We start from the raw sequence: 228,778 nt of genomic DNA on the forward strand, positions 1-228,778 counted from the left end.
CGCGTGCTGTCGGCGAAGCCGATCCGCGGCGGTCGCTTCCATTCCAGCGGCTTGCCGTCAATGCGGAACAGGCCGGCCGACACGTCGCCCGGATTGAGCGGGACAGCCATCGCGTAATCGTTGACCGAGGCGCAACGCAATTCCCAGATCGTCATCGGCGTATCCATGTCAGAGCGGTAGCGCTCCGGAAAGTATCTTGGTCTTGAGGAATCGCAAGGTCGCCCGGCCTTGCTGGGTGTTTCCGGCGTATTGCAGTTCGTCGTACACGGCCAGGTGATAGGCGACACGGTGATGCGGGTTGTGGCGCGGCGCGTTGGGATAGCCGGGCAGCCCGGTGGAGGACTGCGGCAGGAAGACCCCGTTGTCGGCGTCGTTGATGCCGATGCCCCATCCGAAAAGCAGGGCGCGCGAGTTGGTCGCTTCCGGGTCGCGCAAGGCGACGATGTGGTGCGCGCACGTGCTGGCCGGACGCGATTGCGTCGTCGCCTTGACGATGTTCCTGGACAGGGTCCGGCGGTGGTTGTAGTCGCGGCGCTCGGCATTGGCGAGCAGTTGTTCGGCCGACGTCGGCAGCGTCACGCCGTTGTTGTAGCGCACCCGCGCCTTCTCCTTGCGGGTCAGCAGGTCGTTGCGTACTCCGTATGGATTGACGTCAGGGGCGCCGGCTGCGATCCGGTTGGTCGCGATCGTGAGTTCGAACACCTTGCCAGGCGTACTGGGCGCCAATGCACCGGCTGCCTGGAGGTCCTTCGGTTTCGCTGTCATGGCCTGTCCCCCGCTGCGCTGCGCGAGCACGTTGCTGTCCAATGCAGGGGGCGAGTATGCGGCAAAACAGGGGGCGGGAGTGCCTTTTCCCGGAGGACGCCAGTGACGTTTTTTTCAGGTTGCCGGCCTGGAAGGAAGCATGCTCGACCCGGGGTGTGGTCGAGCGTTGCTGCCGTCATCCGCGTCGTGCCGCCTCGATCGCCGCAATATCGATCTTCGCCATTGTCATCATCGCCGCGAATGCGCGCTTGGCCACGGCTGGATCGGGGTCGGTGATCGCGGCCATCAGGGCGCGCGGGGTGATTTGCCAGGACAAACCCCACCGGTCCTTGCACCAGCCGCAGGCGCTGGCGTGGCCGCCGTTGCCGATGATGGCATTCCATAGGCGATCGGTTTCGGCCTGGTCGTCGGTGGCCACCTGGAACGAAAACGCATCGGTATGCGGAACGCCGGGACCGCCATTGAGGCCCAGGCATGGAATGCCCATCACCGTGAACTCCACCGTCAGCACGTCGCCCTGCTTGCCTGCGGGATAGTCGCCCGGTGCGCGATGGACCGCGCCCACGGTACTGTCCGGGAACGTCTCGGCGTAGAACGTGGCGGCGTCCAGCGCGGCGCCGTCGTACCACAGGCAAATCGTGTTCTTGTTCATCATCGGGGTTCTCCTGGCATGGGGCGATGCATTCGTCCCTTCATTCGAAGCAGGGTGAAGCCAATGGCGCGGCCAGTGCCGCGTCGCCATCTTCCTCATGTGCGGGCTCAGCCTGGAATCGTCGGTTCCACCAGCCGCTCCAGCAAGGTGAGCGATTCCTGCCAGCCGAGGTGGCATTGCTCGGTCGGGATCATGTCGGGGATGCCTGCCTGTTCGATCTGCATCTCGGTGCCACAACCGACCTCGCGCAGGACGATGGTGGTGACCATGGTGCCTGGCAAGCCGGGATCGTCGAAGCGGTCATCGTGGACGATGCGCTGGTGCGGCACCAGTTCCAGGTAGGTACCGCCGAAGTTGTGGCCGTTGCCGCTGCCGAAGTTGGTGAAGCTCATGCGGTAACGGCCGCCGACGCGTGCATCGAGTTCGTGCACGGTGCAGGTGAAGCCGTCCGGCGGCAGCCACTTGGCCAGTGCCGCGGGATCGAGAAAGGCGCGGTAGACGCGCTCGGGCGGGGCGGTGAATACACGCAGCAGGCGGACGGTGCCGGACATGGTGGCCTCCAAAGGGAGTGGCGGGTTGGGTTCTCATGATGGCGACGAACGGGCCGGTCGCCTATCGACACAGATGATGCGAGGAGACTCTGCGATCGTCGCTGCACTCGCTGCAGTGTGCGTGTCCGCGGCGCGTCCGTTGTCCGTTGCGTGTGTCCGCGGACGGACAAAGATTTCCGGCGGCCGGCGGGAAATAGCCTGAAACAGGGGTTTTCGAGGCATGTCGGTGTTGGCACGCCCTTTGCCATATCCAACTCGAAAGCTTCATTTCCCATCCAACGGAGAGCCGCCATGAAATTCTTCAAGTACGAAACCCTGATCCTGCAGAGCCTGTTCAGTGCCTGCCTGCTGATTTGCGTGATGACTGTCGGCGGCATGCTGCTGGCCTGAGCGGTCGATCACACGAAATACCGGCAACACGCCGGTTTGGGGCGGCATTGTCCGCCCCGTTTCGCGGGCAAGCGCCAAACCCCTGGCATGTCCGCGCTTTTCCCCCTGGTACTCAATGGAGATCGTCAAGTCATGAATACTATTTCCTCGATCCGTTCCGGCATCTCGCGCCGCCTGTCCCGCAGCCTGGTGCTGGCGGGTGTCGCCGTCGCGTTCGCCGTGGCGGGCATTTCCACGGCCAGCGCGCAGGCCACCACGGGCAGCGTGTTCGGCAAGGCGCCGACGGGTTACAGCATCACCGTGCGCAGTCCGGCGAACGGTACCGGGCGCACGGTTACCGTGGATTCCACTGGCCGCTACAGTGCGCCATCGCTGCAGATGGGTACTTATACGGTCACGCTGAAGCAGAACGGCCAGGCGGTCGCGGAGCATCTCAACGTGCCGGTGACCGTGGGGCGCGGCATCGAGGTGGACTTCGACTGCTCCGTGCTGAAGTGCGGAGAGATCGCGAGCAAGTAACCTTGGGTCTGGATGCGCCGGGCGGTTCGATCCATGGCGCACGACCGCGGACTCGCCCGGCATGAGGTTGTCTCAAACAAAGGCCCGGCATCGAAAGGTGCCGGGCCTTTTCGTCCGTCCGTGCGGGTGCCGATGCTTGGCTCGCCGGGTTCGGTGTTCCGTGGGCAGTCTGTCGACCAGAAAGCAATGGCTTCTGGGTTGTCACGCTTCCATCGTGCGTCACGACACAACCTTTCCCCGGGCATTTGCTTCAAGATGCGCTCCCTTGCGTCACAGCGTGAGAGACGCGTCCCCCTTCATTCAAGGAAAGAACCATGCTTGCACTTGTGTTTGACCGGGTTGGCGAGCCACGCGAGGTGCTTCGTCTCGCGGACGTGCCGCCGCCGCAACTCGGTCCCCGCGATGTACTGATTGCAGTGCGCGCGCGAGTCATCCAGCCGGCCGATAGCATGTTCATCGCCGGACGCTATCGCGTGAAGCCCGCTTTTCCGCAAGTGGCCGGTTTCGATGCGGCCGGCGTGGTCGAAAGTACCGGAGTGGAAGTAAGCCACGTGCGCGTGGGGCAGCGCGTGGGCTTTCGCTATCCGGGGGCGTGGGCGGATTTCGCCGTGGCGCCGGCGGCGCGCGTCTACCCTGTGCCCGACGATCTTTCGGCGCAACTGGATGACGGTGTCGTGTGCCAGTTTGGCCTGAACCCACTCACTGCGTGGGGCCTGCTCGACGTGGCGCGCCTGCCGCGGGGAGCGCGTGTACTCGTCACGGCGGGACGTTCCGTGGTCGCGGGCCTGCTTGGGCATCTCGCGCAGCAGAGTGGCCTGGTGGCCGAGCGTCTGGTGCGCGCAGGCGACAGCCATAGCCTGCTGGATGCCTCCGGTACGCAGATGCTGGCGCAGGCGGACGACGTGGCGCGGGCGCTGGCGGCCGTCGCTCCCTACGATGCAGTGCTGGATGCGGTGGGCGGCCTGGGCGTACCGGCGTTGATCGCCGCGACCGTACCCGGCGGCCGACTGGTGTCCTACGGCGTGCTCGACGACCGGCCGTTCGAAATGCATGCGGCCACGATGGTGTACCGCAATCTTTCCTGGCAGGGCTTCGGCATCGATGGCTGGCTGAACCAGTGCGAAGCCACGACGCTCGCACGAGCGCAGCGCGAATGCTGGGAGTTGCTGTCGCGCCATCCCGAGCTGGTTCCCATCGCCGCGCGTTATCCCATGCGCGACTTCGATGCGGCACTGGCGGCGGCCAGTGCTGGCAAGGGCGGCAAGGTCCTGCTGGTCTGACGCCGTGGGAGCGGCATGCCTCGCGTGCCGCTCATGTATCACACCGACGAGATCGGCACGTCAGCGTGGCGGCGGTTGCGCCAGTGGTTCGCTCAGGTGGCGGCTGTCGCGACGCCGGAGGCGTCAGGTGATGCAGGTGCCAACAAGAAGCCGAGCGCTTCCTCGCACGGTGCATCCACTTTCAATGCGAGCAGCGCATCGGCGCGGGTGCGCCCCAGCGTGACGGCGGCGACTGGCCTGCCGGCCTGCGCGGCGGCGTGGGCGAAGCGGTAGCCGGAATACACCATCAGCGAGGAGCCGACCACCAGCATCGCGTCGGCACGCCGGCAGGCATCCATGGCGGCGACTACGCGTTCGCTCGGCACGTTTTCGCCGAAGAACACCACGTCGGGTTTCACGATGGCGTTGCAGTGCGGGCATGGCGGCACATCGAAGCGGCCGAAGTCGTGTGCTTCGAGATCGGCGTCACCGTCGGGTGCGTCATTGGCATCGAGTCGAGTCCATTCCGGGTTGCGCTCGACCAGTGCACGCTGGAAGTCGTGGCGCGTGCCGCGCCAGTCGCAGGACATGCAGCGCACGGTGTCGAGCCGGCCGTGCAGGTCGACCACGTTGCCGTTGCCCGCGCGCTGGTGCAAGCCGTCCACGTTCTGCGTCACCAGCAGCTCGATCCGGCCCTGGCGTTCCAGCTCGACCAGCGCGTGGTGCGTGGCGTTCGGCAGCGCGTGACCGAAGCGGCGCCAGCCGAGCAGGCTGCGCGCCCAGTAGCGGCGGCGGGTGTGCGGCTCCTGCATGAAGGCTGCAAAGGTGACGGGTGGCGTGCGCTTCCACTGGCCGTCGCGGTCGCGGTAGTCGGGGATGCCGGAGGCGGTGCTGCAACCGGCGCCGGTCAGCACGAACAGTCGCGGGTGGGTTTCGACGAAGGCTTGCAGTGGGGTCATGGTGAGCCAAACCTGTTGTAGGAGCGCACCCTGTGCACGATGGCTCTGTGCTCGATCGAGGCCGAGGCAATCGCGCGCAGGGGGCGCTCCTACACGGTTCAGTGGTGGTCAGTCCAACGTCGCCATGTCGATCACGAAACGGTACTTCACGTCGCCCTTGAGCATGCGCTCATAGGCCTGGTTGATGTCTTTGATCGGAATCATCTCGATGTCGGAAACGATGCCGTGCTTCGCGCAGAAGTCCAGCATCTCCTGCGTCTCGCGGATGCCGCCGATCAGCGAGCCGGCGATCTGGCGGCGCTTGAGGATCAGGTTGAACACGGTGGGCGACGGATGCGGGTGTTCCGGCGCACCGACCAGGCACAGCGTACCGTCGCGCTTGAGCAGGGCGAGGAAGGGATCGAGATTGTGCGAGGCGGCCACGGTGCTGAGGATGAAATCGAAGCTGGCCGTGTGCTGGGCCATCTGCGCCTGATCTTTCGACACCACCACTTCGTCAGCGCCGAGACGCTTGGCGTCCTCCTGCTTGCCGGGGGAGGTGGTGAACAGCACCACGTGCGCACCCATCGCGTGCGCCAGCTTCACGCCCATGTGGCCGAGGCCGCCCAGGCCGACGATGCCCACCTTCTTGCCGGGGCCGACGTTCCAGTGGCGCAGCGGCGAATAGGTGGTGATGCCAGCGCACAGCAGCGGCGCCACCGCGGCGAGCTGCTCCGCCTTGTGGTTGACGCGCAATACGAATTTCTCGTCCACCACGATGTTTTCGGAGTAGCCGCCCCAGGTGTTCTCGCCGCCGAACATTGGGCCGTTGTAGGTGCCCGTGAAGCCGTTCTCGCAGTACTGCTCCTCGCCTTCGGCGCAAGAGGCGCAGTGCTGGCAGCTGTCCACCATGCAGCCCACGCCCACGGTGTCGCCGGGCTTGAACTGGGTCACCTGCGCGCCTACCGCGGTCACGGTGCCCACGATCTCGTGGCCGGGCACGGAGGGATAGAGCGTGTTCTGCCATTCGTTGCGTGCGGTGTGCAGGTCGGAGTGGCAGACGCCGCAATACAGGATGTCGATCTTCACGTCGCGCGGGCCGGGTTCGCGACGTTCGATGTTGAGCGGAGCCAGCGGCTCGCTGGCGGAAGTGGCTCCGTAGGCGCGGGTCTGGGTCATGCGGATTCTCCGGGGATGGGGTAGCGCAAGCGGCCGAGTCTACGCTTCAGGCCATAAAAACAAAGCCATTGAAGCGCGGGGTGGTCATACCCATGTGCGAGAGATTGTCCCCAGCGAGAGCCTGCCATGCCCGGTCTGTCCGCCTTCCCGATTGCGCAGCGTTGGCCAGCGCAGCACCCCGACCGCATCCAGCTGTATTCGCTCAACACGCCGAATGGCGTGAAGGTATCGATCATGCTGGAGGAAACCGGATTGCCCTACGAGGCGCATCTGGTGGATATCGGCAAGGACGAGAGCCATCTGCCGGAGTTCCTCGCGCTCAATCCGAACGGCAAGATCCCCGCGATCGTCGACCCCCACGGCCCGGGAGGGAAGCCGCTGGGGCTGTTCGAGTCGGGCGCGATCCTGCTTTACCTCGCGGAGAAGAGCGGTCAGTTCATTCCTGCCGACCCAATACTGCGGTGGGAGACGATCCAATGGGTGTTCTTCCAGATGGCGTCCATCGGGCCGATGTTCGGCCAGGTGGGTTTCTTCCACAAATACGCTGGCCGCGAATACGAGGACAAGCGGCCGCTGGCGCGCTACGTCAACGAATCGAAGCGTCTGCTCGACGTGCTGGACGAGCGTCTCGCCGGGCGCGAATGGATCATGGGCGACGAATACACCGTCGCCGACATCGCCACGCTGGGTTGGGTGAACAACCTCATCGGCTGGTACGACGCCGGTGCGCTGGTGGAATACGAGCGCTTCAGGCACGTCGATGCCTGGTTGCAGCGCGGCCTGGCGCGACCGGCGGTGCAGCGCGGCCTGAAGATTCCATCGCATTGAGCGACGCCCTGCGTACGCTGATCGAAGCCCTGGAGCGCGATGATGCGCTGGCGGAACCTACGCGCTTGCGCGAGCGCATCGAGGCGTTGGACAGACTCGATGCATGGATGCCGGTGGCTGGCAAATGGATGCCGCGCGCGCAGGCGATCCAGCGGAAGCTGGAGGCGGCCAACGCGACGGAGTACGAAGCCGTTCGCCTGGCGATTCGCCAGGGCCGTGGTCGCGAGGCGATGAGGCATAGGTGGCGCGACGGCGATGGCGCGGCATCCGTCCGCGGCGACGCCTACGACTGGCTGGACGAATGGGTAGCGGGCGTGTTGCCGCACGGCACGCCCGCGGAAGCCGAGGCATTGCCGCCGGAGATGGTGTTCTACCAACCCACGCCGGCACGCCATGTGTTCGATCTGCTGGATCGCCTGCAGCTGGGCGAACACGACACCCTGGTCGATCTCGGCGCCGGCCTCGGCCACGTCCCGCTGCTAGCGGCGATTTGCAGCGACGCGCGTGGTCTGGGCATCGAAATCGAGCACGCCTACGTGGAAAGCACGCGTCGCTGCGCGCGAGATCTGCACTTGGCGAATGCGCATTTTGTCCGTGGCGACGCCCGCGAGGCCGATTTCGGCATCGGCAGCGTGTTCTACCTCTATACGCCCTTCACCGGAACGATTCTGCGTGAAGTGCTCGATGCGTTGCGGTGCGAGGCCGCTCGACGCACGTTCCGCGTATGCAGTTTCGGGCCCTGCACGGCCGTGCTGGCCGCCGAATCCTGGCTGGCGGCTGACGATGAACCAAGATCCGATCGCGTCGCGATCTTCCGCGCGCAGCGGCCGTCTTCGCCGCGGTGATGTTAACCAGGTCTTCATGCAATGACTCTGAAATATCGACGAACGCCTGAGTAGGGTCGATACGCGAGCGCGGCACCACGGTTTCGCCGTGGAAGTGGAACGTGAGGCTGCAACGGCGCCGCGCTCGCACCCAACCCCGCAACGGAGACCACCCATGAAAGGTTCAGTCACAGCAGGGCTGTTGATCGCGGCTTCGCTGGCATTGTCGGCATGCAACAAGAGCGGCGATATGCCTCCCCCTCCTGAGGCTCCCGGTCACGCGGCAAGCACGCAGGCCCCGGTTACGCCACCGCCGGCCATGCCGGCCAGCACTCCGATGCCCGCGACCACCAGTGCCGCGCCCCCGTCGGCAACGAGTGCCGGTAGCGGAGCGAATCCGCAGCATTAGCGGTAATTCGGAAAATCTTGGGACACCCGCGCTGACCATGGACGGTCGGCTGCGCTGCTCGCGCATGGTTGACCCAGGCGATAGGGCCCAGGGGCTGGATGCGTCGGAGCAAAATGACCCTCACGGAGAGGGTCTTCGGGTTCGTCGAAAACCCAAGGCGACGGAAGAGGAGGGATCACCCGTCAACCTTCAGCCGGGGTGGTAGACGCGTTCGATATGTCCCTTGAGCTGGTCGGGCCAGAAATACACCGTGCGCAGGTTGCCGCTGGCGTAGCGCTCGGCCTCGTCGGCGAAGTGCGGGGAACCGGGGCGGCCGCTTTCGCCGCCTGCGGTGATGGCACGGGCGCTCACGCGAGCGCCGAATTCGACCACGGCCACGAAGCTGTTCCCGCTGGAGCCGTAGTATTTCTTCGTGCCCGGCCAGCGGTGCGCGCCGAACGAGGCCAGCGAGCCCCAGCGCGAGGAGACGAAGGGCACCGGGATGCTGGACTTGCCGTCGTCGAAGTGCGGCTGGATCGCGTCGTCGAGGCGTTGGAAGCGGTTGATCTCGCCCCAGGCCACGCCCCAGCTGCCGAAGTCCCGCGTGAGGCGCTCCACCGCTTCGTCCAGCGCGTGCAGGCGTTCCTGCACACCGTCATCGCGTGCCATGTAGTCGTAGGGCGGGATGCCGGCGGCCTTCGCCCTGGCCACGCTTTCGTCCCATAGCGTGTCGCCCCAGAACACCGCCAGCGACGTGGGCATGGAAGCGATACCCCAGCGGTAGTCCCAGTGGCGCAGCAACTCGACAGGGCCGGCGAGTTTCGCTTTCAGCGGGTCGCCGGAGGGCAGCGTGTCGTAGTCCTTCGTGAGCAAGGGAATGAGTTTGGCGAACTCCGGCAGATACGAATCGAACGCGTCGGTGATCAGCTTGGGCGTGCTGAAGCCGCTTGCGCCGGTGAGCATGTCCGTGGCGTGGATGCCACGCGGGTTCTCGCCGAAGGTGTCCATATAGCGTGGAAAGTCGGCCTGCTTCGGGCTGTACTTGCCGGCGGCGGAGTACGGCCAGTCGTTGGTGTTCATCGCCCAGCCGCTTGGCGGGTTCACCGCCTGCGGCAGTTCGTCCAAGGGCGTGAGGCCGTGCCAGTCGGTGGCCGGGTCGCTGCCGTCCACGGGTCTGGTGTAATCGAAGCGATTGTCGCGTTTGGGCACGAACTGCGGCATCAGGAAGGCGATCTCGCCCCTGTCGTCGGCGAACAGCGTGTTGTTGGAGGAGTTGGCCTTGAGTTCGGCCACCTTCATGTAGCTGGCGTAGTCGTGCGCCTTGGTGCGCAGCCAGCTCTGTTCCAGCGCGGCGATGGGTTTGTCCATCAGCGCCTCGGCGATCCACTTGTCGCCTTCGCTCTTCACGATGGGACCGTGGTGGGTGAAGTACGCGATGAAACGGCGCGTCTTCGGCGACCCATCGGCGGCGCGATAACGCACGTCGATCGCGCGCTCGGTTACCGGCCGCAGTTCCGTGCCGTAGCGGTAGTACGGCTTGCCGTCCTTGTGCGCAATGGTTTCGGCGAACTCGTCCACTGCATCGAGGCCGGTCGAGGTGTGCATCCAGCCGACGTGCTGGTTGAAACCCTGGTAGATGAAGAACTGGCCCCAGGTCACGGCACCGTAGGCGTCCAATCCTTCGTCGCTGGACATCTGCAGCTCGGAGCGGAAGTAGAACGAAGTGTGGGGGTTGATCAGCAGCAGCGCATGGCCGTCGGTGGTGAGTCTGGGTGCGATCGCGATGCCATTGGAGCCGGTGGGTTCGGCCCAGCTCGGCGGGTTCGCCTGCGCCAGCTGCGGGTGCGCGTCGCCGTAGAACGCGGCGAGGTCCTTCAGTGAGACGCGCTCGATGTCGCCGCCAATGCTGCCCTCGGTGAAGGAGAGCGCCATCCACGGCTCGAAATGTGTGATCACCTTCGGATGCACGTCCGGATGCGTGGCGAGATACCAGTTGAGGCCGTCGGCCCAGGCGTCCATCAGCTTCTGCAGCCACGCGGGGCTCTGCGCGTAAAGCTTCTTAAGCTCCATCGGGTCGACCCACAGCTGCTGGCGCAGGTCCTGCCAGATAGCGGTTTCGCCGTCGGCTTGCGCCGTCCAGCCCAGTGCGGCGAGGTAGTTGCTCTCCACGCGGTTGAAGTCGTCCTCGGCTTGGGCGTAGGCCATGCCGAACACCGCGTCGGCATCCGTCTTGCCGTGCACGTGGGCGATGCCCCAGTCGTCGCGGGTAATGGTCGCCGCAGAGGCTTCGCGTTGCAGGCGCGCATGTTCGGTGGTTTGCGCCGATGCCGCAGTCGATATGCCCATGGCGAGGACGAGCGCGGCCAGCCACGGACGGATGTGGCGCGCGCAGGTGGTTGGACGATGTGTGGGCATGCGGGCGGCATCGCTGCAGGTGGGCGTCGGGGCATCTTGCGGCCGATGTCGTGATCCGGCAATGCATGCACGCTTCAACGAACAGGCCCGCCATGCGGCGGGCCTGTTCGTCCTGCATGCCGTGTCGGCAGGTCAGTTAGTGGTGATGGTGGTCCTGTCCGCCGCTGTTGCCGTTGCCGCCGCCGTGTGCCGCGGGCGCGGGGCGCGCGTACTGCGTCGGGCGTGCGGCAGGCTGGGCATTGCCGCCTTGCGGCGGACGGTAGGTTTGCTGTGCCGGACGATAGGCCGGCTGCTCGTGGTAGTAGTTCTGCGGCTGGTAATGCGTGGGGCGATAACCGCTGTTGCTTGCCGGCTGGTAGCCCGCGGCATTGCTTCGCGGCGCGTAATTGGCTGAGCGCAGCTCTGCACTTGTCCGCGGCGTGTAGTGGACGCCGCCCGGGCCGCCGTTGAAGCTGGCGCGGCCGACGGCTGCGCCGGCCGCCACCGGCCTGTTGTAGACGTTGGTGATGTTGTTGGTGATGTGGTTCACCGAGCGGTTGTAGTAGAAGCCGCCCCCGTGCCAGTAGCCGCCGTCATAGCCGTGGCCGCCGTAGCCGTAGCCGTAGTTGATGCCGCCGTAGTAGCCCACGGTGCGGCCCCAGTAGCCGGCATGGAAGAGGTACACGCCGCCGCTCCAGCCCCAGTAGCCCGGGGTCCACAGCGCGCCGACGTAGGGCGGCAGGATCCAGGCGCCCGGCACCCAGTAGTACCCGGCACCGTTCCAGGCCCAGTAGCCAGGCGTCCAGATGTAGCCCGGCGCGGGGATGGCCGGCTGCACATAGACCGGCAGCGGCGGCGGCGCGATGTTCACCGAGACGAACACGCCGGCGTGCGCGCGGCTGGGAATGGCGGCGGCGACGGCTGCGGCGAGCAGGGCTGCCGCGCCCTTCGCCAGCCATTGGCGGCGCAAGGAAAGGTTGATCGTGGCGGTGTGGGCTTGCATGGCGTCCTCCCGGTTGCTGTGTGGGTATCAATAACGCGGCAGTGGCCGCCGCGGCGACTGCCGGACGGCGCCGCGTTGGGCGGGGTTCAGCGCGCGAATGCCGGCAGCCGTACGGAAAGCCTTGTGTACCAAGGGCTGGCGGCTTTCCGTACGGCAAGTGAACCAGAGTCGGGTCGCGTGTATTCGCTGCGGCTCCGGCCCGGCGCACACCACGGAGCCGGGCGGGCACCGCGCAGTCCGCACGCTGCTCGAGCGCAAGCATACTCGGACATCCATCGCATGCATGGCGATGGATGGCGGCCGATTCGCGGGCGCCCGGCCCCGAGACGGCCAACCCGCAGCGACATATCGCCGGGCATCCCAACCGACTCAGGAGAATCACATGAATACCCGTTTTGAACGCACTGGCGCGCTGACCGAGCTGAGCAGCTATCCGTACTGGGTGCAGGACATGGTGGCCGATTGCGAGAAGGCGAAGCAGGGCGTGGTCCAGCACGAATTGTGGGCACGGATGAGCGAGGCCCGCCTCGACAGGGAATCCACGCGCAACTTCATGGTGGGCGTGTGGCCGGTGATCGAGCGTTTCCCGGCCTACATGGCCTACAACCTGCTGAAGACCAACTATGGCCGGAGCCCGGGCGACAATCTGGCCCGGCGCTGGCTGGTGCGCAATATCCGCGTGGAGCAGAACCACGCCGAGTACTGGTTGAACTGGGCCGAGAGCGCCGGCGTACGGCTGGAGGAGGTGACGATGGGGCGGCCGCCCGCAGGCAGCCAGGTGCTGGCCTCGTGGTGCGAGGAGGTGAGCCGCGGCGGTGAGCTGGCGGCGGGTATCGCAGCCACCAACTACGCGGTGGAGGGGGCTACCGGCGAATGGTCGCAGCGGATCTACGAAAGCGTGACCTACGCCGAAAGTCTGCCCGAACAGGGGCGCACCAAGGGCTTGCGTTGGCTTCAACTTCACGCCGCTTATGACGATACTCATCCATGGGAGGCGCTGGAAATCGTCTGCACCCTGGTGGGCATGACTCCAGGAGTGGACCAGGTCCGGCACCTGGGTGAATGCATTAGCCGCAGTTACACGAGCATGGGCATCACGCTCGACCGTTGCATGGAAAGCTCCGGAAAATTGGGCACGTGGGCAGATGCGGCGGCTTGATGCCGGCATCAAGCGACTGGTGGAAGCCAGCGTTTTCGATGTGTTTCTAGGGGTACGACAAGGCAGCGCATGATTGCAAGCCGACCAAGGTCAGTGTCGCAACACTTGACGCCGCTGGCGCTCGCGCTGGCGTTGGTGGTCGGCTTGATCCTGGGCCTGACTTGGGGTGCCCTGAGGATCCAGGTGACTCTCGCCGGTTTCCTCAACGGCGAGAGTCTTTGGTCCAAGGCACAGAAGCAGGCGGTGATCGACCTGGAGATCTACGCCCAGGACGGCCGCGCCGACGCGCTGGCCGATTACCGGAAGAACATGCGGGTGCTGGGCGCGGATCGCTGGGCGCGAGACGCCATCGCCAGCGGGCACTACGACCATGCTGCCGTTTGGCGCGCCTTCCGCAGCGCCGGCGTCATCCCGGATGCGATCGACGGCATGATCTTCATCATGGGCCACTTTTCCTCGGCGCCCTACATGAAGCCGGCCATCGACGCCTGGTATTCGACCGACGACACCATCGACGGGTTGGATCGAATCGCCGGCGATCTGCAGCGAGCCCATGCCGACGGCAGCATCACGCCGGCCATGGTGGCGACCGCGCGAGCGCGCATTGCGGAGGCCAACCACTTCATCGGGCCACGCGCCGACACGTTCTCCGCGCAGATCGCGGATGGCGCGGCCTGGATCGGCACCGTGCTGTTCCTTGCCGTGCTTGCCGTGGCCATCGCCGCCTCGCTGTTGTGGCTGCGCATGGCGCGTCGCATCCTGCAGGGCATACGCAACAGCGAAGAGCGCTATCGCCTCCTGTTCGACAGCGCGAACGACGCGATCATGATGATCGACGAAAGCGGCGGGCGGATCCTCGAGGCGAACAATACGGCCAGGGCGTGGATCAGCAGCGCGCGCGTCCCGCTGGCCGGGCGCCGCTTCGACGACCTGTTCGCCAACGGGCTTCAGTCGAAGCCGAAAGGGGGCGCCACCGGCACGCTGCTGGACGACAACACGGGCGGCCTGCGCCAGGTGGAAATCGAGAGCAACCTCGTCGACTGGGATGGCCGTCAGGTGCGGCAAGCCATCATCCGCGACATTTCCGAGCGGATGGCGATAGAACGCGAGCGCCGCGTGGCGGCCGAAGCGTTGGCCGGCATCGCCGAGGGCGTGATCATCACCGACGCCGAGCGACGGGTGGTTTCGGTCAATGCCGCCCATGCCGAAATCACCGGCTTCGGCCTGCATGAGATGCTCGGGCGTCGTCTCGACGAAATGCGCCGCCTGCCCGACGGCGAACCGTTGCCGGAATCGATCTGGTCGGCGCTTGCCGGAGGGCGTCACTGGAGCGGCGAGGTGCAAAGCCGCCGTTATGATGGCAGCACCTATCCGGAGCAATTGAGCATCAGCGCGATCCGCGACGCGCAACATCGCGTGCTGCATTACGTGGCAGTCTTCAGCAATGTCCATGAGGCCAAGGCGCAGCGGCAGCGGTTGGAGCACCTGGCCACGCACGATCCGCTCACCGGGCTGGCCAACCGGGCTGCGTTCGAGCGGCAATGCAACGCCGCCATTGCCGCCGCGGGACGTCTGCGTACCGCGGTCGCCGTACTGTTCATCGACCTGGATGCGTTCAAGATCGTCAACGACAGCTACAGCCATGCGATGGGCGACCGTGTCCTGTGCAAGATCGCCGAGCGGATCAGGAAGCAGATTTCCGCCACGGACATGGCCGGGCGCATCGGCGGCGACGAATTCACGGTATTGCTGGGGCGGCTGGAGTTGCGCGAGGACGCCGGCATCGTGGCGGAGCGTCTGCTTGCCAACCTGGCCGCGCCCATCGTGATGGACGAATACGAGATCGTGCTGAGCGCCAGTATCGGCATTGCCGGGTATCCGCTGGACGGTGCCGATGCCACTACGCTGATCGCCAACGCTGATGCCGCGATGTACACGGCGAAGAGCAGTGAACGCAACGCACTGCGGTTCTATACGCCGCTGATGCAGGCCAATGCGCGCCAGCGCCTGCAACTGGTATCCGAGCTTCGCCGCGCCTTGGCCAACGACGAGTTCAGTCTGCGCTACCAGCCCAGCATGGATTTGCGCAGCGGGCACATCGAGGCGGTGGAGGCGTTGCTGCGCTGGCAGCATCCGGAGCGCGGCGAGCTGTCGCCGGGCGAATTCATCCCGGTGGCCGAAAGCCTCGGCCTGATCCGCAGCATCGACGAATGGGTGCTGCGGGCCGCCTGTGCGCAGATCCGCGAATGGGATCGTGCCGGCATGCCGAAGTTCCGCGTGGCGGTGAACGTGTCCGCGCGTTGGCTGGCCCATCCCGCCTTCATCAGCGGATTGGGCAAGGCGATGCGTGATTTCCAGATTCCCTCGCGGCGCCTCGCGCTGGAGATCACCGAAGGCGCCATGCTGCGACTGGGCGACGAGACGCAGCGCACCATGCACGTACTGCACGAACTGGGCATCGAGGTGGCGATCGACGACTTCGGCACCGGCTATTCGTCGATGGCCTACCTCAAGCTGCCATCGGTGAGCTGGCTGAAGATCGACCGTTCATTCGTCACCAGCCTGCCGCACGATGCCAACGACGTGGCGATCGTCGAAGCCATATTGGCAATGGCGCGCAGCCTCGGTCTGCGCACCATCGCCGAGGGCATCGAGCACGAAGCGCAGCACGAATTCCTGCGCAAGGCCGGCTGCGACGAGGGGCAGGGTTACCTCTATTCCTATCCGCTGCCGGCGGCGGCGCTGGAGCGCCTGTTGAACCCTCGCCAGACGCCGGCGCGCCTGAGTCTGGTGCCACCCAAGCAACAGTCCTGAGGCGGGTTGCAGCTACCTGGAATACAAGGCCGGGAACCATCGTTCCAGGTTGGCGACCTTGGGCGCGTCGTTGATTGCGATGTAGAGATCGTCCGGGTGATGGCTGGCGTAATCCTGGTGCCAGCTTTCGGCGGGATAGAAAGCCTGCAATGGCACCAGCTGGGTGACGATGGGGGCGGTGTAGATCCGCGACTTGCCTAGCTGGTCCAGGTAGGCGCCGGCGATGCGCTGCTGTTCCGGGCTGGCGTAGAAGATCACCGAGCGGTACTGCATGCCGCTGTCCGGCCCTTGCCGGTCGAGCTCGGTGGGATCGCTTGCGACCGAGAAAAACACCTGCAGCAACTGGCCGTAGCTGACCTGCGCCGGGTCGAACAAGACCTTCACCGATTCGGTGTGGCCGGTGTCGCCTTCGCTGACCTGATCGTAATGGGCGGTGGCGGCGCTGCCGCCGCTGTAGCCGGCCCAGGTCTTGCGCACGCCCCTGACATGCTCGAACACGGCCTGTACGCCCCAGAAGCAGCCGCCGGCGAACACCGCGACCTGTTCGCCGTGCACGGCGGTGTGAGGAGCATCCTGCAGCGGTGCCGGCAATTTCGTGGCGGCTTCGGCCGTTGGCGGCAGCGCGCAGGCACCGAGGAGGCTCAATGCGAGCGCGGCACACAGCGTGCGGATGGGATGGCGACTGGCATTCATGGCGGCCTCGCGATGGGGATTCAGTCGTTATTCGCTGGCGGAGCCCGGGCGGTTACCCGTGTGTCATGCCCGGTGCTACCGTGGCCTCCCTTATTGGAGCTCCGTGCATGTTCGACGCGATCGACCTGGACGCCTATCTGCAACGCATCGGCTATCGCGGTGCACCGAAGCCTGACCAGACGACCCTGCGTGCGCTGGCGGTGGCGCATGCGGCGGCGCTGCCGTTCGAGAATCTCGACCCGCTGTGTGGCGTGCCGGTGCAATTGGAGCTGGACGCGCTGGAACGCAAGCTGCTGCATCAGGGGCGCGGCGGCTATTGCTTCGAACAGAACCTGTTGTTCGCCGCGGCTCTGCGCATGATCGGCTTTACCGTGCAGGGTCTGATCGCGCGCGTGCTGTGGAACCAGCCGGAAGATGCGGTCACCGCGCAGACCCATATGCTGCTCAGGGTGGAGGCGGATGGCGAGAGCTGGCTGACCGACGTGGGCTTCGGCAGCATGAATCTGGCTGGTGCGTTGCGCCTGGAGCCCGATGTCGCGCAGGTCACGGGGCTGGAGCCGTTCCGGCTGCTCGAGCGGAACGGCGAGTGGCGCATGCAGGCCTGCGTGCGCGGAGACTGGCTGACCCTGTACCGCTTCGATCTCGAACCGCGTGCATCCGTCGATTACGTGGTGGCGAACCATTACGTCTCCACCTATCCCTCGTCGAACTTCGTGCAACACCTGATCGCGGCGCGCACGACCCAGGATCGCCGGCTGACCCTGCGTGACCGCGAGTTCACCGTGCGCAGGCCGGGCATGGAGCCCGAGCGGCACACGCTCCCTGGCAGCGAGGACATATGCCGGGTGCTGGAACAGGAGTTCCTGCTGCGATTGCCGGACCGTACCCGGTTGTTGCAGAAACTGGATGCGTTGCCGCAGTGAGCCCGCGTTGCCAGGCGCGACCGGATTTTCAGGTCACTGCGAACGGGTACTCGAAGATCATTCTGCGATATCCGCATACTGGCCAGCTCCTGCCCGATGTGCCTTGGCTCGCTGCACTACGGCAGCCAGCGCCAGGTGATCTACATCACCATCCGCAAGGACTACGTGCCGTTCTATTGCGCGACCGCACGTACCTAGAGCTGGATATCCTCTACGCCGAATACGCCAATCCGATCGGCAAGCAGCGCCTGCCCGAGATGCGGCAGAAGGATGGAACTGCGAGCGCGGTGTACCGGCGCTGGCGGGAACTCAAGGCGTAACGGGCTGGCGAGGATCGGCCAGTACGAGGATTTCCTCGTTGCCGACACGCACCACCTGTCCCGCGTGGATCTTGCAGGTCTTGCGCAGCTCCTGCGCGCCGTCCACCGTCACCGCGCCGCTGGCGACCAGGTGCTTGCCGGCACCGCCGCTGTCGCAGATGCCCACCAGCTTGAGCAGGTTGTCGAGCTTGACGTAGTCGCGGTCGAGTTCGAAGCGAAGAGGTGGCTTGCTCATGCGTTGTGGTGGCCAGGCAGGGAGAAAAAGGCGAAGAACGGACGCTCCGCGTCCTGCGCGAAGGTGGCGGCGTCGTCGAGCATGCCCAGCAGCACGTCGAAATCCACGACGGCATCGCGTTGCAGATCGCCGGCATGGTCGAACAGCAGCACATGCCCCCACCCGGGCAGCCAAACTGGATCGCGCAGGCAATCGGCCAGCGCATCCCAGTTCTGGCCGAAGTCGGCGGGCAACGACAGCGAAGCGGCGAGCCGCTGCAGCAGTCCGGCCTTGTCGGCGCAGCCGGTGAGGTCGGTGCGGCACACGGCAAGCTCGTCGCGCCTGCCCGCGTCGGCAAGCCGGGCAAGATCGCCATCGCCCACGAAATAGACGCCGTTCTGGCTGGGACGGGTGAGATCGGGATCGAGCGGATGCGCGCTGTTCATCGGGACACCATGAACTGGCGGAAGCTGCGGTAATGGTCGTCCGTGTAGTAGTACACCGCAGGTGGTGTACCACCGGTGATGATGCGCCGCGTGCCCCGCGTACGTGCGCCGGGTGTCTCCACCGTGTACTCGTGGTAGTAGCCGCGCGGCTGCTCGGGCAGCAGGTGCTCGTAGTTGCCGAACACCACGCCGTCCTGGCTGTGCGGGAACGGCCCGTCATGCATGATCGACGCCAGCGTGTCGCGCGCCTCGGGCGGCAGAAAGGCCGGCAACGCAGCAGAGGTCCCGGCACTTGCCACGGAAGCCGGCGCGGTGACCGGGGCGGACGATGGAGGCGTGGTTGCAAAATGGCCCCACAGGGCGGCGACCAGAACGATCGCCAGGGCGAGCAGCGGCTTCCAGGAGCGCATGCGCATCACCGGTAGTTGGTCGAGGGGCAAGTCTAGCAAGTGCGGCTACGGCGCCCGTGTGTTTCGCCGCAGCTGTTCGGCCAGCGACACGCCCAGCACCAGCCAGAACGCAGCGAGGGCATAGCCGGCCAGCACATCGCTGAGGTAATGCGCCTGCAGCATCACGCGGCTGATGCCGACGATGGTGATCAGCGCCACGGCGGTGGCAACGGTGGCGCGATGGCGTGGGGGGCGGAATTGGCGTAACAGCAGGTAGGCCAGCATGCCGAAGAACACCATGCTCATCATGGCGTGGCCGCTGGGGAAGCTGTAGCCATTTCCTACGACGAAGCCGTGGCCGTCGAACGGGCGCACGCGCTTCACGAAGCGCTTTGCCAATTCACCACACGCCGCGGTGCCGCCCAGCGCCACGCACCACGGCACGAACAGCCGCCAACTGCGCTTCAGCGCCAGCAGCAGGGCCACTGCCGCACCAGCGACCATCAGCAGCATGGGGTCGCCGATGTTGGTGACGAGGGCGACCATGCCCAGCACCTCCGGCGGGAGCTGTGCGCGCAATGCTTGCGCCAGCTCGGCATCGAAGCCGGTCAGCGCGGTATGCGCCCATACCGCCCAGGACAGCGAGGCGAACAACGCGCCGAACAGCATCAGCAGGATCGTGGCGGTGCGTGGTTGCAGCGAGAGGTAGTCGTTCCTGCCGGTGGCAGCCAGTTTGCGGCGGCGCGCCAGGCGCCAGAGCAGGTCGCCCGCGAGCAAGGCGAGGATCAGCACGGTGGCCCACAACGCCAGGGCGTGTTGGCCTATCCAGTGGGGGAGGGATTCCATGAAACTCGTTTCGTCCGCGTTCGATGAAACAGTGAAGCCTGCCGGAAGGCCGGCATGACTTCCAGCGCTGGCTCTGTCCGGGTTTTGCCGCGATAGTGGATCGATTCATGTTGCCGGAGCCTGCAATGCCTCTGCGTCATCTTTCCCCGCGTCTGGCGGTGTGCGTCACGCTGCTTGCCTTCGCCGTCGCGGCGTCGGCACAGACCGCACCGGAGCAGGCGGCGTCCTCGTCATCGCTCGAACCTTCCGGCACGCAGGGTCTACTGCCGGTGCAACTGCAGGATTTCGATGCCTACATGGCCGACACCCTGAAGACCTTCAAGGTGCCCGGCATCGCAGTGGCCATCGTCAAGGACGGCAAGGTGGTGCTGGCCAAGGGCTATGGCGTGCGCGAGGTGGGCAAGCCGGACCGCGTGGATGCCGACACGCTGTTCGCGATCGCCTCCAATACCAAGGCGTTCACCGCCGCGGCGCTGCAGATGCTGGCCGACGAGGGCAAGCTGGACATGGACGGCCGGGTGATCGATTACCTGCCCGGGTTCCGCATGTCCGACCCCTACGTGACGCACGAGATGCGCATCCGCGACCTGCTGGCGCATCGCAGCGGCCTCAGCCTCGGCGCGGGCGACCTGCTGTACTGGCCGCCGACCAGCTACACCACCGCGGACGTGGTTAAGCGCCTCGCCGACGTGCCGATCAAGAACAGCTTCCGCGGCCACTACGCCTACGACAACATCCTGTTCGCGGTGGCCACGCAGGTGATCGAGAAGGTGTCCGGCCAGAGCTATGCCGACTTCATCCGCCAGCACATCTTCCGGCCGGTGGGCATGACCGAAACACTGGTGGACATGACCTACCTGAAACACGGCATGGATGCGGCTACCGGCCATGCGCCCTACAACTTCAAGGAGGTCAAGCCGGTGCCGCCGATGGCCTGGCTCAACGACCCTGGCGCGGGCGGCATCTACGCCAGCGTCAACGACCTTGCCAAATGGATGAACGTGCAGCTCGCCGGCGGCAAGCTGCCCGACGGCAAGCAGTTGTTCTCCGAGAAGAGCCACCGCGAGATGTGGTCGATGCTCACGCCGATCCCGGTCGGCAAGCCGCCGATTCCCGAGCTGGCGCCGCTGACCCCGCAGTTCTCCGGCTACGGCGAGGGATGGTTCCTCAGCGACTACCAGGGCAGCAAGCTGGTGTGGCATACCGGCGGCTGGCCGGGCTTCGTTTCGCGCCTCACCCTGGTGCCCGGGCAGAACCTCGGCGTGGTGGTGCTCACCAACCAGCAGTCCGGCGCCGCGTTCAACGCGGTCACTTATCGCGTGCTCGACGCCTACCTCAACGCCGAACACAAGACCGACTGGGTGGCGGCGTACGACAAGGCGGTGAAGAAGGGCGAAGCCGATGCCGACAGCAGCTGGGCCAAGCACGAGGCCGCGCGCGACAAGGACAGCAAGCCCTCGCTGCCGCTGTCCGGCTACGCCGGTACCTACCGCGATCCGTGGTACGGCGACATCGTGGTCAGCGAGGCGCAGGGCAAGTTGCGCCTGCGCTTCAGCAAGACCAGGCAACTGGTCGGCACGATGGCGCCGTGGCAGCACGATACCTTCATCGTGCGCTGGGACGACCGATCGCTCGACGCCGACGCCTTCGTCAATTTCGCGCTGGACGACGATGGCCACGTGCGGGAGATGCGCATGCAGCCGATCTCGCCGCTCACCGACTTCAGTTTCGATTTCCAGGATCTGCGGCCGGTGCCGGTGAAGGCTGCCGAAAAGCAGGATTGAACCATCGCCTCTTCCCGCTGGATGCGGGAGGATTCGCGGGCGTCGTCGTCCCGGCACACAGGCAGGAGGTGCGAAGAGCCGGCCGAAGTGCGTTGCGTGACGGGGCCGAACCTCCTCGCTTTTTCGGCGCTCCAGCTTGCGTAGGAAGAAAGAAATCGCTTCACCCACGTTGCCAGACCAAAGGGGATCACCATGCGTCATCGTCATCTCACTGCCGCGCTGCTCGGCTGCGGCCTGCTGCTTTCCGTCGCCGTGCAGGCGCGCGACGCGGCGCCGACCGTGCCGGCGCACAGCTTCTTTCATGTGCAACTGGGCAGCGCCGAAACGCAGCCGGTGTCGGGCCGGTTGCTGCTGTTTGCCATCGCCGCGAAGGATGCCGAGGCGGCGGCGAAGGAGCATGGCGGCGACGGCAAGGTGGAGGAGGTGGACACCAGTCCGTTCTTCCCCACCCAGACGGCGGTGGCGGCACGCGAGATGAGCCGGCTGGCGCCGGGCCAGGCGGTGGATGTCGATGCCGATGAAATCGCCTTCCCGCAAGCCTGGTCGCGGCTGCCGGCGGGCGATTACTACGTGCAGGCCGTGCTCGACGTGCACCACGACTACAACTACCACGGCCGCGACGGCGGCGATCTGGCGAGCAAGGTGGTGAAGCTGCATCTGCCGGCGGCCACCATGCCCGACCTGACGCTGACGGATACATTGCCGGAGCGCAAGGCGTGGGACATCCCGAAGCGCTACATGAGCGAGACTTCGCTCAAGCATTTCGACGAGGCGCGCCAGCACACGCAGGCCATCGACTTCGTCAGCCCCGCGCTGAGCGCGTTCTGGGGCCGGCCCATCCACATGCGCGGCTGGGTGATGCTGCCGCCGGGCTACGACCCGAAGGCCAAGGCGACCTATCCCACGGTGTACTACACGCATGGCTACGGCGGCGACGCGGACACGCTGGCCGGCAGCGCCGCGATGGTCTACGGCGCCACGGCAGAAAAGCAGATGCCGCCGATGATCTGGGTATTCCTCGACCAGTCCAGTCCCACCGGCACCTCCGAGTTCGCCGACTCGGTGAACAACGGCCCATGGGGCGTGGCGCTCACCACCGAGCTGATCCCGCAGCTGGAGAAGACCTACCGCATGGACGCGAAGTCCAGCGGACGTTTCCTGCAGGGCCATTCCTCCGGCGGCTGGGCCACGCTGTGGTTGCAGACGCGCTATCCGAAGATCTTCGGCGGCACCTGGTCCACCTCGCCCGATCCCAGCGACTTCCACGACTTCACCGGCGTGAATCTCTACGCAGAGCATGCCAACGTCTACCGCAAGGCCGACGGCACGCCCTATCCGCTGGTGCGCGACCACGGCAAGGTGCTGGCCACCTACCAGCAGTTCGCCCAGCTTGAGCGCGTGATGGGTCCGTACGGCGGCCAGATGGCCTCGTTCGAGTGGGTGTTCTCGCCCAAGGGCAAGGACGGCCGGCCCGAGCCGATGTTCGACCGCGACACCGGCGACGTCGATCCGGCCGTGGTGGATTACTGGCACGACCATTACGACATTGCCTATCGCCTCTCCCGCCATTGGCAAGAACTTGCGCCCGACCTCGACGGCAAGATCCACCTCTATGTCGGTACGGCCGATACGTTCTACCTGGACGGTGCCGCACACAAGCTCAAGGCGGTACTGGATGGCCTGCATGCGAAGTCCGACATCCGTTTCATCCCGGATCGCACCCATTTCGACCTCTACCGCATCGGCGACGATCGCCAGGGCCTGCTGAAGGACATCAGCTGGCAGATGTACGAGGTGGCGCGGCCGCATTCCGCATTGAAGCCCGAGGCGCAACACGGATGATGAATGCGTCGCGCGCTTCGCGTTGTATCGACATGGTTTTGCGGCATAGTGGCGCCACCGACGCGGAGTTTCCCGCGTCCGGGCGCCACGATGCATGCAAGCGACTTCGCCATGCGGAGCGTTGCGTGCAAGGGGCGAGCGGCACGGCACACTGAGGCGAGGGCAGGGCCGGCCGCCACCGAGCAACCATCGCGCAAGAGGGAGTTTGAAGATGAAAGCATCCACCGTGTTCGCCATGGCGTTCGGCTGCGTGCTGGCCGTGCCGGCTGTGTTCGCACAGTCTGCAACGCCGGCTGCGCCCGCAACCCCCGCAACTCCCGCCGCTGCCGCGCCTGCCGGTTCCACCGGCCAGTGCAAGGACGGCAGCTACACCAGCACCGCCACCAAGAGCGGTGCCTGCAAGGGCCACAAGGGGGTGAAGACGTGGTACGCCGCCAGCGCTGCTTCGTCGTCGAAGATGGCCGCTGCCGCGCCTGCTGCTGCGGCGGCGCCTGCGACCCCGGCGAAGAAGGCGTCTGCTGCTGCTCCGGCCGCGGCGGCGGCTCCGGGCGGTGGCCCGGGTATGGTATGGGTCAACGACAGCAGCAAGGTCTACCACTGCCAGGGCGACAAGTGGTACGGCAAGACCAAGCATGGCGAGTACATGAGCGAGGCCGACGCCAAGGCCAAGGGTAACCATGCCGAGCACGGCAAGGCCTGCACGCCGTAATCCTGGCGCTGCATCACCGGACAAAACGAAGGCCGGCGCAAGCCGGCCTTCGTTTTGTCCGCGTGGCGAGTTCGCAGGCTTTTCGGCTCGTCATCCCGGCGAAGGCCGGGATCCGGTTTCACTTGCTGTGCGAAGCACTCAAAAAGATCTTGTGTCCTTCGGACGCGGTATTTGAACTGGACCCCGGCCTTCGCCGGGATGACAAGCAAGTGAAGCGCTACCCCGACGATGGCGCCGCCGGACTGTCCTCCCCCAGCGGCCCCAGATTGCGCACCACCATGCTCGTCGGCGTGGACAGCGGCAGGTTCTCGGTGCGCAGGCGGGCAAGGATCTCGAACAGCATGTCGCTCTTCACCGCCGCCACATCGCGTGGGCTGCGCACGTAGGAGGTGATGCTGAAGGTCATCGAGCTGGCGTTGATGTTGTCCAGCCGCACCACCGGAGGCGGATTCTCCAGCGTGGAGGTATGCGCCTTTAGAACCTCCATCATCAGTTGGCGGGCGCGATCGGCGTCGGTGTCCAGCGGCATCGGCAGCATGATGCGCACGCGGCCCTGCGCGCTGCCGTGGGTCACGTTGCGCACGTTCTGGGTGATCAGTTGTGAGTTCGGCACGATCACGGTAGAGCGATCTCCCAGCTGGATCTCGGTGGCGCGCACGTTGATGCGGCGGATGTCGCCCTCTACGTCGCTGGACAGGCTGACCCAGTCGCCCACCTTCACCGGCCGCTCCACCAGCAGGATCAGACCGGAGATGAAGTTGGACACGATCTGCTGCAGGCCGAAGCCGATGCCTACCGACAACGCGCTGGCGATCCAGGCGATGCTCTGCAGGCTCACGTTCGCCGCGGCCAGCGCCAGCGCGAACACGAACACACCGCCCAGGTAACCGAGCAGGGTGACCACCGAATTGCGCATGCCCGCGTCCATCGACGTGGTGGGCAGCAACTGGTCCCGCAGCCAGTTCTTCAGTGCGCGCAACGCCACCAGGCCAAGTACGAACACGGAGATGGCGCCCATGATGGTGCCGGGGCTGATGGGCAATTGGCCCAGTTTGAGCCCGCTGAACAACTGCGACGTGCGTTGCGCCAACTCCGCCGGGCCGGCGTCGAATCGCGCCAGAACCATCGCCAGCGCAACCAGCGTCAGCAGCACGCGGGTGACCCCGGTGAGTACGGTAGAGGCTTGTTGCAGCGTTTCGGAGGAGATGTCGAAACTGGCCTGCAGATGCTGGCTGCTGCGGCTCTGCGGCGACAGTAGGGTCTCGAACAGGTCGCGCACCAGCTGCAGCAGCAGGTAGAGGCTGGCCACCACCAGGCCAGTCCACAGCATCTGTATCGCCACGAAGAAGCCGAGTGCGATGAAGCCCGTGCATACCGACAACCAGCACACCACGACGCCGAGGGCGGCGGCAAAGCCCAATGCACCGACCCACAGTGGCCGGCGCACCCTGCCGGCCTTCGCTTCGTCGGCTTCGTGCCGCGCATGGCGCAGGCGCAGCAGCGCTGAGCCGACCAGTCCGCTGATCAGCAGCGCCAGCAGCGCGTGCAGCAGCACCGTGGCCGGGAGGCTGGAGCCGATGCTGCGCACGATGTGCTCGGTGAGGCCGGTCAGCAGTGCCACGCCGCCCAGCAGCCACGGATGGCTGCGCAGCCGTTGCGCCGTGATGTCCGACAGTGGCGGCAGACGCCACGACGCACGTTTCGCGGAGAGCAGCGCACTGCCCAGCCCGGCCATCAGCGAGGAGATGATCACGACGCGCATCGTCGACGTCGCCAGCTGGTCGAGGTCGGTGTCAAGCGTGTCGTTCCAGTTGATGCCCAGGTGCACCAGCTTCGCGGCCAGCCCGATCACCAGCGTGGTGGACAGCGCCATCACCGCCGCCATTGCGCTGCGGCGCAGATGACCATCCGGCAACCAGCGCGTTGCGATGAATTGCCACAAGTGTTGCAGTCCCCGCCGGCCACCAGCGAGGAGCAGCACGGCGGCGGCCACGCACAGCAGCAGCGGCGTGCGGTTCGGCGGCTGCCAGGCGTCGTTCAAGCCCTGGGCCCAGCTTGCGGCGAAGCGCTGGAGACGCGGCATGTCGTTCGGCAGCGAACGCACCTGGTCGACCCAGAACGCGTGGCCCAGCGGCGTGTCGGTGCGTTCAGCCAAGCGCGCCTGGAACTGGTCGCTGAGCAGGCCGCTGATCTGCTCCATCAGCTGCAGGGCATCGAGGCCCAACGACTTCGCCTGCACGATCTGTGCATTGAGGTTGGTCTGCGCCTTGTCCAGTTGTCGGCGCTGGGCGGCTACCTCGGGTGCCTCCGACGAAGCGCCCTTGGCCGGGGCTGGGCCGAGCACGGTGAGTTGCGCCTGCAATGTGGCCATCTGCGGCGCGAGGCCATCGACGACTTGCTGCGCACCGCTCTGCACCTGCATGGCGCGTGCGCGGAGGTCATTCAGCGTGGCGTTGTCGAGCTTGTCCTGCGGCGTATTCGACAACGCAGCCTTCACCGCGTTGAGCTGGTTGCTCAACTGCTGCAGAGTCTGCGCCGGCGTGGCGGCGGCGCCGGCATTCGCATCGGCACGTGCCCACGTGGGCGTGGCGACGAAGGCCAAGGCCAGCAGGAGGACCGGGAGCACGGGCAGGCGACGGATCATGGTAAGCATTCCGGCATGATCCCGGCCGCGTCGCAGAGGGTCAACCGAGGCGCGTATCAAAGCAGAGCTGGCGTTCAGCCCATGTGCGTCCTGCCTCTTGTGCGCAAGCGGGTGTGCACCCACGCTAGGTGTCTCCCTGCATCTCGTGCGGCCGCCATGATCTTCCGCTGGTTCGAATCCCTGATCGACGCTTTCAAGGAACCGGTCGACGGCATGCCGCCGCAGCCGGTGTGGCGTTTCTACGCGTTCTATCTGCGCCAGGTGTGGCCGGTGTTCGTGGCGGCCATCGTGGTCGGCTTCTGCGTGGCCGTGGTCGAGGTGTCGTTGTTCGGCTTCATCGGACGCATCGTGGACCTGGCCAAAGGTGTGCCCGCGGCGGATTTCTTCCACCGGCACGGGCGCGAGTTGCTGGGCATGGCGCTGGTGGCGCTGGTCGCGCGGCCGGTATTCAACAGCCTGCACGACCTGTTGGTGAACCAGGCCATCGTGCCCAGCCTCACCAACCGCATCCGCTGGCAGAACCATCGCTACGTGATCCGCCAGAGCCTGGGCTTCTTCCAGAACGACTACGCCGGGCGCATCGCCAACCGCATCATGCAGACCGGCAGCGCGCTGCGCGAATCGGCGGTGCAGATCGTCGATGCGATCTGGTACGTGGTGATCTACACCGGCAGCGCCGTCGCGCTGTTTGCCCATGCCGACGTGTGGCTGGCCGTGCCGCTGGTGGTCTGGGTGTTCGCCTACATCGGCCTGCTGTGGATCTTCATACCGCGCATCAAGCAGCGCTCGTGGAAGGCGTCGGAGGCGCGTTCGAAAATGATGGGGCGCATCGTGGACGGCTACAGCAACGTGCTCACGCTCAAGCTGTTCGCGCACACGCGTCGCGAGGAGGCCTACGTGGCCGAGGCGATGGGCGAGCAGACCGACAAGCTGCGCCGGATGACCCGCGTGACCACGGCGATGGATGCCAGCATCACCACGCTCAACGGTTTCCTCATCGCCGGCACGACGGGGCTGGCGTTGTGGCTGTGGAACGAAGGCCATGTCACGGTGGGCGCGATCGCGCTTTCGACCGGCCTGGTGATCCGCATCAACAACATGTCCGGCTGGATCATGTGGGTGGTCAACGGCATCTTCGAAAACGTGGGCACGGTGCAGGACGGCATCACCACCATCGCCCAGCCGCGTGCGGTGCAGGACCGCGAAGGTGCGATGCCGCTGGAAGTGACCAATGGCGCCGTGCACTTCCACGACATCCATTTCCACTATGGCAAGAAGGGCGGCGTGATCGCGGGGCTGGAGCTGGCCGTGCGTGCGGGCGAGAAGATCGGCCTGGTCGGGCCGAGCGGCGCGGGCAAGTCCACGATGGTGAACGTGCTGCTGCGCCTCTACGACCTGGAGGACGGCCGCATCACCATCGACGGCCAGGACGTAGCGCAGGTGACCCAGGAAAGCCTGCGCTCGCAGATCGGCGTGGTGACCCAGGACACCTCGCTGCTGCATCGTTCGATCCGCGACAACATCCTGTACGGTCGGCCCGACGCCAGCGAGGCGCAGATCGCCGAGGCCGTGCGCAAGGCGCGCGCCGACGAGTTCATCCCCACCCTGGTCGACGGCGAGGGCCGCACCGGCTACGAGGCGCTGGTGGGCGAGCGCGGCGTGAAGCTTTCCGGCGGCCAGCGCCAGCGCATCGCGATCGCCCGTGTGCTGCTCAAGGACGCACCCATCCTGGTGCTGGACGAAGCCACCAGCGCGCTGGATTCCGAGGCCGAGGCGGCGATCCAGGAGAGCCTGGATCTGCTGATGCAAGGCAAGACGGTGATCGCCATCGCGCACCGCCTTTCCACCATCGCTCGCATGGATCGCCTCGTGGTACTGGACAAGGGCCACATCGTGGAAACCGGAACGCATGCCGAACTGGTCGCGCGCGACGGCTTGTATGCGCGACTGTGGAAGCGGCAGACGGGCGGTTTCGTGGCGGCGGAGGATGAAACGGCTTGACGGGTCGCGCGCGCCGGCGTAGCCCGATCAGCGCCGGCGCAGCGCCTCGACCAGCAGCGCAAAGGCACGTGGGTGCTGGCGCCGACTGGGGTAATACAGGTGATAACCCGGAAACGGCGGGCACCAGTCCGACAGGAGGCGGCGCAGCCGGCGCGCCTTGATATCGGCGCGCACCACGTCCTCCGGCAGGCAGGCCAGGCCGAAGCCATCCAGTGCCGCCTCGCGCACCTGGCGCGGGTTGTTGAAAGTGAGCCGGCCTTCCACGCGCACGTTCAATGCATGACCGTCGCGCTCGAACTCCCATGCATACAAGTTGCCCAGGGTGAGGAAGCGCAGATTGATGCAGTCGTGGCTGGTCAGGTCCCGCGGCGTGCGCACGGCGGGGCGTTCGCCCAGATAGGACGGTGCTCCGACCACCGCCATCCGCATCGGCGGCCCGATGGGCACGGCGATCATGCCCTTGGCCACCTGTTCGCCGAGCCGGATGCCGGCGTCAAAGCGCTCGGCGACGATGTCGGTGAGCGCCGAATCGGTGACGACTTCGACGTGGATGTCCGGATAGCGCGGCAGCAACGTGCGCAAGGCCGGCCATAGGATGGTGCTGGCCGAGTGCTCGTTGGCCGTGATGCGCACGGTGCCGGCGGCCCGGTCGCGCAAGTCGCCGAGGGCGGCGATGGAGGCATCGATGTCGGCGTAGTTCGGCGACAGTTGCCGGAACAGCCGTTCGCCGGCCTCGGTCGGCATCACGCTGCGCGTGGTGCGCGTCAGCAGCCGCAATCCGAGCCGCGCCTCCAGCGCGCGCAAGGTGTGGCTGAGTGCCGATTGCGACACGCCCAGTTGTGCCGCCGCACGGGTGAAGTTGCGTTCTCGCGCCACGGCGAGGAAGGCCAGCAGATCGTTGTAGTTTGTGCGCGTCATCCGCCGATTGTTCCGCATTGATGAGAAGAATTCATGAAAGCATTCGCACAGCACGGGCTAATCAAATCAAACGCGTAACGGCAGACTTCGTCGCCTCACCCTTTCCACGCGGAAGTTCCCCCATGCAGATGCGCACGCTTGGCCACAGCGGCCTCACCGTTTCCGCCCTCGGCCTCGGCTGCATGGGCATGAGCTTTGCCTATGGCGCGCCGATGGAACGCGCGTCGGCCATCCGCCTGCTGCGCTACGCGGTGGAGGCGGGTGTGAATTTCTTCGACACCGCCGAAGCCTATGGTCCGTTCGCCAACGAGGAATTGCTCGGCGAGGCCCTGGCGCCACTGCGGGACAAGGTGGTGATCGCCACCAAGTTCGGTTTCAGGAACGGCATCGCGCCCGCTCTGGACAGTCGCCCGGAAAACATCCGCGCCGTGACCGACGCCGCGCTGAAGCGCTTGCGGACAGAGCGGATCGACCTGCTCTATCAGCACCGTGTCGACCCGCAGGTGCCGATGGAGGATGTGGCCGGTACGGTCAAGGAGCTGATCGCGGCCGGCAAGGTCGGGCATTTCGGATTGTCCGAGGCGGGTGTGGCGTCGATCCGCCGTGCGCATGCGGTACAGCCGGTGGCGGCGTTGCAAAGCGAATATTCGCTGTGGTGGCGCGAGCCGGAGCATGCCTTGCTGCCATTGTGCGAGGAACTGGGCATCGGCTTCGTGCCGTTCAGTCCGCTGGGCCGGGGCTTCCTCACTGGAACCATCGACGCCAACGCGCCCATCGCCAAGGAGGATTTCCGGGCCGGCCTGCCGCGCTTTTCTCCCGAGGCGCGCCAGGCCAACCAGGCGCTGGTGGATCTGCTGGGCGCCGTGGCCGCAGGGCTGGCTGCCACGCCTGCCCAGGTGGCGCTGGCCTGGCTGCTGGCGCAGAAGCCGTGGATCGTGCCGATCCCCGGCACCACCAAATCGCAGCGGCTGCAGGAAAACATAGCCGCCGCCGCGATCCAACTGGCACCCGATGCGCTGCAGCGCATCGACGAAGCGCTCGCGCACATCAAGGTGCAGGGGGATCGTTACCCGCCGCAATTGGCCGCAGCCGTGGACGGTGGATGATTGAGCCCGCGTTGGAGCGGTGCCAACGAAAAGGCCAGGCGCGCGCCTGGCCTTTTCTTCGATCCTTGGGTTTGTGTCGCCATTCCGGCGCAAGCCGGGATCTGGCGAGTCCTTCCATGCAATTCCCGGAATCCGGGTTCCAGCTTGACCGTCTTCGGTTGTCGAAAGGTTTCTCGCTGGAACGACGGACTGTTTACATCCCGATCGCCGTCTCTGCTTTCACGTACGGCAGGCCATGCGCTTCGGCCACCGGCTCGCAGGTCAGCTTGCCTTCGCACACGTTGAGGCCGTTGCGCAGGTGCGCGTCCTGCGCCAGCGCTTTCTTCCAGCCGTTGTTGGCCAGCGAGAGCGCGAAGGGCAGGGTGACGTTGTTGAGTGCGAAGGTGGAGGTGCGCGCCACGGCGCCCGGCATGTTGGCCACGCAGTAGTGCACCACGCCGTCCACCACGTAGGTCGGCTCGGCGTGGGTGGTAGCGTGCGAGGTCTCGACGCAACCGCCCTGGTCGATGGCGACGTCCACGATCACCGAGCCCGGCTTCATGGTCTTCAGCATGTCGCGGGTGACCAGTTTCGGCGCGGCGGCGCCCGGGATCAGCACGGTGCCGATCAAGAGGTCGGCGCGGCGCACCAGTTCCTCGATCGCGGCGCGGGTGGAGAACACGGTGGAGATCGCGGTGCCGAACTGCGCGGCGAGGCGCTTCAGTGCGTCGGCCGAGCGGTCGACCACGGTGACCTTGGCGCCCATGCCCACGGCGATGGTCGCCGCGTGGGTGCCGGAGACGCCGCCGCCCAGGATCACCACTTCCGCCGCCGGCACGCCGGGCACGCCGCCCAGCAGCACGCCGCGGCCGCCCTGGGCCTTCTCCAGCGAATGCGCGCCCACCTGCGGAGCAAGGCGGCCGGCCACTTCGGACATCGGCGTCAGCAGCGGCAGCGTGCCGTTCGGCGCGGTCACCGTTTCATAGGCGACGCAGATGGCGCCGGAGTCGATCAGGTCCTTGGTCTGTTCCAGGTCCGGGGCGAGGTGCAGATAGGTGAACAGGATCTGGCCCTTGCGGAGCTTCTTGCGCTCGACAGCCAGCGGCTCCTTCACCTTCACGATCATGTCGGCCTCGGCAAAGATCGAGTCGGGGCCGCTCGCGATGGTGGCGCCGGCGGCGACATAGTCGGCATCGCTGATGCCCGCACCGAGGCCCGCGCCGGTTTCCACCGTCACCTGATGGCCGTTGTGCACCAGTTCCTGCACGGACGAAGGGATGAGGCCCACGCGGTATTCGTGGTTCTTGATTTCTTTCGGCACACCGATGCGCATGGCGATGACTCTCTGATTTGGAGTGAAAGGCGGATCGGCGTGTTGCCTGCCGATGGGGCGGCAGTATGACGACTGTGTTGCGCAATTACTCGCCAATTTCGGTGGTGCTCCGGCCATCATGTAGAATTTGTCACGTGAAAAATCCCCATGGATTGAAATTTCATGCTGCATCCTGATCCCGCCCTCGACGAACGTGACCGCGCCATCCTCAAACTGCTGCAGCAGGACGGTCGCCTGACCAATCTGGAATTGGCCCAGCAGATCAATCTTTCGCCTTCGGCCTGCCTGCGCCGGGTGAAGCTGCTGGAGGAGCGCGGGCTGATTTCACGCTACGTGATGCTGCTGGACGAGAAGGCGGTGGGCCTGCCGGGCACGGCCTTCGTGCTGGTCACGCTGGACCAGCAGGGGCGCACCGCGCTCGACGCATTCGAGGCGGCGATCCAGCGCCATCCGGAAGTCACCGAATGCTGCCTGCTCGCGGGTGCGGCGGATTACATGGTGCGCGTGGCCTATGCCGACTCCGCCGACTTCGAGCGCATCCATACCGACATCCTTACCCAACTGCCCGGCGTGGTGCGCGTGCAGTCCACGCTGGCGTTGCGCACGGTGAAGCGGACGACGGAGCTGCCGGTGTAAGGGCGTGCGCGGCGCAGCGCTGGCGCTAGAAGTGGTATTCCATCCGCAGCATCGGCGTATTGGCGACGTAGCCTTGCCCGTCGGTGCCGATGCGGGTATTGCCGAACTTGTTGCGCCAGTACTGGTATTCCACGCCGGCGAGAAAGCGATGTTTGCGGGCGCCCAATAACTCACCCGCATCCAGCAAGATGCGCATGTCGACATCGGTTTCCGGACCGGTGGCTTGGCCGATCTCGTTGATGCCCTTGGCGGCGATGTAGTTGGCGTAACCCTCGAACGACCAGTGCGCGCCCAGCGGTATGCCCCAGTCCATCGCCAGCATCGGATGGGCCTTGTAGTAATAGCGACCCTGCACTTCGGAAATGGGCGGATACGGGCCGTGCGGCGCGTTGCTCTCCCACGCCATCAGCACGGCGGTGTTGAAGTGGCCGGGCACGTTCCACAGCAGACTGGGGCCCAGCACCAGCATGCGCTTGCGCGAGTTGTAGTCGACATCGTGCTTCATGTTCCAGTCGAAGCCGCCGGTGAGGCCCAGCCCGCGCACCGGGCCGAAACCGAGGTCGCGGTCGGCCACCTTGCCCAGATCCAGCGTGTAGCGGTAAGTGGCGTAGGTCTCCACCGCACCGTTGCGGCTTCCGGGCGAGGCCGGGTCGCTGTGGTCGGACTTGAGCACGTCGAGATCGAAGAACTGGGTGCCGTAGCGATAGCCGCTGACCCAGGTCAGCGAAAGGATGTTCTTGTGGATCTCGCTGCTGTTGTACGGCTCGCGGAAACGCTCGCCGCCGCTCCAGTCGATGGCCACGTCGCTCCAGTCGGCGGCCTGGTTGATGCCGGCAACCAGGGCGAGCATCAGGAAGGTGCAACAACGGGCTATTTGGCGGGTGCGCGATGGGCTCATGAGGTGTCCGGCTGGATGCTGGGCATCGGATGGGTGTCGCCCCGCTATCGGCGATCGCGCAGGCTGCTGAAGTTTCTGCCATCCACGGCTTGACTCTGGACCTAGATCAAAGCTCTAGACTTGGTTCATGAGCACGCAAACCACACCCCTCAGCATCGGTGCCGTCGCCAAGCGCGCCGGCGTGGCCATCGACACCATCCGCTACTACGAGCGCGAAGGCCTGCTGCCCGAGCCGTCGCGGCGAGCTTCCGGCTATCGCAGCTACGGCGAAAGCGCCGTAGCGCAGTTGCGCTTCATTCGGCGCGCCAAGGACATGGGTTTCACGCTGGAGGAAATCCGCGACCTGCTGGCGCTGTCGGCGGATCGCCAGCGCGGCGTGAAGGCGGTGAAGAAGCGCGCCGAGCAGCGGCTAGCGGCCATCGAGCAACGCATCGCGGAACTGCAGCGCGTGCGCGACGGGCTGGCGCAACTGGTGTCCTCCTGCCCCGGTCACGGCAAGCCGGAGGAGTGCCCGATCCTGCGCGCGTTGAGCGACGAGGAGGCGCGCGCATGAGCGGCCAGGGCAATTGCTGTGCGTCGTCAGGCAGCGCGAACGTCGCGGCGCGCGATCCGGTGTGCGGGATGACGGTCGATCCGGCGACCTCGCAGCATCGCAGCGTGCATGCGGGCAGCGAGGTGCATTTCTGCTGCGCCGAATGCAAGGCGAAGTTCGAGGCGGAGCCGGGGCGTTATCCCGGTGGCGGGACGGGAGTGGCGGGCGGCTGCTGCTCGTCCGAGGCGATGCCGTCCTTCCCGCGAAAGCTGGAGTCCAACGACTTCGGTTCAAAAGCCGCCGAGTCGCTGGACTCCGACCTTCGCCGGGACGACGAGCCAGGGCATGCGCTGGCGAAAGACCCGGTGTGCGGCATGGCCGTTGATCCGCAAACCACGGCGCACCATGCCACGCACGACGGCCACGACTACCACTTCTGCGCCGCACGCTGTCGCGAGAAATTCGTGGCCGATCCCTCGGCTTACCTCGGTGGGCGCCGACCTTCGTCGCCGGTACAAGCCGATGCCGTCTACACCTGTCCGATGCATCCCGAGGTGCAGCAAATCGGCCCCGGCGATTGCCCCAGGTGCGGCATGGCGCTGGAGCCGATGGTGCCTGCGCTGGACGAGGGCGACGGTGGCGAGCTGTGCACCATGGCGCGGCGCTTCTGGACGCTTTTTGCATTGACCCTGCCGGTATTCCTACTGGCGATGGGGCCGCACGTGTTCGGTTGGCACTTGCCTGTGCCGGCCGGCTGGGTCGAGGCGCTGTTTTCCAGCGTAGTGGTGCTGTGGGGCGGCGCGCCGTTCTTCGCGCGCGGCTGGCGTTCGCTCAAGCCATGGTCGCCCAACATGTACACGCTGATTGCGCTGGGCACCGGCGTGGCATGGGCGTTCAGTGCGGTGGCCTTTCTCGCGCCGGGTCTGTTCCCGGCGGGTTTGCGCGACGCGCACGGTCGCATGGGCGTGTATTTCGAATCGGCGGCAGTGATCGTCACCCTGGTGACGTTGGGCGATTTCCTCGAACTGCGTGCGCGCCGTCGTACCGGCTCGGCGCTCAAGGCGCTGCTTGGGCTGGCGCCGAAGACGGCGCGGCGCGTTGCCGCCGACGGCAGCGAATCCGACGTGCCGCTGGACGAGGTACGCGTGGGTGACACCCTGCGCGTGCGCCCCGGCGAGAAGGTGCCGGTGGACGGCGAGGTGATCGAGGGCGGCAGCCACGTGGACGAGTCGATGCTCACCGGCGAAGCCATGCCGGTGGCGAAGGGCAAGGGCGACATGCTGGCCGGCGGCACCTTGAACCGCGAAGGCGCATTGCTGATGCGTGCGCACAAGGTCGGCAGCGAAACCCTGCTGGCGCAGATCGTCGGCCTCGTCGCGCAGGCCCAGCGCAGCAAGGCGCCATTGCAGCGCATGGCCGACAAGGTGGCCGCATGGTTCGTGCCCGCGGTGGCGGCGGTGGCCGGGCTGGCGTTCGCTGCATGGATGATGCTCGGGCCGCCGCCGCCATTCGCGCATGCGCTGGTCGCGGCGGTGTCGGTGCTCATCATTGCCTGCCCCTGTGCGCTGGGCTTGGCCACGCCGATCTCCATCATGGTGGCCAGCGGGCGCGGCGCGCAGCTCGGCGTGTTGTTCAAGGACGCCGGTGCCATCGAGGCGCTGCGGGGCATCGATACCCTGGTGCTGGACAAGACCGGCACGCTCACCGAAGGCAGGCCCGCGCTCACCGAAGTGGTGGCGCTGAACGGCCAGCCGCGTGAACGGCTGCTGGCGCTGGCCGCCGCACTGGAGCGTCGCAGCGAGCACCCGCTGGCACATGCCATCGTGGACGCGGCAGACAACGAAGGCGTGGCGTCGCTGGATGCGGCCGAATTCCATGCGCTCGCCGGCCGCGGCGTCGTCGCCACGGTGGATGGCGCCAGCGTGGCACTGGGCAATGCGAAGCTGCTTGGAGAAATCGGGGTCGCGATCGAGCCGGGGGCAAGCCAGCGCGCGGGTGCGCTGCGTGCGCAGGGCGCCACGGTGGTGCATCTCGTCGTGGACGGTTCGCTGGTTGCGCTGTTCGCGGTGGCGGATCGCGTCAAGCCCGAGGCGCGGCGGATCGTGGGGGCGCTCAAGGCGTCAGGCGTGCGCGTCGTGATGCTCACCGGCGACAACGCCACCACCGCGCAGGCGGTGGCGCAGGAACTGGATATTGGCGAGGTGCACGCCGAGGTTTCGCCGGCCGACAAGGCGGCAGCGGTAAACGCCTTGCGTGCGCAAGGCCGCAAGGTGGCGATGGCTGGCGACGGCGTCAACGACGCGCCCGCGCTGGCGGCTGCCGATGTCGGCATCGCGATGGGCAACGGCAGCGACGTGGCGATGGAGAGTGCGCAAGTCACCCTCGTGAAGGGCGATCTGGCTGCGATCCTGCGTGCCCGCTCGCTGTCGCGCGCTACGGTGCGCAATATCCGCCAGAACCTGTTCTTCGCTTTCGCCTACAACGGTATCGGCGTCCCGCTGGCGGCCGGCCTGCTGTATCCGGTGTTCGGCATCACGCTCTCGCCGATGATCGCCGCGCTGGCGATGAGCCTGAGCTCGGTGTCGGTGGTGGGCAATGCGCTGCGTCTGCGTGGCACACGGCTATGAGCGGCCTGCCGTGACGGCTGTCACTTCCGATCGCTGACGATAGCGCCTGCCGCGAAGCGGGCCATTGGCGGAGCATCTCCTTCACCACCAACGCGGATCGAAGGAGATCCCAATGAATACGTTCGCCGCAGCTCGCCATGCCATGAACCGCCACGCGCCAGTGATGCTGGCGCTGCTTTCCAGCTTGTCCATTGCTTTCGGTTTCCTCTGGTCGCTGCATGCGGCCATCCACACGCTCGCCTGAGCAGCACATGCGCGCGGGCTATGCGCAGGCTTCGGACAGGTTCTAAGCTGCGCGCTTTTCCGAAGCACGTGAAGCCCCGCGCATGTCCCGCACCCTTGCCGAATGGCTGGCATACCAGGAACGCGTCCACCCGCGCAGCATCGAACTGGGCCTGGAACGCGTGCGCGGCGTCTGGCAACGGATGGGCGCGACTGCGCCGGCGCAGCGCGTAGTCATCGTGGGCGGTACCAACGGCAAGGGCTCCACGGTGGCGTTGCTGGAGGCGATGGCGCATGCCGCAGGCTTGCGCACCGGCGCGTTCACCTCGCCGCACCTGCTGGCGTACAACGAGCGTGTGCGCATCGATGGCCATGATGTGGACGATGCCGCGCTGGTCGCGAGCTTCGAGCGTATTGAAACCGCGCGCGGAGACATTCCTCTCACGTATTTCGAATACGGCACGCTGGCGGCGCTGGATCTCTTCGCCCGCGCGAAGCTCGATCTGGCGATCCTCGAAGTCGGCCTTGGCGGCCGGCTGGACGCGGTGAACATCGTCGACGCCGACGTGGCTGTGGTCACCACGGTGGACCTCGACCACATGGACTGGCTGGGTCCGGATCGCGACAGCATCGGCCGCGAGAAAGCCGGCATCGCACGCGCTGGCCGGCCAGTGATCGTGGGCGAACTCGAGCCGCCGCAAGGCCTGCTCGATGCACTGGCATCCTGCGGCGCGAACGTCGAACGCGCAGGTGCGGACTTCACTGCGGAGCGGCTGGCGGCTGGCTGGCGCTGGCGGCATCGCGACGGCACCGCGATGGAATTGCCGTTGCCTGCGCTTGCGGCACCGGTGCAGATCGCCAATGCGGCGGCGGCCATTGCCGCGTTGCATGCACTGTGGGCGGTGGGCGACTTGCTGGCGGCGGAGGACGCCTATGCCGCGGTCTGCCGAGGCCTGCGGGATGCGCGGGTGGCCGCACGCTTGCAAGTGTTGGGCGGTGATCCGCCGCTGGTCGTGGACGTGGGCCACAACCCACAGGCCGCGCGTGCGCTGGCCGCATGGCTGGATGCGCAGCCGCCAGCACGCACCCATGCGGTGTACGGCGCATTGGCGGACAAGGACGTGGCCGGCGTGATCGCCGCGCTCGGGACGCGCATCGCCACCTGGCATCTCGCCGGGCTGGATGGCGTGACCTCGCGTGGACTGGCGGCGGATGCACTGGCGGACATCCTGCGGCAGATCTTGCCCGGGTCGGATTTCGACCGGCACGCCGACGTGGCGGGCGCCTTGGCCGCGGCGCGCGCCATGGCGAAGCCGGGCGAACGCATCCTCGTGTTTGGTTCGTTCTTCGTTGCCGCAGCGGCGATGGCTGAACGCGGCGGGTGAAGGCGGGCGGTGCGCGGGGCAGGGCAGGTATAATCGCCGGATCGCAGGCCGCGCCGGCCGCCTCGGAGCGAACTCTTGAAAACACGTCTGCTGGGGGCCTTCGTACTGGTAGCCCTGCTTGTCATCTTCGTGCCGATGTTTTTCTCCAGCAATCCGTCGTCGGCCCCGGCCGGCGACCAGTCGGTGAGCCTGACGATTCCGCCCGTGCAGGACAGCAACCTGCAGACGCGCACCATGAGTCTCGCGCCAGGGGCGCCGGCGGCTTCCGGCACGGCGGCTCCGGTGGCCAACGCAGCCAGCGCAGCCACGACGGCGCAGGCATCGGCAAGCAGCAGCCAGCTTGCCTCGGTGGACATTCCCTCGAATCGCCCCACCGACGTGGGCACCGATGCCGCCGCCCCGAAGGCGCAGCCGAACGGGCCGACGATGGGCTCCGGCGCTTCGCCGTCGCAGCCGGTGATTCCACTGCAGGGCGGTTCCTCGGGCGTATCGAAGGGCGCGGTCGCGGCGGGTGCTGCGATGACGGGGGCGGCCGTGGTGGCCGCCGCGACGCATGATTCGTCGCCGACCAAGAGCCCGGTCGCTGCGCCGGTTGCGGCCACGCCGGCAGCCACGCCGCCGGCGCCGTCTGCAGCGGCGGACCGTTCGATTTACGTGCTCAACCTCAGTGCCTATGCCAATGCGGACAGCGTGGATCGCCTGGTGCGCCGCGTGCGCGGCTTCGGTTACCCCGTGCTCACCCGCATCATCACGCAGGCGGGCAAACAGCTCACCCTGGTGACCGCCGGCCCGTTCGATTCGCGTACCAGTGCCGAGGCGGCGCGCCTGAAGATCACCCAGGCGATCCCCAGCGTGCCGGCGAAGCTGGTGGAGGGCCTGGGCCACGCCGACTCCAATATCGCGTCGGCGCCGGTGGCGACGACGATGGCCGCCAATGCGCCGCGCACCGCGGCGGTCGCCGCAAGCCCGACAACTGCCGCTGCCGCGCCGCGCACCGGCGGCTATGCCGTGCAACTGGCTGCGATGGGCAGCCAGGCCGACGCCAATGCACTGCGCGACAAGCTGCGTGCCGCTGGTTTCGACGGTTACGTGGATACCGTCAGCGTGAACGGCAAGCAGCTGTGGCGCGTGCGCGCCGGACCGCAGACGCAGCGCGCCGATGCCGAGCGCGTGCGCGACCAGATCCAGGCGAAGCTGAGCGTTGGCGGCAACGTGGTTCGCGTTCCATGAACCGCGGACTAGCCTGAGTTGCCCATGAACTGGATCGACTTCACCATCCTTGGCGTGCTGGGCGTGTCGGTGCTGATCGGCCTGTTCCGCGGCCTCGTCTCCGAGGTGCTGGCGTTGGCGATCTGGATCGCCGCGTTCTGGGTGGCGTGGCTGTTCGGGCCGATGGTGTCCGCGCACCTTGGGATGATCACCATGCCCATGTTGCGGGAGGCAGCCGGCTACGCGTTGTGCTTCGTGCTGGTGCTGGTGCTGGGGGCGTTCCTGCGCTTCTTCGTGCAGCGTTTGCTGGTGAGCACGGGCCTGTCGGGCACCGATCGCCTGCTCGGCATGGTTTTCGGATTCGTGCGCGGTGCGCTGATCGTGTGCGTACTGGTATTCCTGTGCCAGCTCACCGGCTTCACCCGCGAGCCGATGTGGCGGCAGTCGATGCTGCTGCCGCCGTTCCAGAGCGCCACCATCTGGCTGGGCCAGCAGGTACCGCCCAGTGTGCGCCAACACCTCAATGCAACGGCGGCGACAAATTCGTTGCGCGACCATCTGAATCCCGCATCGGTGTCGAGTACCTTGCGTGGACAGTTGAATTCGCCTGCGTGGTCGAACGCCTTGCGCGGCCACCTGGATCCTTCGGCCTTGCCCGAGGCATTGCGCAGCCAGCTGCCAGCCACCATATCCACGCCAGGTGCGGCGCCCGCGCCGGCCGCCACCGTTTCTCCTTCGAATCACCCTTAGCAGGTCTCCATCATGTGCGGAATCATCGGCATCGTCGGTACCACCGAAGTGGCATCGGCGCTTTACGACGGCCTCACGGTGCTGCAGCACCGCGGCCAGGACGCCGCCGGCATCGCCACCGTGGACGGCGCGCGCCTGCGCCTGCACAAGGGCAACGGCCTGGTACGCGATGTGTTCAACCAGGCATCGATGGCCCGCCTGCGCGGACGCATCGGCATCGGCCATTGCCGTTATCCCACCGCGGGTTCGGAGGGCGCCGAGGAGGCGCAGCCGTTCTACGTCAACTCGCCCTACGGCATCGCCTTCGCGCACAACGGCAACCTGGTGAACACCGAGGCGCTGCGCAAGGAGATGTTCGAAGGCGACCGCCGCCACATCAACACCGACTCGGATTCCGAAGTGCTGCTCAATGTGCTAGCGCACGAGCTGCAGATCCAGGAGCGGATGGCGCTGACCCCCGACCACATCTTCAAGGCCGTGGCCGGCGTGCATGCGCGTGCGCGCGGCGGTTATGCCTGCATTGCGCTAGTGCTTGGCTACGGTCTGCTGGCGTTCCGCGACCCCAACGGCATCCGCCCGCTGGTGCTGGGCGAGCGCATTACGGCGGAAGGCCGCGAATATGCAGTGGCGTCCGAGTCGGTGGCGCTGGACGTGCTGGGCTTCAAGCGCCTGCGCGACGTGGCGCCCGGCGAGGCGGTGTTCATCACCGACGACGGCCAACTGCATTCGCGCCACTGCGCCGAGAGCGCGACACATGCGCCATGCATCTTCGAATATGTGTACCTCGCGCGTCCCGACTCGATGATCGAGAACGTGTCGGTGTACAAGGCGCGTCTGCGCATGGGCCAGAAGCTGGCCGAGAAGATCCTGCGCGAGCGCCCCGACCACGGCATCGACGCGGTGATCCCGATTCCCGACACCGCGCGCACCGCCGCCAGCGCGCTGGCCGAGGCGCTGGGAGTGCCGTTCCGCGAGGGTTTCGTCAAGAACCGCTACGTGGGCCGCACCTTCATCATGCCGGGGCAGGGCGACCGCGTGAAATCCGTGCGCCGCAAGCTCAATCCGGTGGAACTGGAGTTCCGCAAGAAGAATGTGCTGCTGGTGGACGACTCCATCGTGCGCGGCACCACGTCGAAACAGATCATCCAGATGGCGCGCGACGCCGGCGCGAAGAACGTGTTCTTCGCCTCCGCCGCGCCGCCGGTGCGCTACCCCAATGTGTACGGGATCGACATGCCTTCGGCCACCGAGCTGGTTGCGGCCGGCAAGACCGAAACCGAAGTTCAGCAGATGCTGGGCGCCGACTGGCTGATCTACCAGGATCTCAAGGACCTGGTGTGGGCGGTGCAGGATGGCAACGAATCGCTGAAGCATTTCGACTCATCCTGCTTCAACGGCGAATACATCACCGGCCTCGATCGCCACTATCTCGAGCAGATCGAGATGTTGCGCTCGGACGACGCCAAGGCTGCGCGCCGCAGCGCGTGACTGCTCAGCGCGTGTTGTGGCCGATGTGCCACAACACGCCGGTGGGGTCGATGAGGTGGAAGTCGCGCATGCCCCATGGGCGATCACCGGGTGCGTTCATGCGTACGCCGTGCGTGGCGTATCTGCCCACGATGTCCTGCTCGGTCAGTCGTTGGTGCCAGGCGTCCACATCGTCCACCAGCAAATGCATCATGAAATTGTCGGCGTGCATCTGCCGGTAGAAATGCTGCAGCAGGAAGCTGCACCCGCCGAGCGCGAAGTAGGCGACGCCTTCGAACTCCGATTTTTCCGTGAAGCCGAGATCGGCGTAGAAGCGCCGCGACAGCTCATAGTCGCGTGCGGGAACAAAGGTCTTGATTTCGATCGCGCCGAGCCCGGTCATGGTCCATTCCTTGCGAGGATCCGCGGCTGACTATGCATGCCGCGCATGACGGCGGCAATTCGGCCTGGCACCCAGTGGTCGCTACACTGCGCGCCATGAACGATCTGCACCAAGCCGCCAAGCGTTGCCTTGACGCCAGCGATCCGGCCGAGAAATTGCGCCTCACCCATGAAACCTGGCAAGCCCTGCAGATCGGCGATTTGCGGCCCGGCGATCCGGCATCCGCGGCAGCCCCCATCGGCGCCCCCGGTCGCCCCGCCAAGCCGCAATTGGTCAGCGCTCGTCAGGTGCCGCAGCGCGGCCTTGGCAGTGCCGAAGGCCGCGCCGCCCTGGTGCATGCGGTGGCACACATCGAGTTCAACGCGATCAATCTCGCCTGGGACGCCGTCTATCGTTTCCGCGGCATGCCTGATGCCTACTACCGCGACTGGGCCAGTTGCGCTCACGACGAAGCCCGCCACTTCGCGTTGCTTTCTACGCGGCTGGCGGAGTTGGGCCATGCCTACGGCGACTTCGATGCGCACAACGGCCTGTGGGAAATGGCCGAGAAAACCGCGCACTCCGACACCGCACGCATGGCCCTGGTGCCGCGCGTGCTGGAGGCGCGCGGACTGGACGTGACGCCCGGCATGATCGAACGCCTGCGCCATGCAGGCGACGAACGCACCATTGCCGTATTGGAAGTGATCCTGCGCGAAGAGGTGGCCCATGTCGCCGCCGGCACGCGTTGGTACCGCTGGTGCTGCGAACGGGACGGCATCGATCCTTTCGACACCTTTTTCGACTTGCTGCGCGACTATCTCGGCGTCAGCTTGCGCGGTCCGTTCAACCGTCCGGCGCGATTGGAAGCCGGTTTTGTCGAGGCCGAGTTGGATCGGTTGACGACGCTCGCCACCGCGGATCGGAACCCCTGATTCGCGGACACTGAATGCTCACGTTGCTGAACGCCAGCGTCGCGCGGGTTTGACAGAGCCATCCCTGCTCACGAGGATGGGGACGCGCTGCATCGACGGCGCTCTCTTCGCGACGGCCTTGGCTACTTCGTCGTCAGCATCCTTCGGCGCTTCGGCGTGATGTGATTCCCCTGCTGACAGGTTTGCCGTCGCGCTCCCATTCCCCCCGAGGAGGAGACGACATGAAACAGGCCACGCATTTCATTTTCCCGGCCATGCTGCTGGTTTTCGGTAGCGCATCCGCTCAGCAGAGGGCTCCCGCGCCGCAAGCCCCGCAACCACAGCAGCAATCACAGCCTGCACAGCAGGAGCAGCCTTCGCAGCAGGCACCCTTGCAGGTTTCGGCGGCGCAGATGGCAAGTTGCGGTGGCGTTGCGAACAAGGCAATCACGGCTATGGACAAGGGCGACTTCGATGGAGCGACGCAGGCGTTCGCTCCGCAGCAGAAACCTTCAACAGACAAGCTGCAGCAGGCTTGGGGGTCGCTGACCAAGCAGTACGGCAATCCCAAGTCGATCGGCAACGCGGACAAGGGCCAGTTGATGCAAGGCGACGTCATCGTGCTTGTCCCGATGAAGTTCGACAAAGGACAGGTGGGAGCAGAAGCCGCCTGCAGCCCTGGCGGCCAATTGGTGATGCTGCGTTTCGGGCAAATGCCGGACGCGACAGGTTCGAAATCCTGACGTCGATCCCTTGTGCAGGCCGCACGGTTTGCGCAAGGGATGCCGGAAACAAGAAAGCCGCCTTGGAGGGCGGCTTTTCCGTTCTCGAGACCGAGGGACTCGGGAGTTCGAACTTGGTCGGGGAGACAGGATTTGAACCTGCGACTTCTACGTCCCGAACGTAGCGCTCTACCAGGCTGAGCTACACCCCGTGGGAGCCGCGTATCTTAATGACGGCGGCAGGCCTTGGCAACAGGTCTTCGCCGGCTGCGGAGGCCGGGGGGCCATCTGTTAATCTTGGCGGCTATCGCCGTGCGGCGATTCCATCCCCGTCACAGAGGTTTCCATGGCGCTTACCCCGGCCCGCACCATGCCTGGCGTGCTCGAGCTGCTGCCGCTCGACCAGATCGCGTTCCAGCGCATGCTCGACACCATCCGCCGCAACTACGAGCGCTTCGGCTTCCTGCCGGTGGAAACGCCGGCGATCGAATACGCCGACGTGCTGCTGACCAAGACCGGCGGCGAGACCGAGCGGCAGGTGTATTTCGTGCAGTCGACCGGCGCGCTGGAGCAGGGCGAGAAGCCCGATCTCGCGCTGCGCTTCGACCTCACCGTGCCGCTGGCGCGCTACGTGGCCGAGCACGAGCGCGATCTGAACTTCCCGTTCCGCCGCTACCAGATGCAGCGCGTGTACCGCGGCGAGCGCGCCCAGCGCGGCCGCTTCCGCGAGTTCTACCAGTGCGACATCGACGTGATCGGCAAGGACAGCCTGTCGATCCGTTACGACGCCGAGTTGCCGGCAGTGATCTACAGCGTGTTCCGCGAGCTCGCCATCGGCCCGTTCACCATCCAGCTCAACAACCGTAAGCTGATGCGCGGTTATTTCGAGAGCCTGGGTGTGGCCGATGCGGAGCAGCAGATGCTGGTGCTGCGCGAGGTGGACAAGCTGGACAAGCGCGGGGCCGATTACGTGCGCGACACGCTCACCGGCGAAGGCTTCGGCCTGGCGGCCGCGGCGGTGGAGAAAATCCTGGCCTTCGTGCAGGTGCGTTCCACATCGCTGCAGGATGCCTTCGACAAGCTCGACGCGCTGGGTGCCGGTCCGGAAGCGCTGGAACAGGGGCGCGCCGAGCTGAAGGAAGTGCTCGGCCTGATCCATGCGCTCGGCGTGCCGGAAACGCATTACGCGCTGAACCTGTCGATCGCGCGCGGCCTCGACTACTACACGGGCATCGTCTACGAGACCACGCTCAACGAGCATCCGCAGATCGGTTCGATCTGCTCCGGTGGCCGTTACGAAAATCTTGCCGCCCAGTACACCAAGTCACACCTGCCGGGCGTGGGCATCTCCATCGGCCTCAGCCGCCTGTATTGGCAATTGCGCGAGGCCGGCCTCGTCGGCACGGCGCAGAGCACGGTGGACGTGCTGGTCACGCAGATGGACGAGGCGCAGCTGCCAGCTTATCTCGCGCTGGCCGGCGAGCTGCGTGCCGCCGGCATCGCCACCGAGGCGGTGCTGGAAGCAGGCAAGCTGGGCAAGCAATTCAAATACGCCGACCGCGCCGGCATCCGCTTCGCCGTGGTGCTGGGCGAGGACGAGCTCGCCAAGGGCGTGGTCACCGTGAAGGACCTGCGCCGAGGCGACCAGTTCGAGGTTGCGCGTGCCGAGCTGGTCAAGACGTTGCGGGTGGAGCTGGAGCAGGCGGCGGCAATGGGCTGAAGCGGCTCTTTGCTTGTCATCCCAGCAAAAGCTGGGAACCAGTGCCTGCAGACCGTTTCGCATTGCAGGAAATGCACTGGATTCCTGCTTTCGCAGAAACGGCGAGCAAAGTCGGAATTTCCTTGGCCGTACGGATATTTTGGAGCATTTGTGAGCAAAACCATTCTTCTCGACGGCAGCAGTCTTACGCGGGCGCAGCTGGTGGCAGTGGCTCGTGATGGCGCCAAGGTGGCGCTGGATGCGAAGCAGTTGGAGCGAGTGCAGCACGCAGCGGATTTCCTTGCCGACAAGGTCAACTGCGGTGAGCCGACCTACGGCGTCACCACCGGCTTCGGCAGCAATGCCGACAAGTTGCTGGGTGCGCATCGCATACGCGACGAGCTGCCCGACAGCCGCACGCATACGCCGGAAGGCACGCTGCTGGAAGAGCTGCAGCACAACCTCATCACCACCCATGCCGTATGCGTGGGCAAGCCGTTCGGCGCCGACGTGGTGCGCGCGATGCTGGCCATCCGCATCAACACCCTGATGCGCGGACATTCGGGCATCCGCGTGTGCACGCTGGAAGCGTTGGCTGCCATGCTCAATGCCGGCGTGGTGCCGGTGGTGCCGGAGAAGGGTTCGGTGGGCGCAAGCGGCGACCTCGCGCCGCTCTCGCATCTGGCCATCGTGCTGCTCGGCGGTGGCGAAGCGTTCTACGAAGGCGAGCGTCTGTCAGGTAGCGAGGCGCTGAAGCGCGCGGGGCTGCAGCCCGTGCGCCTGTCGTTCAAGGAAGGCCTCGCGCTCAACAACGGCACCGCGCAGATGCTGGCTACCGGCACGCTGGCGCTGCACGACCTGGAACGCCTGCTCGACGCCGCCGACCTCGCCGCTGCGATGACGCTGGACGCCTTCGCCGGCCGTAGCGGTGCGCTGCGCCCCGAAGTGCACGAGCTGCGTCCGCACCCGGGGCAGGTTGCGGTGGCCGCGCATGTGCGCGAGCTGCTGCAAGGCTCGACCCTGCTCGACATTCCCTATCATCTCGTGCCGCGCTTCAAGCCGTGGACGACCGAGGCGTGGAGCGAGCCGGACGACCAGGCGCTCAGCTTCGACATCGGCTGGGACTGGGTGCCGGCCAACCAGCGCCACGGCCGCGAGGCGTTCTATGCGCGCTTCCTGCCGTTCAAGGGCGGCAAGAAGCACCAACCGCAGGACGCGTACTGCCTGCGTTGCATGCCGCAAGTGCACGGTGCGGTACGTGACGCGTGGGCACAGGCCTGCCGCGTGTTCGACATCGAATTGAATGCGGTTACCGACAATCCGCTGATCTTCCCCGATGCCGAAGGCGCGCGTTTCATCGAGGAGCAGGTGATCTCCGCCGGCCACTTCCACGGCATGCCGCTGGCGCTGGCGATGAGCTACGTGAAGGCGGCGATTCCGGTGCTGGCTTCGATTTCCGAGCGCCGCCTCAACAAGCTGGTCGACCCGGCCACCAACGACGGCCTGCCGGCCTTCCTCAGCGGCAACGAGGACGGCACCGACTCCGGGTTCATGATCGTGCAGTACACCGCCGCGGCGCTGGTCAACGACCTCGCCACCCGCGCGCATCCGGCCAGCGTGTATTCGGTGCCGACCAGTGCGAACGCCGAGGACCACGTCTCGATGGGCGCCAACGAGGCACGCCACGTGCTGGAGATGATCGAAGACCTCGGTCACGTGATCGCGCTGGAGCTGTACACCGCCGCGCAGGCGCTGGATTACCGCCAGGAAATGCTCAACGCGGCACGCCGCCTCGCGCAGCGCGGCGGCTGGCAGGCACTGGCGGCCAAGGTGTCCAATGCACCGCGCGAAGGCCAGCCGCATCACGAACAGTTCGTCGCCGAGGCGCGCCAGCTGGCCGAGGCGTTGGCCGGAAGCAGCGATTTCCACGCTGGCACCGACGTGCAGCGTGCCCACGCCACTTTGCGCAAGAACATAGCCTTCCTGCACCGCGACCGCGCGCTGGACGGCGATGTGCGCAGCATCTGCGAACTCGTGCGGCAGGGTGCTTTCCACCCCGCACATGCGGCCTGACCTTAGGAGTTATCCATGAGCCTGATCCAGACCCCGGTGTCCTACGGCGAGCTGATCGACAAGATCACCATCCTCGAAATCAAGTCGCAACGCATCGGCGATCCCGCCAAGCTGGCCAATGTGCGCACCGAGCTCGACCTGCTCAACGCCACCTGGGCCGCGCACCCCGCCTCGAAAGCCGACATCCGTGACGAACGCGCGCGCCTGCTCGCGGTGAACGAAGCGCTGTGGGTGATCGAGGACGATATCCGCCTCAAGGAAAAGGCGCAGGCTTTCGATGCCGAGTTCATCGAGCTGGCGCGCTCGGTGTATTTCAGGAACGACGAGCGCGCTGCAGTGAAGCGCGAGATCAACGTGAAGCTCGGCTCGCAGCTGGTCGAGGAAAAGTCCTATCAGGACTATCGCGCCGTCTGATGACGGAAGCCCTCTCTCCGGGAGAGGGTGTCAATAGGCGGGTGCAAGTGGAGCGTGGCGCAGAGGTTTTGCCCCACCTTTACCCCAATCCCTCTCTGGGGGGATTGGGGCATTCAAACCGGATCTTGGCGAGTGCAGCAGCCTCGCATCGCTGGACGCGTCATCGACACCGATCAAATCCATCACACCCGTCTTCTCGATTTTGATACTCCCACCCAGCTCGCCATGGCTTGCCGAGGCGGCTGTGCGCGGGTTCGTGATGCTTGTCCATGCTCAAGCGACGTGGTTCGCGCTCCCTCTCGCCGGACCAATGGCGAATCGATAGCCTTGATGTTTTTTTGGCCAGTTTCCGCACGATTCTTGGAGATCTGGCCATACGGTTGATGCTGTTTGCGCGCCCTGCGACTGCGGTTGGTAGTGACGTGCCCGGCATCCATGACCCCGTGCTTCCGTTTGCCTGCATAGCTGCGATGTTGCTGTGCAACTCGATTCATGGTGCGGCTTGGGCTAGATTCCTGTTCTCGATTTAGATCGATCCAAAATCACAATCACTCAGAGGGATACCTGTCCATGCCCGTGTGCAAACGGAATCCGAGTGGTACCAGGCACAAGTTCTTCTCCCTCGCATGCCTGTTCGTGTCGGGTGGTCTGCTTTCTTTGGCGGCGGCATGCGCGACGGCGGCAGATATGCAGCCGGCCGATGCAGTCAACCCATTGATCGGCAGCAGCAACGGCGGCAATACCTATCCTGGCGCCGTCATGCCGTTCGGCATGTTGCAGTGGAGCCCGGAGAACACGCGCGGACATCACGTACGCACGGCCTCGCCCAGCGGCTACCAGTTCGATGCGCAGCGTATCCGAGGCTTCAGCCTCACCCATTTGTCGGGTGCGGGTTGTGCGGGGGCGAGCGGCGACATTCCCGTGCTGCCGGTCACCGAGCCGCTCACTGCCTCGCCTTCGATGGACACCGACGACTCGCGGTATGCCGTCGATTTCCGCCATGCCGACGAGCGGGCGACACCGGGCGACTACCGGCTGGCACTGGCCAACGGCGTGCAACTGGAACTGGCGGCGGCGATGCACAGCGGCATGGCCAGTTTCGCCTTTCCCATGGGCAAGCCGGCGAACCTGTTGTTCCGCACCTCGGATTCGGAAGTGGGCAGCAGTGCGGCCGAAGCGCGGATCGATCCGGCACAGCGGACAGTCAGCGGTTCGGTCACCAGCGGCAACTTCTGCGGCTACCTGGCCAAGGCCGACCAGCGCAGCTATTACACGCTTTATTTCGTGGCGCGCTTCGACCAGCCGTTCACCGCTACCGGTGCCTGGCGGGATGCGGTGGTGCGCGGTGGTGCGAACACCGAACAGGGCGGCACCGGCTATGACGCCAAGGGTTTCCCGGCCGCAGGCAAGGGTTCGGGCGTGTGGGTGTCGTTCGATCCAGCCAAGGGGCCGGTCGGGATGCGCGTGGGCATTTCCTACGTGAGCCTGGCGAATGCGCGCGCCAATCTCGATGCCGAGATTCCACAAGGTGCCACGCTGGCGCAGGTGCGGGGGCGCGCACGCGATGCCTGGAACAGGGCGCTGGCCAGCATCCAGGTGCATGGGGACAGCGCCGACCAGCGCACGGTGTTCTACACGGCGCTTTACCACAGCTTGTTGCATCCCAACGTGTTCAGCGACGTCGACGGCGAATACCGCGGCTTCGACCAGAAGATCCATCGCGTGCAGGGCAACCAGCAGGCGCAGTACGCCAACTTCTCCGGCTGGGACGTGTATCGCTCGCAACTGCAACTGGTGACCTGGCTGATGCCGAAAGTCGGCAGCGACATCGCGCAATCCCTCTACAACCAGGCGCAACAGAACCACGGCGAATGGGATCGCTGGACGCACAACAGCGGCGGCACCCACGTGATGAGCGGGGATCCCGCGGTGCCCGCATTGGCGGACATCTACGCCTTCGGCGGGCGCGACTTCGATCTGCATGGTGCCTACGCTTCGCTGGTCCGCGCCGCCACCGTGCCGACCGCGCACGACGGATCGGACGACGGTTGCAACGTGGAATGCGTGGGCCAGCGGCCCTCGCTGGACCAGTGGCTGAAGCTGCACTACATCGCCACCCAGTCGCACGCATGGGGCGGCGCCGCCGAGACGCTGGAGGATGCGACGGCGGACTTCGCGCTGTCCGAACTCGCCGCCGACGTGGGCGACAAGGAAGGGGAGCGACGCTTCCGTGCGCGCGCCGGCTACTGGCGCAACCTGTTCAACCCCAAGGCCGCGCCCGATGGCGGCTACATCCAGAACCGCAATGCCGATGGCAGCTGGCCCGCCTTCACGCCATCCACCGATGACGGCTTCGTCGAAGGCAGCGCGGCGGTGTATGTGTGGATGGTGCCGTTCGACCTGCACGACCTGTTCGATGCGATGGGCGGCGCCGACAAGGCCGTGGCGCGGCTGGACCGCTTCTTCCGCGACGCCGACGGGCACTGGGCTTTCACCAACGCCGGGCCGCTGCATGCGGAACTCAACAACGAGCCGTCGGTGGAGACGCCCTGGCTCTACGATTTCGCCGGCCAGCCATACAAGACCCAGGAGACTGTGCGCGCGGTGGTGAACACGCTGTGGAAGAACACGCCCGACGGCATCCCGGGCAACGATGATCTGGGCGAGATGTCCTCCTGGTACGTGTGGTCGGCGCTGGGGCTGTATCCCGAGATTCCCGGCAGCGCGGACCTGGTCATGGGCAGCCCGTTGTTCGACCGCGCCGTCGTCCATCGCAGCGGCGGCGACGTGGTGATCGATGCGCCCGGCGCTTCGGCCGACACCCCCTACGTGCACGCTCTGCAGGTCGACGGCAAGCCGTACACGCAGCCCTGGTTGCCGGCGACCTTCGCCACGCATGGCGGCCAGTTGCGCTTCTCGCTGCAGGCGACACCGGACAAGGCCTGGGGCACCGACCCGCGCGTCGCACCGCCTTCCTTCCCGCCCGCCGCCGGGCACGCCGGTTCCTGATCGACGCCGCACGACGACCACGCACGCAACCGACGCCAAGAGGCCACGACATGTCCGCGAGACAACGCATGCTGTTCATGGCGTGGGCCTGCCTGGCCTGCGGATTCGCCAATGCGCAGGCGCCCAATACACTTACTCCGCAGGAGAAGGCGCAAGGCTGGAAACTATTGTTCAACGGCCGCAACCTCGATGGCTGGCATTCCTACCTGCAGAAGACGCCGGGGAAGGACTGGTCGGTCCACGACGGCAGCATCGAACTGCAACGCGGAAGAACCGGTCGCGACGAGGATTTCGCCGACCTGGTCACCGATGGCGAATACGCCGATTTCGACCTGAAGCTGGAATGGCGGATGACGCCGTGTGCCGACAGCGGAGTCATGTTCTACGTGAACGAGTCGCCGAAATATGCGCAGACCTACGAGACCGGACCGGAGATGCAGATCGCCGACCTGGCCTGCACGCAGCCGGACAGCCGCGTGTTGAACGAGCGCTCGGGCGATCTGTTCGACCTGATCTCCTCGCCGGTGGAATGGGTCAACCAGGCGCCGCAGTGGAATCGCTTCGAGATCGTCGCCGACCACGGGCACCTGCAGTTCTTCCAGAACGGCCACAAGGTGCTCGACACCTGGCTGTGGACGGACGAGTGGAAGAGGCTGGTCGCCTCCACCAAGTTCAAGGCGTGGCCGGACTTCGGCACTTTCCACAAGGGACATGTTTCCCTGCAGGGCACCGAGGACAAGGGCACGACGCCGATCCGGCTGCAGTTCCGCGATATCAAGCTGCGCGAGTTGTAGAGGCTGCCTGCGGCTTCAGCCGATTCCGAGATGGGCGCTGGCGGCATCGAAGCGTTCGATCGCGTCGTCGATCTCGATCAGGTCCATCACGCCGGAGTGCTCGATCTTGGTGCCCCAGGCCAGTTCGCTGGCCGGCTTGCCGAGGTATTTGCGCGCGGCCTCGTCGTACTTGTCCACGCACCAGCGGCGATCGGAGTAGGGGCCGGAGCGGTTCGGATTGCTTGCTGCGTGCAGGCCCAGCACCTTGGTGCCGACGGCGTTGGCCATATGCATGGGGCCGGAGTCCGGCGTCAGCAGCAGCTGCGCGCGGGAAAGCAGCGCGAGCAATTTCTTCAACGTGTCCTTGCCAGTGAGGTCGAGTGGTGCATGCGTGCATGCGGCGAGCACCGCGTCTGCCATCGCGCGCTCGCTGGCCGAAGGTCCACCCACCAGCGCCACGCGCCAGCCACGGGCGGTGGCATGTTCCATCACCGCCGCATAACGCTCCGGCCGCCAGTTGCGCAGCGCGTGGCTGGAGCTGGGACTGACCAGCAGGGTGGGCATGTCGCCGGGCAGTTGTTCCGAGGCCCAGGCATGTGCTTCGTCGGGAATCGGAAGGTCCCAGCGCACCGTGGTCTGCTTCAGCCCCAGCGGTTCGCAGAAGCTGCCGATGGCGTCCAGTACGTGTTCGCCGTTGCGTGCGGGGATGCGTTCGTTGACGACGAGGCCGTGCAGGTCCTTGGCGCGCGCAGCGTCGTAACCGATGCGTCGATCCGCCTTGATGCCCAAGCTCAACAGGTTGGAACGCAAGGCCACCTGCATCTGCAATAAGGCATCGAAACGCTGGCCGCGCAGCGCCGCGCGCACTTCGCGCATGCCGGCCCAGCCCGCGGCCTTGTCGAAGGTGACGAAGTCCACGCCGGGCAGCTCGCCGACCAGCCTGCGCTCCAGCTTGCCCACGATCCATGTCAGCCGAGTCTGTGGCCACGCCGCCTGCAGCGTGCGTACCAGCGGCACGACATGGGTGACGTCGCCGATGGCCGAGGTACGCAGCAGGCAAAGCGAGGAGGGAGCGGACATGTAGAATCGCCGAGGGTTAACGAAGACGCGCCAGCACCGATGCAAGAGCAACTGCGCGAAGACGCCGAAGGCGCGATTCTGTTCGACGCCGCGGCATCGCCACAAGTCGACAACGACTGGTTCGAGCCGGAACGCTGGCGCGAGCGCGGCGCGTTGCGCTCGCAGGCGGGCGGGCGCGGCGGTGTGCAGATCATCGCCACGCCGGCCGGCGAATGCGTGCTGCGACATTACCGTCGCGGGGGCATGGTGGCAAAGCTGATGGGGGATCGCTACCTGTGGCGCGGCGCGGATGCCACGCGTTGCTTCGCCGAATTCCGTCTATTGGCCAGGATCGCGCGCTTGGGGTTGCCGGGACCGGCTCCCGTGGCTGCGCGCTATCGCCGGCACGGTTTGTTTTATCGCGCCGATCTCATCACCCGCCGCATCGCGGGGGCGCAGACCTTGGCCGAATGCCTTGCTTCCGGCAGCCTCGATGCGGAGTTGGCGCGCGAAGTCGGTGCGCTGGTGGCGCGCTTCCATCGCGCAGGCATCTGGCATGCGGATCTCAACGCGCATAACGTGCTGGTGACGCCTGCGGTGCTGCACCTGATCGACTTCGATCGTGGCCGGATGCGCGATCCGGCGCAAGATTGGAGACTTGCCAACCTTGCGCGGCTGCATCGCTCGCTGGTCAAACTCGGCGCAGCCGCGCAGGGCGAAGCGGCGTTTCGCGCGACCGTGTGGACACCCCTCACCGAAGCCTATGAGGCGACGTTCGGCGCATGAACTGGCATCTTCATTTTCTTGGCACGGGCGCCGCGCATGCGGTCGAGCTGGGCTCGTCGGCGGTCGTGCTGGAACGCGACGGCGAGCCACTGCTGCTGATCGACTGCGGGCCGGACACGCTCGATCGCTACCGCGCCGCCTACGGCAGTCTGCCTCGAGCGCTGTACATCACGCACACGCACATGGATCACATCGGGGGCATGGAGCGCCTGTTCACCCGCGTGTGGTTCGACGAGGCGCTGCGCGGCACCATCCGCGTGTTCTGCCACGCCGTCCTGGTGCCGTGGCTGCAGGCGCGCGTGGCCGATTACCCCGGCGTGCTCGCCGAAGGCGGCGTGAACTACTGGGAGGCATTCCGCCTCTTGCCGTGCACGCGCGGCTTCTGGCTGGACGGTCTGTGGTTCGACGTGTTCGCCACGCGCCACCACCGCCCCGACACCTCGTTCGGCCTGGCGCTTGCGGGCAGCTTTGCCTACACCGGGGATACGCGGCCGATCCCGGAAGTCCTGGAGCGATACGCGGGCAACGAGGAGTTGGTCGCGCACGACTGCAGCCTGCACGGAAACCCTTCGCACACCGGTATCGACGATATCGAACGCGAGTACGCCACCGCGTTGCGTGACCGCCTGCTGCTTTACCACTACGGCAGCGCGGCCGATGGCGTGGCGCTGTCGGCACGTGGCTACCGGGTCGCCGCGACAGGGCAGCGCATCGCCTTGCGGATGCCGACACCACCGCGTGCGGATGCCGGTTGAGCATCGCCGTCCCTTGTCAGTGGCCGTGGTGCCCGGTATCCTTCCGCGTCTTCACCTGCCGCTGTTCGGGTCGGTGGGAAGGTTGCGTGCGGAGAGGTGTCCGAGTGGTTGAAGGAGCACGCCTGGAAAGTGTGTATACGGCTTATCCCCGTATCGCGGGTTCGAATCCCGCCCTCTCCGCCAGTTTCTAGTCAGTCACGACCAAACCTCGTGCGACGTCTTATGGTGGCCCCGTCGGTCCCCCCGCGACGATAGTCCGCAAATCCCGCCAGGTCCGGAAGGAAGCAACGGTAGTGGATGATTCGGGTGCCGGGGTGTGGCTGGCGGGGCCGCCGCCCATCCGGAGCAGGCCTTGACCGCAGCCTGAGACCATCCGGCTGCCGGGGGCTGGCAAGACTCGCACGGCAGGTTCGCCCCTTCTCCCCGCCGGGAAGCACGCGGGGAAGCCTCATGGATCGCGCCGGCCTTGCCGGGTGAGGAAGGTGGGGATGACGGGCGGGGCTCGCATCAATCCGCGCATGTTTTACTGACTTGCCGCCCCCACCTTGGCACAATCGACGTTCGTTCCAAGGTGGCTGCGCATGTCCTATCAAGTTCTTGCCCGCAAATGGCGCCCGCGCAAGTTCGCTGAACTGGTGGGGCAGGAGCATGTGGTGCGCGCGCTCACCAATGCGCTGGACACCGGGCGCATGCACCACGCCTATCTGTTCACCGGCACGCGAGGCGTGGGTAAGACCACCATCGCGCGCATCTTCGCCAAGTCGCTGAATTGCGAGCGTGGCGAGTCGGCCGATCCCTGCGGCGAATGCGCGGTATGCGTGGCGGTGGACCAGGGCCGCTTCGTGGACCTGCTCGAAATCGATGCGGCCAGCAACACCGGCGTGGACGACGTGCGCGAAGTGATCGAGAACGCGCAGTACGCGCCTTCGCGCGGCCGCTTCAAGGTGTACCTGGTGGACGAGGTGCACATGCTCTCCAAGCCGGCCTTCAATGCGCTGTTGAAGACGCTGGAGGAGCCGCCGCCGCACGTGAAATTCCTGCTCGCCACCACCGATCCGCAAAAACTGCCGGTGACGGTGCTGTCGCGCTGCCTGAAGTTCAACCTGAAGCGCCTGCTGCCCGAACAGATCGCGGGCCAGATGCGGCACATCCTCGGCGCCGAGAACATCGCCTACGAAGACGCCGCGATCGAGGAACTGGCGCGAGGCGCCGACGGCTCGCTGCGCGACGGCCTCTCGTTGCTCGACCAGGCCATCGCCTATGGCGGCGGAGCGCTGCATGCCGACGACGTGCGCACCATGCTGGGCAGCGTGGCACGTGGCCAGGTGCTGGGCGTACTCGATGCGCTGGCCGACGGCGACGGTGCACGTTTGCTTGCCGAATGTGCGCAGATCGCCTCGTATTCGCCCGATTTCGGTGGTGTACTGGACGATCTTGCCGGCGTGTTGCACCGCCTGCAGTTGATCCAGCTGGTTCCCGGCTATCGGCTCGACGACGATTCCGACGGCGAGGCCTTGCATGTGCTGGCGGTGCGCATTGCGCCGGAAGACGTGCAGCTCTATTACCAGATTGCCATCGGCGGCCGTCGCGATCTCGCATTGGCGCCCGACGCGCGTACCGGTTTCGAGATGGCGTTGCTGCGCATGCTGGCGTTCCGCCCAGGTGGCGAAGCGGCACGCCCGGCCATGGAACGCGCGGCACCCGTTCCTCGAGCTGCGGCTGCGCCCGCGCATGGTGCAGCGCCGGCGGCGCCCCCGGCTTCGGCCTATCGTGCTGCGCCACCCGTCGCCGCGCCGGCACCCGCCGAGCGCGAGTCGGCCCCGGCCACGGCCGCACCGTTGCGCGATGCCGGTGGCTTGCCGCATTGGGAAAGCCTGATCGAGCAAGCCGGCCTGCGTGGCCCGTTCGGAGTGCTGGCGCAAAACGCCGTGTTGCGCGAACGCGAAGGCAACACCCTGGTGCTGGCCTTGCAGCCGGCGCACATGGGCATGGCGGTGGAACCGATGCTCAGCCAGATGGAGGAGCGCATCAGCCATGCGCTGGGAGAACGCATCAAACTGCGCTTCGTCGACATCGACAAGTCGGCGGCCTCCGCCACCCCTGCTGCGCGCGCCGCGCAATCGCGCGACGCGGCACAGGCGGCGGCGGAGCAATCCATCGCCGAGGATCCCTTCGTGCAGTCCATGAAACGCGACTTCGGCGCCCGCGTGGTGCCGCAGTCGGTGAAACCCTTTGGCAGTTGATGACGGAGTAGTGCGATGAGAGGTCAGATCGGCCAGCTGATGCAGCAGGCCCAGCGCATGCAGGAAGACATGAAGCGCGCGCAGGAAGAGATCGCCAAGCTGGAAGTCACCGGCAGCGCCGGCGGCGGCCTGGTGAGCGTGACGATGAGCGGCGCGCACGAGGTGCGCAAGGTGGTGATCGACCGCCAGACCTTTGCCGACGACCCGGAAATGGCCGAGGACCTGGTCGCCGCCGCGATCAACGACGCAGTGAACAAAGTGGCCCAGGCCGGCCGCGACAAGATGGGCAATGTCACCGCCGGCATGAACCTGCCACCGGGCTTCAAGATGCCATTTTGAGATGCCGATCCCTCGGCAAAACCCCGGCCATCCCTGGCCGGACTTTTCAACAACGACCGCTTCGTAGCGAAGGCTCATGAGCAAGCTGCTCACCGACCTGATCGAGGCGCTGCGCTGCCTGCCCGGCGTGGGCGGCAAGAGTGCGCAGCGGATGGCCTTTCATCTGCTGGAGCGCGACCGCGAGCGCGGGCTGAAGCTGGCCGATGCGTTGCGCGAGGCGATGCAGCGCATCGGGCACTGCGCGCGTTGCCGCAACTTCAGCGAGGGGCCGCTGTGCGCGCTCTGCGCTAGCAGCAGTCGCGACCGTCATTTGCTGTGCGTGGTGGAGTCGCCGGTCGATCTCGCGGCCATCGAGCAGGCCACCGGTTATCGCGGGCACTACTTCGTGCTGCATGGCCGGCTTTCGCCGCTGGACGGCCTGGGGCCGGAGGAACTGGGCTTGGCGCAACTCGCGCAACGCCTCGGCGAAGGCGAGGTGGAGGAACTCATCATCGCCACCAATCCCACTGTGGAAGGCGAGGCCACCGCGCATTATCTGGCGCAACTGGCGCACGCCGGAGGCGTGCGGCCAACGCGGCTGGCGCACGGTGTGCCGCTGGGCGGCGAACTGGAATACGTGGATCGTGGCACTTTGGCGCATGCGTTTGGTGGTCGCCAACAGCTCTGAGCCTTGCGATCATCACTGATCGCGGGGATCAAGCAGGCGGGTCGTCCGTGGCCGCAGGCTTCAAGTATTGCGATCATCCATGATCGCGAAAATCAAATGGGCGGCCATCCCTGGCCGCACTCTTCAATCAGGGCGACGACATGGCCGACACCATTTTCGACAAGATCATCCGGCGTGAAATTCCGGCGGACATCGTCTACGAAGACGACGAAGTGCTGGCGTTCCGTGACTTGAACCCGCAGGCGCCGGTCCATGTGCTTTTCATCCCGAAGAAGGCCATTCCCACGCTGGACGACGCGAAGCCGGAGGACGCTGCATTGCTGGGCCGCCTGTTGTTGGCCATTGCCGAATACGCGCGACGCGAGGGTTTCGCCGAGCAGGGTTATCGCGCGGTGAGCAACTGTCGCGAATACGGCGGTCAGACGGTGTACCACCTGCACGTCCATTTGCTGGCAGGGCGTCATTTGAAATGGCCGCCGGGTTGACTGTTGCTGGCATCGACGCACACGAAAAAGCCGGCCACATGGGCCGGCTTTTTCGTGTGCGTGCAGATTACCTGGGCGGCGGCGCCGGACGCACCACGATCACGCGCGGACCACCCCAGCCCCAGTACGGGCCGTAACCCCACGGACCCCACGGGCCCCAGTACGGATCGTAGAAACCAGGCGGGTAGGGCGCGCCCACGTAGGCCTGGCGCTTCGGCCACAGGTACACCACGTCCGCTTCCACGCGCGGATAGGGATAGCTGTATTCACCCACCTTCTTCGACACCGTGCCGTTGATGGTGCCGGTCACGGTCATCTCGCGGCCGCGGGTGAATACTTCGGGATCGTAGAAGCCGCTGTGGCAGGCGACGAAGCGGCCCTGGCCTTCGCTTGCGTTGCCCAGCTCAGGGCGGGCCTGTTCGTCCAGCGGGCGAGCCAGAATGTAGAAACAGGTTTCCTGCGCTCCCGGTTCGGTCTTGATGATCTCGCCGCCCCAGCGTACACGGGTGCCGCCGGCGCTGCCCTGCTGCACGGAGGTGCTGGTGACGTTGGCGTAGTTGCCTTGCAGCGGTTGCGGCATGGTCGCGCAGCCGCCGAGCAGGGCGATGCCTGCGACTAGTGCGAGAGGGCGATACAGGGAAGACATGGCGGTTTCTCCATCACGTGATAGTGGTGCTACCCGGTTAACGCTTATTTGACCACGCGGCTGACAGGAAAATCCCGCACGGCGCGTTGCAGTGCCCGGAGGGATTCAGCGGCCGCTTCGTTATGGGCATAGCGCAGTTCGAGGTAGTGGTGCATCAGTTTGATCAGCCTCTCGCGTTGCGTCGGCAGCACGCGGGCGGCGCGTTGCAGGAAATCGCGCGGCCCTTCGCCTCTCGCTCGCACCACGCCCATCCGCGCCAGCTTGTGTTCCAAGCCGCGCAAAGCCGCGCGTACGGCGTCTTCCGGTTCGCGCCGCCGCCATACCCATGCCAGTCCGATCAGCATGGCCAGCACGCAGGATGCGGCGAGCAATCCGACGAGTGTGGACGTCTCCGTCTCGCTGACGCCGAATGGCTTGAGCAGGCTGCGCTGCCGCAGCGCGTCGAAGCCATTAACGCCCAGGTTCCACCAACGGTTGACGATGTCCCAGCGATTGCGCATCGATTGCAGCCAGCCGCTTTGGTACCAGGGCAGCTGGCCGCCAGGAGCCGCGGCGGCGGCACCGAAATCGATGCGTTGCGGACGCACGGCGGCGGTGGGATCCACGCGCACCCAGCCGCGGCCTGTCAGCCACACCTCGCTCCACGCATGCGCATCGGAATTGCGCACCAGCAGGTAGCTGCCCATCGCGTTCCAGTAGCCACCCTGGTAGCCGGTGACCACACGGGCGGGGATGCCGGCGGCGCGCATCAGCACGGTGAAGGCGGATGAGTAGTGCTCGCAGAAGCCCTCGTGCGTGTCGAACAGGAAATCGTCCATCGCATCGCGGCCCAGCGGCGCGGGCGCCAGCGTGTAGCGGAAGCCGCCGTCGTGGAACAACGCCAGGGCGGCCTGCACGATGGCGGCATCGTCGCTGCCATATTGCTTGCGCCATGACTGGCCCAGCGCCAGCGTGCGCGGGTTGAAGCCATCGGGCAGTTCCAGCCAGCGTGCCTGGTCGCCGCCTGGTTGTGGTTCCAGCCGGTAGGCAGTGGCGGAGGTCAATGTGTAGTCGAGCAGCTTGTCCACCGGCTTGTCGGCAACCACCACACGATCGCGGCGCAGGCTGGCGTCGGGCGGGGCGGACAGCGGCACATCCAACGTTGGCAGCACGCGTTGCCGGGTCGGCTCCAGGTTGATGCGGTAACGGATGCCGTGTGCGGCCTCAAGGGCCGCCGGCGGTTCGTCGGCCGCGTCGCGATATGCCCAGCTGACGCCGTCGTATTGGTCCATCACGTAGGCGCGGAAGTAGCGTTGGTCCGGCGGTGGCGGTGGGCCTTCGAAGCTCACGCGCAGCGCGGGACTGTTGTCGACCAGCAGTTGGGTGAAGCCGGATGGCGTCATGTTGTCGGCGAGGCCGCTGCGCTGTTCAGCGCTGTTCGGCGCCCCCCATAGCGGCGAACTGAGGCGCGGTACGAGCAGGAAAGCCAGCATTGCCAGCGGGAGCGCAACCGCCAGCAGGCCCATGCCGGGCAGCAGTTCACGCCACAGTGGGGCGGGTACACGCCGTCCCGGCTCCAGTGAGCGCAACGCGGCCAGTGGCGGCAGCAGGCCCAGCGCCACAGCGATGGTGGCGACGAGGCTGTGGTCGGAGAGCAGCGCGGCCATCAAGGTGAAACAGGCGAAGCTCATGCCCACGCGGGCATCGCGCACGGTTTCGGTTTCCAGCAGCTTCATCACCAGCAGGCCGATGGCCAGCATGGTGCCTGGCCCTTGACCGAACACATTGCCGTAGCGGCCTACGACCGCCAGCACCAGCAATGCCAGCAGCGGCAGCTTCAGCCATGTGGAAGTGCGCGCGTGCTGGCTGCGACGTTGCCACCAGCGCAGGCCAAGGACCAGCAGCAAGGGGGCGGTCAACCACCAGGGCAGATGAGGCGCATGCAGTGCGATCACCGCGACGACGGAGAGTGCGGCGAGGTCGAAGCCGCGTTCGCCCAGCGGCGCGGCAGTGGCTGCGTTCATGGCAACAACGCCAGCGCACTCATGCAGCGCGCGTAATGCGTTGGCCCGCAGCCGGCGGTGATGGACCCGCTCGGCAATTTCAGGCTATAGCGGCGGCCCTGAGCCTCTGCCTCACCCAGCCAGCGGGCCAGGCGGGCGATGCGTGTCTCGCTGTCGAACGAGCGCAGGGCATCCCAGTCCAACAGCCAGGTTTCACGCGGCTCAGGGCGGTCGAAGTCTTTCACCAGCAGGTCGTGATGGCGGGCGCTGGCCTTCCAGGCGATGTGGCGCGGCGCGTCGCCGCGACGGTAGTCGCGAAGCGCGGCCAATTCCTCACCCGGTTGCGGGCGGAGCCGTTCTTGCGCGTCGGCGGGCAGGAAGGGCGGCGGGCCGCCCACTTCCGGCCGCGGCCACACCAGGACAGATTGCTGCGGATGCAACCAGCTCCATGCGCGGAACAGTCCCAGCGGCCAGGTGCTCCAGATGCGTAACCGCGGCAGTTCCTGCCAGCCGCGCCAAACGGTGGGCAGGTACACCTTCAATTCGGTGACGCCGTCCACGGGGAAGGCGTGCGTTTCGTCCGCGCAGTCCAGTCGCACGGCTTCGCGCAGGCGCGATGCGAAAAAGGACAGGGTCAGTTCCAGCGGCTCGCCGGCGGTGGCGTGACCTGCGCGGATGTCGCGCAAGCGCAGGCCGTCCAGTGCGCGGAAAGCCAGCAGCATGCTGGACGCACAGGCCGCGCCGAGCATGCAGGTCAGCAGTAACGCGGCATTGTTCGCATAGTTCAGCGCCCCTACCAGCATCACCATCAACAGCACGCTGAAGGCAATGCCGAACGCGCTGGGCACGATGTAGATGCGCCGCCGGTCCAGTTCGATCGGCAACGGCTCGGGTTGGCGCAGGCGGGTGAGCGCGGGCAGGCGGCGTTCGGCGTGTTGCGCGAGCTTGCGCAGGAGCCCGTTCATGGTCTCCGGGTGCCCATCGGTGGGAGCGGTACGCACGCGGGCCACGCAGGAACGGGGGCACGCGGCGAGAGTTCAGGGAGAAGCCCGGCTCCGGGGAGCGGGGAGTGGACATCCCTCCATGCCCGAATGACGCCACCGGGATGCGGGCAAGCCGACCCGGCGCGGGACGCCAGGGAGCCGCGGACGGGTGCCATCAATCCACCGCTACCTCGGCGAGGAGCTGGCGCGCGAGCGCCTCGCCGCTGGCGCCGCGTGCAGCCACCAACCGATGCGCGGCCAATGGCACGAACAACGCCTGCAGGTCCTCCGGCAACACGTAGGCTCGGCGATGCAGCAGTGCCCACGCACGTGCGGCAGCGAGCAGGGACAGGCCGGCGCGCGGCGACAGGCCGGTGCGGATGTCGGCATGGCGGCGGCTCGCGGCGAGCAAGGCTTGCAGATAGTCGAGCAGGGCGGGACTGGTGGTGATGGCCTGTGCCTGCCTGCGCAGTGCAAGCAGGGCGGTGCCGTCCAGCGCAGGCGTCAACGTGCTCAACAGGTCGTGACGATCGACGCCGGTGAGCAGTTCGCGTTCTGCCGCGGAATCGGGGTAACCCAGCGACAGCCGCAGCATGAAGCGGTCGAGTTGCGAATCGGGCAGCGGAAAGGTGCCGGCCAGATCCAGCGGATTTTGCGTGGCCACCACGAAGAACGGGTGCGGCAGGGCGTGCGTCTGGCCGTCCACGGTGACCTGGCCCTCGGCCATCGCCTCCAGCAGCGCGCTCTGCGTCTTGGGCGTGGCGCGGTTGATCTCGTCGGCCAGCAGCAGGCCGCCGAAGATCGGCCCGGGATGGAAGCGGAACTGGCCGGTCTCGCGTTCGTACACGCTGACGCCGAGGATGTCGGAGGGGAGCAGGTCGCTGGTGAACTGCACGCGCTGGAACTCCAGCGCGAAGCTCGCCGCCAAGGCGTGCGCCAGCGTGGTCTTGCCCACGCCGGGCACGTCTTCCAGCAGCAGGTGACCACCGGCGATCAGGCAGGCCAGTGCCTGCTTTACCTGTCGTGCCTTGCCCAGCACGACGCGGTTGAGCTGCGCCTCGGCAGCGGCGAGGCGCTGGCGTAGTTCGTCGGCGGGTGGCGTGGCAGGCAAGGGCAGGTTCATTGCTGTTGGGGCTCGCGGCAGTTCATCGGCAAGGTACGGGCCGGTAGTTCGGAACTGCAACGCCAGGTTGGGGCGATGCCGCTACCTTTGTCCATCGTCAGCCAGACGCGTTTACCGTCGAGCATGGACTGGCCCGGCGCGTGCAGGGTGAGTTCCAGCGCACAGCTGCCGTCTGCCTTCATGCTGCCGACCGTGATCGACTGCAGTTGCTTGCTGGCATAGCTGTCGGCGTCGCGGATGCCCGCTTCGCCGTTGCTCGGGCATTTCCCGTTGGTCTGCCATGCCTGAACCACTTGCGCTTCCAGCGGTTCGGCCTGCGCGATGGCGGTGACGACCTGCGTGCGCTGCAGGTAGTTTTGGTAAGCGGGAATCGCGATAGCCGCGAGTATCGCGATCACCGGCACGATCAGGAGCACGCCGATCAGCAGCACGATGAGGCAGCCGGACGTCTGCCGGTTTTGCCTCTCCGGGTGGTCGGTGAAGGCCCAACGGTCCGTCACCAGCGTGCTTGCCACCATGTCGTGCAGGGCTTGCTTGCGTTCGGTGAAAGCGGCCATCAGGAAGCCGATATCCATCGTGAGATGGGACAGCGCCGCAGCGAACCAGCGGCCGACGGCGTGCTTCCAGCTGATCCTCCGACCTTCCAGGTCGGTGACCTTGATGCCCAGCGCGCGCTTGCCCAGCGTGGCTTGGTGCACGGAGCTTTCCTGCAGCGAGTAGTACAGCAATGACACGCCGAAGACGATTGGGTAGATCAGCAGGATCAAGGCGGCATGGGCGGGATCGGGCTCGTGGCCTTGCCCCAGGGCTAACGACAGGCCGAGCACCAGCGCGAACGCGAAGATCAGCACGAAGGTGATCGCGCCGAGAATCAACCCGTCTATCAGGTAGGCTGCCCAACGGCGGACGAAGCCGGCGTAGACCACGTCCACGGACGTCGCCGCGAACGGAGCCGGTGCGCTGAAACGCGGCGCTGGCGGAATGGTCGGTGGCGGTTGCGGTGGCGCGGTGGGCAGGCCCAGTTCATCGGCCAGCGAAGACAGCGGCTGCCATTGCGCCAGTCCGTCGCGCCAGACCAGTGTGTCGGGGGACAGCCGTTCGCGTTCGATCACACGAAGGAAGTCTTCCCGCGATACCGGCCCCTGCTGCTGGCCATGGCGATCTGCGTAATACCAGGTCGTTTCCGTGCTCATGTTGTCCCCTGAAGTCCATGTGCAGAGTAGCGGCAGCTTGCGTGAACTGTCACCGCTATGGGATGGCCGCGCCGGCCGAACGCAGCATCCCAGCCAGTGCGATCAAGGGCAGGCCGATCAGCGCAGTGGGATCTTCGCTGTCGATACGCTCGAACAGGCTGATGCCCAGTCCCTCGCACTTGAAGCTGCCGGCGCAGTCCAGCGGCTGCTCGCGCGCCACGTAGCGTTCGATTTCCTGGGCTTCCAGTGCGCGAAAATGCACGCGGGTGTGATCGACGTGGAGTTGACGACAGCCATCGCGCGTGTCGAGCAGGCACAGCGCGGTATGGAAATGCACCACGCGGCCGGAGCTGGCGGTGAGCTGGGCGCAGGCATGGGCGGCGGTGCCGGGCTTGCCCAGGGTTTTGCCATCCAGCTCCGCGACCTGGTCGGAGCCGATCACCAGTGCATTGGCGAGATCGTCCGCGGCTGCCATGGCCTTGGCGATGGCGAGCCGTGCCGCGCGGGTGCCTGGCGCTTCGTCGGGCAGCGCCGTTTCGTCGGTGCCGGGTGCGCGCTGTTCGAAATCAGGCAGCAAACGGCGCAACAAATCGGCGCGGTAGTGCGAGGTGGAAGCAAGCACGATGCGGGGCGGCGTGTCGCTCATTCGGCGTCGCGATGGATGTGTTCGCGCATGGCGCTGTCGAGGTCGCGCTGGGCGGCGTCCAGGGCCTGTAGCAGCGGCTGCAGGCGGTCGCGGCTGGCGCGCATGGCGGCGGCGGTTTCGGCCAGCTCCTGTTGACTGGCGCGTGCGGCGCGGTCGCGGATCCAGATGCGCTGGCGCAGCAGCGCCTGCAAGCCGGCATCGACCGCGTGGCGAGCATCCTGTTCGCTGGCGGCGGGCAGGTCGGGATTGGTCGCCATGACCGCGTGTGCCTGCTGCAGGCCGGCGCGGCAGCTTTTCAGGTCGGTTTCCAGCCGGTCGGCAAGATCGAGCAATTGCTGAAGGTCGGTGGCACGCCGGTTCTGCCAGCGACGCGAGGTGAGCGCCCAGATCGACGCGACGACCAGTATCAGCAGCGCGAGCACGCCGAGCGACAGGGAAAGGTTCACGTGGACAGATGATTGAGGTGGGCGTGCAGTCTGCCGCAAGCGGGGTGGATCAGGCAAAATACGCAAAACGGATGACGCAAGCGCTTGATTGTCGGTTGACTTCGGCCGTCCGCGAACTTACCATTTGCCGATTATGTCCGTGACATTGCCAGAGTCTGTGGACGCTTGGCGCATGGTTTCGGCGCGGCGTTCGTTCGAAGGATCGATGCCTGTTGCTGCTCTGGAGCGCCTGTGCGGTGCACTGGCCGGCAGCGAGGGCGAGGTGCGTTACCGGCTGGATTTCGGCCGTGACGAGCTGGGTACGGACTATGTGGATGTCCATGCGCAGGCGCCGCTGACGATGACCTGCCAGCGTACGCTTGAGCCGTTCCTGTTGCCGGTGACGGTGGACAGCCGGCTCGGCCTGATCCGGCAGGAGCGCGACGAGGCGGGTTTGCCGCCGGGTTGCGAGCCGTTGCTGGTGGCCGAAGACGGCCGCCTGCATCCGGCTGACGTGGTTGAGGACGAGTTGTTGCTGGCCTTGCCGCTGGTGCCGGTGAATCCGGACAGCAGCCTGCCCGATGCGCTGGTGGATCCTGGCGAGCTGGAGCAGGACGAGGCGCAGTTACAAGAAAACAATCCGTTCGCGGTGTTGCGCGAGCTGAAGAAGTAAACCGGTCGGGGCATGCAGCTCCGATCATGTGAACATCGAAACAGGTTCAGTTGGAGAACTACCATGGCCGTTGCCAAGAGCCGCCGTACCCCGTCCACCCGCGGCATGCGTCGCGCACACGACAAGCTGAAGACCGTGCAGCTGTCCACCGACCCGACCAGCGGCGAGGTGCACCTGCGCCACCACGTCACTGCCGACGGTTTCTACCGCGGCAAGAAGGTCATCGAGACCAAGGGCGCCGTGTCGGTCGAAGACTGATCGCGCTTGCGGACTCTCTTCGCGGAGTCCGCCTGCAAGCATCGAACGGAACGGCGCGGCGACGCGCCGTTTCGCGTTTGAGCATGCCGGGCGGTTCACGTCGCCCGGATTCCCGATGTCCGAACGGTTGCGCATGCACCGCACAGGGCGTTCAATGCACGGTTTGCGTCCCACGGAAAACGGAATGGCCTCGATCTACTCCCGCATCATCGCTACCGGCAGCGCACTGCCCGAGCGCGCCGTCAGCAACGCCGATCTGGAGAAGATCGTCGACACCAGCGACGAATGGATCCGCAGCCGTACCGGCATCCGTCAGCGCCACATCGCCGCCGATGGCGAGACCACGGGCGACCTCGCTTTCCTTGCTGCGCAACGCGCGCTGGAAACTGCCGGGGTGAAGGCTGCCGAGATCGACCTGATCGTGGTGGGTACCACTACGCCCGACATCATCTTTCCGTCTACCGCCTGCCTCGTGCAGCAGCGCCTCGGCGCCAATGGTTGCGCGGCGTTCGACGTCAACGCCGCCTGCTCGGGCTTCATGTACGCGCTGGGCATCGCGGACAAGTTCATCAAGAGCGGCCAGTCGAAGAAGGTGCTGGTGATCGGCGCCGAGACGCTGACCCGCATGATCGACTGGAACGAGCGCGAGACCTGCGTGCTGTTTGGCGATGGCGCAGGCGCGGTAGTGCTCGAAGCCTCCAGCGAGCCCGGCGTTTACGCCACCTGCATGCATGCCGATGGCGGCTACAAGGAATTGCTGTGGAACCCGGTCGGCGTGTCCGTCGGCTTCAAGGACGAACCCAACCATGGCGTGCGCATCAAGATGGCCGGCCGCGAAGTGTTCAAGGTCGCGGTGAAGACGCTGGATTCGCTGGTCGGCGAGACGCTGGAGGCGGCCGGGATGCACGAGGCCGACATCGACTGGCTGATTCCGCACCAGGCCAACCTGCGCATCATCGAAGCCACCGCGAAACGGCTGGAAATGCCGATGGATCGCGTGATCGTCACCGTCGACCAGCACGCCAACACCTCGTCCGGCTCGGTGCCGCTGGCACTGGATTACGCGGTGCGCTCGGGCAAGGTGCAGCGCGGCCAGAACCTGCTGCTGGAGGCTTTCGGCGGCGGCTTCACCTGGGCTTCGGCGCTGCTGCGCTACTGATCGACTCGCGATTCGTCCGAAGCCTCCAGCCCGAGTTTCCCCATCTCCAGCAATGTGGGTGCGGACCCGGAGCGGAGGCCTTGAGCTTTTCCGTTGGAGAAACCTGCATGACTGCCACCCATTCCCATCTCGCCTTCGTCTTCCCCGGCCAGGGTTCGCAATCGGTCGGCATGCTGGCCGAACTGGCCGCCGCGCATGGCGAGGTGAAGGCGAGCTTCGACGAGGCTTCGCAGGGCGCGGGCGTGGATCTGTGGGAGCTCAGCCAGCAGGGGCCGGAGGACCAGCTCAACCGCACCGAAAACACGCAGCCCGCGCTGCTCGCCGCAAGCGTGGCGGTGTGGCGCGTGTGGCAGAAGCTCGGTGGCGCGCAGCCTGCGCAGTTGTCCGGCCACAGCCTCGGCGAGTACAGCGCGCTGGTCTGCGCGAATGTCCTGTCGCTGCACGACGCGGCAGCGCTGGTGGCTGAACGCGGTCGCCTGATGCAGGCGGCGGTGCCGGCGGGCACCGGCGCGATGGCGGCCATCCTCGGTGGCGACGACGCGCAGATCGCGCAGGTGTGCGACGAGGTTGCGCAAGGCCAGGTGGTGGCGCCGGCCAACTACAACTCGCCGGGCCAGCTGGTGATCGCGGGCAACGCCGAGGCGGTGGATCGCGCGCTGGCCAGGCTCGCCGAGCTGGGCGTGAAGAAGGCGGTGAAGCTCTCCGTGTCGGTGCCTTCGCACTGCATGCTGATGCGCGATGCCGCCGACAGGCTGGGCGAGCGCATGGCTGCGCTGTCGTGGCATTTGCCGGCGATTCCGGTGGTGCAGAACGCCGAGGCGAAGCGTTACGACAGCATCGAAGACATCCGCGGTGCGTTGCAGCGCCAGCTCTACCTGCCGGTGCGCTGGACCGAATGCGTGCAGGCGCTGGCCGCCGGCGGCGCCACGCGCATCGCCGAGTGCGGCCCGGGCAAGGTGCTGGCCGGCCTGGTCAAGCGCATCGACAAATCGCTGGAAGCGCGCGCCATCGGTATGCCTGCCGAACTTGCCCAGACGCAAGGCGAGTGGCAGAACCCCTGATCCGGAGTCGTACGCGTGAAATCATCGCCACCCGAGGGGCTGCCTGCATACCGATTGCTTACCGGCCCGGACGACTCCGCGTTCTGCCGGAGGGTGAGCGAAGCATTGGCGCTGGGCTATACGCTGTACGGATCCCCTGCCGCAACCTTCGACGGCAAGTCGGTCATTGTCGCGCAGGCCGTGGTCTGGCCGTCGCATCACACAACCCACGAGAACTGACATGAGTGCAATTCTGCAAGGTGAAATCGCGCTGGTCACCGGCGCCAGCCGCGGCATCGGCGCGGCGATCGCGGACGAGCTGGCGGCGATGGGCGCCACCGTGATCGGCACGGCCACCAGCGAAGGTGGCGCGGCTGCCATCGGCGAGCGGCTGGCCGCGCTCGGCGGCCATGGCCGCGTGCTGGATGTGGCCGACACCGCCGCAGTGGAGTCGCTGATCGACGGCATCGCCAAGGAGTTCGGCGCGGTGAGCATCCTGGTCAACAACGCAGGCATCACCCGTGACCAGTTGCTGATGCGCATGCCCGAGGCGGACTGGCAGGCCATCCTCGACACCAACCTCAGCTCGGTGTTCCGCACCAGCAAGGCGGTGATGCGCGGCATGATGAAGGCGCGCAAGGGGCGCATCATCTCCATCGCCTCGGTGATCGGCTTGACCGGCAATCCCGGCCAGTCCAATTACGCGGCGGCCAAGGCAGGCATCATCGCGTTCTCCAAGTCGCTGGCGCGCGAGATCGGTTCGCGCGGCATCACCGTGAACGTAGTGGCGCCTGGCTTCATCGATACCGACATGACGCGTGCGCTGCCGGAGTCCGCGAAAGAGGGCTTGCTGAACCAGATCGCGCTGGGCCGACTGGGCGAGGCCAGCGACATTGCCAAGGCGGTGGGTTTCCTCGCATCGCCCGCTGCCGCCTACATCACTGGCGAAACCCTGCACGTCAACGGCGGCATGTACATGCCCTGAGCGCTTGGCGCAGCAGTTTCAAACGGTGCCGAGTCCATACGGCAACGCATGCCAAACCTGTCGCACAGGGTCGCGTTTTCGGCGACAATCGCGTTTTCGCATCGGCCGCGAGGCTGGCACAGCAACACTGGCAGGTGCATGGCGGCCTTGCGGTTTAGCCACTACAATCCGCCGGTCTTTGCCGGCCGCAAGCCGGCGCACAACACATTCCCCGTGGGAGATTTGCAATGAGCACCATCGAAGAGCGCGTCAAGAAGATCGTCGTGGAGCAGCTGGGCGTGAAGGAAGATGAAGTCACGGCGAACGCTTCGTTCGTGGACGATCTGGGCGCCGATTCGCTCGATACCGTCGAGCTGGTGATGGCGCTGGAAGAAGAGTTCGAGACCGAAATTCCGGACGAAGACGCCGAGAAGATCACCACCGTGCAGCAAGCCGTGGACTACATCAAGGCCCACTCCAAGGATTGATCAAGCGACGCAGGCAGGCGCAATGCGCCATTGCTTCGCGAGCGGTACCGGAAGCTGCGCCGACTGGCGCAGTTTTCGTTTCTGTAATCCGTAACGTCCGATCCCGTATGGTGCGCCATGGCCATGGGCATCCGCGAACGAAGGGTGCCGGCCACGCGCCGGCTCCCCGCAACACGAAGGAAAAGAGCATGAGCAAGCGACGCGTGGTAGTGACCGGCATGGGCATCATCTCGCCGGTCGGCAACGACCTGTCCACGGCTTGGGACAACATCCTCAAGGGTGCCAGCGGCATCGGCCCGGTAACCCATTTCGATGCGACCACTTATGCCACGCGCATCGCCGGCCAGGTGAAGGATTTCGATCCGGCGCAGTGGATCGCGCCGAAAGAGATCAAGAAGATGGATCCCTTCATCCACTACGGCATCGCCGCGGGCACGCAGGCCCTGAAGGATTCCGGACTGGAAGTGACGGAGGCCAACGCGCCGCGCATCGGCGTGGCGGTGGCGGCCGGCATCGGCGGCCTGCACACCATCGAACACACCTCGATCGAGCTGCACGAGAAAGGCCCGCGCCGCGTATCGCCGTTCTTCGTGCCTTCGTCGATCATCAACATGGTGTCCGGGCATCTGTCGATCATGTACGGCCTGAAGGGTCCGAACATCGCTTGCGTCACTGCCTGCACCACCGGCACGCACAACATCGGCCTGGCCGCGCGCATGATCCAGTACGGCGATGCCGACGTGATGATCGCCGGCGGCGCCGAGTTCGCCACCACCGGCACGGCGATGGCGGGCTTCTGTTCGGCCAAGGCCATGTCTACCCGCAACGACGAGCCGACCAAGGCCAGCCGGCCGTGGGACAAGGATCGCGACGGCTTCGTGCTGTCCGACGGCGCCGGCGTGCTGGTGCTGGAGGAATACGAGCATGCCAAGGCGCGTGGCGCGAAGATCTACGCAGAACTCGTGGGCTTCGGCATGAGCGGCGATGCGTTCCACATCACCGCCCCCAGCGAGGGCGGCGAGGGCGCGGCACGCAGCATGGATACCGCGCTGAAGGACGCGGGCCTCAATACGACTGACGTGCAGTACGTCAACGCGCACGGCACCTCGACGCCGCTGGGCGACCTGGGCGAAGTGCTGGCTGCCAAGCGCGTGTTCGGCGATTACGCCTACAAGCTCGCGATGAGCTCGACCAAGTCGGCGACCGGCCATCTGCTGGGTGCCGCTGGCGGCGTGGAGGCGATCTTCACCATCCTGGCGCTGCGCGACCAGGTGCTGCCGCCGACCATCAACCTCGACGAGCCGGGCGAAGGCTGCGACCTAGACTTCGTGCCGCACACCGCACGCGAAACGAAGCTGGACGTGGCGATCTCCAACTCCTTCGGCTTCGGGGGCACCAACGGCACGCTGGCGTTCCGTCGCGTTTAATAAGCCGCTGCGCTGTGACACATTGTCGAACCTTGCACGGCCGGCGCGACTTGCTCGCGCCGGCCGCTGCATTTCCGCAGCGCTATCCCTGCCTGCTCGAAAGCGTGCTGCATGGCACGCCGCAGGCGCGCTACGACATCTTGTTCGCGTTTCCGCAGGGTAGCCTCACGCTGACTGCCGACGGTGTCGTGCGCGATGCTTCCGGCGATGCGGTGGGCGCGCGCTTCCTGGACGCACTGGATTCCGCCTGGCGGGCCGAGCGCCTGCCGCGCGAAGAGGATGGCCTCCCGTTCCACGGCGGCTGGGCGCTGCTGCTCGGCTACGAGCTGGCCAGCGAAATCGAGCCGAAGCTGCGCTTGCGCACCGATGCCGTGCTGCCGGTGGCACTGGCCTTGCGCTGCCCGGCCGCCGTCATCGTCGACCATGCGCGCGGTTGCACCGTGCTGGTAGCCGAGGCCGGCAGCGAGCACCTGCTCGACGTGCTGGAAGCCGATCTGGCAACGGCGCCCGCGACGTCCGCGCCGACGTTGCCTTTGCCGGTACGACTGGCCGAGGACGAGCCAAAGCTTTTCCTCGACGGCGTGGCGCGCATCCACGAACACCTTTCCGCGGGCGACATCTTTCAGGTGAACCTGTCGCGCGCATGGCGTGCGCACTACGCCGAGCCGCCGACCGCGGCGGCGCTGCACCTGGCCTTGCGGCGCGCCAATCCCGCGCCGTTCGCGGGCCTGCTGCAGCAGCCGGGCTGGGCAATCGCCAGCTCCTCGCCCGAACGGCTGGTGGAAGTGCGCGACGGCATCGCGCAGACGCGTCCCATCGCCGGTACCCGCCCACGCACGGTCGGCGACGACGACGTTGCGCGCATCCGCGAACTCGCCGCGCATCCCAAGGAACGCGCCGAGCACGTGATGCTGATCGATCTCGAGCGCAACGACCTTGGTCGTGTCTGCGTGCCGGGCACCGTCGAGGTGGACGAGCTGATGACGGTGGAGAGCTATGCCCACGTGCACCACATCGTCTCCAACGTGCGCGGGCGCCTGCGCGAAGGCGTGACGCCGGGGCAGGCGATAGCAGCGGTGTTCCCGGGCGGCACCATCACCGGCTGCCCCAAGGTGCGCTGCATGCAGATCATCGCCGCGCTGGAGGATGCGCCACGCGGCGCCTATACCGGTGCGCTGGGCTATCTCGACCGCAATGGCGATCTCGACCTCAACATCCTGATCCGCACGCTGACGCTGACCGGCGACACGGTGTGCCTGCGCGCGGGTGCCGGCATCGTGGCCGACTCGGAGGCGGAGAAGGAGCTCGACGAAACCCGCGCCAAGGCGCGCGGCCTGTTGCGCGCATTGGGGGCAGGGGACACATGATGCTCGTCGATGGCCAGTCGCAGGACACGGTCGCCGCGCTGGATCGCGGCCTGCTGTATGGCGATGGCCTGTTCGAGACGATCCGTTTCGTGGGCGGCAACGCGCCGCTGTGGGCGCGTCACATGCAGCGGCTTGCACATGGCTGCGAGCGGCTGCGTTTGCCTGCGCCCGATCCCGTATTGCTATGGCGCGAGGCGCTGGCGGTAACTCAGGGCATCGTGGATGCCGTGCTGCGCATCACGCTCACCCGCGGCATCGGTGCACGCGGGTACGCGATGCCCGCGGTACCGCATGTCACCCGCATCGTGGCGGCGTTCTCGCTGCCGGAGATCGATGCGACGGCGTACCGCGACGGCGTGCGCCTGCACCTGTGTGAAACGCGTCTGGCCGAGCAGCCACTGCTTGCCGGCATCAAGCACCTCAACCGGCTGGAACAGGTGCTGGCGCGCGCCGAGTGGAGCGATCCCGCGATCGCCGAAGGAGTGCTGTGCGATCCGCACGGCAATGCGATCTCGGCTACCGCGGCCAATCTGTTTGCGGTGATCGGCGACGTGCCGGTGACGCCGCGCGTGGACCGCTGCGGCGTGGCCGGCGTATTGCGTGCCGAGCTGCTGGCTGCATTGCCGCAGGCGCAAGTGCGCGATCTGCCGCTGGCCGAATGCCTTGTCGCCGGCGAACTCTTCCTATGCTCCAGCGTTCGCGGCATCCTGCCCGTTCAGGCCGTGGGCGATAGGGTGTTCGCTCCCGGCCCGGTGGCCCGCGCGATGCAGGCGCATTGGCGCGGGCTTGGCTTCACTTGGGAGCAGGCATGACTGGCAAGACCTCGCGCGGACGTGTTTTCTGGCGCAATGCGATCCTGGTGCTGTTGCTGGCGCTGATCGGTGTCGCGGTGTGGAGCTGGCGCGATTTCAGCCGCTTCGGCAATGCGCCGCTGCACGTTTCGGCGCAGGGCGAGAGCATCGATATCGGTCGCGGCAGCAGCTTCAAGGAAATCGTGAGACAGCTGCGCAGTCAGCAGCTAAGCGGCGCGTCGCCGCTGTACTGGCGCCTGCTGGCAATGCAGATGCGCGCCGCAGGCAAGCTGCATGCCGGCGAATACGCCACGCCCGTCGGCATCACTCCGCGCCAGCTGCTCGCCAATATGGCCGCGGGCAAGGTGCTGCAGCGCAACTTCACCATTGTCGACGGCTGGACTTTCCGCGACGTGCTCGCGGCGCTGGCCAAGGCGGAGAAGCTCAAACACGACACCGCCGGTCTGGATGATGCCGCGATCATGCAGAAGATCGGCGCGACGGGCGAACAGCCGGAAGGCCGTTTCCTGCCCGAGAGCTACGCCTACGTGAAGGGCGACAGCGATCTCGACATCCTCAAGCGTGCGCATGTGGCGATGGCAAAGATGCTGGACCAGCTGTGGCCGGGGCGCGACAAGGATCTGCCGCTGGCCACGCCCTACGATGCGCTGATTCTTGCCTCCATCGTGGAGAAGGAAACCGGCCGCGCCGACGAGCGCGCGAAGATCGCCGGCGTATTCGTGCGCCGCCTTGAGGATCACATGCTGCTGCAGACCGACCCCACCGTGATCTACGGCATGGGCGACAGCTACCAGGGCAAGATCCACAAGGTCGACCTCACCACCGATACGCCCTACAACACCTACACCCGCCCGGGCTTGCCGCCCACGCCCATCGCGATGCCGGGCAAGCCGGCGATCATGGCGGCCTTGCATCCGGAACCCGGCACCGCGCTGTATTTCGTGGCGCGTGGCGACGGCACGCACGTGTTTGCCGACACCCTCGACCAGCAGAGCCGCAACGTGGCCTGCTACCAGCTGAAGCATTGCGGCAATGATTGAGCGCGGCCGACTCATCACGCTGGAAGGCGGCGAAGGCGCAGGCAAGAGCACCTTGCTGGAGGGTTTGCGTGCGCACCTGGAAAGCCACGGTGTCGATCCGTTGCTGGCGCGCGAGCCAGGCGGCACTGCGCTGGGCGAACAGGTGCGCACCATCCTGCTGGATCCCGCGCAGCGCTCGATGTGTGCAGAGAGCGAACTGCTGTTGATGTTCGCCTCGCGTGCGCAGCTGGTGCGCGAAACGCTGGAACCCGCGCTGGCGGCAGGCCGCTGGGTGCTGTGCGACCGTTACGTGGATGCCAGCTATGCCTACCAGGGCGGTGGCCGCGGCCAGCCGGTCGAGCGCATCGCCGCGCTGGAACGGTGGGCCTGTGCCGGACTGAAGCCCGACCTCACCCTGTTGCTCGACCTGCCCGTGGCCGACGGGCGCGCGCGCGCAGCCGGTCGTGGCGAGGCGGATCGCATCGAGGTCGAGGCGGATGGTTTTTTCGAGCGCGTACGTACTGCGTATCGCGCGCGCGCGGTGGACGAGCCGCATCGCTTCCGCGTGATCGACGCCGGCCAACCGCCCGAGGCGGTGCTGCGCGCCGCCATTGCGGCCACCGCGCATTTGTTCGGAGCGACAGCATGAGCGCAATGCCCTGGCACGCAGCGGACTGGGCACGCCTGCAGGCGCGCCGCCAGCGCGACGCCTTGCCGCATGCCTTGTTGCTGTGCGGTCCCGCCGGACTGGGCAAGCGTGCCTTCGCGCAGCGCTTCGTGCGTGGCTTGCTGTGCGAGCGTGCACAGGATGGCGAAGCCTGCGGGCAATGCCGCAGCTGCCTGCTGATGGCTGCGGGCACGCACCCCGACGTGGTGACGCTCAGCTTCGGCCTGCGCAAAGACGGCACGCCGCGCACCGAGATCGTGGTCGAGCAGATCCGCGACCTGTCCGCGCGATTGGCGATGAGCAGCCAGTTTGGCGGTTGGCAGGTGGCGCTGATCGATCCGGCCGATGCGATGAACGCGGCGGCCGCGAACGCGCTGTTGAAGACGCTGGAAGAACCAGCCACGCGCACCATGCTGGTCCTTCTTGCCGATGCACCGTGGCGCTTGCCGCAGACCATACGCAGCCGCTGCCAGCGCATCGAATTCAACGTGCCGCCACCCGCGGAGGCGCAATCCTGGCTGCAGGGGCAGGGCGTGGCACAACCTCAGAAGGCGCTCGAAGCGGCGCTGGGTAATCCGGGCCTGGCGTTGGCATGGACGCAGGAAGGCGCACTGGAGCGTCGCGCCGAAGTACGCCGCGACCTGGCTGCGCTGGCCGCCGGCCGCGGACAGGCGGCCGATATGGCCCGTCGCTGGCTGGACGACGAAGCCGCGCAGCGCCTGTGGTTTGCCGCGCAGGCGGTGGCCGACGAATGTCGTGCGCAGGCGTCGCAGGCCGCGTCGCCGCTCGTCAGCGTGATGGATGGCGAAGCGCTGGCGCGCTGGTACGACGCCGCCAACCGCACCCGGGATGCCTTGCGCGGCCCCTTGCGCGGCGACCTGCTGTTGCTGGAACTGCTGGCGCAATGGCGCTGAGTGCGCCGACGCCACCGAGCATCACGGCGCAAACCCGCCTGCTGGTGGTGGCGCCGCACCCCGACGACGAAACCCTTGCCAATGGCCTGTTGATCCAGCGCGTGCTAGCGGTCGGCGGTGCGGTGCGCGTACTGCTGCTCACCGATGGCGACAACAATCCATGGCCGCAGCGCTGGCTGGAACGGCGCTGGTTCATCGGCGCGGCCGGGCGGGCGCGCTGGGGATCCCGCCGCCGCGCCGAATGCGGAGAGGCGCTGTATCGATTAGGCGTGCCGCCCTCGGCGCTGCAACCGCTGAGCTGGCCGGACATGGGTGTGCTTGACCGCCTGTTGCAGCCGGATCGTCAGGCACCAGCCGAACTGGCGGTGACGTTGGCGGATTTCGCCCCCGACCTGATCGCCATGCCGGCGCTGACCGATCGCCATCCTGATCACGGCGCAGCGCATGTGCTGGTGCGCATGGCGTTGGCACGGCTGGGATATGCGCCGACCTTGCTCGGTTATCTGATACACGGGCCTGGTGATGCCGCTCCGGAGCCCGGATCGATCGGTACCGACGCGGAGCAGACCGCCAAAGAAGAAGCGCTGGCCGCTTATGGCACCCAACTGGCCCTGAGTGGCGAGCGGTTTCGCCGGTTGGCCCGGCGCCCCGAACGCCATGCGTCGATCGCGTCCGTTTCGTCCGCTGCGGATCGGGGACTGCCGTGGCGCCCGTCGCCGTTGCTATGGCCGTGCCTGCGCCTGACCGTAGCGACCACCTCCGGCGAAGTGAGGCAATGGCCATGGCGTGACGCGCCGTTGCGGCGCGACGGGCATGGGGGCTGGCAGCTGGATTGGCCGGCTGCGCAGGCAAACGAAGTCTGCTTCGCGCGCTTGTCGTTGGCGCTGCCATCGCCATGGATCTTCGACCATTGGGGTTGGCGCGAGATCTGATGGCCTGTTCACGATTTCCCCGTAGCCCGCGTTGTCTTGCCATGGGCGTCATGCGGTAGCGCGCGGCTTGACCTGCCGGCCAGGTAAACGCTGCGCCGCGCAATACCGCCTGACGGTCGCGGCAAGACAACCCGAAGGGCCGGGTCTGTTTGCCAGCGTCCCTGCTTCATCACTCGGTCGTGGATGGGCATCCACTCCCTGGTTTTCCCTAGGGCTGCGTGCAAACAGCTCCCGGCGCGAGACGTGGAGAGATCGTGAACAAGCTCTCAGAGCTTTGCGCGGCGAGCGACCCTCGCTAGCATGGGCGTCGTCGCATCGACAGCCGAGAGTCGTCCAGGAGCCCGCATGAATCCCGTTGCCGCTGCCGCCCGCCAGGGCATCATCTCGCTGAAGATCAAGGACGTCGCCGCGCTCTACAACGCCTACATGCCCTTCCTGCGCAACGGCGGCCTGTTCGCACCTACCGCACAGGCGTATTCGCTGGGCGACGAGGTGGTACTGCTGGTGAGCCTGGCCGACGAAAGCGAGCGACTGTCCGTGGTGGGCAAGGTGGCGTGGATCTGCCCGACTGGTGCCCAGGGCAATCGCACCGCGGGCATCGGCATCCATTTCAACGAGACGCCGGACGCCGAAGTGGCGCGTCAACGGATCGAGAACATGCTGGCCGGCGTGCTCAATTCCGAGCGGCCCACGCACACGATGTGACCATCGGCTTCCAGCGCATGCGCACCTAGGGGTTGTTTTCGCGCATCCGACGAACGTCAAGCTGTTGTGGTGTCGGCATGCGCTGATACAATGCGTCGGTTCACGACCTGGATCGTGGAGAGTCGGGCGCCCGTGGTTGTCACCAGACGGGAGCGTGGTTGCCCGAAATGCATTGCCGGACCGTTTCCCCGCGGTCGCTGATGCGCCCCGATGGCGCGGAGGTAGGTTGCACCGTGATTGCCGAATATTGGCCTGTATTACTTTTCATCGCCGTGGCCGCCGGCCTGGGCATCGTCCTGCTGGTGATCGGCATGCTGGCCGGCAAGCACCGGCCCAGTGCGGAAAAACTTGCGCCCTACGAGTGCGGCTTCGAAGCCTTCGAGGATGCCCGAGCGCGTTTCGACGTGCGCTACTACCTGCTGGCCATCCTCTTCATCATTTTCGATCTGGAAATCGCCTTCCTGTTTCCCTGGGCGGTGGTGTTCAAGCAGATCGGCATCGTGGCGCTGATCGAGATGGCGCTGTTCCTGCTGCTGCTGGTGATCGGTTTCGCCTACGTCTGGAAGAAGGGAGCACTGGAATGGGAGTGATCTCCGCCATCGACAAGGTGATGCACAACCCGCAGCCGTTGAGCGTGGTTGACGACATCCTGCGCCCGGCCGGCGACAACCCCGTCATGCAGCGCGGCTTTGCCACCACCAGCGTCGACGCCCTGATGAACTGGGCGCGCACCGGCTCGATGTGGCCGATGACCTTCGGCCTGGCCTGCTGCGCGGTGGAGATGATGCACGCCGGCGCGGCGCGCCTCGACCTGGACCGCTACGGCGTGGTGTTCCGTCCGTCGCCGCGCCAGTCCGACGTGATGATCGTGGCCGGTACCCTGGTCAACAAGATGGCTCCCGCGCTGCGCAAGGTCTACGACCAGATGCCCGAGCCGAAGTGGGTGATCTCGATGGGCAGCTGCGCCAATGGCGGCGGCTACTACCACTACTCGTATTCCGTGGTGCGCGGCTGCGACCGCATCGTGCCGGTGGACATCTACGTGCCGGGCTGCCCGCCCACGGCCGAAGCGCTGATCCACGGCATCCTGCAGTTGCAGAAGAAGATCCGTCGCACCAGCACCATCGCCCGCGGTTGAAGGCAGAGCCATGACCGATACGCAAAAGACCTCGCTGGCCGAGCGGCTCGCCGCACGGTTCGGCGACACGCTGAAGATCAGCGTCGTGCGCAACGAAACCACCGCCGAACTGGCGGCTGCCGACCTGCTTGCCGTGGCCACCGCGCTGCGCGATGAGCCGGGCTTCCGCTTCGGCGAGCTGGTCGACCTGTGTGGCGTCGACTACCTCGGCTACGGCCAGAACGAATGGGACACGTCCGACGTCTCGTGGACCGGCTTCTCGCGTGGTGTGGAAGGCGAAGCCGTGGGCCGTTTCGACTGGGCCGACCGCCCGCGCGACGTGAACCGCCCCCGCCGTTTCGCCTCCGTGATGCACCTGCTCTCGATCGAGCACAACCAGCGCCTGCGCCTGCGCGTGTTCTGCGAGGACGACAGCCTGCCGCTGGTGCCGTCCGTCTGCGGCATCTGGCCGGGCGTGAACTGGTTCGAGCGCGAGTCGTTCGACCTCTACGGCATCATCTACGACGGCCACCCGGACCTGCGCCGTATCCTCACCGACTACGGCTTTGTGGGGCATCCGTTCCGCAAGGATTTCCCGCTGATCGGCAACGTCGAGGTGCGTTACGACCCCGAGCAGCAGCGCGTGGTGTACGAACCCGTGACGTCGGTAGTGCCGCGCGTGCTGGTGCCGCGCGTGATCCGCGACGACGCCGACCTCATGCAGGCCAAGGCCGAAGCCGCCGACGACTGGCGCAGGAACTGATTCGATGGCCCAGGAAATCCGCAACTACACGATGAACTTCGGCCCGCAGCATCCCGCTGCGCACGGCGTGCTGCGCCTGGTGCTGGAGATGGACGGCGAGACCATCGTCCGCGCCGACCCGCACATCGGCCTGCTGCACCGTGGCACCGAGAAGCTGGCCGAGTCCAAGCCGTTCAACCAGTCGATCGGCTACATGGACCGCCTCGACTACGTGTCGATGATGTGCAACGAGCACGCCTATGTGCGCGCCATCGAGAACCTGCTGGGGATAGCGGCGCCGGAGCGTGCGCAGTACATCCGCACCATGTTCGACGAGATCACGCGCATCCTGAACCACCTGATGTGGGTGGGCTCGAACGCGCTCGACCTCGGCGCGATGGCGGTGTTCCTCTACGCGTTCCGCGAACGCGAGGAGCTGATGGACGTCTACGAGGCGGTGTCGGGCGCGCGCATGCACGCCACGTACTACCGCCCGGGCGGCGTCTACCGCGACCTGCCCGACCACATGTCGCAGTACCGCGAATCGCCGTGGCACAAGGGCAAGGACCTCAAGCGCCTCAACAGCTGGCGCGAAGGCTCCATGCTGGATTACCTCGACGCCTTCACCGACGACTTCCCGAAGAAGGTGGACGAGTACGAGGAGCTGCTCACCGGCAACCGCATCTGGAAGCAGCGCACCGTCGGCATCGGCGTGATCTCGCCGGAACAGGCGCAGGCCTGGGGCATGACCGGTGCGATGCTGCGCGGCTCGGGAGTCGCCTGGGACCTGCGCAAGAAGCAGCCGTATGCGAAGTACGCCGAGATGGACTTCGACATTCCGGTGGGCGTCAACGGCGACTGCTACGACCGCTATCTCGTGCGCGTCGAGGAAATGCGCCAGGCCAACCGCATCATCAAGCAATGCGTGAAGTGGCTGAAGGCCAATCCCGGCCCGGTGATGGTGGAGAACTACAAGGTCGCCCCGCCGAAGCGCGCGGAGATGAAGGAGAGCATGGAAGCGCTCATCCATCACTTCAAGTTGTTCACCGAAGGCTACGGCGTGCCGGCCGGCGAGACGTATGCCGCGGTCGAGGCGCCCAAGGGCGAGTTCGGCTGCTACCTCGTCTCCGACGGCGCCAACAAGCCATTCCGCGTGCACCTGCGCGCGCCGGGCTTCGCCCATCTGTCGTCGATCGATGCCATCGTGCGCGGCCACCTGCTGGCCGACGTGGTGGCGATGATCGGCACCTACGACCTCGTGTTCGGCGAAGTGGATCGCTGAGCCGGCACGACGGAGAAACGCATGAAAGCCACCGGACATTACGACCAGGTCAAGAACGTCGATGCGCTCGCCGTGCTCAACGAGCACACGCGCCAGCACATCGACCACTGGCTGACCAAGTTCCCGCCGGACCGCAAGCGTTCGGCGCTGATCCAGGCGCTGTTCGCCGCGCAGGAACAGAACCAGGGCTTCCTCACCGACGAGCTGATCGCCGCCGTGGCGAAATACCTCGACCTGCCCGCCGTGTGGGCCTACGAGGTGGCCAGCTTCTACTCGATGCTGGAGACCAAGCCGGTCGGCCGCAACAACGTGGCGATCTGCACCAACATCTCGTGCTGGCTCAACGGCGGCGTGGACCTGGTGAAGCATTGCGAGCGGAAGCTCGGCATCAAGCTGGGCGAGAGCACCGCGGACGGCCGCATCTACCTCAAGCGCGAGGAAGAGTGCATCGCTGCCTGCGTGTACGCGCCGGCGATGACCGTGAACGGCCACTACCACGAGCGGATCACCATCGAGAAGCTCGACCAGATTCTGGACGGGTTGGAGTAAGCACGACATGGCAAGCACTACCGGTCCGGTCGGGCCCGCACCCCAGGAACACCAGGTCGTCTACACCACGCTGCATTTCGACAAGCCGTGGGCGATGGACAACTACGAGAAGGTGGACGGCTACAAGGCGTGGCGGAAGATCCTCGCCGAGAAGCCCGATCCCGCCGCCCTGGTCGAGATCGTCAAGAACAGCAACCTGCGCGGCCGCGGCGGCGCGGGCTTTCCCACCGGCCTGAAATGGTCCTTCATGCCGAAGGGCAACATGCAGAAGTACATCCTCTGCAATTCGGACGAGTCGGAGCCTGGCACCGCGAAAGACCGCGACATCCTGCGCTACAACCCGCACGCGGTGGTCGAGGGTCTGGCGATCGCCTGCTACTGCACCGGTTCCACCGTGGCCTACAACTACCTGCGCGGCGAGTTCCATCACGAGCCGTTCGAGCATTTCGAAGAGGCGCTGAAGGAGGCCTACGCGGCGGGCCTGCTGGGCAAGAACATCCAGGGTTCGGGCATCGACGTGGACATCTACGGCGCGCTCGGCGCCGGCGCCTACATCTGCGGCGAAGAAACCGCGCTGATGGAGTCGCTGGAAGGCAAGAAGGGCCAGCCGCGCTTCAAGCCGCCGTTCCCGGCCAACTTCGGCCTGTACGGCAAGCCCACCACGATCAACAACACCGAGACCTACGCCTCGGTGCCGGCGATCCTGCGCAACGGTGCGGAGTGGTTCCTCAATCTCGGCAAGCCGAACAACGGCGGTCCGAAGATCTTCTCGGTTTCCGGCCACGTCAACAAGCCCGGCAACTTCGAGATCCGCCTCGGCACGTCCTTCAAGGACCTGCTGGAAATGGCCGGCGGCGTGCGTGACGGCAACCAGCTCAAGGCGGTGATCCCCGGCGGCTCCTCGATGAAGGTGCTCAACGCCGAAGAGATGATGTCCGCCACGATGGACTACGACTGCCTGCAGAAGCTGGGCTCGGGCCTGGGTTCCGGCGCGGTGATCGTGATGGATGAGACCACCTGCATGGTGAAGGCCTGCCATCGCATCTCGCAGTTCTATTTCGCCGAGTCCTGCGGCCAGTGCACGCCCTGTCGTGAAGGCACTGGCTGGATGTTCCGCGTGCTGACTCGCATCGTGGAAGGCAAGGGCACGCAGGACGACCTGCACCGCCTCAAGGCCATCGCCGGCCAGATCGAAGGCCACACCATCTGCGCGTTCGGCGAAGCCGCCGCGTGGCCGGTGCAGGGCTTCCTCGCCAAGTTCTGGAACGAATTCGAATACTACGTGCAGCACGGTCGCTCGATGACTGAAGACCAGCTTGCCGCCAACCGTGGAGTCGCTGCATGAGTGCGCAGCCCACCAGCACCGCCCCCGACGTCGTCAACATCGAGGTTGACGGCAAGCCCGTGCAGATCCGCAAGGGCGCGATGATCATCGAGGCGGCCGACGCCATCGGCATCGCCATCCCGCGCTTCTGCTACCACCGCAAGCTTCCCATCGCCGCCAACTGCCGCATGTGCCTGGTGGACGTGGAGATGGGCGGCCGCCCGATGCCCAAGCCGCAGCCGGCCTGCGCCACGCCGGTGGGCGAGGGCATGAAGGTCACCACGCGCTCGGACAAGGCGCTGAAGTTCCAGAAGGACGTGATGGAGTTCCTTCTGATCAACCATCCGCTGGACTGCCCGATCTGCGACCAGGGCGGCGAGTGCGAGCTGCAGGACGTGGCGCTGGGCTACGGCCGCAGTGTGTCGCGCTACACCGAACGCAAGCGCACCGTGGCCGACGAGAACATCGGGCCGCTGGTCGCCACCGAGATGACCCGCTGCATCCAGTGCACGCGATGCGTGCGCTTCACCAGCGAGATCGCCGGCACCTACGAACTGGGCGGCTTGAGCCGCGGCGAAAATCTGCAGATCGGCACCTACATCGGCAAGACGGTGGAGACCGAGCTGTCGGGCAACATCATCGACGTCTGCCCGGTGGGCGCGCTGACCAACAAGCCGTTCCAGTACCAGGCGCGCGCCTGGGAACTGATCGCCAAACCGTCCGTCGCCTACCACGATGCCATGGGCTCCAACCTGTGGCTGCACACGCGCCGCGGCGACGTGCTGCGCACGGTGCCGCGCGACAACGAAGCCATCAACGAGTGCTGGCTGTCCGACCGCGACCGCTACAGCCATCAGGGCCTGTACGCGGCGGATCGCGTGAGCGCACCGCAGGTCAAGCGCAACGGCCAGTGGCAGCAGACCACCTGGGAAGACGCGCTTTCCGTTGCCGCCGAGGCGCTGAAGGGCGTGCCGGGCAGCGACCTGGGCGTGCTGGTGCACCCGGCCACCACCAACGAGGAAGCTGACCTGCTGCTGCGCCTCGCGCGCGGCCTGGGCAGCGCACACGTCGACCACCGTCTGCGCCAGCTCGATTTCGCCGACAACGCCGTGGCCAGTCGCTTCGGCCTGCCGGTGGCTGAGGTGTCGCAGGTGCAGGCTGCGCTGCTGGTCGGTTCCGACCTGCGCCACGAGATGCCGCTGCTCAACCATCGCCTGCACCAGGCGACCAAGAAGGGCGCCAAGGTGTACGCGGTCAACCCGGCGGCGTTCGAGTTCAATTACAAGCTGGCCGGTGCCGCCGTCGTGCCGCCGCAGGGCATGGTCGACGCGCTGCTGGCGCTGGCTCGCGCCGCTGTGGCGGAAGGTGCCACGGCGCCGGACGCGCTGGTCGATTCGATCAACGCCGCTGCCAGTGACGAAGGCGATCATGCCGCCCTCGCTGCGCTGAAGGCGGGCAAGGCGGTGGTGATCCTCGGCGAAGCCGCGGCCACCCATCCGGAAGCCTCGTGGCTGCGCGCCATCGCGCGCTTCATCGCCACGGCTACCGGTGCCGGTTACAACGAACTGCCGGTGGGTGCGAACGCTGTCGGCCTCGGCCAGCTCGGCGTGGTGCCGGGCAATGGCGGCCTGGATGCGCAAGCCATGCTGGTGCAGCCGCGGAAGGGTTACGTGCTGTACGGCGTGGAGCCGCCGCACGACTTCGCCGACGGCGCACTGGCGCTCGATGCGTTGCGTGGCGCGCAGCAGGTGGTGGCGTTCAGCGCCTACGCCAGCGACGCGCTGCGCGAGGTGGCCGATGTGATCCTGCCGATCGCGCTGCTGCCGGAAACCGACGGCACGCTGGTGAACGTCGATGGCACGGCACAGGCGGTGCAGGCCGGCGCGAAGGCACCTGGCGAGGCCCGACCGGGCTGGAAGGTGCTGCGCGCGCTGGGTGGCCTGATGAAGTTCGCCGGTTTCGAGTTCGACGATCTCGCCGGCCTGCGCGATGGCATTGCGGTACGCACCGTCGCGGCGCGTGATTCGCTGGCTGCGCGCATGCCGGTGGCCGGTCTTGCGCGCATCGCAACGTGGCCGATCTACCGTAGCGACGCGGTGCTGCGTCGTGCCACGGCGCTCAACGCACACCCGCTGAACCGTGCACCGGCGGCCCGCATCAACGCGGACCAGGCCGCACGTTTCGGCGTGGCCGATGGCGCGCAGGTGCGCGTCGGCGATGCCACGCTGCCGGTGGCCATCGATCGCACCGTGCCGGACGGCGCCGTGTGGATCGAGGCTGCACAGGACATCACCGCCACGCTGCCGCCCTATGGCGCAGCCATCACCTTGAGCAAGGCGTAAGGCACATGGGCGAACAGCTACTCAACCAGGTCATCTGGCCGGTCATCCACATCCTGTGCATCGTGTTGCCGCTGGTGGTCACGGTAGCGCTGTACGTGTGGTGGGAGCGCAAGGTGCTCGGCTGGATGCACGTGCGCATGGGGCCGAACAAGGTCGGCCCGTTCGGCCTGCTGCAGGCCTTCGCCGACGTGGTGAAGCTGTTGCTGAAGGAAGTGATCCTGCCGACCAGCGCGAACCGCTCGCTGTACTACCTCGCGCCGCTGCTTGCATTGATTCCGGCGCTGGCGGCATGGGCGGTGATTCCGTTCGGCGCCAAGCTGGTGCTGTCGAATGCGAATGCGGGCCTGCTTTACCTTCTGGCGATGACCTCGATCGGCGTGTACGGCATCATCCTCGCCGGCTGGGCGTCGAACTCGCGCTACGCACTGCTAGGCGCGATGCGTTCGGCGGCGCAGGTGATCTCGTATGAACTGGCGATGGGCCTGTGCCTGGTCTGCGTGCTGGTGCTGGCCGGTTCGTTGAACCTTACCGACATCGTCAACGCGCAGGCCGGCGGCAAGGGCATCCTCAGCTGGTACATGTGGCCGCTGCTGCCGGTGTTCATCATCTACTTCATTTCCGGCGTGGCCGAGACCAACCGCGCGCCGTTCGACGTGGCGGAAGGCGAATCGGAAATCGTCGCCGGTTTCCACGTGGAGTACTCCGGTTCGGCGTTCGCGCTGTTCTTCCTCGCCGAGTACGCCAACATGATCCTGGTGAGCTTCCTCGCCTCGATCCTGTTCATGGGCGGCTGGCTCAGCCCGTTCCCGGAAAGCTGGGGCCTGATCGGCCACGGCAATCCGCTGTGGCTGTTCGCCAAGGTGTTCGTCTTCGCCTTCCTGTTCCTGTGGCTGCGCGCCACCTTTCCGCGCTACCGCTACGACCAGATCATGCGACTGGGTTGGAAGGTGTTCATTCCGATCGCGATCGTGTGGGTGCTGGTGGCCGGTTGCATGAAGTACTACGGCATCGCGGGGGCTTGAGAATTCCGATGAAACGCGTAATCAGTTATTTCAACAGCCTGTTGCTGATTGAGCTGCTCAAAGGCCTGGGACTCACCTGGCGCTACTTGTTCAGTCCGAAGTACACGATGCGCTACCCGATGGAGCACATCCCCAAGTCGAACCGCTTCCGCGGCCTGCACGCGCTGCGCCGCTACGCGAACGGCGAGGAACGCTGCATCGCCTGCAAGCTGTGCGAGGCGGTGTGTCCGGCGCTGGCGATCACCATCGACTCCGCCCCGCGCGAGAGCGACGGCCAGCGCCGCACCACGCGCTACGACATCGATCTGTTCAAGTGCATCTACTGCGGCTTCTGCGAAGAGAGCTGCCCGGTGGACTCCATCGTCGAGACCAGCATCCACGAGTACCACTTCGAGCACCGCGGCGAGAACGTGGTGACCAAGCTGCAGTTGCTCGCCATCGGCGACCGCTTCGAGGCGGACATCGCCGCTGCCCGTGCGCAAGACGCGGCTTACCGTTGAGGACGGAACGTCATGATTGATCCGAACCTGTTCCAACTCATCTGTTTCTACGCCTTCGGCGCGGTCACGGTGATTTCCGCGCTGGCGGTGATCACCCTGCGCAACTCGGTGCATGCGGTGCTGGCACTGGTGCTGACCTTCTTCAGCACGGCCTGCATCTGGATGCTGGCCGAGGCGGAGTTCCTCGCCATCGCGCTGATCGTGGTGTACGTGGGCGCCGTGATGGTGCTGTTCCTGTTCGTGGTGATGATGCTGGACATCGATATGGAGCGGTTGCGCGAGGGCTTCGTGCGCTTCCTGCCGGTGGGCCTGATGGTGGCCGTGGTGATGCTGCTGGAGATGCTGGCCCTGATCGGCGTGCGCGTGATGCATGCGCAGACGCTGGGCGCGAACCCCGCGGGAGATTCCAACACCGCGTGGCTGGGCAAGGCGCTGTACTCGCAGTACCTGCTGCCGTTCGAAATCGCCGCGCTGATCCTCACCGTCGGCGTGGTCGCTGCCGTGGCGCTGACTCTGCGCCAGCGCGTGGGTGTGAAGCGCCAGTACGCCAGCCAGCAGGTGCAGGTCAATCCGCGTGACCGCGTGCGCGTGTTGAAGATGGCGGCCGAGCGTCCTGTCGATGACGCTCCGGCCCAGGAAGTCCAGACCTCGCAGGAGCCCCGGCCATGATTACCCTTTCGCACTTCATCGTGCTCGGCGCGATCCTGTTCTGCATCGCCGTCGCCGGCCTGTTCATCAACCGCAAGAACGTGATCGTGCTGCTGATGGCGATCGAGCTGATGCTGCTGGCGGTGAACATCAACTTCGTGGCGTTCTCCCGCTTCGGCCACGACGTGGCGGGGCAGGTGTTCGTGTTCTTCATCCTCACCGTGGCCGCGGCGGAATCCGCGATCGGCCTGGCGATCCTGGTGCTGCTGTTCCGCAACCGCAGCACGGTCAACGTCGCCGAAATCGACAGCATGAAGGGTTGATCCGATGCCTTTGTCCACTTCAATCCTGCTGACGATCGCGCTGGCGCCGCTGGTGGGCTGCCTGCTGGCCGGCTTCCTCGGCAAGCAGATCGGCCGCGCCGGTGCACACAGCGTCACCATCCTCGGCCTGCTGGTTTCCTGCGGCCTCGCGTTCTACGTGCTGTACCAGTTGGTCTGGGGCGGCGCGCCCAACTACAACCAGGACATCTACACCTGGTTCGCGATCGGCAAGTACAGCGCCAGCGTGGGCTTCATGGTCGACCGCCTCACCGCGATGATGATGGTGGTGGTCACCTTCGTGTCGCTGCTGGTGCACGTCTACACCATCGGCTACATGGCGGATGACGATGGTTACCAGCGCTTCTTCAGCTATATCTCGCTGTTCACCTTCTCGATGTTGATGCTCGTGATGAGCAACAACTTCCTGCAGCTGTTCTTCGGCTGGGAGGCGGTGGGCCTGGTGTCGTACCTGCTGATCGGCTTCTGGTTCAAGCGGCCGACCGCGATCTTCGCCAACCTCAAGGCCTTCGTGGTCAACCGCGTGGGCGACTTCGGCTTCCTGCTGGGTATCTCGGCGGTGCTGTATTTCCTCGGCTCGCTGGACTACAACACCGTGTTCGCGGCGGCGCCCGAACTGGCCGGCAAGACCCTGCAGATCACCGCGAACACGCAGTGGGATGCGGCCACGGTGATCTGTATCTGCCTGTTCATCGGCGCGATGGGCAAGTCGGCGCAGGTGCCGCTGCACGTGTGGCTGCCCGACTCGATGGAAGGCCCGACACCGATCTCCGCGCTGATCCACGCGGCGACGATGGTGACCGCGGGCATCTTCATGGTGGCGCGCATGTCGCCGCTGTTCGAACTGTCGCAGACCGCGCTCAGCTTCGTGCTGGTGATCGGCGCCACCGGCGCGCTGTTCACCGGCCTGATCGGCATCGTGCAGAACGACATCAAGCGCGTTGTGGCGTATTCCACGCTGTCGCAGCTGGGCTACATGACGGTGGCGCTGGGCGTGTCGGCCTATGCCGGCGCGGTGTTCCACCTGATGACGCATGCCTTCTTCAAGGCGCTGCTGTTCCTCGGTGCGGGCTCGGTGATCATTGCCATGCACCACGAGCAGGACATGCGCTACATGGGCGGCCTGCGTAAGTACATGCCGATCACCTGGATCACCATGTGGATCGGTTCGCTGGCGCTGGTGGCGATCCCGTTCACCTCGGGCTTCTACTCGAAGGACGCGATCATCGAGGCGGTCGGCGAGTCGCATCGCTGGGGTTCGGGTTACGCCTATGTCTGCGTGATGGCCGGTGCCTTCGTCACCGCGCTGTACACCTTCCGCCAGATGTACCTGACCTTCCATGGCAAGGAGCGCTTCACCGTGGTGGCGCATCACGGCCATGGCCATCACGACGAGCATGACGATCACGGCCACCACAAGCCGGGCGAGCTGGCGCACGCGCCGCACGAGTCGCCGTGGGTGGTGACGCTGCCGCTGATCCTGCTGGCGATCCCGTCGCTGCTGGTCGGTTTCTTCACCGCCGGGCCGATGCTGTTCGGCGGCTGGTTCGGTTCGGCCATCCACGTGGACGAGGCGAACAACGTGCTCGGCGAGATGGCCCGCGAGTTCCCCGGAGCGCTGCACAAGGGCTTGGAAGGCTTTGCCAGCGGTCCGTTCGGCCTGGTGCTGCTGGCCTTCGTGATCCAGACCTACATCTACCTGTTCAACCCCGCGCTGGCCGGTCGCATCAAGGCTGCGCTGCATCCGCTGTGGACGGTACTCGACCGCAAGTACTGGATCGACGACCTGTACTTCGCCGTGTTCGCCAAGGGCGGCCAGAAGCTCGGCCGCCTGTTCTGGAAGGCGGGCGATGCCGCGGTGATCGACGGTGTGATGGTCGACGGCACCACCGCCCTGACGCACCGCGTGGCTGCCGGCATGCGCCGGTTGCAGTCGGGTTACCTCTACCAGTACGCCTTCGCGATGATCCTCGGCCTGATCCTGCTGCTCGGCGGGTACTGGCTGTTCGGTTCCATGCCGGCTGCGCAATAAGGGAAGCAAGCTAACATGTTCACTCACTTGCTCAGCCTTCTGATCTGGCTGCCCATCGTCGGCGCGGTGCCGGTGCTGCTGGCCGGTTCCGCACGGCCCAACCTGGCGCGCTGGCTCGCGTTGCTGTTCATGGTGCTCACCTTCGTGGCGAGCCTGTTCCTGCTGCCGCAGTACGACGCGGCGCAGGGCGGCATGCAACTGGTCGAGAGCCACCTGTGGATCGCCTCGCTGAACGTGCACTACGGCCTGGCCGTGGACGGCATCTCGGTGGCGCTGATCCTGCTCACCACCTTCGTCGGCATCCTCGTGGTGGTCGGCGCATGGGAAGTGATCCAGAACAAGCCGCACCAGTACATGGCCGCGATGCTCGCGCTCGAGGGCGTGATGATCGGCGTGTTCTGCGCCACCGACGCCTTGCTGTTCTACGTGTTCTTCGAGGCGATGCTGATTCCGATGTTCATCCTCATCGGTGTCTGGGGCGGTCCGCGCCGCGTGTACGCCACGCTGAAGTTCTTCATCTATACCTTCCTCGGCTCGGTCTTCATGCTGATCGCGCTGCTGTACCTGTACCACCGGGCCGGCACGTTCGATCTGCACACGCTGGCGGCGCTGCCGCTGACCTTCACCGAGCAGATGTGGATCTTCTTCGCCTTCCTGCTCGCGTTCGCGATCAAGGTGCCGATGGTGCCGGTACATACCTGGCTGCCGGACGCCCACGTGGAGGCGCCGACCGGCGGCTCGGTGGTGCTGGCGGCGGTGATGCTGAAGGTGGGCACCTACGGAATGCTGCGCTTCATCCTGCCGATCGTGCCGGATGCGGGCGAGCACTACGCATGGCTGGTGATCGCGCTCAGCCTGGTGGCGGTGGTCTACATCGGCTACGTGGCGCTGGTGCAGGAGGACATGAAGAAGCTGGTGGCGTATTCGTCCGTGGCGCACATGGGCTTCGTCACGCTGGGCATCTTCATCGCCTTCCTGCTGGCACGCGGGCTCGGCGACGTCGACACGGCACGCCTCGGCATGCAGGGCGCGATGGTGCAGATGATCTCGCACGGCTTCGTCTCCGGCGCGATGTTTACCTGCATCGGCGTGATGTACGACCGCCTGCACACCCGTCAGATCAAGGACTACGGCGGCCTCATCAACGTGATGCCCTGGTTCGGCTTCTTCTACGTGCTGTTCGCGATGGCGAACTGCGGCTTGCCGGGCACCAGCGGTTTCGTGGGCGAGTTCATGGTGATACTGGCCAGCTTCAAGGCCAATCCGTGGATCGCCTTCTTCGCAGCGTTCACCCTCATCATCGGCGCGGCGTACACGCTGTGGCTGGTCAAGCGCGTGCTGTGGGGCGAGATCCACAACCCGCATGTGGCCGAGATGAAGGACATCAATGGACGCGAGACCTTCGTGCTGCTTGCCTTCGCCGCGCTGACCGTGGCGCTGGGCATCTGGCCGGAACCGCTGATCCACCTGATGGACAGCTCGGTGACGCAGGTGGTGCAGCAGTTGGCCATCCACAAGATCTGATCGGGATAGAACATGATTACCCTCAACGACATCCTGGTCCTGTTGCCCGAGTTCTATCTGGTGACGGTGGCGTGCTTGCTGCTGCTGCTGGATGCCTTCATGAAGCCCGAGCAGCGTCACTGGCTGCACTGGATTTCCATCGTGGTGCTGTTGGCGGCTGCCTACTTCGTGGTGGCCGGCCAGCCCGACGTCACCGTGACCGCCTTCGGTGGCATGTTCATACGCGACCAGGTTTCGGAAATCCTCAAGGTGTTCGCGCTGCTGTGCACCGTGCTGGTGCTGGTCTACGCGCGTCCCTACCTGCGCGAGCGCAAGCAGTTCATCGGCGAGTTCTACACGCTGATGATCTTCGCGGTGATCGGCGTGATGCTGCTGGTATCGGCCGGCAACCTGATCATGATCTACCTTGGGCTGGAGCTGCTGACGCTGTCGTCCTACGCGCTGGTGGCGCTGAACCGCGATTCGTCGCTGTCGTCCGAGGCTGCGATCAAGTACTTCGTGCTGGGTGCGCTGTCCTCGGGCATGCTGCTGTACGGCATGTCGATGGTGTACGGCGCCACCGGCTCGCTGGACCTGGCCCAGTTGCACACCGTGGCGACGCAGAGCGCGATGCCGAACCTGCTGGTGTTCGGCCTGATCTTCATGCTGGTGGGCATCGCCTTCAAGCTGGGTGCGGCGCCGTTCCACATGTGGATCCCGGACGTGTACCAGGGCGCTTCCACCCCGGTCACCACCTTCATCGCCTCCACCTCAAAGCTGGCCGCGTTCGGCATGGCGTGGCGCCTGCTGGAGACGGGGTTGGGCGGCCTGTCGCAGCACTGGCAGCCGATGCTGGCCGCAGTGGCGGTGCTGTCGATGGCCATCGGCAATCTGGTCGCCATCGTGCAGAGCAACCTCAAGCGCATGCTGGCCTATTCGACCATCTCGCACATGGGCTACCTGCTGATGGGCCTGGTCAATGCGGGGCCGGAAGGCTATTCCTCCGCGATGTTCTACGCGATCAGCTACGCGCTGATGAGCACGGTGTCGTTCGGCGTGATCCTGGCACTGGCACGCGCGGGCTTCGAATGCGAGGAGATCTCCGACCTCAAGGGCCTGAACCAGCGTTCGCCGTGGTTTGCCGCGCTGATGGCATTGGCGCTGTTCTCGCTGGCTGGCGTGCCGCCGCTGTTCGGCTTCTACGCGAAGTACCTGGTGCTGCAGGCGGCGATCGACGCGCACATGCTGTGGCTGGCCATCGTCGGCGCGGTGTTCGCCATCATCGGCCTGTACTACTACCTGCACGTGGTGAAGGTGATGTACTTCGACAAGCCGGAAGAGGGCGGCGCCGATCAGCCGCAGGCTGACGCCTCGTTGCGCGTGGTGCTGTCGATCAATGCACTGGCATTGCTGGTGCTGGGCGTGTACTGGGGTCCGTTGCTGGGCTGGTGCCGTCACTCGTTCGGCCTGGGCTGAGCGTTTGTAAATGTTCGAACGCTCGGGGGGCCATGGATCGGCACTTGTGAACCCGTCACGCAAATGACGGCTTCACCGAGGCGTGTGCGGACATCTGCCGGACTCGCCGAAGTGGCTGGATCGTTCGTCAGCGCGCCCGTGAGTACCTGAAGGCAAGCCGTTGGTCGTCAGCGTCGGGGCAATCTGATCGTCCGTTGTGCCGCATTGAGACGCTCACGCTCCCTGTGACAAGCGATGTGCCCGCATGTTTTGTGTTCGCCGATCCAGCGAACGGATTGCTTCGAAACCGCATTTGCCGGCTTTGCCTTGCGCGATAAAAAGCGTGCGCCCCGGCAGGCTATTGGTCGAGAACCCACGTAGCGAATCCCCATCGGGGAATAAGTCCCTCGGTTTGCCGCCGGGCTACGATATGGTTCGCATGACGCTCCGGACAGGCCTGTGGGGGCACCATCAAGATCATATGCCTCATCGCGACGGCCTTCGCCGTCGGCGCGATTCCGTGGCTTGACATCACCGACTGATCATCGTATTTGTATTAAAATAATCTAAAATATCGCAACTGGAATGTAGATTGATGTAAGCCGCACAGGTAAAGGCAGCCAGACTGCCACCGGGGAGGGTGAAGTCATGAAGCATGCATCGGGTAATCGATCGCGTTGCCTTGCGCTGCCGCGCAAGACGCTGGTTCTGGCGATCGGCGGTTGTTTCTGCCTCGTTTGTGCCGAAGCTGTGCTGGCGCAGTCGGTCACCGGCACCATCCGCGGCACGGTGCCGGTGGCTCCGAACGAGAGCGTTCGTATCACCAGCACGGCTGGATTCGACCGCACCGTCGCGGTGGGTTCGTCGGGCGAGTACTCGATGATCCTGCCGACCGGCAACTACACCGTCACCCTGTTGCGAGATGGCAAGCCGGTGCAATCCCGCGCAAACGTCAGTCCGGCGGCATCGGGCACGGCGACCGTCAGCTTCAGCAGCACCGGCGGTACAGCGGACAACCCGAAAGCATTGAGTGGTGTCGTCGTCACTGCCAGCGCCGTTCCGGCGATCGACGTCACGACCACCAACCAGGTGACCACGATCACCTCCGCCCAGCTCGCCCGTCTTCCGCTGGGAAACACTGCCGAAGCCATCGCCATGCTGGCGCCCGGCGTGTCGATGGGGGCGCCGTCGCTGGGAAACGGGCAACTGGGCAATCCGCTACTGGCGTTCGGCGGCTCATCGGTGGCGGAAAACGCGTATTTCATCGACGGCATGAATACGACCGATGCGATAACCGGGCAGGGCGGCGTGCCGCTACCGTATGGCGCCATCGACCAGCAGCAGACCATGACGAGCGGTTATGGCGCCCAGTACGGCCGCACGATCGGCGGCGTGATCAACGAAATCGGCAAGCCCGGCACCAACGAGTGGCATTTCGGTTTCAAGGCCGAATGGGCACCGGGCCAGTTGACGGCCGATTCCAGGAACTACTACTGGGACAATCCGCGTTATACCGCCAATCCGGCGGAAACGATGGGAAACCTGAACACCTACAGGGCAGGCAACCGGTCGGAAGAGAACATCTACGACGCGTACGTGAGCGGCCCGCTTATCAAGGACAAGCTGACGTTCTTCCTGGGCCTGGAACGGGACGACACCACCAGCGCGACGACCAGCGCGATGAGTGAAGGTCTCCCCTATACCGCGCAAACCACCGAACACCAGCCGAAGGTGTATGCCAAGATCAACTGGAACATTAACGAGGGCAACGTACTGACCTTGTCGGCCTTGCAGAACTCCAACAAGGTCTGGTCAACCGATTACAACTTCAACTACGACATGCTGCAGAGTGGCAGCCTCCTTTCCAGGCCGTTCGCCACCAAGACCAGCTACGACATGTGGGTGGCCAACTACACCTCCTATATCACCGACGACCTCACGCTGCATGCGATGTTCGGCAAGACCCGCGCCGAGTACCAGACGATCGAGGAGCAGTACCCGGGATACAACCCGGCCTTGCCCAACATCGGCAGTGCCTCGCTGGAGAATCCGGCTTTCATACCCAACGGGCCGATATCCAATACCCAGACCGAAGGGTCGCTCTCCGATCCATCGCACACTTCGATGGAGATGAACTACCGCATCGACCTGGAATACAAGTTGGGCGACCACGACCTGCGCGCCGGCATCGACAACCTGCAGACCTGGGACCACGACGAGGGTTCGGTCAACACCGGGCCGGGTTATGGATGGACATACGGGCAGGGTGATGCAAACACGCCCATCGTCGGCACCGACCCCAACCTGCCGCCCTACGTTGGCGCGCCGGATTCGTACGGCGGCAACCCGGGCGGCTACTATGTAATGAAGAGCTACAACCAGCTGGTGGCGTCGACGCGGCTGACCCAGCAGGCGCAGTACATCGAGGACAACTGGCAGGTCACCCCGCGCCTGCTGTTGGACCTGGGCTTACGCAACGACCAGTTCGTCAACCACGCCGCTGACGGGCAGCCCTTCGCGCGGCTGACCAAGCCGCAATGGGCGCCACGCCTCGGCTTCAGTTGGGACGTGCATGGCGATGCGAGCTTGCAGATATACGGCAATGCGGGCCGCTACTACCTCGCGCTGCCGGCGGCGGTTTCCTGGAACGCCACGGCGACGGCGAACCAAGCTTCGGTTTACTACACCTATTCCGGCATCGACCCGACCACCGGCGAGCCGACAGGCTTGAAATTGCTCCCGTACAACAACGGCGGCCGCGGCGACAACGCGGGCGTGTCCTCCTTCAACGCCTACGGCCAGCCGGTGGATGCGGCGGCTGCTGCGGCGACCAACATCAAGGCCGAGTATTCCGACAACTTCGTGCTGGGCATGAAGCAGGAATTCAACATGCTGGGCTCGAAGTATGTGTTCAGCGCCAATGGCGTATACCAGGACATGGGCCCGGACATCATCGATGACTGGGACGACACCGCCGCCATGTGCCGGGCAGCGGTCGCGCAGGGGTTGCAGTACGCGGGCACGACACTGGATCAGAAGCTTTCCAGTTGCAGCAACGTCGCGCCGGGCTTCGTGCTGATCAATCCAACCCAGATCAACGATCTCCTGATCTCCGACGGCAACGGCAATCTGCACAAGGTGGTGATCACGCCGCAGGATCAGGGCTTCCCGCGCAGCGTCGAGCGCCGCTATTACGCGGTCAACCTTGCGCTGGAGCACCCCTTCGACGGCACGTGGTACGGCAGCATCACCTACACCTGGTCGCGCTCCTGGGGCAACACGGAGGGGCCGGTGGATTCCTACGCCGGCCTGAGTGGCGGCGGTGGCGGCAAATCGGTCGCCCTGACGCCGCAGTGGGATCATTGGCAGTTGATGGAATATTCGTATGGCCCGCAACCCAACAATCGCACCAACACGCTGAAAGCCTACGGCTTCTACCAGATCAACCCGGACTGGCGGGTCGGCGGCAATCTGTACATTGCATCCGGCACGCCCAAGGTCTGCCTCGGCTACTACGGCCCCAGCCAGTCGGATCCCGTCGACTATGGCAGCGCCTACCACTGGTGCGACGGCCAGCCATCATCGCCGGGTTCGCTGGGCTCGATGCCGTGGATCCACACGCTCGACCTCAACGCGAATTACAGCCCGGGATGGTTGCAGCACAAGTGGAACTTCAATCTCGCCGTGTTCAACGTGTTCAACAAGCAGACGCCGATCCAGCTGATAAACCAATACGGCACGACAACGACGCCCAATCCGGGCTATGGATTGGTTCAAGGCACGACGCCACCGCGCATGGTCCGTTTCTACGTGTCGTACGACTTCTGACCGGACTGTCGGCTCCTCCGTTGCCATGCACGGGAGGGCTGGTTTCCATTCGGCGGGCGCTCCGCGCAGGCCAGCACGTCACCCGGCTCGATTTCGCCGCCGCCGATGTGTCGTTCCGTTCTTGAATGACGTGCCACGCAGCGGGTTGCGAATGGCGATGTCTGACTCGCCATCGGGCGGTGCATGGCTCACTCCAGATACCGCACCAGCCAGTCCACCCAACGCCGATACACGTCGGTGGTCCGCACGATGTCGTGAGGGAAGTGCGTGTCGGCCGGGTAGGCATAGAACTCCACCGGTACGCCGTTGTCGCGCAGGCCGTGGTACCACTCGTAGCTGTTGACCAGGGGCACGTCCGGGTCGCCCACGTCGCCCAGGATCAGGGTGGGTGCGGTGACGTTCCGGACATAGGCGATCGGCGATTGCTCGCGCCAGATATCCCAGGACTGGGCCGTCCACGGTGAGCCACCGAAGTAGAAGTCGTCGCCCTGCTGGTAATAGGACACGGTGTAGTCCATCACCCAGTCGGTGAGCGGTGCGCCCGTCACCGCCGCCTTCCAGACCCCATAGTGGCTCGTGAGCCAGGCGGTCATGAAACCGCCATAGGACCAGCCGCTGACGGCTACGTGCTGCTCGTCGACCAGTCCCAGTTTTTCCACGGCCGCGAGCCCGGCCATGACATCGTTGCCCGGGCCAGTTGCTGTGTCGCGGAAGATCGCGTGCTGGTAGGCGTCGCCAAGATTGCTGCTGCCACGGTAATTCGGTTGAAACACGGCAATCCCTCGTGCCGCCAGCAATTGCGGCAGCGGGGAGAACGCCACGTTGGAGGCACTTTGCGGGCCGCCGTGGATGACCAAGGCCAGCGGATATTTTTTCCCTGCCGCATAACCCACGGGATAGGTAAGCACGCCGTCTTCGGGGAACCCGTCGGGACCTGTCCATGCCACGGATTCGCTGCGCCCGAGGGTCAAGCTGTCGATGAAGGCATTGACGTCGGTGAGCCGACGCGGCCTGGCGGTCGTCGAATCCATCACATAAAGCTCATCAGGGTGTGTGGCAGTGCTGCCCACGTAAGCGATCGCGCCGTGCTGCGACACCGACAACGGTGGGTGGACGAGCGTATCGCCGAGATCGAGCTTCTTCGCCGGATGCGCCAGTGGTTGCTCCCACAGCGATGTCCGCGTGCCGTCGTCGCCCTCCAGCAACAAGGCGTGGCCGCCGGGCAGCCATGCATAGGCTTCGATATGCCGAGCCAACTTCTGCGTCGCGTCGTTGACCTTGCCGTCGATGGCGACATAGACCGCGTTGCCATTGTTCCGGTCGCCTTGCCGCGGCCGCAGGTAGGCAAATGCATCGTCACCGGGCGCGTAAGCCGGATCCATGCTGCCTTCCTCCGGCGCCAGTAGCTCGGGCTGGCCGCCTTCGACGGCGACGCTCGCAACCACCGACTTGAACGAGCTGCCCCAGTATGCGTTCGGGAAGCGGGTAAAGACTATGCGGCGCCCGTCGCGAGTCCAGACCGGCTCGGGCGCATGGTCCTGCTGCTCGGTGAATAGGCTGCCGTCGCCCTGTGTGAGTCGCCTCGCCTCGCCGCCCTGGCTCGACACCACCCACAATTGCCAAGGCGCGCGCGCCGATCGCGCCAAGAAGTCGTTGTCTCCGACGCGAAAGGCATCGCCCTGCGGTTTGCCGCTCGCCGGTTTGGCCGGTTCGTCTTCGCTAACGAACGCGATCTGCCGGCCGTCCGGACTCCAGCCATAGCCGTCTACGCCCCCGGCAGCTGTGGTGATGCGCGAAGCATCGCCGCCATCCATCGGCAACACGAAAATCTGCGCTTGTTTGGTCTCGGCATCTTTGGCGAGGAAGGCGAGTTGGCTCCCGTCGGGCGACCAGCGCGGCATGGACAGTTGTTTGCGCTGCCAAGTCAGTACACGTACTGCGCCGCTAGCCGTATCGACCAGATCGATTTGCTGGCGTCGTTGGTCTGATGCCCAATCCGGAGTGGACGCTATCACCGCGATGCGCTGGCCATCTGGCGAGATCTGCGGTTCGCTCAGACGGGTCAATTTGCGCAGGTCGTCCAACTGGAACGACCTCGTGCCGTCTGCTGCCGCGGCACGATGCGATGGCCACACCAAGGACGCGCATAGAGCCAGGGTGACGCGGACAATCAACTTCATGTTGTACCCCTCGCTAGCACGAGTTCCTGTCTGCGCGTGGCGCTTGCCACGGTTCGGAACCGTCTTCCGTTGGACCGGAAAAAGCTGCTTCAGAGGAGCTCTACGTTATCATGATAAGTATGATTATTTTACATTTTACGAAAGGCGATGCGATGAGAAATCCGGAGGGGACGGTCCATGAATCTGATCCGCCACACCGGGCTGAAACAGTTGATGCCGATCGTGCGCTAGCTCGACCAGGGCTTGGCGGGAAGTAAAGAGCGCGTGCCCGCGCGGAACCTCGCGCGCCGCGATCAGGCGTCGCACTCATGTCGCGCTGCCGGCGCAAGCGCGCCGATCTGATTCGATGATGCGCTGCTGTCGTGCTGTGGGTCGACGTGTTTGCGCCCTGGAAGAAATCGTCGTGGTCTACGGCGACTTCTGAAACGCTGCAGACGTCCTTCGATCCGGCCTGCGTGTTGCCCCATCGACTTCGCGCGGAATCGAGTACGCCCGATGCCGCGCAAAAGAGGCAGTCGATCCATCGCGGCGTCTCCTATGCGGCATGTTACGGCAGCAAGCCCGATGCGCTGCGCAGATATTTAGGAGTGCTGCCGAAGTGACGGCAAACGGGCAAGTTCATCCCCCGGCTGCTCTCGGGGGAGGGGGCTTCGGAGCCAGCGCGTGAATGCGGCTTGCGAATATAGGCAAGCATCGTTACACTCTCCGGACTCTGATGCGGGGTGGAGCAGTCTGGCAGCTCGTCGGGCTCATAACCCGAAGGTCGCAGGTTCGAATCCTGCCCCCGCTACCAGATCTTTCTTAGAGCAAGAAAGCCTCCTCGTGAGGCTTTTTTGTTGGGCGCCAGGATGGCGTCGCGCTTGCTGCGGTTTTGTCGCGGCAGGCGCCGGATGAGCCGCCTGGAGTCGGTACATCGGCGAGGACGCTCCGGCAAGGAGCAGGGAATGGGCCGTCGAGCCCATTTTTTGTTTTTGCGATTTGGAAACGCATGATGGATACGAATGCACTTGCACAACGCTTCAGCACGATCCTGGCCGACCTCGGCCTGGAGTGCATCGGCGTGGAGTTTTCGCCATCCCAGGGGCAGAGCACCCTGCGCGTTTATCTGGATATTCCCGAAGGTGCCGCCGGCGCCGATGGCGAGCGCCGCGAGGTGGGCATCGAGGATTGCGAAGCGGCCAGCCGCGAGCTTTCCGCCATGCTGGACGTTGAAGATCCGATTCCCGGCCATTATGTTCTGGAAGTTTCTTCCCCTGGCCTCGACCGCCCGCTGTTCACCGCTGCGCAGTTTGCGCGCGTAGTCGGCCAGGAAGTGAAGTTGTTGTTGCGCGCGCCGCTGGAAGGCCGTCGCCGCTTGCGCGGCAAGCTGCTGTCGGTGGAAGGCGAACGTATTTCGCTGGAAGCCGAAGGCAGGGTCTTCGCCTTCGAGCACGCGCAGGTGGAAAGTGCCCGCGTGGTGCCGGACTGGGTGGAGCTGGGCTATGCGCCCAAGCCCAAGCCTGGCAAGGGTCCCAGCAAGAAAAAGCTTGATTGAAGCTCCCTTGAAGAGATCAGTCGTGGGTGGTTGCTCTTGATCTTCGCGATCGCGGATGGACGCAAAAATGCTGAAAAGTGCGACCATGGACAGTCGCTTCTTGATCTTTGCGATCATGGATGAGTGTAGAAATACTGAATAGTGCAGCCAAGGGCGGCTGCTTTTTGACCTTCGCATTCACGGGACGAATGCAAAAATTACCGGTCGCCGTCGGGGCGTCCATGGAGTTGCAGCAATGAGCAAAGAACTTTTGCTGGTGGTCGACGCGGTTGCCAACGAGAAGGGCGTGCCGCGCGAAGTGATTTTCGAAGCGATGGAGGCCGCGCTGGCCTCGGCCGCCAAGAAGCGCTACCCCGAGGAAGAGCCGGACATCCGTGTTTCCATCAACCATGACACCGGCGAGTACGAAACTTTCCGTCGCTGGGAAGTCATCGCCGACGACGGCGAGATGGAGTCGCCGTTCTACCAGCTGCGACTGATGGACGCGGTGGACGAGCGCGCCGATGCCCAGGTGGGCGAGTATGTCGAGACGCAGATCGAGAACGCCGAATTCGGCCGCATCGCCGCGCAGGCCGCCAAGCAGGTGATCGTGCAGCGCGTGCGCGAAGCCGAGCGCCAGCAGGTGGTGGACGCCTACAAGGACCGCGTGGGCGAGCTGCTCACGGGCATCGTCAAGCGTGTCGAGCGCGGCAACATCTACCTCGATCTCGGCGGCAATGCCGAGGCTTTCATCCCGCGCGACAAGACCATTCCGCGCGAGTCGGTGCGCGTGGGCGACCGCGTGCGCGGCTACCTGTACGAAGTGAAGTCTGAAGTGCGCGGGCCGCAGCTGTTCGTGTCGCGCGCCGCACCGGAATTCATGATCGAGCTGTTCAAGCTCGAGGTGCCGGAAGTCGGCCAGGGCCTGGTCGAGATCAAGGGTTGCGCGCGCGATCCGGGCGACCGCGCCAAGATCGCCGTGCTGGCGCACGACAACCGCACCGATCCTATCGGCGCGTGCATCGGCATGCGCGGCTCGCGTGTGCAGGCGGTGTCCAACGACCTCAATGGCGAGCGCGTGGACATCATTCTGTGGCACGAGAACCAGGCGCAGTACGTCATCAATGCGATGGCGCCCGCCGAAGTGCAGTCCATCATCATGGATGAGGACAAGCACTCGATGGACATCGCCGTGGCGGAGGACAAGCTTTCGCAGGCCATCGGTCGCGGCGGCCAGAACGTGCGCCTCGCCAGCAAGCTCACCGGCTGGCAGCTCAACGTGATGACGCAGGACCAGGTCGCCGCCAAGAGCGAGGCCGAGCAGGAGGCTGCCCGCAACCTGTTCATGGAAAAGCTCGAAGTGGACCAGGAGATCGCCAACATCCTCGTGCAGGAAGGCTTCTCCAGCGTCGAGGAAATCGCCTACGTGCCCAGCGCCGAGCTGCTGGCGGTGGAAGGCTTCGACGAGGACATCGTCGAGGAACTGCGGGCCCGTGCCCGCGATGCGCTGCTCACCGAGGCGCTGGCCGTCGAAGAGAACCTCGACGAGCATCAGCCCAGCGAAGAGCTGCTGGCGCTCAAGGGCATGGACGAAGAGACGGCTTATGCGCTGGCTGCGCGGGGCGTGGCCACGTTGGACGACCTTGCTGACCAGGCGGTGGACGACCTGATCGACATCGAAGGCATGACCGAAGAGCGGGCCGCCGCGATGATCATGGCGGCGCGTGCGCCGATGATCGAGCAATTGGAGAAGGGCGGCTAACCGCGAACGGCCGCGCCCTGGACGGGCGCGCCGAGGAAGGCGAAGGCCTTCCACCATGGACGGCGGTGTTCGCGCGGCGTAGGCCGCACGGACGACAAGCGCGGGAAAGGCGGAGAAACAACACGATGTCGGACATCACGATCAAACAACTCGCCCAGCTGGTGGGCAAGCCGGTGGACAAGCTGCTCAACCAGCTTGCCGAGGCAGGCATGAATTTCTCCGATCCGGAGCAGGTGGTCAGCAGCACCGAAAAGGTGAAGCTGCTCGGCTTCCTGCGCCGCGCCCACGGCAAGAGCGAGCTGGATGCGGAGGCTGCCGACAGCGCGCCGCGCCAGGTCACGCTGAAGCGTCGTACGGTCGGCGAGCTGAAGGTCTCCACGCCGGGCGGCCGCGGTGCGGCACCCACGGCCAAGACCGTGTCCGTCGAAGTGCGCGCCAAGCGCACCTACGTCAAGCGCAGCGTGATCGCCGAAGAGGCGAGCGTCGAGCCCGAGCGCGAAGATGCAGTGCGCAAGCTGGCCGAATCCCGCGAGCAGCGTGCGCAGGAAGAACAAGGCCGCCGCGAGGCCGAGCAGCGCAAGCAGGAAGCGCAAGAGCGTGCGCTGGAGGAGCAGCGTCGCGAGCAGGAGGAAGCCGAGGAGCGTCGCCGCCAGGCCGCGGCGGAAGCTGAGGCCGCGGCCGCGAAGGAGCCAGAGGACGTCGCCGAACCGGCCCCGGAGTCGGCTGAACCCGTAGTTGTCGGCGAGGCCGCCGAAGAAGCGCAACCCGTGGTGCAGCGCCTCGACACGCGCGGCCTGGGCATGATCGTTCCGCAGGTGCACGAACCGCGCAAGCGCGAGAAGCTGGTCAAGCCGGCACCTGCGCCCGCCCCGGCGGCTGCGCCTGCGCGCGCCGCCGCACCTGCGGCGGCGGCGGCCGACGCACGCGGCAAGGCCCGCCATGGCGGCCGCGATCGCGACGACGTCGCCGGTGGCAAACGTTTCGCCGCTGGCGAGATGCACCTGAGCGACGCCGACCGCGCCCGCCGCTCCAGCGGCAAGCGCGGCAAGCCGGCCAAGGGCGCCGTGCGCGAGGCCGTGCGCGGCGGCGCGCCGGCAGCCGGTGCGCATGGCTTCACCCGTCCCACCGCCGCTGTCGTGCGCGAGGTGGTGGTGGGCGACGCCAACGTGGTCGCCGAACTGGCGCAGAAGATGGCGGTCAAGGGTTCCGAGGTGGTCAAGGCCCTGTTCAAGATGGGCGTGATGGCTACCATCAACCAGACCATCGACCGTGATACCGCGATGCTGGTGGTGGAGGAACTCGGCCACAAGGTGATCGAGTCCAACGCCAGCAACGCCGAGGCCGCACTGGCCGCGCATACGCAGAGCGTGGAGCTGGAAGGCGAGAAGCAGCCGCGGCCGCCGGTGGTCACCATCATGGGCCACGTCGACCACGGCAAGACCTCGCTGCTGGATTACATCCGCCGCACCAAGGTGGCTTCGGGCGAAGCCGGCGGCATCACCCAGCACATCGGTGCCTACCACGTGGAAACGCCGAAGGGCGTGATTACCTTCCTCGACACCCCGGGCCACGCGGCGTTCACCGCGATGCGTGCCCGCGGCGCGCAGTCCACCGACATCGTGGTGCTGGTGGTGGCCGCCGACGACGGCGTGATGCCGCAGACGGCCGAAGCCGTGAAGCATGCGAAGGCCGCCAAGGTGCCGCTGATCGTGGCGCTCAACAAGATGGACAAGACCGACGCCAATCCCGACCACGTCAAGCAGGGCCTTGGCAACCTGGAAGTGATCCCGGAAGAGTGGGGCGGCGATACGCCGTTCGTGCCGGTGTCGGCCAAGACCGGCATGGGCATCGATGCCCTGCTCGACGCGATCTCGGTACAGGCCGAAGTGATGGAACTCACCGCGGTGGTCGATGGCGCCGCCTCGGGCGTGGTGATCGAGTCCAGCCTGGACAAGGGCCGCGGCCCGGTGGCCACGGTGCTGGTGCAGCAGGGCACGCTGAAGCGCGGCGACTTCGTGGTCTGCGGCATCGAATACGGTCGCATGCGCGCGCTGATCGACGAAACCGGCAAGACCGTGCAGGAAGCCGGTCCCTCGATCCCCGTGCAGGTGCTGGGCCTCTCCGGCGTGCCGGAAGCGGGCGACGACTTCGTGGTGGTGGCCGACGAGAAGCTGGCCAAGCAGGTGGCCGCCGAGCGCCAGCTCAAGCGCCGCGAGACGCGCATGGTCAGCAAGGCCAACCGCCTCGAGGACATCATGGCGCAGATGGGCCAGGGTGCCGGCCAACAGACGCTCAACATCCTGGTCAAGGCCGACGTGCAGGGTTCGGTCGAGGCGCTGCGCGAATCGCTCAGCGCCATCGGCAACGAGAACGTCAAGGTCAACGTGATTTCCGCCGGCGTCGGTGGCATCACCGAGTCCGATGCCACCCTGGCGGCGGCTTCCAAGGCGCTGGTGATCGGCTTCAACGTGCGTGCCGACGCTTCGGCGCGCAAGGTGGTCGACACCGCGGGCCTGGACGTCCGCTACTTCTCGATCATCTACGACGTGATCGACCAGGTGAAGCAGGCGGCTTCCGGCCTGCTGGGCGTGGAAGTGCGCGAGGAGATCATCGGTATCGCCCAGGTGCGCGACGTGTTCCGCAGCTCCAAGTTCGGTGCGGTGGCCGGCTGCATGGTGGTCGAGGGCGTGGTCAAGCGGAACAAGCCGATCCGTGTGCTGCGCGACAACACCGTGGTGTTCGAGGGCGAGCTGGAATCGCTGCGCCGCTTCAAGGACCTCGTCGACGAGGTGCGCAACGGCATGGAGTGCGGTATCGCCGTGAAGCAGTACAACGACGTCAAGGTCGGCGACCAGATCGAGTGCTTCGAGCGCATCGAGGTGGCTCGTACCCTGTAACGCCCGAAAGGTGTTGCAAGGCAGAACGCGGCCATGGATGGCCGTACGAGAAGCAGCGGCGTTAGTCGCGGCTTCGGCGGAGGTGCGACAGGCGTATGCCCGGCGCGCCGAGCCAGGAAAGTGCTGGATGGCATTTTCTCGGCATCAGTAACGCGCTTTGGCTTTATTGCTTTTCCCAACAAGATACCCAACCAATCATGCCTTCCCGCGACTTCAAACGTACCGACCGCGTAGGTGCCGAACTGCGCCGCGAACTGGGCATGCTGGTGCATGCCGCGGTGCGCGACCATGGGTTGCCGTCGTGCAGTGTGTCGGACGTGGAGGTGAGCCGCGATCTCGACTTCGCCTCGGTGTGGGTGACCGCGCTGCTGCCCGAGCAATCGGCCGCGGCGGTGAAGGCGCTGAACACGCTGGCCGGCGAATTCAGGCGCGCGCTGTCGCGCAGCATGCGGCTGCGGCGCGTGCCGGAACTGCGCTTCAAATACGACGACTCGGTGGACAAGGGCGAACGCATCGATGCGCTGCTGCGCGATGCGGGCGATGCCGCGCCGTCGGATGACGAGACGTAATTCGGGCTTCATGCACCGCGACCGCAAGCTCCCCCGCATCGCCTGGCGCGATCTGCACGGTATCGTGCTGCTCGACAAGCCTGAAGGCATCAGCTCCAGCCAGATCCTGCAATCGGTGCGCCGCCTGTTCCGCGCCGCCAAGGGCGGCCATACCGGCGCGCTCGATCCGATGGCCACGGGCCTGTTGCCGCTGTGCTTCGGCGAGGCCACCAAACTGGCCGGCAACCTGCTTGGCGCGCGCAAGGCTTACCGGGCCGAATGCCGGCTGGGTGTCACCACGGCAACCGCCGACCGCGAGGGCGAGGTGTTGCGCGAACGGCCGGTGCCTGCGCTGGACGATGTCGCCATCGAGGCTGCGCTGGCACCGCTGCGGGGCCGCATCGTGCAGGTGCCCCCAGCGTATTCGGCACTCAAGCAGGGTGGCGAGCGGTTGTACCTCAAGGCGCGCCGCGGCGAAGCGGTGCAGGCGCCGCCGCGGGAGGTCGAAGTCCATCGGCTTGAACTGTTGTCCCATACCGCCGACACCCTGGTGTTCGAAGTGGAGTGCGGTTCGGGCACCTATGTGCGTTCACTGGCCGTGGACCTGGGCGAGGCGCTGGGTTGCGGTGCTCACCTCACCGCCTTGCGCCGGCTGTGGGTGGAGCCGTTCCGCGAGCCACGCATGGTCACGCTGACCGCGCTGGAGGAGGCCGCGGCGCAAGGCGACGAGGCCTTGTTGGCCTGGCTGTTGCCGGTAGAGGCAGGGCTGGACGATTGGCCGAAGCTGCAACTGGACGAGGCACAGAGCCAGGCCATCGCCCGCGGCCAGCCCATCGTGGTGGCCGGGGCCCGTGGACCGCACGCAGCGTTTGCCAGCGACGGTGCCTTGCTGGCGCTGCTGGAGCTGGATGTGGACGGACGCAGCCGCATCCTGCGCGGTTTCAACCTGCCGCCGCCGTGAATTCGTCCGTTTCTGTCCTGTCGCCCCAGGGATGCCCTGATCAAATCCATGCAGCGGGCCTTCTGGACATCACCCCGTCGCTCTGAATTTCAATACGTTGGGGCTGATTCTGCCCGTCCGCATGCCTTCGGCCCATCGCCTCGACCGACCACCAGCCTGCCTTTGTCGATGATCCTGCGGCCTGCGAATGGGCAGAACCGGTGACGCCTGCGCGGATTTGATCAGGGCATCCCTTGTTGCCAAGCCCGCGCAGCCGTTAGAATAAACAAGTTATTCCGACACTTTCATCCATAGTCGAAGCTTGCGTTTGTGTCATCGCCGATGACGCAAACGCAAGCTTCGCATCGTCTTTTCAAGGAAACAGGTATCACCATGTCGCTCAACGCAGAACAGACCGGCAAGATCATCGCTGACTTCGGCCGCGTGCCGAACGACACCGGCTCCACCGAAGTGCAGGTGGCGCTGCTGTCCGCCCGCATCGAGCACCTCACCGAGCACTTCAAGTCGCACAAGCAGGATCACCACTCGCGCCGCGGCCTGCTGAAGCTGGTGAACCGCCGCAAGAGCCTGCTCGCCTACCTGAAGGATCGCGATCTGGCCCGTTACCAGAGCCTGATCGAGCGCCTCGGCCTCCGGAGGTAACTTTTGCGTTCGTCCTGAACGCGAAAGTCAAAAGGGCGGCCATCCATGGCCGCACTCTCCAAGGGTTCTGCGTTCGCCCGTGAACGCAAAGATCAAGAGGCGGCCATCCATGGCCGTACTCTTCAAAAAGGCAGGAAATCATCGTGGCGAAAGTAACCAAGTCATTCCAGTACGGTAAGCACCAAGTCACGCTGGAGACGGGCGAAATCGCCCGCCAGGCGTCCGGCGCGGTCATGGTCAGCATGGGCGGCACCGTGGTGCTGGTCACCGCCGTGGCCGCGGCCAAGGCGAAGGAAGGCCAGGACTTCTTCCCGCTCACCGTCGACTACGTCGAGAAGTTCTACTCGGCCGGCCGTATCCCGGGCGGCTTCTTCAAGCGTGAAGGCCGTCCGACCGAGAAGGAGACGCTGACCTCGCGCCTGATCGATCGTCCGGTGCGCCCGCTGTTCCCGGAAGAGTTCAAGAACGAAGTGCAGGTCATCGCGCAGGTCGTTTCGCTGAATCCCGAGGTCGATGGCGACATCCCGGCGCTGCTTGGCGCCTCCGCCGCGCTGACCCTCGCCGGCATCCCGTTCAAGGGCCCAATCGGCGCCGCCCGCGTCGGTTACGCCAACGGCCAGTACCTGCTTAACCCCGATGCCTCCGAGCTGGCCGGCTCGAAGCTTGACCTGGTTGTCGCCGGTACCGCCGGTGCGGTGCTGATGGTGGAATCCGAGGCCGAGCTGCTTTCCGAAGAGGTGATGCTCGGCGCGGTGGTGTTCGGCCACCAGCAGATGCAGGTCGCCGTCGAAGCGATCAACGCCTTCGTGGCCGAGGCTGGCCGCAAGCCGTTCAAGTGGGAAGCGCCGGCACGCAACGATGCGCTGTTCTCGGCCATCGAGAGCATCCTCGGCGATCGTCTGGTCAAGGCCTTCGCGATCCGCGACAAGCTGGAGCGCCGCGACGCGATCAGTGCGCTGAAGAGCGACATCAAGGCTGGCATCGCCGTGAGCGCCGCTTCGCACGGCTGGTCCGACCTCGAGATCAACAACGCGTTTGCCGAGATCGAATACAACACCCTGCGCAGCGGCGTGCTGAAGACCAAGCAGCGCATCGACGGCCGACAACTCGACGACATCCGCGCGATCACCGCCCGCGTGGGCGTGCTGCCGCGCACCCACGGCTCGGCGCTGTTCACCCGCGGCGAGACGCAGGCGCTGGTGGTGGTCACCCTCGGCACCACGCGTGACGCGCAGATCATCGACGCACCGGCCGGCGAGTCGAAGGATCCGTTCCTGTTCCATTACAACTTCCCGCCGTTCTCGGTGGGCGAAGCTGGCCGCTTCGGCGCGCCGAAGCGTCGCGAAATCGGCCACGGCCGCCTCGCCAAGCGCGGCGTGCAGGCGGTCAAGCCGTCGATGGAAGAGTTCCCCTACGTGCTGCGCGTGGTGTCGGAAATCACCGAGTCGAACGGCTCCTCGTCGATGGCGTCGGTGTGTGGTTCCTCGCTGGCGATGATGGACGCGGGCGTGCCGCTGAAGGCGCCGGTGGCCGGCATCGCGATGGGCCTGGTGAAGGAAGGCAACGACTTTGTCGTGCTGTCCGACATCCTGGGCGACGAGGACCACCTCGGCGACATGGACTTCAAGGTGGCCGGTTCGTCCGAGGGCATCAGCGCCCTGCAGATGGACATCAAGATCGACGGCATCACCGAGGAGATCATGAAGGTGGCGCTGGCCCAGGCCCAGCGTGGCCGCCTGCACATCCTCGGCGAGATGGCCAAGGCGCTCAGCACCGCGCGCACCGAGATGAGCGAGTACGCGCCGCGCCTGATCACCATCAAGATCCACCCGGACAAGATCCGCGAGGTCATCGGCAAGGGCGGCGCCACCATCCGCTCGATCACCGAGGAGACCGGCGCCACGATCGACATCAACGACGACGGCACCGTGATCATCGCCTCGGTCAACCGCGACGCGGGCGAAGCGGCGAAGAAGCGCATCGAGCAGATCGTCTCCGACGTCGAGCCGGGCCGCATCTACGAAGGCAAGGTCGCCAAGCTGATGGACTTCGGCGCATTCGTCACCATCATGCCGGGCAAGGACGGCCTGGTGCACGTGTCGCAGATTTCCAACGAGCGCGTCGAGAAGGTTTCCGACAAGCTCAAGGAAGGCGACATCGTCAAGGTCAAGGTGCTGGAAGTGGACAAGCAGGGCCGTATCCGCCTGTCCATGAAGGCGGTGGCGGAGGGCGAGGGCTGATATAGCCGCGCTTCGCATCGCGAGTCTCCGGAAACGCCCCGCAACTGCGGGGCGTTTTCGTATACGAGCAAACGAAAGCCGGTTGGATTCCGGTCCGATCCGTCACAGGTGCTTGTTAGAATCCGGGCTTGCCAAGCAGAGAGCGAGGGAACCCGATGCCAGCCAGCGGGATGCAGCGTGTAGCGGTGTTGGTTCCGTGCTTCAACGAGGCGGTGGCTATCGGCAAAGTGGTGCGGGATTTCGCCGAAAGCCTGCCGCAGGCCCGCATCGTCGTGTACGACAACAATTCGACCGACGACACAGCATCGGTGGCCCGTGCAGCCGGCGCCGAGGTTCGACAAGAAAGGCTGCAAGGGAAGGGCAACGTCGTGCGGCGGATGTTTGCCGATGTGGACGCGGATATCTATGTGATGGCGGACGGCGACGCCACCTACGACGCCAGCGATGCACCCGCAATGATCCAGCGCCTGTTGGACGAGCACCTTGATCTCGTGGTGGGCAGCCGCGTGACCGAGCAGCATCTGGCATATCGCCCGGGCCACCGGTTCGGCAACCGCATGTTGACCGGTTTGGCAGGACGGATCTTCGGACGCAGTTTCACCGACATGCTGTCGGGTTATCGAGTGATGTCGCGCCGTTACGTGAAGTCGTTTCCCGTCCATGCGCAGGGTTTCGAGATCGAGACCGAGCTGGCGGTGCACGCGCTGGAGCTGTGCATGCCGGTGGCGGAAGTACCCAGCCGCTATTTTGCGCGTCCCGAAGGTTCGCACAGCAAGCTGAACACGTGGCGTGATGGCTGGCGCATCCTTCTGGCCATCCTGAGATTGGCCAAGAACGGCAAGCCACTGGCCTTTTTTTCGCTGGCTTGCGCGGCGTGCCTGCTGCTGGCAGCTGTGCTGGCGTGGCCGTTGTTGGCCACCTATCTGTCAACTGGTCTGGTGCCGCGCTTCCCGACGGCGATCCTGTGCGCGTCGCTGACGTTGCTTGGCGGGGTGTTCCTGGTCTGCGGGTTGGTGCTCGACACAGTGACCCTGGGGCGACGCGAGCAGAAGCACTTGGCTTATCTCGGCCAACCCGCGCCGGGATGCGGGTCGACGCAGGGGGCGCGCTGATGCGGATGCCGGATCTGCGCAGCGCCGTCGACCGCCATGCCTTGTCTGCCTGTCTGCTGTTCGGAGCAATTGGAGCCTTGCTCCTGAGGCAGGATGCGAGCTGGGACCTGCGGAATTACCACCTCTACAACGTCTGGGCCCTGCTGCACGGGCGACTCACGATCGATCTGGCTGCGGCCGGGCTCCAGAGCTATTTCAATCCGCTGCTGGATCTGCCGTATTACCTGCTTGGCATGGGGCCTCTTGCGCACCTGCCGCGACTGTTGGCCGCCCTGCAAGGGCTGTGGTACGGCGGCATGGTGTTCGTGTTGCTGCGGATCGCAATGCGGTTGGCGGATTTGCAGGGGAGAGCCTTCGGCGCGGGCGACTTGTTCGCAGTGCTGATCGGCGCCACGGGCACCATGACCGTATCGCAGGTCGGACTGAGTTCCAACGAGATGCCGTTGGCCATGCTGGTATTGCTGGCCGTCTACCTGCTACTGCCGCTATGTGCCGAAGATCCGGTCGAGCGGGCGGCCCAACGGGTCTTGCTGGCTGGCCTGCTATGCGGCTTGGCGGCGGGATTGAAGCCCACGGCCATCGTCTATTCGCCAGCCCTGGCGTGCGCCTTGCTGGTGGCTTGCGTGGGCCGTGCGGGGACATGGCGGCTGTGTCTGCTGTTCGTGGCCGCGGCGTCGGGTGGATTTCTTGCCGTCTATGGCTGGTGGGGCGTGAAGCTGTGGAGCCTGACCGGAAACCCCGTGTTTCCGATGTTCAACCAGGTTTTCCATTCGGCTTGGCTGCCGCCCGTCAGTGGTACCGATATTCGTTTCCTGCCGAAAACAGCTGGGCAATGGCTGTTTTATCCGTGCTACTGGGTGTTCAAGAACCAGTGGCTGGTCACCGAAACAAGATTTGCCGATCCGCGCTACGCATTGGCGATGGCCGCGCTGGCCGTATTGGCTGCCTCTGCATGGTTTCGTCGCAAGCAAGCCGCGGCCGGCGGACGTGCCTTACGCCTGTTGGCGGTATTCGTCGTGCTGGCCTATGTGGCGTGGCTGCGGCTGTTCTCGATACTGCGGTATGTGATCCCACTTGAAGCCTTGACGGGCTTGTTGCTGTTGCTGGCGATACAGGCCCTGCTCGCCGTTGCCGGCAAAGGTCGGTCGTCACGGTCGTGGCTTGCATGGTGCATGGCCGGTATCTTTCTCATGTCGGTCTACTGCAGTCATTACCCCAGCTGGGGGCGCGCCGACTATGCCGACACCGTATTTAACGTGCGTGCGCCAGCCGTCGAGCCGGGAAGCACGGTGTTGCTGATCGGTCAGCCATTGGCTTACATCATTCCGTTCATCGGCAATGCGGAATCCAGCCAGTTCATCGGATTGACATCGTTCAACCAGCACGCCGGGAATTACCGGTTGAACGCACTCGTGCGCGAGCGCCTGCATAGCCACCAAGGCCCCATTTACGCACTGCTGGAAAGTAATGTCGCGAGCGGAGCAGAGGCATTGCAGCAGTGGTTGCCGGGGGCGCAATTCGCCGGACAGTGCGAGGTGGTGTCAAGCAATCTTCATAATCGCCGGTACGATGACGCAAATCTGCGGTTGTGCAGGGTTTTGCAACATTGACCGCGAGCCTGCGGGATTGCCCGAGGCGCTACGATACGAACACCGGTTGACGAGGGCGCGCGATGAGCGGACAGACAGGCGATTTCATCAAGGATTGGCAGGTGCTTGCCCAGCAATCCTGGGATGCATGGTTGCGGCAGATGCAGCCCGCCGCCGCCGTGCCTCCGCCCGGAAATGAGGCGTTCGAACGCACGCTGGCCGGACTCAAGGGCTGCTTCGACTGGATGCAGGGCGTGGCCGCGGCCGGCGCCAGTCAGCCTGGTACGGACTGGCAGACCCTGTTGCGCTCATGGGCGGGTTCCGGCAACCAGCCTTTCACGCAAGCCTTCAACGGCATCGACAACGCGGCTGCACAGGGTTTCGTGCAGCAGTGGCAGGCGTGGCTGCAATCGATGCAGGGCGGCGGTTTTGTTGCGCAGGTCGCGGCGGGCGGCCCGGTGCCGGGTTTCGGCCTGCATCGCGAACAGTTGATGCAGCATCAGGAAATGGCTGCCGCGATCCAGACTGCGCTGGAAGCGAATGCGCGCTACCAGGAACTGATCCAGCGCGCGAACACGCAAGGGCTGGAGCGCCTGCAGGCGACGCTCGCCAGACGTGACGCGTCGAGTCCACCGATCGAGTCGCTCAAGGCGCTGTATGACCTCTGGGTTGACGCCGCGGAGGAGGCCTATGCTGAAATCGCGTTGTCCGACGAGTTCCGCGCGGCCTATGGCGAGATGATCAACAGCCAGATGCGCGTGCGCCAGCTGCAGCAAAAGCAGACCGGCCAGCTATGCCGCGAGCTGGGCCTGCCCACGCGCGAGGAAGTTTCCTCGCTGGGTGAGCGTCTGCAACAATTGCGCCGCGACCTGCGCAAGCAGCATGGCGGCGAGGCCGCGGATGAAATCCTCGCGTTGCGTCGCGAGGTGACGGCGCTCCGCCGCGAGTTGGCCGAGCTGGCCGGCAGGCCTGCCCGCACGCAGGGGGCTGCGGTCAAGCACGCGCGGGACGATGGGGCTACGGCCAAGCCGGCACGTGCGAAGGCTGCCGTGGCCAAGTCCACCAGCGGGCGCGCCGCCAGCACTGCCGCGAAGAAGGCGCCTGCTCGCGCCAAGCCCGTACTGGCCAACGGCCGCTCGCGCAAGCGCTGACAGGAAGAGCCATCATGGATAACCCGCTCCATCTCGATCCCACGCGACTGATGCAGGAAATCGGAACGTTCCAGCGCAAGCTCAGTGCCGGCATGGGCCATCTGCGCAGCATGAGCGAGCCCAGTTACGCCAACACGCCACGCGAACTGGTGTATGCCGAGGACAAGCTCAAGTTGTGGCATATGAAAGGCGATCGCGCGCCCACCACACGGACTCCCACGCTGATCGTCTACGCGCTGGTCAACACGGTCTGGATGACCGACCTGCAGGCCGACCGCTCGCTGGTGCGCAACCTGCTCGCGCAGGGCGAGGACGTCTATCTGATCGACTGGGGCTACCCGGACGGAGCCGATCGCTGGCTGACGCTGGACGATTATCTCAACGGCTACCTCGATCGCTGCGTGGACGCGCTGTGCGAACGTCACAGCCTCGACGCCGTCAATCTGCTCGGCATCTGCCAGGGCGGCGCGTTCTCGCTGTGCTACAGCGCGATGCATCCGGAGAAGGTCAAGAACCTCGTCACCATGGTGACGCCGGTGGACTTCCAGACGCCGGACAACATGCTTTCGCACTGGTGCCGCGCGATGGATGCGGATCTGTTCGTCGATACGCTGGGCAACGTGCCGGCGATGCTGATGAACTGGGTCTACCTCACGCTGAAGCCGGTACGCCTGAACCAGCAGAAATACGTGAGCCTGGTGGACATCCTCGACAAGCCCGCGGAGCTGGAGAACTTCCTGCGCATGGAGCGCTGGATCTTCGACTCGCCCGATCAGGCCGGCGAAGCCTTCCGCCAGTTCATCAAGGATTTCTACCAGGGCAACAAGCTGGTGAAGGGCGGCCTTGTCATCGGCGACCGCGAGGTGGATCTCGGCATGGTCAGCCAGCCGGTGCTGAACATCTATGCCGAGCAGGATCATCTGGTGCCACCGGACGCTTCGCGTGCGTTGAAGCGTCGCATCGGCACCTCCGACTACACCGAGCTTGCGTTCAAGGGCGGCCATATCGGCATCTACGTCTCCGGCCGCGCACAGCGCGAGGTGCCGCCGGCGATCCACCAGTGGTTGCGCGCGCGCGACTGACCCGCCAGGAGCCATCCATGGAAAAACGTCTCTATCGTTCCCGCCAGAACCGCACGCTGGCCGGTGTCTGCGGCGGCATCGCCGAATATCTCGGTTGGGATCCGACCCTGGTGCGGGTGGCATGGATCATCCTCACCCTGCTGGGTGGCTCGGGCATCCTGATTTACCTGATTTTCTGGCTGGTGATGCCGGAATCGCCCTGACTTTTTCGCTCCAACACACGAAGTTCCCATGGATTACGACCGCTACGACCGCGTCCGCGCCGTGCAATGGCGCGGCGACCACCTCCGTTTGCTCGACCAGCGCCTGTTGCCGCAGGAGGAGCGCTGGATCGATTGCCGCGACGCCTCCGCGGTGACGCAGGCCATCAAGGATCTCGCCGTGCGCGGCGCCCCGGCCATCGGCATCGCTGCCGCGTGGGGTGTGGTGCTGGCCGCGCAGCAAGGGGCGCCGCTGGACACCGCACTGGCGCAGTTGCGCGCGGCGCGGCCCACCGCGGTGAACCTGATGTGGGCGCTGGACCGCATGAAGGCGCGCGTCGCCGCAGGTGCGGATGCGCAGACGCTGGAGCGCGAAGCGCAGGCGATCCAGGACGAAGACCTTGCCGCCAATCGTCACATGGGCAGCCTGGGCGCGGCGCTGATCGCGCCGGGTTCGGGCGTGCTCACCCATTGCAATACCGGTTCGCTGGCTACCGCGGGTTTCGGCACAGCGTTGGGAGTGATCCGCGCGGGTGTGGCGCAGGGGCGCATCGCCCGTGTGTTCGCAGGCGAGACGCGGCCCTGGCAGCAGGGTGCGCGGCTGACCATGTACGAACTGGTGCGCGACGGCATTCCCGCGCAGCTGATCGCGGATTCGGCTGCCTCGCACCTGATGAAGTCGGGGGCAGTGCAATGGGTGGTCGTGGGCGCCGATCGCATCGCCGCGAACGGCGACACCGCGAACAAGATCGGCACCTACCAGCTCGCCATCGCGGCGAAGCACCACGGCGTGAAGTTCATGGTGGCCGCGCCGTCTTCCACGGTGGACATGGCCACGCCTTCGGGCGACCACATCGAGATCGAACTGCGCGATCCGGCGGAATTGCTCGCCGTCGGCGGCAGGCGCGTGGTGGTGGAAGGCGCCGAGGCCTGGAACCCGGTGTTCGACGTGACGCCTGCCGGCCTGATCGACGCCATCGTCACCGAGCGCGGCGTGATCGAGCGGCCGACCGAAGCCGCGATGCGCACGATGTTCGGCGCATGAGGCACGGTCGCGAGCTGATGTTGTTCGCGGTTGGCGGCGGCATCGGCTTCGTGATCGATGCCGCCATCCTGCAGGCGCTGGTGTCGTTGTGCGGAGCCAACCCCTACGTCGCGCAGGTCTTTGCCTTTCTCGCCGCGGCCACGGTGACCTGGTGGTGGAACCGCAGCCGCACCTTCGCGGAACGCTCCAGCGGCCGTTCCTTGCTGGGCGAATGGCTGCACTGGATGGCCCTGATGGGTTTCGGTGCCGTGGTCAATTACGCCGCCTACGCGGGCAGCCTCCTGCTGTTTCCGTCCTGGCGTCGCTGGCCCGTGCTGGCCGTGGCGGTGGGTTCGGCCGTTGCCGCCGTGGTCAATTACGCGGGTGCCCGCATGATGCTTTACAAGAAGCCCAAAGAGCATTCATAAGTCATTGAATTAAAAGCGCATTTTGCTTGGTTGAAATGTGCATCTGTGCTATGATTCCAAGATTGCGCGAGAGGCTTTGGCGCGGCATGCGACGGCGCCTCCGTGCGCGCTTCGTGCCGCACCTGTCTCGCGCTCCTTTCAGTCCTCCAGGGAAGCCACTCAATGGCAGAACTCGCCAAAGAAGTCATTCGCGTCAACATCGAAGACGAGATGCGCCAGAGCTATCTCGACTACGCGATGAGCGTGATCGTAGGCCGCGCGCTGCCGGACGTGCGGGACGGCCTGAAGCCGGTACATCGCCGCGTATTGTTCGCGATGAACGAGCTGAGCAACGCCTGGAACAAGCCTTACAAGAAGTCGGCCCGCGTGGTCGGCGACGTGATCGGTAAATACCATCCGCACGGCGACGCGTCCGTGTATGACGCCATCGTGCGCATGGCGCAGCCGTTCTCGCTGCGCTACATGCTGGTCGATGGCCAGGGCAACTTCGGTTCGGTGGACGGCGACAACGCGGCAGCGATGCGCTACACCGAGGTGCGCATGTCGCGCCTCACGCACGAATTGCTCGCCGACATCGACAAGGAAACCGTCGACTTCGGGCCCAATTACGACGAGAGCGAGAACGAGCCGCTGGTGCTGCCCACCCGTGTGCCGAACCTGCTGGTGAACGGATCGGCAGGTATCGCGGTGGGCATGGCCACCAATGTGCCGCCGCACAATCTGAACGAGGTTATCGCCGCCACCATCGCGCTGATCGACGATCCGGTGCTGTCGGTCGACGACCTGATGCGCTACGTTCCCGGCCCGGACTTCCCCACCGCCGGCATCATCAACGGCTCCTCCGGCATCGTCGAGGCCTATCGCACCGGACGCGGCCGCATCCTGGTGCGTGCCAAGACCGAGATCGAGACCGAGAGCAACGGCCGCGAGACCATCCTCGTCCACGAGCTGCCGTACCAGGTGAACAAGGCGCGGCTGATCGAGAAGATCGCCGAGCTGGTCAAGGAAAAGAAGATCGAGGGCATCAGCGAGCTGCGCGACGAGTCCGACAAGGACGGCATGCGCGTCGTCATCGAGATCCGCAAGGACGCGATGGCCGACGTGGTGCTGAACAACCTGTTCCAGCAGACCCAGCTGCAGGTCACCTTCGGCATCAACATGGTGGCGTTGCTGGACGGCCAGCCGCGCCTGCTGAACCTCAAGGACATCCTCGAGGCCTTCATCCGCCATCGCCGCGAGGTGGTGACCCGCCGCACCATCTTCGAACTGCGCAAGGCACGCGCCCGTGCGCACATCCTCGAAGGCCTCACCGTCGCGCTAGCCAACATCGACGAGATGATCGAGCTGATCAAGACCTCGGCCTCGCCGGCCGAGGCGCGCGAACGCATGCTGGCGCGCAAGTGGCAGCCGGGCATGGTGGGTGCGCTGCTCGCCGCTGCAGGCGCCGAGGCTTCGCGGCCGGAGGACATGGACCCGCGCGATGGTCTCAAGCCTGGTGGTTACCAGCTCTCCGAGGTACAGGCGCAGGAGATCCTCGCCATGCGCCTGCATCGCCTCACCGGCCTGGAGCAGGAGAAGCTCTCCGACGAATACCGCGAAATCCTCGAAGCCATCCGCGGCTTGATCGAGATTCTTGAGAATCCGGAACGCCTGCTCGCGGTGATCCGTGAAGAGCTCGAGACGATCAAGAACGAGTTCGGCGATGCGCGTCGCACCGAGATCCAGCACTCGCAGGAGGACTTGAACGTCCTCGACCTGATCGCGCCGGAAGACATGGTGGTCACGCTGTCGCACACCGGCTACATCAAGCGCCAGCCGGCCAGCACTTATCGTGCTCAACGGCGTGGCGGCAAGGGGCGTTCCGCCTCCGCGTTGAAGGACGAGGATTTCGTCGAGCAGCTGTGGGTGGTGAACACCCACGACACCCTGCTTACCTTCACCAGCACCGGTCGCGTGTATTGGCTCAAGGTCTACCAGATACCGGAGGCGGGGTCGGGCGCGCGCGGCAAACCCATCATCAACCTGCTGCCGCTGACCGCAGGCGAGAAGGTGCAGGCCGTGCAGCCGGTGCGCGAGTACGGCGAAGACCGCTACGTGTTTTTCGCCACCAAGCACGGCACAGTGAAGAAGACGCCGCTCAGCGAATTCGCATTCCAGCTGCAGAAGGGCAAGATCGCGATCAACCTCGACGAGGGCGATGCGCTGGTCAACGTTGAACTTACCGACGGCAACAGCGACGTGATGCTGTTTGCCTCCAATGGCCGCGCCGTGCGTTTCGCCGAGGGCGAGGTGCGCGTCATGGGCCGCACCGCCACAGGCGTGCGCGGCATCCGCCTTGCCGAAGGGGCGCAGGTCGTATCTCTGCTCGTGGTGGAGCATGCGGCCGAGCAGGCCGGTGGCGACGACGAGACCAACGAGGTGGACGAGGCCGAGGATCTGGCCGACGGCTCCACGTCGCCGTTGGAGAGCTACGTGCTGACCGCGACTGCGCGCGGTTACGGCAAGCGCACGCCGCTGTCGAAGTATCCGCGCAAGGGCCGTGGCATCCAGGGCGTCATCGGCATCCAGTGTTCCGAGCGCAACGGCAACCTGGTCGGCGCCGTGTCCCTCGACGAAACGCACGAGATCATGCTGATCTCCGACCAGGGCACCCTGGTGCGTACGCGCGCCGCGGAAATCGCCAAGGTCGGCCGCATCACGCAGGGTGTCACCTTGATCCGCCTGCCGGCGGAGGAGTCGCTGGTCAGCCTGGTGCGTCTGGACGCCGAGGTGGACAACGGCGAAGAGCCGGCCCCCGAGGGTGCGGCGCCGGAACCGGGTCCGGACCTGGCCTGATTCCCGTCGGGCGCCCTTGGGCTACGAAGAGCCCCGGCCAGGCCGGGGCTTTTCGCGTCCGATGACTGGGTGGCTGGCGTCGCCATTTCAATTTCCCGGGCCACAAACGTCTTGCTGCCGAGTGTTCGATTGCGAGACGACGATCTTGAACGAGATGCAGCACACCTTGCCTGCCATGTCGCTGTCCGAACGGGCGGCGGCATGGCTTGGCGACGAGGTCCTTCCCCCGGCCATTGGTCATTTCCTGCGCTCGTTGCGCGGCCGCCACGATTGGCACGGCAAGGTTGACAGGCGCACCTTGATGGCAGCCAAGTACATCGCACGCTGCCTGGCGGTGTTTCGCCAGCAACTGGGCTTCCTGGCCTTTGTCGAGAGCGAGCCGGCATTGCGCGCGTTCCGGCGCCGTGATCCGCGCATGCTGGAGCGCCACCTACATCGCTACCTCAACACGGGTTGGCGTCGCAGCCAGCGCCTGCGAGCGATCCGCGGGCATTACCGCCATGCCCTGGCGGCGATGCCGACGCCTTTGTTCCGCGCGGTGTACGCCGAGGGTGCGGCGCCGCTGGGCCTGCTGACGCTGAAGGACGGCGGCCGGCTGATCCTGAGCCTGCGGCCGCCGATCTTCCTGGGGTGCGAGGGCGAGCTGTGCATTCAGCTTGCCGATGAACTCGGCAATCCGCTGTACCGCATCGTGGTCACGGTGATCGACGACGATACGCTGGCCATCGGCTGCATCCAAGGGCCCGTCGGCGGAGCGGCACGGGAAACCGTACGTGAGTTGACGCGCAATCTGCATGGCCTGCGCCCGCGCTGCCTGATGCTGGCGCTGACCCGTGCACTGGCGCGACACTGGGGCCTGTCGCGGTTGCTGGCGGTCGGCAATGCGGCCCATCCCTTGCGCAATCCGCGGCGCCGCTTCGTGGCGGACTACGATGCGTACTGGGAGGAGCAGCAGGGCAGGGCCGCCGGCGGCGGTTGGTACGAATTGCCGTTGCAGCCGCTGCGCAAGGCCGAGGCGGACGTGCCCAGCCAGCATCGCTCCGCGTTCCGCAAGCGCGAAGCCTTGCGCATGGAGGCCGAGCGCCTGCTCGTCGAAGCGCTGGGTGCGATACCTGGACGCCACCAACGGCACACGCGGCACGTCGAGATGCCGGGCTTCGACCGTCGATTGGAGGGGGCATGCGCAGAAGCGTCATGAATCAGCCGCTAGACACCATCGATGCAACGATAGAGCAGCGCCAGGGGGCCAGTGTCGCGACGTTGTTCCGCGAACACAATCGCGCGCTGGTCGCGTTCCTGCAGTGCAGGCTCGGCTCGCTCGCCGATGCGCAGGAGTTGGCGCAGGAGGCTTACCTGCGCATGCTCGTGCTGGAAAACTCCGGACGGATCGACTCGCCGCGTGCCTTCCTCTTCCGCATCGCAGCCAATCTCGCGGTCGATCGCCTGCGCATGCGCAAGCTGCGCGAGGCGCCAGCCATGGACGAGTTGCCGGAACCCGCGCCGGAGCTGCATCTAGCACCGGTGCCGGAGCGCCACGCGATGGCTTCCGAGCAATGGCGAGGATTGCAGGAGGCATTGCGCGAATTGCCGCCCAAGACCAGCCGTGCCTTTGTGCTGCACGTGATCGAGGGACGCGATTTCGAGGCGATCGCGCAAACCATGGAGCTAAGCGCACGCATGGTGCGCTACCACGTCACCCGGGCGCTGGCACATTGCCGCGCACGCGTGGAAGAAAGGGAGATGCCGTGATGGCCAACACCCAACAATCATTCGATGAACACATGTTGCTGACGGCTGCCGACTGGTGGACCCGCCTACGCGATACACGCGGCGCCGAGGCCAGCGTGGAGCAGTGGTTGGACTGGACGGCGCAGAACGAGCGCCATCTCGCCGCTTTCGAATACGTCAATGTTTTCGGCGAACGGCTGGGCAGGCTGGATGCGGCCGCTCGCCGGCAACTGCTGCACGAGTTCGCGCCTGCCGCCGCACCACGCCGGCGCTGGCTGCCGCTGGCCGCTGCAGCGGCCGTGGTCGCCCTGGTCGCCGGTACCGGCTTCCTGCTGTGGGAGCGTGTCGCAGGCAACGCCGTGGTGCAGGCGACCTATGCGAGCGTCACCGGGCAGAACCGCGACATCGTGCTTGCAGATGGCAGCAAGGTGACGCTGGGTGGCGCCAGCCGTTTGCGCGTTCGTTTCGACGCCGGCCAGCGCCAGGCAACGCTGGAAGCGGGCGAGGCGTATTTTCAGGTGGTGCACGACTCCCAGCGCCCGTTCGAGGTCGTCGCCGGCGGCGTCACGGTTCGTGACATCGGTACTGCCTTCGACGTGCGTCGCAGTTATGGCGAGGTGGCAGTGGCGGTGACCGAAGGGCAGGTACGGGTCGCCGCTACCAGCAGTGCGATGCAAACGCTGGATGCAGGCGCGGGGCAGCGCGTGGCCTGGGATCCGGCCGCGCGCACGCTGCGCCTGGGCACTACCACGCAGGAGCAGGCGATGGGCTGGCGCAGCCACCGGCTCGAATTCGTGGGCGAACCGCTGGCGGTGGTGGTCGACAGCGTCAACCGCTACAGCAGCAGGCCGGTGCGGCTGGATGGCGCCGACGTCGCGGGTCTCAGTTTCACCGGCACCGTTCGCACCGACGAGATCGACAGCTGGCTGCGCGCGTTGCCGCAGGTGTTTCCGTTGCAGGTGGAAATGGGCGAGCACGCGGTGACGCTTTCCGCCGGCCCGATGCCTGCGCAGCGGCGCTAAACGCATCGGGTACGCCAGCGCAGCCGCAGCGTTCGCAGCGCTGCATTTGGATCCGGCGCATGCCACACTTGTCGCTTTCATCGGGGACGAGTGGATGCCATGAGCCGGTCCGGCCTGCTGCCAACGATGGCCGCGCTTGCCGCCGTGGCCGTGCCGTGCCAAGCCGTTGCCGCTGACACGCTGCATTTCGCGATACCACCGCAGGCGCTCTCCACCGCGCTGATCGCGTTCGGACGGCAGGCGAACATGCAGGTGCTCACGGCGGGTGGCAGCGTCGACGCCCTGCATTCCCGCGGCGTCAACGCCGATTGCACCGCTGCCGCTGCGCTGGATCGCCTGCTGCAGGGCACGGGGCTGGCATACAGCTTCGTCGATGCCGGCACGGTGGTGGTGAAGCCATTGCCAGCCGGCGCAACAGCGGCCACGGCGCCTGCCGCCAGACCGGACGTCCGGCAACTATCGCCGGTCATCAGCACCGGGCTGGTCGACCAGGGCAGTTATCTGGTCGACGTCACCAGTGGTGCCACGCGTACAGGTACCGATCTGCTCGAACTGCCGGCTTCGGTGAGCGAGGTGTCGCCCGATCTGCTCGATTCGCAGCAGGCGCGCGGCGTGGCCGATGCCGTGCGCAACGTCGCCGGCGTGCAGTCCCTGGACGGCTCGGATGCGTTGCCCGTGTTCCTGATGCGCGACTTCCAGGTCGGCAACGGCATGATCGACGGCTTGCCCAACAGCATCGTGTCCTACGGCGATTTTCCGCCGCTGATCGGCATCGAGCGCGTGGAAGTGCTGAAGGGGCCGCAGGCGATCATCGGCGACGATTCGGTCAGCAACAATTTCGGCGGCCTGATCAACCTGGTGATGAAGCAGCCGACGGATACGCCGGTGCACAGGCTCGATTTCGCGCTGGGGCAGTACGGCGACAGCGAACTCGGCGTCGATTTGGGCGGCCCGCTGGGAAAAAGCGGTGAGTGGACGTATCGCCTGGTGGCTTCGGCCGAGTATGCCGATCGCACCCGGCAAGGGCGACGCGGCCAGCGCAACGGCTATCTGGCGCCGTCCATCGGGTGGCGCGACGCATCGAACAAGCTGGTGCTTTCCGTAGAGCGCATCGTGCGGCGCGAGCCGATCCCCGATTACGCGGTGATGCTTGGCGGAAGCCTGTCCAGCGAGACACCGCCGGGCTTGATGATAGGCAGCCCGGACGACCATTCCCTGTTTCGCACCACACGCCTCTCGTACATATTCGAGCATCGCTTCGACGATGTGTGGACGTTCCGCAGCCGCGGCCAGTACGTGCATCAGGATTCCAGCGTCCAGGAATGGATCGTGTCCGGCTTTTCGCCGAATGGCGACAGCTTCCCGATGGCCGAGCGATACAGCTACGGCGATGCGTTCTATACCGTGCAGAACGATTTTGTGGGGCGCTTCGACGGCGATACGGTCAGTCACGTCGTAGTGGCTGGTTTCGATTACTCGCGTGCGCTGTCCGGCAGCGTCGACGATGTGCTCGGACTCCTTCCCCAATACACCTACAACCTGTATGCCGGGCCGCCGTTGCCGTCGGTACCTACCGTGACCGGCCCCGGCAACGTCAATAACGTCGATGCGCATGCGCCTGCCGACCCATGGTCCATCGATCATGCGCTGTTCCTGCAGGATCAACTGGCGCTGGGCGAACACTGGAACGTCTTGCTGGCGTTGCGCCGGGCGACCTACGAAATTTCCGCGCAGGACACCAATGGCAACCTGCTGACCGAACACAAGTCGCAGTGGGTGCCCAACGCCGGGCTGGTGTACAAGCTCACGCCGCTGCTGTCGTTGTACGCGAGTGCCACCAGCGGCTTCCAGGCGGACGAGGTATTGGACAAGAACGGTCAGCCACTGCTGCCGTCACGCTCGCGCCAGGTCGAAGCGGGCGCCAAGCTGATGCTGTTCGACCAGCGCGCCATGTTCACCGTGGCGGCGTATCGCATCATGCTTGATCACAGCAACTACCTGAGCTCGCCGCGTCCGCCGTATTACGGCATCCCCGGTCCCGGCCAGACCAATCGCGGCGTCGAGCTGGAATTCAACGGCCGGCTCGCGCCCGGACTGGATTTGAGCGCTGCGTACAGCAATACGTTGGTGACCAACCACGACGGCTCGCTGCCGACCGGTTCGCCGCGACAGCACGGCAATCTTTGGGCCAGTTACCGGTTGCACTCCGGGTTGTTGCGCGGCTGGGGCGTGGCCGGCGGCGTGCTGGCACGCAGTGCCAGCCGCGGCCAGCTGTCGGATGGCTCGGCATACTTCGCCATACCGGGGCAGGCCCGGGTGGATGCGAATGTGTCCTGGCAAGGCCAGCTCTGGAACGTCACGCTGGGCGTGCGCAATCTGCTCGACCGCAACCTGCATGACGTCGATTTCGACGAGACCTTCGTGCCGCTGCATCGCGGCCGTAGCGTGTTGCTGAGCGGCAGCCGGGATTTCTAAGAGCCGGGGCTCACCATCGCTCGCCTACTTGTGCTCGCCTGTGCAGGTAAGGAGCTTCGCGTTATCGCAAGAAACAAGGCGATTCCAGTCGTTGCGGGCGCCCTGGCCACTTTCCTGGCCCATGCCACCGCACGGGAGCCGTCGCGAACGGCGAAGTCGGCGCCGTGTGGAGCTGAGAGGTTTCCGGTTCGCCATCGACGGGAGCTGGGCAGAGACCTTGCACAGACGACTCCAAGGGGTTCTGTGGCCGGGTCCCAATTTACGGCGTGCGCCCCTTATGTCGGGTGCTTCAATCACTGGGGCTGGTGCAGGCGGCGACCCGCGCGCCTTCGACCTGCAGCACCTGGTGCCCACCCAGCGCGACGTCGCCGGTGTAGTGCTGGGGCGAGTCGAGCGTGATGCGGCCCCGGCCCGAGCGTGTGCCGCAATGGATCTGCCACGCCAACGCAGTGCTGGCGCGATGTTCGTTGCTGCGCTGGCAGGCGGCGTCTGGCGCCATTGTGTCCACGAAGGTCGTCCATGGGTCGCCGCCGTCGTAAAGGCACTTCCATTTCACCTGCGTCGGCGGGGCATGGTCTTTTGCGACGGAGCGCAAGGTGATCTTCCACAAGCCGGGCATGGTCTGGAAATCGCCGGGATCGGCTTGCACGACGGAAGTCAGCGCGCAGGCAGCAACGGACAGCAGCAAGCGGGCAATTGCGCGTGAGTGGCGTGCGACGAATCGCGTGGTCTGGGTCATGGAAGATTCCCGGTCTGGCAACGGCAAAGCCCCGTCCACCGGAGTGGACGGGGCATGCCTTGCGGGGTTTCAGTTCTTGGCTGCGGCGACGGTGCTGCCGTCCTGCTGCCAATCGCGATGGAAGTCGAACATGTCCATCAGGTCGCCGATGGCCGGGGCGTTGACCGGCACATACGGGTTGTTGCGGAACTGGACCGGATTCGGCAGGTTGTCGCGGCTGCGGCGGGAAATGGTTTCGTCGATCCCCCAGTTGGCCTCGACGAATTTGTCGAACGACACGTGATCGAAGTAGGTGTGCACCACGTGGCCGCCGGTGGAGTACTTCGACACCACGAGCAGCGGGATGCGCGTGCCGTCGCCGAAGAAGTCGATCGGCTGCACGTAGCCGGAGTCGTAGTAACCGCCGCCTTCGTCGAAGGTGATCATGATCGCGGTGTTGTTCCAGAGCGTCGGATTGGCCTGGACCATCTGCACGATCTTCTGCACGTAGCCTTCGTACAGTTCCAGCTTGGAGGAAGCCGGGTGGCCGTCGAGCAGGCCATCCGGCTTGGCGATCGCCACGGCCGGCAGCGTGCCGTTCTGGATGTCGCTGTAAAGATTGTTGATGTCCTGGTTGTTCGCGCGCAGCTTGGCGTTGGTCATGACCTGCGTGGAATACAGGAATGGGTCGCAGATGTTGCAGAAGGTGCCGGCTTCGCCGGATTCCGTGCCGTTGGCCCAGCCTTCGCCGTAATACTTCCAGCTGACGTGGTGACGGGCCAGCAGCAAGGCAAGATTGTCCTGCTTGGTCGGCGGAACGGTGTACTGGTCGGTGCCCAGCGGAGCCGGCTCACCGGTACCCAGGTAACCTGGGTTGTAGTTGTTGACCAGGTAGTACGCGCCGGCCTTGCAGTCCGTGCCACGGAAGGTGTGATAGGGCAGGCCCTTCAGGTAGCTGCGCACCGCACCCACGCCGGGTTGCGAATCGTCGGCGCAATCGACGTAGGAGCCGCCGCTGTAGCCGTCCTGCACCCACCAGTTGTTGGTGCCGCTTTGCGAGTTCGGGTTTTCGATCTGGTTGGTCGGCGGCACGGCAGGATCGCCGTTCGCGTCGGCGTAATAGATCGCGTCGCCGAAGCCCAGCATGATGTGGTTGGCGCCCGTGCCACCCATCACCGACTGGTGGAAGTTGTCGCTTAGCGCGTACTTCTCGGCCAGTTGCTTGAAGTAGGGCGCATCGCCTTGCGCCATGTTGAGGAACTGCATCGAGGTGGAGCCTTCACCCGTGCTTTCGTCCGTGAAGTTCGCAGCCTGCGTCTTGCCGTTGTTGCCGGCGCCCATGGTGGTTTCCACCCACGGGAAGAGGTCCGCGCGGCAGCCACTGGGATTCTTCGTGGTGGCGCTGGCGGTGCTGCAATCCAGCTGCTGCCACATCTGGAAGAAGCGATGCACCGGGCTGTTGGCGTAATCGTTGTAGCTGATCGATGCGTGCATATCCACCGGCGCATTCGGCAGCGTGCCCGGGAAGCGCGTGTCGACCACGTCATTGGGCAGCCCCGTGCCGCCCTCGGCAAGCTCGGTGTAGTCGTCGCTCGGCAACGCCGGTTCGATCGCAGCGGCCTGCGCGGCGGAAGCGAGGTAGGGCTGCGTCGGCGCGCCGCCGGTGTTCATCGCCGGCAGGTTGGCATACGGGCCGACACGCGTGGGCGAATTCGAATAATCGCCTGTCTGGGTTGCCTGCCACTGCTGCGCCTTGGCCACGTTCGGGCCGGGCGTGCCGTCGGCGTTGACGATGCCTTCGGACAGCAGGTTATTCACGGTCTGGCCGGCAGGCGGCGTGTAGGTGGCGAAAACGTGGTCGAAAGTCCGGTTCTCGCCGATCAGCAGGATCACGTGCTTGATCGGCGTGCGTGTGCGGTTGCTGTCGTCCTGGTCGTCGCCCGGGGTATGCAGCGTCACGATGCCGCCGGGCAGTCCATGCATCGGCGTGGTGCTCGTATGCGGCACGTTGGAACGGAAGGTTGCGTCGTTCTGCGAGGTGTTCGTCTGTGCATTGGCAAGGCCGACGATACCGGTTGCCAACATGCACAGCGCGAAAGGTTTCAAGCGGGTACTGCCGAATTTCCTGGACATGACTGGTCTCTCCTGTCGGCTTTCTGCGTGCCGGCTCGAGTGATCCCCCTGATTGCGCTTGCGCATGCAGCTGCCCTGCGCGAGCCGAAACAGGGTGCGCCGGCTGCATGACGTGGTGTTGGCAACGGCGCGACACGACGGTCGCGGGAGATGACAGTGCTGCGACAAGAGATGGGTCGTGCCGCTCGATTCGTGCCCAGACACTTACGCGTGACCAGAGCTTGGTCAAAATCTTCTCTCCGAATTACTTGAAGAAAGGGGCTGTGTTGCCGCAAGTAACAAGGCGGTTTCGAGCGCCTGCCGGCGCCCGAACCACTTCTCTTTCTCGGCCCACGCCGCCAAACGAGCAGTTACGAACGGCGAAGCTAGCCCGAAGGGTGGAGGGGAGGGCGCCCGGAGTAAAAGAAGTGGCCGAGAGAAACGGCGCGGTTCAATCCGCCGGAATTACAGGCGGCCCATCTTGAGGATGTGGGCGCCATTCCCGTCTATGCGATAGCCGATGCGGCCACGTCGAGCCATATCTGGACTGGGGCTTTCCCGGTTCGTCGTTGGCGGAGATTATGCCGAGCCCTTGGGCGGCATCTCGGGAAGCACGTCGTATGGGCGCATCATTTCGTTGTCCTCGTGCTCGAGGAAATGGCAGTGCCAGACGTAGCGTCCCGGCTCGCCTTCGAAGCGCATCGCGATGCGCGTCACCATGCCTGGGTCCGCGCGCACCGTGTCTTTCCAGCCCATTTCGTGCGGCTCGGGTGTCTGCGCCGGACCGGTGAACTTCAGCTCCCGACGGGCGTTCCAGGCGAACAGGTCGAAGGGACGGCGGTCCAGCAGCTGGAAGCGCACCAGATGCAGATGGATCGGGTGCGCGTCGCCGGTGAGATTGACGAAGCTCCAGGTTTCCACGCTGTGCTGGCGAGGGTTCTCGCTGACCGGAGCGGACCACCGCTTGCCGTCGAGCAGCATCTGCAAGGCATTGCCGTTGGCGTCATCGGTTTCGTTGAGCGTCATCACGCGATGTTGCGCGGCGGCCTCCGGGTCGATGCGAGGCACGGCGCGCAATGCCGCAGGCAGCGCAGACGTGTCGCGCCGGCCGCCGTCGCGCACGCGGAATTCGAGGATGCCGTGCGACTGATGGCGCAGTTGCAGAGTCTTGCCGGCGACGCCGGCGAAATCGATCACCACATCCGCACGTTCGGCGGGGTACAGCGCGATGCGCGCACGCTCCAGCGGCGCGGGCAGGAGCCCCTGGTCGCTGGCGATTTGCTGGAACGGCTGGTCGTGCGACAGCGACAGATCGAAGAAGCTGGTATTGGCGGCATTGAGCAGGCGAAAGCGATACCTGCGCGGCTCGACTTCGAGATACGGGAAAATCCTGCCGTTGCACAGCGGCAGGTTGCCGTTGCACTGCATGACCCAGGGCGCATCCGGATCGTCGGAAACCGGGTAGTAGAGTTGGCCGTCCTGCGCCACCAGGCGATCGCAGAGGATCAGCGGAAGGTCGTAATCGCCGGATGGCAGACCGAGTGCCAGCTCATCCGGATCGCGCACGATGTAGGTGCCGACCAGTCCAGCGTAGATGTTCAGTCGGGTGATGCCCATCGCGTGGTCGTGGTACCAGAGCGTGGCGGCATCCTGTCCGTTCGGGTAGAGGTAGAGCCTGGAATGCCCCGGCGTGTACCACTCTTCCGGGTAGCCGTCCGCATGGGCCGGTACGCGCGCGCCATGCACGTGGGTCACGGTGCGTACTTCGGGATGGGCTTTCTCCGCACCATGGAGGTTGTGGTCGATCGGCAGGAAGTGTCGCGTAGGCAAAGCATTCGCCCACTCGACCAGCAGCGGCTCGCCGCGCATGGCCTCGATCGTCGGGCCGGGGAACTGGCCGCCGTAACCCCACAGGGCGGTGGGCGGCACATCGCGGTGCAGGCGTGCCTTGAACGCGCGCATTTCCATCCGATAGCAAGGCAGCTTGTGCCCAGGGAATGCCGGATGCGTGCGCTGCTCCGTCGCACGCGCCGTCGGCGGAATCGGCAATGGATCGACGAAGCGCGCCAGCGATGCGGGGTTGATCAGCGGCACCTTGGGTGCCGCGAGCATCGCCGCCGAGGTGCGTGACGCCATCGGCATGGCCATGGAGGAAGCGAACGCTGCAGCCGGGTGCCGGATGTCGGCCAATGCGCCGACCCCGATCAGGCTGCCGGTGCCACGGAGGAAATCGCGTCGGGTGATGGCCATGCCGGCCACCCTAGGCAGGCTGGATGACAAATCGATGAAAGCGCGGCTCACCGACGCAGGTCGCAACCCGCATCGGCCCCGGCGCCTTGCGGGTAGCCGAGGTGCAGGTTCCTGCTGGCGTACCTCGCCTTACCTGCGATCGAGCGAGTACTTGCCGGGACCGGTGAGACACAGCAGCAACAGGCCGCCGACGATCGAGAGGTTCTTGTAGAAGTTGATCATGTTCGCGGCGCGCTCGGCGCCGACCATGGTCCAGAAGTGATGGCCGACCAGTGCCGTGCCCAGCGTGTACAGAGCCATCAACAGTGCCAGTGGCCTGGTGCAGACGCCAAGCATGATCGCCAGGCCCACGACGAATTCCATCGCGATCACGACCACCGCGGCCAGTGCAGGCAGCGGCAGGCCTTCCGACGCCATGTAGGCGGTGGTGCCCGCGAAGTCGGTCAGCTTGCTCCAGCCGAACAGCACGAACAGCACCATCAGCAGCAAGCGGGCCAGCAACAGCACCTCGTTCCTGCGGCTTTCCAGCAGCGTGTAGCGCATGGCGGATCCCCTTGGCACTTGGGTTGGTACGCATCAACTGGTGGCCGCCGCCGGTACGCGACGGGTGGCGCAGGACGACTATACGGCAACCAACACGGCCGCTCTCTGCGACCTTGCTCAGGCCTGGACGGCACCGAGCATCGCCTCCGCGCTGGAAACGCGGAACTCGCCCGGCGCCTCCACGTGCAGTTGGCGCACCACGCCGTCTTCCGCGTATAGTGCGAAGCGGCGTGCGCGCAGGCCCATGCCGTAGCTGCTGCCGTCCAGTTCCAGGCCCAGCGCGCGGGTGAAGGCGGCATTGCCGTCGGCGATCAGCAGCAGGTCGTGCGGCACGTGTTGCGCTTCGGCCCATGCCTTCATCACGTGGGCGTCGTTGACCGACAGGCACATCACCTCGATGCCACGCTCGAGGAAATCGCGGTGGTGCGTCACGTAGCCGGGCAGGTGCCGGTTGGAGCAGGTGGGCGTGAACGCGCCAGGCACGGCGAACAGCACCACCTTGCGGTTGGCGAACAGCTCGCCGGTGCGGGTCTCGCGGATGCCGTCGCCGACGAGGCGGACTTCGACGTCAGGCAGGGTCTGTCCGATCTGGATACTCATGGTGTGCGTCCCAAGTTCGTGGATGGCCGTCCAAACGATGGGTCCTCTGGACAGGTCTGGTTCGTAGCGACAGCGACCACGGCCTGGTTGCGCGTCTCCACGCGGCGCGCATAGCAATTGCCCTGCGAGTCGCCGTAGCTATAGGTCTGCAGGCCGTTCTGTCCGCGCGAGCCCGTGATGGCCGTGCCGCCGGCGTTGAAGTCGGTGTTGCTGTGGCTTTCGAGATGGTTGGTCAGCATGGATCCGTAGCTCACGCGCTTGCCTTCCATATTCCGGCGCGCGCTTTCGTAACCCTGCTGCAGGGTGATGTCGGCGGTGAAGTCGCCGCCGGCATGCACCTGCTTGCGGATGTCGATCGTCAGCGGGTAATACAGACGATGCCGCTTTTGCGTCGTGCCGGCGTCGGTGGTGGTCGTCACGTCATCGTCCACCCGCGAGGTCATGCGTATGTACTGGTGGTAGATGCCTTGCGCGGTGAGATCGAAGGTCTGGTCGTTGTCGAAGCCAGCGTTCTGCGCGACCTGCGTGACGACCTTGCCGCGCGAGGTCTGCAACTCGCCGGTGATCGCATAGGTACCGCGTTGCCGGGTATCAACCTCGCCATGCAGCGTGTCTCCCGTGCCGTGGTCGAAGTGGCGTTGCACCTTCGGCTGCAAGGTGCCCTGTTGCGTCGCCAGCGTATTCTGCGTGAGCTTGCCCGTGAGCACCTCAACCCCATGGTCGCGCCAGACCAGCAGGTTCGCGGCGAGGCTGAAAAAGTCGTGTGCACCCAGCACGCGCACCGCCAGGGTATGCGGCTTGCCGTCGTCCAGCAGTGCGGCGAAGGGCGTCAGGTCCATGCGGTACGGGATGAAGTTGAGCGTCTGAATGTCCGGCGTCGGGCGCCACAGGTTGGGATCCACGCCGCCGGTGTAGGTCCACGGATAGACCGGCGCGCGACCGGCCGGCTGGCCGTCGATGCTCACGGCCACCTCGCGGTAGTTGCCGCCGCCGCATTGCTCCAGCGGGTCGCCGGCGTTCGGCGGCCCCAGCGAGAATTCGCGCGTGGGTTCCACGTCGGCATCGTCGATGCACATGTACCACTGCTCGTCCACGGCCTGGCTCTGCGCAATCAGGTCCAGCGCCACGCGCTCGACGTTGCGCGGCAGGGTGAGCGCGCGCGCGAGCGTCTGCGTTTCGTCCTGCACATCCACCGGATGTCCGCCGCTGTCACCGACAAGGCCGATGGCAAGATCGGCGGGTGCCGGATCGGTATGGCCTGCCGCCGGATAGAACACCAGCCGCGCGCTGCCGTGGATCACGCTGTCGCGCTTGCCGCCGACCCAGTTGTTGAGGACGACCTGCCCATGCCCGGCGTTGCGGAACAGGCTGGCGTAGTCCGTCACGTCGCGCTCGACGTGCCAGTGCGGCGCGACCTTGGCACCGGGTTCCTGTGTGGTGCCGTAGTAAAGGTTCACCCCACCGAGCCACAGGCTGGCCGTGCGGTCGTATTGCCGCCCGGCATCCACCGAGAAATCCGCTTCCAGTACGACCTTGGCCCATGATCCAGCGCACTGCGCAGGTGGGGTGTAGCTAAATTCGCGTGGCTTCGCATCGCGCGAGGTGGATTCGCCGTGGTCGTCGAAGGCGACGTTCGCATACAGATCCACGACGCAAGCCGTGCCGGAAGGACGCGGCACCGGCGCGTCGGCGATGGCGACGCCGCGGTCGCCCACGGCGGGTGTCGGTGTCGTTGTCTGCGCCACCGCGAATGCGGCCGGCAATGCCAGCACGAGGAAAAGGCCGGGTTGAATCAGGTGGCGCATGAAGATCATCCAGGGGGTGCTTCGAACATGAACCCCAAGCATGCACCCGATCGCATCCCCTGGCGAGCAATTGCGCGCGCCGCCTTGAATCGGAAACCGCCGCACCTATTTCTGCTGGCAGGCGGCGACGTGCCGCAATCCATTCGAGGAGTTTTGCGATGAGCCTGAATCATCATGTGATGTGGAGCCTGCCGCGCGATGCGCGGGCGTTCCGGCATGCGTTCGACCGTTTCACGGAGTCCGGCGAGGCCCAGGGCACTGCCGCGGCATGGTCGCCGCGCGTGGACGTGCGCGAGGAGGCCGAACGCTTCGTGATCCATGCCGATGTGCCCGGCGTCGATCCGGCGGCCATCGACGTGAGCATGGACAAGAACGTTCTTTCGATCAGCGGCGAGCGCGCGGCGGAAGCGGCCGATGCGTCCGGCCTTGGCGTGCACCGAGAGCGTCCCCATGGCGCATTCCTGCGCCGGTTCACACTGCCCGAGAGCGCGGATGCCGAGCGCATCACCGCCAGCAACCGGCATGGCGTGCTGGAGATCGCGATACCGAAGAAAGCCGAGAGCGCGCCGCGCCGCATCGTGGTCGATACCGCCCACTGATTCGCGGCAGCTTGCGAGCGCGGCCCGTGGCGGACGATGATCCGCCACGGGCCGCTTGGCGTTGATGCAGTTGTGCGAAGGAGTGGCGGTGGAATCCAAAGACTATTACGAGATCCTTGGCGTGAAGCCCGATGCCGGCGAAGCGGAGATCAAGACCGCCTATCGCAAGCTCGCGCGCAAGTACCACCCGGACAAGAACAAGGAAGCGGGGGCGGAAGACAAGTTCAAGGAAGCGAACGAGGCGCAGGAAGTGCTGCTCGACTCCGAGAAGCGTCGCACCTACGACCAGTGGCGTGCCGGCGGCTATCGCGGTCACGAACCGTTTCGGCCAGGGGCCGCCGGGCAGGGACAGCCTTTCGACTTCGGTGGTGAGGGTGACTTCAGCGATTTCTTCGAAAACCTGTTTGGCAACCGTGGCGGTGCTCAGCGCGGCCAGCGTGGTCAACCGCGCGCGCGCCGCGGACAGGATGTGCAGGCCCAGGTGATGGTCGATTTGCAGACTGCGTTCGACGGCGGCCGCACGCGCGTCTCCCTGCACGACGGCCATGGCGGCGAGCGCGTGCTGGAGGTGAAGATCCCTGCCGGCATCCAGCCAGGCCAGTCGATACGGCTGGCGGGGCAGGGGCATCCTGGTCACAGCGGTGGCCCGAACGGCGACCTGTTGCTGGAAATCGGCATTCGCGACAACGCGCGCTTCAAACTGGACGGCCGTAACGTGCTGCATGTTCTGCCGGTCAGCCCGTGGGAAGCGGCGCTGGGTGCCACGGTACCGGTACCGACTCTGGCCGGCACGGTGGAGCTGCGCATTCCTGCGGGTTCGCAGTCGGGCCGCAAGCTGCGCCTGAAGGGGCGAGGCATGCCGGGAGCGCAACCCGGCGACCAGTTTGTGGAACTGTCGATACGCGCACCGGTGGCGGACAACGACAAGCAGCGTGCGGCCTACGAAGCGTTGCGCAAACAGTTCGCCGACTACGATCCACGCCAGTGAGCATCGGACGCCGACAGCGGAAATGCCGGGAACGACTACGGCATCGCGTCGGCGACGGCCTGCGGCGCGATCCTCAAGGATGGTGATCGCATAACAAAAATGGCGCCACGAGGCGCCATTTTCATCGATGCACACGGAAGCCCGGTTCAGGCCGGAAGCAGTTCCTTGAGGGTCGCGATCAACTCTTCTTCCTTGATCGGCTTGGTGACGTAGGCCTTCGCACCTTGGCGCATGCCCCACACCTTGTCGGTTTCCTGATCCTTGGTGGTCACCAGCACCACCGGGATGTGCGCGGTGGCTGCATCCTTGCTGATCGTGCGGGTGGCCTGGAAGCCATTGAGGTTGGGCATCACCACGTCCATCAGGATCAGGTCGGGGATCTCGCGCTTGGCAACCTCGACGCCGGCGGCGCCGTCTTCGGCGGTGAGGGTTTCGTGACCGAGTTTTTCGACGATGCGCTTCAGGCCCAGGAGCTGCGAGGGCGAGTCGTCGACGATCAGGATGCGTGCCATAAGCCAGTTTTCCCCTTGTTAGCGGTTCGGTGGATTCTATGCTTCTGGCGCCACGCTTCCAAGGTGCGCGGCATCAAGCAGCGACGCGCACCACGGTGCGGCCGAAGGAGTCGCCGGCCAGCATGCGGTCGAACACTTCGGGCAGCTCGTCCAGCGTGGCCTCGCGGGTGGCGACGCGTGCCAGGTGGCGCGGCTTCCAGTCGCCCGCAAGATATTGCCAGACGCGTTCGCGCATGGGCCGCGCAGTACCGGCCGAGGCCACGCCCAGCAGGTTCACGCCGCGGATGATGAAGGGCATCACCGTGCTGTCGAAGGCGATGCCGCCGGCGTTGCCGCAGATCGCCACGTTGCCGTAGGGCTCGATCAGCGGCAGCAGGCCGGCCAGCATCGCGCCGCCCACGTTGTCCAGCGCGCCGCCGAAGCGGGCCGAGTCCATCGGCTTGCCGCTGAAGGCGAGCTGGTGGCGGTCGATGCATGCGGCGGCGCCCAGCGATTCCAGATGGGCGAAGTGATCGGCCTTGCCGCTGATCGCATGCACCTCGTAGCCGGCGCGGCTGAAGATGTCGATGGCGAGCTGGCCCACCCCGCCGCTGGCGCCGGTGACGGCGATGGGGCCGAGCGCGGGCGTCTGGCCGTTGTCCAGCATGTGCAACAGCGCCAGCGCGGCGGTGAAGCCGGCCGTGCCGAGGACCATGCTTTCGCGCAGGTCGAGGGTCGCGGGCAGCGGAATCGTCCAGCGCGCATCCAGCCGTGCGTATTCGGCATAGCCGCCGTCGCGCGTCTCGGACAGGCCGCTGCCGGTGCACAGCACGGCGTCGCCCTCCTTGAACCTCGGGTCGATGGAAGCGGCCACGTGGCCGGCCACGTCGATGCCGCCGTTGAGCGGGTACTGGCGCAGGATGCGGCCCTTGCCGGTACCAGCCAGCGCATCCTTGTAGTTCACCGAGGAGTACGCCACCTTGACCAGCACCTCGCCGGGCGTCAGCGCGTCGGTGTCCATGGCCTCGATGCCGGCGTGGCAGCTGCTGCCGTCGTTGTGGATGCGAAAGGCGCGGAAGGTGGTCATGGGATTCTCCGATCAGGCCTTGATGCTGGCCGGGCCGATCACGCGGGCGGCATTGCCGCCGTCGTAGTTTTCCATCCAGTCGAACAGCGAGGAGATGGTCGCACCGAACCAGAGGCTCTCGCGCTGGCCCGGCTGCACGAAACCTTCGGCCACCATGTGGTCAACCGCTGCGCGCAATGGAGCGTAGTAGCCGCGCACGTCGAGGAAGGCGCAGGGATGACGGTGCAGCCCGAGCTGCGCCCAGGTCAGCATCTCGAACATCTCGTCCATGGTGCCGAAGCCGCCGGGCAGGGCGACGAAGGCCTCGGAAAGTTCGTACATGCGCGTCTTGCGCTGGTGCATGGTGTCCACCACCACCAGTTCGCTGAGGCCCTTGTGCGCCACCTCGCGTTCGACCAGTTGGCGCGGGATCACGCCGATGACCTTGCCGCCGCCGGCCAGCACGGCGTCGGCCACCGTGCCCATCAGGCCTACCTTGCCGCCGCCATAGACCAGCGCGATGCCGCGCCTGGCCATTTCGGTGCCGAAGGCGCGCGCCTGCTCGGCGTATTCGGGGTGCTTGCCGGGACTGGAGCCGCAGTAGACGCAGAGAGACTTGGGTTGAGGCATGTCGAAGAGCTCGCTTTTCGCTCGTCATTCCGGCGAAGGCCGGAATCCAGTTTCAATACGCTGTGCAAAGCACTCAAAAAGGTTTTGTGCCCTTCGGACGGGTCATTTGAACTGGATTCCGGCCTTCGCCGGAACGACAGCGGTGAAAGTTCCGGATGGTTCAAACGATACGGCCCGCCCATGTCGCCACGAGCGGGCCGCGTGGATCCCGGATCGACGCACATCCCTGTGCTGTCCGGGATGAGGTCATCCTGACCTCAATTGCCCTTGTGGATGGCGCGCTTGTCCACCGACAGCGCCGCCTCGTGCACGGCTTCCGACAGGGTCGGGTGGGCGTGCACGATGCGGGCGAGGTCTTCGGAGGAACCCTTGAACTCCATCGCCACCACGCATTCGGCGATCAGCTCGGACACGCCCGGGCCGACCATGTGCACGCCGAGGATGCGGTCGGTATCGGCGTGGGCGATCATCTTCACCTGGCCCACGGCCTCGTTCATCGCCACGGCGCGGCCGATGGCGGCGAACGGGAAGGTGCCGACCTTGTACGGGATGCCGGCATCCTTCAGTTCCTTCTCGGTCTTGCCGGCCCAGGCCACTTCCGGCTCGGTGTAGATCACGAAGGGCACGGTGTCGTAGTTGACGTGGCCGGCCTTGCCGGCGATCCACTCGGCCACCGCCACGCCTTCCTCGGAACCCTTGTGCGCCAGCATCGGGCCGCGCACCGCGTCGCCGATCGCCCACACGCCGTCGACGCCGGTGTGGCAGTGCTCGTCGACCACGATGCGGCCGCGCTCGTCCAGCTTCACGCCGGTGTCCTCGGCCAGCAAGCCGGTGCTGTAGGCGCGGCGGCCCACGGCCACCAGCAGCTTGTCGACCACCAGCTGCTGCTCGCCGCTCTTGTCGGTATAGGTGAGGTGCACGCCGTCCTTCTTGACCTCGGCCTTGTTGAGCTTGGCGTCGAGCTTGATGTCCAGGCCCTGCTTGGCGAATTCCTTGGCGGCGAGCTTGGCAATGTCGGCATCGGCCACCGAGAGGAAGTCCGGCAGCGCCTCGATGATCGTCACTTCCGAGCCCATGCGGCGCCACACGCTGCCGAGTTCGAGGCCGATCACGCCAGCGCCGATCACGCCCAGGCGCTTCGGCACTTCGGTGAAGTCCAGCGCGCCGGCGTTGTCCACGATGTTCTTGCCATCGAACTTGGCGAACGGCAGCTCGATCGGCACCGAGCCCGAGGCGAGGATCACGTTGGTGGCGCTGATCGTCTGCTTGGAGCCGTCGGCCGCGGTGATCTCGACATTGTTGCCCTTCAGCAGCTTGCCGGTGCCGAAATACGGGGTGACCTTGTTCGCCTTGAACAGCTGGCCGATGCCGCCGGTGAACTGCTTGACGATCTTGTCCTTGCGGCCGATGAAGGTGGCCATGTCGACCTTGGCGTCCTTCACGCTGATGCCGTGCACCGGGAAGTTGTGCGCGATGTTCCAGTACTGGCGCGAGGAATCCAGCAGCGCCTTGGACGGGATGCAGCCCACGTTGAGGCAGGTGCCGCCCAGTGCCTGCTTGCCGTCCTTGCCGGTAAAGGCATCCACGCAGGCGGTCTTCAGGCCCAGCTGCGCGGCGCGGATCGCGGCCACGTAGCCGGCCGGGCCGGCGCCGATGACGATGACGTCGAATTTGTCGCTCATGTCGTTTCTCGCTTTTTCCCTCTCCCGGCGGGAGAGGGTGGCCGAAGGCCGGGTGAGGGTACGGGCGGAGCGAGGCGTTGCGGCGGTGCCGAACCCTCACCCCAACCCCTCTCCCGGCGGGAGAGGGGTGCGAGGCATCAGATGCCCAGCAGCATCTTGTGCGGATTTTCGAGCTGGTTCTTGATGTCCACCAGGAACAGCACCGCGTCCTTGCCGTCGATGATGCGGTGGTCGTAACTGATCGCGAGGTACATCATCGGCGCGGCGATCACCTGGCCGTTCTCGACGATGGCGCGATCCTTGATCGTGTGCATGCCGAGGATGGCGCTCTGCGGCGGATTCACGATCGGGGTGGAGAGCAGCGAACCGAAGGTGCCGCCGTTGGTGATGGTGAAGGTGCCGCCCTGCAGGTCTTCCAGGGTGAGCTTGCCGTCGCGCGCCTTCTTGGCGTAGTCGGCGATGCCCTTCTCGATGTCCGCGAAGCTCATGTTCTCGGCATTGCGCAGCACCGGGGTGACCAGACCCTTGTCGGTGGAGACGGCGATGGAGACGTCCTGGTAACCGTGGTAGATGACGTCGTTACCGTCCACCGAAGCATTGATGATCGGGTGGCGCTTCAGCGCCTCGACCGTGGCCTTGACGAAGAAGCTCATGAAGCCGAGCTTGACGCCGTGCTCCTTCTGGAACTGCTCGCCGAGATCCTTGCGCATCTTGCTGACCGCGGCCAGGTTCACTTCGTTGAACGAGGTGAGCATGGCGATCGAGTTCTTCGACTGCATCAGGCGCTCGGCGATCTTGGCGCGCATGCGGGTCATCGGCACGCGCTCTTCCGGGCGTGCGCCCGGAGTGGCGGCCGCCGCTGCGGCAGGCGCAGCCGCCGGACGCGAGCCGGCGTTGACCACGTCTTCCTTGATGATGCGGCCGTCGCGGCCGGTGCCGGCGATGCCGGACGGATCGACCTTGTTCTCGGTGGCGACGCGCTGGGCGGCCGGCGAGAGTTCGGCAGCGGCAGCCTTCGGCGCGGCAGGCCCGGGAGCGGGAGCTGCAGCGGCGGGCGCCGGTGCAGCCGCCGGGGCAGCCGCTGCGGCGGCCGCGCCTTCCTCAATGACCGCGATCACCTGCTGGCTGTTCACCGTCGCGCCGCTCTCGAACTTGATTTCCTTGAGCACGCCGTCGACCGGGGCCGGCACTTCCAGCACCACCTTGTCGGTTTCCAGGTCGACCAGGTTCTCGTCGCGCTTCACCGTCTCGCCGGCCTTCTTGTGCCAGGTGGCGATGGTGGCGTCGGAGACCGACTCGGGCAGAACGGGGACTTTGACTTCAGTGGACATGGGTTGATCCTGTGGTTTTGCGCCCGGCTATGGGCGCGAAAATCGGTCTGGGTGATTTTATTCTGCCGAGTGGTCGGTGCCGACCGGCGCGACCAGCGCCTGCTCGACCAGCGCAGCCTGCTCGGCCACGTGGTCGTTGAGGTGGCCCGCGGCCGGTGCGGCCGAACGTGCGCGACCGGCGTAGGAGAGGCTCTGCTTGGCACCCACGCAAGCCTGCAGGTGGTGGCGGATCTGGAACCAGGCGCCCTGGTTCATCGGCTCTTCCTGGCACCACACCACTTCCTTGGCGGAGGGGTATTTATCCAGTTCGGCCACGACTTCGGCGCGCGGGAACGGGTAGAGCTGTTCCACGCGCACGATGGCGACGTCGTTTGCACCGCGCTTCTCGGCCTCTTCCAGCAGGTCGTAATAGACCTTGCCCGCGCACAGCACGATGCGCTTGACCTTCTTCGCCGCGAGGTCGCGGTGCTCGCCGATCACCAACTGGAAGCTGCCGTCGGCGAGCTCGTCCAGCGTGGAGACGGCCAGCTTGTGGCGCAGCAGCGACTTCGGCGTCATCACGATCAGCGGCTTGCGCACCGGGCGCAGCATCTGCCGGCGGATCATGTGGAAATCCTGCGCCGGCGTCGTGGGCACGCAGACCTGCATGTTCTCCATCGCGCACAGCTGCAGGAAGCGCTCGAGGCGGGCGGAGGAATGCTCCGGGCCCTGGCCTTCGTAGCCGTGCGGCAGGTACAGCGCCAGGCCGCACAGGCGGTCCCACTTGGCTTCGCCGGAGCTGATGAACTGGTCGATCACCACCTGCGCGCCGTTGGCGAAGTCGCCGAACTGCGCTTCCCAGATGTTGAGCGTGTGCGGGTCGGTGGTGGCGTGGCCGTATTCGAAGGCCATCACCGCTTCTTCGCTGAGCAGCGAGTCGATCACTTCCACGTCCGCGTCGGCGCGCAGCGTGGCCAGCGGCATGAAGGTATGGCCGTCCTTCTGGTCGTGCAGCACGGCGTGGCGGTGGAAGAAGGTGCCGCGACCGGCGTCCTGGCCCACCAGGCGCAGGTTGTGGCCTTCGTCGATCAGGCTGGCGTAGGCGAGGTTCTCGGCGAAGCCCCAGTCGCCCGGCTGCTCGCCGGCGGCCATCTTGCGGCGGTCGTCGTAGATCTTGGCGACGCGCGACTGCAGCGTGATGTCCTTGGGGATGTCCAGGATGCGCTTGGCCAGCTCGATCAGCTTCGCCTTCGGCAGGCTGGTGTCGGCCGGAGTGGAAAGCTTGTTGCCGAGGAAGCGGCTCCAGTCCACCTCGACGTCCTTGGTCAGCGACGGATGCAGTTCGGTCATCGCCGAACCGGCTTCAAGGCGGTCGCGGTAGGCGTCGAACTGCTTCTGGGCGTCGCCGTCGGCCAGCACGCCCTGCTGCACCAGCGCGCGCGCGTACAGCTCACGCGTGGTCGGCAGCTTCTTGATCACCTGGTACATCACCGGCTGCGTGGCGGAGGGTTCGTCCGCCTCGTTGTGGCCGTGGCGGCGGTAGCAGACCAGGTCGATCACCACGTCCTTGCGGAACTGTTTGCGGAATTCGTAGGCGAGCCGGGTGACCTGGATCACCGCTTCCGGATCGTCGCCGTTCACGTGCCACACCGGCGCGTTCACCATCTTGGCGAGGTCGGTGCAGTACAGCGTGGAGCGGGCGTCCTGCGGGTTGGAGGTGGTGAAGCCCACCTGGTTGTTCACCACGATGTGCAAGGTGCCGCCGACCTTGAAGCCGCGGGCCTGCGACATGTTGAACAGTTCCATGTTCACGCCCTGGCCGGCCATCGCCGCATCGCCGTGGATCAGCACGGGGAAGGCGGTAGTGCGGTTGCCGTCCTTGCGGCGCACCTGGCGCGCATGCACGGAGCCGGCCACCACCGGGTTGACGATTTCCAGATGCGAGGGGTTGAACGCCAGCGCCACGTGGGTGCCGCCCTGCGGCGTGCGCACGTCGGCGGAGAAGCCCATGTGGTACTTCACGTCGCCGGAATGGGCGCCATCGTCGTGGTCGTGGTGCTCGAACTTGCCCTCGAACTCGTTGAACAGGGTCTTCGGCGGCTTGCCGAGGATGTTCACCAGCACGTTGAGGCGGCCGCGGTGGGCCATGCCGATCACCACGTCCTTGATGCCGTTGTCGCCGGCGGCCCGCACCACGTCGTCGATCATCGGGATCAGGCTGTCGCCGCCTTCCAGCGAGAAGCGCTTCTGGCCCACATATTTCGTGTGGAGGTAGCGCTCCAGGCCTTCCGCGGCGGTGAGACCGTCGAGGACGCGCTGCTTGCCGGCCTTGTCGAGACCGGCGCTGCCGTTGGCCTGTTCGAGGCGCGAGTAGATCCAGTTGCGCTGCGCATGGTCGGAGATGTGCATGAACTCCGTGCCCACCGTGCCGGTGTATACCTTCTTCAGGCGTGCCAGCAGCTCGCGCAGCTTCATGCGCTGGCCGCCGCCGGCGAAGTTGCCGCAGTCGAATTCGGTGTCGAGGTCGGCGTCGGCAAGCCCATGGAACGCGAGGCCCAGGTCGGGCGCTTCCATCTTGTGGGCCAGGCCCAGCGGGTCGAGGTTGGCGGCGAGGTGGCCGCGCGAACGGTAGGCGGTCAGGATGCGCAGCACGCCGGCCTGCTTGCGCGCGTGCTCGTCGCTGACCGGGGCGGCCACCGCGACGTGGCGCTGTTTCTGGGCTGCCTCGATGCGCGAGATGGCGCCGCCGTGCGGCACGTCGCCGGCCTCGCGGCCCTTGAACGTCTCGAAATACTTGCTCCATTCGGCGGGCACCGACGCGGGATCGGTGAGCCAGGAGTCGTACAGGGATTCGACGTAATCGGCGTTGCCGCCAGCGAGTTGGGAAGATTCGAAGAACTCGCGGATCAGGTTTGTACTCACGTCACCACCGGCAGGGGAAGGGAGGCTTGCAGCGATCTCGGGGGCGGGGATCGCCGGAAAAATGTTGTTAATTATAGACCCGGGCTGCTGCGACGCGGCAACCCGGGAACGGCCCGATTTGGCCGATTGCGACCAAAAGCGAATAGCCATGGGCCGTGCGTTCAGCAGGCGCTACAAATCCAGGTTCTGCAATTCGCTGGCACGGACGGAGCGCCCCCAGATCTCGTCGAACTGCTGCTGCAGCGGCACCTGTGCGGGGCGGTCGGTCAGCGCCATGCGCCCCTGTGGCTGACTGGCGTCGGGCAAGTAGAGGTATCCGCCGGTATCGTTGACCAGCCAGCCGCTGGTGTTCTGGCGGTCCGCGTCTTCCACCGGCGTGCGGATGGCGATCGCGCTGGGCAGGCGCTGGAACAGCAGGATCAGCCGATGGCCGTCGCGCAGCGCGGCGGCCGGGTCGTGCAGCAGGATGCGGATGTCAGCGCGCCGGCCGGAAGTGGCGATGCGCTTGAGTTCCGCCAGTTCCGCATCGTTGGCGTAGTCATCGCGACCCAGGAAGGGCAGGTGCAGCACCAACTGGTTGCGCGTGGCGGCCAGCAGTTGCAGGCGCGCGGCGGCCAGCGCTTCGCGGCTGTCGATGGCGCGGCGGCCGTCGTCCCGGGGGCTTTCCGTCTGGATATTCACCGGCGGCGCGCCTTGCGCAGGACCAGATGGCCGTCGTTGACCAGGGCCAGCAGCAAGGCAAGCACTGCCGCCGAAGGCGCCGCGCCTGGCGCGATTTCGCTTTGCGCGCACAGCTGTCTCGCCAGTGCGGGCGGCGCAGGCCACGCGTGGCCGTTCGCATACAAGGCGCAGCCGGATTTGCCTCGGCTCCAGGCCATGCGCGACCACGGGTGGCGCAGCAGGTGTGCGCCGGCAGCGAGCTGCTTGCGCAGCGCGGCTTCGTCCAGGGGGCGGTCGGGAAAGGCCGGGGTCTGCGCGTTCCGATAGCGTGTGATGAAGCGGCCGAACCAGTCGCGCAGGGTTTCTTCATCCAGTGCGGCAGCGAACGGCAATGTCTTGCGCAGCCGCGCCAGCGCGGCCTCGTCGATCTCGCCGGTAGCCCTGGCCGGTGCGAGGTCCGGATCGGTGTAGCGCTGGTCTTCGTGCAGCCGCTCGGCGAGGTAGTCGGCAAGGTCGCCGGTCAGCTCTCCTTGCGAGGGCGCACGCATGCCTACCGAGAACGTCATGCACGGGCGGCCGAAAGCCACACCGTCGTGCGGTACCCCGGGTGGCAGGTAGAGCATGTCGCCCGGATCGAGCAGCCATTCGTGGGTGGGCTCGAACTGGCGCAACTGTTTCAGTTCGATGTCGGTGCGGAAATCGCGCGGCGCATCGGGATCGGTGCTGATCGCCCAGTGCCGCTGGCCCAGCCCCTGCAGCAGGAATACGTCGTACTGGTCCACGTGCGCGCCAACGCCGCCGCCGGGCTCGGCATAGGAGACCATGATGTCGTCCACGCGCCAGCTCGGCAGGAAGGCGAAGAGTTCCAGCAGGGCGGCCACGTCGGCGTCCCACTTGTCCACGTCCTGCACCAGCAGCGTCCAGTTGGCATCGCCGGTCTTGGCGAAGTCGGCTTCGGCCAGCGGACCGGTCTTCACCTGCCAGCGTTCGCGCGCCTCATCGTGGCGGATCAATCGCGACAGCGCGCCGTCCTCGCAGGCCAGGCCGGCCAGGTCTTCCGGCGCGATTGGCGGCACGAAATCCGGGAAGGCGTTGCGGATCAGCAGCGGGCGCTTCTGCCAGTAGTCGCGCAGAAATTGCGCCGGCGGCATGCCCAGCGGGTGGCGGGCGGAGCCGCGGACTTCGATGGGGAGAGTGGGCTTGCGGGGAGTGGGGGCGCGTTTCATTGGCGCATTGTAATCGGCAGCGTTGGCGATGCTTTACTCGCTGATCGTTTTTCTCGCTTGCGGGGCGGCCAGTTTCTGCTTGTCGTCTCGCAAGTTTCGGAGCGCCTTCGCCCCGCCACTCCTGCGCGGCCTGATCGTCCACGACTCACCGTCGCATAGGGACCCCGGGAAATCGGTGCGCTCCAGCACGCAGAAGCAACGGCAAGAGCGGAAGAGCCGAAGCAAAGCGGTGTCGAAGTGAGGCGAGATGCCCTTAGTGTTGATCGTCGTCCCGGCGGAAGCTGGGGTCTAGTGACTGCATGGGTCGAATGGAAACGATCACCACCGGATGACCGGCTTCGCTGTCGTGGAGCTTCACCGACCTGTGCCGGAACGACGAGCGTATGAATCCTCAGCTTCGTATGGCCCTCAGTCCAATTGCCGCGAAGCCTCCCGCGAATGCCTTTCCTGACCCGGCCCCAAAAGGGGAAGCGGGCAAAGCCAAGTCAATACAGCATCCGTACCACGTTGTTGATACCCAACGCCAACACTGCTAATCCAGCGAGCACGGTGGCGGCACGCGCCGGAATCCGCCGGATGAAGAACGCGCCGAACGGCGCGGCAAGGATGCCGCCTGCGATCAAGCCAAGCACGGCGACCACATGGCCAGCGCCAATACCGAACAGGAAGGCAGCGCTGGCGGCAATGCTCACCACACACTTGGCCAGATGCACGCTGCCGATCACCACGCGTGGCTGCAAGCCGCGGGCGAGCAGGGCGGTGGCGGTGAGCGCGCTCCAGCCACCGCCGCCGACGGCGTCCAGGAAGCCGGCGACCACGCCGAGCAGGGACGTGCCGCGCGGTGGCTCGGTGCGTTCGCCGGACCGACGCGACTTGCGCAGCAAAAGGAACAGGCCCATGCCCAGCAGGTAGGGCGTCAGCGCGATGCGCATCCACGATGCAGGCATATGCACGGCCAGCCATACCCCGAGCAGGGCGCCGACTGCGCCGGGGATCGCCAGCACAAGGAACAGCCGTCGCCGCACATTGCCCGCCAGCAGATGGCTCAGTCCCGACGCGCCGCAGGTAAAGGTTTCGGCGTAGTGCACGCTGGCGCTGGCCATCACCGGTGGCATGCCCAGCCCCAGCAGCAGGCCCGCCGAGGTCACGCCGTAGGCCATGCCCAGCGCGCCGTCCACCAGTTGGGCGGCGGTGCCGACGAGGGCAAAGACGAGGAATTCCGGCAGGTTGCTCATCGGTGCTCGCAGAAGGGTGGCTGACGCATGTCAGCACGCATGCCGGCATGCCGGAAATGAGCGGCCCGCATAAGCACATGCACACAAATGTTTTCTTTACATGGGCGCGGCGGCAATAGCATGCACGAATGGACGTTTGGACGTCCAAAAGGAAAGTCACGTGAGCGCTGCCACACGCCCCATCCTGCCTGCGCCGGCGCTTGCCGCGGAACGGCTCGCGTTGCTGAACAGGTTGACCGAAGGCCTGCCGCCGGCCGACCTGTACTGGGTGTCGGCATGGACGGCCGCGCTGGCGGCGCAAGCCACGCGCGTCGCGTTGCCGGCAGCCGCCCCGCCGGCGGCGAATGCCGCGGCGGACGAACGCCTCACCGTGCTCTACGGCAGCCAGACCGGCAATTCACGCCGCGTGGCCGAACGGCTGGCCGAGCGTGCCGCCGCCGCGGGGTTGAACGTGCGGCTGCTGCGCACCGGCGCCTATCCCGTGCGCGAACTGGCGCAGGAGCGGCATCTCGTGCTGGTGATCAGCAGCCAGGGCGACGGCGATCCGCCGGACGACGCCATCGGTTTCGTCGAGTTCCTCGCCGGCAAGCGTGCTCCAAAGCTGCCGCAACTGCGGTTCGCCGTGCTGGGCCTGGGCGATTCCAGCTACCCGCAGTTCTGCGCGGTCAGCCGTCGTCTGGACGCGCGCTTCGCCGAGCTGGGTGCGCGGCGTTTCGCCGAGCTGGGGGAGGCCGACGTGGATTTCGAGGCACCCAGCGCGAGCTGGAGCGATGGCGTGCTGGAGAAGGCGCGCGAAGTGCTGGATGCCCCGGCAACGCTGGGTGCAGCCGGTGCTCGCCCGAGCTTACATGCGGTGAGCAGCGTACTGCATGGGCGCGAGCATCCGTTTGCCGCAGAGGTGCTGGACAACCAGCGCATCGTTTCGCGCGACAGCAGTCGCGAGGTGCGCCATCTCGAACTCTCCCTGCAGGGCTCGGGCCTGCGTTACGAGCCCGGTGACGCGCTGGGCGTGTGGCCGCGCAATCCGCCCGCGCTGGTAGGCGAATACCTGCGCCTGCTCGGCCTCGACGGCGAGCAGGAAGTGGCGCACGACGGGCGTCGCCTGCCGCTGGCGCGCTGGCTCAGCCAGGAGCGCGAGTTGACCAAACTCAGCCGCCCGCTGCTGGCTGCACATGCCGCCGACAGCGGCGATACCGAGCTGGCCCACGTGTTGGAACCAGGGCAGCGCGAGGCCTTGGGTCGTCTTCTCGACACGCACCAGCCCATCGACGTGTTGCGTCGCTATCCGGTGCGGTGGAACGCCGAGCAACTGGTGGCCGCGTTGCGGCCGCTCACGCCGCGGCTGTATTCCATCGCTTCCAGCCCGAAGGCGGTGGGCGAGGACGAGGTACACCTCACCGTCGCCGTCGTGAATTACCACGCGTACGGCAGCGAGCACGCCGGCGCCGCCTCGTCCTTCCTCGCCACGGCGGCCGACGACGCGCGCGTGCCGGTGTTCGTGGAGCCGAACGAGCGCTTCCGCCTGCCCGCGGACGGCAGCCGCGACATCATCATGATCGGCCCGGGTACCGGCGTGGCGCCGTTCCGTGCCTTCGTGCAGGAGCGCCTGGCGGTGGGGGCTGCCGGTCGCAATTGGCTGTTCTTCGGCAACCGCCATTTCGCGCAGGATTTCCTCTACCAGGTCGAATGGCAGCAGGCGCTCAAGGACGGCGGCCTCGACCGGCTCGACCTCGCGTTCTCGCGCGACGGCGCGGCCAAGACCTATGTGCAGCACAAGCTCAGGGAACATGGTCGCGAGCTGTACGCGCGGCTGCGCGATGGTGCCCACCTCTACGTCTGCGGCGATGCCACGCACATGGCCAAGGACGTGAACGAGGCCCTGGTGGAAGTGGCGGTGGCCCATGGCGGTCTCTCCAGCGAAGACGCACGTGGCTGGTTGACCGAGTTGCTGCAGGAAGGGCGCTACGCCCGGGATGTTTATTGAAGCGTTCGTCCGTGAACGCGAGAGTCGAGGAGCGGCAGTCCATCGCCGAACCTTGGGAATCCATGCGTTCGTCCACGAACGCGGAAATCAGGAAGCCGCCATCCATGGCGGCACTTTCGAAAGAAGCAAGCTATCCCATGCCTTCCCATCTCGAACACATCAAGACCGCCAGCCGTTTCCTGCGCGGCAGCATCGCCGAAGGTTTGGCCGACCCGGTTACCGGCGCGATCAGCGACGACGACGACAAGCTGCTGAAGTTCCACGGCAGCTACCAGCAGGACGATCGCGACCTGCGCGAAGAGCGTCGCAAGCAGAAGCTTGAGCCGGCCTACGCCTTCATGGTGCGCGCGCGTCTGCCCGGCGGCGTGATGACGCCGGCGCAATGGCTGGCCTTCGACAGGATCGCCAGCGACTACGCTTCCAGCGGCTTGCGCATTACCACGCGGCAGACCTTCCAGTGGCACGGCATCGTCAAGCACAACCTCAAGCCGACCATCGCCGCCATCGACGCTGCGCTGGCCAGCACCATCGCCGCCTGCGGCGACGTCAACCGCAACGTGGTGTGCAACACCAATCCGGTGCAGTCGCAGGCGCATGCCGAGGCCTATGCTTGGGCGGCCAGGCTGTCCGAGCACCTCAAGCCGAAGACCCGCGCGTACCACGAGATCTGGCTGGACGGCGAGAAGCTGGTGGGCGAGGCCGCCGAAGCCGAGAACGAGCCGCTGTACGGTGCCACCTATCTGCCGCGCAAGTTCAAGATCGGCGTGGCGATCCCACCGCTCAACGACGTCGACGTGTTCGCACAGGATCTCGGCCTGATCGCGATACTGGAGCGCGGCGAACTGGTGGGTTTCAACGTGGCCATCGGCGGTGGCATGGGTGCCACGCACGGTGACCCCACCACCTACCCGCGCCTCGCCAGCGTGATCGGCTTCGTGGCGCCCGGAGATCTGCTGGCATTGTCCGAGGCCATCATTGCCGTGCAACGCGACTGGGGCAATCGCGAGGAGCGCAAGCACGCACGCTTCAAGTACACCATCGACACGCACGGCCTGGCGGCGGTGAAGGCGGAAATCGAAAAGCGCGCCGGCTTCGCGCTGGAAACGGAGCGGCCGGTCCATTTCGACCACAACGGCGACCGCTACGGCTGGATCGAAGGTCACGACGGCCGCTGGCATCTCACCTTGCAGGTGGAGTCCGGGCGCCTCGTGGACAACGAGGAAGCGCGCTGGCTCAGCGGCATGCGCGAAATCGCGCGCGTACACGGCGGCGACATCCGGCTCACCTGCAACCAGAACCTCATCATCGCCAATGTGGCCGGGGACGATCGCGCAGGTATCGATGCCATTGTCGCTGCCCACGGCATGGGCGGGTACCGGCGCTACAGCGGCATCCGCCGCCATGCCATCGCCTGCGTGGCATTGCCTACCTGCGGCCTGGCGATGGCCGAGAGCGAGCGCTACCTGCCGCAATTGCTGCCCAGGCTGGAATCGCTGCTGGACAGCCACGGCCTGCTCGATGCACCCATCCTGCTGCGCCTGTCCGGTTGCCCGAACGGCTGCTCGCGGCCCTACCTCGGCGAGATCGCGCTGGTGGGGCGGGCGATCGGCCGCTACGACCTGCGTCTTGGCGCGGACTTCAGCGGCCAGCGGCTCAATCAGACCTATCGCGAGAACGTGGACGAGGCGACCCTGCTCGAGGCGTTGGATGCCCTGTTTGCCAGCTATGCCGCGGACCGGGCGCCCGACGAACACTTCGGCGACTTCCTGCTGCGCAGCGGCGTGCTGAAGAACAGGAAGATCCCCGCGGAGGTGGTCGCATGAGTACGCCGGCGCTTCCCGGTGACGGCAATGATGCCGAGGCGCTGCTCGCGCTCAACTACTGGCTGGGGCGGCAGGATGTCGAGACGCGCGTGCGCTGGATGCTGGAGAACGTGCCGGGCGCGCATGCTCTGTCGTCCAGCTTCGGCGCGCAGGCGGCGGTGTCGCTGCATCTGCTCGGCAGCCAGGAACCGGGTATCCCGGTGATCCTGATCGATACCGGCTACCTGTTTCCCGAGACTTACCAGTTCGTCGATACGCTTACCGAACGGCTGTCGCTCAACCTCAAGGTCTACCGGCCCGTCATCGGCCGCGCATGGGCCGAGGCGCGCTACGGCAAGCAGTGGGAGCAGGGCATCGAGGGGCTGAACCGCTACAACCGCATCCGCAAGATCGAGCCGATGCAGCGTGCCTTGGCCGAGCTGGGCGTGCGGGGCTGGTTCGCCGGCCTGCGTCGGGACCAGTCGCGCAGCCGTCGCGCCATCGATTTCGTGGAATGGCGGCAAGGGCGCTGGAAGCTGCACCCCATCGCGGACTGGACGGACCGCGATGTTGGCCGTTACCTGCAAAAGCATGCGCTGCCCTACCACCCGCTATGGGAGCAGGGCTACATCTCCATCGGCGACACCCACACCACGCATCGCTGGGAACCGGGCATGGATGCCGAGGACACCCGCTTCTTCGGGCTCAAGCGCGAATGCGGGCTGCACGAGGCGCCGTGATCGGCGTGGCGGCCAGCCGCTCGCGCCAGTGCGGCACGCGCGGCGGCTTTTCCGGCGCGATGCCCAGCGTGAGCTGGCGGCGCACGTCGTTGCGGTCGAGGTGCGGCGCGAACTGCGCGATCCATTCCAGCGTGTAGTCGCGCAGCACGCTGTCCTTGCGCAGCACGATCCAGGTCGTGCACAGCGGCAGCAGCGCATCGGCCTCGATCACGCGCAGGTCGGCGTCCTCGCCCGGCTGCAAGGCCATTTCGGCCAACACGCCCACGCCCATGCCGGCGCGCACGTAGGTCTTGATCAGATCGGCATCGGCAGCGGTCATGGCGATCTGCGGCGCCAGTCCGGCGGCGGCGAAGGCTCGCCGCAGCGAGGATTCCGGTCGCTTCGAGGAGTCGTAGCTCACCAGCGGTTGCGCGGCCAGTTCGTCCAGCGTGGGCGCGCGGCCCGGCTTCGCCAGCGGGTGGTCCTGCGGTGCCAGCACCACGCGGCTCCAGCGGTAGGCGGGAAAAGCGATGCCGCCGTTCGGCGCCGGGCCGGAGGTGCTCACCACGGCCAGATCGACGCGTCCGCTTTCCAGCAAATCCAGCACCTCGGCATCGCCGCTGGGCTGCAGATGCACGCTCACCTGCGGGTAGCGACGGTTCAGTGCGGCGATGGAAGCGGGCAGCGCGAAGCGTGCCTGCGTATGCGTGGTGGCGATGCGCAGTTCGCCGTGCGCCTCGTTGCGCAGGTTGGCGGCGATGGAACGGATGTTCAGCGCCTCGGCGAGGATGATGCGCGCGCGCTCGATGACCCGCACGCCCGCGTCGGTGACCGAATCCAGGCTCTTGCCCTTGCGGATGAACAGCAGCAGGCCGAGTTCGTCTTCCAGCTGCTTGAGCTGTTTGCTGACGCCGGGCTGCGTGGCGTGCACGCGCTCGGCGGCGGCGGTGATGTTGAGGCGGCAGTCGGCGATGGCGACGAGGTAGCGGAGCTGGGTGAGGGTCATGGCAATCCAGTGGTCAGGGGCGATGGCGGATGAGGCGCGGAAAATCGAGATGCTCTGCGCGCATACATCGCATCGCACGGTCCTGTGCGGGGACGGTGCTGGATGGTCCTGGCTTGGCGTTTGTAGTGGCCATGCCTTCGAGTCTATATGCTTTTTTGTTCGGACGTCTATACGTATAGACGTTCAAACATTGAATTCATGACCGAGGGTTTCGCGGTTTCCTGGGCGGGTCCTCCTGTCTGGGCGGCCTGCCCTGGTTTCATGCTTCGCCGGCATATGCCGCGTCGCCAAAGTCATTTCCGCCCGGATGGCGCGATGCGTAGCGTGGTCGGCTCCATCGCCGCCATCGCCGAAGACCGTGCCATGAAGCTGTATCCGTTGTTCGCCGACCTTTCCCGACGTGCCGTGCTGGTGGTGGGTGGCGGCGTCGTGGCGGAGCGGAAGGCGGCTGCCCTGCTGGCAGCCGGCGCACAGGTCACCGTGGGCGCCCCCGAGCTGACGCCGCGGCTGCAGCGCTGGGTGCGGCAAGGTCGCGTCGCGCATCGTGCCGGCGAATTCTCGGCGACGTGGCTCGACTACGCCTGGCTGGCGGTGGCCGCCACCGACGACCGCACGCTCAATGCCCGCGTCGCCGAACTGGCCGGCCTGCGGCGCATGTTCGTCAATGTGGTGGACGATGCCGAATTGTCCAGCTTCCATGTACCGGCCGTGGTCGACCGTTCGCCCCTGGTGGTGGCGATATCCAGCGGCGGTGCGGCACCGATGCTGGCCCGGCGGGTGCGCGAGCAGCTGGAAACCCTGCTCGATCATTCGCTGGGCCCATTGGCCCAACTTTCGGCGCGCCTGCGCAAGCGCATCCGCCGCCGCCATCCCGAACTTGCCGCGCGGCGCCGTTTCTACACCGAACTGTTCACCGGGCCGGTGGCTGCGCTGCTGCGCAAGGGGCAACCGGAACAGGCGGCCGCTGCCGCCGAGCAGGCGTTGCGCACCGTGCCAGTCGAGCAGGCCGGCTCGGTGGTGCTGGTGGGTGCCGGCCCGGGCGACGCCGGTCTCTTGACCCTGCGTGGCCTGCGCGCCTTGAATGAGGCTGACGTGATCCTGCATGACCGTCTGGTGAGTGCCGAGGTGCTGGAGCTCGCGCGCCGCGACGCCGAGCGCATCGAGGTGGGCAAGCAGGCGGGCAATCATCATGCGACCCAGGACGAGATCCATGCGTTGCTGCTCGGCCATGCACGTGCAGGTCGTCGCGTGGTACGCCTGAAGGGCGGCGATCCCTTCGTGTTCGGCCGCGGCGGCGAGGAGCTGGAATTCCTGCGCGAGCACGGCATTCCCTATGAAGTAGTGCCTGGCATCACGGCGGCACTGGCCTGCGCGGCGCACGCCGGGGTGCCGCTCACCCATCGCGACCACGCGCAGTCGGTGCGCTTCGTCACTGCGCACTGCCGCGAGTCGCTGGATACGCTGGACTGGCCCGCGCTGGCGCAGGAGCGCCAGACCCTTGCGGTATACATGGGCGTGGCCGGCCTCGATCGCCTGCAACAACGGCTGCTGGCGCACGGGCGAGCCCCCTCCACCCCATTTGCCCTGATCGAAAACGGCTCGCGCGCCAATCAGCGCGTAGTCATCGGCACGCTGGCCGAGCTGCCGGAACGCGCGACGGCCCATATGGTGCGGTCGCCCGCCTTGCTGATACTGGGCGAGGTGGCTGGACTGGCCGAGCGACTGGCCTGGTTCGGCGCGCCGCCCCTGGACGAACCTGCCCCCGTGCCGTCACGCTTGCGTCCGGTGCAGACTGCGCGGATAACCCGCGAACCCGTCCGCCGCCGCGCTTGACGGAAACCTTGCACCATCGCGCGCATGTTCGCGTGCAGCCACCACCCGGAGCCTCGCCATGATTTACGACAGCATCCTCGACACCATCGGCAACACGCCCATCGTCCGCCTGCATCGCCTTGCGCCGAAACACGTCGAGCTGTACGTGAAGGTGGAGGCTTTCAACCCCGCGGGCTCGGTGAAGGACCGCCTCGCTCTGGCGATCATCCTCGACGCCGAGCAGCGCGGTGCGCTCAAGCCCGGCCAGACCGTGGTCGAGGCCACCTCGGGCAACACCGGTGTGGCGCTGGCGGCGGTGTGCGCGGCGCGCGGTTATCCTTTCGTGGCGGTGATGACCGAGACCTTCTCGATCGAACGGCGCAAGCTGATCCGCGCCTACGGCGGCAAGGTGCTGCTCACCCCCGCCGCCGCGCGCGGTACCGGCATGGTGGAAAAGGCGCGCGAACTGGCCGCCAAGCATGGCTGGTTCTGGGCCAGCCAGTTCGAGAACCCGGCCAACCCGGCCTATCATCGCCAGACCACCGCACCGGAAATCCTGCGCGACTTCGCCGGCCGCCGCCTCGACTATTTCGTCAGCGGCTGGGGCACCGGCGGCACGCTCACCGGCGTGGGCGAGGTGCTCAAGGTGGCGCGGCCGGAAGTGAAGGTGATCGGCACCGAACCCGCGGTGGCCTCGCTGCTGGGCGGCAAGGAATGGGCGCCACACAAGATCCAGGGCTGGACCCCGGACTTCGTGCCTGCCGTGCTTAACCGCAACGTGGTCGATCAGCTGGTGACAGTGGAAGACACCGTGGCCCGCGACACCTCGCGCGCGCTGGCGCAGAAGGAAGGCATCTTCACCGGCATCTCCTCCGGCGCCACGCTGGCCGCAGCGCTGCAGGTGGCGCAGGGCGCGCCTGAAGGCTCGGTGCTGCTGGCCATGCTGCCGGATACCGGTGAGCGCTACCTGTCGACCTTCCTGTTCGAGGGGGTCAACGAGGGATCGGATGAGGTGGAATGATATGTTTCACCTCGCAGTGTCCAGGCGAGATTCTCGTTTAGCATCCCTATGCGGGTTCAAGACAGGGAGCATGTGCGATGGCGACGACGGATGTCGACTTGTATCGGTCAGTCATGGGCGGCGACTTCAAGAGCTTCAAGCTTGGGGTGTACCCCGGTGACGGAGTGCTCGATCCCCGCTGGGAGTCGAAGCAGTATTTCAGCAACAAGCTGAAAAAGATGGTCACCAGCCAGGCGGACGTCACGGTAATCGCCGGTGGCAAGGATGGCCCGGAGGTGCTGCCGGACGGCGGCACCTCGCTGCACGACGTGGCCGGATGGTTCCCGAGCAAAGAATTCTTCATTCCGGCTGGAACGGAATACGCAGATGAAGTCATCCGCATCCGCAAGGACGACAAGCTCAAGACCAGTCCCTACAACAGCAAGCTGCAAGGGCATCATTACCAGCTCGAGCCCCGTACGCGCATGACGGTGGAGGCCTTCAAGGGCGCGCTGGACAACATGGCCCGCGCAGCGGTCGTCCAGCAGTGCGGAATGGCGGGGCTGTGATTCCCGTTGCGATCGACGAGGGTAGATATGCCTAGCATCAGCCATCAAACCCTGATCGTCGCAATCCAGGCCGTGGCCTCCGAGATCCGGAGCCTGCGCGCGGCGCTCGCGGAGGGCGATGCCGAGCCGGAGGAATACCAGCTCCTAGAGGATCGCATTCGCGCTGCCGAGGATCTGGAGCGTGCCTACGACGAAGCGGCCCGGACTGTCCTCAACCTGCCGCCTTACGATGAACTGGTCGGAAACTGACTGGGTGGAGTCAGCCCACCACCCGCACCTTCTTCCCCAACGAAGCACGCGAATCCCACTCCGCTATCAGTTTCTGCCCCACCTGCGCCAACGCACTGATCGCAGGCAGCAGCTCGCGGCCCAGTTCGGTAAGTGCGTATTCGGCCGAGGGCGGGGAAGTGTCGAGCAGATGACGGCTTACCAGGCCGCGCGATTCCAGTTCGCGCAGGCGGGCGCTGAGCACGCGGGCAGAGATGCGCGGGATGTCGTGGCGCAGTTCGCCGAAGCGGCGGGGTTCGCCGCTGAGGCACCAGACTACATTCGGTGCCCAGGCGCCGCGCAGCAGCGCCAGGCTTTCGGTGAGCGGGCAGGCGGGCGGTGGTGCGACCTTGCTCTTGCGTACGGGTAGTCCCATGGGATGGCTCGATGCTGGCGTAGGCGGTGGTAACCGTGGGGTTACCGCATTCTGCGGCTAATTGGTGGATGGATGGTATCCAATGGTAACCATGGCGGCGTAGCATCGGTGGTTCGGATGCGCGGTTTCGCTTGCGCGTGTCCGTTTCCCGTCCCCCACCTGGAGTCATCGCATGAAGCTCTATTACTCCCCCGGCGCCTGTTCGCTTTCCCCGCACATCGTGGCGCTCGAGGCCGGCATCCAGCTGCAGTTGGAGAAAGTCGACGGCAAGGCCAAGCGCACCGAGAGCGGCGCGGATTTCTGGCTGGTCAATCCCAAGGGTTACGTGCCGGTGCTGGAGCTGGACAGCGGCGAAGTGCTGACCGAAGGCCCGGCGATCGTGCAGTATCTGGCCGACCAGAACCCGGCCAGTGGCCTCGCTCCGGCCAACGGCACGCTGCCGCGCTACCACTTGCAGGAGATGCTGGGTTACATCAATTCGGAGCTCCACAAGAGCTACAGCCCGTTGTTCAAGCCGGATACGCCCGAGGCCACCCGCGTCGAGCGCAAGGAATACCTGAAGCGCCGCTACCAGTTCATCGAGAACGTATTGGCGAAGCAGCCTTTCCTGCTGGGCGACAAATTCACCGCGGCCGATGCCTACCTGTTCACCGTGACCAACTGGGCGAAGCATGTGGAGCTGGACCTTTCGGGCTTCCAGGCGTTGCTGGCCTTCCAGAAGCGTGTGGGCGAGCGCCCGGCGGTGCGCGAAGCATTGGCGGCGGAAGCGCCGAAGAAGCCTGCCCACGCCTGATGCGTATCGGGCCGCGTGTGGAGACACGCGGCCCGATATTCACCGTCCCAGCTGAGCGTAGCTTGCGACAGCAAGCGAAGTCGAAGCGCCAATAGCGCGACGGCCCTTCGACTTCGTCGCTCCTCAAAGCGTGGCCACCCGTGGTTCCTCCCCGCGCCGGTCCTGCGGGCCTATGCTCGGGGTGAATGTAATCTTCGGTTGGCGTCGTGGCCAGCCAGATCGGCCGATGCTGGCGAGCATGTACGCGGTGGATCAGATATCCCGCGCCAAGCCCTCGGCCAAGCCGATGTAGCCGCCCGGCGTAAGGTCGAGCAAGCGTTGCTTCGCGTCGGCGGGCAGCTCCAGCTTGCCGATGAACTCGCGCATCGATTCCTTCGTGATGCCCTGGCCGCGGGTCAGCGCCTTGAGCTGCTCGTAGGGCTGCGGCAGGCCGTAGCGGCGCATCACGGTCTGCACGGCCTCGGCCAGCACTTCCCAGCTGGCATCGAGGTCGGCGGCGAGGCGGTCGGCGTTTACGGTGAGTTTGCCCAGGCCTTTCTGCAGCGACTCCAGCGCCACCAGGGTGTGGCCGAAGGCGGTGCCCAGCGCGCGCAGCACCGTGGAGTCGGTGAGGTCGCGCTGCCAGCGGCTGATCGGCAGCTTCTCGGCGAAATGCCCGAGCAGTGCGTTGGCGAGGCCGAAGTTGCCCTCGGCGTTCTCGAAGTCGATCGGGTTGACCTTGTGCGGCATGGTGGACGAGCCGATCTCGCCCTCCTTGAGCTTCTGCTTGAAGTAGCCCAGCGAGATGTAGCCCCACACGTCGCGCGCGAGGTCGATCAGGATGGTGTTGGCGCGACGCACCGCATCGCAGTATTCGGCCACGCCGTCGTGCGGTTCGATCTGCGTGGTGTACGGGTTGTAGTCCAGGCCCAGGCTTTCCACGAAGCGCTGCGAGAACGCGCGCCAGTCAATCTCGGGATAGGTGATGGCGTGGGCGTTGTAGTTGCCCACCGCACCGTTGATCTTGCCGGGGATCTCCAGCGCGGCGAGCTGTTTGCGCTGGCGCTCCAGCCGCGCCACCACGTTCGCCAGCTCCTTACCCAGGGTGCTGGGCGAAGCGGTCTGGCCGTGGGTGCGCGAAAGCATCGGCAGCGCAGCGTTGGTGTGTGCCAGTTCGCGCAGCTTGGCGATGATGCCGTCGAAGGCGGGCAGCAGCACCTGTTCGCGCGCGTCGCGCAGCATCAACGCGTAGGACAGGTTGTTGATGTCCTCGCTGGTGCAGGCGAAGTGCACGAACTCCTTGGCCTGGGCCAGCGCGGCGTCGTTGCCGATGCGCTCTTTGATGAAGTACTCCACCGCCTTCACGTCGTGATTGGTGGTGGCTTCAATGGCCTTGATGCGCGCGCCGTCTTCGACGGCGAAACCGCTGGCGATGGCGCGCAACTGCGACACCTGCGAAGGCGTGAAGGGAGACAGTTCGGCGATGCCGGACTCGGCGGCCAGCGCCAGCAGCCACTCGATCTCCACGTGCACTCGACGATGCATCAGGCCGAACTCGCTGAAGATCGGGCGCAGCGGCTCAGCCTTGCTGGCGTAGCGGCCGTCCAGCGGCGACAGGGCGGTGAGGGCATGGTTCGACATCGGGGTGTTCCGGCACGGGAAAACGCCCATTTTACATTGACGGCGGGTCGATGCCCGCAGGCTTATAGTGGTTTTTGCTTGTCATCCCGGTGCAGATCGGGGTCCGGTTTGGTTACTCGTGCGTAGTACGCAAAGCCTGTTTCTTGTGCTGCGCACGCATACTTCGCTGGATCCCGGCCTGCGCCGGGATGACGGGCAAACAATCCATTTCCGCGAGAACCGACATGGCCAACTTCCGCACCGAACACGACAGCATGGGCGAGCTGAAGGTGCCCGTCGACGCGCTCTACGGCGCGCAGACCCAGCGTGCGATCGACAATTTCCCGATCTCGGGGCTGCGCCTGCCGCGCGAGTTCATCCGCGCGCTGGGGCTGATCAAGGCTGCCGCCGCCGAGGCGAACCACGGGCTGGGCTACCTGAAGAAAGGGCAGGCCGTGGCGATCCGCAAGGCCGCGCTGGCGGTGGCGGCCGGCGAATACGACACGCAGTTCCCCATCGACGTGTTCCAGACCGGCTCGGGCACCAGCACCAACATGAACGCGAACGAGGTGATTGCTCACCTGGCTGCGCGCGCCGGCACCAAGGTGCATCCGAACGACCACGTCAATTACGGGCAGAGCTCGAATGACGTGATTCCCACCGCGATCCACGTCAGCGCCGCCCTGGTCGCGCACGAACAGTTGCTGCCCGCGCTGAAGCACTTGAAGAAGATCATCGACCAGCGTGCGCGCCAGCTGCGCCACGTAGCCAAGACCGGACGCACCCACTTGATGGATGCGATGCCGGTGACCTTTGGTCAGGAGCTGTCCGGCTGGGCGGCGCAGATCGGCTCAGCCATTGCCCGCATCGAAGACGCACTCAAGCGTATGTGTCGCCTGCCACAGGGCGGTACCGCGGTGGGTACCGGCATCAATGCCGATCCGAAGTTCGGTGCCGCGGTGGCGAAGGAGCTCAAGAAACTCACCGGTGTGCGCTTCGAGGCGATGGAAAACCCGTTCGAGGGCATGGCCGCGCAGGATGACGCGGTAGAGCTTTCCGGTGCGCTGAAGGCGCTGGCCGTGGCGTTGATGAAGATCGCCAACGACCTGCGCTGGATGAACTCCGGTCCGCTCGCCGGCTTGGGCGAGATCGAGCTGCCCGCGCTGCAGCCCGGCTCCTCGATCATGCCCGGCAAGGTGAACCCGGTGATCCCGGAGGCTACGGCGATGGTGGCGGCGCAGGTGATCGGCAACGATGCGGCCATCACCATCGCCGGCCAGTCCGGCAACTTCCAGCTCAACGTGATGCTGCCGTTGATCGCCTACAACCTGCTCGAATCCCTGGACATCCTGGCCAACGTCTCGCGCCTGCTTGCCGACAAAGCCATCGCAGGTTTCAACGTCAACAAGACGCGGGTGAACCAGGCGCTGGCGATGAACCCGATCCTGGTCACCGCGCTGAACCCGGTCATCGGCTACGAGAAGGGGGCGGCTACCGCCAAGCAGGCCTACAAGCAGCATCGACCGATCATGGATGTCGCGCTGGAGACCACCGGTTTGTCGAAGGCCGAATTGCAGAAGCTGCTCGATCCCTTGGCCTTGACCAAAGGGGGCATCCACGAAGGCTGAGCTGGCTGGTGCTTACATTGTGCGTAGTGCTCGCGGCCAATGCCGTGCGTACCACACCGCGAGCGCCGTCAGTGCAGCTTCCGGTACTGCAAAGCCCTGATTGAAGTGCCACGCATGGCCTGGATCGCCAACCTGAGCTGTAAGCAATCCGGGCGCAAGGTTGAATCAGCGGCTCGTGCGTATGCCTGCGGCGATGGAGAGGAAGTCATGAGGCTGGGAACGACCATCATCAAAGATGTGCCGATCTGCCCGCCCTGGGTTGCCGGGCCGAACGGCCCTGGTCTGGCTTGCAGCATTTCCTGCAATTTCCCCGGCGTAAAAAGCTCGAAATAGTCGCGGCAGATGTAGCAAGCATCACCGATGTCCATAGCGCGGCGAGCTTCGATTGCACGGGTGTGCGCCAATGTTTGAGCGGCTGTCTGGCAGTCGTATTCAAGGCAAGCCCTGTATGCGACGAAGGTGGCGCTTACGCGCCGGCAGGCGTGGCGGCCTCCGCCTGCATTTGCCGGAAACTTGGGTGTGCCGCCGGCACCCGCAGGCATAGCATGAACGGCACTTTCGCGAAATGCAGCGGGCCGAGCACGCTGGAAACGGTGTCCTGCCAATCCCGGAGTGGCGCCTACGCGATGCCCGTACCACATGGGCCAGAGCGTTGAGTATCAATCCGAGGCCGAACGAGTGGGGCAGGAATTCCACACGCAGCGGTAGCACCGACTGGTGACACCGCAGTCCCTCGCGGCGCTTCGGAAGTACCGGTGATCTGGCCGTCCATGCAAGGCGGCCTGACATAGCGAGCAACCACGCCAGCGCATGTCAGGCGGCTTCAATCCTTGGCATCTTTCTCGCAGCTCGCCACGTCGTCGGCGCCGACGATGGCCGCATAGGGCTTGAAGGCCGCCAATTGCGCGGCAAGTTGATCCTGCGCATCCTTGATGGCGGCGGTGTCCTTGCAGATGTCGAGGCTGAGCTTCTCGATGCGGTCCGACCCAGCCTTCGTCGCCTTGTCCGCGTTGCCGGAAGAAGACGAGACTGCGGTGGTAATGGCCTTGGTGGCCATGCTGACACCGGCCTTGCCAATGGCGAGGCCGGTGTTGCGTACGTCACGCACGCTTTGGTTGTATTGCGCAAGCAGGGTGCGTTCGGCCGGCGTGACCACCACGGCGTTGCCACCGACCGTGAACCCGCCGTCGGCGGCGATGTTCGCTTCCGACGCGCCGTCGACATGCAAGGTCACCACGTCGCCGTACAGCCTGACCGCGCCGTTCTCCATGGTGGTGTCGGGAACGTGGCAGGCGGCGAGGGAGCATGCCAGTACGGTGGCGATCAGCGTGCGATTAGCGTGCTTCATGATGGGCTCTGTGCTTGATTGGGCAAAGGGCGTGGCTATCGATCAGTCCGAGAACACGGCGACACCCTTCTTGCCGTTCTGGTCGATCATGTCCTTGCTGCAGTCGTCGACGTCCTTCTGCGTCATCGTCGCATAGGGCTGGAAGGCAGGCATGGAGGCGGCCAGCTTCTGCTGCGAGGCCAGCATGCCGGGCAGCCGCTTGCACAGGCGCAGGGCAGCGGCCTGGATCGCGTCGGTCTGCGGCTTGATGCTCGCCTCGATTTCCTTGTCGCTCTTGCCGGTGAACGCGCCCATGATCGCCTGCTTCGCCGCGGCGACGCCGATGTCCGCGCCGCTGGCGCCGATGTCCATGCCGGCATCGGCGATGCCGATGATCTGCTGGCGGTAATCCAACAGCATGGTGTGTTGCTCGGGCGTGGCATCGACGGGTTTGCCTGCGATCACCAGGGTGCCCTGCGGGGTGATGACGGCCTTGGGCAGCTTGTTGTCGTCATCGTCGTCATGCTTGCCCTTGCTGTTGAAGTGCACATTGCCGACGCTGATGTCCTTGGTCTGAAGTTCCCGCTTCGCCTGGTCGATTCCCTTCTGGACCTCCGCGTGGATGACCGACGGCGAGGTCTGCTGCTGCGCCTCCTGCAGAGCTTGTGGCACGTTGTTGTTGGAGCCGCTGTCGGACGATTGGCTGCAGGCCGTCAGAGGCAACAGCAGGATCAGCGCAAGGGTGCTGCCGGTGATCGCGATGTGCTTCATGGTGTCGCTCCCCGTGTGAATGAATTCGATGGGTTATCAGGTGTCGTCGCGCCAGCGGCGCAGCCAGATCGCTGCGGCCAGCAGGGCGAGGCCCGCGATGGCGCCGATCCAGAAGCTGGGCGCCGCCATGACGCTGTAGGCGCTGCCGAGGTCCAGTACGTCCAGGGCGTGTTCAGCGCCGCTGCTCACGGACTGGTAGCTGCTCGCGCCCAGCCAACTGCCCGGAAACACGCTGAGCAGGATGCGGCAGACCACGTCTTTCCAGTACCAGCCGCCACCGACGGAATGTGTGCCCATCAGGTTGAACCAGCCCAGCATTACGCCCACTACCACCGGCAGCACGGCGGCCCACAGGAAAGGTTTGCTGCGTGCCCAGGCGGAGCAGAGCAACAGCCAGCCGGTGGCCGGCAATGCCCACATCGCGTACAGCGGGATGCTGCCGATGAGGTTGACGATGACCTGGAACGGATGTGCATAGACAAGCAGGTGCCAGGCGCCGATGCCGTGGAAGGACAACGCAACCGTGAACAGCAGCAACATCGCGATGCCGGTGAGCACGCCGCAGATCACGGCGATGAACGGGGCCAGCAAGGTGCCGGCAACCACCTTGGCCAGCACGGTGGCCGTGTCGGACAGCGGCAGCGACTTCCAGAACAGCAGGCTGCGGTCGCGGCGGTCGTCGTACAGCGCGCCGAGGCAATAGAAGAACACCACGAAGCCCAGCACGACGCTGATGATGAACGAAGTCGAATACATCATCACGTCCATAAAGGCGCCGGCCTTGGCGGCTTCTTCCGCGGTCAGCGCGTGGTCGAGGATGTGGATCCTGTCGTTGAACAGGAAGTGGAAGCCGTGCTGCGCACCGATCACCTCGCCGCCGATGATGCCCATCAGGTTAAGCAGAAGGAACACGCCGCCGGTGATCACCGGCGCCCATAGAAAGCCGCCGCGGTGTTCCCAGAATTCGCGTTTCACCAGCCAGTAGAAGGTTTTCATGCGTAGGTTCCTTTCATGGTGGCGACGAACAGGTCGCTGACGGAGGGGCGGCGTACTTCGCCCAGCGCCTCCAGTTGCGCGCGTGCCACGCCGTCGAACAGGAAGATGCTCTTGCCGAATACCTGGCGCTCGTCCAGCGGCTTCAGGGCGCGGACTTCGGCAGCGCGTTCGGCGCCAACCATCACTTCGGCAAAACGTTCGCCCACGGCGTCCATGTCGGCGTCCAGCACGATCTTGCCGTCGCGGATGAACATCAGGTCGGTGAGGATGTGCTCGACTTCCTCCACCTGGTGCGTGGTGACGATGATGGTCTTGTTCTCGTCGAAGTAGTCTTCCAGCAGGCTCTGGTAGAACTGCTTGCGGTAGAGGATGTCCAGGCCCAGCGTAGGCTCGTCCAGCACCAGCAGGCGCGCGTCGATGGCCATCACCAGCGCCAGATGCAGCTGCACGATCATGCCCTTGGACATCTGCTTCACGCGCAGGTTGGGCGTGAGCTTGGTGCGGGCGAGGAAGGCTTCGCACTTCTTGCGGTCGAAGCGCGGATGCGTGTGGGCGACGAAATCGACCGCTTCGCTCACGCGGATCCAGCGCGGCAGCACCGCCACGTCGGCGATGAAGCAGACCTGCTCCATCAGCTTGCCGCGTTGCTTGCGCGGATCGAGGCCGAGTACGTCCAGTTCGCCCTGGAAGTCGGTGAGGCCGAGGATCGCCTTCAGCGCGGTGGTCTTGCCGGCGCCGTTCGGGCCGATCAGGCCCACGATGCGGCCGGGCTGGATCTCGAAGCTCACGTTGTCCAGCGCGGCAGCGTTCTTGTAGCGCTTGCCCAGACCGCGGGCAGAGATGACTGCGTTCATGCGTGCTTCTCCGGCTCGGACGGCGCCTCGCGCAGCAGGGTCTTCAGGTCCAGGCCCAGCCGCTGCAGGCGGGCATACAGCGCGGGCCATTCCTCGCGCAGGAAACGCTCGCGTTCGGACTTCAATAGTTCTTCGCGTGCACCCTCGATCACAAACATGCCCAGTCCCCTCCTTTTTTCAACCAAGCGTTCATCGACCAGCTCTTGGTACGCCTTCGACACGGTCAGCGGATTGATCTGGAAATCCGCGGCTACCTGGCGCACTGATGGCAGCGGGTCGCCCTCGTTCAAGGCGCCATCCAGGATCATCGCCACCACGCGTTGGTGCAGTTGGCGATAGATCGGGATGCTGTCGTTCCAGGTGATGGTCATGGATTATTCCTTGCTGCTAGCGCTCGTGGTGCCAAACGAATAGTAGGGCATGGCCAGTTGTGCCCCGAGCTGCACGGCGGCACCGTTGGCGACACCCACCGCAGCGTGTTCCAGCGTGGCGGCGGCCTTCATGTCGGCGGCCGTGGGGGTGACTTCGACCGGCGTCAGGTTGGTCACATGGATGCCGTTGATCCAGGCCACTGCGGGCACGTGGGTCGGCAGGCTCACCACGGCCAGGGTCAGGCTGGTCATCACCACTGCTACGGCGGAGGCGATCCAGCGGCGGGCAGGGACCAGGGTGGTGGTGAAGACGTCGTGGGTTGCGACGGCCGGGTTGTGGGAGTTGAGCTTCGCGTTCATGGCATTGCTCCTCTGGTGAAGTCGTTGAGTGGTGTTGTAGTGAACTATAACACTGAAAATTTGACCGTCAAGCACCGAATGCGGGTTTGGCAACATGACTGATGGCAGGGGTGGGGCGACGGAAGCCCGGAGTGGTGTCTACTGCAGGTGTATTCGAAACAATCTGCCAATTAAGCTGGCCGGATCTGGGGTGTTGTTCGAAGCGGGAAACAACCATGACGCAATTGATCGGGGCACTGCAGGATCTCAACGACCTGTATTTCTTTGCTGCAGTGGTCGAGCACGGCGGATTCTCGGCAGCAGGAAGGGCGCTGGGCATGCCCAAGTCGCGGCTCAGCAAACGGGTAGCGCAACTGGAAGATCGGCTTGGCGTGCGTCTGTTGCAGCGGACCACGCGCCGCTTCGTGGTCACCGAAGTGGGCGAGCGTTTCTATGCGCATTGCCGCGCGGTGCTGGAGGAAGCACGCGCAGCGCAGGAAGCCGTGGACGAGTTGCGTGCCGAGCCGCGCGGCGTGGTGCGCCTGAGTTGCCCGGTGTCGCTGACCCAGACCATCCTCGCCCACGTGCTGCCTGACTTCATGGCGCAATACCCGCGTCTGCAGGTGCGCGTGCTTTCCAGCAATCGCCGCGTGGATCTGCTCGGCGAAGGTTATGACCTCGCGATCCGCGTGCGCAGCAAGCTCGATACCGACACCAACATGGTGGTGCGCAGCTTCGGCCAGTCGCGCGTGCTGCCGGTGGCCAGCCCCAAGCTGCTCGCTGCGCTGGGGCGCCCCAAGCATCCCGGCGAGCTGGCGAAATTCCCGGCGCTGTCGATGCAGGAACACGAAGGCCCGCAGACCTGGGAGCTGATCGACGCAAGCGGCGAGCGCGTCAACGTGGAAGTGGACGCGCGGCTGATCTGCGGCGACTTCGCCGTGTTGCTGGAGGCGGCACGCCGCGGTGTCGGCGTGACCCTGCTGCCGGAGTTCGTCTGCGCACCGGCGGTGACCAGCGGCGAACTGGAAGTGCTGCTGCCGGAATGGAGCGCGCCGGAAGGCACCATGCACTTCATCTATCCCAGCCGCCGCGGCATGTTGCCGGGCGTGCGCGCGCTGGTGGACTTCCTTGCCGAACGCCTGCCTTCGGCCACCCTGAGCAAGCACGAGGAGTGCAAGAAGCGCGCGTTGTGACCATGCTACGCTTTCGTTTGGACTTCCATACGGCAATGCGATGAAGATCGACACCAAGCTCCCCAAGGTCGGCACCACCATTTTCAGCGTGATGAGTCAGCTCGCGCTGGAGCACAAGGCGGTGAACCTGGGGCAGGGCTTTCCCGATTTCGAACCGCCGCAGGGCCTGCGCGATGCGCTGGCGCGGGCGATGAACGAGGGAAGGAACCAGTACGCGCCGATGCACGGCACCGCGCCGCTGCGCGAGCAGATCGCGGCCAAGACCGAGCGCATGTACGGCCACCGCCCCGACATGGACGCCGAAATCACCGTCACCTCCGGCGCCACCGAGGCGCTGTTCGCAGCGATCGCCGCGGTGGTGCGCGAGGGCGAGGAGGTGATCGTTTTCGACCCCTCCTACGATAGCTACGAGCCGGCGATCGAGCTGCAAGGGGCGAGGGCGGTGCACATTCCGTTGATCGCCCCGGCTTTCTCGGTGGACTGGCAGCGCGTGCGCGATGCGGTGACCCCGCGTACGCGCATGATCCTCATCAACAGCCCCCACAATCCGTCCGGTGCGGTGCTATCCGCGGCCGATCTCGAAGAGCTGGCGGCGATCGTGCGCGACACGGACATCGTGGTGCTATCGGACGAGGTCTACGAACATATCGTCTACGACGGCAGGCAGCATGAGAGCGTGCTGCGCCATCCGGAGCTCGCTGCGCGCAGCTTCGTGATCTCCTCCTTTGGCAAGACCTATCACTGCACCGGATGGAAGCTGGGTTATGCGGTGGCACCGCGTGCGCTTACCGTGGAATTCCGCAAGGTGCACCAGTACCTCACCTTCTGCAGCTTCCACCCAGCGCAGGCCGCATTCGCCGAGTTCCTTGCCAGCGACCCGCAGCATTACCTTGAATTGCCTGCGTTCTATCAGGCCAAGCGCGACCGTTTCCGCGCGCTGCTGGCGCCTTCGCGCTTCAAGCTGCTCGACGTGCCGGGCGGCTATTTCCAACTGGTGGACTATTCCGCCATCCGCGACGACGACGACCTCGCCTTCAGCCGCTGGCTGGTGGAGCAGGGTGGAGTGGCGGCGATTCCGCTGACGCCGTTCTGCGAAGCCGCGCCGGGCACGCGCCTGCTGCGCCTGTGCTTTGCCAAGAGCGATGTCACCATGGAGGCGGCCGCCGAGCGGCTGTGCCGGCTGTGAGTGGAGATGGCGTGGGCCTGCAGCCGCTGACAGTTTCGCTGGTGCAGGGAGCCACCCGCTGGCACGATGCGTCGGCCAACCGCGACTATTACGGCAAGCTGGTACGCCGCGCGCGCGGCAGCGATCTGGTCGTGCTGCCGGAAACCTTCCTTTCCGGCTTCAGCAACGATACGGGTGCCAGTGCGGACACCATGGACGGCGAGGGCGTGGCATGGCTGCGCGCGCTGGCCGCCGAGACAGGCGCGGTGATCTGCGGCAGTCTGGCGATCCGCGAAGCCGGCACGGTCTACAACCGGCTGCTGTGGATGCGGCCGGACGGCACGTTCCAGCAATACGACAAACGCCATCTGTTCCGCATGGCCGGCGAGCATACGCGTTACGGCGGCGGCAGCGAGCGGCTGATCGTGGAACTGAAGGGCTGGCGCATCCTGCCGCAGGTTTGCTACGACCTGCGCTTCCCGGTGTGGCTGCGCAACCGCCGGCTGGAAAGCGCTGCCGGCGGCATGGACTATGACCTTGCCATCTTCGTGGCCAACTGGCCCGCGCCGCGGCGCCAGCCTTGGCGCACGCTGTTGCGCGCCCGTGCGATCGAGAACCTCGCCTGCGTGATCGGCGTGAACCGCGTGGGCGTGGACGGCAATGAACTGCCTTACGCCGGCGACAGCGCGGTAATCGACCCGGTCGGCGAGCCGCTGGTGGAATGCGGTGCGCTGGAACAGGTAGCCACGCTTACCCTCGACCCCGCGCCGTTGCTCGCGCATCGCGAACGCTTCCCGGCATGGATGGACGCCGACGCCTTCACGCTCGATCGAGCCTGATTGGATTGCCGGTGTGCCCTGTGCGTAACGGTTTCGGCTTTCGCTTGTCATCCCGGCGAAGGCCGGGATCCGGTACCGATCCCGCTCATTCAGGCCAGTCGGCTGCTGGATTCCGGCCTGCGCCGGAATGACGAGCCATGATGCGAGGTGGTTACAGGATTTCCAGCACCGCTTCCGGCGGCCGGCCAATCGCCGCCTTGCCGTTGGCAACCACGATGGGGCGTTCGATCAGGATCGGGTGCCTGACCATGGCGGTGATCAAGGCTTCTTCGTCCAGCGTGGGGTCGGCAAGGCCGAGCTGCGCGTAGACGGCTTCGCCGTTGCGCAACAGCTGGCGTGCAGGAATACCGAGCAGCTTGAGCAGATGCTTCAACTCGGCCGCATCGGGCGGCGTGTCGAGGTAGTTCACCACCTCGACATCGCGGCCTTCCAGCAGCGCCAGCGTGGCGCGTGACTTGCTGCAGCGGTTGTTGTGATAGATACGGATCATCGCCGGCAATCAGCGATTGCCGGAACGACCGCCGCCGCTGCCGCCGCGACCATGTGGACGGTTGCCGCCGGGGCGACCCCCGCCGTGCGGCGGCCGATTGCCGCCTTGGCCTTGCGGGCGACCACGGCCGCCCTGACGGTTGCCGGCCGGGCGGCCTTCGCCGCCGTGGCTGTTGCCGAAACCGCCATGCCCGCCGTGCCCGCTATGGCCACTTCCCTGGCTGCCACCGAAGCCGCTGCCGTACGGATTGGCATTCGCGAAGCCGCCATGGCCTGCGCCACCGCGCGCACCACCGGCGCCACCGCCGGGCTTGCCGCCACGGCGCTTGTTGCCTTGGCCGCCGCCGGCCGGGCGCGCGCCGCCATCACGGCTGTCGCCGGCAAACCAGGTGCGCACCGAGGGCAGTTCCTGGCCGGGTGCGATGCCGCGCTTGTTCTTGCGCTGGAAGCCGTTGCCGGACGCACGTTCCGGTCGGGCAACGTTGCCGTTCACTTCCTTGCCGGGGTGGCGACGCTGCTGCCGGCCGCGCACGGGTTCTTCGCGGATGCGGTCGTAGGCGCGCAGTTCGCGTGCTTCGTCCTGGTGGCCGCTGCTCCAGCCGCTGCTGGAGCCGCTCTCGGGGCGGTATTCGGTGACGTTGCGGTTGGCGCGGCGCTGGTGCAGCACCGGGCTCAAGGTGAGCACGGGCTGCGGCGCGCCGAGGCCGGCGGCCTGGCGCAGCTGCTTCACGGATTCCTCGTCCAGCGTGGCGCTGTCGTCGCGGCGCAGGGTGCGCGGCAGTTCGATGTTGCCGTAGCGGATGCGCTTGAGGCGGCTGACCAGGAACCCCTGGGAATCCCACAGGCGGCGCACTTCGCGGTTGCGGCCTTCGCGGATCACCACGCGGAACCAGCTGTGGCTGCCGCCGCGGCTGATCACGGCGATTTCGTCGAAGCGGGCAGGGCCGTCTTCCAGTTCCACGCCGGCCTTGAGCTTTTCGATCACCTCGTCGGGTACCTCGCCGTGCACGCGGCAGAGATATTCGCGCTCGATGCCGCTCTTGGGGTGCATCAGCGCGTTGGCGAGTTCACCGTCGGTGGTGAGCAGCAGGAGGCCTGTGGTGTTGATGTCGAGGCGACCCACGGCGACCCAGCGCGCGCCCTTGAGGCGCGGCAGCTGTTCGAACACGGTGGGGCGGCCTTCGGGGTCGTCGCGCGTGGTGAGCACGCCCTCGGGCTTGTGGTAGATCAGCACCTCGGTGTCGCCGCGGTTGTCGGTGGCGACCACGAACTGCTTGCCGTCGACCACCACGCGGTCGCCCGCATGCACGCTGGTGCCGATGGTGGCGGGCTGGCCGTTGAGTTCGATCTCGCCGGCCTGGATGCGCTGTTCCAGCATGCGGCGCGAGCCGAGGCCGGCGTTGGCGAGCACCTTGTGCAGGCGCTCTTCCAGCGACGCGTTCTCGGTGACCGGCGCGCGCTTGAGGGAAAGTGTGGATTTTTTCGGCGCAGTCATGCGCGTTGCTCCTCAGGAATTCTGTGCGGTTTCGCCGTCTTCGGCGTCCGCGGGGGCCGCTGCCTCATCGGCAGTGGAGGGTTCGGTTTCGCCGGCTTCGGCTGGGTGTTCAGTTGTTTCGGCGGCGGCTCCGGCGTCCGCCTCGTCTGTTTCGTGATGGACGGCTTCGTGCCCGTGCTCGTCCGCCTCGGTGTGGGTGGCTTCGTGCTCGTCGGTTTCCGACTCGCCTGCTTCCACTTCGTCCGGATCGATCGGCAGGTCCTTGATGACGCGGGCGGGCAGCGGGGTCTGCTCGAAGCCCATCTGCGGATCTTCCATGTCGCGGATTTCGGACAACGGTGGAAGCTGATCCAATGATTTCAGGTTGAAGTAGTCAAGAAACGCGCGGGTGGTGCCGAACAGCGCCGGCCTGCCGGGCACGTCGCGGTAGCCGACAACGCGGATCCATTCGCGTTCTTCCATCGTCTTGATGATGTTGCTGGAGACCACGACACCACGGATTTGTTCGATCTCCGGGCGCGTGATCGGCTGCCGGTAGGCGATCAGCGCCAGCGTCTCCAGCAAGGCGCGCGAGTAGCGGCTGGGCTTCTCGGTCCACATGCGGGAGATCCACGGGTGCACGTCCTGGCGTACCTGGTAGCGGAAGCCGGAGGCGACCTCCTTCAGTTCCACGCCGCGGCCTTCGCAGTCGGCGCCCAGCGCTTCCAGCGTGCGGGCGATCTGTTCGTGGCCGACTTCGTCGGTTTCGCTGAACAGGTCGCCGATCTGGGCGACGGTCATCGGCTGGCTGGCGGCGAGCAGGGCCGCTTCGACGATGGGTTTGAGTTGCTCGATCTGCATGGTTCCCGGTGCCGATTCAGTGCGTGCCGTTGCCGGCGATGTCCGGCGTCTCGAACGCCGGTTCCGCGGCGCCCATATCGTTCGCGTCGTCCTGCTCCATCGCGTCGGCGAGGACCGCCTCGGCATCCACGCGCGCCTTCAGATAGATCGGTGCCAGCGGAGCCTCCTGCACGATCTCGATCAGCATTTCCTTGGCCAGTTCCAGCATGGCCAGGAAGGTGACCACCACGCCGAGGCGCCCTTCGCTGGCGTCGAACAGCGTTTCGAAGCGATGGAAGGCCGGCCCTTCCAGCTTGCCCAGCAACTCGCCCATGCGCTGGCGGACGCTGAGTGCCTCGCGCTTGATTGCATGATGGCCGAACAGTTCGGCACGATGCAGCACGTCCTTGAGCGCCAGCAGCATTTCCTTGAGATCCAGCGGCGGCGGCAGCTTGATCACATTGCGTTCGCCGGTGTCGGCCTGCGCAACGGCCGTGTCGCGTTCCATCCGGGGCAGCGACTCGATGTCCTCGGCCGCCTTCTTGAAGCGCTCGTACTCCTGCAGGCGGCGCACCAGCTCGGCGCGTGGGTCGTCCTCCAGGCCTTCCTCGGCGGGTGGCCGCGGCAGCAGCAGGCGCGACTTGATCTCGCCCAGGATCGCTGCCATCAGCAGGTACTCCGCGGCCAGCTCCAGCCGCATCGTTTCCCGCATCATGTCGATGTATTCCATGTATTGCCGGGTGATCTCGGCAATCGGAATGTCCAGGATGTCCAGGTTCTGCCGGCGGATCAGGTACAGCAGCAGATCCAGCGGACCCTCGAACGCCTCAAGGAAAACCTCCAGCGCATCCGGCGGGATGTACAGGTCCTGCGGCATTTGCAGCACCGGTTCGCCGCGCACGATCGCCAGCGGCATTTCCTGCTGCTGGGGATGCGCCGCCTGGTTGTCCCGCAAGTTGTCCTGCGATGCGTCCGGGCCCTGCGGCCCGACTGGCTCGGTGCTCATCGATGCGTGTCATTGGGCCGCAAGGCGGCCGGCAGTGCGTCTGTTTTGGGTTGCCTTCTGCCAGGCGACGGCGCGGAGCGCGAGCCGTGTCTGGCCGGTGCAAGGCTATGCGGCGACGTGGAAAACGTCGTCAACGAATCGAGTGGTCTGGCTGGGGCATCAGGTGGGCGCCATCACTGCCAGGACTGGCCGTGGCGCCACGCGTGGGCGAAGAGTAGCGATTGGCTGGCGACAAGTCCAGCGAGTGTGACGTGTGGGTGGGTACCATGCATGCCTTGCATGTGGAACACTCTGCGGTTGGCTCGTGGCGATATCGCCGGGCGAATCGCTCAAGTGACCTTGGGTGTCCGACGCGACGGCATGCGTCAGTTGCCGCGCGCGAAATATGGGACGAAGCGCGTTATGACGCCGTTTTCAGAGCTGGCATGTGGTTTGCTTGAGTGTGATGGCGGGCACGGTTTGCTGGTGCGATCCGCGGGGCTGTCGCCGTAGCGACGAGATGTGACAATCGAGGAGCTTTCATGGTGAAGGACAGCAACGAAATGCCCGGCAGCGAAAGCGAACACTTGCGCCCGGCGCGCATGCAGATCGAGACGACGGTGCTGATGAGCCGCGGTGTTGAATCGCACCCCACCGAGCTGGTGGACATCTCGGCAACTGGCGTGCTGCTGCGTCGCCCCTTGGGCTGGACCGGAGAGGTGGGCCAGAGCTGGCTGCTGGACATGATCTTCGGCAGCGACCTGCACATCCATCTGGAGGCGCAGGTGGCGCGTGTGGCCGACCATCACGTCGGTTTTTCCTACGTATGCATCCCCGAGGACAAGCAGGTGCCGTTGTGGAACCTGCTGGGCGGTTACGCCGATATCCTGGAGTCCTGGAAGGACTGACCGCGATTGCGTGATTCCGCGAAACCGGTGGACTCGAAGGCCCCGCCCTGGCGGGGCCTTCGCCGTTTCAGTGGGCGACGGCTGCGGCTTTCTTCTCGTCGCGCAACTCGCGGCGCAGGATCTTGCCGACATTGCTCTTGGGCAGTGCGTCGCGGAATTCGATGAACTTGGGCCGCTTGTAGCCGGTGAGATTGTCGCGGCAGAACTGCTTGAGCGCTTCCTCGGTAAGGTTCGGGTCCTTGCGGACAACGAACAGCTTGACCACCTCGCCGGAATGCTCGTCCGGAACGCCCACCGCGGCTACCTCGGCCACGCCCGGATGCTGCATCACCGTGTCCTCGACCTCGTTCGGGTACACGTTGAAGCCGGACACCAGGATCATGTCCTTCTTGCGGTCGACGATGTAGACGTAGCCGGCTTCGTCCATCCTGGCGATATCACCGGTGTGCAGCCAACCATCGGCAGCGAGCACCTTGTCGGTTTCGTCGGGACGCTGCCAGTAGCCCTTCATCACCTGGGGGCCGTGCACCATCAGTTCGCCCACTTCGCCGGTCGGCAATGGCTGGTTCTCTTCCGACCAGATCGCCACCTCGGTGCTGGGCAGCGGCAGGCCGATCGAGCCGTTGTATTCCTTCAGGTCGGTGGGGTTGATGCACACGCCGGGCGAGGTTTCGGTGAGGCCGTAGGCTTCCGCCAAGGCGCAGCCCGTCACGCGTTGCCAGCGTTCCGCCACGGGACGTTGCACCGCCATGCCGCCGCCCAGCGAGATTTTCAGGTGCGAAAAATCCACTTCGGCGAAGCCGGGCGTGTTGAGCAGGCCGTTGAACAGGGTGTTGACGCCGGGCAGGATCGAGAAGGGCGCCTGTTTCAGTTCCTTGACGAAGCCGGGCATGTCGCGCGGATTGGTGATCAGCAGCGTGAGCGCACCCAACCGCGTGAACACCATGCCGCAGGCGGTCAGCGAGAAGATGTGGTACAGCGGCAGGGCGCCGATGGCGACCTCCTCGCCGGGCTTCAGCGCGTCGCCGATCCAGGCGCCCACCTGCAGCATGTTGGCGACCATGTTGGCGTGGGTCAGCATGGCGCCCTTGGCCACGCCGGTGGTGCCGCCGGTGTACTGCAGGAAGGCGAGGTCGCCATGGCCGAGTTCCACCCGGGGCAACGGATGCGCGGCGCCCTGCGCCAGCGCGTCACGGAAGCGCACCGCCTGCGGCAGGCTGTAGGGCGGCACCATCTTCTTCACGTGCTTGAGCACGAAGTTGACCAGTGCACCCTTGGGAAAGCCGAGCAGGTCACCAATGCCGGTGGTGACGATGTGCTGCACCTGGGTGTCGGCCACCGCTTGCTGCAGGGTGGCGGCGAAGTTGTCCAGCACCACGATGGCCTTGGCGCCGGAATCCACCAGCTGGTGCTTCAACTCGCGGGCGGTGTACATCGGGTTGGTGTTGACCACCACCAGCCCGGCACGCAACGCACCATACAGGGCGATCGGATATTGCAGCACGTTCGGCATCATGATCGCGATGCGATCACCCTTGCCGAGCTTGAGGACGCCGGTGAGGTAGCCGGCGAACTGGCGGCTCAGGACATCGATCTGACCATAGCTGAGGCGTTTGCCGAAATTGGCGAACGCAGGGCGGTCGCGGAAGCGCTGGAACGCTTCTTCCAGTACGGCGGCGACCGAGGCGTAGGCGGTGAGGTCGATCTCGGCGGGCACGCCTTGCGGATAATGATCCAGCCATGGACGCTCGTTGCTCATGTGCTTGCTCGACTCCTGATCGCGATCGCCCGGGAGAGCGATACCCCTCACCGCATTGGAGCATGCGCGCGCGTACGGCGGCAAGGCGCGCAGCATGTTCTCACTGCGATCGTCCATGGCCGCGGGGATCAAACGGGCGGCCATCCATGGCCGCGCTGCTCACCAATGACGCCTACCGCGATTCAAGGGTGTCGCGGCTGCACTCAGGCGGCTTTCCTTCTCGCCAGCTGGCGCAACACGTATTGCAGGATGCCGCCGTGGCGGAAGAATTCGCGCTCCTTCGGCGTGAGCAGCAGCACCTTCACGCTGAACTGCTTCTTCTTGCCGTCGGTGCCTGTGGCGGTGACCTCCGCGGTCTTCGACCCACCGTCCTGCAGTCCGGCGATGTCGAAGGTCTCCCTGCCGGTCAGGCCCAGCGACTGCGCGTTCTGGCCGTCTTCGAACTGCAGCGGCAACACGCCCATGCCCACCAGGTTGGAACGGTGGATGCGCTCGAAGCTCTCGGCGATCACCGCCTTCACGCCCAGCAGCAGGGTGCCCTTGGCCGCCCAGTCGCGCGAGGAACCGGTGCCGTATTCCTTGCCGGCGAGCACGACCAACGGCGTACCTTCGGTCTTGTACTTCATCGCCGCATCGTAGATGGCCATCTGTTCGCCGCTGGGAACGTGCAGGGTGTAGCCGCCTTCGACACCGTCCAGCATCAGGTTCTTGATGCGGATGTTGGCGAAGGTGCCGCGCACCATCACGTCGTCGTTGCCGCGACGCGAGCCATAGGAGTTGAAGTCCTTCGGCTCCACGCCCCTGGACATCAGGAAGCGGCCTGCCGGGCTGTCTTTCTTGATCGAACCGGCTGGCGAGATGTGGTCCGTGGTGATCGAGTCGCCGAACAGGCCGAGCACGCGCGCACCGTGGATGTCCTCGATCTTGCCCGTCTCCATGGTCATGCCGTCGAAATAGGGCGGGTTCTTGATGTAGGTCGAATCCCCCCACTGGTAGACGGAGCCGTCCGGCGAGGCGATGTGGTTCCAGCGGCTGTCGCCCTTGAACACGTCGGCATAGTTCTTCTCGAACATGGCCGGATTGATCGCGCCGGCAATGGTGTCGGAGATTTCCTTGTCGGTCGGCCAGATGTCCTTGAGGTAGACCGGCTGGCCATCGGTGCCGGTTCCGATCGGATCCCTGGTGAGGTCGATGTCCAGCGTGCCGGCCAGCGCGTAGGCGACGACCAGCGGCGGCGAAGCCAGGTAGTTCATCTTCACTTCCGGATGCACGCGACCCTCGAAGTTGCGGTTGCCGGAGAGCACCGAGGCCACGGCAAGGTCGCCATCGGCGATGCCCTTGCTGATCTCGACCGGCAACGGACCGGAATTGCCGATGCAGGTGGTGCAGCCGTAGCCGACGATGTAGAAGCCGATCTTTTCGAGCTCCTTCAGCAGACCGGTTTTTTCGAGGTAGTCGGAGACCACCAGCGAGCCCGGCCCGATCGAGGTCTTCACCCATGGCTTGGCCTTCAGGCCCTTCGCTGCGGCCTTCTTCGCCACCAGGCCGGCGCCCAGCATCACCGCGGGATTGGAGGTGTTGGTGCAGGAGGTGATCGCGGCGATCACCACGGCGCCATCGCCCAGCTTGAACTTGTCGCCATTCAATTCGACATGCTCGCCTTCGCCGAAGGCGCTCTCCTCGTGGCCCACCGCGGTGTCGCCGCCTTCGCCGGCGAAGCGCTCGATCGTGGTAGCCATCGGTTTGCGTGCGCTGGTGAGGCCGACGACGGCATCCTTGAAACTCTTGCGTACGTCGCCGAGTAGCACGCGGTCCTGCGGGCGCTTGGGGCCAGCCATGGAGGGCTTCACGTCGGCGAGGTCCAGCTCCAGCGTGGTGGTGAATTCGGCGTGCGGCGTGTGTTCGTCGTGCCACAGGCCCTGTGCCTTCGCATAGGCTTCCACCAGCCTGATCTGTTCCTCGCTGCGACCGGACAGGTGCAGATAGTTCAGCGCTTCCTGGTCGATGGGGAAGATGCCGCAGGTGGCACCGTATTCCGGCGCCATGTTGCCGATGGTGGCGCGGTCGGCCAGCGCCAGGTGCTTGAGGCCGTCGCCGAAGAATTCCACGAACTTGCCCACCACGCCCAGCTTGCGCAGCATCTGGGTGACGGTGAGCACCAGGTCGGTGGCGGTGACGCCTTCGGACAGCTTGCCGGTGAGCTTGAAGCCCACGACCTGCGGGATCAGCATGGAAGAGGGTTGGCCCAGCATCGCGGCCTCGGCCTCGATGCCGCCCACGCCCCAGCCCAGCACGCCGATGCCGTTGATCATCGTGGTATGGCTGTCGGTGCCGAATACGGTATCCGGATAGGCCCAGGGCTCGCCGTTTTCCTCGCCCGTGAACACCACGCGCGCCAGGTGCTCCAGGTTCACCTGGTGCACGATGCCGGTGCGCGGCGGCACCACCTTGAAGTTGTCGAAGGCCTTCTGGCCCCAGCGCAGGAAGCTGTAGCGCTCCTGGTTGCGCTGGAATTCGATCTCGACGTTCTTCTCCAGCGCGGATTCCGAACCGAAGACATCCACCTGTACGGAGTGGTCGATGACCAGTTCCGCCGGCGCCAGCGGGTTGATCTGCTTGGCATCGCCACCCAGCTTCACCACCGCGTCGCGCATCGCTGCCAGGTCGACCACGCAGGGCACGCCGGTGAAGTCCTGCAGCACGACGCGCGCGGGCATGAAGGCGATTTCGGTGCCCGACTCCTTCTTCGCATCCCAGTTCGCCACCGCCTCGATTTCCTTCGCCGTCACATTGACGCCGTCCTCGTGACGCAGCAGGTTCTCCAGCAGGATCTTCATCGAGTAGGGCAGGCGTTTGATATCGAAGCGCTGGCCGAGCTTGGCGAGGCTGGCGATGCGGTACTGGCGGCCGTTGACGGCGAGGGTGTCGCGGGTGGCGAATGAATCCTGCATGGCTTGACTCCGGTGGCTCGAATCTGGCGAGGGGAACTGCCGCGATGCTACGCCACTGAACGTGAGCGGTATCGCAAGGCGGCATTGCACGATTTCGAATGCTGCCGGAAACAGGTTTCCGTTGCTGGGGGCGCGGGCCGGCTGGCAAAATTGGCGGCTGAAAGAAGCGGTTGATCGCGCCGGCACCGGCGATCCTCGCCACCCTTCGCTCCCCTGCATGCAGGGGAGCAGCCAATCCCCGCCACAGGACGAGCCACATGCTTACCGCCTATCGCCAACATGCTGCCGAGCGCGCCGCGCTGGGCATCCCGCCGCTGCCGCTGTCGGCCCAGCAGACCGCCGAGCTGGTCGAGCTGCTGAAGAACCCGCCGGCTGGCGAAGAAGCGTTCCTCGTCGACCTGATCACCAACCGTGTGCCGGCTGGCGTGGACGATGCGGCCAAGGTCAAGGCCTCGTACCTGGCCGCTGTGGCGTTCGGCACCGAGCAGTGCGCGCTGATCTCGCGCGAGAAGGCCACCGAACTGCTCGGCACCATGCTGGGCGGCTACAACATCCATCCGCTGATCGAGCTGCTCGACGACGCGCAGATCGGCACCGTCGCCGCCAACGCGCTCAAGCACACCTTGCTGATGTTTGACGCCTTCCATGACGTCAAGGAAAAGGCCCAATCCAATAGCGCGCCGGGCAACGCCAACGCCAAAGCCGTGCTGCAGAGCTGGGCCGACGCCGAATGGTTCACCAGCAAGCCGGAAGTGCCGCAGAGCCTGACCGTCACCGTGTTCAAGGTGCCGGGCGAAACCAATACCGACGACCTGTCGCCGGCCCCGGACGCCACCACGCGCCCGGACATCCCGCTCCACGCGCTGGCCATGCTGAAGAACAAGCGCGACGGCGCCCCGTTCGAGCCGGAGGAAGACGGCAAGCGCGGCCCCATCCAGCTCATCCAGGACCTGACCAAGCAGGGTCATCTGGTGGCCTACGTGGGTGACGTGGTCGGCACCGGCTCCAGCCGCAAGTCCGCCACCAACTCGGTGCTGTGGTTCACCGGCGAAGACATCCCGTTCATCCCGAACAAGCGCTTCGGCGGCGTGTGCCTGGGCAGCAAGATCGCCCCGATCTTCTACAACACCATGGAAGACGCCGGCGCGCTGCCGATCGAACTCGATGTCTCCAAGATGGAGATGGGCGACGTCGTCGAACTGCGTCCGTACGACGGCAAGGCGCTGAAGAACGGCGAAGTGATCGCCGAATTCCAGGTGAAGTCCGATGTGCTGTTCGACGAAGTGCGCGCCGGCGGCCGCATTCCGCTGATCATCGGTCGCGGCCTCACCGCCAAGGCGCGCGAGGCGCTGGGCCTGCCGGTCTCCACCTTGTTCCGCCTGCCGCAACAGCCCGCCGACACCGGCAAGGGCTACACGCTGGCGCAGAAGATGGTCGGTCGCGCGGTCGGCCTGCCGGAAGGCCAGGGCGTGCGCCCGGGCACCTACTGCGAGCCGAAGATGACCTCGGTCGGTTCGCAGGACACCACCGGCCCGATGACCCGCGACGAGCTGAAGGACCTGGCTTGCCTGGGCTTCTCGGCCGACCTCGTCATGCAGTCGTTCTGCCACACTGCTGCTTACCCGAAGCCGGTGGACGTGAAGACCCACCACACGCTGCCGGAATTCATCAGCACGCGTGGCGGTATCTCGCTGCGCCCGGGTGACGGTGTGATCCATAGCTGGCTCAACCGCATGCTGCTGCCCGACACCGTCGGCACCGGCGGCGACAGCCACACGCGTTTCCCGATCGGTATCTCGTTCCCGGCCGGCTCGGGCCTGGTGGCCTTCGCCGCCGCCACGGGCGTGATGCCGCTGGACATGCCGGAATCCGTGCTGGTGCGCTTCAAGGGCGAACTGCAACCGGGCGTCACCCTGCGTGACCTGGTCAACGCGATCCCGCTGTACGCGATCAAGCAGGGCCTGCTGACCGTGGCCAAGCAGGGCAAGAAGAACATCTTCTCCGGCCGCATCCTGGAAATCGAAGGTCTGCCGAACCTCAAGGTGGAGCAGGCGTTCGAGCTGTCCGACGCCTCGGCCGAACGTTCCGCCGCCGGTTGCACGGTGCATTTGGACAAGGCGCCGATCATCGAATACATCAACAGCAACATCACCCTGCTGAAGGTGATGATCGCCCAGGGCTACAAGGACCCGCGCAGCCTGGAGCGCCGCATCAAGGCGATGGAAGCATGGCTGGCCAACCCGCAGCTGCTGGAACGCGATGCGGACGCCGAGTACGCCGCCGTGATCGAGATCGACCTGGCCGACGTGCACGAGCCCATCGTGGCCTGCCCGAACGACCCGGACGACGTGAAGACGCTCAGCGACGTGGCAGGCGCCACCATCGACGAGGTGTTCATCGGCTCGTGCATGACGAATATTGGTCACTTCCGGGCAGCGGCCAAGCTGCTGGAAGGCAAGCGCGACATCCCGACCAAGCTGTGGGTGGCCCCACCGACCAAGATGGATGCCAGCGAGCTGACCAACGAAGGCGTCTACGGCACCTTCGGCACCGCCGGCGCGCGCATGGAAATGCCGGGCTGCTCGCTGTGCATGGGCAACCAGGCGCAGGTGCGCGAGGGCGCCACGGTGTTCTCCACCTCCACCCGCAACTTCCCCAACCGCCTCGGCAAGAACTCCAACGTGTACCTGGGTTCGGCGGAACTTGCCGCGATCTGCTCGCGTCTCGGCCGCATCCCGACCAGGGACGAGTACATGGCCGACATCGGCGTCATCAACGCCAACGGCGAGAAGATCTACCGCTACATGAACTTCGACAAGATCCAGGACTACAAGGAAGTCGCGGATACCGTCGCTGCATAAGCTGCACGCGTCTCCGCCCTCCCGAAGGGAAAGTGGCTTGAAACAAGCGAAGCCCGGCCGCGTGCCGGGCTTCGTCGTTTATGCTGCGCCCATGGTGGCAACCACGGGCGCACGGATGATCTCTTCGCACATTTCGGCGGTCTCGCTGCGCGACCTGATGATGGTGCAGGCGGTGCATCGCCACGGCAGCTTCAACAGCGCGGCGCGGGCCATGCACATCAGCCCGTCCGGGCTGTCGCACCAGGTGCAGAAGGTGGAGCAGGCGCTGGGTGCCCCGTTGTTCGAACGCGGCGGCCGCAAAGTGGTGCCTACAGCGGGCGGCTGGCGGCTGCTGGAACGCATCGATGCCCTGATCGCCGCGGCGGAACTGCTGCAGCAGACCGCACGTGCCGGTGCGGTGGCCTTTGGCGGCGAGCTGCGGCTTGGCGTACCGGCCTCGCTGGGTCCCTACCTGCTGCCGCATCTGATCGAACCCTTCCCGCAGCATTTTCCTGGTGTGCGGCTGGGCATCTCCGAGGGCAAGCCGCGCGGCTTGCTGCGCCGCCTGCACGAGGCCGAGCTGGATGCCGTGCTGGCGCCGCTCGCGCCGCTGGCCAGCGGCATCGCGATGCAGCCGCTGTTCTTCGAACCATGGGAAGCGATGCTGCGCGCCGATCATCCGTTGGCCGGCCGTCGCAGCGTGGCATTGGAGCAACTGGAAAAGGCGGACGCGATCCTGATGGCCGAGAGCCACGCCGATGGCGACGGCCACGTGCAGGACGTGAGCCTGGAAAGCCTGGCTGCCCTGGTCAGCCTGCGCGGCGGCCACGCGTTGGTCCCTGTGCTGGCGCACGAGCGGCTGGCTTCCAAGCCCGACATCGTGCTGGCGAAGATCAAAGGTCAGGTATCGGGTCGCGAGATCGCGTTGTACTGGCGCGAGGCCACGCCGTGGGGCTCCGATCTGGCCGCCTTCGCCAAGCTGCTGCGCGCCCTGGCGAAGCAGCTGCCAGGACTGAAACTGCTCGGCTAGCAGATCGGAACGGCGCTTGCCGTCTCGGCTGTCGAGCTCCTCTCTCTGCGGAAGAGGGGGAGGGTACGGTTGGAGCGCGGCAGTTAGCCTTGTCGCAGGGTTCGCCGCCGCGCCTCGTTCGCACCCTCATCCGGCGCGGCGCGACTCCCTTCTCCCGCAGGGAGAAGGCAAACCTTCAGCGACCGCCCAGCGTGGAGCCTGTGAGCAGTCCCCGCGCCAGCATGCTGCATTGCTTGCGGAACAGCAGCAGTTGCCACTGGCGGCCGCCGAGCTGGCGCCACAGCACAGCAGAGCGCACCGCCGAGAGCAGGTTGCTGCGCACCTTCTCGACAGTGGCCGATTGCTGCAGATGTTGCGGGTTGCCATTGACCATCACACGCGGACGCAGGGTGGACAGGGTGGACGCGTAGAGCTCGGCCAGACGCGCGGTGACCTGGCTGGAGCTCTGGCCGAAATGCTCGGCCTGTCGCTGCGCGGCACGGATGCCCTGCTGCAGGCGGTCCAGCAGCTCCGGCCGGCCGGACAGGCTGCGCTCCAGCCGCATCACGGTCATCGCCATGCGTGTCACGCTCATGTCGTCGCCGCTTTCGTCGAGTTGGGACACCAGGGTGCGCAGGCCCAGCCGCACGCTGGCGATGTTGCCGTACACGCCCACCACGGAAGGCGCATCGATGCGGAACACGCTGGCGATGCCGGCATCCATCGCGGTCTCGTCGCAGCGGCCCTGGTTGGCGAGCTGCTGCACCAGTGCGCAGGCCTGGTAGAGGCCTGCCAACGCCAGCACGCGTTCCTCGTTCATCGCAAAAGCGTCAAGCACCGTCAATTCTCGTTTCGTATATTGGGTAAGCCGCCGAAAGGCGCATCGGTGGCGGCGATCACCGCGCCGCCGAGGCAGGCCTCGCCGTCGTAGAACACCACCGATTGTCCGGGGGTCACTGCACGTTGCGGGGTGTCGAAGCGGACTTCAAGGCTGTCTTCCAGCACGTGCACTTCGCAGCTCTGGTCGGCCTGGCGGTAACGGGTCTTGGCAGTGCAGCGGAAATGGCCGGCCGGCGCGCGGCCAGCCACCCAGGTCGGCGCCTCGCTGCGCAGCGCGTGCGAATCCAGCCAGCGGTTGGCATTGCCTTGCGCCACGTAGAGCACGTTGGACGCCACGTCCTTGCCCACCACGTACCACGGTTCGCCGCTGGCGCCGTGGCGGCCGCCGATGCCCAGCCCGTTGCGCTGGCCCAGCGTGTAGTACATCGCGCCCTGGTGTTCGCCGACCAACTCGCCCTCGGGCGTGCGCATCTCGCCGGTCCGTGCCGGGATGTATTGCGCGAGGAAGCTGCGGAAGTCGCGCTCGCCGATGAAGCAGATGCCGGTGGAATCCTTCTTCGCGTGGGTGGGAAGATTGGCGGCGAGCGCCATTCCACGCACGCGCGCTTTCTCGATTTCGCCCACCGGGAACAGCGTGGCGGCGAGTTGCGCCTGACCCAGCGCGTGCAGGAAATAGGTTTGGTCCTTGGTCGCGTCTGCCGCGCGCAGCAGGCGGTATTCGCCGTCCGTGCTGCTCACGCGAGCGTAGTGGCCGGTGGCGATCTTCTCCGCGCCAAGTGCGTGAGCCTCGTCCAGGAAGGTCTTGAACTTGATCTCGCGGTTGCACAGCACGTCGGGGTTGGGCGTGCGGCCGGCGCGGTATTCGCTGAGGAAGTGCTCGAACACGCCGTCCCAGTATTCGGCGGCGAAATTGCGCGTATGGAAGGGAATGCCGAGCCGGCCGCACACGGCCACGGCGTCCTTGCGGTCGGCATCGGCGGTGCAGGGGCCCGAGCGATCGTCTTCCTCCCAGTTCTGCATGAACAGGCCTTCGACCTCATGGCCGGCCTGTTGCAGCAGCAACGCCGCCACCGAGGAATCGACGCCGCCGGAAACGCCCAGCATCACCTTCATGGCGTGGCGCCGTGCGGCCAGGCGTGCAGCACGTCCAGCGGGAAGCGGGCGCCGGCCAGCCATGCGTCGATGCTCGCCAGCACCAGCGGGCTGCGCAGCTGTCCGCCCAACGCGGCGATTTCGGCGCGGTCCAGCCATAGCGCGCGGCGGATGCCCGCGTCCAGCGGACGCGCTGGATCGTGGCGGTCGGGGCGCGCGGCGAAACTGAAGCGGATCACGCCTTCGCCATGTTCGGTGCTGCGCCACTGGTGCACGCCGATCAGGTGGGTGGGTTTCACCGTCCAGCCGGTTTCCTCCAATGTCTCGCGCACCGCTGCATCGACCAGTCGCTCGCGGTCTTCAAGGTGGCCGGCAGGCTGGTTGTACGCCAGCCTGCCATTCACTTCTTCCTCGACCATCAGGTAGCGCGCGCCATCGCTCACCACGCAGGCCACGGTGACGTGCGGGCGCCAGATGGCGTCGATGGCGGAAGCGGAAGGCATGGCATGCGGGGACTGGAAAAGGCGACATTGTGCCATCAGAGCCTGGCCACGATCTTCAAGCGCCCGCGCCGGGGTCTGTTTGCCCGCAGGCCAAGGAGGAACGAAGGAGTGGATGTCGGTCCACGACTGAGGGATGGCGCAGGGGTGCGGGCAAACAGACCCGGCCCCGCGGGTTGCCATCGGGTGGCCGCCATGCGGCAGCGCATGGCTTGCCAGCCACGCAAGCGCTGCGCCATGCACTACCCCTGACGACCATCCGATGGCAACGCAGGGCACTTGAAGATCGTGGACAGGCTCTTATATCCCGCTGCGGTCGTCGCGAGGCCGGCAGGTGGCGCGGCGGTATACTCGCAACCGTTCCACGAACACAGTCATCCATGGCCCACGAACCCGACAACGATCACGAAAGCAGCCACGGCCTGGCGCTCAAGACCGCGAAGCCCGAGGTGGCGCGGCCGCCATTGTTCCAGGTAGTGCTGCTCAACGACGACTTCACACCGATGGATTTCGTGGTCGAGGTGCTGCGCAGCTTCTTCAGCCTTGACCAGGAGCATGCCGTGCAGGTGATGCTGCACGTGCATACCCGTGGCAAGGGCGTGTGCGGCGTGTTCACCCGCGAGGTGGCCGAGACCAAGGTCACCCAGGTCAACGAATATTCACGATCCCATCAGCACCCTCTGCTCTGCACCATGGAAAAACTCCAGTGACCGCCTTGGCGGCACTATGGAAATAAGCCAGGCAGGCCCCATTTTGTAGCCATCGCGGCTTTGCCGCCCCGCCATTGCAACGGAGACGGTCCGGATGTTCAGCAAGGATCTCGAAGTCACCATCGGTCAGTGCTACAAGCAGGCCCGCGAGCAGCGCCACGAATACATGACCGTGGAACACCTGCTGCTCGCACTCACCGCCAACCAGTCCGCGCTGGGGGCGTTGCGTGCCTGCGGCGTGGACCTGGCGCGACTCACCCGCGAGCTCGAGAAGATCATTGCCGAGACCGTGCCGGTGCTGCCGCACGGCGACGAGCGCGACACCCAGCCGACGCTGGGTTTCCAGCGCGTGCTGCAGCGCGCGGTCTATCACGTGCAGTCCTCGGGCCGGAAGGAGGTCACCGGTGCCAATGTGCTGGTGGCGATCTTCGGCGAGAAGGACTCCCATGCCGTGTACTTCCTGCACCAGCAGGAGATCGCCCGGCTCGACGTGGTCAATTACATCTCCCACGGCATCGCCAAGGTGGGCGAGGAGCCGGCGGCAGGCACGTCCGGCGGCAGCGAGCGTGAAAGCGAGGAAAGCGGCGAAGCCAAGGGCAATCCGCTTGCCGAGTTCGCCAGCAATCTCAACGAGCGCGCACTGGAAGGCAAGATCGATCCGCTGATCGGCCGCGCCGATGAAATCGAGCGCACCATCCAGGTGCTCTGCCGCCGCCGCAAGAACAATCCGCTCTACGTGGGTGACGCCGGCGTGGGCAAGACGGCGCTGGCCGAAGGCCTGGCCAAGCGCATCGTGGACGCCGACGTGCCAGAGGTGCTGGAAAACGCCACCATCTGGTCGCTCGATCTGGGCGCGCTGGTGGCTGGCACCAAGTACCGCGGCGATTTCGAGAAGCGCCTGAAGTCGGTGATCGCCCAGCTCAAGAAGCAACCGGGCGCGATCCTCTTCATCGACGAGATCCACACCATCATCGGCGCCGGCTCCGCCTCGGGCGGCACCATGGATGCCAGCAACCTGATCAAGCCGCTGCTCGCCTCTGGCGAGCTGCGCTGCATCGGCTCGACCACGTTCCAGGAATACCGCGGCGTGTTCGAGAAGGACCGCGCGCTGGCCCGCCGCTTCCAGAAGATCGACGTGGTCGAGCCTACGGTGGCCGACAGCATCGAGATCCTCAAGGGCCTGCGCTCGCGCTTCGAGGAACACCACAACGTCATCTACACCAACGAGTCGCTGAAGGCGGCGGTGGACCTGTCGGTGAAGCACATCCCCGACCGCCTGCTGCCGGACAAGGCCATCGACGTGATCGACGAGGCCGGCGCCCGCCAGCGCCTGCTGCCCGAGGCACAGCGTACCGGCAAGATCGACGTGCCCGAGGTGGAGTACATCATCGCCAAGATGGCGCGCATCCCCGCCAAGCAGGTGTCGGCTTCCGACCGCGATGTGCTGAAGAACCTGGAGCGCAACCTCAAGATGGTGGTGTTCGGGCAGGATGCGGCAATCGAGGCGCTGGCCGCCTCGATCAAGATGGCGCGCTCCGGCCTGGCCGATCCGGCCAAGCCGATCGGTTCCTTCCTGCTCGCCGGGCCTACCGGCGTGGGCAAGACCGAGGTCACCCGCCAGCTCGCCATGCAGCTCGGCATCGAAATGATTCGCTTCGACATGTCCGAGTACATGGAGGCGCACTCGGTGTCGCGCCTGGTCGGTGCTCCCCCGGGTTACGTGGGCTTCGACCAGGGCGGCCTGCTCACCGAGGCGGTGACCAAGCATCCGCACGCGGTGCTGTTGCTGGACGAGATCGAGAAGGCACACCCTGACGTCTACAACATCCTGCTGCAGGTAATGGATCGCGGCGTGCTCACCGACACCAATGGGCGCGAGGCGAATTTCAAGAACGTGATCCTGGTGATGACCACCAATGCAGGCGCGGCGCAGGCGGCACGACGCAGCATCGGCTTCGTGGAGCAGAGCCATCGCACCGACTCGATGGAGGTGATCCGTCGTGCCTTCACGCCGGAATTCCGCAACCGCCTCGACGCGATCATCCAGTTCAATTCGCTGGACTTCGAGCACATCCTGCGCGTGGTGGACAAGTTCCTGATCGAGCTGGAAGCGCAGTTGGCCGACAAGCATGTCAGCCTGGATGTGGACGCCGAGGCGCGCCGCTGGCTGGCTGAGCACGGCTTCGACGCGCAGATGGGCGCCCGCCCGATGGCGCGGGTGATCCAGGAGAAGGTGAAGCGTGCCTTGGCCGACGAACTGCTGTTCGGCAAGCTGGCCGGCGGCGGCAAGGTCACGCTGGGCGTGCAGGACGGCGAGCTGTCGGTGGATTGCGAGGCGGCGGAGCGGCTGCCGGCCGTTGTCGAGTAATCGCGGGCTTCAGGCACACAAAAGGCCGCGCACTGCGCGGCCTTTTCGTGCCGATGCCGGCAATCGTCTTATTTCATGCGGTAGGTAATCCGCCCCTTGCTCAGGTCGTACGGGGTCATTTCGATCTTGACCTTGTCGCCCGTGAGGATGCGGATGTAATGCTTGCGCATGCGGCCGGAGATATGGGCGATAACAACGTGCCCGTTCTCCAGCTGCACACGGAACATGGTGTTGGGCAGGGTTTCGAGAACCGTGCCTTCCATTTCGATGACGTCGTCTTTGGCCATGTGTTCCGGGTCGGAGAGCGGCCATAGCGGCCGCACAAGCCGGCGATTATGCCACGGCAGGGCGTCCGGTCAAAATATTGCCTGGGGGATATCCGATAGCGCGTCAGCGATGGCCCGAATGGCGCCACGGATGGTGTCGCCAAGAATCGCCGGGTCGGTCAGGCGAAATGCTCGTCCAGCTTGCGCCGGATCTCCTGTTCGACCATGCCCTTCAGCGGAGACAGCAGCAGGCTCAGCTCGGCGCGCACGCGGATCGTATCGCTGCCGACCGCAATCTGGCCGTTCACGCCTGGGCGGGAGAAATGCAAGACGTCGCCCTCCCAGCGGCCCGCAATATCGAACTTCTCATGCATGCGCGCGGCGACCTTGTCGACCACAGCCCGCGCTTCCGGCAGCGGCAGGTTGTGGGGGCGCTGGATGTCGATGCTGGGCATGCGTGGGCTCCAAAGGCGGGCAGGCATCATAAGCCATGCCATGCATCGGGCATGTTGAAACGTGAGCAAGCACTCAGGAACCGCATGCTAGAGTGCTGCGATCCACGGATTAGTACGGCAATGCGCATCGAGTTTCTCCATTCCGCCCGCGAGGATTTTCCGTGGACGGCACCCCAATTGCGGATAGGCAGTGCGGCGGACAACGACCTGGTCTTGTCGGCCGGGCAGGCTGCGCCGCGGCATCTGCGCATCGAGCAGGACCAGCGTGGCTGGGTGCTTGCGGTACTGCCCTCGGCAACACGTGTCTACGTGAACGCGCGGCCGGTGCGTGAGCGCGCCTTGTTGCGTCCCGGCGACATGCTGAGCGTGGGCGATTGCCGCATGCTGCTGCGCGACGATGTTGCGCCAGAGCAGCGTGAAACCGTGATGGCGCCGCTGCAGGCGCACTGCACCGCAGCGTTGCGTGCGTTGGCCGGCGCCTTGTCGGGACGCGTGTTTTCCATCGGCGATGGCCTCGAGCTCGGGCCTTATGGCCGCTGCCCGCTGGAACTGCCGCAGGGTGAGACAGCCAGCCTCAAGTTGAACTGGCAGGATGATCACCTGGTACTTGAAGTAGTGCAGGCCTCGGCGACTTATCCGCTGCGCGTGAACGGTGCGACGGTGCAACGCCTGGCCTTGCGGCCAGGCGACCAGATCAGCCTGGGGCCCCATCGCTTCGTGCTCGATGCGCCGGGGATGGAGGCGGAACCCGAGGTCACGCCGTCCGAGCCGGTGACATCGGCGCTACCCGAAGACGTCGCCGGCCCGCGGGGGGAGGTCTGGTGGCTGATCGTCACGGCCGCCGTACTGGCGCTGGGTATCGCGCTGGTGTTGTGGATGCGTTTCTGAAACTTGCGATTGGCCAGGGCCGTGAGGATCAGCCAAGGGGCCGTCCCAGCCTCGAGTGCTGCATGTCTTGCGATCGTTTCTGATTGCGAGATTTTGAGCGGCCACGCTTGACCGTACTTCTTGACTAAAGATCTCATTGACGGCTCCATGCTGCGCCGCGCCATAATGCGACGAACGCAATCACGTGGAGCAATCGGTGAGCCAGGTGTGGAATTTCAGTGCGGGTCCGGCGGCACTGCCGCGCGAAGTGCTTGAGCGTGCGCAGCGCGAACTGCTGGACTGGAACGGCAGCGGCATGTCGGTGATGGAGCAGTCGCATCGCGGCAAGCGTTTCATCGCGATGGCGGCGCAGGCGGAAGCCGACCTGCGCGAACTGGCCGCGATCCCGGACGACTACGCCGTGCTGTTCCTGCAAGGCGGCGCGACCCAGCATTTCGCGCAGATCCCGATGAACCTGGCAGGCGAGGGCGACAGCGCCGACTACATCGTCAACGGCCACTGGGGCGAGAAGGCTGCGAACGAAGCTGCGTCCTACGTACGCGTGAACGTGGCTGCCAGCAGCAAGGGCGAGGGCTACCGCAGCCTGCCGCCGCGCATGGAGTGGAAACTCGATCCGCGCGCCGCCTACGTGCACTACACGCCGAACGAAACCATCCACGGCGTGGAATTCCACGAGGTGCCTAGCACCGGCGACGTGCCGCTGGTGGCGGACATGTCCTCCGACATTCTCTCCGCGCCGCTGGACGTGCGCCGCTTCGGCCTGGTCTACGCCGGTGCGCAGAAGAACATCGGTCCCTCCGGTCTGGTGCTGATGATCGTGCGCCGCGACTTGCTGGCGCGCACGACGCGGCCGATGGCGAAGATCTTCCGCTATGCGGAGCATGCGGCGAACGATTCCATGCTCAACACGCCGAATACCTGGGGCTGGTATCTCGCGGGTCTGACCTTTCAGTGGCTGAAGGAACAGGGCGGGCTCGCCGCGATGGGGAAGCGCAATCGCATCAAGGCCGAACGCCTGTATGCCGCTATAGACGGCTCGAGCGGCTACTACCGCAACGCGATCGATCCCGCTGCCCGCTCGCGCATGAATGTGCCGTTCACCCTGCATGACGGCGCGCTCGATGCCCTGTTCCTAGCCGAGTCCGAGGCGGCCGGCCTGTTCGCGCTGAAGGGGCACAAGGCGCTGGGCGGCATGCGCGCCTCGCTCTACAACGCGGTGCCGACGGAGGCGGTGGATGCGCTGACTGCATTCATGCGCGACTTCGCGGCGCGACACGGTTGAGCCTTTCAGGCATCATGCATTTGGCCTTCCATCCGTCCAGACATCCATCCAGCTATCCATCATGACCGAAAGCAAGACCTCGCTGACCGACGTGCGCGAGCGCATCGACAGCATCGACAGACAGATCCAGGAGTTGATCTCCGAGCGCGCCAACTGGGCGCAGGAAGTGGCGCGGGTGAAAGGCGAAGGCCTTTCCGCCATCGACTATTACCGGCCCGAGCGCGAGGCGCACGTGCTGCGCATGGTGGTGGACCGCAACAAGGGGCCGCTGTCGGATGCGGAGATGGTGCGGCTGTTCCGCGAGATCATGTCCTCCTGCCTCGCGCAGGAAGACCCCCTGAAGATCGGTTACCTCGGTCCCGAGGGCACCTTCAGCGAGCAGGCGGTGCGCAAGCACTTCGGCCATGCCGCCTACGGATTGCCGCTGGGCAGCATCGAGGAAGTGTTCCAGGAGGTCGCAGCCGGGCATGCGGACTTCGGGGTGGTGCCGGTGGAAAACTCGGGGCAGGGCATGATCCAGGTGACGCTGGACATGTTCCTCACTTCCGACGCGCGCATCTGCGGCGAAGTGGAGCTGCGCGTGCACCAGTGCCTGCATTCGATGGCGGCCGGTCTGGAATCCATCAAGCGCGTCTATGCGCATGCGCAGTCGCTGCAGCAGTGCAAGACCTGGTTGCGCATGAACCTGCCGCACGTGACCTGCGAGGCGGTGAGCAGCAATGCCGAGGCCGCGCGGTTGGCGCGCCATGCCGATGACGCCGGTGCCATCGCCGGCGAGACGGCCGGCAAGGTGTATGGCCTCAAGACGCTGGCCACCGGTATCGAGGATCGGGCGGACAACACCACGCGCTTTCTCGTCATCGGCCGTTCGCTGTTCCCACCGTCGGGCAACGACCGTACTTCGCTGCTGATCACGGTGAACGACCAGCCGGGCGCGCTGTACCACGTACTTAGCCCGTTCGCCGCACACGGGGTAAGCCTCAATCGCATCGAGTCGCGCCCCGCGCATTCGGGCAAATGGCAGTACGCCTTCTTCATCGACGTCTCCGGCCACATCCAGGACGAAGCCTTGCAGGCAGCAGTGAAAGAGATCGAACAGTCGGTGGCGCAATTGCGCGTGCTGGGTTCCTATCCGGTGGCGTTGCCATGAGCGGGAAGATGGATTGGTGCAGTGGCCGCGCAGGTCCACTGCGCGGCAGCGTGGGCGTGCCGGGCGACAAGTCGGTTTCGCACCGCGCGCTGATGTTCGGTGCGCTGGCCGAAGGCCGATCGCGCATCCGCGGCTTCCTCGAGGGTGAGGACACCCGTGCCACCGCCGCCGTGCTGCAGCAGCTCGGTGTGCGCATCGAGACGCCGGCCGAGGGCGAGCGCGTGGTGCATGGTGTGGGGCTGCATGGCCTGCGTGCCAGCGCGGACCCGCTGGACTGCGGCAACGCCGGCACCGGCATGCGGCTGCTCGCCGGCCTGCTGGCCGGGCAAGCCTTCGACAGCACCCTGATCGGCGATGCCTCGCTGTCGAAACGTCCCATGCGTCGCGTCACCAACCCGCTGGCCGCGATGGGCGCACGTATCGATACACAGGACGGCCTGCCGCCGCTGCACGTGCGCGGCGGCCAGCGCCTGCAGGGCATCCGCTACGAGTTGCCGGTGGCCAGCGCGCAGGTGAAGTCCGCGCTGCTGCTGGCCGGCCTGTACGCCGAAGGCGAGACCGAAGTCATCGAGCCCCATCCCACGCGCGACTATACCGAGCGCATGTTGGCCGCGTTCGGCTGGCCGATCGCGTTCGAACCCGGTCAGGCCAAGCTGTCCGGTGGCCACGCGCTCCGCGCCACGGACGTGGACGTGCCGGCGGATTTCTCCTCTGCCGCGTTCTTCCTGGTCGCTGCCAGCATCGTGCCCGGTTCCGAGCTGAAGCTGCCTGCCATGGGGCTCAACCCGCGCCGTACCGGCCTGCTGGAAGCATTGCGCCTGATGGGTGCGGACATCCGCATCGAAAATCCGCGCGAAAGCGGCGGCGAGCCGATTGGCGATCTGGTGGTGCGTCACGCGCCGTTGCACGGCGTCGAACTGCCCGAAGCACTGGTGCCGGACATGATCGACGAATTCCCGGCGCTGTTCGTCGCGGCGGCGATGGCCGCAGGCCGCACCGTCATCCGTGGCGCCGCCGAATTGCGCGTCAAGGAATCCGACCGCCTCGCCGCGATGGCGACAGGCCTGCGCGCCCTGGGCATTACGGTGGACGAGACGCCCGATGGCGCGACCATTCACGGCGGTACGCTTGCCGGCGGTACGGTCGAGAGCCTCACCGATCACCGTATCGCGATGAGCTTCGCGGTGGCCGGGCTGGTGGCGCAGGCGCCGGTGCGCATCAATGACTGCCGTCATGTGGCCACTTCGTTCCCGGGCTTCATGGACCTGGCCAACAGCTGCGGCTTCGCACTGGAAGTCGCGGACTGACAGTGGGGCGAAGAGTGTGGGGTGCCGTGCTCTGGCCGAACCCTCGCCCGCTTGCCGGCACCCTCCCTCGGTGAGAGAGGGATTCCCTCATGCAACGCTTGGCGCCTCTCCCGACAAGGGAGGGGTTTCACCACGCGGTGCTTTGCCCCGCTCCATGCAGGAGAGGGAGCCGGATGTGGGCTCGACTTTGCGACATCCGTGCATCCTCCGGCTGGCAACGGCACTTCGGTTAAAGTCGCGGCCAACCTGATCGCGAGTCCACCATGTCCGTCGTCCCGCCCTTCATCGTCGCCATCCCCGCCCGCTACGGTTCCACTCGTCTGCCGGCCAAACCGCTGCGCGAAATCGCCGGCGTGCCGATGGTGGTGCGCGTGGCGCAGCGGGCCTTGCAGGCGGGAGCGGCGGACGTGGTGGTGGCGACGGACGATGCTCGCATCGTCGATGCGCTGGCAGGGCAGGTTGTGAAGGTGTGCATGACGCGCGTCGACCACGCTTCCGGCAGCGACCGCCTCGCCGAGTGCGCCGCGCTGTGCGGCTGGGCCGATGACGCCATCGTGGTGAACCTGCAAGGCGACGAGCCGTTTGCACCGGCTGCGGGCATCCGCGAAGTCGCGCGTGCGCTGGCCGAGGACGAGGCGCCGATGGCCACGTTGGCGACGCCGCTCACCGACGCCCATGAATTGTTCGATCCCAACGTGGTGAAGCTGGTGCATGGCGCGAATGGCCGCGCCCTGTATTTCAGCCGCGCACCATTGCCGTGGGCGCGCGATGCCTTCGCCGGGAGCCGCGAGGTGGTGCCGCCGGGCGTGCCGTTCCTGCGCCATATCGGCATCTATGCATACCGCGCCGGTTTCCTGGCACAGTACGCGCGGCTGGCGCGCACGCCGCTGGAACAGGCCGAGTCGCTGGAACAATTGCGCGTGCTGGAACACGGCCACGCCATCGCGGTACGCCTCACGCCCGAACCGTTCCCACCCGGCATCGACACCGAAGCCGATCTCGCGCGTGCCGAGCAATGGCTGAAGACGCAAGGGTGAGCGAGCGGCGCGTACTGTTCGTCTGCCTGGGCAACATCTGCCGTTCGCCCTTGGTGGAAGTCGTGGCGCGCAAGCGCCTGGCCGAGGCCGGCCTGGATGTGGTCGTGGCCTCCTGCGGCACCAGCGGCTGGCATGCGGGCGAGGGCGCCGACCCGCGCATGGTCGCGGCGGCGCGCGCTGCGGGCCATGACCTGTCGAGACACCGCGCGCGCCAGCTGCGCGCGCCCGACTTCACGGACTACGACTTCTTGCTGGCGATGGATCGCGACAACCTGCGCGGCCTGCACAAGCTTGCCGCCACGCCGGAACAGATGGAGCGGGCCGCGTTGTTCCTGGAGTGGACGGGCGTGGCGTCCCCGCTGGAATTTCCCGACCCGTGGTATGGCGATGCGGCCGGTTTCACGGCGGCAGTGAATCCGGCCGAACGCGGCATCGCCGGCTTGATCGAACGCCTGCGCGGTACTCTGCGCTGAATCTCCTGAAATCCTGCCGGTCGGATTTCTGCCGGCATCCCGGTGCAAGCCAAAGTCCACAGCGATCATGCTTGTTCAAGCACCATGGTCACTGGCTGACCAGCTTCGCTGTTGTGAGCCTCCTCTGGCCTGCACCGGAATGACCGGTGAAGACTGGAGCGAGTAAACGCAGGGTGCGGTCTCCAGTGCCCAGATACGTTGTGGCGTAACCGTACGTCTATCGCGTAAACGCGAGCTGTTCCCAAATCCTCAAGACGATCTGCGCGTACTACTCCTACAAGAAGGAGCAGCAGGACCGAGGATGCGGAACTGGCTACAAGGCCACCAGGTTTCGGCCTGCATCGGAATGGCCGACAAGATCAACGCCGCTGTCGCAGCTTCACGATAAATATGACGAACAGGATCAGCCCAAGCAGCAAACCGATGCCTGCTCCCCACAACGCTCCCCGATCGCCCCACAGCCAATCGCCGATCAGCACGCCGAGCACGAACAGGATGGGGATCGGCAGGCAACCCATGAAGGTCTCCGTCAGGCCCTCGACAGGAGTGCCATGATACCGGCCGCGCGCAACCGAACCGGCTAGAATTTACACATGCAATCCACATCGCCGCAGGCCTTCGACGGCAAGGCCTTCGTCCGCACCCTGGCCACCTCGCCCGGCGTCTACCGCTATTTCGACGCAGACGGCGAGCTGCTGTACGTGGGCAAGGCCAGCAACCTGAAAAAGCGTGTGGGCAGCTATTTCCTCAAGCCCCGCCTGGAGCCGCGCATCGCTGCGATGATCTCGCAGATCGCGCGCTGCGAAACCACCGTCACGCGTACGGAAGGCGAGGCGCTGCTGCTGGAATCGCAGCTCATCAAGTCGCTCAAGCCGCGCTACAACATCATGTTGCGCGACGACAAAAGCTATCCCTATATCTATCTTTCCGGCGGCGAGGACTATCCGCGGCTGGCCTTCCACCGTGGTGCGAGGAACATGCCGGGGCGTTACTTCGGGCCGTATCCCAGCACCTTCGCGGTGCGCGAGAGTCTCGGCCTGATGCAGAAGCTGTTCAAGGTGCGCCAGTGCGAGGATAGCTATTTCCGCAACCGCTCGCGCCCCTGCCTGCAATACCAGATCGGTCGCTGCACCGCGCCGTGCGTGGGGCTGGTCACGAAAGACGACTATGCCGGCGACGTGCGCCACGCCGAGATGTTCCTGGAAGGCCGCAGCAGTGCGGTGATCGACGAATTGGCCGCGGCGATGGAGCAAGCCAGCGTGAAGCTGGATTTCGAGCGGGCCGCCGCGTTGCGCGACCAGGTGGCCGCGTTGCGACAGTTGCAGGCGCAGCACCATGTGCAGGGTGCCAGTGCCGACATGGACGTGATCGCCTGCCGCATCGAGTCGGGCCTAGCCTGCGTCAGCGTGCTGTTTTTCCGCGACGGCATCAGTCTGGGTACGCGCGATTTTTTCCCGCGCCTGCCGCTGGACGCCGAGCCAGCCGACGTGCTGGCGCAATTCGTGGCGCAGTACTACCTGGACCGGCCGGTGCCGCGCGAGCTGATCCTGGGCGAGGAGTTGCCCGAACAGGCGCTCCTTGCCGAAGTGCTGACGGAACAAAGCGGCCATGCAGTGGAACTGAAGAGCAGCGTACGCGGCGAACGCGCGCGCTTCCTGCAGATGGCCGAGCGCAACGCGCAGGCCTCGCTCACCCAACGGCTGGCCAGCAGGCAGACGCTGGGCACTCGCTTCGAGGACCTCCAAAAACTGCTGGAACTGGCCGAGCCGCCACGACGCATCGAATGCTTCGACATCAGCCACACGCGCGGTGAACTCACCGTGGCGTCCTGCGTGGTGTTCGGGCCGGAAGGGCCGGAGAAATCGCACTACCGCCGCTTCAACATTGGCGGCATCACGCCCGGCGACGACTATGCCGCCATGCACCAGGCGCTGACCCGGCGCTTCCGCAAGGTGGCCGAAGGCGAGGGCGCCAGGCCCGACGTGCTGCTGATCGACGGCGGCGGTGGCCAGGTCGCGCAGGCGCTGGACGTGCTGAAGGAACTCGGCGTCACCGGCATCCACGTGATCGGCGTGGCCAAGGGGCCCGCACGGCGCGCAGGAGAGGAAACCCTCATCCTGGTCGACCAGGGGCGTGAGATCCATCCCGGCCCGACTTCGCCTGCGCTGCATCTGGTGGCGGCGGTACGCGACGAGTCGCACCGCTTCGCGATCAGCGGCCATCGCAAGCGCCGCGAGAAGGCCCGTGAGCGCAGCGTGCTGGAAGACGTCCCCGGCGTTGGGTCGCGTCGCCGTACCGCACTGCTGAAGACTTTTGGCGGCCTGCCCGGCGTGGAAGCCGCCGGCGTGGAAGAACTGATGCGCGTGAAAGGCATCGATCGCGGCCTGGCCGAACGCATTTACGACGCATTGCACGGCTGAACGCCATGCATGGCCGCGCTGCGCTGTGACGCGACGGCATGCGACACTGTGGCAAATCCGCAGGCGCTCCCATGCACATCAACCTTCCCACCTGGCTGACCCTGTTCCGCGTGCTGTTGCTGCCGGTGATGGTGGTGGTGTTCTACCTGCCGTTCCACGGCCACAACATCACCGCGGCCGTCGTGTTCCTGCTCGCCGCCATCACCGACTGGCTGGACGGATTCCTCGCTCGGCGCATGAACCTGACTTCGGCTTTCGGCGCCTTTCTCGATCCGGTGGCCGACAAGCTGATGGTGGCGGTGACCCTGTTCCTGCTGGTGCAGTCGCACCCGGAAGGCTGGTCCGGCATCGTGATGGCGGTGACTGCCGCGGTGATCGTGGGGCGCGAGATCAGCATTTCGGCGCTGCGCGAATGGATGGCCGAAGTCGGCCTGAGCGCCACGGTGAAGGTGGCTTTCATCGGCAAGCTGAAGACGGTGATGCAGATCGTGGCGCTCGTGGTGCTGATCGTGCAGCACGAGAAGGAGGCCACCGCGCTGCGCCTGTACCATATCGGCGAAGCCCTGCTGGTGTTCGCCGGCGTGCTCACCATCTGGTCGGGCCTGTACTACCTGCGCGCGGCATGGCCCAGCCTGCGCGGCGACGCGCCGTCGAAATTCGCTGCGCGCAGCGACGATTGAAGGCTTGACGCAGCGCGTTCGCGTATTAGAATGCGCCCTCCCAAGCGGGAATAGCTCAGTTGGTAGAGCACGACCTTGCCAAGGTCGGGGTCGCGAGTTCGAGTCTCGTTTCCCGCTCCAGTTTCAGGCACGAAGCCCCGGTTTGCCGGGGCTTCGTCGTTTGGGACAGGGCATCGAGTTGGCAGGCCAGGGCTTCCCATATGACGTTCTTCTGCTATCATTGACGGCTCACCAAGCGGGAATAGCTCAGTTGGTAGAGCACGACCTTGCCAAGGTCGGGGTCGCGAGTTCGAGTCTCGTTTCCCGCTCCAGTTTCATCGCAGTTTGGCCTGGTGGCAGAGTGGTCATGCAGCGGACTGCAAATCCGCGTACGCCGGTTCGATTCCGACCTAGGCCTCCAAACCCGCGTATCGAAGCCCGCCTTCTGGCGGGTTTTTCGTTTACGATCCGTGCCGCCTACGCACAGGCATTTCATTCGCTGCCCGAGTGGCGAAACTGGTATACGCAAGGGACTTAAAATCCCTCGGCCGCAAGGCTATGCGGGTTCGACCCCCGCCTCGGGCACCAACCATCCATTACGGTGCGTCCTGCGCGCTAATGCCCACGCGAAGCGTGGCCGCGCAAAGCGTGAGCTTTCGCATAGACATGGCTTTACGCCACGAACTGCAGCCGCGCCAGCTCCGCGTAAAGGCCGCCTTCGGCCAGCAGGCTTTCGTGCGTGCCCTGGGCCACGATGCGGCCGCCGTCCATCACCACGATGCGGTCGGCGCGTTGCACGGTGGCAAGCCGGTGGGCGATGACGAGGGTGGTGCGGCCTTGTTCCAGTCGCGCCAGCGCCTGCTGGATCGCGGCTTCGGATTGCGCATCCAGTGCCGAGGTGGCTTCGTCGAGCAGCAGCAGCGGCGCGTCGCGCAGGATTGCGCGGGCGATCGCGATGCGTTGGCGCTGGCCACCGGAGAGGCGCACACCGCGTTCGCCGAGCTCGGCGGCGTAGCCTTCGGGCAGGGCGCGTATGAAGTCGTTGGCTTCGGCGGCGCGTGCGGCTTCGACCACGTCGTCGTCGCTGGCGTCAGCGCGGCCGAAGCGGATGTTGTCGGCCGCGCTGCCGGCAAAGATGGCGGTTTCCTGCGGTACCAGCGCGATGGCGCCGCGCAGTTCGGGCAGCGCTAGCGCACGCAGGTCGGTGTCGTCGAAGCGGATGCTGCCGGATTGCGGATCGTAGAAGCGCAGCAGCAGTGCCAGCACCGTGCTTTTGCCGGCGCCCGATGGGCCGACCAGTGCCACCGTTTCGCCGGGCTGGATGGCGAGGTTGAAGTCATGCAGCGCGGGCGCATCCGGACGGCTGGGATAGTGGAAGCGCACGTGCTCGAAGCGCAGCGCGCCGCGCACCGGCCGCGGCAACGCTTGTGGCTGTGCGGGGCTGGCGATGTCGGCATGTTCGCCGAACAGTTCGACGATGCGTTCGGTTGCGCCGGCGGCGCGCAATACATCGCCCCATACTTCGGAAAGGCCTGCCACCGAGCCGGCGGCGAACACCGCGTACAGCACGAACTGGCTCAGCACGCCCACGTCCAGCGTGCCGGCCATCACGTCGCGCGCACCGGCCCACAGCACCAGGGTGATCGCGCCGAAGAACAGCACGATCACCGCGGCGGTGAGCCAGGCGCGCATGCCGATGCGGTGACGTGCCGAGACCAGCGCGCGGGCGATGGCATTGGCGTAACGGCTGCTTTCGATCTGCTCACGCGCGTAGGCCTTCACCGCAGGTGCGGCGTTGAGCGTTTCGTTGGCGATGGCCGCGGCGTCCGCGAGCCGATCCTGGCTGGCGCGCGACAGCTTCTGCACACGCCGGCCGAATACCAGGATGGGCAGCATCACGGCGGGGATCACCAGCGCGGTGAGGCCGGCGAGACGCGGGCTGGTCCATGCCATCATCGCGCTGGCGCCCAACAGCATCACCGCGCTGCGCAGTGCCACCGAGATACCAGAGCCGACCAGCGCCTGGATCACCTCGGTGTCGGTGCCAAGGCGCGAATTGAGTTCGCCCACGCGGCTGCGTTCGAAGAAGCCCACGTCCAAGCCGATCACGTGCGCATAGAGTTGGCTGCGCAGCGAGGCCAGCGCGCGTTCGCCCAGCAAGGTGATGCAGAAGTAGCGCGCCGCAGTGGCCGCGGCCAGCACCAGCGCCACGGCGAACAGGCCGAGGAAGGTGGCGTTGAGCATCGCGGGATCGGCATGCGCGAAACCGTGGTCGATGATCCGCCGTATCGCCATCGGCAGTACCAGCGTCGCGCTGGACGATATGCCCAGGAACACCAGCCACCCCAACGCCAGCGGCCAATGCGGCCTGAGGAAGGGCCACAACTGGCGCAGCGCACCGATGCGGCGGGTGGGGCGGGGTTGGGCGGAATCGCTCATGGGCTCGATGCGGTCGGGCGGCAGTCCGTTCCAGATGGGGACGGCGCGGGGCGATTCAATCAGGCTGCCTGCATCACGCCGTGCTTGCGCGGGCCCTCCATCAGTCGTGCGCGCAAGCGAAGGAAGGGACGCTCGACTGCGTAATGCAGCAGCGCGCCTGCGGCGAGGATGGCCAGCGCGTACGCGGCGAAGGCGGCAATCCCGTGCACCATGGGCCACTGCGGCAACGTTTCGTATACCGCATGCATCGCCAGCTTGTGGCTCAGGTAGAGGCTGTACGAAATGCCGGCGACCCAGCCAGCACCCGGGATGCGCCAGCGCCCCAGCCAACTGGCATTGGCTGCGCCAGCAGCCACCAGCAGGGCCATCGCCAGTGCCAGCAGCGGGAAGCCGAATACGCTGGCGGTGAAACCGGTCTTGTCGCGGAACAGCCAGATGGCGGCAGCGACAAGGAGCAGGCCCGCGATGGCGAGTGCGTTGGCGCGCCGCTGCAAGCCGGCCCACCAGCGTGGGCGATACGCCTGGATCGTCGCCAGCAGCACGCCGGCCAGCAGGCCATCCAATCGCGTCCATGTCGGGTAGTAGATGCATTCCAGCCAGTCCTTGCCGTGCAGCACGGCGTAGCCGCGCAGCAGCATCCCCATCGCTACGACCAGCACGCTGCAACCGATGACCAGACCACGCAACGGACGCCGCGCCAGCCACCAAGCCAGCAACGGGAACAGCAGGTAGAAATGTTCCTCCACGCACAGCGACCACGCGTGCGAGAACGCCTGGTTGTGCTGATAGTCGATCAGCAGGTTCAGCGTGAAGGTGACGAATTGCCATGCCGGTTGCATGCCCGGCACTTCGCGCCAGCCGGGAAACAATACGTACACCGCCAGCACGCTGAAAAAGACCGGCAGGATGCGGAACGCACGACGCAGGTAGAACGCACCGAAGCGCAGGGGCTCTCCGCGGCTCAGCGGTTCCAGCAGCTGCCGCCCGATCAGGTAGCCGCTGAGCACGAAGAACAGGTCCACGCCCATCCAGCCGTAGTCGGCGACGGGTTGGAGCGGACCGCCGATGCCGCCGATCATCCAGGAGTGGAACAGCATCACCCAGGCGATGGCGATGGCGCGCAGCAGGTCGAGGCCGGGCAGGCGTTGCATGGGTTCCCCCGATGACGCGGCGTTGGGCATCGAACCCCTTGTCCGGTGCCGGCCCGCGTGTGGCCGCGCAGTGTGCGCAACGCATCGGCGTTCCTCATGCCCGAACCATGGCAGTTTGCCGGCAGTGCGGCGGAGGGTTCAATCCATGCGGCGAGCCGTGATGCGTCCACGGCTGAGGTCGGCGATGCGCTGCTCGGCTTCGGCAACGCGCTGCGCGGGCAGTTCGAGTTCCAGCGTCACGCCGTGCGCGCCGAATTGTTCCTGCGTCGGTTCGGCTCCCAGCTCGCGCAGACGCGCCTTGAGCAGGGCCAGTTCCGCGAAGTCGCAGCTGAGGCCCAAGCGCACCGTCGCCACGATCGCGACGCGCTCGGCTGTGCGCAGGCATTCCGCGGCCGTGCCGCCGTAGGCGCGGGCGAGGCCGCCAGCCCCGAGCTTGATGCCGCCGTACCAGCGCGTCACCACCACCGCGACACGGTCGAATCCCTGGCTCTCGATGGCCTGCAGGATCGGCCGCCCTGCGGTGCCACCGGGTTCGCCGTCGTCATTGAAACGGTATTCCTGGCCGATGCGGTAGGCCCAACAGTTGTGCGTGGCATCCGCGGCGGACACCTCGCGCACGAAAGCCAGCGCCTGCTCCGGGGTGGCGACCGGCGCGGACTGGGCAAGGAAGCGGCTTTTCTTGATGTCCTCGGCGTGGCGACAGGCGGCAACGAGGGTGTGCAAGGAGTCACTCATGCGATGCAGCGTAGGCGATGCGCGCCACGGCGTCATGCCTTGCATTACCCTCGGGCTTTTGCCGCTGGCTTCGGCAGTGGCTTCGATGGATGGAGCGTGGATGCGATGACGATGGATGTGCTGATCGTGCTCGTGCTGCTGGGCCTGGCATTGCGTGTGCTGAAGCGGCGGCGCACGGCTGCCGTCGCGTTGTGGCTGGCCGTGTTGCTGTTCCTCGCGACAGGCTGCGGCCTGCTGCCGGCGTGGCTGCTGGGCAGCCTGCAAGGGCCGTATGCGCGGCGCCCCACGATTGCCTGGGCGCCACGCAACGCCATCGTGCTGCTGGGCGCCGGCGCGCAGCGTGCAGCGGACGGCACGGCGGAGCCGGGAGAGCCGGCGCACAGCCGCATCAACGAAGCGCTGGCGCTGTATCGCGAATGCAAGGCAAGCGGGATGGATTGCCGCCTCGAAGTGAGCGGTGGCGACGCACGGCACATCGGCGAGTCGGAAGCCGCGGTATATGCGGCTGCGCTGGAGCGCATGGGCGTATCGGCCGCCGACCTGCTGCTGGAACCGCGCAGCATGAATACGTGGCAGAACGCCCAGTTCAGCGCGCCCCTGTTGCACGCCTACGGCGCACAACGCGTGTTGCTGGTGTCCTCGGCCACGCACCTGCGTCGCGCCAGCCTGTATTTCGCGCATTTCGGCGTGGCGATCACGCCGGTGCGCAGCGACTGGCTGAAGGAACGCATGGATTGGTGGCCGCAATCGTGGAATTTCGCGGTGGCCGACGTGGCGTTGCATGAATACGTCGGCGTGTGGCGCTACAAGCTTTATGAAGCGATGGGTTGGAACGTGAGGGCGACCAGCCCCGGCGATGCTTGAGCCACGCTTTGCGCGTCACCGTCCACCGCACGGTTCAGGCATAGGGCAGTCGTCGTAGCGGCTGCGGCGGCGGGGGCTCGTTGGGCATCGGGTCGCCGGAGGGCATGGCGTGATCCCTGCGCGTACACTGAAGTCTCCGGCTTTGCTTTCAACGGGTGATCCCATGTCTGGCTATGCTTTCGTCATCCTGTTGCTGCTGCTGTTCGCCCTGAGCGGCTTGCGCGTGCTGCAGCAGTACCAGCGCGGCGTGGTGTTCCGGCTTGGGCGCTATTGCGCCACCCGCGGGCCCGGGTTGACGTGGATCATCCCGGCCATCGACCGCATGCTGATCGTGGACATGCGGGTGATGACCCAGGACATCGAGCCCCAGGAAACCATGACCAACGACAATGTGCCGGTGAAGGTGCGGGCCGTGGTCTGGTACAAGGTGGTCAATCCCGAGCGGGCCATCGTGCAGGTGGCGCGTTTCGAGGACGCGGTGCGGCAGACCGCGCTTACCAGCTTGCGCAGCGTGATCGGCCAGCACTCGCTGGACGAGCTGCTGAAGGAGCAGGAGAAGCTGTCCAGCACCCTGGGCAAGATCATCGACAAGGTCACTGAGCCATGGGGTGTCGAGGTCGACATGGTGCAGATCAAGGACGTCGAGATACCGCAATCCATGCAGCGTGCGATGGCGCAGGAAGCCGAGGCGCATCGCGAGAAGCGTGCACGAATCATCAAGGCCGAGGCCGAGCACGATGCCGCGCTGAAGCTCACCGAAGCGGCGACCAAGATGGCACAGACGCCGATGGCGATCGAACTGCGGCGCATGCAGATGCTTACCGAGGTCGGCGCCGAGCAGAACACGATGACCATCGTGATGATGCCTTCGGAATTCGTCAACGCGGCCGATGCGATGGTGCGCCTGGCCGGCAGGGCACATCGCGACACTGACTGAACGCGTGGGCCGTTCCGAGGCCGGGACGGAGGCGGATGCTGACGGATTACTTGCCGAGCACCCGCAACTTCAGTTCGCCGGTCGCCAGACGGGCCTGCAGATGTTCGCCTTCGCCCACGTCATCGGGTGCACGTACGATCCTTCCGTCGCCGTCGAACAAGATGGCGTAGCCGCGTTCCAGCGTGGCCAGCGGGCTGACGGCGTGCAGCGTGCGGGCGGCTTGCTGCAGGGCATGGCGGTCGCGTTCCAGCTGGCGGGCGATGGCCTGGCGCAGGCGTTGGGATTGTTCGGCCAGTTGCCGTTGCAGCAGCGGAAGCCGCTGTTGCGGATGGCGCGCCAGCAGGCGGCCATGCAGGTGGTCCAGCCGGGCGCGGTCGCGCTGCTGGCGTTCGCGCAGCACGCCAAGCAGGCGGTGCCGCAGATGGGCAAGGCGTTCGCGGTCGCGCGCGAGCCGTGCCTGCGGGCGCTGCGCCTGCAGGCGCGCGAGCAAGTGGTCGACGCGCTGAGTGAGCGATTGCAGGCGGCGCTGCTCGAACAACGCCAGGCGTTGCCGCAGCTGGCGCAGGTGACGCAGGGTGGCCTGCGCATCGGGTACCAGCAGTTCGGCGGCGGCCGATGGGGTTGGCGCGCGCAGGTCGGCCACGAAGTCGGCGATGCTGAAGTCCACCTCGTGACCCACCGCACTCACCACGGGCACCGCGCTGGCATGGATGGCGCGCGCCACGGCTTCGTCGTTGAAGGCCCACAGGTCTTCCAGTGATCCGCCGCCGCGGGTGACCAGCAGCACGTCGTAGCGCGAGCTGGCCGAGGCCCTCTTCAGCATGGCGACGATGGCGGGTGGCGCTTCGCGGCCCTGCACCGGCACCGGCAGCACGTCCACCTCGGCCAGCGGCCAGCGCCGCTCGAGCACGCTGAGCACGTCGCGGATCGCCGCACCGGTGGCGGAGGTGATGACGCCGATGCGTCGTGCGTAGCGGGGCAGCGGTCGTTTGCGCGCGGCGTCGAACAGACCTTCGGCATCCAGCTGCGCCTTCAGCCGCTCGAACTCGCGTTGCAGCGCGCCTTCGCCGGCCGGTTCCATGTGCTCGGCAACCAGCTGGAATTCGCCGCGCGGTTCGTACAGGCCCACCCGTGCACGCAACAGCACCTGCATGCCATCGACGGGCTTGAAGCGCAGCGCGGCGCTTTTCGGGCGGAACATCGCGCAGCGCACCTGGGCGCCGCTGTCCTTGAGCGTGAAATAGAGATGTCCGGAGGCCGGGCGCGCCACGTTGGACAGCTCGCCTTCGATCCACACCAGCGGCAAGGCATCTTCCAGCAACCCGCGCACCAGCCGGTTCAGCGTGCTGGGTGTGAGGATGTGGCGGGGTGGAGCGGGGCGGTCGTCGGGCGAAAGCATGAGCAGCCGAGCCTAGCACGTCTTGCCGATGCCGGGTCTTGCGTAACAGTGACTTGGCGGCGGTTGTGCAGGTAATGCCTGATGTACGGAGCGGTCGATTGTCATGAGCGTTCCGGTAGAATTTATGCCTTCACGCCGCACGCCACGCGGTGACGGATACATGGTTGCCCGCATGAACGATTCCATCAGCACGAAGCCCCGCGAAGCCCTGCCGCAGGCGCGTCGTCCAAGCGTCGGCGTACAGATCGGCAAGGTGCGCGTGGGTGGCGGCGCGCCCATCGTGGTGCAGTCGATGACCAACACCGACACCGAGGATCCGGTGTCCACGGCGAAGCAGATCGCCGAACTGGCGCGCGCCGGTTCCGAACTGGTGCGCATCACGGTGAACACGCCGGCTGCGGCGGCCGCGGTGCCGCGCATCGCCGAGCGGCTGGCGATGATGGGCGTGGACGTGCCGATCATCGGCGACTTCCACTACAACGGCCACCAGTTGCTGGAGCAGGAGCCGGCCTGCGCCGAAGCGCTGGCGAAGTACCGCATCAACCCCGGCAACGTGGGCTTCGGCAAGAAGAAGGATGCGCAGTTCGGCGCGATCATCGAGAAGGCGATCCAGTACGGCAAGCCGGTGCGCATCGGCGCCAACTGGGGTTCGCTGGACCAGAGCATGGTCGCCACCCTGATGGACGAGAACGCGCTGCGCGCCGATCCGTGGGATGCCAGCCATGTGGCCCGCGAGGCGCTGATCCGTTCGGCGCTGGATTCCGCCGCGCTGGCCGAGAAGATCGGGCTGCCGCGCGAGCGCATCATCCTGTCGTGCAAAGTGTCCGGCGTGCAGGAGCTGATCGCGGTGTATCGCGACATCGCCGCGCGCTGCGACTACGCACTGCACCTTGGCTTGACCGAGGCGGGCATGGGTTCCAAGGGCATCACCGCCTCCAGCGCCGCGCTGGCGGTGCTGCTGCAGGAAGGCCTCGGCGACACCATCCGCATTTCGCTCACGCCGGAACCGGGCGCCTCGCGCACCGGCGAGGTGATCGTGGCGCAGGAGCTGCTGCAGACCATGGGCCTGCGTTCGTTCACGCCGCTGGTCACCGCATGTCCCGGCTGCGGGCGCACCACCAGCGAATTCTTCCAGGAGCTGGCGAAGACCGTGCAGGAACACGTGCGCGCACAGATGCCGGCGTGGCGCGTGAAATACGACGGCGTGGAGAACCTCACCCTGGCGGTGATGGGCTGCGTAGTGAACGGGCCGGGCGAGTCCAAGCACGCCAACATCGGCATCTCGCTGCCGGGCAATGGCGAAGCGCCGGCGGCGCCGGTGTTCATCGATGGCGAGAAGGCGATGACCCTGCGCGGCGAGCACATCGCCAGCGAGTTCGTGGGCATCCTCGACGACTACGTGGCGCGCAAGTACGCCGCACGCGGCAGCTGAACCGAGTGACTGACGGCGCGCAGGAGGCCCTGATCCTCGATGCCTGGCGCGCGAACGCACGGGCTTGGGAATGTGCGGTGCGTGAGGGGCGCATCGACAGCCGGAAGCTGGTGACCGATCGGGCCATTATCGACGCCGTGCTTGCGCGTTCGCCCCGCACGGCGATCGACGTGGGCTGCGGCGAAGGCTGGCTGGCGCGGGCGCTGGCGGAAAAGGATGTGCAGGTACTCGGCACGGATGCGGTACCGGCACTCGTTGAAGCGGCCCGTGCCAAAGGCGGCGGCGATTTTCGCGTCATGTCCCACGAGGCCATCGCTTCGGGTGCCCTGGATCAACGGGCCGATGCGGTGATCTGCAATTTCTCGTTGCTCGGTGGAGCCTCGGTCGATGCCCTGCTCGCCGCGGTGCCGCGCCTGCTGGAGTCGGGTGGCGCACTGATCGTGCAGACCTTGCATCCTGCGATGGCCGGTGAGCCGTACGCGGATGGCTGGCGCGAGGGTTCGTGGGTTGGATGTGGCGAGGGTTTCGGTCAGGCGGCCCCCTGGTATTTTCGGACGCTGGGCACGTGGGTGACCGCTTTCGAGCGAGCCGGCCTGGATCTCGTGCAGTTGGTCGAGCCCTTGCACCCGGACACGGGGCGCCCGGCCTCCGCGATCTTCGTTGCCGTCGCGCGTCACGCGCCGCCGCAGTCGCCGAATTGAACCTGTGAAGCGCAGGGTGCCCAGCTGCCCACGCGGCCGGGCAGCGCAGTGAGCTGCGCCGCTTCGCGCAGGTAGTTCTCCCGTGGCATTTCCTCGGCGCCCAGGCCCAGCGTGTGCGCATTCGCCACCTGCGCATCGATCAACGGCCAGCCCCATTGCCGCAGCAGGGCCGCCAAACTCACCAGGGCGAGCTTGGAGCCGCCGCTTTCGACGCTGAACATCGATTCGCCGCAGAACAACCGGCCGACTGCCACACCGTAGACGCCACCCACCAGTCGCGTACCGTCCCATACCTCCACGCTGTGCGCGTGGCCCAGCCGGTGCAGCGCGGAGTAGGCGGCCATCATTTCCGGGATGATCCAGGTGCCGCCGTGCTCTCCGCGCGGCGCGGCGCAGGCACGGATCACGGTGTCGAATGCCTCGTCCACGCTTATGCGCCACGACTTGCCGCGCAGTTGCCGGCGCAGGCTGCGGTTGGTGCGCAATGCCTCGGTGCGGAACACGCAGCGCGGGTCGGGCGACCACCACAGGATAGGCTCGCCTTCGCCGTACCACGGAAAGATGCCCTGGCTATAGGCGGCCAGCAGCCGTGCGGGCGAAAGATCGCCACCGAACGCGAGCAGGCCATTCGGTTCGATCAGCGCCGTGTCCGGAGCGGGAAAGCGTGCCGGCGAGTCGGAATCGAGTCTGGGCAGGCGGATCATGGTTCGCCGCCTTGTGTATCGCGTCGGGCATAAGGGCTGTGCGCCATGCACTCTTCCGCGTAGCTGTCCATCGATGCGGATTCGCCGCGCAAGGCTTCGCGCACGGCAGTACGGAAACCCTCGTGCACCAGCAGATGCCGCGAGTGCGTGCGCACCGGAAGGAAGCCGCGCGCCAGTTTGTGCTCGCCTTGCGCGCCGGGTTCGAAGCTCCGCAAGCCTTGCGTTATCGCGTATTCGATGCCGCGGTAGTAGCACAGCTCGAAGTGCAGGCCGGGCACATCGACGCGGCTGCCCCAGTAGCGTCCGTACAGCACGCCGTCGCCTTCGAGGAACAGCGCCATCGCGGCGATGCCATCCGTGTCGTATGCCAACGCGAGTTGCGCCATGCCGCCCAGCCGGCGGAAAAATGTCGGCGTCAGCGCGGCGTGGTTGCCCTTGGCGTCGAAGGTGGCGAGGTAGAGCGCATGTATTTCGTCCCATTCGGCCTCGCTGAGCGTGGCGCCATCGCACCAGATTGCGCGCAGGCCGGTGGCGGCCACGCGGGCGCGTTCGTGGCGGATATTCGCGCGCTTCTTGTGGTTGAGCGCGGCGAGGAAGTCGTCGAAATCGCGCCAGCCGCGGTTGTGCCAGTGGAACTGCACGTCGGAACGCATCAGCCAGTCCGTGCCGAAGGCTTCGGCTTCGTCGGCCGGCAGGAAGTTGGCATGTACCGATGACAGTTGCAGGCGTTCCGCTTCGCGTCGCATGGCGTCGACCAACGCGTCCTTCAGCCCGGCATTGCCGCCGGTCAGCAGGCGTGGCCCGGTGATGGGCGAGTAAGGCACGCCGCACAGCAGCTTGGGGTAGTAGTCGCCGCCGGCGCGTTCCCATGCGGCGGCCCAGCTCCAGTCGAACACGAACTCGCCATGCGAATTGCCCTTGAGGTAGAGCGGTGCGGCGGCGCGCAGCCGGCCGTGCTGGTACAGGCCGAGGTGATATGCCTGCCAGCCCCAGTCGGGGCGGATGCAGCCGCTGTCTTCCAGGGTGTGTAGGAAAGCGTGCGAAACGAAAGGGTTGCCATCGGGACGCAGCGCATCCCAGTCATGGGCAGGGATGTCGGCGATGCGGTCGTGGAAGCGTGCTTCGGGCATGCAGGCGATATTAGCCACTGTAGGAGCGCACCCTGTGCGCTCCTACCGGGGAGTCCGTTGCCTAGTGCAAGGCCGGCAGTTGCGTGGCGAGCATCTGCACGAAGGTATCGGGGCGGCCGTAATAGTGATGGTGCGGAAGAAGCGCGCGGCGCCCGTCGATTTCCAGCAGCAGGCTGGGGAAGCCGCGGCCGCCCGCTTCGTCCAGCAGGCGACGGCTGGCTTCTATGTGCTCGAACAGGTCGTGGCCGTCCGCGCGTACGAGCGCCTGGGCGAAGTGCGCGGCATCCAGTCCGATTTCCTCGGCCAGTTCGGCCAGTACCTGCGGTTCGACCACGCGCAGGCCGCGCCGGTAGTGCGCGTTCTGGATCGCGACCAGCATCGGGTAGGCCTTCGCGGCATCCAGCGATTCGGCGGCCAGCACGGCGGCGATGGGCGGCAGCGAATACAGCACGGTGCCGTCGTCCGCCAGCAGGCCCTGCTTGTAGGCCTCGCCGAACGGCTGACCGCTGAGCTGGGCGATGCGTTCGTCGGAATGCACGATGTGTTGCGCCAGCGCGGCATCGACGCGGCGTGGCTCGCCGAACAGGCCGCCGCCGTGCAGGCGCAGCGCGAGGCGGCTACCCAACTGCGCGATGGCCGCGCCCACCAGCGGCTGGGCGGCGTAGCACCAACCGCACAGCGGGTCGTGGATGTAGTGCAGCGTGGCGACGCTCATGCGGTTCAATCTCTTTGCCTTGGCTCGTCATTCCGGCGCAAGCCGGAATCCAGCGCCTTCGCGCGCCATGTTCTTAAGACGCTGGATCCCGGCTTTCGCTGGGATGACGGACAAGATCAGAGCGCTTTCAAGTCTTGGGACGCGGTGATTCAGCCAGCCGGCTTCTGCTGCTCCAGCCAGCGCTCCGCATCCAGCGCGGCCATGCAGCCGAAGCCGGCCGAGGTGATCGCCTGGCGGTACACGTGGTCGGCCACGTCGCCAGCGGCGAACACGCCGGGCACCGAGGTCATGGTGGCCATGCCGTTCTGGCCGCTCTTGATCCTGAGATAGCCGTCGTGCATTTCCAGCTGGCCGGCGAAGATGCCGGTGTTGGGCGTATGGCCGATGGCGACGAAGAAGCCGGTAGCGGCGATGTCGCGGGTGGCGCCGGAGTTGACGTCCTTCACGCGCACGCCGGTGACGCCGGAGTCGTCGCCCAGCACTTCGTCCACGGTATGGTTCCACACCAGCTCGATCTTGCCGGCGGCGGCCTTCTCGAACAGCTTGTCCTGCATGATCTTCTCGGCGCGCAGCTTGTCGCGGCGGTGCACCAGGTAGACCTTGCTGGCGATGTTGGAGAGGTACAGCGCCTCTTCCACCGCGGTATTGCCGCCGCCGATCACCACCACTTCCTGCTCGCGGAAGAAGAAGCCGTCGCAGGTGGCGCAGGCGGACACGCCCTTGCCCTTGAACTTCTCCTCGCTGGCGATGCCGAGATACTTGGCGGTGGCACCCGTGGCGATGATCAGGGCATCAGCGGTGTACTCGCCGGAGTCACCGGTGAGGCGGAACGGGCGCTTGGCGAGATCCACCGAGTGGACGTGGTCGAAGATCATCTCGGTATGGAAGCGCTCGGCGTGCTCGGCCATGCGCTGCATCAGCGCCGGGCCCTGCAGGCCTTCCACATCGCCCGGCCAGTTGTCCACATCGGTGGTGGTCATCAGCTGCCCACCCTGTTGCAGGCCGGTGATCATGGTCGGCTTGAGGTTGGCGCGCGCGGCATAGACCGCGGCGGTGTAGCCGGCAGGGCCGGAGCCGAGGATCAGCAGGCGGGTGTGCTTGGGCGTGGCGGTCATGCGCGGGTTCCTCAGGGTGGTCGGCGGTTGCAGGGCTATTCGCCGCAACCGCCGTGCAGGTTTCATCGCCGTGGCCGGCACGACGTGGAACCGCAAGGATGGGGAAGGTGGGCGGCCGATTCAAGGGATACGGCGGCTACTGAAGCCTGCGCCGCCTGTGTAGACTTGCCTGGACTATCGACATTACGGAAGCACGTCCCGGTGGCGCCAAGCGCAAACGTCAAACAAAAGAAGGAGTCGGCCGGCCTGAGCGACGAGTTGAAGCGCCGCCTGCGCGAGGCGGGTGCCTTGGTATTGCTGGCGTTGGCGTTGTACCTGCTGGTGTGCCTGTTCAGCTACGACGCGCAGGATCCGAGCTGGTCGCATGCCGGCGTGGTCGCGCACAGCCGCAACCTCGGCGGCACGGTGGGTGCCTATGTGGCCGACCTGCTGCGCTACCTGTTTGGCGGCGTGGCGTATTTCTTCCCTCTGTTGCTGCTGGCGCTCAGCGTGCCGGTGCTGCGTCAGCGTGGCGTATTGCCGGTGCAGCCGTGGGAGTCCTCGCTGCGGCTGGTCGGCTCGGTGTTCTTCTTCATCACCGCGCCGGGGCTGTGCTGGCTCAACTTCCCGCAGAGCACGATGGCGCCGGAAGGCGCCGGTGGCGTGATCGGTCGTGCGGTAGCGCATGGCCTGCTCGCCGCCTTCGGCGACAAGGGCGCGCCGCTGCTGCTGCTCGCGCTGTTCCTCGTCGCGGTGACGCTGGCCACCGGTCTGTCGTGGTTCAAGGTGATGGACTGGACCGGGCAGGCCACGCTGCGCGCGGTCGAATGGCTGCGCGGCAAGCTGCGCGCGGCGCCCGATGTGATCAAGGCGCAGCAGGCGCGTGCCGAGCGTGACGTGGTGAAGAAGGCCGAGGCCGTGAAGCAGGCCAAGCGCGAGCCGGTACGCATCGAAGCACCCCCGACGCCGGTGGCCAAGAGCGAGCGGGCGAAGGTTGAAACGCAGATTCCGCTGTTCACCGGCGCCTCGCAGCCGGGCGAACTGCCGCCGTTGTCGCTGCTGGACGAAGCGCCGGAGCAGGGCCCGGGCTATTCGGAAGAAACGCTGGAAGTGCTGTCGCGCCAGGTGGAACTGAAGCTCAAGGAGTTCCGCATCGATGCCAAGGTGGTGGGCGTGTATCCCGGCCCGGTCATCACGCGCTTCGAGCTGGAGCCGGCGCCCGGCGTGCGCGGCTCGCAGGTATCCAGCCTGGACAAGGACATCGCGCGCGGCCTCTCGGTGGTCAGCGTGCGCGTGGTAGACGTGATCCCTGGCAAGAACGTGATCGGACTGGAGCTGCCCAACACCAAGAAGCAGATCGTCTACCTCTCCGAGATCCTGCGCTCGGACAAATACGACCAGACCAAGTCGCCGCTGGCGCTGGCGCTGGGCAAGGACATCGGTGGCCGCGCGGTGGTGGCCGACCTGGCCAAGATGCCGCACCTGCTGGTGGCCGGCACCACCGGCTCGGGCAAGTCGGTGGCGGTGAACGCGATGGTGCTGAGCCTGCTGTACAAGGCCAGTGCCAAAGACGTGCGCATGATCATGATCGACCCGAAGATGCTGGAGCTCTCGGTGTACGAGGGCATCCCGCACCTGCTCGCGCCGGTCGTGACGGACATGAAGGAAGCCGCCAACGCGCTGCGCTGGTGCGTGGCCGAGATGGAGCGCCGCTACAAGCTGATGGCCGCGGTGGGCGTGCGCAACCTCGGCGGCTTCAACAAGAAGGTGAAGGACGCCGAGAACGCAGGCCAGCCGCTGCTCGACCCGCTGTTCCGTCCCAATCCCGAGATGCCCAACCTCGCCGCCGAGCCGTTGGAGCCGCTGCCCTACATCGTCATCATCATCGACGAGTTCGCCGACATGATGATGATCGTCGGCAAGAAGGTGGAGGAGCTGATCGCCCGCCTCGCGCAGAAGGCGCGCGCCGCCGGCGTGCACCTGGTGCTGGCCACGCAGCGTCCGTCGGTGGACGTGATCACCGGCCTGATCAAGGCGAATATCCCTACCCGCATCGCGTTCCAGGTGTCGAGCAAGATCGACTCGCGCACGATTCTCGACCAGTCCGGCGCCGAGGCGCTGCTGGGCCACGGCGACATGCTCTACCTGCCGCCCGGCACCGCGATGCCCGAGCGCGTGCACGGCGCCTTCGTGGACGACCACGAGGTGCACAACGTGGTGAACTGGCTGCGGGCGCAGGGCGCGCCGCAATACATCGAAGGCGTGCTGGAGGAAGTGCAGGCCACCTCCGACGGCAAGTTCATCAACGACTCCGGCCTGCCGCAGGAGGGCGAGGAGGGCGGCGACGCCGATGCCCAGCTCTACGACAAAGCCGTGGCTATCGTCACCCAGACACGCCGCGCCTCGATATCGGGTGTGCAAAGGCATTTGCGCATCGGCTACAACCGCGCCGCGCGTCTGATCGAGCAGATGGAGCAGGACGGCGTGGTGAGCGCGCCGCAGCACAACGGCAATCGCGAAGTGCTGGCACCGCCGCCGCCCAAGGGTTGAGCGATTCGCTCCTTCTCCCCTTCAGGATAGGACTGGAGTGAGGGGCGATTCCTGAGACGAGCCGGCAAGACGGATCGCTCCAATCGGGCAACAAGGCAAGACTTCCTCATCTTGCCTGCCTTGCGCCTCAACGCCGACGTCATCCACGGCATCTCCTTGCGTACTCCCGGCAGAGAAGAGCGAGCCCTGGCGTTGCGGTCAGCGTCGAACGGTTAAGCCTTCCCCTCTACAATGCGCGCATCGCATTGCGCACAGAGTCTCCATGAAACGCCTCATTCTCGTCGTCGTAGCGCTCCTGCTGTCGCTGACAGGCGTAGCACAGGCCGCCACCGGTGCAGCCCGCGCACGGCTGGACGCGTTCGCCACCGGCCTGCATTCGCTCACCGGCAATTTCACCCAGGCCCTGCTCGATCCGAACGGCAACGCCGGCAAGACCAGCAGCGGCACGCTGGCGCTGGAGGCGCCGCGGCAGTTCCGCTGGGAAACCACTGCTCCCTACAAGCAGACCATCGTGGCCGACGGCAGCCGCGTGTGGATGTACGACCCCGAGCTGGAGCAGGTCACCGTGCGCATCCAGTCCGGCGAAGAAGCGCACAGCCCGCTCACCGTGCTCACCGACCTCAAGCAGATGGACAAGGAGTTCAAGGTCGCCGAGCAGGGCGAGCACGACGGCCTGGTCTGGCTGCGCCTCACTTCCACCGCCAAGGATCCGCAGTTCGCCTATGCCGATCTCGGTTTCGACGCGAACGGGCTGGCGCGGATGACCTTCAAGGACCAGCTCGGTTCCACCACCGACATCCGTTTCTCGAACTGGAAGCGCAATGCCGAGATCCCGGCGTCGGTGTTCACCTTCGTGCCACCCAAGGGCGCCGACGTGATCGGCGACGCCCCCGTGTTGCAGGTGCAGCCGCTGCAGAACTGATGGTCTCCTGCCGGTAGCGCTGGAAAGGCAGGGTCAGCGCGGGCAACGGCATGGTGGTCCGCACCGCACGCCACCGGCATCTTCGCCGGCATGCGCATCTGTCCAGGCCATCTGCTGCGCGGCCTGCAGCTGGCCATGTCGCAGTTGCGCGTCTCGTGCTCGTGGCGGCGCGCTTCGCGCCAGGCAGCGCCGTCGGTGCGTTGCTGTTCGAGCAACCGAATCAGCTGGCCAGCGTGCAGCGGTTGCGGCCGTGGTGCTTGGATTCGTAGAGCGCGGTATCGGCGCGCGACAGCCATGAGTTCATGCTCTCGCCGGGGCGCAGCTCGGCGACGCCGATGCTTACCGTGATGGAGATGGCGCGCCCTTCGTGCCGGATGAGCGTGCTGCGGAGCTTGCTGCGGATCCGCTCGGCGACCGCCATCGCCTGCTCGCTGGTGTCGTTCGGCAGGCACAGCACGAGTTCTTCGCCACCGTAGCGGCCGACCAGGTCGCCGGTACGCAATTGCTGGCAGATGACGCCGGCGGCAGTGCGCAGTACGGCGTCGCCGGCAAGGTGGCCATGTTCGTCGTTGACCAGCTTGAAGCGATCCAGGTCCAGCAGGGCGATGCAGGCGGGCATCGAGCTGGCGTCGCAGCGCACTCCTTCGGCCAGTTCGAGGAAGCGGCGGCGGTTGCTCACCCCGGTCAGTTCGTCGGTGCTGGCCAGCAGGTCCAGCCGCCGGTTGGCGGCGAGCAATTCGCGGGTGTGTGCGTCGATCTGCGCCTGCAATTGCGTGGCGCTGTGGCGCAGGTAGAGCGTGCGCAGATGCACCAGCAGCACGACCAGCGCCAGCGCCAGCACGATCCCCAGCAGGCGTGCCCACAGGGTTTCGTACCACAGCGGCGCCACGTAGATATCCAGCTGGCTTTCGACGGTGTGCGCATGCAGTCCGCGCGGCACGGCGCGCAGGTGCAACACGTATTGGCCGTGGGGCAGGTTGGTGTAGATCGCGCTGGGCAGGGTGCCCTTGGGTACGTCAATCCAGTCGCTGTCGAAACCGTCCATGCGGTAGCTGTAGTCGGTTTCCTGCTGCGCCTGATAGTCGAGCAGCGCGAAGTCCACCCGCAGGCTGCGTTGGGAGGCTGACAACGCAAGGGTGCCGTGGTCGGCGGGCAAGGGCAGCGGGTGTCCGTCCGCCAGCGCGTTGGTGAAGCGCAGCGGGGCTTGTGGGACGTCGGTCCGGTATCGAAGCGGGCGCACCACGGTGAGACCGCCGAGGCCACCGAACAGCAGCGTGTCGTCCGGTGCGCGCGCGGCGGCGGCATAGATGTAGCTGACGATGTGCCGCCCGTCGCGAATGCCGAGGTTGCGGATGCGCAGGCTGTTGCCGTCGACCACGGAGATGCCGTTGGATGTGCTGACCCACACGTTGCCGTTGTCGTCGGGCAGCAGGGCGGTGATCTTGTCGTTGACCAGGCCGGCCTCCATGCCGAACCGCTGGAAACGCCAGGGCGATGCGTCGCCGTTCGGCAACATGGCAAGGCCGCCCAGCGTGCCCACCCAGATGCGGCCGCGCGTGTCGACGGCGATGGAATCCACCAGGTTCTGCGGCAGGCTGCCGGAATCGCCTTCGCGCCGAGCCAGGTTCACGAAGCCGCTGGTCTGCAACGGATCGCGTGCGATGCTGATGCCGTTGTTGGTGGCGTACCAGATCGACGTGCCCACGCGCACGATCTGGTGCACGGTATCGCTGCCGAGGCTGTCGGGCTGGTTGGCGACGTGGCCGTAGTGGATCAACTGGCCGTTCCGCGTGTCGTAGCGGTAGGCGCCGTTGTAGGTGCCGATCAACATGTACGGTCCCAGCCTGAGCAGGCTCAGCACCGGGCCGCCGTCCAGCTCGGGCAGGATGGAACCTTTGAGGGTCAGCGTGACCGGATCGATGCGCGCCAGCCCCTGGGTTCCGACCCAGATCGAGCCGTCCGGCGCCTCGGAGAGGCTCTGCACGTCGCGGCGGGCCTGCTTGCCGTCCAGCCGCAGGTGACGCACGGTGGCGTCGACCGGATCGATGATGTCGATGCCGCCAACCGCCATGCCCAGCCAGATCCGGCCGCTTGCATCGACGTAGACGCTGCGCACATTGGGGTTGGAGAGCGAGTGCGCGGGATCGGCCGCAGGCAGCAGGGAAAACGCGATGTTGGCGCTGGCGTTGCTGCGCGCGGCGCCGAGGTCGGTGGCGGCCCAGACATTGCCAGCCTGCCCCAGCAGCAGCGCACGCACGGTGTTGCCGGGCAAGGAGGAGGGCAGCGAAGTGTCCTGGGCGATCACGCGCGTGCTGATGTCGCCAGGGCTGTAGGTGACGATGCCGTCGCCGTCGGTGGCGATCCACATCCGGTTCGGCGCCACCTCCAGGAAATCGCGCACGGTGGCCTGTTGCGCCTCGCCGGCGTAGCCGCTGAAGCCCGGCACCATGCGCCAGCTGCCGTCGGCCTCGCGGTAGAGCGTGCCCATCTGCACGCTGCCCACCCAGAGCCGGCCTTCGGCGTCTTCGCGCACGGCCCAGATTTCGCTGCGCAGTATCTGGTCGACCACGCCCGCGGGATGCGGTGGCCGCACGAAATCGGCGCTGCCCGCGTAACGCACGAACAGTCCCTTGTTGTTGCCCAGCCAGACGTTCCCGGAACGGTCCTGGTAAACGGTGAAATCGCGCGGTGCGGCTTCTCCGCCGGTGGGTATCGGTTCGATGCGGTCGTTGCGCAGGTCCAGTCGGTCCAGCCCGCTGTCGGTGGCGACCCATACGCCATGATCGCCGTCGGGCGACAGGGCGTAGATCTTGCGGCTGCTGGTGCCGCCGGCGCCCACCGGATAATTGTGGAACTGCCCGGTCTGCGGATCGAAACGCGTCAGTCCCCCGGCGTTCGTGCCCACCAGCAAGCCGCCGTCCGGCAACGCGAGCAGGGTGCGCACATAGGTGTCGGGCAGGCCGGTGGCCGTGGCGCTGGCTTGCTCGAACACCCGCATGTGATAGCCGTCGTAGCGCGCCAGGCCGCCCATGGTGCCGATCCAGAGCAGGCCGTCGCGATCCTCCGCCAGCGCGGTGGTGATGGAATGGGGCAGGCCCTCGGCCATGCCCACGGTGTCGAACCACTGCCGTTCCAGCGTGTGCCAGCGATCAGTCGGGGCTGCCGCGTGCGCGGGCGACAGCGACAGCAACACCATCAGCACCGTCATGAAAGCCGCGCACAGTCCATCGCCTCGCCTTCGGCGATGGTGGTGCGGACCTGGATGCTGGCGGATTCCCCCGGACATGCGCAGCTCCCCGTGCGCGCTGTACCAACCTCACATGATAACCGGTGTCATGGGTGCCCGGGCTAGTCCGCACCGGCCGCCGTATCATGGTGGTCATGCCCCCCAATCCCTTTCAGCCCTCCGCCTCCCTGTTTGCCGAACCCGACGCGCTGAAGCCCTTGGCCGAGCGCATGCGCCCGCGCAACCTCGATGAAATCGTGGGCCAGCGCCGGCTGGTGGCGCCCGACCGTGCCCTGCGCCGCGCGCTGGAGGCTGGCCGGTTGCATTCCATGGTGCTGTGGGGGCCGCCCGGCTGCGGCAAAACGACGCTGGCATTGCTGGTGGCGCAGTACGCCGCGGCCGACTTCAAGGCGATCTCGGCCGTGCTTTCCGGCCTGCCCGAGGTACGCAAGGCGTTGGCCGAGGCAGAGGTGAACTTCGCCCAGGGTCGGCGCACCGTGCTGTTCGTGGACGAGGTGCACCGCTTCAACAAAGCCCAGCAGGACGCCTTCCTGCCGCACATCGAGCGCGGCGTGATCCTGTTCGTCGGCGCCACCACCGAGAACCCCTCGTTCGAGCTGAATTCCGCGCTGCTTTCGCGCTGCCGCGTGCACGTGCTGGAGGCGGTGTCGGCGGACGACATCGTGGCCGCGCTCAGGCGTGCGCTGGAGGATGCGGAGCGCGGCCTCGGTGCGCAAAACCTGCAGGTGGACGATGCCCCGCTGCAGCTGATCGCCCAGGCCGCCGACGGCGACGTGCGCCGCGCGCTCACCCTGCTGGAGATCGCCGCCGAGCTGGCCGAAGGCAACCGCATCGACCAGGCCACGCTGGAACAGGTGCTGGCCGACCGCACGCGCCGCTTCGACAAGCAGGGCGAGCAGTTCTACGACCTGATCTCGGCGCTGCACAAATCCGTGCGTTCCTCCGACCCGGACGCGGCGATCTACTGGCTGGCGCGCATGCTGGACGGCGGCTGCGACCCGTCCTACCTCATGCGCCGCATGACCATCATGTCGGTGGAGGATGTCGGCCTCGCCGATCCGCGCGCGTGGCACATGGCACTGGACGCATGGGACACCTTCGAGCGGGTCGGCATGCCCGAGGGACGCCTGGCGCTGGCCAACCTCGCGGTCTATCTCGCCGTCGCACCGAAGAGCAATTCCGCCTACAAGGCACTCGCCGCCGCGCAGGCCGCGATTGGGGAGACGGGTACGCTGGAAGTGCCCATGCATCTGCGCAATGCCCCGACGAAACTGATGAAGGGGCTGGGCTACGGCAGCGGCTATCAGTACGACCACGACGTCGAAGGTGGCGTCGCGCTGGACCAGCAATGCCTGCCGGATGCGCTGGATGGCACGGTGTTCTACGAGCCGGCGGAACGCGGGCTGGAATCGCAGATGCGCGACAAGCTGCTGGCGCTGCGCGAGATCCGCCGCAAGGCGCGCGGCAAATAGCCGGGCAGGAGCGCACCCTGTGCGCGATTGCTTTTGCTTTGATCGAAGTGCAAGGCAATCGCGCACAGGGTGCGCTCCTGCCCACCGGCGCGTTGCGGCGCAGCGGGTGCGAAAGCGATAATCGGCGCTTTCGACAGCTGCCCGGAAACCACCCATGCTCGACCCCGCCCTGTTGCGTTCGCGCCTCGCCGAAACCGCGGCGCGCCTCAAGGAAAGCCGCGGCTTCGAGCTCGACGTGTCCGCCGTGGAGTCGCTGGAAAGCGAGCGCAAGCGCCTAGCCACCGAGACGCAGGAGCTGCAGAACCTGCGCAATACCCGTTCCAAGGCAATCGGACAGGCCAAGGCCAAGGGCGAGGACACCGCGCCGCTGATGGCCGAGGTCGCCGGCATCGGCGACAAGCTCAAGGCCAACGAGACCGCGCTGGCCGACGTACAGGCCAAGCTCGCCGACATCGCGCTGGGCATCCCGAACATCCCGCACGAGTCCGTGCCGCCAGGCAAGGACGAGACCGAAAACGCCGAGCAACTGCGCTGGGGCACGCCGCGCACGTTCGACTTCGAGGTAAAAGACCACGTCGACCTCGGTGCCCGCCACGGCTGGCTCGATGCCGATGCCGGCGCCAGGCTTTCCGGCGCGCGCTTCACCGTGCTGCGCGGCCAGCTGGCGCGGCTGCACCGCGCGCTCGCGCAGTTCATGATCAACCTGCACACCGGCGAGCACGGCTACCTCGAGTGCAACGTGCCGCTGATCGTCAACGCCGCGACCATGCAGGGCACCGGCCAGCTGCCGAAGTTCGAGGAAGACCTCTTCAGCACCCTGGTGGGCGACAGCAAGCGTTACCTGATCCCCACCGCCGAGGTGGCGCTCACCAACCTCGTCGCCGACAGCATCGTCGAGGCCGACGCGCTGCCGATGCGCTTCACCGCGCACTCCATGTGCTTCCGCGCCGAGGCCGGCAGCTATGGCCGCGACACCCGCGGCATGATCCGCCAGCACCAGTTCGAAAAAGTGGAGATGGTGCAGATCGCCGCGCCCGAACAGTCGCACGCGCAGCTGGAGGAAATGGTCGGCCACGCCGAGAAGGTGTTGCAGCTGCTGGGCCTGCCGTACCGCAAGGTGCTGCTGTGTACCGGCGACATGGGCTTCTCCGCGATCAAGACCTACGATCTCGAAGTGTGGCTGCCCAGCCAGAACACCTACCGCGAGATTTCCTCCTGCTCCAACTGCGGCGACTTCCAGGCGCGCCGCATGCAGGCGCGCTGGCGCAACCCAGCCACCGGCAAGCCCGAGCTGGCGCACACGCTCAACGGCTCCGGCCTCGCCGTGGGCCGCACCCTGGTAGCGGTGATGGAAAACTTCCAGAACGCCGATGGTTCGATCACCGTGCCCGACGCGCTGCGCCCGTACATGGGCGGCCAGGAGCGGATTGCGTGAACGCGCCTGCCGGGCACGGCTGGGACAAGGTCGAGTACTGGAGCAGCTATTTCCTGCTCGCGGTGCTTGGCTCGGTGATCCTCACCCGCCTCGGCTTTGCCGGCGTCTGGTCGATGCCCCTGCTGGACATCGTGCTGGGCAGCATCGCACTGCTGCTGATCATCGCCAGCCCCTGGATCGCGCGTCGCCGCAACGTGCGACTCACCATCGTCGCTTATGCCACCGCCACCCAACTGGTGCCGCTCTGCATTCGCCAGCCCGTCGTGTTGCTGCCGCTGCTCGGCGCACTGATTCCCGTGGCCATCACGATCTGGGCGCTGGTCGCGCTGTCGCGCAAGGGCCGCACGGGGCAGGGAACGGGGCAGACCTGATAGGATGCGTGCCGTCTGCCGGCACGCGAGCAACCAGCGGAATAATCCGGAGAGATGGCCGAGTGGTTTAAGGCAGCAGTCTTGCTCGCGGAGGCAGGAAGCCGAAGCGAACAGCGGCGAAGCCGCTGGCCCGAAGGGCGAGGGACGGGAAGTCCCGAGTAAAACTGGCGTAGAGCCATGCGCAGCATGGCTAGCGGCACGACAATCCGGAGAGATGGCCGAGTGGTTTAAGGCAGCAGTCTTGAAAACTGCCGTAGGTGTAAGCCTACCGTGGGTTCGAATCCCACTCTCTCCGCCAAAACTGCAAACCCCCTGTTTTTACAGGGGGTTTTGCTTTTCTGAGGATGGGATTGTCGCTACACATATCGCTCCACAGCGAACCGATATGCGCGTCCCAAACTACCTGCGCCTTGCACCCTCAGGCATCCGGCATTTTCGCCAGAGGCCGTCCTCGCACCAGGCATGCAGGACGGGCAAGGTCGAAATCACCCTTAGTCTTTACACACGAGACCTGCTGACAGCTCAGATCGGTCGACAAGGCGGAAGAACACGTAACTGCAGGCGCCAGCACGTTGACCAATCGTTGCCGAACTCAACGATTTGAATTGCGCATGGTTGCTCTGACGTCCTTGACGCCCTCGCCCTGAGCCAGCGTCGCCCAGTGAACATTGTCGCTGGACAATTCGATACGCACGGTTACTTGAGTCGGTGATACGTAGTGGTAAATAACACGATAGGTCTTTTTGTCGGCGTTACCGTAATGTGTCCACGTGTTACCGGCGATGGTCATGCGCGCGATGAAAGGGTCGGCACCGCCGTTATCAGAGTCGAACATTTCGTAGTGCCAATAACTCTTGTCGCTGTAGTTGTAGGTACTTACAGCCTGCGACTTTACGACCTTGTCGGGCCAGTTCATGGTGAAACTGCATGACATGAAGGCATGGTTTGCAGACCATTCACACTCTTCCAGCCACGTCCATTTGCCGGCTTTTTGATCAGCCGTCGCCAAGTTCTCTCCATGGTATTGCCAGGTACCGGAGGCGATGTCCAAAGGCTGAAGCTCGGGGGTGAGAGTCGGAGCGTCGGCAGCATATGCGTGCGCCGTTACGGCCAGTGCGGCGAGGGTCGCGAAAATCGATAAGCGATTCATAACTCATCCTTCAAGGTTAGGCTCACACTCATCATCGATGAGCAGCTATCCGACGCATCATGCGACAACGTCTGATTGGAATGAGACCTTGACGACTCCGCTTCCGTAGCGCAACGCTAATCAACCCTCCTTTTCTGCCACGCCGATGCCTTCCGCGAAAATCGTTGCATTCGTACTGTTCGAGGACGCACTGGCTCTCAATATCGCCGGACCCGCCGAAGTATTCGGCAGCGCCAATCGGTTATCGGGTGAAAGTTCGCCGCTTTACGAGTTGATCTACCTGTCTACAGCAGGCAATTTGGTACGCACGTCGTCCGGCGTCGCAATCCAGACGCAATCGCTTGCATCGGTCAATGTGCACGAGTTGGACACTGTGATCGTAGTCGGCGGCGTTACGGTTGCCGAGGCGATGCGCGACACGGTGCTCGTCGAATGGATAGCGCACGCATCTACCATCGTGCGGCGCACCTGTAGTGTTTGCACTGGCGCTTTTCTATTGGCTTCGGCACGTCTGCTTGATGGGCGCCGTGCCGTGACGCACTGGGCATCGGTCGATGAATTGCTCGCACAATTTCCGGCTGTACAAGTGCAGCTCGATCCCATCTATGTCAACGACGGAAACATCTGGACGTCCGCTGGCATCTCGGCGGGCATCGATCTGGCGTTAACCCTGGTAGAAGTCGATCACGATCGCCGGCTGAGTCTTGCTGTTGCCAAAGACCTCGTCGTTTTCCTGCATCGACCCGGCGGGCAGGCACAATTCAGCCGTACCTTGGCCACTCAGGCTGGTGCAGGTACGCGCAAACTCAAGTCGCAGCTCGAAACCCTGCATGTCTGGATCGTCGAGCATCTCGACGAAGAGCTCAGCATCGAACGTCTGGCCGCTCGCATGAAAATGACGCCACGTACCTTCGCGCGCAAATTTGTCGACCAGTACGGCCGCACACCCGCCAAGCTGATCGAAGACCTTCGCCTGGAGACAGCCTGCCGCCATCTCGAGGAGAACCACATTGCAATCAAGCAGATTGCCTTCCTTTGCGGGTTCGGGGACGAGGAACGCATGCGGAGAGCCTTCATGCGGCGCTTGCGTGTGCCACCTGCGAGCTATCGGGAGCAGTTCGCTGCCGCTATATAGCATCCGTAGCGTCCCCGTTGATTCGAGCCGGCCAGAAATAGAGTTTTCGCGCCGAGACATCGTTTGCGCCGCCTTGTCTTCAGGGCCGCCGAAAATCCTTTTGCCACTCCTCTTCGTGAAAACAATCGATCTGATATCTCCAGTCAGCCCACGACAAGCAACTCGGGCAATTCGTCGCAATCCGCTCGCGACGTGTTCAATCGAGTCGCCAATGCATCGGCAGCGACGCGGATTTCCGGCATCGCCGTACATTCCCAGAGATTGCCCCTAAGCAGCGATCCGATGGCATGAAGTCCTGGCTGTATCTCGCCAGCCGCATTGATCAGTCGCCCGTCCGGTTCGGCCAGTACGCCGAGCTGCAATGGATCGGCCGACGCGAGCCCGTCACGCAGCAGACCCGACACCAGGGAGTGTTCGGCGAAGGCAGCTGCGGTGTCCAGGCCTGTGGCCTGCACCACGACATCCGACTGCAGGGTGGTCACGAGCTGGTTGTCGCGGGATCGAACCGTCACATCGAGCGGGCCTTCGCCATCCACGTCGAGCACGCGGGCGGCATGGATCTGCAATCGCCCTTCGTCGCGTAGTTGCTGGATGATCTCGGCCGATTGCGGCGGCACACGATGGCGCGCCGATTCCCACAACCAGCGCGCGTGCCGCAGGAACTGTTTGCGCTGGCGCGGCGTGAAGGCCTGCCAGAGTTTCGCGTTGATCGGGCGCATGCCGTCGATCACGCTGCGCCAGTCGACGTGCGGGTGCTCGTGGAAGCTGCGCCGGATCTCGGCGAGTACGGGCGCCGGCCCGTCGCATGCCAGCAGCATGGCGTTGAGTTCGGCCTGTTGCGGGAACGGATCGATGGGAAGCGCCGGATGCACGAACGGCGGCAAGCCGTGGCGCGAGACGGCGACCAGTTCCACGTCTGGCCAGCGGATGGAGGCCGAGATCACGGTATCGATGGCGGTCAGCCCGGTGCCGATCACGATGAGCCGGCGCGGACGGTTCGGACGCGCGGTGAGGCTCCACGGATCCAACACGTAGGCACCGCTGCCGAGCGCGCGCTTCGAAACCGTCCGCAGCGGACGCGGGGGAAGCGCGCCCAAGGCCAGGACCACCCGCCCGGCGGTCAAGGTGCCGCCATTGTCGAGGACGATCTCGTAGCCGTTGGCGGAGGGCTGGATGCCCGAGGCGGTGGCGGGAACGATGGCGAAGCGCCGGCCGTGCTGTTCCGCGTTGCGTATGCGCCTGTCCAGTTGCGATTCGATGTACTCGCCAAACAGCTGGCGCGGCAGGAAGTCGGTGGGCCTGGAGCCGGCGTGGCTCCTTGCGCTGTATTCGACGAAGCTCTCGTCCGCGTCCCGGTACAGGCCCATGCCGGCCGCCCGCACGTTCAGCAGGTGATGATCGTGCGACGTGCCATAGGCGACGCCGCGTCCGATGCGGGGCGTGCTTCCGGTCACCCAGTGCACAGCGTCCGATGTGTCGCGTGAAAGGAGGGCGCCGAACAGCGCCGCTCCGGCCGCGCCGCCGCCGATGATTGCGATATCCGGCATGGTCAAGATCTCTGGTAGGGAAAGGGAGGGGGACGCCTACGCGAGCGTCGTACTTTCGCGCACGGCCTGATGCAGCTCGCTGGACCATTGCCCATGGTCGTGGATGAAGCTGTGATAGCGGTTCAGTTCGCCGCCGTATACGTGCAGGGAAAGCGCCTGGCGGTTCCTGGAGAGGTTGCGGCATCGATGCGCATAGTCGGCCTGGGAAAACGCGACGTGGTCGCCGACACCCACGATCCGGCTGTGATCGCGCTCCAGGTGGATGGTGGGTTGCGGGAGGAGCTGGAAGGATTCCACTTCCAGCACGCCGTCGAGCACGAATTCCATGCCCCACAAGCCGTCGTGGTCGTGGATCGGCGTCGCATGGCCCGGCGGCCACAGGATCAACAGCGCTTCATAGCCGTGCGCCTCGTCCGCGCCGAGCGGCAGCCGTCGATAGGACGGTGTCTCTGATGCGGGAGAAAGTCCGGCGGCCTGCGGACAACCGGGCCATGCCGCAACCTGCGAAAGCTCGGCGGCAAGATGGTTCACGTCGATTTGCCCCTGCCTGACCACGCATCTTTCAATGGTTGCGAGAACCCGCTCGTTCCACGCGTGGATGGATGGTGTGAGTGCGTCGTACATCGGTGCCTCCGGTGCTGGCGTGCTCGGATTCCAGAAAACCACGGGAGGCGTTAAGCATCCGCTAGAGCGGAATGGCCAAATCGCAGATCGTTATGCACTCGGAGACATAGGCGGCATGCTTGTGCAGCCACGGAGAAGATGGTCGGCAGCATCTGCTCGAAGGGCGACGGGCAAATTGCGATACAAGGTGCCGTCTGGCTGGCCTCACCGGGTTCATCTGTCACTGGCCACAGAAGGCTGCCTGAGCAACCACGCACGAGGTCCCGCTCAAACAGAACGCCCCGGTCGGGGCGTTCCGTTTCGATGCGGTTTGGCAACGCTTACTGGATTCGCGTGATGTTCCCTTTCTGGTCCACCTGCACCAGGTCGCCCTGGCGGATCGCGCTGGCGTCCCTTACCTGGACGTTCTGGTAGCTGCCGTTGCCCATCCTGATGCGCACGACCCAGCTGGTGCTGCTGCCGGTGTTGTTGCCGATCGCGTTGCCGGCGAAACCGCCGCCCACGGCGCCGCCCACGGTGGCGAGCTTCTTGCCGTTGCCCTTGCCGACCTGGTTGCCGAGCACGCCGCCGGCGATGGCGCCGATGATCGCGCCGGCGGTGCCGTGACCGCCGCCCTGGGTGATGTTCTGTTCCACGCTCTGCACGGTGCCGCACTGGTCGCAACGCAGATAGATGCCGTCGTTGCGCACGAGCACGCCGTTGCTTTGCGCGGCGGCGGTGCCGCTGGCGGCGACGCCGAGCACGGCGGTGAAAGCGAGAGCGAGCAGGGATTTGATGCTCATGGGAGAACCTCCTTGGGTGAGTGGCGAATCGATGCTGGCGGTCGCAAGTTTATGCCGTTGCCGCCCTCCTGTGGCGTGAACGAGATTGCATGCCGCGATGGACAGCAAGCATTCCAGCGTCATCGTGGAGGCGTGTCCGTGCTGTCCGTGCCGGCGTCTGCCGGCGTGTGACGCAACAGCCACGCGAGCACCGGCGGCGTCACCATCGCGGTGAGCAGGGACATCGCCACGATGATCGCGTAGACGCGGTTGTTGAACACGCCGGCAGCGAGGCCGAGACTGGCGATCACCACGCCTACTTCGCCACGCGGCACCATGCCGAAGCCCACGATGGCGGCGGCGCGCCGGCCCAGCGGCAGCGCGCCCAGTCCACCGCCGATCAGCTTGGAGGCGACGGCGATCGCAGTGACGACCAGCAGCATCCACAACGCGTCGGCGCTGGCCAGTTCGTGCAGATCGATCTTGCTGCCGGTGACGACGAAAAAGAACGGTGTGAGCAAGGCCAGCAGCGGCTGGGTCTGCTTTTCCAGCATGTGCCGCTGGCGGGTTTCGGAGGCGATCATGCCGGCGAGGAAAGCGCCGATGATGGCGGCGAGACCGAACAGGGTGGAGACGTAGGCCAGCCCGAGGCACAGCGCCAACGCGATCAGCAACGGCGATTGCGCGTGGCGCGGCTTGTCCAGCCAGTGGGATTTGCGGCGCATCACCTGCGAGCCGCCCCAGCCGATCACCGCAATGAAGCCCACAGCTTCGAGCAGCACCAGCAGCAGGCGGCCGGTGTCGAAGCCTTCGCCGCCTTGCAGGGACACCACCACGCCGAGCAGCAGCATGGCGAGGATGTCGTCGATCACGGCGGCGCCGAGGATCACTTTGCTCTCCATGCGCTGCAGCGCGCCCAGTTCCTGCAGCACGCGCGCGGTGATGCCGGCCGAAGTGGCGACGAAGGCGGCGGCCACGAACATGGCCTTGTCCCAGCCGAAGCCGCTGCCGTGCGCCCACAGCGCACCCATGCCGAACGGCACCAGCACGCCGATCACGCCGACCAGCAAGGCGGTCTTGCCGACCTTCTTCAGGTCGTCCAGCCGCGTTTCCAGGCCCACCGAGAACAGCAGCAAGACCACACCGATCTCGGCCAGCACGTCCAGCGGCGTGCCGGTGGCGACCTGTTCCGGCGCGATCCAGCCGAGCAGGGAAGGGCCGACCACGCAGCCCGCGGCGATTTCTCCCACCACGCCGGGCAGTTTCAGCCGTTGCGCGATTTCACCGCCGACCTGCGCGGCGACGAACACGATGAACAGGGTGAGCAGGATGTCGCTGGCGTGGTGCATGCGGCGCGTCCGGGCGAGGGCATTGCCGCATGCTATCGCGTTGCCGTGCGGTGGCGATGCTCAGGGCGTGGCGGCAAGTGCCTCGGGCTGCCGGTTGTCGCGCAACTGGCCGAACACGCGGCTGGCGGCGGCGGTGACCACGGCCAGCAACACCACCGTCCAGCGGAACGCGACCACGAAATCGTGCGGCTCATGCCCGCGCAGCAGCGCCTGCATCAGCAGGGTGGAAAGCGCGATGCCGAAGCTCATCGCGAGGTACTGCACGGTGGACGCCATCGACGAGGCCATCGATGCGTGCTTGATGTCCAGGTCGTTGTAGATCAGCGTGTTCATCACCGTGTACTGCAGGCCGGCGAAGGCGCCGTAGGCAAAGGTGAACACGGCGATCAGCCAGCCCGGCGTGCCCTGTCCGAACAGCGCGAACGCGGCCAGCAGCAAGGCCACCATCAGGGTGTTGCCCAGCAGCAGGCGGCGATAGCCGAAATGCACCAGCGCGCGGTTGACCGCCCACTTCGCGGCGATCGAGCCCAGCGCCTGCGGCACCATCATCAGGCCCGCCGCCAAGGGCGACCAGCCGCAACCCACCTGCAGGAACAGCACCAGCAGCAGGAACATGCCGGAGATGCCCAGGCGGGTGAACAGGCCGCCGGCCAGCGCCACCCATACGCTGCGGACCCGCAGCAGGGAAAGATCGGCCACCGGGTACGCGGTACGCCGGCTGTGCCACACATAGACCACGCCGAGCAGCAGGGCGATGCCGCTGCAGGCGGCCATCTCGGACCACGGCACCGGATCGGCGCCGGCCAGTTCCGACGCGGCGAGCAGCAGCGCGGAGGCGATTGCAAACAGCAGGAAACCCAGGAGGTCGAAGCGGTTGGCCCGTTCGAGCCGGTATTCGGGCATGTCGCGCCGGTTCATCCACATGCCGGCGATCGCTACCGGCACGTTGACCAGGAAGATCAGTCGCCAGGTGGTGTATTCCACCAGCGCGCCGCCCAGCAACGGACCCAGCACCGAACCGAGCAGGCCGAAGGTGGCCACCGTGCTCATCGCGCCCACGAATTCGCGCTTGTCGATGCTGCGCACCAGCACGTAGCGTCCCACCGGCATCAGCGCCGCACCGCCCACGCCCTGCAGCACGCGCGCCGCCACCAGCTGGGGCAGCGTCTGCGATACGCCGCACAACAGCGAGCCCACGCCGAACAGCACGATGGCACCGCCGAACACCCGGCGCGTGCCGAAGCGGTCGCACAGCCACGGACTGGTCGGAATCAGGATCGCCAGCGTCAGCACGTAGCTGGTCAGCGCGCTGCGCATGCCCAGCGGCGTTTCCTTCAGCGCCTCGGCCATCGCCGGCACCGCGGTGTTGACCACGGTGGAATCGAGCGACTGCATGAAGAAGGCCGCCGCCACCAGCCACAGCAGTCCGCGGTAGCGCTCGCGCGAAGAGATTGCGGGTGCCGCCTCGACCGCGGTTGCTGTGGCGACAGCATCGGCTTGGTCGGAGGGCTCGGCGTCGTGCAGGGACATTGCGCGCATGATAGCTGCTGCGACAGGTTGCCTGCGGTCATGCCTCTGCGCGGAGTCAGCGGAGTTTCATCGTCCACGGTCGCGGGGGCGGCATGTCCGTGGCTGTGCCGCGTGTTTCTGCACGGTGCGTGGCAGCCATCACGGGCCGGGTTTGAAGTGGTGCACGAAGCCGACCTGGAAGCCGCCCGGCAACCAGCCGATGAGCAGCGACGATTTCCGGTGCGCGGTCCAGATGCCCACGCCCGCGCCCAGCGCGGCGCCGGCCAGCACGTCGGTCTGCCAGTGGCCGCGCGTCTTCATGCGCGCCACCGCGTCGTAGGCAGGCAACAGCGCCAGCGCATAGACCGCAGGATGATCGGGGCCGTAGTTCACCATGAACGGCGTCACCGCGGCGGTGATCGCGGTGACCTCGCCGCTGGGGAAGCTCTGTGCGTGGGTGCCTTCGAAGAAGCGGTTCGGATCGGACGTCTGCGAAGGGCGCTCGCGCTGAAACGTGTATTTCAGCGCCTGCGCACCCAGGCCGGAAATCACCATCGCGTCCACCGAGCGCCAGAACGTGTCGCCCAGCTTGTCCTGGTCGCCGAAGGCCAGCGCGCCACCGGCTACCGTCACGATGGAGCCGTACATGAGAATGTTCTGGTTGCTGCGCTTCCAGATGCCGCTGTTGTCGTAATGCAGGCGGTGGTCGATGCCGAGCGGGCCGCCGCTGGCGAAAGCCGGAGCAGGCAGGGTGAAGGCGAGCAGCAACAGTGCGAGACGTGTCGTGCGCATGGGATGCCTCCCTGGCGGCCGGGGGACGTGGCCGCCGGAGGTTCAGGCTACGCTCCAAGGCTTTTGATTCGCTTATGCCGACCGTCCGCCACGGCGTGCGGATCGCTAAACTGCGTCCATGAGCGCATCTCCCGTCCCCGCCGACAGCAAGACCCGTGCCGCCGACCTGCGCGAGCGCATCGAACAGGCCAACCATCGCTACCACGTGCTCGACGACCCGGCGATCACCGATGCCGAATACGATCGCCTGATGCGCGAGCTGGAAGCGCTGGAGGCGGCACATCCCGAACTGGCCACGCCGGATTCGCCCACCCGGAAAGTGGGCGCGCGCGCCAGCGGAGGTTTCGCCGAAGTGCGGCACGCGATGCCGATGCTGTCGTTGTCGAATGCCTTCGAGCAACCCGGCGAGGACGAGCGGACCCGCTTCCACGAGGTGGCCGAGTTCGAACGGCGCATCGAACAGACCCTGGATCGCAGCGAACCGCTGTTCTCGGTGGAGCCCAAGCTGGACGGCCTGGCGATCAGCCTGCGCTACGAGCGCGGCACGTTCGCGCAGGGTGCCACCCGTGGCGACGGCGAGACCGGCGAGGACGTCACCGCCAACCTGCGCACCGTGCGCGCGATTCCGCTGAAGCTGCGCGGCGCGGGCTGGCCCGAGGTATTGGAGGTGCGCGGCGAAGTGATCATGCTGCGCAAGGATTTCGAAGCGTTCAACGAGCGCGCCCGCACGCAGGGCGAGAAGACCCTGGCCAATCCGCGCAACGGCGCGGCCGGCTCGCTGCGCCAGCTCGATCCGGCGATCACCGCGAAGCGCAAGCTGAGCTTCTTCGCCTATGCGGTGGGCGTGGTGGAAGGCGGCGAACTGCCGCCCACGCATTCGGCCACGCTGCAGCAACTGCGCGAATGGGGTCTCCCGGTGTCGCCCGAGGTGGGTACGGCGCGCGGCTTCGCGGGCCTGGTCGCCTACTTCAGGCGCATCGGCGCGAAGCGCGACAGCCTCCCTTACGACATCGACGGCGTGGTCTACAAACTGGACGACTATGCGGGGCAACGCGAGATGGGCTTCGTGGCGCGCGCGCCGCGCTGGGCGATTGCGCACAAGTTTCCCGCACAGGAACAGAGCACCACGGTCGAAGCCATCGAAATCCAGATCGGCCGCACCGGGGCCGCCACGCCGGTGGCCCGGCTGGCGCCGGTGCAGGTGGCCGGCGTCACCGTCACCAATGCCACCCTGCACAACGCCGACCAGGTGGCGCGGCTGGACGTGCGCGTGGGCGATACGGTGATCGTGCGCCGCGCGGGCGACGTGATTCCCGAAGTCGTGCGTGTGATACCCGAACAGCGTCCGCCGCACACGCGGCCGTGGACGATGCCGGCGCATTGCCCGGTGTGCGGCTCGGCGCTGCTGCGCGAGGAAGGCGAAGCGGCCTACCGCTGCTCCGGCGGCCTGATCTGCGCGGCGCAGCGCAAGGAGGCACTGATCCACTTCGCCTCGCGCCGTGCGATGGACATCGACGGCCTGGGCGAGCGCTATGTCGATGCGCTGGTGGATTTCGGCTACGTGCACACACCGGCCGATCTCTACCGGCTCACGCTGGACGATTTCCTGGAGATGAAGCGCCGCGCCGACGAGCGCGACGGCACCACGCCCGAGACGGTGAAGGCAGGCAAGATCGCCACCAAGTGGGCGGATAACCTGCTCGACGGCATCGCTGCCAGCAAGAGCACCACGCTGGCGCGCTTCCTGTTCGCGCTGGGCATCATGCACATCGGCGAGAGCACGGCGAAGACCCTGGCCGCGTGGCTGGGCCGCCTGGAGTTCGTGCGCAGCATGCCGGCGCCGGTGTTGCGCGTGTTGCCGGACATCGGCGGCGAGGTGGCCGCATCCATCGCCGGCTTCTTCGCGCAGCCGGGCAACCAGCAGGTGGTCGATGCGTTGCTTGCCGCCGGCATCCGTTTCGGCGACGAGGGCGAGCCTTCGCCCAAGCTGCGCGAAGGCCTGGACCTCGCCGTGCTGCTGGACATGGCGCGCGTCAACAAACTCGGCCCGAAGGGCACGGCGCTGCTGGCCGCGCAATATGCGACCTTGCAGCGCCTGCTCGACGCGGGGCAGCCGCAGTGGATCACCGCGGGATTGCCGCAGGCGGCCGCAATCAATCTCGAAGCGTACCTGGCGGACGCGTCGCAACTGATGGCCCTGCGCGAGGCGGAAGCGGCGATGCAACGCCTGCTCGATGCGATTCCGCGCTCGGCGCGTTCCGCCGCCCTTCCGCTGGAAGGCCAGACCGTGGTGCTTACCGGCACCTTGCCC

General features: G+C 65.9%; 200 protein-coding genes, 8 tRNA genes, 1 other RNA gene and 1 pseudogene (2 of these 210 only partly in view). 129 read left to right on the forward strand and 81 right to left on the reverse strand.

The window, feature by feature from the left end:
* The 4 genes from IHE49_RS03645 to IHE49_RS03660 all read right to left on the reverse strand — a co-directional run.
* On the reverse strand, positions 1-155 hold the beginning of the coding sequence (locus tag IHE49_RS03645; protein ID WP_192154972.1) for a hypothetical protein. Its footprint begins 403 nt before the window's first position; only the first 155 of its 558 coding nucleotides appear in the window; it begins with the start codon at positions 153-155; its stop codon lies beyond the left edge, outside the window.
* Between the two features lie 13 nt (positions 156-168).
* Positions 169-795 carry an AHH domain-containing protein gene (locus IHE49_RS03650; RefSeq protein WP_192154974.1) on the reverse strand — a complete coding sequence of 209 codons (627 nt, stop codon included), beginning with the start codon at positions 793-795 and terminating at the stop codon, positions 169-171.
* 145 nt (positions 796-940) lie between these two features.
* Positions 941-1,420, reverse strand: coding sequence for a VOC family protein (locus IHE49_RS03655; RefSeq protein WP_192154976.1), 480 nt, complete (start codon positions 1,418-1,420; stop codon positions 941-943).
* Positions 1,421-1,524: 104 nt separating this feature from the next.
* Positions 1,525-1,968 (reverse strand): SRPBCC family protein, encoded by a 444-nt coding sequence (locus IHE49_RS03660; protein WP_192154978.1) that lies wholly within the window; start codon positions 1,966-1,968, stop codon positions 1,525-1,527.
* 522 nt (positions 1,969-2,490) lie between these two features.
* On the opposite strand from IHE49_RS03660, the gene IHE49_RS03665 reads away from it, so the two are divergent.
* The gene (locus IHE49_RS03665; RefSeq protein ID WP_192154980.1) at positions 2,491-2,877 is read left to right on the forward strand and encodes a carboxypeptidase-like regulatory domain-containing protein; all 387 of its coding nucleotides are present in this window, start codon (positions 2,491-2,493) and stop codon (positions 2,875-2,877) included.
* Between the two features lie 314 nt (positions 2,878-3,191).
* Entirely contained in the window at positions 3,192-4,157 is a 966-nt protein-coding gene (locus IHE49_RS03670) for an alcohol dehydrogenase catalytic domain-containing protein (RefSeq protein ID WP_192154982.1), read from the forward strand.
* Between the two features lie 92 nt (positions 4,158-4,249).
* Here IHE49_RS03670 and IHE49_RS03675 read toward each other — a convergent pair whose 3' ends face one another.
* A complete protein-coding gene (locus IHE49_RS03675; protein ID WP_192154984.1) occupies positions 4,250-5,095 on the reverse strand; it encodes an NAD-dependent protein deacetylase in 846 nt (281 codons plus the stop codon).
* A gap of 108 nt (positions 5,096-5,203) precedes the next feature.
* Positions 5,204-6,253, reverse strand: coding sequence for an NAD(P)-dependent alcohol dehydrogenase (locus IHE49_RS03680; RefSeq protein WP_192154986.1), 1,050 nt, complete (start codon positions 6,251-6,253; stop codon positions 5,204-5,206).
* A 126-nt stretch (positions 6,254-6,379) separates the two neighbouring features.
* Between IHE49_RS03680 and IHE49_RS03685 the strand changes: the two genes are divergently transcribed.
* Both IHE49_RS03685 and IHE49_RS03690 read left to right on the forward strand, forming a co-directional pair.
* On the forward strand, positions 6,380-7,081 hold the full coding sequence (locus IHE49_RS03685; RefSeq protein WP_192154988.1) for a glutathione S-transferase N-terminal domain-containing protein: 702 nt from the start codon (positions 6,380-6,382) through the stop codon (positions 7,079-7,081).
* On the forward strand, positions 7,078-7,926 hold the full coding sequence (locus IHE49_RS03690) for a hypothetical protein (protein ID WP_192154990.1): 849 nt from the start codon (positions 7,078-7,080) through the stop codon (positions 7,924-7,926). The genes IHE49_RS03685 and IHE49_RS03690 overlap by 4 nt, the downstream gene beginning before the upstream one ends.
* Before the next feature lie 577 nt (positions 7,927-8,503).
* On the opposite strand, the gene IHE49_RS03695 is transcribed toward IHE49_RS03690, so the two are convergent.
* Both IHE49_RS03695 and IHE49_RS03700 read right to left on the reverse strand, forming a co-directional pair.
* The gene (locus IHE49_RS03695; protein WP_192154992.1) at positions 8,504-10,708 is read right to left on the reverse strand and encodes a penicillin acylase family protein; all 2,205 of its coding nucleotides are present in this window, start codon (positions 10,706-10,708) and stop codon (positions 8,504-8,506) included.
* A gap of 136 nt (positions 10,709-10,844) precedes the next feature.
* Positions 10,845-11,690 carry a YXWGXW repeat-containing protein gene (locus tag IHE49_RS03700; RefSeq protein ID WP_192154994.1) on the reverse strand — a complete coding sequence of 282 codons (846 nt, stop codon included), beginning with the start codon at positions 11,688-11,690 and terminating at the stop codon, positions 10,845-10,847.
* A gap of 382 nt (positions 11,691-12,072) precedes the next feature.
* Here IHE49_RS03700 and IHE49_RS03705 point away from each other — a divergent pair, with 382 nt between their 5' ends.
* Entirely contained in the window at positions 12,073-12,849 is a 777-nt protein-coding gene (locus IHE49_RS03705) for an iron-containing redox enzyme family protein (RefSeq protein WP_192154995.1), read from the forward strand.
* A gap of 93 nt (positions 12,850-12,942) precedes the next feature.
* Positions 12,943-15,663 carry an EAL domain-containing protein gene (locus tag IHE49_RS03710; RefSeq protein WP_343227532.1) on the forward strand — a complete coding sequence of 907 codons (2,721 nt, stop codon included), beginning with the start codon at positions 12,943-12,945 and terminating at the stop codon, positions 15,661-15,663.
* Positions 15,664-15,675: 12 nt separating this feature from the next.
* Here IHE49_RS03710 and msrA read toward each other — a convergent pair whose 3' ends face one another.
* Positions 15,676-16,356, reverse strand: coding sequence for a peptide-methionine (S)-S-oxide reductase MsrA (gene msrA / locus IHE49_RS03715; RefSeq protein WP_192154999.1), 681 nt, complete (start codon positions 16,354-16,356; stop codon positions 15,676-15,678).
* 107 nt (positions 16,357-16,463) lie between these two features.
* Between msrA and IHE49_RS03720 the strand changes: the two genes are divergently transcribed.
* Positions 16,464-17,279 (forward strand): arylamine N-acetyltransferase, encoded by an 816-nt coding sequence (locus IHE49_RS03720; RefSeq protein ID WP_192155001.1) that lies wholly within the window; start codon positions 16,464-16,466, stop codon positions 17,277-17,279.
* A 309-nt stretch (positions 17,280-17,588) separates the two neighbouring features.
* Here IHE49_RS03720 and IHE49_RS03725 read toward each other — a convergent pair whose 3' ends face one another.
* From IHE49_RS03725 to IHE49_RS03740, 4 genes are read right to left on the reverse strand one after another with little or no spacing between them, the layout of a single operon-like run.
* The gene (locus tag IHE49_RS03725) at positions 17,589-17,834 is read right to left on the reverse strand and encodes an RNA-binding S4 domain-containing protein (protein ID WP_192155003.1); all 246 of its coding nucleotides are present in this window, start codon (positions 17,832-17,834) and stop codon (positions 17,589-17,591) included.
* The gene (locus IHE49_RS03730; protein ID WP_192155005.1) at positions 17,831-18,259 is read right to left on the reverse strand and encodes a barstar family protein; all 429 of its coding nucleotides are present in this window, start codon (positions 18,257-18,259) and stop codon (positions 17,831-17,833) included. The genes IHE49_RS03725 and IHE49_RS03730 overlap by 4 nt, the downstream gene beginning before the upstream one ends.
* On the reverse strand, positions 18,256-18,669 hold the full coding sequence (locus tag IHE49_RS03735; RefSeq protein ID WP_192155007.1) for a ribonuclease domain-containing protein: 414 nt from the start codon (positions 18,667-18,669) through the stop codon (positions 18,256-18,258). Before IHE49_RS03735 ends, IHE49_RS03730 begins: the two co-directional genes overlap by 4 nt.
* 45 nt (positions 18,670-18,714) lie before the next feature.
* The gene (locus IHE49_RS03740; protein ID WP_192155009.1) at positions 18,715-19,494 is read right to left on the reverse strand and encodes a phosphatase PAP2 family protein; all 780 of its coding nucleotides are present in this window, start codon (positions 19,492-19,494) and stop codon (positions 18,715-18,717) included.
* A gap of 125 nt (positions 19,495-19,619) precedes the next feature.
* On the opposite strand from IHE49_RS03740, the gene IHE49_RS03745 reads away from it, so the two are divergent.
* The 3 genes from IHE49_RS03745 (at position 19,620) to IHE49_RS03755 (ending at position 23,829) form a co-directional block, all read left to right on the forward strand.
* A complete protein-coding gene (locus IHE49_RS03745; RefSeq protein WP_192155011.1) occupies positions 19,620-21,278 on the forward strand; it encodes a serine hydrolase in 1,659 nt (552 codons plus the stop codon).
* Between the two features lie 192 nt (positions 21,279-21,470).
* On the forward strand, positions 21,471-23,120 hold the full coding sequence (locus tag IHE49_RS03750; RefSeq protein ID WP_192155014.1) for an alpha/beta hydrolase-fold protein: 1,650 nt from the start codon (positions 21,471-21,473) through the stop codon (positions 23,118-23,120).
* 211 nt (positions 23,121-23,331) lie between these two features.
* Positions 23,332-23,829 carry a DUF3761 domain-containing protein gene (locus IHE49_RS03755; protein ID WP_192155015.1) on the forward strand — a complete coding sequence of 166 codons (498 nt, stop codon included), beginning with the start codon at positions 23,332-23,334 and terminating at the stop codon, positions 23,827-23,829.
* A gap of 217 nt (positions 23,830-24,046) precedes the next feature.
* On the opposite strand, the gene IHE49_RS03760 is transcribed toward IHE49_RS03755, so the two are convergent.
* Positions 24,047-26,473, reverse strand: coding sequence for a DUF3772 domain-containing protein (locus IHE49_RS03760; RefSeq protein ID WP_225578123.1), 2,427 nt, complete (start codon positions 26,471-26,473; stop codon positions 24,047-24,049).
* A 159-nt stretch (positions 26,474-26,632) separates the two neighbouring features.
* Between IHE49_RS03760 and IHE49_RS03765 the strand changes: the two genes are divergently transcribed.
* Positions 26,633-28,474 (forward strand): ABC transporter ATP-binding protein, encoded by a 1,842-nt coding sequence (locus IHE49_RS03765; RefSeq protein ID WP_192155448.1) that lies wholly within the window; start codon positions 26,633-26,635, stop codon positions 28,472-28,474.
* A gap of 27 nt (positions 28,475-28,501) precedes the next feature.
* On the opposite strand, the gene IHE49_RS03770 is transcribed toward IHE49_RS03765, so the two are convergent.
* On the reverse strand, positions 28,502-29,392 hold the full coding sequence (locus tag IHE49_RS03770; RefSeq protein WP_192155017.1) for a LysR family transcriptional regulator: 891 nt from the start codon (positions 29,390-29,392) through the stop codon (positions 28,502-28,504).
* A gap of 122 nt (positions 29,393-29,514) precedes the next feature.
* On the opposite strand from IHE49_RS03770, the gene IHE49_RS03775 reads away from it, so the two are divergent.
* Entirely contained in the window at positions 29,515-30,498 is a 984-nt protein-coding gene (locus IHE49_RS03775) for an aldo/keto reductase (protein WP_192155018.1), read from the forward strand.
* Positions 30,499-30,691: 193 nt separating this feature from the next.
* Here the strand turns inward: IHE49_RS03775 and ald are convergent, their stop codons facing one another.
* Positions 30,692-31,810, reverse strand: coding sequence for an alanine dehydrogenase (gene ald / locus IHE49_RS03780; RefSeq protein WP_192155019.1), 1,119 nt, complete (start codon positions 31,808-31,810; stop codon positions 30,692-30,694).
* 162 nt (positions 31,811-31,972) lie between these two features.
* Between ald and IHE49_RS03785 the strand changes: the two genes are divergently transcribed.
* A complete protein-coding gene (locus tag IHE49_RS03785; protein ID WP_192155020.1) occupies positions 31,973-32,446 on the forward strand; it encodes an Lrp/AsnC family transcriptional regulator in 474 nt (157 codons plus the stop codon).
* Between the two features lie 25 nt (positions 32,447-32,471).
* On the opposite strand, the gene IHE49_RS03790 is transcribed toward IHE49_RS03785, so the two are convergent.
* Positions 32,472-33,344 (reverse strand): hypothetical protein, encoded by an 873-nt coding sequence (locus tag IHE49_RS03790; RefSeq protein ID WP_225578125.1) that lies wholly within the window; start codon positions 33,342-33,344, stop codon positions 32,472-32,474.
* Between the two features lie 127 nt (positions 33,345-33,471).
* Between IHE49_RS03790 and IHE49_RS03795 the strand changes: the two genes are divergently transcribed.
* The 7 genes and pseudogenes from IHE49_RS03795 to purF all read left to right on the forward strand — a co-directional run bounded on the left by IHE49_RS03795 (position 33,472) and on the right by purF (position 41,557).
* Positions 33,472-33,897 (forward strand): heavy metal-responsive transcriptional regulator, encoded by a 426-nt coding sequence (locus IHE49_RS03795; RefSeq protein WP_192155021.1) that lies wholly within the window; start codon positions 33,472-33,474, stop codon positions 33,895-33,897.
* Positions 33,894-36,503, forward strand: coding sequence for a heavy metal translocating P-type ATPase (locus IHE49_RS03800; protein ID WP_192155022.1), 2,610 nt, complete (start codon positions 33,894-33,896; stop codon positions 36,501-36,503). The genes IHE49_RS03795 and IHE49_RS03800 overlap by 4 nt, the downstream gene beginning before the upstream one ends.
* A 112-nt stretch (positions 36,504-36,615) precedes the next feature.
* On the forward strand, positions 36,616-36,747 hold the full coding sequence (locus IHE49_RS18575) for a hypothetical protein (protein ID WP_255523406.1): 132 nt from the start codon (positions 36,616-36,618) through the stop codon (positions 36,745-36,747).
* Positions 36,748-36,826: 79 nt separating this feature from the next.
* Positions 36,827-38,110: pseudogene (gene folC / locus IHE49_RS03805) on the forward strand (bifunctional tetrahydrofolate synthase/dihydrofolate synthase); the annotation flags it as partial.
* 75 nt (positions 38,111-38,185) lie between these two features.
* Positions 38,186-39,340, forward strand: coding sequence for an SPOR domain-containing protein (locus IHE49_RS03810; RefSeq protein ID WP_192155026.1), 1,155 nt, complete (start codon positions 38,186-38,188; stop codon positions 39,338-39,340).
* Positions 39,341-39,364: 24 nt separating this feature from the next.
* A complete protein-coding gene (locus IHE49_RS03815) occupies positions 39,365-40,069 on the forward strand; it encodes a CvpA family protein (RefSeq protein WP_192155027.1) in 705 nt (234 codons plus the stop codon).
* A 12-nt stretch (positions 40,070-40,081) separates the two neighbouring features.
* Positions 40,082-41,557 carry an amidophosphoribosyltransferase gene (purF, locus tag IHE49_RS03820; protein ID WP_192155028.1) on the forward strand — a complete coding sequence of 492 codons (1,476 nt, stop codon included), beginning with the start codon at positions 40,082-40,084 and terminating at the stop codon, positions 41,555-41,557.
* A gap of 4 nt (positions 41,558-41,561) precedes the next feature.
* On the opposite strand, the gene IHE49_RS03825 is transcribed toward purF, so the two are convergent.
* Entirely contained in the window at positions 41,562-41,939 is a 378-nt protein-coding gene (locus IHE49_RS03825) for a VOC family protein (RefSeq protein WP_192155029.1), read from the reverse strand.
* A gap of 95 nt (positions 41,940-42,034) precedes the next feature.
* Here IHE49_RS03825 and IHE49_RS03830 point away from each other — a divergent pair, with 95 nt between their 5' ends.
* Positions 42,035-42,853, forward strand: coding sequence for a ferritin-like domain-containing protein (locus IHE49_RS03830; protein ID WP_192155030.1), 819 nt, complete (start codon positions 42,035-42,037; stop codon positions 42,851-42,853).
* 161 nt (positions 42,854-43,014) lie between these two features.
* A complete protein-coding gene (locus IHE49_RS03835; protein ID WP_192155031.1) occupies positions 43,015-43,575 on the forward strand; it encodes a hypothetical protein in 561 nt (186 codons plus the stop codon).
* 114 nt (positions 43,576-43,689) lie between these two features.
* Here the strand turns inward: IHE49_RS03835 and IHE49_RS03840 are convergent.
* Positions 43,690-43,766: transfer RNA gene (locus IHE49_RS03840), tRNA-Pro, on the reverse strand.
* Between the two features lie 134 nt (positions 43,767-43,900).
* Between IHE49_RS03840 and hisS the strand changes: the two genes are divergently transcribed.
* From hisS to IHE49_RS03865, 5 genes are all read left to right on the forward strand, one after another.
* On the forward strand, positions 43,901-45,274 hold the full coding sequence (hisS, locus tag IHE49_RS03845; protein WP_192155032.1) for a histidine--tRNA ligase: 1,374 nt from the start codon (positions 43,901-43,903) through the stop codon (positions 45,272-45,274).
* 150 nt (positions 45,275-45,424) lie between these two features.
* Positions 45,425-47,326, forward strand: coding sequence for an aromatic amino acid ammonia-lyase (locus IHE49_RS03850; protein WP_192155033.1), 1,902 nt, complete (start codon positions 45,425-45,427; stop codon positions 47,324-47,326).
* A 15-nt stretch (positions 47,327-47,341) separates the two neighbouring features.
* Positions 47,342-47,740, forward strand: coding sequence for a DUF6165 family protein (locus tag IHE49_RS03855; protein WP_192155035.1), 399 nt, complete (start codon positions 47,342-47,344; stop codon positions 47,738-47,740).
* Between the two features lie 687 nt (positions 47,741-48,427).
* Positions 48,428-50,749 carry a GH92 family glycosyl hydrolase gene (locus IHE49_RS03860; RefSeq protein ID WP_255523407.1) on the forward strand — a complete coding sequence of 774 codons (2,322 nt, stop codon included), beginning with the start codon at positions 48,428-48,430 and terminating at the stop codon, positions 50,747-50,749.
* A 50-nt stretch (positions 50,750-50,799) separates the two neighbouring features.
* Positions 50,800-51,543 carry a DUF1080 domain-containing protein gene (locus IHE49_RS03865; RefSeq protein ID WP_192155039.1) on the forward strand — a complete coding sequence of 248 codons (744 nt, stop codon included), beginning with the start codon at positions 50,800-50,802 and terminating at the stop codon, positions 51,541-51,543.
* 15 nt (positions 51,544-51,558) lie between these two features.
* Here the strand turns inward: IHE49_RS03865 and IHE49_RS03870 are convergent, their stop codons facing one another.
* A complete protein-coding gene (locus IHE49_RS03870; protein WP_192155041.1) occupies positions 51,559-52,602 on the reverse strand; it encodes a glycosyltransferase family 9 protein in 1,044 nt (347 codons plus the stop codon).
* Positions 52,603-52,641: 39 nt separating this feature from the next.
* Between IHE49_RS03870 and IHE49_RS03875 the strand changes: the two genes are divergently transcribed.
* From IHE49_RS03875 to IHE49_RS03910, 8 genes are all read left to right on the forward strand, one after another.
* Positions 52,642-53,367 (forward strand): 3-deoxy-D-manno-octulosonic acid kinase, encoded by a 726-nt coding sequence (locus IHE49_RS03875; protein ID WP_192155042.1) that lies wholly within the window; start codon positions 52,642-52,644, stop codon positions 53,365-53,367.
* The gene (locus IHE49_RS03880; protein WP_192155044.1) at positions 53,364-54,122 is read left to right on the forward strand and encodes an MBL fold metallo-hydrolase; all 759 of its coding nucleotides are present in this window, start codon (positions 53,364-53,366) and stop codon (positions 54,120-54,122) included. The genes IHE49_RS03875 and IHE49_RS03880 overlap by 4 nt, the downstream gene beginning before the upstream one ends.
* A gap of 90 nt (positions 54,123-54,212) precedes the next feature.
* Positions 54,213-54,305 (forward strand) — tRNA-Ser (locus IHE49_RS03885).
* Positions 54,306-54,354: 49 nt separating this feature from the next.
* Positions 54,355-54,451: signal recognition particle sRNA small type (gene ffs / locus IHE49_RS03890), an RNA gene on the forward strand.
* Positions 54,452-54,703: 252 nt separating this feature from the next.
* Positions 54,704-56,365, forward strand: coding sequence for a DNA polymerase III subunit gamma/tau (gene dnaX, locus IHE49_RS03895; protein ID WP_192155046.1), 1,662 nt, complete (start codon positions 54,704-54,706; stop codon positions 56,363-56,365).
* 15 nt (positions 56,366-56,380) lie between these two features.
* Positions 56,381-56,704 (forward strand): YbaB/EbfC family nucleoid-associated protein, encoded by a 324-nt coding sequence (locus IHE49_RS03900; RefSeq protein WP_192155048.1) that lies wholly within the window; start codon positions 56,381-56,383, stop codon positions 56,702-56,704.
* A 76-nt stretch (positions 56,705-56,780) separates the two neighbouring features.
* The gene (gene recR / locus IHE49_RS03905; protein WP_192155050.1) at positions 56,781-57,371 is read left to right on the forward strand and encodes a recombination mediator RecR; all 591 of its coding nucleotides are present in this window, start codon (positions 56,781-56,783) and stop codon (positions 57,369-57,371) included.
* A 140-nt stretch (positions 57,372-57,511) separates the two neighbouring features.
* The gene (locus IHE49_RS03910; protein ID WP_192155052.1) at positions 57,512-57,856 is read left to right on the forward strand and encodes a histidine triad nucleotide-binding protein; all 345 of its coding nucleotides are present in this window, start codon (positions 57,512-57,514) and stop codon (positions 57,854-57,856) included.
* 67 nt (positions 57,857-57,923) lie between these two features.
* Here the strand turns inward: IHE49_RS03910 and IHE49_RS03915 are convergent, their stop codons facing one another.
* The 7 genes from IHE49_RS03915 to IHE49_RS03945 all read right to left on the reverse strand — a co-directional run bounded on the left by IHE49_RS03915 (position 57,924) and on the right by IHE49_RS03945 (position 64,875).
* Entirely contained in the window at positions 57,924-58,502 is a 579-nt protein-coding gene (locus IHE49_RS03915) for a Slp family lipoprotein (protein WP_192155054.1), read from the reverse strand.
* Between the two features lie 44 nt (positions 58,503-58,546).
* Positions 58,547-60,505: a DUF3488 and transglutaminase-like domain-containing protein gene (locus tag IHE49_RS03920; protein ID WP_192155056.1), complete on the reverse strand. Its 1,959-nt coding sequence runs from the start codon at positions 60,503-60,505 to the stop codon at positions 58,547-58,549.
* Positions 60,502-61,449 (reverse strand): DUF58 domain-containing protein, encoded by a 948-nt coding sequence (locus tag IHE49_RS03925; protein ID WP_192155058.1) that lies wholly within the window; start codon positions 61,447-61,449, stop codon positions 60,502-60,504. Before IHE49_RS03925 ends, IHE49_RS03920 begins: the two co-directional genes overlap by 4 nt.
* A 193-nt stretch (positions 61,450-61,642) precedes the next feature.
* Entirely contained in the window at positions 61,643-62,590 is a 948-nt protein-coding gene (locus IHE49_RS03930) for an AAA family ATPase (RefSeq protein WP_192155061.1), read from the reverse strand.
* Positions 62,587-63,783 (reverse strand): RDD family protein, encoded by a 1,197-nt coding sequence (locus tag IHE49_RS03935; protein WP_192155063.1) that lies wholly within the window; start codon positions 63,781-63,783, stop codon positions 62,587-62,589. Before IHE49_RS03935 ends, IHE49_RS03930 begins: the two co-directional genes overlap by 4 nt.
* A 55-nt stretch (positions 63,784-63,838) precedes the next feature.
* Positions 63,839-64,429, reverse strand: a complete 591-nt coding sequence (locus IHE49_RS03940; RefSeq protein ID WP_192155065.1) for a Maf family nucleotide pyrophosphatase — start codon at positions 64,427-64,429, stop codon at positions 63,839-63,841.
* Positions 64,426-64,875, reverse strand: coding sequence for a hypothetical protein (locus tag IHE49_RS03945; protein WP_192155067.1), 450 nt, complete (start codon positions 64,873-64,875; stop codon positions 64,426-64,428). The genes IHE49_RS03940 and IHE49_RS03945 overlap by 4 nt, the downstream gene beginning before the upstream one ends.
* Positions 64,876-65,008: 133 nt before the next feature.
* Here IHE49_RS03945 and IHE49_RS03950 point away from each other — a divergent pair, with 133 nt between their 5' ends.
* The 30 genes from IHE49_RS03950 to IHE49_RS04095 all read left to right on the forward strand — a co-directional run bounded on the left by IHE49_RS03950 (position 65,009) and on the right by IHE49_RS04095 (position 95,964).
* Positions 65,009-65,527 carry a YceD family protein gene (locus IHE49_RS03950; protein WP_192155452.1) on the forward strand — a complete coding sequence of 173 codons (519 nt, stop codon included), beginning with the start codon at positions 65,009-65,011 and terminating at the stop codon, positions 65,525-65,527.
* 63 nt (positions 65,528-65,590) lie between these two features.
* The gene (gene rpmF, locus IHE49_RS03955) at positions 65,591-65,785 is read left to right on the forward strand and encodes a 50S ribosomal protein L32 (RefSeq protein WP_192106966.1); all 195 of its coding nucleotides are present in this window, start codon (positions 65,591-65,593) and stop codon (positions 65,783-65,785) included.
* A 184-nt stretch (positions 65,786-65,969) separates the two neighbouring features.
* On the forward strand, positions 65,970-66,944 hold the full coding sequence (locus IHE49_RS03960) for a beta-ketoacyl-ACP synthase III (protein ID WP_192155069.1): 975 nt from the start codon (positions 65,970-65,972) through the stop codon (positions 66,942-66,944).
* Between the two features lie 107 nt (positions 66,945-67,051).
* On the forward strand, positions 67,052-68,005 hold the full coding sequence (fabD, locus tag IHE49_RS03965; protein WP_192155071.1) for an ACP S-malonyltransferase: 954 nt from the start codon (positions 67,052-67,054) through the stop codon (positions 68,003-68,005).
* Positions 68,006-68,020: 15 nt separating this feature from the next.
* The gene (locus IHE49_RS03970; RefSeq protein ID WP_192106960.1) at positions 68,021-68,224 is read left to right on the forward strand and encodes a DUF1737 domain-containing protein; all 204 of its coding nucleotides are present in this window, start codon (positions 68,021-68,023) and stop codon (positions 68,222-68,224) included.
* Between the two features lies 1 nt (position 68,225).
* Positions 68,226-68,969, forward strand: coding sequence for a 3-oxoacyl-ACP reductase FabG (gene fabG / locus IHE49_RS03975; RefSeq protein WP_192155073.1), 744 nt, complete (start codon positions 68,226-68,228; stop codon positions 68,967-68,969).
* Between the two features lie 227 nt (positions 68,970-69,196).
* Positions 69,197-69,436: an acyl carrier protein gene (acpP, locus tag IHE49_RS03980; protein ID WP_007513179.1), complete on the forward strand. Its 240-nt coding sequence runs from the start codon at positions 69,197-69,199 to the stop codon at positions 69,434-69,436.
* 188 nt (positions 69,437-69,624) lie between these two features.
* Positions 69,625-70,863, forward strand: a complete 1,239-nt coding sequence (fabF, locus tag IHE49_RS03985) for a beta-ketoacyl-ACP synthase II (protein WP_192155075.1) — start codon at positions 69,625-69,627, stop codon at positions 70,861-70,863.
* A 14-nt stretch (positions 70,864-70,877) separates the two neighbouring features.
* Positions 70,878-72,230: an aminodeoxychorismate synthase component I gene (locus IHE49_RS03990; protein WP_343227534.1), complete on the forward strand. Its 1,353-nt coding sequence runs from the start codon at positions 70,878-70,880 to the stop codon at positions 72,228-72,230.
* The gene (gene pabC / locus IHE49_RS03995; protein ID WP_192155077.1) at positions 72,227-73,042 is read left to right on the forward strand and encodes an aminodeoxychorismate lyase; all 816 of its coding nucleotides are present in this window, start codon (positions 72,227-72,229) and stop codon (positions 73,040-73,042) included. The genes IHE49_RS03990 and pabC overlap by 4 nt, the downstream gene beginning before the upstream one ends.
* Positions 73,039-74,082, forward strand: a complete 1,044-nt coding sequence (gene mltG, locus IHE49_RS04000; RefSeq protein WP_192155079.1) for an endolytic transglycosylase MltG — start codon at positions 73,039-73,041, stop codon at positions 74,080-74,082. Before pabC ends, mltG begins: the two co-directional genes overlap by 4 nt.
* A complete protein-coding gene (tmk, locus tag IHE49_RS04005; RefSeq protein WP_192155081.1) occupies positions 74,075-74,710 on the forward strand; it encodes a dTMP kinase in 636 nt (211 codons plus the stop codon). Before mltG ends, tmk begins: the two co-directional genes overlap by 8 nt.
* The gene (gene holB, locus IHE49_RS04010; protein ID WP_192155083.1) at positions 74,707-75,642 is read left to right on the forward strand and encodes a DNA polymerase III subunit delta'; all 936 of its coding nucleotides are present in this window, start codon (positions 74,707-74,709) and stop codon (positions 75,640-75,642) included. The genes tmk and holB overlap by 4 nt, the downstream gene beginning before the upstream one ends.
* Positions 75,633-76,574 (forward strand): PIG-L family deacetylase, encoded by a 942-nt coding sequence (locus tag IHE49_RS04015; protein ID WP_192155085.1) that lies wholly within the window; start codon positions 75,633-75,635, stop codon positions 76,572-76,574. The genes holB and IHE49_RS04015 overlap by 10 nt, the downstream gene beginning before the upstream one ends.
* 345 nt (positions 76,575-76,919) lie before the next feature.
* Positions 76,920-77,279, forward strand: a complete 360-nt coding sequence (locus tag IHE49_RS04020; RefSeq protein ID WP_192155086.1) for a PilZ domain-containing protein — start codon at positions 76,920-76,922, stop codon at positions 77,277-77,279.
* A gap of 233 nt (positions 77,280-77,512) precedes the next feature.
* Positions 77,513-77,869 carry an NADH-quinone oxidoreductase subunit A gene (locus IHE49_RS04025; RefSeq protein WP_192155088.1) on the forward strand — a complete coding sequence of 119 codons (357 nt, stop codon included), beginning with the start codon at positions 77,513-77,515 and terminating at the stop codon, positions 77,867-77,869.
* Positions 77,860-78,417, forward strand: coding sequence for an NADH-quinone oxidoreductase subunit B (locus IHE49_RS04030; RefSeq protein WP_192155090.1), 558 nt, complete (start codon positions 77,860-77,862; stop codon positions 78,415-78,417). Before IHE49_RS04025 ends, IHE49_RS04030 begins: the two co-directional genes overlap by 10 nt.
* Before the next feature lie 10 nt (positions 78,418-78,427).
* Positions 78,428-79,159, forward strand: a complete 732-nt coding sequence (locus IHE49_RS04035) for an NADH-quinone oxidoreductase subunit C (RefSeq protein WP_192155092.1) — start codon at positions 78,428-78,430, stop codon at positions 79,157-79,159.
* Between the two features lie 4 nt (positions 79,160-79,163).
* On the forward strand, positions 79,164-80,420 hold the full coding sequence (locus IHE49_RS04040) for an NADH-quinone oxidoreductase subunit D (RefSeq protein WP_192155094.1): 1,257 nt from the start codon (positions 79,164-79,166) through the stop codon (positions 80,418-80,420).
* Positions 80,421-80,441: 21 nt separating this feature from the next.
* Positions 80,442-80,969, forward strand: coding sequence for an NADH-quinone oxidoreductase subunit NuoE (gene nuoE / locus IHE49_RS04045; RefSeq protein ID WP_192155097.1), 528 nt, complete (start codon positions 80,442-80,444; stop codon positions 80,967-80,969).
* A gap of 7 nt (positions 80,970-80,976) precedes the next feature.
* Entirely contained in the window at positions 80,977-82,314 is a 1,338-nt protein-coding gene (gene nuoF, locus IHE49_RS04050; RefSeq protein WP_192155099.1) for an NADH-quinone oxidoreductase subunit NuoF, read from the forward strand.
* Positions 82,311-84,635 carry an NADH-quinone oxidoreductase subunit NuoG gene (gene nuoG, locus IHE49_RS04055; RefSeq protein WP_192155101.1) on the forward strand — a complete coding sequence of 775 codons (2,325 nt, stop codon included), beginning with the start codon at positions 82,311-82,313 and terminating at the stop codon, positions 84,633-84,635. Before nuoF ends, nuoG begins: the two co-directional genes overlap by 4 nt.
* Before the next feature lie 5 nt (positions 84,636-84,640).
* Positions 84,641-85,657: an NADH-quinone oxidoreductase subunit NuoH gene (gene nuoH / locus IHE49_RS04060; RefSeq protein ID WP_192155103.1), complete on the forward strand. Its 1,017-nt coding sequence runs from the start codon at positions 84,641-84,643 to the stop codon at positions 85,655-85,657.
* Positions 85,658-85,665: 8 nt separating this feature from the next.
* Positions 85,666-86,157, forward strand: coding sequence for an NADH-quinone oxidoreductase subunit NuoI (gene nuoI / locus IHE49_RS04065; RefSeq protein ID WP_192155105.1), 492 nt, complete (start codon positions 85,666-85,668; stop codon positions 86,155-86,157).
* 12 nt (positions 86,158-86,169) lie between these two features.
* The gene (locus IHE49_RS04070; RefSeq protein ID WP_192155107.1) at positions 86,170-86,826 is read left to right on the forward strand and encodes an NADH-quinone oxidoreductase subunit J; all 657 of its coding nucleotides are present in this window, start codon (positions 86,170-86,172) and stop codon (positions 86,824-86,826) included.
* A complete protein-coding gene (gene nuoK / locus IHE49_RS04075; RefSeq protein WP_077483669.1) occupies positions 86,823-87,128 on the forward strand; it encodes an NADH-quinone oxidoreductase subunit NuoK in 306 nt (101 codons plus the stop codon). The genes IHE49_RS04070 and nuoK overlap by 4 nt, the downstream gene beginning before the upstream one ends.
* A 4-nt stretch (positions 87,129-87,132) precedes the next feature.
* The gene (gene nuoL / locus IHE49_RS04080; RefSeq protein WP_192155109.1) at positions 87,133-89,178 is read left to right on the forward strand and encodes an NADH-quinone oxidoreductase subunit L; all 2,046 of its coding nucleotides are present in this window, start codon (positions 87,133-87,135) and stop codon (positions 89,176-89,178) included.
* A gap of 15 nt (positions 89,179-89,193) precedes the next feature.
* Entirely contained in the window at positions 89,194-90,702 is a 1,509-nt protein-coding gene (locus IHE49_RS04085) for an NADH-quinone oxidoreductase subunit M (RefSeq protein WP_192155111.1), read from the forward strand.
* Between the two features lie 12 nt (positions 90,703-90,714).
* Positions 90,715-92,157 (forward strand): NADH-quinone oxidoreductase subunit NuoN, encoded by a 1,443-nt coding sequence (gene nuoN / locus IHE49_RS04090; RefSeq protein ID WP_192155113.1) that lies wholly within the window; start codon positions 90,715-90,717, stop codon positions 92,155-92,157.
* Between the two features lie 627 nt (positions 92,158-92,784).
* A complete protein-coding gene (locus IHE49_RS04095; protein ID WP_192155114.1) occupies positions 92,785-95,964 on the forward strand; it encodes a TonB-dependent receptor in 3,180 nt (1,059 codons plus the stop codon).
* A gap of 188 nt (positions 95,965-96,152) precedes the next feature.
* On the opposite strand, the gene IHE49_RS04100 is transcribed toward IHE49_RS04095, so the two are convergent.
* Positions 96,153-98,144, reverse strand: coding sequence for a S9 family peptidase (locus IHE49_RS04100; RefSeq protein ID WP_192155116.1), 1,992 nt, complete (start codon positions 98,142-98,144; stop codon positions 96,153-96,155).
* Positions 98,145-98,506: 362 nt separating this feature from the next.
* Between IHE49_RS04100 and IHE49_RS04105 the strand changes: the two genes are divergently transcribed.
* From IHE49_RS04105 to IHE49_RS04205, 21 genes are all read left to right on the forward strand, one after another.
* Complete coding sequence (locus IHE49_RS04105) at positions 98,507-98,746, forward strand: hypothetical protein (RefSeq protein WP_192155118.1); 240 nt, start codon at positions 98,507-98,509, stop codon at positions 98,744-98,746.
* A 114-nt stretch (positions 98,747-98,860) separates the two neighbouring features.
* Positions 98,861-98,937 (forward strand) — tRNA-Met (locus IHE49_RS04110).
* A gap of 198 nt (positions 98,938-99,135) precedes the next feature.
* Complete coding sequence (gene rimP / locus IHE49_RS04115; protein ID WP_192155120.1) at positions 99,136-99,678, forward strand: ribosome maturation factor RimP; 543 nt, start codon at positions 99,136-99,138, stop codon at positions 99,676-99,678.
* A gap of 235 nt (positions 99,679-99,913) precedes the next feature.
* Positions 99,914-101,419, forward strand: a complete 1,506-nt coding sequence (gene nusA / locus IHE49_RS04120; RefSeq protein ID WP_192155122.1) for a transcription termination factor NusA — start codon at positions 99,914-99,916, stop codon at positions 101,417-101,419.
* A gap of 125 nt (positions 101,420-101,544) precedes the next feature.
* The gene (gene infB, locus IHE49_RS04125; protein ID WP_192155124.1) at positions 101,545-104,316 is read left to right on the forward strand and encodes a translation initiation factor IF-2; all 2,772 of its coding nucleotides are present in this window, start codon (positions 101,545-101,547) and stop codon (positions 104,314-104,316) included.
* Between the two features lie 197 nt (positions 104,317-104,513).
* Positions 104,514-104,885: a 30S ribosome-binding factor RbfA gene (rbfA, locus tag IHE49_RS04130; protein ID WP_192155126.1), complete on the forward strand. Its 372-nt coding sequence runs from the start codon at positions 104,514-104,516 to the stop codon at positions 104,883-104,885.
* A complete protein-coding gene (gene truB / locus IHE49_RS04135; RefSeq protein ID WP_225578127.1) occupies positions 104,872-105,825 on the forward strand; it encodes a tRNA pseudouridine(55) synthase TruB in 954 nt (317 codons plus the stop codon). The genes rbfA and truB overlap by 14 nt, the downstream gene beginning before the upstream one ends.
* A gap of 372 nt (positions 105,826-106,197) precedes the next feature.
* Positions 106,198-106,467, forward strand: a complete 270-nt coding sequence (gene rpsO / locus IHE49_RS04140; protein WP_192106900.1) for a 30S ribosomal protein S15 — start codon at positions 106,198-106,200, stop codon at positions 106,465-106,467.
* Positions 106,468-106,610: 143 nt separating this feature from the next.
* Entirely contained in the window at positions 106,611-108,707 is a 2,097-nt protein-coding gene (gene pnp, locus IHE49_RS04145) for a polyribonucleotide nucleotidyltransferase (RefSeq protein ID WP_192155128.1), read from the forward strand.
* A gap of 155 nt (positions 108,708-108,862) precedes the next feature.
* Complete coding sequence (locus tag IHE49_RS04150; protein ID WP_192155130.1) at positions 108,863-109,819, forward strand: glycosyltransferase family 2 protein; 957 nt, start codon at positions 108,863-108,865, stop codon at positions 109,817-109,819.
* A complete protein-coding gene (locus IHE49_RS04155) occupies positions 109,792-111,429 on the forward strand; it encodes a hypothetical protein (RefSeq protein WP_192155132.1) in 1,638 nt (545 codons plus the stop codon). The genes IHE49_RS04150 and IHE49_RS04155 overlap by 28 nt, the downstream gene beginning before the upstream one ends.
* A 62-nt stretch (positions 111,430-111,491) precedes the next feature.
* Positions 111,492-112,559 carry a poly(R)-hydroxyalkanoic acid synthase subunit PhaE gene (locus IHE49_RS04160; RefSeq protein ID WP_192155134.1) on the forward strand — a complete coding sequence of 356 codons (1,068 nt, stop codon included), beginning with the start codon at positions 111,492-111,494 and terminating at the stop codon, positions 112,557-112,559.
* 14 nt (positions 112,560-112,573) lie between these two features.
* Positions 112,574-113,641 (forward strand): class III poly(R)-hydroxyalkanoic acid synthase subunit PhaC, encoded by a 1,068-nt coding sequence (gene phaC / locus IHE49_RS04165; RefSeq protein ID WP_192155136.1) that lies wholly within the window; start codon positions 112,574-112,576, stop codon positions 113,639-113,641.
* A gap of 17 nt (positions 113,642-113,658) precedes the next feature.
* Positions 113,659-113,844: a PspC domain-containing protein gene (locus tag IHE49_RS04170; RefSeq protein WP_192155138.1), complete on the forward strand. Its 186-nt coding sequence runs from the start codon at positions 113,659-113,661 to the stop codon at positions 113,842-113,844.
* A 28-nt stretch (positions 113,845-113,872) separates the two neighbouring features.
* Positions 113,873-114,886 carry an S-methyl-5-thioribose-1-phosphate isomerase gene (gene mtnA, locus IHE49_RS04175; RefSeq protein ID WP_192155140.1) on the forward strand — a complete coding sequence of 338 codons (1,014 nt, stop codon included), beginning with the start codon at positions 113,873-113,875 and terminating at the stop codon, positions 114,884-114,886.
* Positions 114,883-115,293 (forward strand): GtrA family protein, encoded by a 411-nt coding sequence (locus IHE49_RS04180; protein WP_192155142.1) that lies wholly within the window; start codon positions 114,883-114,885, stop codon positions 115,291-115,293. Before mtnA ends, IHE49_RS04180 begins: the two co-directional genes overlap by 4 nt.
* A 162-nt stretch (positions 115,294-115,455) precedes the next feature.
* On the forward strand, positions 115,456-118,128 hold the full coding sequence (gyrA, locus tag IHE49_RS04185; protein ID WP_192155144.1) for a DNA gyrase subunit A: 2,673 nt from the start codon (positions 115,456-115,458) through the stop codon (positions 118,126-118,128).
* Positions 118,129-118,282: 154 nt separating this feature from the next.
* Complete coding sequence (locus tag IHE49_RS04190) at positions 118,283-119,326, forward strand: DUF535 family protein (protein ID WP_225578183.1); 1,044 nt, start codon at positions 118,283-118,285, stop codon at positions 119,324-119,326.
* Positions 119,323-119,877: a sigma-70 family RNA polymerase sigma factor gene (locus tag IHE49_RS04195; RefSeq protein WP_192155147.1), complete on the forward strand. Its 555-nt coding sequence runs from the start codon at positions 119,323-119,325 to the stop codon at positions 119,875-119,877. The genes IHE49_RS04190 and IHE49_RS04195 overlap by 4 nt, the downstream gene beginning before the upstream one ends.
* On the forward strand, positions 119,877-120,878 hold the full coding sequence (locus IHE49_RS04200; RefSeq protein WP_192155149.1) for a FecR domain-containing protein: 1,002 nt from the start codon (positions 119,877-119,879) through the stop codon (positions 120,876-120,878). The genes IHE49_RS04195 and IHE49_RS04200 overlap by 1 nt, the downstream gene beginning before the upstream one ends.
* A gap of 99 nt (positions 120,879-120,977) precedes the next feature.
* Complete coding sequence (locus IHE49_RS04205) at positions 120,978-123,353, forward strand: TonB-dependent receptor (RefSeq protein ID WP_192155150.1); 2,376 nt, start codon at positions 120,978-120,980, stop codon at positions 123,351-123,353.
* 289 nt (positions 123,354-123,642) lie between these two features.
* Here the strand turns inward: IHE49_RS04205 and IHE49_RS04210 are convergent, their stop codons facing one another.
* From IHE49_RS04210 to IHE49_RS04235, 6 genes are all read right to left on the reverse strand, one after another.
* Complete coding sequence (locus tag IHE49_RS04210) at positions 123,643-124,092, reverse strand: hypothetical protein (RefSeq protein ID WP_192155152.1); 450 nt, start codon at positions 124,090-124,092, stop codon at positions 123,643-123,645.
* 69 nt (positions 124,093-124,161) lie between these two features.
* Positions 124,162-126,204: an alkaline phosphatase family protein gene (locus IHE49_RS04215; RefSeq protein WP_192155154.1), complete on the reverse strand. Its 2,043-nt coding sequence runs from the start codon at positions 126,202-126,204 to the stop codon at positions 124,162-124,164.
* 558 nt (positions 126,205-126,762) lie between these two features.
* The gene (locus tag IHE49_RS04220; protein WP_192155156.1) at positions 126,763-128,433 is read right to left on the reverse strand and encodes a multicopper oxidase domain-containing protein; all 1,671 of its coding nucleotides are present in this window, start codon (positions 128,431-128,433) and stop codon (positions 126,763-126,765) included.
* Positions 128,434-128,562: 129 nt separating this feature from the next.
* Positions 128,563-128,976 carry a DoxX family protein gene (locus tag IHE49_RS04225; RefSeq protein WP_192155158.1) on the reverse strand — a complete coding sequence of 138 codons (414 nt, stop codon included), beginning with the start codon at positions 128,974-128,976 and terminating at the stop codon, positions 128,563-128,565.
* Positions 128,977-129,093: 117 nt separating this feature from the next.
* Entirely contained in the window at positions 129,094-129,576 is a 483-nt protein-coding gene (locus tag IHE49_RS04230) for a peroxiredoxin (RefSeq protein ID WP_192155160.1), read from the reverse strand.
* Entirely contained in the window at positions 129,573-131,381 is a 1,809-nt protein-coding gene (locus tag IHE49_RS04235; RefSeq protein ID WP_192155162.1) for a peptide-N4-asparagine amidase, read from the reverse strand. The genes IHE49_RS04230 and IHE49_RS04235 overlap by 4 nt, the downstream gene beginning before the upstream one ends.
* A 158-nt stretch (positions 131,382-131,539) precedes the next feature.
* Here IHE49_RS04235 and IHE49_RS04240 point away from each other — a divergent pair, with 158 nt between their 5' ends.
* Together IHE49_RS04240 and IHE49_RS04245 are read left to right on the forward strand one after the other, a co-directional pair.
* Complete coding sequence (locus IHE49_RS04240) at positions 131,540-131,980, forward strand: Hsp20/alpha crystallin family protein (RefSeq protein ID WP_192155164.1); 441 nt, start codon at positions 131,540-131,542, stop codon at positions 131,978-131,980.
* Between the two features lie 88 nt (positions 131,981-132,068).
* A complete protein-coding gene (locus IHE49_RS04245; protein ID WP_192155166.1) occupies positions 132,069-132,968 on the forward strand; it encodes a DnaJ C-terminal domain-containing protein in 900 nt (299 codons plus the stop codon).
* Positions 132,969-133,114: 146 nt separating this feature from the next.
* Here the strand turns inward: IHE49_RS04245 and pilH are convergent, their stop codons facing one another.
* The 9 genes from pilH to IHE49_RS04290 form a co-directional block, all read right to left on the reverse strand.
* A complete protein-coding gene (gene pilH, locus IHE49_RS04250; protein WP_192155168.1) occupies positions 133,115-133,480 on the reverse strand; it encodes a twitching motility response regulator PilH in 366 nt (121 codons plus the stop codon).
* Positions 133,481-133,553: 73 nt separating this feature from the next.
* On the reverse strand, positions 133,554-134,546 hold the full coding sequence (locus IHE49_RS04255) for an acryloyl-CoA reductase (RefSeq protein WP_192155170.1): 993 nt from the start codon (positions 134,544-134,546) through the stop codon (positions 133,554-133,556).
* Between the two features lie 12 nt (positions 134,547-134,558).
* On the reverse strand, positions 134,559-135,155 hold the full coding sequence (locus IHE49_RS04260; RefSeq protein ID WP_192155172.1) for a TIGR00730 family Rossman fold protein: 597 nt from the start codon (positions 135,153-135,155) through the stop codon (positions 134,559-134,561).
* A 257-nt stretch (positions 135,156-135,412) separates the two neighbouring features.
* On the reverse strand, positions 135,413-136,837 hold the full coding sequence (gene lpdA / locus IHE49_RS04265) for a dihydrolipoyl dehydrogenase (protein WP_192155174.1): 1,425 nt from the start codon (positions 136,835-136,837) through the stop codon (positions 135,413-135,415).
* A gap of 137 nt (positions 136,838-136,974) precedes the next feature.
* Complete coding sequence (gene odhB / locus IHE49_RS04270; protein WP_192155176.1) at positions 136,975-138,168, reverse strand: 2-oxoglutarate dehydrogenase complex dihydrolipoyllysine-residue succinyltransferase; 1,194 nt, start codon at positions 138,166-138,168, stop codon at positions 136,975-136,977.
* A 57-nt stretch (positions 138,169-138,225) separates the two neighbouring features.
* Positions 138,226-141,069, reverse strand: coding sequence for a 2-oxoglutarate dehydrogenase E1 component (locus tag IHE49_RS04275; protein ID WP_192155177.1), 2,844 nt, complete (start codon positions 141,067-141,069; stop codon positions 138,226-138,228).
* Between the two features lie 171 nt (positions 141,070-141,240).
* On the reverse strand, positions 141,241-141,750 hold the full coding sequence (locus IHE49_RS04280) for a hypothetical protein (RefSeq protein WP_343227535.1): 510 nt from the start codon (positions 141,748-141,750) through the stop codon (positions 141,241-141,243).
* A complete protein-coding gene (locus IHE49_RS04285) occupies positions 141,747-142,955 on the reverse strand; it encodes a cupin domain-containing protein (protein WP_192155179.1) in 1,209 nt (402 codons plus the stop codon). The genes IHE49_RS04280 and IHE49_RS04285 overlap by 4 nt, the downstream gene beginning before the upstream one ends.
* Before the next feature lie 485 nt (positions 142,956-143,440).
* Positions 143,441-144,190 (reverse strand): sulfite exporter TauE/SafE family protein, encoded by a 750-nt coding sequence (locus IHE49_RS04290; protein WP_192155181.1) that lies wholly within the window; start codon positions 144,188-144,190, stop codon positions 143,441-143,443.
* A gap of 160 nt (positions 144,191-144,350) precedes the next feature.
* Here IHE49_RS04290 and IHE49_RS04295 point away from each other — a divergent pair, with 160 nt between their 5' ends.
* The 3 genes from IHE49_RS04295 to IHE49_RS04305 all read left to right on the forward strand — a co-directional run bounded on the left by IHE49_RS04295 (position 144,351) and on the right by IHE49_RS04305 (position 148,716).
* Positions 144,351-146,174, forward strand: a complete 1,824-nt coding sequence (locus tag IHE49_RS04295; protein ID WP_343227536.1) for an assimilatory sulfite reductase (NADPH) flavoprotein subunit — start codon at positions 144,351-144,353, stop codon at positions 146,172-146,174.
* 137 nt (positions 146,175-146,311) lie between these two features.
* Positions 146,312-147,997, forward strand: coding sequence for an assimilatory sulfite reductase (NADPH) hemoprotein subunit (gene cysI / locus IHE49_RS04300; RefSeq protein WP_192155185.1), 1,686 nt, complete (start codon positions 146,312-146,314; stop codon positions 147,995-147,997).
* Positions 147,994-148,716, forward strand: a complete 723-nt coding sequence (locus IHE49_RS04305) for a phosphoadenylyl-sulfate reductase (protein ID WP_192155187.1) — start codon at positions 147,994-147,996, stop codon at positions 148,714-148,716. The genes cysI and IHE49_RS04305 overlap by 4 nt, the downstream gene beginning before the upstream one ends.
* On the opposite strand, the gene IHE49_RS04310 is transcribed toward IHE49_RS04305, so the two are convergent.
* The gene (locus IHE49_RS04310; RefSeq protein ID WP_192155189.1) at positions 148,682-149,701 is read right to left on the reverse strand and encodes a LysR substrate-binding domain-containing protein; all 1,020 of its coding nucleotides are present in this window, start codon (positions 149,699-149,701) and stop codon (positions 148,682-148,684) included. The two genes, IHE49_RS04305 and IHE49_RS04310, sit on opposite strands and share 35 nt — an antisense overlap.
* A gap of 363 nt (positions 149,702-150,064) precedes the next feature.
* Between IHE49_RS04310 and cysG the strand changes: the two genes are divergently transcribed.
* The 4 genes from cysG to IHE49_RS04330 all read left to right on the forward strand — a co-directional run bounded on the left by cysG (position 150,065) and on the right by IHE49_RS04330 (position 153,331).
* Positions 150,065-151,534, forward strand: a complete 1,470-nt coding sequence (gene cysG, locus IHE49_RS04315) for a siroheme synthase CysG (protein ID WP_192155460.1) — start codon at positions 150,065-150,067, stop codon at positions 151,532-151,534.
* A gap of 58 nt (positions 151,535-151,592) precedes the next feature.
* On the forward strand, positions 151,593-152,534 hold the full coding sequence (gene cysK / locus IHE49_RS04320) for a cysteine synthase A (protein ID WP_192155190.1): 942 nt from the start codon (positions 151,593-151,595) through the stop codon (positions 152,532-152,534).
* Positions 152,535-152,611: 77 nt separating this feature from the next.
* Positions 152,612-153,082: a hypothetical protein gene (locus tag IHE49_RS04325; protein ID WP_192155191.1), complete on the forward strand. Its 471-nt coding sequence runs from the start codon at positions 152,612-152,614 to the stop codon at positions 153,080-153,082.
* A gap of 27 nt (positions 153,083-153,109) precedes the next feature.
* The gene (locus tag IHE49_RS04330; RefSeq protein WP_192155192.1) at positions 153,110-153,331 is read left to right on the forward strand and encodes a hypothetical protein; all 222 of its coding nucleotides are present in this window, start codon (positions 153,110-153,112) and stop codon (positions 153,329-153,331) included.
* Between the two features lie 10 nt (positions 153,332-153,341).
* Here IHE49_RS04330 and IHE49_RS04335 read toward each other — a convergent pair whose 3' ends face one another.
* Complete coding sequence (locus IHE49_RS04335) at positions 153,342-153,725, reverse strand: helix-turn-helix domain-containing protein (RefSeq protein WP_192155193.1); 384 nt, start codon at positions 153,723-153,725, stop codon at positions 153,342-153,344.
* 172 nt (positions 153,726-153,897) lie between these two features.
* Between IHE49_RS04335 and gstA the strand changes: the two genes are divergently transcribed.
* Positions 153,898-154,518: a glutathione transferase GstA gene (gene gstA, locus IHE49_RS04340; protein ID WP_192155194.1), complete on the forward strand. Its 621-nt coding sequence runs from the start codon at positions 153,898-153,900 to the stop codon at positions 154,516-154,518.
* Between the two features lie 252 nt (positions 154,519-154,770).
* Here the strand turns inward: gstA and purB are convergent, their stop codons facing one another.
* A complete protein-coding gene (gene purB / locus IHE49_RS04345) occupies positions 154,771-156,138 on the reverse strand; it encodes an adenylosuccinate lyase (protein WP_192155195.1) in 1,368 nt (455 codons plus the stop codon).
* A gap of 224 nt (positions 156,139-156,362) precedes the next feature.
* Between purB and IHE49_RS04350 the strand changes: the two genes are divergently transcribed.
* Positions 156,363-157,745: a class II fumarate hydratase gene (locus tag IHE49_RS04350; RefSeq protein ID WP_192155197.1), complete on the forward strand. Its 1,383-nt coding sequence runs from the start codon at positions 156,363-156,365 to the stop codon at positions 157,743-157,745.
* A gap of 68 nt (positions 157,746-157,813) precedes the next feature.
* Here IHE49_RS04350 and IHE49_RS04355 read toward each other — a convergent pair whose 3' ends face one another.
* The 7 genes from IHE49_RS04355 to IHE49_RS04385 all read right to left on the reverse strand — a co-directional run bounded on the left by IHE49_RS04355 (position 157,814) and on the right by IHE49_RS04385 (position 162,424).
* Positions 157,814-158,113: a hypothetical protein gene (locus IHE49_RS04355; protein WP_225578129.1), complete on the reverse strand. Its 300-nt coding sequence runs from the start codon at positions 158,111-158,113 to the stop codon at positions 157,814-157,816.
* Between the two features lie 455 nt (positions 158,114-158,568).
* Positions 158,569-159,093, reverse strand: a complete 525-nt coding sequence (locus IHE49_RS04360) for a hypothetical protein (protein ID WP_192155198.1) — start codon at positions 159,091-159,093, stop codon at positions 158,569-158,571.
* A 42-nt stretch (positions 159,094-159,135) separates the two neighbouring features.
* Positions 159,136-159,843, reverse strand: a complete 708-nt coding sequence (locus IHE49_RS04365; RefSeq protein WP_192155199.1) for a hypothetical protein — start codon at positions 159,841-159,843, stop codon at positions 159,136-159,138.
* A gap of 36 nt (positions 159,844-159,879) precedes the next feature.
* Positions 159,880-160,839: a hypothetical protein gene (locus tag IHE49_RS04370; RefSeq protein ID WP_192155200.1), complete on the reverse strand. Its 960-nt coding sequence runs from the start codon at positions 160,837-160,839 to the stop codon at positions 159,880-159,882.
* Positions 160,836-161,693 carry an ABC transporter ATP-binding protein gene (locus tag IHE49_RS04375; protein ID WP_192155202.1) on the reverse strand — a complete coding sequence of 286 codons (858 nt, stop codon included), beginning with the start codon at positions 161,691-161,693 and terminating at the stop codon, positions 160,836-160,838. The genes IHE49_RS04370 and IHE49_RS04375 overlap by 4 nt, the downstream gene beginning before the upstream one ends.
* A complete protein-coding gene (locus IHE49_RS04380) occupies positions 161,690-162,064 on the reverse strand; it encodes a GntR family transcriptional regulator (protein WP_077485172.1) in 375 nt (124 codons plus the stop codon). The genes IHE49_RS04375 and IHE49_RS04380 overlap by 4 nt, the downstream gene beginning before the upstream one ends.
* 3 nt (positions 162,065-162,067) lie before the next feature.
* Positions 162,068-162,424 (reverse strand): hypothetical protein, encoded by a 357-nt coding sequence (locus IHE49_RS04385; RefSeq protein WP_192155204.1) that lies wholly within the window; start codon positions 162,422-162,424, stop codon positions 162,068-162,070.
* Between the two features lie 215 nt (positions 162,425-162,639).
* On the opposite strand from IHE49_RS04385, the gene IHE49_RS04390 reads away from it, so the two are divergent.
* From IHE49_RS04390 to IHE49_RS04400, 3 genes are read left to right on the forward strand one after another with little or no spacing between them, the layout of a single operon-like run.
* Positions 162,640-163,596, forward strand: a complete 957-nt coding sequence (locus IHE49_RS04390; RefSeq protein WP_192155206.1) for a LysR substrate-binding domain-containing protein — start codon at positions 162,640-162,642, stop codon at positions 163,594-163,596.
* A 40-nt stretch (positions 163,597-163,636) separates the two neighbouring features.
* A complete protein-coding gene (locus tag IHE49_RS04395; protein WP_192155208.1) occupies positions 163,637-164,782 on the forward strand; it encodes a pyridoxal phosphate-dependent aminotransferase in 1,146 nt (381 codons plus the stop codon).
* Between the two features lie 17 nt (positions 164,783-164,799).
* Entirely contained in the window at positions 164,800-165,600 is an 801-nt protein-coding gene (locus tag IHE49_RS04400) for an amidohydrolase (RefSeq protein WP_225578186.1), read from the forward strand.
* A gap of 151 nt (positions 165,601-165,751) precedes the next feature.
* On the opposite strand, the gene arsC is transcribed toward IHE49_RS04400, so the two are convergent.
* Genes arsC through IHE49_RS04420 form a run of 4 tightly spaced genes read right to left on the reverse strand, consistent with a single transcriptional unit; the run spans position 165,752 to position 169,319 of the window.
* Entirely contained in the window at positions 165,752-166,090 is a 339-nt protein-coding gene (gene arsC / locus IHE49_RS04405) for an arsenate reductase (glutaredoxin) (RefSeq protein WP_192155212.1), read from the reverse strand.
* Positions 166,091-166,099: 9 nt separating this feature from the next.
* A complete protein-coding gene (locus IHE49_RS04410; protein ID WP_192155213.1) occupies positions 166,100-167,584 on the reverse strand; it encodes a pseudouridine synthase in 1,485 nt (494 codons plus the stop codon).
* Positions 167,585-167,596: 12 nt separating this feature from the next.
* Complete coding sequence (gene scpB / locus IHE49_RS04415) at positions 167,597-168,424, reverse strand: SMC-Scp complex subunit ScpB (RefSeq protein ID WP_192155216.1); 828 nt, start codon at positions 168,422-168,424, stop codon at positions 167,597-167,599.
* A gap of 16 nt (positions 168,425-168,440) precedes the next feature.
* Positions 168,441-169,319, reverse strand: coding sequence for a ScpA family protein (locus IHE49_RS04420; protein ID WP_225578187.1), 879 nt, complete (start codon positions 169,317-169,319; stop codon positions 168,441-168,443).
* Between the two features lie 611 nt (positions 169,320-169,930).
* On the opposite strand from IHE49_RS04420, the gene IHE49_RS04425 reads away from it, so the two are divergent.
* Positions 169,931-170,296 (forward strand): PilZ domain-containing protein, encoded by a 366-nt coding sequence (locus IHE49_RS04425; protein WP_192155219.1) that lies wholly within the window; start codon positions 169,931-169,933, stop codon positions 170,294-170,296.
* A 67-nt stretch (positions 170,297-170,363) separates the two neighbouring features.
* Here the strand turns inward: IHE49_RS04425 and IHE49_RS04430 are convergent, their stop codons facing one another.
* Entirely contained in the window at positions 170,364-172,055 is a 1,692-nt protein-coding gene (locus IHE49_RS04430; protein WP_192155221.1) for an AMP-binding protein, read from the reverse strand.
* A 203-nt stretch (positions 172,056-172,258) separates the two neighbouring features.
* Entirely contained in the window at positions 172,259-175,006 is a 2,748-nt protein-coding gene (acnA, locus tag IHE49_RS04435; protein ID WP_192155223.1) for an aconitate hydratase AcnA, read from the reverse strand.
* 257 nt (positions 175,007-175,263) lie between these two features.
* On the opposite strand from acnA, the gene acnB reads away from it, so the two are divergent.
* Together acnB and IHE49_RS04445 are read left to right on the forward strand one after the other, a co-directional pair.
* Positions 175,264-177,867, forward strand: a complete 2,604-nt coding sequence (gene acnB, locus IHE49_RS04440) for a bifunctional aconitate hydratase 2/2-methylisocitrate dehydratase (RefSeq protein ID WP_192155225.1) — start codon at positions 175,264-175,266, stop codon at positions 177,865-177,867.
* A gap of 115 nt (positions 177,868-177,982) precedes the next feature.
* Positions 177,983-178,876: a LysR family transcriptional regulator gene (locus tag IHE49_RS04445; protein WP_192155461.1), complete on the forward strand. Its 894-nt coding sequence runs from the start codon at positions 177,983-177,985 to the stop codon at positions 178,874-178,876.
* A gap of 175 nt (positions 178,877-179,051) precedes the next feature.
* Here IHE49_RS04445 and hflD read toward each other — a convergent pair whose 3' ends face one another.
* The 3 genes from hflD to IHE49_RS04460 are packed head-to-tail and all read right to left on the reverse strand — an operon-like array spanning position 179,052 to position 181,290.
* Positions 179,052-179,675 carry a high frequency lysogenization protein HflD gene (gene hflD / locus IHE49_RS04450; protein WP_192155462.1) on the reverse strand — a complete coding sequence of 208 codons (624 nt, stop codon included), beginning with the start codon at positions 179,673-179,675 and terminating at the stop codon, positions 179,052-179,054.
* A gap of 20 nt (positions 179,676-179,695) precedes the next feature.
* Positions 179,696-180,808 (reverse strand): tRNA 2-thiouridine(34) synthase MnmA, encoded by a 1,113-nt coding sequence (gene mnmA / locus IHE49_RS04455; protein WP_192155227.1) that lies wholly within the window; start codon positions 180,806-180,808, stop codon positions 179,696-179,698.
* Positions 180,805-181,290: an NUDIX hydrolase gene (locus tag IHE49_RS04460; RefSeq protein ID WP_192155228.1), complete on the reverse strand. Its 486-nt coding sequence runs from the start codon at positions 181,288-181,290 to the stop codon at positions 180,805-180,807. The genes mnmA and IHE49_RS04460 overlap by 4 nt, the downstream gene beginning before the upstream one ends.
* A 377-nt stretch (positions 181,291-181,667) precedes the next feature.
* Here IHE49_RS04460 and clpS point away from each other — a divergent pair, with 377 nt between their 5' ends.
* Together clpS and clpA are read left to right on the forward strand one after the other, a co-directional pair.
* On the forward strand, positions 181,668-181,997 hold the full coding sequence (gene clpS, locus IHE49_RS04465) for an ATP-dependent Clp protease adapter ClpS (RefSeq protein WP_192155230.1): 330 nt from the start codon (positions 181,668-181,670) through the stop codon (positions 181,995-181,997).
* A gap of 94 nt (positions 181,998-182,091) precedes the next feature.
* The gene (gene clpA / locus IHE49_RS04470; RefSeq protein WP_192155232.1) at positions 182,092-184,365 is read left to right on the forward strand and encodes an ATP-dependent Clp protease ATP-binding subunit ClpA; all 2,274 of its coding nucleotides are present in this window, start codon (positions 182,092-182,094) and stop codon (positions 184,363-184,365) included.
* 68 nt (positions 184,366-184,433) lie between these two features.
* Here clpA and infA read toward each other — a convergent pair whose 3' ends face one another.
* Both infA and IHE49_RS04480 read right to left on the reverse strand, forming a co-directional pair.
* Positions 184,434-184,652: a translation initiation factor IF-1 gene (gene infA / locus IHE49_RS04475; RefSeq protein WP_077485337.1), complete on the reverse strand. Its 219-nt coding sequence runs from the start codon at positions 184,650-184,652 to the stop codon at positions 184,434-184,436.
* A 158-nt stretch (positions 184,653-184,810) separates the two neighbouring features.
* On the reverse strand, positions 184,811-185,086 hold the full coding sequence (locus tag IHE49_RS04480) for a polyhydroxyalkanoic acid system family protein (RefSeq protein ID WP_192155234.1): 276 nt from the start codon (positions 185,084-185,086) through the stop codon (positions 184,811-184,813).
* Positions 185,087-185,206: 120 nt separating this feature from the next.
* On the opposite strand from IHE49_RS04480, the gene IHE49_RS04485 reads away from it, so the two are divergent.
* The 6 genes from IHE49_RS04485 (at position 185,207) to IHE49_RS04510 (ending at position 191,223) form a co-directional block, all read left to right on the forward strand.
* On the forward strand, positions 185,207-185,974 hold the full coding sequence (locus IHE49_RS04485; RefSeq protein WP_192155236.1) for an FHA domain-containing protein: 768 nt from the start codon (positions 185,207-185,209) through the stop codon (positions 185,972-185,974).
* Between the two features lie 196 nt (positions 185,975-186,170).
* Positions 186,171-187,256 (forward strand): 3-phosphoserine/phosphohydroxythreonine transaminase, encoded by a 1,086-nt coding sequence (serC, locus tag IHE49_RS04490; protein WP_192155238.1) that lies wholly within the window; start codon positions 186,171-186,173, stop codon positions 187,254-187,256.
* Between the two features lie 61 nt (positions 187,257-187,317).
* Positions 187,318-188,406: a prephenate dehydratase gene (pheA, locus tag IHE49_RS04495; protein WP_192155240.1), complete on the forward strand. Its 1,089-nt coding sequence runs from the start codon at positions 187,318-187,320 to the stop codon at positions 188,404-188,406.
* Complete coding sequence (aroA, locus tag IHE49_RS04500; RefSeq protein WP_192155242.1) at positions 188,403-189,713, forward strand: 3-phosphoshikimate 1-carboxyvinyltransferase; 1,311 nt, start codon at positions 188,403-188,405, stop codon at positions 189,711-189,713. The genes pheA and aroA overlap by 4 nt, the downstream gene beginning before the upstream one ends.
* A 263-nt stretch (positions 189,714-189,976) precedes the next feature.
* Positions 189,977-190,750, forward strand: coding sequence for a 3-deoxy-manno-octulosonate cytidylyltransferase (gene kdsB, locus IHE49_RS04505; protein ID WP_192155244.1), 774 nt, complete (start codon positions 189,977-189,979; stop codon positions 190,748-190,750).
* Positions 190,729-191,223: a low molecular weight protein-tyrosine-phosphatase gene (locus IHE49_RS04510; protein WP_225578130.1), complete on the forward strand. Its 495-nt coding sequence runs from the start codon at positions 190,729-190,731 to the stop codon at positions 191,221-191,223. The genes kdsB and IHE49_RS04510 overlap by 22 nt, the downstream gene beginning before the upstream one ends.
* 359 nt (positions 191,224-191,582) lie before the next feature.
* On the opposite strand, the gene IHE49_RS04515 is transcribed toward IHE49_RS04510, so the two are convergent.
* On the reverse strand, positions 191,583-191,741 hold the full coding sequence (locus IHE49_RS04515) for a hypothetical protein (RefSeq protein WP_192155246.1): 159 nt from the start codon (positions 191,739-191,741) through the stop codon (positions 191,583-191,585).
* Positions 191,742-191,816: 75 nt separating this feature from the next.
* Here IHE49_RS04515 and uvrC point away from each other — a divergent pair, with 75 nt between their 5' ends.
* The 6 genes from uvrC (at position 191,817) to IHE49_RS04545 (ending at position 194,890) form a co-directional block, all read left to right on the forward strand.
* The gene (gene uvrC, locus IHE49_RS04520; RefSeq protein ID WP_192155248.1) at positions 191,817-193,643 is read left to right on the forward strand and encodes an excinuclease ABC subunit UvrC; all 1,827 of its coding nucleotides are present in this window, start codon (positions 191,817-191,819) and stop codon (positions 193,641-193,643) included.
* 71 nt (positions 193,644-193,714) lie between these two features.
* A complete protein-coding gene (gene pgsA / locus IHE49_RS04525; RefSeq protein WP_192155250.1) occupies positions 193,715-194,323 on the forward strand; it encodes a CDP-diacylglycerol--glycerol-3-phosphate 3-phosphatidyltransferase in 609 nt (202 codons plus the stop codon).
* Positions 194,324-194,367: 44 nt separating this feature from the next.
* A tRNA-Gly gene (locus IHE49_RS04530) sits at positions 194,368-194,443 on the forward strand.
* 115 nt (positions 194,444-194,558) lie between these two features.
* Positions 194,559-194,634, forward strand: a tRNA-Gly gene (locus IHE49_RS04535).
* A gap of 15 nt (positions 194,635-194,649) precedes the next feature.
* A tRNA-Cys gene (locus IHE49_RS04540) sits at positions 194,650-194,723 on the forward strand.
* Between the two features lie 80 nt (positions 194,724-194,803).
* Positions 194,804-194,890 (forward strand) — tRNA-Leu (locus IHE49_RS04545).
* A gap of 84 nt (positions 194,891-194,974) precedes the next feature.
* On the opposite strand, the gene IHE49_RS04550 is transcribed toward IHE49_RS04545, so the two are convergent.
* From IHE49_RS04550 to IHE49_RS04560, 3 genes are all read right to left on the reverse strand, one after another.
* Positions 194,975-196,741, reverse strand: coding sequence for an ABC transporter transmembrane domain-containing protein (locus IHE49_RS04550; protein WP_192155252.1), 1,767 nt, complete (start codon positions 196,739-196,741; stop codon positions 194,975-194,977).
* Between the two features lie 59 nt (positions 196,742-196,800).
* Positions 196,801-197,892, reverse strand: a complete 1,092-nt coding sequence (locus tag IHE49_RS04555) for an acyltransferase (protein WP_192155254.1) — start codon at positions 197,890-197,892, stop codon at positions 196,801-196,803.
* Between the two features lie 138 nt (positions 197,893-198,030).
* A complete protein-coding gene (locus IHE49_RS04560; RefSeq protein WP_192155256.1) occupies positions 198,031-198,627 on the reverse strand; it encodes a YigZ family protein in 597 nt (198 codons plus the stop codon).
* 105 nt (positions 198,628-198,732) lie between these two features.
* Here IHE49_RS04560 and IHE49_RS04565 point away from each other — a divergent pair, with 105 nt between their 5' ends.
* Complete coding sequence (locus tag IHE49_RS04565; protein WP_192155464.1) at positions 198,733-199,491, forward strand: YdcF family protein; 759 nt, start codon at positions 198,733-198,735, stop codon at positions 199,489-199,491.
* A 163-nt stretch (positions 199,492-199,654) separates the two neighbouring features.
* Positions 199,655-200,428 (forward strand): slipin family protein, encoded by a 774-nt coding sequence (locus IHE49_RS04570; RefSeq protein ID WP_192155258.1) that lies wholly within the window; start codon positions 199,655-199,657, stop codon positions 200,426-200,428.
* A 46-nt stretch (positions 200,429-200,474) separates the two neighbouring features.
* Here the strand turns inward: IHE49_RS04570 and xseA are convergent, their stop codons facing one another.
* Complete coding sequence (gene xseA / locus IHE49_RS04575) at positions 200,475-201,827, reverse strand: exodeoxyribonuclease VII large subunit (protein WP_192155260.1); 1,353 nt, start codon at positions 201,825-201,827, stop codon at positions 200,475-200,477.
* Between the two features lie 172 nt (positions 201,828-201,999).
* Here xseA and ispG point away from each other — a divergent pair, with 172 nt between their 5' ends.
* Both ispG and IHE49_RS04585 read left to right on the forward strand, forming a co-directional pair.
* Complete coding sequence (ispG, locus tag IHE49_RS04580) at positions 202,000-203,259, forward strand: flavodoxin-dependent (E)-4-hydroxy-3-methylbut-2-enyl-diphosphate synthase (RefSeq protein WP_192155262.1); 1,260 nt, start codon at positions 202,000-202,002, stop codon at positions 203,257-203,259.
* Between the two features lie 5 nt (positions 203,260-203,264).
* A complete protein-coding gene (locus tag IHE49_RS04585) occupies positions 203,265-203,960 on the forward strand; it encodes a class I SAM-dependent methyltransferase (protein WP_343227538.1) in 696 nt (231 codons plus the stop codon).
* Here the strand turns inward: IHE49_RS04585 and aat are convergent.
* From aat to trxB, 4 genes are all read right to left on the reverse strand, one after another.
* Positions 203,933-204,664: a leucyl/phenylalanyl-tRNA--protein transferase gene (gene aat / locus IHE49_RS04590; RefSeq protein WP_192155264.1), complete on the reverse strand. Its 732-nt coding sequence runs from the start codon at positions 204,662-204,664 to the stop codon at positions 203,933-203,935. The two genes, IHE49_RS04585 and aat, sit on opposite strands and share 28 nt — an antisense overlap.
* Entirely contained in the window at positions 204,661-205,794 is a 1,134-nt protein-coding gene (locus IHE49_RS04595; RefSeq protein ID WP_192155266.1) for a peptidogalycan biosysnthesis protein, read from the reverse strand. The genes aat and IHE49_RS04595 overlap by 4 nt, the downstream gene beginning before the upstream one ends.
* A gap of 61 nt (positions 205,795-205,855) precedes the next feature.
* Positions 205,856-206,509 carry a DsbA family protein gene (locus tag IHE49_RS04600; protein WP_192155268.1) on the reverse strand — a complete coding sequence of 218 codons (654 nt, stop codon included), beginning with the start codon at positions 206,507-206,509 and terminating at the stop codon, positions 205,856-205,858.
* A gap of 149 nt (positions 206,510-206,658) precedes the next feature.
* On the reverse strand, positions 206,659-207,624 hold the full coding sequence (trxB, locus tag IHE49_RS04605) for a thioredoxin-disulfide reductase (RefSeq protein ID WP_192155270.1): 966 nt from the start codon (positions 207,622-207,624) through the stop codon (positions 206,659-206,661).
* Positions 207,625-207,882: 258 nt separating this feature from the next.
* On the opposite strand from trxB, the gene IHE49_RS04610 reads away from it, so the two are divergent.
* On the forward strand, positions 207,883-210,153 hold the full coding sequence (locus IHE49_RS04610) for a DNA translocase FtsK (RefSeq protein ID WP_225578190.1): 2,271 nt from the start codon (positions 207,883-207,885) through the stop codon (positions 210,151-210,153).
* Between the two features lie 262 nt (positions 210,154-210,415).
* Entirely contained in the window at positions 210,416-211,075 is a 660-nt protein-coding gene (lolA, locus tag IHE49_RS04615; protein WP_192155274.1) for an outer membrane lipoprotein chaperone LolA, read from the forward strand.
* A 220-nt stretch (positions 211,076-211,295) separates the two neighbouring features.
* Here the strand turns inward: lolA and IHE49_RS04620 are convergent, their stop codons facing one another.
* Positions 211,296-214,283: a ligand-binding sensor domain-containing diguanylate cyclase gene (locus tag IHE49_RS04620; RefSeq protein WP_192155276.1), complete on the reverse strand. Its 2,988-nt coding sequence runs from the start codon at positions 214,281-214,283 to the stop codon at positions 211,296-211,298.
* 173 nt (positions 214,284-214,456) lie between these two features.
* Here IHE49_RS04620 and IHE49_RS04625 point away from each other — a divergent pair, with 173 nt between their 5' ends.
* The 4 genes from IHE49_RS04625 (at position 214,457) to IHE49_RS04640 (ending at position 217,898) form a co-directional block, all read left to right on the forward strand.
* Positions 214,457-215,794 carry a replication-associated recombination protein A gene (locus IHE49_RS04625; protein WP_192155278.1) on the forward strand — a complete coding sequence of 446 codons (1,338 nt, stop codon included), beginning with the start codon at positions 214,457-214,459 and terminating at the stop codon, positions 215,792-215,794.
* Between the two features lie 154 nt (positions 215,795-215,948).
* A complete protein-coding gene (serS, locus tag IHE49_RS04630; protein ID WP_192155280.1) occupies positions 215,949-217,229 on the forward strand; it encodes a serine--tRNA ligase in 1,281 nt (426 codons plus the stop codon).
* Complete coding sequence (locus tag IHE49_RS04635; protein ID WP_192155282.1) at positions 217,226-217,600, forward strand: LrgA; 375 nt, start codon at positions 217,226-217,228, stop codon at positions 217,598-217,600. Before serS ends, IHE49_RS04635 begins: the two co-directional genes overlap by 4 nt.
* A gap of 208 nt (positions 217,601-217,808) precedes the next feature.
* A tRNA-Ser gene (locus tag IHE49_RS04640) sits at positions 217,809-217,898 on the forward strand.
* A 294-nt stretch (positions 217,899-218,192) separates the two neighbouring features.
* Here the strand turns inward: IHE49_RS04640 and IHE49_RS04645 are convergent.
* The gene (locus tag IHE49_RS04645; protein ID WP_192155284.1) at positions 218,193-218,750 is read right to left on the reverse strand and encodes a DUF1579 family protein; all 558 of its coding nucleotides are present in this window, start codon (positions 218,748-218,750) and stop codon (positions 218,193-218,195) included.
* A gap of 145 nt (positions 218,751-218,895) precedes the next feature.
* Between IHE49_RS04645 and IHE49_RS04650 the strand changes: the two genes are divergently transcribed.
* A complete protein-coding gene (locus tag IHE49_RS04650; RefSeq protein ID WP_192155286.1) occupies positions 218,896-219,885 on the forward strand; it encodes a DJ-1/PfpI family protein in 990 nt (329 codons plus the stop codon).
* 143 nt (positions 219,886-220,028) lie between these two features.
* Here IHE49_RS04650 and IHE49_RS04655 read toward each other — a convergent pair whose 3' ends face one another.
* The 6 genes from IHE49_RS04655 to IHE49_RS04680 form a co-directional block, all read right to left on the reverse strand.
* Positions 220,029-221,432, reverse strand: coding sequence for an FAD/NAD(P)-binding protein (locus IHE49_RS04655; protein ID WP_192155288.1), 1,404 nt, complete (start codon positions 221,430-221,432; stop codon positions 220,029-220,031).
* Positions 221,433-221,468: 36 nt separating this feature from the next.
* Positions 221,469-221,963, reverse strand: coding sequence for a cysteine dioxygenase family protein (locus tag IHE49_RS04660; protein ID WP_192155290.1), 495 nt, complete (start codon positions 221,961-221,963; stop codon positions 221,469-221,471).
* A gap of 413 nt (positions 221,964-222,376) precedes the next feature.
* Positions 222,377-222,838 carry a glycine zipper 2TM domain-containing protein gene (locus IHE49_RS04665; protein ID WP_192155292.1) on the reverse strand — a complete coding sequence of 154 codons (462 nt, stop codon included), beginning with the start codon at positions 222,836-222,838 and terminating at the stop codon, positions 222,377-222,379.
* Positions 222,839-222,957: 119 nt separating this feature from the next.
* Complete coding sequence (locus tag IHE49_RS04670; RefSeq protein WP_192155294.1) at positions 222,958-224,166, reverse strand: cation:proton antiporter; 1,209 nt, start codon at positions 224,164-224,166, stop codon at positions 222,958-222,960.
* 60 nt (positions 224,167-224,226) lie between these two features.
* Positions 224,227-225,705: an MFS transporter gene (locus tag IHE49_RS04675; protein ID WP_225578132.1), complete on the reverse strand. Its 1,479-nt coding sequence runs from the start codon at positions 225,703-225,705 to the stop codon at positions 224,227-224,229.
* A 129-nt stretch (positions 225,706-225,834) separates the two neighbouring features.
* Positions 225,835-226,467, reverse strand: a complete 633-nt coding sequence (locus IHE49_RS04680; protein WP_192155296.1) for a phosphatase PAP2 family protein — start codon at positions 226,465-226,467, stop codon at positions 225,835-225,837.
* Between the two features lie 118 nt (positions 226,468-226,585).
* Here IHE49_RS04680 and ligA point away from each other — a divergent pair, with 118 nt between their 5' ends.
* On the forward strand, positions 226,586-228,778 hold the 5' portion of the coding sequence (gene ligA / locus IHE49_RS04685; RefSeq protein ID WP_192155298.1) for an NAD-dependent DNA ligase LigA. 195 nt of this gene lie beyond the right edge of the window; the window shows 2,193 of its 2,388 coding nt (coding positions 1-2,193); it begins with the start codon at positions 226,586-226,588; its stop codon lies beyond the right edge, outside the window.

The organism is Rhodanobacter sp. 7MK24, from assembly GCF_014842995.1.
Taxonomy (GTDB): Bacteria; Pseudomonadota; Gammaproteobacteria; order Xanthomonadales; family Rhodanobacteraceae; genus Rhodanobacter_A.

Bases quoted from the DNA above. Each gene is read 5' to 3' on its own strand.
- IHE49_RS04645 (WP_192155284.1), bottom strand. From the start codon at position 218,750: ATGAATCGCTTATCGATTTTCGCGACCCTCGCCGCACTGGCCGTAACG.
- IHE49_RS04430 (WP_192155221.1), bottom strand. From the start codon at position 172,055: ATGAGCAACGAGCGTCCATGGCTGGATCATTATCCGCAAGGCGTGCCC.
- IHE49_RS04355 (WP_225578129.1), bottom strand. From the start codon at position 158,113: ATGGACATCGGTGATGCTTGCTACATCTGCCGCGACTATTTCGAGCTT.
- IHE49_RS03685 (WP_192154988.1), top strand. From the start codon at position 6,380: ATGCCCGGTCTGTCCGCCTTCCCGATTGCGCAGCGTTGGCCAGCGCAG.
- trxB (WP_192155270.1), bottom strand. From the start codon at position 207,624: ATGACCGCCACGCCCAAGCACACCCGCCTGCTGATCCTCGGCTCCGGC.
- cysG (WP_192155460.1), top strand. From the start codon at position 150,065: ATGAAGCTGTATCCGTTGTTCGCCGACCTTTCCCGACGTGCCGTGCTG.
- IHE49_RS03750 (WP_192155014.1), top strand. From the start codon at position 21,471: ATGCGTCATCGTCATCTCACTGCCGCGCTGCTCGGCTGCGGCCTGCTG.
- IHE49_RS04305 (WP_192155187.1), top strand. From the start codon at position 147,994: ATGAGTACGCCGGCGCTTCCCGGTGACGGCAATGATGCCGAGGCGCTG.
- mnmA (WP_192155227.1), bottom strand. From the start codon at position 180,808: ATGAAGGTGATGCTGGGCGTTTCCGGCGGCGTCGATTCCTCGGTGGCG.
- IHE49_RS04595 (WP_192155266.1), bottom strand. From the start codon at position 205,794: ATGCCCGAAGCACGCTTCCACGACCGCATCGCCGACATCCCTGCCCAT.
- IHE49_RS03700 (WP_192154994.1), bottom strand. From the start codon at position 11,690: ATGCAAGCCCACACCGCCACGATCAACCTTTCCTTGCGCCGCCAATGG.
- gstA (WP_192155194.1), top strand. From the start codon at position 153,898: ATGAAGCTCTATTACTCCCCCGGCGCCTGTTCGCTTTCCCCGCACATC.
- IHE49_RS04180 (WP_192155142.1), top strand. From the start codon at position 114,883: ATGAGGCACGGTCGCGAGCTGATGTTGTTCGCGGTTGGCGGCGGCATC.
- IHE49_RS04350 (WP_192155197.1), top strand. From the start codon at position 156,363: ATGGCCAACTTCCGCACCGAACACGACAGCATGGGCGAGCTGAAGGTG.
- IHE49_RS03665 (WP_192154980.1), top strand. From the start codon at position 2,491: ATGAATACTATTTCCTCGATCCGTTCCGGCATCTCGCGCCGCCTGTCC.
- pgsA (WP_192155250.1), top strand. From the start codon at position 193,715: ATGCACATCAACCTTCCCACCTGGCTGACCCTGTTCCGCGTGCTGTTG.
- acnB (WP_192155225.1), top strand. From the start codon at position 175,264: ATGCTTACCGCCTATCGCCAACATGCTGCCGAGCGCGCCGCGCTGGGC.
- tmk (WP_192155081.1), top strand. From the start codon at position 74,075: ATGATTGAGCGCGGCCGACTCATCACGCTGGAAGGCGGCGAAGGCGCA.
- nuoK (WP_077483669.1), top strand. From the start codon at position 86,823: ATGATTACCCTTTCGCACTTCATCGTGCTCGGCGCGATCCTGTTCTGC.
- IHE49_RS03855 (WP_192155035.1), top strand. From the start codon at position 47,342: ATGAGCCTGATCCAGACCCCGGTGTCCTACGGCGAGCTGATCGACAAG.
- IHE49_RS03730 (WP_192155005.1), bottom strand. From the start codon at position 18,259: ATGAACAGCGCGCATCCGCTCGATCCCGATCTCACCCGTCCCAGCCAG.
- msrA (WP_192154999.1), bottom strand. From the start codon at position 16,356: ATGAATGCCAGTCGCCATCCCATCCGCACGCTGTGTGCCGCGCTCGCA.
- IHE49_RS04445 (WP_192155461.1), top strand. From the start codon at position 177,983: ATGATCTCTTCGCACATTTCGGCGGTCTCGCTGCGCGACCTGATGATG.
- clpS (WP_192155230.1), top strand. From the start codon at position 181,668: ATGGCCCACGAACCCGACAACGATCACGAAAGCAGCCACGGCCTGGCG.
- fabF (WP_192155075.1), top strand. From the start codon at position 69,625: ATGAGCAAGCGACGCGTGGTAGTGACCGGCATGGGCATCATCTCGCCG.
- IHE49_RS03815 (WP_192155027.1), top strand. From the start codon at position 39,365: ATGAACTGGATCGACTTCACCATCCTTGGCGTGCTGGGCGTGTCGGTG.
- lolA (WP_192155274.1), top strand. From the start codon at position 210,416: ATGAAACGCCTCATTCTCGTCGTCGTAGCGCTCCTGCTGTCGCTGACA.
- IHE49_RS03695 (WP_192154992.1), bottom strand. From the start codon at position 10,708: ATGCCCACACATCGTCCAACCACCTGCGCGCGCCACATCCGTCCGTGG.
- IHE49_RS04020 (WP_192155086.1), top strand. From the start codon at position 76,920: ATGAATCCCGTTGCCGCTGCCGCCCGCCAGGGCATCATCTCGCTGAAG.
- IHE49_RS04240 (WP_192155164.1), top strand. From the start codon at position 131,540: ATGAGCCTGAATCATCATGTGATGTGGAGCCTGCCGCGCGATGCGCGG.
- IHE49_RS04100 (WP_192155116.1), bottom strand. From the start codon at position 98,144: ATGAAGTTGATTGTCCGCGTCACCCTGGCTCTATGCGCGTCCTTGGTG.
- gyrA (WP_192155144.1), top strand. From the start codon at position 115,456: ATGGCAGAACTCGCCAAAGAAGTCATTCGCGTCAACATCGAAGACGAG.
- IHE49_RS03910 (WP_192155052.1), top strand. From the start codon at position 57,512: ATGGCCGACACCATTTTCGACAAGATCATCCGGCGTGAAATTCCGGCG.
- IHE49_RS03770 (WP_192155017.1), bottom strand. From the start codon at position 29,392: ATGACGCGCACAAACTACAACGATCTGCTGGCCTTCCTCGCCGTGGCG.
- IHE49_RS04070 (WP_192155107.1), top strand. From the start codon at position 86,170: ATGATTGATCCGAACCTGTTCCAACTCATCTGTTTCTACGCCTTCGGC.
- holB (WP_192155083.1), top strand. From the start codon at position 74,707: ATGAGCGCAATGCCCTGGCACGCAGCGGACTGGGCACGCCTGCAGGCG.
- IHE49_RS04160 (WP_192155134.1), top strand. From the start codon at position 111,492: ATGAGCGGACAGACAGGCGATTTCATCAAGGATTGGCAGGTGCTTGCC.
- IHE49_RS04235 (WP_192155162.1), bottom strand. From the start codon at position 131,381: ATGCGCCACCTGATTCAACCCGGCCTTTTCCTCGTGCTGGCATTGCCG.
- odhB (WP_192155176.1), bottom strand. From the start codon at position 138,168: ATGTCCACTGAAGTCAAAGTCCCCGTTCTGCCCGAGTCGGTCTCCGAC.
- xseA (WP_192155260.1), bottom strand. From the start codon at position 201,827: ATGCTTTCGCCCGACGACCGCCCCGCTCCACCCCGCCACATCCTCACA.
- IHE49_RS03745 (WP_192155011.1), top strand. From the start codon at position 19,620: ATGCCTCTGCGTCATCTTTCCCCGCGTCTGGCGGTGTGCGTCACGCTG.
- IHE49_RS03775 (WP_192155018.1), top strand. From the start codon at position 29,515: ATGCAGATGCGCACGCTTGGCCACAGCGGCCTCACCGTTTCCGCCCTC.
- IHE49_RS03655 (WP_192154976.1), bottom strand. From the start codon at position 1,420: ATGATGAACAAGAACACGATTTGCCTGTGGTACGACGGCGCCGCGCTG.
- IHE49_RS04015 (WP_192155085.1), top strand. From the start codon at position 75,633: ATGGCGCTGAGTGCGCCGACGCCACCGAGCATCACGGCGCAAACCCGC.
- rpsO (WP_192106900.1), top strand. From the start codon at position 106,198: ATGTCGCTCAACGCAGAACAGACCGGCAAGATCATCGCTGACTTCGGC.
- nuoG (WP_192155101.1), top strand. From the start codon at position 82,311: ATGAGTGCGCAGCCCACCAGCACCGCCCCCGACGTCGTCAACATCGAG.
- nuoF (WP_192155099.1), top strand. From the start codon at position 80,977: ATGGCAAGCACTACCGGTCCGGTCGGGCCCGCACCCCAGGAACACCAG.
- IHE49_RS03790 (WP_225578125.1), bottom strand. From the start codon at position 33,344: ATGAGCCCATCGCGCACCCGCCAAATAGCCCGTTGTTGCACCTTCCTG.
- IHE49_RS03725 (WP_192155003.1), bottom strand. From the start codon at position 17,834: ATGAGCAAGCCACCTCTTCGCTTCGAACTCGACCGCGACTACGTCAAG.
- IHE49_RS04330 (WP_192155192.1), top strand. From the start codon at position 153,110: ATGCCTAGCATCAGCCATCAAACCCTGATCGTCGCAATCCAGGCCGTG.
- IHE49_RS04195 (WP_192155147.1), top strand. From the start codon at position 119,323: ATGAATCAGCCGCTAGACACCATCGATGCAACGATAGAGCAGCGCCAG.
- dnaX (WP_192155046.1), top strand. From the start codon at position 54,704: ATGTCCTATCAAGTTCTTGCCCGCAAATGGCGCCCGCGCAAGTTCGCT.
- IHE49_RS04550 (WP_192155252.1), bottom strand. From the start codon at position 196,741: ATGAGCGATTCCGCCCAACCCCGCCCCACCCGCCGCATCGGTGCGCTG.
- phaC (WP_192155136.1), top strand. From the start codon at position 112,574: ATGGATAACCCGCTCCATCTCGATCCCACGCGACTGATGCAGGAAATC.
- IHE49_RS04570 (WP_192155258.1), top strand. From the start codon at position 199,655: ATGTCTGGCTATGCTTTCGTCATCCTGTTGCTGCTGCTGTTCGCCCTG.
- IHE49_RS04220 (WP_192155156.1), bottom strand. From the start codon at position 128,433: ATGGCCATCACCCGACGCGATTTCCTCCGTGGCACCGGCAGCCTGATC.
- nuoE (WP_192155097.1), top strand. From the start codon at position 80,442: ATGAAAGCCACCGGACATTACGACCAGGTCAAGAACGTCGATGCGCTC.
- mtnA (WP_192155140.1), top strand. From the start codon at position 113,873: ATGGATTACGACCGCTACGACCGCGTCCGCGCCGTGCAATGGCGCGGC.
- IHE49_RS04325 (WP_192155191.1), top strand. From the start codon at position 152,612: ATGGCGACGACGGATGTCGACTTGTATCGGTCAGTCATGGGCGGCGAC.
- IHE49_RS04565 (WP_192155464.1), top strand. From the start codon at position 198,733: ATGACGATGGATGTGCTGATCGTGCTCGTGCTGCTGGGCCTGGCATTG.
- IHE49_RS04040 (WP_192155094.1), top strand. From the start codon at position 79,164: ATGGCCCAGGAAATCCGCAACTACACGATGAACTTCGGCCCGCAGCAT.
- rpmF (WP_192106966.1), top strand. From the start codon at position 65,591: ATGGCCGTTGCCAAGAGCCGCCGTACCCCGTCCACCCGCGGCATGCGT.
- IHE49_RS04390 (WP_192155206.1), top strand. From the start codon at position 162,640: ATGACGCAATTGATCGGGGCACTGCAGGATCTCAACGACCTGTATTTC.
- IHE49_RS04255 (WP_192155170.1), bottom strand. From the start codon at position 134,546: ATGACCACCTTCCGCGCCTTTCGCATCCACAACGACGGCAGCAGCTGC.
- IHE49_RS04200 (WP_192155149.1), top strand. From the start codon at position 119,877: ATGGCCAACACCCAACAATCATTCGATGAACACATGTTGCTGACGGCT.
- IHE49_RS04155 (WP_192155132.1), top strand. From the start codon at position 109,792: ATGCGGGTCGACGCAGGGGGCGCGCTGATGCGGATGCCGGATCTGCGC.
- IHE49_RS04310 (WP_192155189.1), bottom strand. From the start codon at position 149,701: ATGACCCTCACCCAGCTCCGCTACCTCGTCGCCATCGCCGACTGCCGC.
- IHE49_RS04085 (WP_192155111.1), top strand. From the start codon at position 89,194: ATGTTCACTCACTTGCTCAGCCTTCTGATCTGGCTGCCCATCGTCGGC.
- infA (WP_077485337.1), bottom strand. From the start codon at position 184,652: ATGGCCAAAGACGACGTCATCGAAATGGAAGGCACGGTTCTCGAAACC.
- aat (WP_192155264.1), bottom strand. From the start codon at position 204,664: ATGATCCGCCTGCCCAGACTCGATTCCGACTCGCCGGCACGCTTTCCC.
- fabD (WP_192155071.1), top strand. From the start codon at position 67,052: ATGACTGCCACCCATTCCCATCTCGCCTTCGTCTTCCCCGGCCAGGGT.
- IHE49_RS03915 (WP_192155054.1), bottom strand. From the start codon at position 58,502: ATGTCTTCCCTGTATCGCCCTCTCGCACTAGTCGCAGGCATCGCCCTG.
- IHE49_RS04210 (WP_192155152.1), bottom strand. From the start codon at position 124,092: ATGACCCAGACCACGCGATTCGTCGCACGCCACTCACGCGCAATTGCC.
- IHE49_RS03735 (WP_192155007.1), bottom strand. From the start codon at position 18,669: ATGCGCTCCTGGAAGCCGCTGCTCGCCCTGGCGATCGTTCTGGTCGCC.
- purF (WP_192155028.1), top strand. From the start codon at position 40,082: ATGTGCGGAATCATCGGCATCGTCGGTACCACCGAAGTGGCATCGGCG.
- fabG (WP_192155073.1), top strand. From the start codon at position 68,226: ATGAGTGCAATTCTGCAAGGTGAAATCGCGCTGGTCACCGGCGCCAGC.
- pilH (WP_192155168.1), bottom strand. From the start codon at position 133,480: ATGGCACGCATCCTGATCGTCGACGACTCGCCCTCGCAGCTCCTGGGC.
- IHE49_RS04375 (WP_192155202.1), bottom strand. From the start codon at position 161,693: ATGAACGCAGTCATCTCTGCCCGCGGTCTGGGCAAGCGCTACAAGAAC.
- IHE49_RS03950 (WP_192155452.1), top strand. From the start codon at position 65,009: ATGTCCGTGACATTGCCAGAGTCTGTGGACGCTTGGCGCATGGTTTCG.
- IHE49_RS03940 (WP_192155065.1), bottom strand. From the start codon at position 64,429: ATGAGCGACACGCCGCCCCGCATCGTGCTTGCTTCCACCTCGCACTAC.
- scpB (WP_192155216.1), bottom strand. From the start codon at position 168,424: ATGCAGATCGAGCAACTCAAACCCATCGTCGAAGCGGCCCTGCTCGCC.
- purB (WP_192155195.1), bottom strand. From the start codon at position 156,138: ATGTCGAACCATGCCCTCACCGCCCTGTCGCCGCTGGACGGCCGCTAC.
- nuoH (WP_192155103.1), top strand. From the start codon at position 84,641: ATGGGCGAACAGCTACTCAACCAGGTCATCTGGCCGGTCATCCACATC.
- IHE49_RS04030 (WP_192155090.1), top strand. From the start codon at position 77,860: ATGGGAGTGATCTCCGCCATCGACAAGGTGATGCACAACCCGCAGCCG.
- IHE49_RS04510 (WP_225578130.1), top strand. From the start codon at position 190,729: ATGGCTGAAGACGCAAGGGTGAGCGAGCGGCGCGTACTGTTCGTCTGC.
- IHE49_RS04515 (WP_192155246.1), bottom strand. From the start codon at position 191,741: ATGGGTTGCCTGCCGATCCCCATCCTGTTCGTGCTCGGCGTGCTGATC.
- ald (WP_192155019.1), bottom strand. From the start codon at position 31,810: ATGCGCATCGGTGTGCCGAAAGAAATCAAGAACCACGAATACCGCGTG.
- IHE49_RS04670 (WP_192155294.1), bottom strand. From the start codon at position 224,166: ATGCACCACGCCAGCGACATCCTGCTCACCCTGTTCATCGTGTTCGTC.
- nuoI (WP_192155105.1), top strand. From the start codon at position 85,666: ATGAAACGCGTAATCAGTTATTTCAACAGCCTGTTGCTGATTGAGCTG.
- IHE49_RS03800 (WP_192155022.1), top strand. From the start codon at position 33,894: ATGAGCGGCCAGGGCAATTGCTGTGCGTCGTCAGGCAGCGCGAACGTC.
- acpP (WP_007513179.1), top strand. From the start codon at position 69,197: ATGAGCACCATCGAAGAGCGCGTCAAGAAGATCGTCGTGGAGCAGCTG.
- IHE49_RS03860 (WP_255523407.1), top strand. From the start codon at position 48,428: ATGCAGCCGGCCGATGCAGTCAACCCATTGATCGGCAGCAGCAACGGC.
- IHE49_RS03925 (WP_192155058.1), bottom strand. From the start codon at position 61,449: ATGAACGGGCTCCTGCGCAAGCTCGCGCAACACGCCGAACGCCGCCTG.
- IHE49_RS03675 (WP_192154984.1), bottom strand. From the start codon at position 5,095: ATGACCCCACTGCAAGCCTTCGTCGAAACCCACCCGCGACTGTTCGTG.
- IHE49_RS04395 (WP_192155208.1), top strand. From the start codon at position 163,637: ATGAAGATCGACACCAAGCTCCCCAAGGTCGGCACCACCATTTTCAGC.
- IHE49_RS03900 (WP_192155048.1), top strand. From the start codon at position 56,381: ATGAGAGGTCAGATCGGCCAGCTGATGCAGCAGGCCCAGCGCATGCAG.
- ispG (WP_192155262.1), top strand. From the start codon at position 202,000: ATGAACGATTCCATCAGCACGAAGCCCCGCGAAGCCCTGCCGCAGGCG.
- recR (WP_192155050.1), top strand. From the start codon at position 56,781: ATGAGCAAGCTGCTCACCGACCTGATCGAGGCGCTGCGCTGCCTGCCC.
- nuoL (WP_192155109.1), top strand. From the start codon at position 87,133: ATGCCTTTGTCCACTTCAATCCTGCTGACGATCGCGCTGGCGCCGCTG.
- hflD (WP_192155462.1), bottom strand. From the start codon at position 179,675: ATGAACGAGGAACGCGTGCTGGCGTTGGCAGGCCTCTACCAGGCCTGC.
- truB (WP_225578127.1), top strand. From the start codon at position 104,872: ATGACGAGACGTAATTCGGGCTTCATGCACCGCGACCGCAAGCTCCCC.
- IHE49_RS03960 (WP_192155069.1), top strand. From the start codon at position 65,970: ATGGCCTCGATCTACTCCCGCATCATCGCTACCGGCAGCGCACTGCCC.
- IHE49_RS03760 (WP_225578123.1), bottom strand. From the start codon at position 26,473: ATGATCCGTCGCCTGCCCGTGCTCCCGGTCCTCCTGCTGGCCTTGGCC.
- IHE49_RS04365 (WP_192155199.1), bottom strand. From the start codon at position 159,843: ATGAAGCACATCGCGATCACCGGCAGCACCCTTGCGCTGATCCTGCTG.
- IHE49_RS04150 (WP_192155130.1), top strand. From the start codon at position 108,863: ATGCCAGCCAGCGGGATGCAGCGTGTAGCGGTGTTGGTTCCGTGCTTC.
- IHE49_RS04335 (WP_192155193.1), bottom strand. From the start codon at position 153,725: ATGGGACTACCCGTACGCAAGAGCAAGGTCGCACCACCGCCCGCCTGC.
- IHE49_RS03870 (WP_192155041.1), bottom strand. From the start codon at position 52,602: ATGTCCGCTCCCTCCTCGCTTTGCCTGCTGCGTACCTCGGCCATCGGC.
- IHE49_RS03795 (WP_192155021.1), top strand. From the start codon at position 33,472: ATGAGCACGCAAACCACACCCCTCAGCATCGGTGCCGTCGCCAAGCGC.
- IHE49_RS03740 (WP_192155009.1), bottom strand. From the start codon at position 19,494: ATGGAATCCCTCCCCCACTGGATAGGCCAACACGCCCTGGCGTTGTGG.
- IHE49_RS04205 (WP_192155150.1), top strand. From the start codon at position 120,978: ATGAGCCGGTCCGGCCTGCTGCCAACGATGGCCGCGCTTGCCGCCGTG.
- IHE49_RS03865 (WP_192155039.1), top strand. From the start codon at position 50,800: ATGTCCGCGAGACAACGCATGCTGTTCATGGCGTGGGCCTGCCTGGCC.
- cysK (WP_192155190.1), top strand. From the start codon at position 151,593: ATGATTTACGACAGCATCCTCGACACCATCGGCAACACGCCCATCGTC.
- IHE49_RS03670 (WP_192154982.1), top strand. From the start codon at position 3,192: ATGCTTGCACTTGTGTTTGACCGGGTTGGCGAGCCACGCGAGGTGCTT.
- IHE49_RS04215 (WP_192155154.1), bottom strand. From the start codon at position 126,204: ATGTCCAGGAAATTCGGCAGTACCCGCTTGAAACCTTTCGCGCTGTGC.
- IHE49_RS04650 (WP_192155286.1), top strand. From the start codon at position 218,896: ATGCCTTCCGCGAAAATCGTTGCATTCGTACTGTTCGAGGACGCACTG.
- IHE49_RS04410 (WP_192155213.1), bottom strand. From the start codon at position 167,584: ATGACTGCGCCGAAAAAATCCACACTTTCCCTCAAGCGCGCGCCGGTC.
- pabC (WP_192155077.1), top strand. From the start codon at position 72,227: ATGATGCTCGTCGATGGCCAGTCGCAGGACACGGTCGCCGCGCTGGAT.
- IHE49_RS04260 (WP_192155172.1), bottom strand. From the start codon at position 135,155: ATGCCTCAACCCAAGTCTCTCTGCGTCTACTGCGGCTCCAGTCCCGGC.
- mltG (WP_192155079.1), top strand. From the start codon at position 73,039: ATGACTGGCAAGACCTCGCGCGGACGTGTTTTCTGGCGCAATGCGATC.
- hisS (WP_192155032.1), top strand. From the start codon at position 43,901: ATGGCGCTTACCCCGGCCCGCACCATGCCTGGCGTGCTCGAGCTGCTG.
- IHE49_RS03875 (WP_192155042.1), top strand. From the start codon at position 52,642: ATGCAAGAGCAACTGCGCGAAGACGCCGAAGGCGCGATTCTGTTCGAC.
- IHE49_RS03920 (WP_192155056.1), bottom strand. From the start codon at position 60,505: ATGAACGCAGCCACTGCCGCGCCGCTGGGCGAACGCGGCTTCGACCTC.
- nusA (WP_192155122.1), top strand. From the start codon at position 99,914: ATGAGCAAAGAACTTTTGCTGGTGGTCGACGCGGTTGCCAACGAGAAG.
- rimP (WP_192155120.1), top strand. From the start codon at position 99,136: ATGGATACGAATGCACTTGCACAACGCTTCAGCACGATCCTGGCCGAC.
- IHE49_RS03880 (WP_192155044.1), top strand. From the start codon at position 53,364: ATGAACTGGCATCTTCATTTTCTTGGCACGGGCGCCGCGCATGCGGTC.
- IHE49_RS04560 (WP_192155256.1), bottom strand. From the start codon at position 198,627: ATGAGTGACTCCTTGCACACCCTCGTTGCCGCCTGTCGCCACGCCGAG.
- acnA (WP_192155223.1), bottom strand. From the start codon at position 175,006: ATGCAGGATTCATTCGCCACCCGCGACACCCTCGCCGTCAACGGCCGC.
- IHE49_RS04230 (WP_192155160.1), bottom strand. From the start codon at position 129,576: ATGAGTATCCAGATCGGACAGACCCTGCCTGACGTCGAAGTCCGCCTC.
- nuoN (WP_192155113.1), top strand. From the start codon at position 90,715: ATGATTACCCTCAACGACATCCTGGTCCTGTTGCCCGAGTTCTATCTG.
- IHE49_RS04380 (WP_077485172.1), bottom strand. From the start codon at position 162,064: ATGACCATCACCTGGAACGACAGCATCCCGATCTATCGCCAACTGCAC.
- IHE49_RS03680 (WP_192154986.1), bottom strand. From the start codon at position 6,253: ATGACCCAGACCCGCGCCTACGGAGCCACTTCCGCCAGCGAGCCGCTG.
- IHE49_RS04385 (WP_192155204.1), bottom strand. From the start codon at position 162,424: ATGAACGCGAAGCTCAACTCCCACAACCCGGCCGTCGCAACCCACGAC.
- IHE49_RS04225 (WP_192155158.1), bottom strand. From the start codon at position 128,976: ATGCGCTACACGCTGCTGGAAAGCCGCAGGAACGAGGTGCTGTTGCTG.
- IHE49_RS04675 (WP_225578132.1), bottom strand. From the start codon at position 225,705: ATGCGCGCAATGTCCCTGCACGACGCCGAGCCCTCCGACCAAGCCGAT.
- IHE49_RS03720 (WP_192155001.1), top strand. From the start codon at position 16,464: ATGTTCGACGCGATCGACCTGGACGCCTATCTGCAACGCATCGGCTAT.
- IHE49_RS04425 (WP_192155219.1), top strand. From the start codon at position 169,931: ATGGTGAAGGACAGCAACGAAATGCCCGGCAGCGAAAGCGAACACTTG.
- lpdA (WP_192155174.1), bottom strand. From the start codon at position 136,837: ATGAGCGACAAATTCGACGTCATCGTCATCGGCGCCGGCCCGGCCGGC.
- IHE49_RS04190 (WP_225578183.1), top strand. From the start codon at position 118,283: ATGCAGCACACCTTGCCTGCCATGTCGCTGTCCGAACGGGCGGCGGCA.
- IHE49_RS03785 (WP_192155020.1), top strand. From the start codon at position 31,973: ATGCTGCATCCTGATCCCGCCCTCGACGAACGTGACCGCGCCATCCTC.
- IHE49_RS04680 (WP_192155296.1), bottom strand. From the start codon at position 226,467: ATGCGCACGACACGTCTCGCACTGTTGCTGCTCGCCTTCACCCTGCCT.
- IHE49_RS04285 (WP_192155179.1), bottom strand. From the start codon at position 142,955: ATGAAACGCGCCCCCACTCCCCGCAAGCCCACTCTCCCCATCGAAGTC.
- cysI (WP_192155185.1), top strand. From the start codon at position 146,312: ATGCCTTCCCATCTCGAACACATCAAGACCGCCAGCCGTTTCCTGCGC.
- IHE49_RS04360 (WP_192155198.1), bottom strand. From the start codon at position 159,093: ATGAAGCACGCTAATCGCACGCTGATCGCCACCGTACTGGCATGCTCC.
- IHE49_RS03930 (WP_192155061.1), bottom strand. From the start codon at position 62,590: ATGAACCTGCCCTTGCCTGCCACGCCACCCGCCGACGAACTACGCCAG.
- serS (WP_192155280.1), top strand. From the start codon at position 215,949: ATGCTCGACCCCGCCCTGTTGCGTTCGCGCCTCGCCGAAACCGCGGCG.
- IHE49_RS04095 (WP_192155114.1), top strand. From the start codon at position 92,785: ATGAAGCATGCATCGGGTAATCGATCGCGTTGCCTTGCGCTGCCGCGC.
- infB (WP_192155124.1), top strand. From the start codon at position 101,545: ATGTCGGACATCACGATCAAACAACTCGCCCAGCTGGTGGGCAAGCCG.
- pheA (WP_192155240.1), top strand. From the start codon at position 187,318: ATGACCGAAAGCAAGACCTCGCTGACCGACGTGCGCGAGCGCATCGAC.
- IHE49_RS04485 (WP_192155236.1), top strand. From the start codon at position 185,207: ATGCGCATCGAGTTTCTCCATTCCGCCCGCGAGGATTTTCCGTGGACG.
- rbfA (WP_192155126.1), top strand. From the start codon at position 104,514: ATGCCTTCCCGCGACTTCAAACGTACCGACCGCGTAGGTGCCGAACTG.
- IHE49_RS03935 (WP_192155063.1), bottom strand. From the start codon at position 63,783: ATGAGCACGGAAACGACCTGGTATTACGCAGATCGCCATGGCCAGCAG.
- IHE49_RS03755 (WP_192155015.1), top strand. From the start codon at position 23,332: ATGAAAGCATCCACCGTGTTCGCCATGGCGTTCGGCTGCGTGCTGGCC.
- IHE49_RS04420 (WP_225578187.1), bottom strand. From the start codon at position 169,319: ATGCCGCTGGCGATCGTGCGCGGCGAACCGGTGCTGCAAATGCCGCAG.
- clpA (WP_192155232.1), top strand. From the start codon at position 182,092: ATGTTCAGCAAGGATCTCGAAGTCACCATCGGTCAGTGCTACAAGCAG.
- IHE49_RS04290 (WP_192155181.1), bottom strand. From the start codon at position 144,190: ATGAGCAACCTGCCGGAATTCCTCGTCTTTGCCCTCGTCGGCACCGCC.
- IHE49_RS03825 (WP_192155029.1), bottom strand. From the start codon at position 41,939: ATGACCGGGCTCGGCGCGATCGAAATCAAGACCTTTGTTCCCGCACGC.
- arsC (WP_192155212.1), bottom strand. From the start codon at position 166,090: ATGATCCGTATCTATCACAACAACCGCTGCAGCAAGTCACGCGCCACG.
- IHE49_RS04480 (WP_192155234.1), bottom strand. From the start codon at position 185,086: ATGCCCAGCATCGACATCCAGCGCCCCCACAACCTGCCGCTGCCGGAA.
- IHE49_RS03660 (WP_192154978.1), bottom strand. From the start codon at position 1,968: ATGTCCGGCACCGTCCGCCTGCTGCGTGTATTCACCGCCCCGCCCGAG.
- IHE49_RS04625 (WP_192155278.1), top strand. From the start codon at position 214,457: ATGCCCCCCAATCCCTTTCAGCCCTCCGCCTCCCTGTTTGCCGAACCC.
- IHE49_RS03705 (WP_192154995.1), top strand. From the start codon at position 12,073: ATGAATACCCGTTTTGAACGCACTGGCGCGCTGACCGAGCTGAGCAGC.
- IHE49_RS04170 (WP_192155138.1), top strand. From the start codon at position 113,659: ATGGAAAAACGTCTCTATCGTTCCCGCCAGAACCGCACGCTGGCCGGT.
- aroA (WP_192155242.1), top strand. From the start codon at position 188,403: ATGAGCGGGAAGATGGATTGGTGCAGTGGCCGCGCAGGTCCACTGCGC.
- IHE49_RS18575 (WP_255523406.1), top strand. From the start codon at position 36,616: ATGAATACGTTCGCCGCAGCTCGCCATGCCATGAACCGCCACGCGCCA.
- IHE49_RS04035 (WP_192155092.1), top strand. From the start codon at position 78,428: ATGACCGATACGCAAAAGACCTCGCTGGCCGAGCGGCTCGCCGCACGG.
- IHE49_RS04655 (WP_192155288.1), bottom strand. From the start codon at position 221,432: ATGCCGGATATCGCAATCATCGGCGGCGGCGCGGCCGGAGCGGCGCTG.
- IHE49_RS04600 (WP_192155268.1), bottom strand. From the start codon at position 206,509: ATGAGCGTCGCCACGCTGCACTACATCCACGACCCGCTGTGCGGTTGG.
- kdsB (WP_192155244.1), top strand. From the start codon at position 189,977: ATGTCCGTCGTCCCGCCCTTCATCGTCGCCATCCCCGCCCGCTACGGT.
- IHE49_RS04620 (WP_192155276.1), bottom strand. From the start codon at position 214,283: ATGACGGTGCTGATGGTGTTGCTGTCGCTGTCGCCCGCGCACGCGGCA.
- IHE49_RS03830 (WP_192155030.1), top strand. From the start codon at position 42,035: ATGAACGATCTGCACCAAGCCGCCAAGCGTTGCCTTGACGCCAGCGAT.
- uvrC (WP_192155248.1), top strand. From the start codon at position 191,817: ATGCAATCCACATCGCCGCAGGCCTTCGACGGCAAGGCCTTCGTCCGC.
- IHE49_RS04555 (WP_192155254.1), bottom strand. From the start codon at position 197,892: ATGCAACGCCTGCCCGGCCTCGACCTGCTGCGCGCCATCGCCATCGCC.
- IHE49_RS04370 (WP_192155200.1), bottom strand. From the start codon at position 160,839: ATGAAAACCTTCTACTGGCTGGTGAAACGCGAATTCTGGGAACACCGC.
- IHE49_RS04460 (WP_192155228.1), bottom strand. From the start codon at position 181,290: ATGCCTTCCGCTTCCGCCATCGACGCCATCTGGCGCCCGCACGTCACC.
- IHE49_RS04665 (WP_192155292.1), bottom strand. From the start codon at position 222,838: ATGAGCATCAAATCCCTGCTCGCTCTCGCTTTCACCGCCGTGCTCGGC.